Consider the following 220,158-nt stretch of genomic DNA (forward strand, 5'->3'; position numbering starts at 1 on the left):
GACGTACCGGTTCGTTCCGGTCAGCGCATTTATGCTCCACAATGTGATCTAATTGTTACAAGTCACGTCAGCGCTGGCGCAGAGTTAATCGCAGACGGTAATATCCACGTTTATGGCATGATGCGGGGCCGCGCGCTGGCAGGCGCCAGCGGCGATCGGGAAGCGCAAATTTTTTGTACCCATCTGACGGCAGAACTGGTGTCTATCGCAGGTGTTTATTGGCTGAGTGATAAAATCCCGGCAGAATTTTATGGCAAAGCGGCGCGTCTGCGGTTAGCAGATAACGCTTTGGCAGTTCAACCGTTGAATTGATCCCTTTTTAACAAGGAATTTCTATGGCACGCATTATTGTAGTTACTTCGGGTAAAGGGGGCGTTGGCAAGACCACCTCCAGCGCGGCCATCGCTACTGGTTTGGCCCAGAAGGGAAAGAAAACTGTCGTTATCGATTTCGATATCGGTCTGCGTAACCTCGACCTGATCATGGGATGTGAGCGTCGTGTCGTTTACGATTTCGTGAACGTGATTCAGGGCGATGCGACGCTAAACCAGGCGTTAATCAAAGATAAGCGCACTGAGAATCTCTTTATTCTTCCGGCATCGCAAACCCGCGATAAAGACGCGCTGACCCGTGAGGGCGTAGCAAAAGTTCTCGATGACCTGAAGACAATGGATTTCGACTTTATCGTCTGCGACTCTCCGGCGGGCATTGAAACCGGCGCGCTGATGGCGCTCTATTTTGCCGATGAAGCGATTATCACCACGAACCCGGAAGTCTCCTCAGTACGTGACTCTGACCGTATTCTGGGCATTCTGGCGTCAAAATCCCGTCGTGCTGAAAACGGCGAAGACCCGATTAAAGAGCATCTGCTGCTGACGCGTTACAACCCAGGCCGCGTTAACAGAGGCGATATGCTCAGTATGGAAGACGTGCTGGAAATCCTGCGCATCAAACTCGTGGGGGTTATCCCGGAAGATCAGTCAGTCCTGCGCGCATCCAACCAGGGAGAGCCGGTTATTCTCGACATCACTGCTGATGCGGGTAAAGCCTATGCAGATACCGTAGAACGTCTGTTGGGAGAAGAACGTCCTTTCCGCTTCATTGAAGAAGAGAAGAAAGGTTTCCTCAAACGCCTGTTCGGAGGATAAGTTATGGCATTACTGGATTTTTTTCTCTCGCGGAAAAAGAGTACAGCCAACATCGCTAAAGAGCGACTGCAAATCATTGTTGCGGAGCGCCGTCGCAGCGACGCCGAGCCGCATTATTTACCGCAGTTGAGAAAAGATATTCTCGAAGTCATCTGCAAGTATGTGCAAATTGATCCAGAAATGGTCACCGTACAGCTTGAGCAAAAAGACGGCGATATTTCAATTCTCGAGCTTAACGTGACATTACCGGAAGCCGAAGAGTCCAGATAATCTCTTTTCGGATAACGCAACGCGATAAAAAGGCAGAGTATTCTGCCTTTTATTTGCTGCTGTGCCATAAACAATAACGCGGCGGTGCTTATTCCAGGCTGAACTTCGGGTAACGCTCCTGAAAATAGCGGCGCAGAAATTCAACCGTAATGCGAATTTTTGCCGACGAGGAAAGACGGGAAGCAGAGACCGCCCAGATATTGGCAGGCTGATAATATTCCGGCAGAACCTGCACAAGATGGCCGCTGGCAATGTTATCGCAGACATCCCACCACGACCGCAACGCAATGCCCTGCCCGTCCAGACACCATTGATGCACAATCTCACCGTGGTTGGAGGACAGTGACCCTGTCACTTTAATCGAATATTCCCGTTCTTTTGTGCGTAACTGCCAGATTCCAAAGGGATGGTCACGCTCTTTAATCACCAGACACGGAAAGGCTGCCAGATCGCTGAGCTGCTTCGGCGTGCCGTGCTGCGCCAGAAACGCCGGCGATGCGCATAAAATACGGTAATTGGTTCCAAGCTTATGCGCGATTAAATTAGAGGCAATCTCATCACCAATACGAATATCAAGATCGACCCCTTCATTCACCAGATCCACCAGCCGGTCCTCAACGTCGAACCGCAACTCCAGCTGTGGATACTGCTTCGCCAGCGCCGACAGCGCGGGCGCAACAATCCGCCGACCGAAGCCAAAACTGCTGATAATACGCAGCATACCTTGTGGGACTTGCCGCACGTCAGACAGCTCATCCATCATCTGATCCACATCCTGCAAAATGCGCTGCGCCCATTCGTAAATACGCTCGCCCTCTTCCGTGATCGTCACCCGCCGGGTCGTTCGGTGGAGCAGCACCACGTTCAGCGTCTGCTCCAGCAACGCCACCCGTTTGCTGATAAACGCCGGCGAAACGCCCAGCTCTTCCGCAACCGCGCTAAAACCCGCACGCCGGGCAACCCGCATAAAGACGCGTAAATCATTCAGGAGAGGCAGATTATTCATGATCTGTGTTTTATGTTTCACCAGTTGGAAGGATTAACTCTCAATCAGTCAATTATAGGATAAGGGGTAAGTCAATTTTGACTACTGATAAGTGAGAGCTGGTATGAAGAAAACCTGTCGTATTGCCGCTATTCCCGGAGACGGTATTGGTAAAGAAGTCCTGCCTGAAGGTATTCGCGTATTGCAGACCGCCGCCGAACGCTGGGATCTCTCGCTCAGCTTTGAGCCGATTGAGTGGGCCAGCTGCGAATATTATGCACATCACGGTACGATGATGCCTGACGACTGGCATGCGCAGCTAAAATCGTTTGATGCGATCTATTTCGGCGCCGTCGGCTGGCCGGATACCGTCCCGGACCATGTTTCATTGTGGGGATCGCTGCTGAAATTCCGCCGCGAATTTGACCAGTACGTTAACCTGCGTCCGGTACGTCTGTTTCCCGGCGTTCCCTGCCCGCTGGCCGGAAAAAAAGCGGGAGATATTGATTTCTACGTCGTGCGCGAGAACACCGAAGGGGAATACTCCTCGCTGGGCGGGCGCGTTAATGCCGGAACCGAGCACGAAGTGGTGATTCAGGAGTCGGTATTTACCCGGCGCGGAGTGGATCGCATTCTGCGCTACGCCTTTGAGCTGGCGCAAAGCCGACCGCGCAAAACGCTGACGTCCGCCACCAAATCCAACGGCCTGGCCATCAGTATGCCTTTCTGGGATGAACGCGTTGAAGCCATGGCGCAGCACTACCCGGAGATTCGTTGGGATAAGCAGCATATCGACATTCTGTGCGCCCGCTTTGTCATGCAGCCGGAGCGCTTTGACGTGGTTGTCGCCTCAAATCTGTTTGGCGATATACTGTCCGATCTTGGCCCGGCCTGTACCGGCACCATCGGCATTGCGCCTTCCGCAAACCTGAACCCGGAACGCACATTTCCGTCGCTGTTTGAACCGGTACACGGCTCTGCGCCGGATATATACGGCAAGAATATCGCCAACCCTGTTGCCACCATCTGGGCGGGCGCCATGATGCTGGATTTCCTCGGCAATGGCGATACGCGCTACCGGGAGGCACATGACGGTATTCTCGCGGCCATTGAGCAGGTTATCGCCAACGGCCCGAAAACACCGGATCTGAAAGGCACCGCCTCCACCCGGCAGATGGCGGAGGCTATCTGTCAGGCGCTGCGCTAATGACGGAGCGGCCGGATAGCGGCCATCATCCGTATTACAGCGGATATTCCTGCAACAGATTCCGCAGTTTTTCCGCCATCAGTTCCGCACGCCAGCCGGAGATGAGTTCCGGCTGCGTGGCCTGCGGTTTTAACTTCCAGTGCCAGTTAAGCAACTGGTTGATTTGCCGACGCGACGCCAGCAATTCCGCACTGACGTTGTGCGTCGCGCTAACGTCTGCGACCAGCGCTTTGATGGCTTTAAACGCCTTGCGATAGCCTGGCATATCCATCAGGTTCAGCAAGGGTTCCGGCAACGTCTCTTCCGGCAGCGCCTGCGCCTTCTCCACTAACGCGATCAGCGTCTTACCGTGAAAACGAATTTCGCTGCCAGAAAGCCCCAGGCTGTCCAGTTCGCCCAGACTCCCCGGCATATAGCGCGCCACCGCCCACAGGTGCTCTTCGCGCACCACAAAGTTGACCGCCAGATCGCGCTCACGCGCCTTGCGCAGCCGCCAGTCGGCCAACAGTTGCAGGCAGGCCAGTTGACGGGTACGCAACTGCCACGCATTGGTGATGTCACGCCAGGCCTCTTCCGGCGCCAGAATTTCCTGACGACGCTGCTGCATCAGACGGCACTCATCCAGCGCCGCAGGCAGCCAGCCGGATGCTTCGGTTTCGACCATCAGTTTTTTGGTGATCGGTAACAAATACCAGACGTCCGCCGCTGCATACTCGCACTGACGTTCGGTTAACGGTCTTGCCAGCCAGTCGGTACGGGACTCGCTTTTATCCAGCGCGACGCCCGTAAACTCCTCCACCATCGCGGCAAAACCCCAGGACAAGGGGCGGCCACAAAATGCGGCAAGGATCTGCGTGTCGATCAGCGGCTGCGGTAGCTCCCCGAAGGTGTTGAGAAAAACCTCCAGATCTTCGCTGCCCGCATGCAAAAATTTGGTTATCGCGGTATCACGCAACACGGCGCGCAGAGGCGACCAGTCGGTAATGCCGTGAGGATCAATCAGGGCGACATGCTCGCCATCAAACAGCTGGATAAGCCCAAGTTGCGGGTAATAAGTGCGCGTACGGACAAACTCCGTATCAAGAGCAATCGCCGGAAATGCCCGAACCGCTTCACATAACGTCGCCAGCGCGTCGTCCGTAGTGATCATTTGGTAATTCAAATCATATTCTCTTTAGTTTGCGCCAAAAAAAACGCCGGCTTAACCGGCGTCTGGCGACTTGCTTAAAGCTCAGGCTTTATTGTCTACTTTGCCACGCGCTTCGTCACGTAATTCTCGTCGTAAAATTTTTCCGACGTTCGATTTAGGCAGTTCGTCGCGAAACTCCACCAGCTTCGGCACTTTATACCCCGTCAACTGGCGACGACAGAAGGTAATCAATGCCTCGTCGGTCAACGCCGGGTCTTTCTTCACGACAAAGATTTTCACGCTTTCACCGCTGCTGCCCGAAGGTACGCCGACTGCTGCCACTTCCTGAACGCCTGGATGCTGCATCACCACGTCTTCAATTTCATTAGGATAGACGTTAAAGCCGGAAACCAGAATCATATCTTTTTTGCGATCGACGATGCGCAAGAACCCTTCGTCATCAATCACCGCGATATCCCCCGTGTAAAGCCAGCCGTCTTTGACGATTTCATCCGTCGCGTCCGGGCGCTGCCAGTATCCCAGCATCACCTGCGGCCCCTTCACGCACAGCTCGCCAGGCTCGCCTGTCGGCACCTCGTTGCCTTCGTCATCCACCAGTTTTACATCGGTAGAGGGAACGGGCAGCCCGATACTGCCGCTGTGATAATCGATATCATGCGGGTTCACGCTGACCAACGGCGCACACTCGGTCAGACCGTAGCCTTCAAGCAAATATTGTCCGGTCAGTTTCACCCAACGTTCTGCAACCGCATGCTGTACCGGCATACCGCCGCCAGCAGAAAGGTGCAGCGTAGAGAAGTCCAGTTGCTGGAATTCTTTGTTGTTCAGCAAGGCGTTAAACAGGGTGTTAACGCCGGTCATCGCGGTAAACGGATATTTCGCCAGCTCTTTCACCATGCCCGGAATGTCGCGCGGGTTAGTGATGAGCAGGTTTTGCCCGCCCAGTTCAATAAACAGCAGGCAGTTCATAGTCAACGCGAAAATGTGATACAGCGGCAACGCTGTCACCACCAGCTCTTTCCCCTCATGCAGCAACGGCCCGTAGGTGCCTTTTACCTGCTCCAGGTTTGCCAGCATGTTGCGGTGCGTCAGCATCGCGCCTTTCGCTACGCCGGTTGTACCGCCCGTGTATTGCAGGAACGCCAGATCTTCGGTGACCAGCTCAGGCTTCACGTACTGCATCCGATAACCTGCGTGTAGCGCGCGGCGAAAAGAGATCGCGTCCGGCAGGTGATATTTCGGCACCAGACGCTTAATGTATTTCACGACAAAGTTAACCAGCGTACCTTTCGCGGTAGAAAGCTGGTCGCCCATGCGCGTCAGAATTACGTGCTGTACGGACGTTTTATCGACCACTTTTTCCAGCGTGTGGGCAAAGTTAGAGACGATCACGATAGCCGCCGCCCCGCTGTCATTGAGCTGATGCTCAAGCTCACGCGGCGTATACAGCGGGTTGACATTCACGACGATCATCCCGGCGCGCAAAATACCAAACAGCGCGACCGGATATTGCAGCAGATTCGGCATCATTAGCGCGACACGGTCGCCTTTTTTGAGGCCCAGCCCTTCCTGCAAATAGGCCGCGAATGCCCGGCTGCGCTCTTCCAGTTTGCGGAAGGTCATCACCTCCCCCATATTGACGAACGCAGGCTGGTCGGCGTAACGCACGACGGCATGTTCAAATAATTCAACCAGGGATTGATAACGGTCAGGATTGATCTCCGCCGGGACATCAGCGGGATATCGGTTAAGCCAAACCTTCTTCAAAGCATCACCTCTAAAATGAGTGTTCGTCGTCATCGCAACCCCAGTTAATAAACAAGTCGTTAACATAATATTAACTCAGCGTACCAGTTTATTAATCACTCAACGAAAAGGTTGCGAAGCGCGTCACTATTTATTTTTCTTATGTCCGTATTAATGCAGAAACAGCGGACCAGCCGCTGTTTCTTTTACTGATAAAACAAGGGGTTATTCAGTTACGATCGTTTGAACCTGTGCGGGGCCTGGGTTATACCATCCCCAACCGCCATAGCCGTACGGCCAGCCTCGTCCACCGTAGAACCAGGGATCGATCGGCTGCGGCGGCATGACGATCTGCTGAGTAAGGTGCCAGCGTTTATAGCCCGTTGCCTGCATCAGCATAAACTTATACGGCGTACTGCCGACCTTACCGTCCACCGTGCCGGTAATCGGCCCGACGACCGTCACCAGTTGCCCACGGAAGTCTACCGGGTCAAGGAAGCCGTTCACGTCGGCATAAATCCGCCCTCGCGAAGCCTCACCGAGGATTGGACGCGCGCCGTTATCAAGCGGCACGCTGGCGATTTCCAGCCGCGTTTTTCCCTGCTGGTTTTGCACATCCACCACTTTACCGCCAAAACGCGCTTCCTGGCCGACGTACAGCTGCGGCGCATTCATAACCCGCACCAGATCCTGCTGCGGCGTGGGACTGGAACCTTTGATGGCATCCGGGACGGTAACGCAGCCACTCAACGTTAACGCGACCACTCCCGCCAGAATTCCTTTCATTACCTGTTGTTGAACCGCCATAGTGCGACTCCTTTTTTCTCAGCACATATTCTCGTCATACTTCAAACTGCCTGTGTGTAACAGCTACGTTCAAATTATTCAGGGTGATAATACTGAGATTCATTCTTTGCCCGGAAGTTTCTTCCACGCGACGTTGTTACGTAAATAAACCGGTTCGGCCTGTTCAACCGCGACGGTTTTCCCCGCTGCCAGCATCTGACTGGCGAGAGGCAGCATATCCTCCGCCGCCGGAAGCAGAACGTCGCCATCGCGCAAAGCCAGACCGCTGTCTTTACCCAGATCAGGCCATGCAGGCCAGCCTGTGCCAACAGTAGCCCACTCCCCGGAAAGCTGCTTCAACCGTTCGCTAACCAGCCCGGGATTTAACACGGCCTCGGTCTCTTCCCCGTGCCAGACGCCATTTTCATCACGCTGGTATTCCGCCCAGTAGACTTCGCCCATACGTGCGTCAATCGCCGCCAGCACGCGCGTCGCGCCGCTTTTACGCCAGGCGCCCTGCGCCATTGTCGCCAGCGTTGAAACGCCAGTCATCGGCAGGTTCGCGCCCAGCGCCAGCCCCTGCGCAATGCCAATGCCAATACGCACGCCGGTAAAACTGCCGGGGCCGCGACCAAACGCCAGCGCGTCGATATCGGTAAGCGTAATGCTGTTGGCGGCCAGGATATCCTGCACCATCGGCAAAATACGTTGGGTATGTTCTCGTGGGCAAAGCTCAAAATGAGCGTTGATATTACCGTCATTCCACAGGGCAACGGAACACGCTTCTGTGGCGGTATCGATAGCCAGAATTCGCATGGGTCTTCGTGCTTAAATCAATAAAATGGCGCGCATCTTACCATACTCCGTAACAAATTACTCGGCCGTTGGTATGGCGAGAAATCTGACGGCGCGGGCGATGTCCCGGGTGCGCGGCGTGGGCGGCAGGCTCGCCAGGAAGGTGGCGCCATACGGTCGCATCACCAGCCGGTTATCACAAATCACCAACACTCCGCGATCGTCGGAATCGCGAATCAGACGCCCCACCCCCTGTTTCAGCGTGATGACCGCGTCGGGTAGCTGCACTTCATCAAACGGATCGCCGCCGCGCAGACGACAATCCTCCATCCGCGCTTTCAGCAAGGGATCGTCAGGAGAGGTAAAAGGTAATTTATCGATAATCACCAGCGACAGCGTATCGCCGCGCACATCCACCCCTTCCCAGAAGCTGCTGGTTGCGACCAGTAGCGCATTACCGGCGCTGACGAACTGTTGCAGCAGTTGACCTTTGCTGGTTTCGCCCTGCAACAGGACGGGCAGCGTCATGGTGGCGCGGAACTGTTCCGCCAGATCGCGCATCATGGCATGCGACGTACACAGCATAAAGCAGCGGCCATTGTTGGCTTCGATGATCGGTCTTAACATTGCCGCCAGCTGTCGGGCAGAGCCCGGCTGGTTGGTCTGCGGCAGGTTACGCGGCACGCACAACAGCGCCTGGCGGGTATAGTCGAACGGACTGGGCAACAGCATCGATTCGGCCTGTTCAATGCCCAGCCGCGCCGTAAAGTGATGGAGATCGTCGTTCACCGACAGCGTGGCAGAGGTAAAAATCCAGCTGCCGGGTTTCTGCGCCATCACCTCTTTGAATTTATCCGCGACCGTAAGCGGAGTGAGCGCCAGCGTGAAATGGCGCGACGTGCATTCGTACCAGTAGCTGTACCCTGGCTGGTTGATCTCTTTTAAGCGTTTCAGCCGCGCACGATACAAGGTCGCACGCTCGAAAGCGGCATCCAGCAATGCGGAACGCGCCAGAGACAGTTTTGCCACGTCGTAGCAAAGCTCAAGCGTATCGTCGAGCAGCAATAGCGCGCGCTGTACCCGTGGGTCGGCCAGCAGCTCACGTAAATTTCCGCGATAGCCCGGCTCGCCCAGTTGCAGGCGAAAATCCTGCGCGCTCTGCGCCAGTCGGTCGGCGCATTTCTGCAACTGCTGGGTGTCTTTCAATTCCGTGCGGTAGGCGATGGTAAAATCTTTCGCCAGGTCGAGAAGCTGTCGGCTGGAGAGCGACTGGCCGAAATACTGGCTGGCGATATCAGGAAGCTGGTGGGCCTCATCGAAGATCATCACCTCCGCCTCCGGGATCAGTTCGCCAAACCCACTCTCTTTGACCACCATATCTGCGAGGAAAAGATGGTGGTTGACGATAACCACATCGGCGTCCATCGCCTTTTTACGCGCTTTAACCACAAAACAGTCTTTATACAGCGGGCAGTCGCTGCCCAGACAGTTGTCATTGGTGCTGGTGACCAGCGGCCACGCCTGCGAGTCTTCCGCTACGCTGACGCAGGTACTGATGTCGCCGTCTTCGGTCTGATTCGACCATGACCGCAACAAAATCACATCGCTTAAAATTTGTACCGGCAAATCGCCGCCCGCCAGCGCTTGCTGTTCGAGACGTTCCAGACAAAGATAGTTAGAGCGTCCTTTCAACAGCGCCAGTTTACCGGTGAATTTGAGGGCGTTTGAGACGGTGGGAAGATCGCGACTGTAGAGCTGATCCTGCAACGCTTTCGATCCCGTCGAGATGATCACTTTTTTTCCGGCGCGTAACGCCGGCGCGAGGTAGGCATAGGTTTTGCCTGTCCCCGTCCCGGCTTCGACAACAAGCGGTTGTGATTTTTCAATAGCATGCGTGACGGCAACGGCCATCTGCCGCTGTGGTTCGCGCGGTTTAAATCCCGGTATCGCTTTAGCCAACTGACCGTCTGCTGCAAAATCGTCCGTCACACTACCCCCTGTTGATTTGAACAGGGATTATGTCAGGACGCCGTCGCTTACGCCAGTTGAAGAGGTGACGGCAACGCAACATTATGGCAGTCTTGCCGCGTCGAACGGAAAGTTAACGAGGAATGATTTATGACTATCATACGTATTGATGCCGAAGATCGTTGGTCTGATGTAGTAATCCATAACAACACGCTTTATTACACCGGTGTGCCGGAAAACCTCGACGCCGATGCGTTTGAACAGACCGCCAACACGCTGGCGCAAATTGATGCGGCGCTGGAAAAACAGGGCACCCGTAAGTCACGTATTCTTGATGCCACTATTTTCCTGGCCGATAAAAGCGATTTTGCCGCCATGAATAAAGCCTGGGACGCGTGGGTCGTTGCCGGTCACGCGCCAGTACGTTGCACGGTGCAGGCCGGGCTGATGAACCCGAAATACAGAGTTGAGATCAAGATTATCGCCGCAGTGTAATGCGACGTTATTCGTCCTCATCCTCAAAACGCGCCACGATCCGCTCGCCGGTATGGGTGGCGCGCAGTTCATCCGCCACCTGCGCGATTGCCTGTCCGCTGCTCATTCCTTGCGACATCAGTTCCTGAATGCGCTCTACCGCTTTTTGTTGCTGCTCGTGGCTGAGTGAAGGTAAACCTGCAAACATTGTTAACTCCTGCTAAATTGTCTGCGCTAATTATTTCATGCTACCCGGCACATAGCCAGTAGACCAGGACCGATGAAGACATTATCACCCGCTGTTATTATTTTACCGTGGCGCCCGGACGCCGCCGAGTACTATTTTGCCCCGCTGAGCCATCAGCCCTGGGCCATGCTGCTGCATTCCGGCCATGCTGAACATCCGCATAATCGTTTTGATATTCTGGTGGCCGACCCCGTGGCAACGCTGTCGACACACGGCGAAGAGACCCGCGTGCGCGATAAGCATGGCACAACCACGACCGCCGACGATCCCATGACCGTGTTGCAGGCGGCGCTGGCATCTGCGGGCATCCAGCCGCCATATGACCCCAATCTGCCGTTTCAGGGCGGCGCGCTGGGGCTGTTAGGTTACGACCTTGGCCGCCGTTTTGAATCCCTGCCCACGCTCGCACAGCGCGATATCACCCTGCCGGATATGGCGATCGGCATTTACGACTGGGCCTTAATCGTCGATCATCGCAGACAGACCGTCTCTCTGCTGAGCCATACCGATGTTCACGCTCGCCTTGAGTGGCTGGCGCGCCAGCAGGTGCCGGTGCGAAAGCCCTTCGCGTTGACCTCCGCATGGCAATCAAACATGACCCGCGCGCAGTACGGTGAAAAATTCCGCCAGGTGCAGAGCTGGCTGCACAGCGGCGACTGTTATCAGGTTAACCTCGCCCAGCGTTTTCAGGCTGACTATCAGGGAGATGAATGGCTGGCCTTCGTGCGGCTTAATCACGCTAACCGCGCCCCGTTCAGCGCGTTTTTGCGCCTGGAGGACGGTGCGATTCTGAGTCTTTCTCCCGAGCGCTTTATTCAGTCCGAAGAGGGTCACATTCAGACTCGCCCAATCAAAGGCACCCTTCCCCGGCTGGACGACCCGCAGGCGGATCGCCAGCAGGCGCTAACGCTCGCGATGTCAGCAAAAGACCGCGCAGAAAACCTGATGATTGTCGATTTGATGCGTAACGACGTCGGCCGCGTTGCCGTTCCGGGGTCGGTCAAGGTTCCCGAGCTGTTTGTGGTTGAACCCTTCCCGGCGGTACATCATCTTGTCAGTACCATTACCGCCCGTTTGCCCGATAATTTACATGCCACCGATCTGCTGCGCGCCGCTTTTCCTGGCGGTTCAATTACCGGCGCGCCAAAAGTCCGGGCGATGGAGATCATTGACGCGCTGGAGCCGCACAGACGCAACGCCTGGTGCGGCAGCATCGGCTACCTGAGTTTTTGCGGCAACATGGATACCAGCATCACGATCCGCACGCTTACCGCTGTAGACGGGCATCTCTATTGCTCTGCGGGCGGCGGCATCGTAGCGGACAGCCAGGAGGACGCGGAATATCAGGAGACGTTTGATAAAGTGAATCGAATTTTGCAGCAACTGGAGAACTGAGTCGTGGAAAACAGCAGCCTGACCCTTGATGATTTTTTATCGCGCTTTCAACTTTTGCGCCCGCAGGTGAATGGTGAGACGTTAAACCATCGTCAGGCTGCCGTGCTGATCCCGGTGGTTCGCCGCGCCCGACCGGGTCTATTGCTGACTCAGCGTTCAGCGCGCCTGCGCAAACACGCCGGTCAGGTCGCGTTCCCCGGCGGCGCCGTTGACAGCAGCGATGCGTCGCTGATTGCCGCTGCGCTGCGTGAAGCGCAGGAAGAGGTGGCAATCCCGCCGGAATCCGTCGAAGTGATTGGCGTGCTGCCGCCCGTAGACAGCGTCACGGGTTTTCAGGTTACGCCGGTGGTCGGCATTATTCCCCCAAATTTGCATTATCACGCCAGCGAAGACGAGGTGGCCTCTGTCTTTGAGATGCCACTTTCAGAGGCTCTGCGTCTGGGGCGTTATCACCCGCTGGATATTTACCGACGCGGCGATTCACATCGCGTATGGCTTTCGTGGTATGAGCATTATTTCGTCTGGGGAATGACCGCCGGAATAATTCGTGAGCTGGCGCTGCAAATTGGCGTGAGACCCTGACTATACTTATCTTTACACGCGCAGAACACAACTTGAGATTCCCGTCCCAACATTAGTAAATACGTGGTTATCCATTAGTTTAATTCATGTGAATAGTTAAGCCGATCGCCGCGTTCCCTCTTACACTATGCGCAGTTATTACATCGTAACCGGGAAGCCCGGTCACCCTGTCAGGAGTATTATCGTGATTAGTCTATTCGACATGTTTAAGGTGGGGATTGGTCCCTCATCCTCCCATACTGTAGGGCCTATGAAGGCGGGTAAACAGTTCGTCGATGACCTGGTCGAAAAAGGATTACTGGATAGCGTTACCCGTGTCGCCGTCGACGTGTATGGTTCACTGTCGCTCACAGGTAAAGGTCACCACACCGATATCGCCATTATTATGGGTCTGGCGGGTAACGAACCTGCCACTGTGGATATTGACAGCATCCCTGGTTTTATTCGCGACGTTGAAGCGCGCGGTCGCCTGTTACTGGCGCAGGGCCAGCACGAAGTGGATTTTCCCCAGGATAACGGGATGCGTTTTCACAATGGCAACCTGCCATTGCATGAAAATGGAATGCAGATCCACGCGTACAATGGCGAAACCGTCATTTATAGCAAAACGTATTATTCCATCGGCGGCGGCTTTATTGTCGATGAAGAGCATTTTGGTCAGGACGCCGCCAATGAGGTCAGCGTCCCTTATCCGTTTAAATCGGCGACCGAAATGCTGGAATATTGCAACAGCACCGGTCTGTCGCTCTCCGGGATGGTGATGCAGAACGAACTGGCGCTGCACAGCAAAAAGGAAATCGAAGAGTATTTCGCCAACGTCTGGCAGACCATGCAGGCGTGTATCGATCGCGGGATGAATACCGAAGGGGTTCTGCCGGGGCCGCTGCGCGTTCCGCGTCGTGCTTCCGCACTGCGTCGCATGCTGGTTTCCAGCGATAAACTGTCCAGCGACCCGATGAACGTCATTGACTGGGTCAATATGTTTGCGCTGGCGGTAAACGAAGAAAACGCCGCGGGCGGGCGTGTCGTTACGGCGCCGACCAACGGCGCTTGCGGGATCGTGCCTGCGGTGCTGGCTTACTATGACCATTTCATTGAACCCGTCAGCCCGGATATCTACACCCGTTACTTCCTGGCCGCAGGCGCTATCGGCGCGCTGTACAAGATGAACGCCTCGATTTCCGGCGCCGAAGTCGGCTGCCAGGGAGAAGTCGGCGTCGCCTGCTCAATGGCGGCGGCAGGACTGGCGGAGCTGCTTGGGGCCAGCCCGGAGCAGGTGTGCGTCGCCGCTGAAATCGGCATGGAGCACAACCTGGGGCTGACCTGTGACCCGGTTGCCGGTCAGGTTCAGGTGCCGTGTATTGAGCGTAACGCGATTGCTTCGGTAAAAGCGATCAACGCGGCGCGTATGGCAATGCGCCGTACCAGCGCCCCGCGCGTCTCGCTGGATAAAGTCATTGAGACCATGTACGAAACCGGCAAGGATATGAACGCGAAATACCGCGAAACATCACGCGGCGGACTGGCGATTAAAGTCCAGTGTGATTAACAAAACATAGCCTGCCACTTCGCCCATCTCCCACTGATGGGCGAATTTTTCTCATCAATCTCGTCTGCGGTAAATTTCCCCACTACACTTGCTGTGTTGCAATTGGCTTTTGTGACCAACGGCTTATCAGGCGGCCCGCATGCAAACAGCACAACGGATCATTAAAAATTATCGCCGCAATCGTTTCATCGTCTGCACGGTCTGTGCGCTGATCACGCTTATCCTCACATTGAGTATCCGATTTATTTCGGAGCGAAATATAAATCAGCACCGCACCGAAACGTTCGCCGCTCACGCCGTAGAGACGCTGGATGAAGTGCTCCGCCCTCTACAGGCCGGGCGCGATCTCCTGCTGCCCCTGGTAGGACAACCCTGCCCGGCCGCGCATTTTCCCCTGCGTAAGCAGGTCGCCAGACTGCAAACCGTGCGTTCCATTGGTCTGGTTCAGAACGGTATTCTCTACTGCTCCAGTATCTTTGGCTCACGCGACGTGCCGATTCACCAGCTACAACCCGATCTGCCCGCGCCGAATAACCTGTTGCTGCTGTCTACCGATCAGTCCCTGCTCAAAGACAGCCCGATTCTGATTCAGTGGTATCCGTCATCACCTGATGGCAAAAACGGGCTCTTTGAGATCGTCAATATTGATCTTCTGGCGATGATGCTGCTTGAACCGCAACAGCCGCAGATCGCCAGCGCAAGCCTGACGGTCGGCAACCGCCACTTGCTCTATGGTCAGGGGGTGGTGGAGGCGCTACCCGCCCTGAACGGTGAAAAACGTTATCAGCGCGCATCCCAGCACTTCCCCTTCACCATCAGCGTGACGGGGCCCGGCGCTGGCGAGCTGGCGCTACGCCACCTGCCGACGCAGCTGCCGCTGGCGGTGATGCTGAGTTTACTGGTGGGATACCTTGCCTGGCTGGCAACGGCCAGCAGAATGAGTTTTTCATGGGAGATCAATCTCGCCCTTGCCGCCCGTGAATTTGAACTGTTTTGCCAGCCGCTGTTAAATGCCCGCACGCAGCAATGCGTGGGGGTTGAGATCCTGCTGCGCTGGAATAACCCGCGACAGGGATGGATTTCTCCCGATGTTTTTATCCCTATCGCTGAAGAACACAACCTGATCGCCCCCCTTACCCGCTATGTCATTGCGGAAACCATTCGGCAGCGGCATTTCTTCCCGATAAACAGCCAGTTCCATATCGGCATCAACGTTGCGGCCAGCCATTTTCGTCATGGCATGCTATTAAAAGATCTCAATCATTACTGGTTCAGCGCCCACCCTGTTCAGCAACTTGTGCTTGAGCTGACGGAACGGGATGCCTTACTGGACGTCGATTATCGGCTGATGCGTGAACTTCACCGCAAAGGGGTGAAGCTCGCCATTGATGACTTTGGCACCGGCAACAGCTCGCTGTCATGGCTGGAGAAATTGCGCCCGGACGTGCTGAAGATCGACAAATCATTTACTGCGGCGATCGGTACTGATGCAGTGAACTCCACGGTGACCGATATCATCATCGCGCTGGGGCAAAGGCTGAATATTGAACTGGTAGCGGAAGGCGTTGAAACGCGAGAGCAGGCGCAATATTTGCGGGGACACGGCGTTCAGGCGTTGCAGGGATTTCTGTTCGCAAGGCCTATGCCGCTTCACGATTTTCCTCAGTGGCTGGCGGGTAGCGCACCGCCGCCCGCCCGGCATAACGGACACATGACGCCCGTTATGCCGTTTCGTTAGATCCCGGTTTTACCGGGGAACGGCGCTTATTCGTCTTCGTGGTGAGCAGGTTGTTCTTTAACAATACGAACCAAATCAACACGGTAGTCGTTCGCTTCGACAATCGTGATATGAAGCGGCGCAACGTCGATAACATCGCCCACCTGCGGGATATGACCGTTTACGGCGATAACCAATCCTGCGACGGTGGCGATGTCTTCCTCGTCGTTCACCAGGTTATCGACATCCAGCGCCTGTTGCAGGGCATGCAGATCCGTTCCCCCCTTCACCAGCCAGCCGCCCGCTTCGGGAATGATCTCAGGCGTTTCGTCGGCATCCGGGAACTCACCGGCAATCGCTTCCAGCACGTCCAGCGGCGTAACCAGCCCCTGCACGACGCCAAACTCGTTGGTGACGATGACGAAGCTGCCGCGAGCGCGACGCAGGACGCCCAGCAGATTAATCGGGTCCAGCGTTTCCGGGACGACAATCGCTGGTGATTCCGAAGCAATCGCGGCCACATCCACGCCCTCTTCCAGCGCCACCAGCAGTTCTTTCGCGCGAACAATACCGATAATCTCATCCAGTTCGCCGCGACACACCGGGAACAGGCTGTGCGGAGAAGAGAGTAACTGTTCGCGGATTTCATCCACGCTCAGGTCAGCATCCACCCAGCTGATTTCACCGCGAGGCGTCATGATGCCGCGCAGCGAACGGGACGCCAGGGTCAGCACGCCGTTGATCATATAACGCTCTTCTTCAGCAAACGCGCCTTCAGGTACAGGCACCGTCGCCGGGCTGTCAGACTCGTGCTGCGCGCTCGCCTGACGTTTACCGCCCATCAGTCGCAGGATGGCGTCTGCGGTGCGTGCACGCAGCGGTAACGTTGACTGATGGCGAATAAAGTTACGACGCGCAATCTGGTTGAACAATTCGATGACGATTGAGAAACCGATAGCAGCGTACAGATACCCTTTCGGAATATGGAAGCCAAAACCTTCCGCCACCAGGCTCAGACCGATCATCAACAGGAAGCTCAGACAGAGCACTACAACCGTCGGATGCTGGTTGACGAAACGGGTAAGCGGCTTAGACGCCAGCAGCATTACCGCCATCGCAATCACCACGGCAGCCATCATCACCGGCAGATGGTTAACCATACCCACGGCGGTAATTACCGCGTCAAGGGAGAAGACGGCATCAAGGATAACGATCTGCGTTACCACGACCCAGAAACTCGCATAGCCTTTGCCGTGCCCCGAGTCATGCTCGCGGTTTTCCAGGCGCTCATGCAGCTCCGTCGTGGCCTTAAACAGGAGGAAGAGACCCCCGATGAGCATGATCAGATCGCGCCCTGAGAAGGTGAGATCCCAGACGGTAAAGAGTGGTTTCGTTAAGGTCACCATCCACGAAATGATGGACAGCAGGACCAGGCGCATCACCAGCGCCAGCGACAAACCGATAAGACGCGCCTTATCACGCTGCTTCGGCGGCAGCTTGTCCGCCAGAATCGCGATAAAGACCAGGTTATCAATACCCAGAACAATTTCGAGGATAACAAGCGTGAGCAAACCCGCCCAGATTGAGGGGTCCATTAAGAATTCCATGACAAGCTCCTGCTTAAGGAATAGCGAACAGGCGAGAAAGCAATATGCGAATTAAGGTTGCGGCCAAAAGAGCCAGACAGACAGGCCTGATACGGCCTCAAAGTGAAATGACGTCGGTGACGATCCATACGGCGGGCTACTGCCCTATACTCCTTACTAATTAAACGGAAGCTAAACATAACAGAGACAATGTCTTTTTGGCAAAGATTTACCTTCCTTTGCAATGAGATGTTACAGGGATATTTTACACTACGAAATTTCTCTGATGTGAAAGCTAAATTGCGGATCTTCATCACATAAAATATTTTTTTCGCTATCTAAAATAATTCCCGGAAATAACTGTTTTTTCATTATAACCCTTATCTGAATCGATTCGAGTGCGGACGGCGATTCAAAATACATCTGTCACGTTGATGTGTTAACGATAATAAAGGAGGTAGCAAGTGACCATTGCTATTGTTATAGGCACACATGGTTGGGCTGCAGAGCAGTTACTTAAAACAGCAGAAATGCTGTTAGGCGAGCAGGAAAACGTCGGCTGGATCGATTTCGTTCCAGGCGAAAATGCCGAAACGCTGATTGAAAAGTACAACGCTCAGTTGGCAAAACTCGATACCAGCAAAGGCGTGCTGTTTCTCGTTGATACATGGGGAGGCAGTCCATTTAATGCTGCCAGCCGTATTGTCGTCGACAAAGAGCACTATGAAGTCATTGCTGGCGTCAATATTCCGATGCTGGTGGAAACGTTCATGGCCCGCGATGACAATCCGAGCTTTGACGAATTAGTCGCTCTGGCGGTAGAAACCGGTCGTGAAGGCGTGAAAGCGCTGAAAGCGAAACCGGTTGAAAAAGCCGCTCCGGCGCCGGTTGCTGCGCCAAAAGCGGCGGCGCCCGCTAAACCAATGGGACCCAACGATTACATGGTAATCGGCCTCGCCCGTATCGATGACCGTTTGATTCACGGCCAGGTCGCCACCCGCTGGACCAAAGAGACCAACGTCACCCGCATCATCGTCGTGAGTGATGAAGTTGCGGCGGACACCGTACGTAAAACGCTGTTAACACAGGTGGCACCTCCGGGCGTAACGGCGCATGTGGTAGACGTTGCCAAGATGATTCGTGTCTACAACAACCCGAAATACGCAGGCGAACGTGTGATGCTGCTGTTCACCAACCCTACCGATGTGGAACGTATCGTTGAAGGCGGCGTGAAAGTGACTTCCGTAAACATTGGCGGTATGGCTTTCCGTCAGGGTAAAACGCAGGTTAATAACGCCGTTTCCGTCGACGAGACCGATATCGACGCCTTTAAAAAGCTCAACGAACGCGGTATCGAGCTTGAGGTTCGTAAAGTTTCCACCGATCAGAAACTGAAAATGATGGATTTGATTGCCAAAGTGGCGAAATAACCACCCGGCATTTAATTAGCATTCACACTTAAGTCTGTATAGCAATAGGAGAAGTACAATGGAGATTACCACTCTTCAGATTGTGCTGGTGTTCATCGTCGCATGTATCGCGGGTATGGAGTCGGTACTTGATGAATTTCAGTTCCACCGTCCATTGGTGGCCTGTACGCTAATCGGTGCCGTTCTTGGGGACATGAAAACCGGTATTATCATCGGTGGTACCCTGGAAATGATCGCGCTTGGCTGGATGAACATCGGTGCTGCCGTTGCGCCTGATGCCGCGCTGGCTTCCATTATTTCAACCGTGCTGGTTATCGCCGGTCATCAAGGCATTGGCGCAGGTATCGCGCTGGCGATCCCACTGGCGGCCGCAGGTCAGGTGCTGACCATCATCGTACGTACCATCACCGTGGCATTCCAGCACGCGGCGGATAAAGCGGCCGATAGCGGCAACCTGACGGCGCTGTCCTGGATCCACGTATCCTCCCTGTTCCTGCAGGCAATGCGTATCGCGATTCCGGCGGTTATCGTGGCGATTTCTGTCGGCACCAGTGAAGTTCAGGGCATGCTGAATGCGATCCCGGAAGTCGTGACCAGCGGTCTGAACATCGCCGGCGGCATGATCGTGGTTGTCGGTTACGCAATGGTCATCAACATGATGCGCGCGGGCTATCTGATGCCGTTCTTCTACCTCGGCTTCGTCACTGCGGCATTCACTAACTTCAACCTGGTTGCTCTGGGCGTAATTGGCGCGGTAATGGCCATCCTCTACATCCAGCTGAGCCCGAAATATAACCGCGTAGCCGGTGCGCCAGCTCAGGCTGCTGGTAACAACGATCTCGATAACGAACTGGACTAACAGGTGAACGAAATGGTTGATATGACTAAAACTACCACTGAGAAAAAACTCACTCCGAGTGATATTCGTGGCGTGTTCATCCGTTCTAACCTGTTCCAGGGGTCATGGAACTTCGAACGTATGCAGGCGCTGGGCTTCTGCTTCTCCATGGTGCCGGCGATCAAACGCCTGTACCCGGAAAACAACGACGCGCGTAAACAGGCGATCAGACGTCACCTGGAGTTCTTCAACACCCATCCTTACGTTGCCGCTCCGGTACTGGGCGTTACGCTGGCGATGGAAGAACAGCGCGCCAACGGCGCGGAGATCGACGATGGTGCCATCAACGGTATCAAAGTCGGTCTGATGGGGCCGCTGGCAGGCGTGGGCGACCCGATCTTCTGGGGTACGGTTCGTCCGGTATTCGCCGCGCTGGGCGCGGGTATCGCGATGAGCGGCAGCCTGCTGGGACCGTTGCTGTTCTTTATTCTGTTTAACCTGGTGCGTCTGGCGACCCGTTACTACGGCGTGGCTTACGGCTACCGTAAAGGCGTCGATATCGTTAAGGATATGGGCGGCGGCTTCCTGCAAAAACTGACTGAGGGGGCGTCAATCCTCGGCCTGTTTGTCATGGGGGCGCTGGTTAACAAGTGGACGCACGTCAATATTCCGCTGGTAGTATCACGCATCACTGACCAGACGGGTAAAGAAAACGTCACTACCGTGCAGACCATTCTCGATCAGTTGATGCCGGGTCTGGTTCCGCTGCTGCTGACCTTCGCCTGTATGTGGCTGTTGCGTAAGAAAGTGAACCCGCTGTGGATCATCGTTGGCTTCTTCGTCATCGGTATCGCCGGTTACGCGTGCGGCCTGCTGGGTCTGTAATTCTGTTGTACACTACCGGGGCCCTTTGGCCCCGGTTTTTTTATCTGGAGGATTAATGACTGTCACGGACCTGGTGCTGGTTCTTTTTATTGTCGCGTTACTGGCTTACGCCATTTACGATCAGTTCATCATGCCCCGCCGTAACGGCCCCACTCTGCTTGCAGTGCCTCTGCTGCGTCGTGGTCGTGTTGATAGCGTTATCTTCGTCGGCCTGGTCGCCATTCTTATCTACAACAACGTTACCAGTCACGGCGCGCAAATTACCACATGGTTATTATGTGCACTGGCGCTGATGGGGTTTTATATTTTTTGGGTTCGCGCCCCCAGGATCATCTTCAAACAGAAAGGTTTTTTCTTCGCCAATGTCTGGATAGAATATAACCGTATTAAAGAGATGAATTTATCGGAAGATGGCGTACTGGTGATGCAATTAGAACAACGGCGCCTGCTTATTCGCGTACGAAATATCGACGATCTGGAAAGAATATATAAGCTTCTTGTTTCATCTCAATGAGTTACAGATATAGCCTGAACTATGTTTTAAGTATATTCGCGAACAAAAAAACATAGCTAAGGCTATATTCATCCCGCCTAATTTGTTATTTATTTTAACGTTTTATTGATAATTAAATCTAAATGAAAATCGTTTTCAATTAGAAGTCAAATAATATTTCTCCATTGTTGTTTTATATTCTCAAAATATGTTAATGTTGCGCCGTCATTTGGGGAGTAGCCGATTTCCAGACTCAGGAAATGTACGTGTCAACATACTCGTTGAAAAACGTGGCGCGTACGGACTGATATCACTCTATTTTCAGTCAGGCGAGACCATATGCACATCAACTGCTATGCATAGCTTATGAACGCCATGTTCAGGTATGCATGTTCGCTGGGGGCAGTGATGTGTTTTATGGAACCCCGGTCAGGACGCTGTTATGAATATCACCGCAACTGTTCTTCTCGCTTTCGGCATGTCAATGGATGCTTTCGCGGCATCGATTGGTAAAGGCGCCACGCTACACAAACCTAAATTCTCCGAAGCCCTGCGCACCGGCCTTATTTTCGGCGCGGTTGAAACGCTCACCCCGCTGATCGGCTGGGGGCTGGGTATGCTGGCCAGTAAATTCGTGCTGGAATGGAATCACTGGGTTGCGTTCATCCTGCTGGTGTTTCTGGGGATTCGTATGATTATCGAAGGCGTTCGTGGCGGTAATGACGAAGATGACGAGCCGTTACGCCGCCACAGTTTTTGGCTGCTGGTCACTACCGCTATCGCCACCAGCCTGGATGCAATGGCCGTTGGCGTCGGTCTGGCGTTCTTGCAGGTGAACATTATTGCGACCGCGCTGGCTATCGGCTGTGCCACGTTAATCATGTCCACGCTGGGCATCATGGTGGGGCGCTTTATCGGCCCGCTGCTCGGCAAACGGGCGGAAATTCTTGGCGGGGCTGTACTTATCGGTATCGGCGCCCAGATCCTCTGGACACACTTCCACGGTTAACGCTCGCGTTGCCAGATGTGAAGGCTGAAATCCGTCTGGCAATCAAACTGCTGGCAAGCCGCCAGCCGCTCCCATACGTCAGGTTTTGCACGCCAGGCGAAAGGCGTCATCTGGAGCAACGCAACGGCTTCATTACCGCGCAACCGCATCTTATACCCTAACGCCATGCTTTGCTGCAACGTAAACCCTTCAAGCTGCTCAGTATGCGGGGCATGTAAACGCACTTCATCATAGATCAGCCCTTTTAGCGCCATCAGATGGCGCGGCCCCGGCGTAGCGGTGATTACCCAACCACCCGGTTTTACCACTCGCGCTAACTCTTCAGCCTTACAGGGGGCATAAATCCTGACAATCGCATCCATAGAGGCGTCGGCGAAAGGCAGACGATGGCTTGACGCCACACAAAACGTCACCTGCGGATAACGTTTCGCCGCCGCTTTAATGGCGACTTTCGCGACATCCAGACCAAATGTGGTGCCTGACGCCAGCGTTTCGGCGAAGGCATGCGTGTAATACCCTTCACCGCAGCCGATATCCAGAATCGACGTTGCATTCTCGTCCAGCCGTTCGGCAAGTATCCTGACGATGGCATCGCGCAACGGCTGATAATGCCCGGCATCAAGGAATGCCCGACGCGCCTGCATCATTTCGGCGCTGTCGCCCGGGTCCCGTGACCGTTTATGCTGCACGGGCAACAGGTTGACGTATCCCTCTTTCGCCACATCAAACTGATGCCGTTGTGGGCAGATAAAACTGTTTTTCACCTGCGCAAGTGGCTGATGACAAAGGGGACAAGAAAACGACATGACAACTCCGGCCGGTAATTTTAGGGCGCAAGTGTAACGCGAATTGCGCCCCGGGAAAATAACTTACAGCGAGGGGGACGACAGGCGGTTGCCGTGCATCACTAACAGGTGGTCGGAGTCGGCGGGCATACCGTCCGGTTTAACGTTTTCCAGGCGCAGAACATCGCCCATAATCTGGCTGAACACCGGCGCCGACACCGCGCCGCCATAGTAAGATCCGTTTTGCGGATTGTTAATCACAACCACCAGCGCAAATTGCGGATCGCTGGCCGGAGCCACGCCCGCCGTATAGGCCACGTATTTATCGACATACTTACCGTCATCGCCGATTTTCTTCGCCGTACCGGTTTTTACCGCCACGCGATAATCTCTGACTGCGGCTTTGGTTCCTCCCCCGCCGGGGAGCGCGACGCTCTCCATCATATGCTCAACCTGATGCACCAGTTCGGCGGGCATCACACGCGTCCCCACAACGGGCGGATCGATACGCGTAATGGAAAGCGGTCGGTAGATACCAAAACTGCCGATGGTGGCATATACGTGCGCCAGCTGGAGCGGCGTCACCATCAGACCATACCCGAAGGCAAACGTCGCCCGATCCAGATCGCTCCAGTAACGACGCTGCGGCAGTAAGCCGCTGCTCTCCCCGGTGAGTCCCAGTCCCGTAGACTGCCCAAAGCCAAAGCCTTTATACGTATCCAGCAGTCGTTGAACCGGCATAGCGAGCGAGAGACGCGACACGCCGGTATCACTCGATTTTTGCAGGATTCCGGTCAAACTCAGCTCCGGGTAATACCCCACGTCACGAATCCGGTGGCCGTCAAGATTAAACGGATGCGTATCAATCACGCTGTCGGGCTGGACAATGCCCTGCTGAAGCGCCGTCATGATCACCAGCGGCTTGACCGTGGAACCCGGTTCAAAGGTATCGCTGATGGCACGGTTGCGAAAATCATCCAGCACGGCGCCTTCCCGGTTATTCGGATTAAAGTCCGGGAAGCTCGCCATCGACAGAATTTCCCCCGTCGCGATGTTGATCAGTACCGCCGCGCCGGACTCCGCTTTGTTCCAGGTGACGGCGTTATCCAGCGCATCCTCCGTCACAGTCTGTAGACGTTCATCAATACTGAGCTGAAGCTCATGCGCCGGCACAGGATTTGTTTCGGTTATGTTCTCGATGACATGACCAAACTTATCTTTGCGAACAAGGCGGGAACCGGGTTTCCCCGTCAGTTGGGTATTAAAACTTTTCTCAATCCCCTCAATCCCCTGCCCGTCAATGTTGGTAAAGCCAATCAGGTTGGCCGCCACATGCCCTGCCGGATAAAAACGCCGGGACTCTTCACGCAGGTTAATGCCAGGAAGATTGAGCTTATCGATCCATTCGGCCTGCTGCGGCGAAATCTGGCGCGCCAGATAGATAAACCGCCCGGCAGGATTGCTGTTTACCCGCTCCGCCAGCGTAGCCAGTGAAAGATGCAGCGTCTGCGCCAGCGCCTGCCAGCGTTGGTTATACCCCACGCCGCCTTTACTGACGATCGTCTTCGGGTCGGCCCAGACCGCATTGACCGGCACGCTAACGGCTAACGGACGCCCTTCTCTGTCGGTAATCATGCCGCGTGGCGACGCCGTGGTAACCTCACGTAACGAACGCCTGTCCTCTTGTTTAACCAGATTTGTCGGCGTGATGATCTGTAACCACGCCACGCGTCCCAGCAATAACCCCATGCTCAGCAAAATCGCCACGCACAGCAGTACAAAACGGATGGGAGCAAAATTACGCACGGCGCCGTCGCTTTTCTTTTTCACCTGGTCTCCAGCAAGGTCGTTTTTCAGGTGATTGATTTAACGGGAATTGACGAGGGAAAGCGGGAAAAACAATGCTACGAACATCGCGGCTTTGCAACAAAGCGCTAACAGAAGTGTATTCAGAAATATTTTGAAGGAACCTGAATTAAAAAGCCCCGCACTGGCGAGGCTTTATATCTGAGGTTGATGCGCCTTGGCGCTTCAAATCAGTGGTGTCGATCAGATAGCTGTTACGTTAACAGCAGCCGGACCTTTCTGGCCGTCCTGAATTTCGAACTCAACGTTCTGGCCTTCAGCCAGAGTTTTGAAGCCGTTACCCTGGATAGCGGAGAAGTGTACGAACACATCTTTGCTGCCATCAGCCGGAGTAATGAAGCCAAAACCTTTAGACTCGTTGAACCACTTAACTTGACCTTTAATCTTTGCCATTTGCAAAATTCCTTAGAGTGTTTTCTTCGCCCGCAGGCATAACATAGATAAAACTGAGACATTACTGCTTGAGGCACTAATATAAGGTTCGGCAGAGAAGCGGTATTCAACGTCAACGTGTTTACTCAGGACTTCTTTACTGAAAATGCCACACATAAACAGAACTGTACCTCGTTTAACCCAAAACGTGTTATCACATACAACGTTAATTATGGCAAGCCATTTTTAAACGTGTCTCGATCAGTCGCACAAATCCAGAGAGATATCAAAGATCAACTGCACAGTTATGCGGCACAGTTCCCGACGATATATTCTCGCTTCTCCAGGCGCCTTTCGACAGGCTTACGCCCGTACAGCGGCTTTTCTACCATAGCTCAATAACTTCGGTTGTTCCAGGTCATGCGTTGATCTTATCGATACGGTAAACAGATATCACTTTTTATGCTTTGTAATGCATAAATTGTCACAACGCAAAAAAACCAATATTGTTTAAAAATGCGAAGTATTCGACCATTTTTCATCCGTTTCACTGATAGCCAATACGTGCTTTGGTTGTGCACCAAAATAATGAAAGAATGATGACAATGCACAAAAAAAGTGAGAGAAACGTTTCGCTATTAATAAAAACGATCGCTATCACAAAAGCGACATAATCACATTATTAGCGTATGGATAAATATATTTAAGGAGAGATTAAGTTAAAGCATTAAATGATCAATGAAATAACAGACCTGGTATACACAGGGTTACATTAATGAAAACAGGATGGGCCTGCCTGAAGGAATGGCTGGCAGACGCGCATCCTGTCTCTGCTTGTCGTTACCGTTCAGCGACCAGACGGATGATATCGTCATCCTCTTCCTGAGGTTTCGCTTCAGACTCGGCCTCAGCGACTTTTTCAGGCTCGTTAGCTTCGCACAGACGGCGTAGCAAGGCATTTTGCCGCTTTTGCTGATCCAGCAGCGCTTCAAGCAGCTCAATCTGCTCATTTGTTCTTGAACTTGCCCGGTTCACAAAAAACCACAGGACCAGCCCGACAATCAGAACCACCACCGATACAATCAAAGACGTAAAAGTCAGTACGCCAGAATTCAGAACTTCGTTCATGTTACCACCTCAATGTAGACGCCGTATTTTACCACTGCTACACGGGAAGGTAATCAACTGTTGTAAAAATGCTATCACCAGGGGATAAATTTATTGATGGCACAAATTCCGTTGAAAAATTGTACATCCTGATCGCACATTATGTTGAACACCTGCGCCCACAGCAGCAGACATACCAACGCAACAATAATCAGGATTACCCACCGAAACTTTTTCACTCCGCTCTCCGCATCCACATCTTATGCCATCAAATTACCACGCGTTATCTAAACCGGAACTAACTGGAGCGACATTATATACTTTTAGGAATGATACACTTGTTTCAGTGGGCGTTCAGGCTACCCTTATTCTAACCAAAAAAAGAAAAGAGGTAGTAATGCGTTTGATCATTCGCGCGATTGTTTTGATTGCTCTGGTATGGATTGGTTTATTGCTCAGTGGCTATGGGGTTCTGATTGGCAGCAAGGAGAACGCCGCCGGTCTGGGTCTGCAATGTCAATATCTGACCGCTCGCGGCACCAGTACAGCGCAATATGTCCATACTGACAGCGGCATCATTGGTCTGTCAGACTGTCCTGTATTCAGAAAAAGCGCCGTGGTGGTCGATAACGGCTAATCTGGCATCACATCCATTCATCTGCATAAATATCAGGCATAACGTGGTTATGCCTTTTTAATGCGTTTTTTAGCGGGAGAAACCACTCTCCCGCCCCTTTTCAGGGCAATAAAAAAGCCAGCAGGTATCTTCTACCGGCTGGCTTCTGAACGCCTCAGGGCATGCTCACCTCAGAATGGATAGTCGTTGTAACCCATCTGCTCAGAGATTTTACGCGCTGCCATGTGCAGCATAGCGACATACTCATGCAGACGTTCTTCGGAGAAACGCAGCGTCGGGAACGAAATGCTCAGACCGGCGATCACCACGCCAAAACGGTCGAACACCGGCACGCCAATGCAGCGCAGACCTTCTTCCTGCTCTTCGTTATCTTCGCCGTACCCCTGCTCACGCACCTGATCCAGCATCGGCAATAACGCCTCGGTGCTGGTAATCGTGCGCGCGGTGCTACGCTTGTACTCCACGCCATCCAGTATCTGTTTGACTTCATCACGGTCGCGCCATGCCAGCAGCACTTTACCGATTGCGGTGCTGTACAGCGGGTTACGGCGGCCAATGCGGGAATACATGCGCAAATTGTACATGGAGTCGATTTTATGAATGTAGACAATGCTGTCTTCATCCAGCGCACCGAGGTGAATTGTCTCTTTGGTCAGACGGGAAATTTCACGCATCTGAATATCAGCGCTACGGATCAGATCAACGTTTTGCAGCGCACGGGCGCCCAGCTCAAACAATTTCAGGGTCAGCGAATATTTTTCAGATTCACCTTCCTGCGCGACATAACCCAGCGTTTTCATCGTTTGTAAAAAGCGATAAACGGTGCTTTTTGACATCATGACACGTTGCGACAGCTCGGTGATCCCTATTTCGCGCTCTTCACCCAGCGCTTGCAGAATGCCAAAAACCTTCAGCACAGAAGAAACAGAATCAGGTTGTTTATCCAGATCTGCGATAGCCATTTATCACCTCATTGCGAGTGTTTTATAAAAATCAGAACCGGTTTTTATTATAATTTCACGTCATGGCGGTCGCAATCCATCTTTGCTTACTTAGTTACAAATCTGCGACATAACCCCGCGATATCAATGCTAAAATCATTACTCTGATCATAATCCCCCGAAAGACATTGACTCTCTATGGACAAAATCCAGGCCGATGGCCTGCCATTACCCCAGCGTTACGGCGCCATTTTAACCATCATTATTGGTATCTCGATGGCCGTGCTGGATGGCGCAATCGCGAATGTCGCGCTCCCTACCATTGCAACCGATCTCCAGGCGTCCGCCGCCCGGTCGATCTGGGTTGTTAACGCCTACCAAATCGCGATCGTGGTTTCTCTCTTATCGCTCTCGTTTCTGGGGGACATGTTCGGCTATCGACGCATCTATAAATACGGTCTGGTCATTTTTCTGTTTTCGTCGCTGTTCTGCGCGCTGTCGGATTCCCTGGAAATGCTGACGCTTGCGCGCGTCGCGCAGGGGTTTGGCGGCGCCGCGCTGATGAGCGTGAACACGGCGCTGATCCGGCTTATCTATCCGCAACGCCACCTTGGGCGCGGAATGGGCATCAACTCCTTCATTGTCGCGGTGTCTTCGGCTGCGGGGCCGACCATTGCGGCAGCAATCCTGTCGATAGCGTCATGGAAATGGCTGTTCCTGATTAACGTTCCGTTAGGCATTATCGCATTACTGCTGGCTATGCGTTTCTTACCCCCAAACAGCGCTCGCAGCACCAAACCGCGCTTCGACTTGCCCAGCGCGGTGATGAACGCCTTAACCTTCGGCTTGCTGATCACCGCTCTCAGCGGATTCGCACAGGGGCAACCTTTAACGCTGATTGGCGCAGAACTGGCGGTTATGCTTGTCGTCGGTTTCTTCTTCATTCGCCGCCAGCTCTCACTCCCGGTGCCTTTGTTACCGATTGACTTACTGCGTATTCCGCTCTTTTCTCTGTCGATCTGCACCAGTATTTGCTCTTTCTGCGCGCAGATGCTGGCGATGGTTTCCCTTCCCTTCTATCTGCAAACGGTATTGGGGCGTAGCGAAGTCGAGACCGGGTTATTGCTGACGCCCTGGCCGCTGGCGACAATGGTGATGGCGCCGCTGGCGGGCTACTTAATTGAACGGGTTCATGCCGGGCTGCTGGGCGCGTCAGGACTGATAATTATGGCCACAGGACTTTTTGCGCTGATGCTGCTGCCAGCCTCGCCGTCAAATATCAGTATCATCTGGCCGATGATCCTTTGCGGAGCCGGTTTTGGCTTATTCCAGTCGCCCAATAACCACACGATTATCACCTCTGCGCCACGCGATCGCAGCGGAGGGGCCAGCGGAATGCTGGGCACGGCGCGTCTTCTGGGCCAGAGTACCGGCGCGGCGCTGGTTGCGCTCATGTTGAATCAGTTTGCGGACAACGGTACGCATATTTCCCTGATGACGGCGGGCATCCTGGCGACCGTAGCCGCCATTATCAGCGGTTTACGCATCACTCAACCCCGCTCCGTGGCGTAAAAAAAAGCGCATCATCTGATGCGCTTTTTTAGAATGCCAGGCATACCGCCTTACTTCAGGTACTCGCCGCTACGCAGCGCTTCAATACGCTTATCCAGCGGCGGGTGAGTCATGAACAACTCGCTCAGTGACTTCGACTTGCCGTTGATGCAGAACGCCATCATGCTGTTGGCTTCCTGCGGCTCATAGCTGGTTTTCAGGCGCTGCAACGCGGCAATCATCTTTTCACGGCCGACAAGCTTCGCAGAACCGGCGTCCGCATGGAATTCACGGTGACGTGAGAACCACATGGTGATAATGCTTGCCAGTATTCCGAACACCAGTTCAAGAACCATCGCCACCGCGAAATAGATCATTGGGTTGCCGTTGCTGCTTTCACCCTCATCACGGTTTCCACCGAGGAAGCCCGCGGCGATCTGCGCGATAATACGCGAGATGAAGATCACAAAGGTGTTCACAACCCCCTGAATCAGCGTCATGGTGACCATATCGCCATTAGCGATGTGGCTGATCTCATGCGCGATAACGGCTTCGGCTTCATCCGGGCTCATGTTTTGCAGCAAGCCGGTGCTCACCGCAACCAGCGACGCATCACGGCGCGCGCCGGTCGCAAACGCGTTGATATCCGGCGCATGATAGATAGCCACCTGCGGCATAGCGATTCCGGCCTGACGCGCCTGCGTCGCCACCGTGTTCATCAGCCAGCGTTCTCTTTCATTACGCGGTTGCTCAATGACTTCCCCACCCACGGACTTTAACGCCATCCATTTGGACATCAGCAGCGAAATGAAGGAACCACCAAAACCAAACAGCAGCGCCATAATCAGCAAGCCTTGTACGCTGCTTGACTGTATCCCTGTCAGGCTCAGCACCAGCCCGAAAACGACCATCACGGCCAGGTTCGTCAGCAGGAAGAGCGCGATTCGCATCATAATTTTCTTTTAACCTCAACTTAACAAAACGCACTATGCGATACCCACATCGTATGGGTCTTGTGGCTATTTTCAAGCATCTGCGGGCGGTAAGTCACCAGAAAGACACAACTTTACATTTTGTTGCATAAGACTGACGGCTTAATGCGCTTGTTAAAAAAACAGGCACAATTTCTTGTGCCTGCTTGACGCTATTTGCTGGTTGCGGGTTGCTCCGCGGGCTTCTCTTTCTCAAGATGCGCCAGATCCAGCGCTATCCGTACCGTTTCATCCAGATACGGATCCGGCTCTTTATAATCCTTCGGCAGATCGTCCAGTTTCTTCAGAAGCGGCTTGCCTTCACGTTTAAACCGATCGTTGATACGCGCCAGACGCAGGGCATCGTCTTCGTTATTCTCTTTTTCGCGCTGGGCGAAATTGAGAGAAGCGATATTGCGCTTATCTTTCATCGCGTTAAAACGGGCAATGTCCTTCAGGATGTACTGGAACTCAGGATCGTTCGCGATGCGCGCGTTATGCTCTTTCAGCAGTTCCGGGCCAAACGGCGTTAAATCATCTGACTTCACGTACGTTGCCGCATCAATGCTGTCCCACGGCAAGGCGTTGTCTTCAAACTTCTCGCCGGTTTCCGTCTCTTCATTCCCCGTCGGCATGACGATATCCGGCGTGACGCCTTTACGCTGCGTGCTGCCGCCGTTAACACGGTAGAATTTCTGAATGGTGTACTGCACGGACCCCAGCGCAGGCCATTCAGGACGCAGCATCTGATCATAAATACGGTTCAGGGAGCGGTACTGCTGTACGGTGCCTTTACCGAAAGTCGGTTCACCGACAATCAATGCGCGACCGTAATCCTGCATCGCCGCGGCAAAAATCTCCGACGCGGATGCGCTGAAGCGATCGACCAGTACCACCAGCGGGCCTTTGTAATACACCACGCCATCGGTGTCGGCGTCTTCACGCACTTTACCGTTGTTGTCACGAACCTGAACAACCGGGCCAGACGGGATAAACAGACCGGACAGCGAAACCGCTTCGGTCAGCGCGCCGCCGCCGTTGGTGCGCAGATCGATAACAATGCTGCTCACATTCTGTTTTTCCAGTTTCTGTAGCTGGACTTTGACGTCATCCGTCAGCCCCACATAGAACCCCGGAATATCCAGCACGCCGACTTTCTCTTTACCGACCGTTTTCACCGTCATTTTAACAGCGCGGTCTTCAAGACGAATGCGTTCGCGCGTCAGCGTAATGGTTCGCGTTTTCGTGCCCTTACCGGCAGGCAGAATTTCAAGACGAACTTTGCTGCCTTTTGGCCCTTTGATCAGCGCCACCACGTCATCAAGACGCCAGCCGATCACATCAACCATTCCTTTCCCCGTCTGGCCTACGCCTACAATGCGATCGCCTACGCTTATCGCCTTGCTTTTCGCCGCCGGGCCGCCGGCAACCATCGAGTTGATGACCGTGTAGTCATCGTCCATTTGCAGAACCGCGCCAATACCTTCCAGAGACAGGCTCATTTCAGTATTGAACTGTTCGGTATTTCGCGGAGAAAGGTAGTTGGTATGCGGGTCGATTTCGCGCGCAAATGCGGTCATCGCCAGTGAGAACACATCTTCACTGTTGGTTTGCGCCAGACGGCGAATCGCAGATTTGTAACGACGCGTCAGCGTTTCGCGAATTTCTTTATCGTTCTTGCCCGTCAGCTTCAGGCTAAGTTCGTCGAATTTCACCTTGCCATCCCACAACGCGTTCAGCTCAGCCTCATTTTTCGGCCAGGGCGCTTTGCTGCGGTCAAGGTTAAACGTGTCGTTACCGGTGAAATCCATCGGGCGTTCCAGCACGCTTAACGCGTACTGATAACGTTCGAAACGGCGTTTTTGCGCCAGGTTATAGAGGTCATAGAAGACATCCAGTTTGCCTGTACGCAGCTCATCGCCGAGGACAGTTTTGCTTTTCGCAAACTGCTCCACATCACTCGCCAGCAGCACATTGTGGCTGTAGTCGAGCAGATTAAGATAGCGATCGAAAATCTTTGCCGAAAACGCCTGATCCAGGTTGAACTGACGATAGTGGGAACGTGTAAAGCGCGAAGTCACGCGCTCACTCACGGTCGCATGCTGCGTTTCTTCCTTCAGAACGGGAATTTGATCGGCGCGCGTAATGTCATCGACGGCGAAGGACTGGCCTGCTATTGCAAGCAAGCCAGCTAACGCGGTAAGCCTAAAAAAAGTGTTCATGCCAGGCCTGGCCTCCGTTTCAGAACACCAGGTGTTCTGCGCGTACAATCAAAGACATACCCGAATTCAGCTGCACACGGACGCCATCTTTGGTGACTTCTAATACGGTGGCATCCATCGCATTGTTGCCTGCTTTCACCTTCAGTGACTGCCCTACCGTCAGCGCTGAAATATCAGACACCGGGGTATGCTGTTCTTCGCGTGGTGCGCGTGGTGCTTTAGTCGCCGGTTTTTCAGCGCGAGGAGTACGCGGAGTCGTCTCTTTACGACGTGGCGCAGGACGCGGTTTACGCTCACGGCGCGGAGCGTCTTCTTTTTCGCCTGCCGCAGCGGCAGCTTCGCGTTTTTTCGCCTGCTGTTCCGCACGTTGCGCCTGGACGCGTGCTTTCGCTTCTTCAAGCTGCTTACGCGCATGTTCAACGTGCTGCTCATCCAGCTCACCGCAAGGGTTGCCGTCGAGATCGACACGCGTTGCGCCCGGCTTAACGCCGTACAGGTAACGCCAGCTTGAAGTATAAAGACGTAAAGCGGAACGAAGTTGTGTCTTGCTGAGGTTCATTTCGCCCTCAACACGCTCTACCAGATCCTGAAAAATGCCAATTTTCAGCGGGCGCGCTTCGCCTTCCGCACTAAAACACTGTGGAAAACGTTCGGCCAGAAACGCGATAACTTCTTTACTGCTATTCAACTTAGGTTGATTTTCCATGAAATTTCCTGATTACAACGGACGTAGCCAACAAGCCGCAGGCATGAACAGGCGTCATTATAATGACGCCATCAGTAATTGCTACGTTATCCGTTGATTATCCTGCAACGGTCGCAAAGAATTTTTTGTAATCCGTCGTTGCAAGCACGGTTTCAAGCCGCGCGACAAGCTCACGCAGGCCTTGCTCATCCTCTTCGGTAAAGCGGCCAAATACCGTGCTATCAATGTCCAACACGCCGATTATCTGATTGTCTACCGTCAGAGGCAGCACAATTTCAGCATTGCTGGCGCTATCGCAGGCGATGTGTCCGTCAAACGCATGAACGTCCTCGATGCGCTGCACCTGGTTCTGCGCGACCGCCGTACCACAGACGCCGCGTCCAACCGGGATCCGCACACAGGCGAGTTTCCCCTGGAACGGCCCCAGCACCAGCGTGTCGTTTTCCAGCAGATAGAACCCCGCCCAGTTGACGCCCGAAAGGCGCTCAAACAGCAGCGCGCTGGTATTTGCCAGGGTAGCGAGAAAACTGGTTTCACCTGCCATTACTGCCTGAAAGTCGCGGTTAAGATCCGCGTATAGCTCTGTTTTGCTCATTATATAGTCACTTAGTTGTCTTACTCTAAAACTACAGCCTATTAAAATAAGCATTAAATGCGTTAATGCTCAAGATCATTCCCGTCATGAGTTAAGATTACATTAATCTAACACTTTGATTCACGATACATGGCCCTGAACACCCCGCGACTCACGCCAACAAAGAGAATAACGGTCTGGTCTATCAGTGAAGCGTTGCCCCGCGCCCATTATCAGCGCTGTCCCCAATGCGACATGCTGTTTAGCCTGCCGAAAATGCAATCGCACCAGAGCGCATATTGCCCGCGTTGCCAGGCCAAAATTCGCGATGGACGCGACTGGTCACTGACGCGTCTGGCGGCGCTGGCCGTTACGATGCTGCTGCTGATGCCCTTTGCCTGGGGCGAACCGCTATTGCGTATCTGGCTGTTAGGGGTGCGTATTGACGCCAACGTGATGCAGGGCATCTGGCAGATGACCAGGCAAGGCGATCCGCTTACGGCCGCCATGGTGCTCTTTTGCGTGGCGGGCGCGCCGTTAATTCTGGTCACCGCCATTGCTTATCTATGGTTCGGTAATATTCTCGGCATGAATCTGCGTCCGGTATTGCTGATGCTGGAGAGGCTCAAAGAGTGGGTGATGCTCGACATTTATCTGGTCGGCATTGGGGTCGCCTCGATCAAAGTGCAGGATTACGCCTTCCTGCAACCCGGCCTGGGGCTTTACGCCTTTGTGGCGCTGGTGATCCTCAGTATTCTGACGCTGTCGCATCTCAATGTGGAGCAACTCTGGGAGCGCTTTTACCCACAACGCCCCGCCCGACGCCCGGACGAAAAACTTCGCGTCTGTCTCGGATGCCACTTCACCGGTTATCCTGATTCACGGGGACGTTGCCCCCGTTGCCATATCCCGCTGCGCCTGCGCAGAAATCAGAGCATACAGAAATGCTGGGCGGCGCTGCTGGCCTCTGTCGTCCTGCTGCTGCCCGCGAACCTGATGCCGATATCCATTATTTACGTGAATGGTGGGCGTCAGGAGGACACGATTTTATCGGGCATTATGTCGCTAGCGAACAGCAATATCGCCGTGGCGGCCGTGGTCTTTATCGCCAGTATTCTGGTGCCATTTACCAAAGTTATTGTGATGTTTACACTGCTGCTCAGCATCCATTTCAAGTGTGAGCAAGGGCTGCGTACGCGCATCCTGTTACTGCGGATGGTGACCTGGATCGGCCGTTGGTCCATGCTGGATCTCTTTGTTATTTCGTTAACGATGTCGCTGATTAATCGCGATCAGATACTCGCTTTTACTATGGGACCGGCTGCGTTTTATTTCGGCGCAGCGGTAATATTGACTATTCTTGCAGTGGAATGGCTGGATAGCCGCTTACTTTGGGATGCACATGAGTCAGGAAACGCCTGCTTCGCCGACTGAAGCGCAGATAAAAACAAAACGTCGTATTTCCCCTTTCTGGCTGCTGCCGTTTATCGCGTTGATGATCGCAGGCTGGCTGATTTGGGGAAGTTATGAAGATCGCGGCAACACCGTGACGATCGACTTTATGTCGGCGGATGGCATTGTTCCGGGGCGGACGCCTGTGCGCTATCAGGGCGTTGAAGTGGGTACGGTGCAGGACATCAGCCTGAGTAAAGACCTGCGCAAGATAGAAGTGCGCGTCAGCATTAAGTCAAACATGAAAGATGCCTTGCGCGAGGAGACCCAGTTCTGGCTGGTGACGCCAAAAGCGTCGCTGGCGGGCGTTTCGGGTCTGGACGCGCTGGTCGGCGGGAACTATATCGGCATGATGCCCGGCAAAGGGGCCGAGAAAGATCACTTTGTCGCGCTTGATACCCAGCCGAAATACCGTCTGGACAACGGCGACCTGATGATCCATCTTCACGCGCCTGACCTCGGCTCTCTTAACAGCGGGTCGCTGGTCTATTTCCGCAAAATTCCGGTGGGTCGGGTATATGACTACGCCATCAATCCCAACAAACAGGGCGTCACCATTGACGTACTGATTGAGCGTCGCTTCACCAACCTGGTGAAAAAAGGCAGCCGTTTCTGGAATGTCTCCGGCGTCAATGCGGATGTCAGCCTTAGCGGCGCGAAAGTGAAGCTGGAGAGCCTGGCGGCGCTGGTAAATGGCGCAATCGCGTTTGACTCGCCCGACGATTCGCAGCCTGCAACCGCAGATGACGCATTTGGCCTCTACGAAGATTTAGCCCATAGCCAGCGCGGCGTCATCGTCAAACTTGAACTTCCCAACGGCGACGGCCTGAAAGCCGACTCCACGCCGCTGATGTATCAGGGGCTTGAAGTGGGCGAGCTCACCAAATTAACGCTCAACCCCGGCGGGAAAGTCACGGGCGAAATGACGGTTGACCCCAGCGTGGTAACACTCCTGCGTGATAAGACGCGTATTGAGCTGCGCAGTCCAAAGCTGTCGCTGAGCGATGCCAGTATCAGTTCGCTTTTGACCGGCAAAACGTTTGAACTGGTGCCAGGCGAAGGCGAACCTCGCAGTGAATTCGTCGTGGTGCCTGGCGAAGAAGCCCTGCTCCATGAACCAAATGCGCTGACGTTAACCCTGACCGCCCCGGAAAGCTACGGTATTGACGCCGGTCAACCGCTGGTTCTGCATGGCGTGCAGGTGGGCCAGGTCATTGAACGTAAGTTATCCAGTAAAGGCGTTGCGTTCACGGTGGCTATCGATCCGCAACATCGCGCCCTGATTCAGGGTGACAGCAAATTTGTGGTCAACAGTCGCGTGGATATCAAAGTCGGTCTCGACGGCGTGGAGTTTCTCGGCGCCAGCGCCAGCGAGTGGGTGAGCGGCGGCATTCGTATTTTGCCCGGCACAAAAGGCGAAATGAAATCCAGCTACCCGCTGTACGCCAATCTGGAAAAGGCCGTGGAAAACAGCCTCAGCGACCTCCCCACGACCACGGTGAGCCTCACTGCTGAAACGCTCCCGGATGTACAAACGGGGTCAGTGGTGCTGTACCGTAAGTTTGAGGTAGGTGAAGTGATCACCGTGCGCCCACGCGCTAACGCCTTTGATATCGATCTGCATATCAAACCGGAATACCGCAACCTGTTAACCAGCAACAGCGTATTCTGGGCGGAAGGCGGGGCGAAGGTACAGCTTAACGGCAGCGGCCTGACCGTGCAGGCCTCTCCCCTGTCGCGTGCGCTGAAAGGCGCTATCAGTTTCGATAACCTGAGCGGCGCAAGCGCCAGCCAGCGTAAAGGCGACAAACGAATACTCTACGCCTCGGAAACCGCCGCCCGCGCGGTGGGTGGGCAAATCACCCTGCACGCCTTTGACGCCGGTAAACTCGCGGCGGGTATGCCGATTCGTTATCTCGGCATCGACATCGGCCAGATCCAGACGCTGGAGCTGATTACCGCGCGCAATGAGGTTCAGGCGAAAGCGGTGCTCTACCCGGAGTATGTCCAGACCTTTGCCCGAAGCGGTACGCGTTTCTCGGTGATCACGCCGCAAATCTCCGCCGCGGGCGTGGAGCATCTCGATACGATTTTGCAGCCCTACATTAACGTGGAGCCCGGACGCGGCAATCCGCGTCGTGATTTCGAATTGCAGGAAGCAACCATTTCCGACTCGCGCTATCTCGATGGTCTGAGCATCGTCGTGGAGGCTCCTGAGGCAGGTTCGCTGAACATCGGCACGCCAGTGCTGTTCAGAGGTATCGAAGTGGGCACAGTAACGGGCATGACGTTAGGTTCGCTGTCTGACCGCGTGATGATTGCCATGCGCATCAGCCAGCGTTATCAGCATCTGGTGCGTAATAACTCCGTCTTCTGGCTGGCCTCCGGCTACAGTCTGGACTTTGGCCTGACCGGCGGCGTGGTGAAAACCGGCACCTTCAATCAATTCATTCGCGGCGGCATCGCGTTTGCAACCCCGCCAGGGACGCCGCTGGCGCCGAAAGCACAGGCGGGTAAACACTTCCTGCTGCTGGAAAGCGAACCGAAAGAGTGGCGCGAATGGGGCACCGCTCTGCCACGTTAACTCCCCCGCTCCGGCGTGCTCGCGCCGGAGCATTTATGCTACACTGCGCGCCTGTTTTATTGCCGGTGGTACCCAAGTGGCTCAACACGCTGTTTATTTCCCTGATGCCTTTCTGACGCAAATGCGCGAAGCAATGCCTTCGACACTCTCTTTTGACGATTTCCTCGCCGCCTGCCAGCGCCCGTTACGTCGCAGCATTCGCGTGAATACGCTAAAAATTTCTGTGACCGACTTTCTTGCCCTGACGGCGCCCTATGGCTGGTCGCTGACACCTGTTCCCTGGTGCGAGGAAGGCTTCTGGATCGAACGCGATGATGAAGAATCGTTACCGCTGGGCAGCACCGCCGAACATCTGAGCGGCCTGTTTTATATTCAGGAAGCCAGCTCAATGTTGCCGGTCGCCGCGCTGTTTGCTGAAGGGAATACGCCGGAACGCATTATGGATGTTGCTGCCGCGCCGGGTTCGAAAACCACCCAGATCGCCGCGCGGATGAATAATCAGGGCGCCATTCTGGCGAATGAATTCTCCGCCAGCCGGGTCAAAGTGCTGCACGCCAACATCAGCCGCTGTGGGATCAGTAATGTTGCCCTGACCCATTTTGATGGCCGCGTCTTCGGCGCCGCGCTCCCGGAGACATTCGACGCTATCTTGCTGGACGCGCCCTGTTCAGGTGAAGGCGTGGTGCGCAAAGATCCCGACGCGCTTAAAAACTGGTCTGTCGAAAGCAACCTGGATATTGCCGCCACACAGCGGGAACTAATCGACAGCGCATTTCACGCGCTGCGCCCTGGCGGTACGCTGGTCTACTCCACCTGCACGCTAAATCGCGAGGAGAATGAGTCCGTCTGCTTGTGGCTGAAAGAGACCTACCCGGAAGCGGTTGAATTTTTGCCTTTAGGCGATCTGTTCCCGGGGGCGGAGCGTGCGCTGACGGCAGAGGGTTTTTTACACATTTTCCCGCAGATTTACGACTGCGAAGGTTTCTTTGTCGCCCGTTTGCGTAAAACCGCAGCCATTCCCCCGCTTCCCGCGCCTGGCTATAAGGTCGGCAAGTTTCCGTTCGCGCCGATGAAGGGGCGTGAAGCGACGCAAATCACTCAGGCGGCTAACACCAGTGGACTTCAGTGGGGAGAAAACCTGCACCTCTGGCAACGAGATAAAGAGGTATGGTTATTCCCGGCAGAGATTGAAGCGCTGATCGGAAAAGTCCGCTTTTCCCGCCTGGGCATAAAACTGGCGGAAAGCCATAATAAAGGTTATCGCTGGCAGCATGAAGCGGTGATCGCCCTCGCCGATCCACATCATGCCAACGCATTCGAGCTGTCTCATCAGGAGGCGGAAGAGTGGTATCGGGGGCGGGATGTCTACCCGCAAACCGCGCCGTCTGCCGATGATGTGCTGGTCACGTTCCAGCATCAGCCCATTGGTCTGGCGAAACGGATTGGTTCCCGGTTGAAGAACAGTTATCCACGCGAACTGGTTCGCGATGGCAAACTCTTTACCGGTAGCGACTGAAAGCGGTCAAAAATAGCGCACTTTTTTACTGGCGCTTTTGCTGAAGTTGGCTACGCTGAAATTTGGGCGATCAAACTGGTCGTACCACAATCAGCGAACTAACGGAGAGCACGATGATGAAAACCAGTGTGCGCATTGGCGCTTTTGAAATCGACGATGCCGAGTTACATGGCGAATCGCCGGGGGACCGAACGTTAAGCATTCCCTGTAAATCCGACCCAGATTTATGTATGCAACTGGATGCCTGGGATGATGAAACCAGCATTCCCGCCATTTTAAACGGAGAGCACTCTGTTCTATTCCGCACCCGTTACGATCGTAAGTCCGATGCCTGGGTCATGCGTCTTGCCTGACTCAAAAAGAACCCGTCGCCAGACGGGTTATTTATTTCACCCTTTCCCCCTTGCGACAACCTCTCCTACACTATCGATACGGCAGGACAATTTGAGGATGGAATGTTCGCACTGGTACTTTTTGTTTGCTACCTGGACGGCGGCTGCGAGGACATTGTGGTGGATATCTACAATACTGAACAGCAGTGCCTGTATTCGATGGACGACCAGCGGATTCGTCACGGCGGTTGTTTTCCGGTCGAAGACTTTATTGACGGTTTCTGGCTACCCGCTCGCCAGTACAGTGATTTTTAATTACTGAAGTTGAACCAACGTCAGTTCCCCGCCAAATACCGCGCCGGTATCAATATAGTGCAAATTATCGATATCAACGCGATGACGCAGCGGCGTATGACCAAACCAGAAGTGATCGGCCCCGGCAATGCCGTTTCCCTGACCCGCATGCCGCTCGCTCAACCGGGAACGACGCCATAGCACCTGGTGTAAATCCACCTCTTTTTGCCAGGCATAGACCTGATGCGGATAATCAGCATGCGCCACAACATGCATGCCGTTCTGGCAGTGCAATTCCAGAATCCAGGGTAAACGCTGACAGTCGTCGAGCGCTTTCCTCGCCAGGCGCTGCTGGTTTGCCGACAATGCGGCATACCAGTCGCCGCCGTTCATAAACCATAACGACAACTGCGAGGCGGCCAGCGCGTCTAACGCCATCTGCTCGTGATTCCCTCTGACGGCGACCACCCACCGTTTGTGCAGAAGTTCCAGACACCGCAAGCTGTCAGGCCCACGGTCGATCACATCCCCCACCGACACCAGCAGATCCTGCCACGGATCAAACCGACACTGTCGTAGTTTCTCCATCAACTGCGAAAAACAGCCGTGGAGGTCGCCGACAATCCAGACATGCCGCCACTGACTCCCCTCAATTTTCTGATAGACGTTTTCCGGCTGTTTCATTGGTTCACCATCAGTAAAAATGAACCTGACATACTTAACCATAGCAGGAAATCTTCAGTCGCAGGCCGCCTCTCCTGAGACCATTAATTATTTTTATAGCAATAATTTAACCTGCAATAATTCTTGTTGATTTCAATAAAATCATATAAATGCCAACTTATGTAAAAGTGTAATGATAATTATTTTTATTATCATTTTCATGCATTATCTTATTGACTTTGCTTTTTTTAACAAAGGAAGTTCGATAATGCGTATTAAACCTCTCGCTTCACTTGTCTTATCTTGTCTGGGCGCCACAAGTTTTAATGTTTTTGCCGAAGATGTCATGGTCGTCACCGCATCGGGATACGAGAAAAAGATCACCAATGCGGCAGCCAGTGTTTCTGTTATTTCACAACAAGAATTACAGACCAATAAATATAATGATCTTGGCGATGCTCTCAGGGCCGTTGAGGGAGTGGACGTTGAAAGCAGTACCGGAAAAACAGGGGGGCTTGAAATAAGTATTCGTGGGATGCCTGCCAGTTATACCCTTATTCTTATTGACGGTATTCGTCAGAATGGAACATCGGATGTAACACCGAATGGCTTTTCTGCAATGAATACCAGTTTTATGCCTCCACTTTCAGCCATTGAACGTATAGAGGTTATACGCGGGCCCATGTCTACACTTTATGGGTCAGACGCCATTGGCGGCGTGGTGAATATTATTACCAAAAAAAGCACCGATAAGTGGAGCACGGCCATTAATACGGGAGTGAACCTACAGGAAAGTAATAAATGGGGAAACAGCACAACCGCAAATTTCTGGTCAAGTGGTCCCCTGGTGCCTGGCTCGCTGGATATGCAGGTTCGTGGAAGCACAACCCAGCGACAAGGCTCCAGCATTACATCACTGAGCGACACCGCAGAAACACGCGTTCCTTATCCCACTGAGTCGCAAAACTACAACATCGGCGCGAGATTTGACTGGAAAGCCAGCGCAAACAATACGCTATGGATGGATCTCGACACATCCCGACAGCGTTATGATAACAGCGACGGTCAGCTTGGTAGCCTCACGGGCGGATATGATAAAACGCTCCGCTATGAGCGCAATAAAGTGACGTTAGGACATGACACCGCCTTAACGTTTGGTACATGGAAATCGTCTCTTAACTGGAATGAGACAGAAAACAAAGGACGGCAGCTGGTTTCCTCCGCTCTGACGCCCGATCAGGCCTGGAGAGCGGGTGACGATCGTGAACTGAAAAATACCAATGTTATTCTCAACTCAGTGCTTCTCACGCCGCTGGGAGAATCACATTTACTGACGGTGGGTGGCGAATACTGGGACGCACGAATGAAAGATGGCGTCGTTCTGGCCAGTTCAGGTGAAAAGTTCCATCAAAAAAGCTGGGCGACTTACCTTGAAGATGAGTGGCATATCCTGGATTCTCTGGCGTTTACCGTAGGGAGTCGCTATGAACATAACGACGTATTCGGCGGTCATTTCAGTCCTCGTGGCTATCTGGTCTGGGATATGACAGATGAATGGACGCTCAAAGGGGGAGTCACAACCGGTTATAAAGCACCTTCTCTTAGCCAGTTACATAACGGCATCAGCGGCGTTTCTGGTCAGGGAACAATCAATACCGTCGGTAATCCAGATTTAAAACCTGAAGAAAGCACCAGTTATGAAACCGGACTTTATTACGATAATAGCAATGGGTTCAATGCCAATATAACCGGATTCTACACTGAATATCGCAATAAAATTGTTTCTTATTCGATTGATGACAATACCAGTAGCTATACCAATAGCGGAAAAGCGCGTACCGATGGTGTCGAATTTGCAACATCGTTCCCGCTCTGGTTGGATAATTTGAGTCTGTCGCTCAACTATACCTATACTCAGAGCAAACAGAAAGATGGAGATAATAAAGGCGCACCACTCAGCTATACACCAAAACATATGGCAAATGCCCGCGTTAACTGGCAGGCGACAGATGATTTAAATGCCTGGCTAAGCGCCCGCTATCGCGGTAAAGCGCCCCGCTTTACTCAGACCTATGACAATCTCAGTGCGGTACAGCAGAAAGTGTATGATGACAAAGGCGCAAATCTAAAAGCATGGACAGTGCTGGATATGGGGTTATCTTATAAACTGACTAAAGATTTAACCCTGAATACCGCCGTCAATAACGTACTGGATAAAGACTTTAGTGACGTCAAATTATATCAATCTGGCCGTTCCAGCACTTATGCCGGTGATTATTTCCAGACAGCGCAGTCAACGACCGGATACGTTATTCCAGGTCGCAACTACTGGATGTCTTTAAACTATCAGTTCTAATAATACAGCAAGCGTCCATACACTCCGTATGCGGCGCTTGCTTATCTTTTTGTGAGTATAAACAGCCAAAAAACACACGAATATTAATTAATAAATATCTACCCTCACAATATGAATTACCCAATAAAATCAATCTGATTATCGTTATCGCACATCTTGAAAAGATTCAAGACATTAAAAAAATAGAGAATAGTCACTGAACAACCCCACTCTTCAATGTGGTATCGCTAAGGCATTCTTTGTTGCGACGCAATTCACAACCAGGAAACCTCGCCGTCATCACCGTTGATTTCATTGATGTAAATCAATTCCCTTCATGCGTAGTTACGCGAAAGTAACAGCGATGTGAATTAGTTGCGAGAAGCACCTTATGTCGATAAAAAACTTTACAGGCAAAACAGTGATAAAAAACATCCGTTTTTCATACAGTTTGCTGAAACAAATAGAGCAAGTGATGGCGAAGGAAAAAACCAGCAATTTTTCTGCATGGGTAAAAGAAGCATGTCGTGAAAAAGCCCTGAATTCCAGTACGCCCAAAGACGTAAATAGAAACAAAAATTAACTCTTTATAGCTACGACCAAAATGAAAAGATGCTTATTTATTAGTAAATACACCTTTATCCTGATATCTATTGGGAATGTTATCTATTTCATTTTGAATTATCACGCATTAGACGCGGTGTTGATCATACTGTTTTATGTCGCTCTGATTTTTACCCCCGTCATCCTCATTCTGCGAGCCTTCTGTGCGCAGCATGAGTAACTCATCGAGCATGATTCATAAACGTTCATCCATGTAAACCTGGCTTCACACGGCACTCTGACGCACAAAAATTAACATACCAATCAAAAAACCCTGGACGCACTCGGTACAGAGTATGTTATGGTTTGGACAGGATATGGAAAATTCGAGTAACTTTCGTGTGGTTTCGGGTTAGTATCTGAAAACACACTTCAAAACAAACAGATAAAAAGAGACCGAATACGATTCCTGTATTCGGTCCAGGGAAATGGCTCTTGGGAGAGAGCCGTGCGCTAAAAGTTGGCATTAATGCAGGCTAAGTCGCCTTGCCCTTTAAGAATAGATGACGACGCCAGGTTTTCCAGTCCACGACGAAAGTGGCCGGTAAAAAACGACCGTTGTCAGCCGCAACAACGAAAAAACCGCAAGTTCCTCTGCATGAGGCTTGCGGTTTTTTATTGGAAATCAGAAAGATACTTCTGGTAATTAGCAGAGCTTTTCCGCGCGTTCAATAAACGGCGCCAGGCTCATTTTTTCACCCGGTTTTGCCGGATCGTCAATCTGAATGACGGTGATAGCCTGCGCGTTGGTTTTGCCGCTTGCAACTTGCTGCTCTGCGACATCGTTCAGCGGGTATTGCACCAGCGTGCTCGGGTTGATGACATACAGGGCATGGCCCGGTCGGCAGGTCAGCATCACCTCTTCGCGGTTAAACGCCCACTTGTCTTTGCCCACTTCAAAGCGGCTCACGGTGATAACCTGAGGCGCCGCCAGCGCAGCGCCTGAACTTGCCAACAATAGCAGAGAGAGAATCATTTTTTTCATGAGTTTTGCCAGTCCATCAGAAGGGTTCCAGGGTTGCGAACAGGCTGACAATCGCCAGCACAACGGCTCCAATTCCCCATTCAATCTGAGTCATCCAGATAAACCAGAGATTCGCGCGGCGATTTTCCTGCCGCATACGTGGTACGAGAACATACCGGTTCGTTAGCGCAATTGCCACCATTAGCAGGACAAGGACACATTTTAACAAAAGAAACTGCCCGTATGCGGTATGCCAGGGGGCGGAAAACCCCGTAATAAAAAGCACATTTGCGATGCCGGTGCACAATACGCCCGCGACAAACAGATGACCATAGCGGGAGAAACGCATCATTGTTTCGATGGCCTGTTGTCGCCAGCGACCTTGCGCCATGCGCATACAGTAGATAACCGGCAGCAGGCCGCCAAACCAGGCCGCAGCGCACACCAGATGAGTCGCATGGTTAATCTGCTGTACCGCGCCCACCACGCCATTATTCAGCGTGGCGTGGCCAACGCCTGCCAGCAACATAAACTGGGCAATCATCAGGATGAGCAGCAGACGCGGTAAATTTCTCGGTACAACCAGCGTCATGACCAACGTGACAAGCGCGAGAATAATCTGCCACAGCCATACGCCGCCAAATTGGGTCTGTAAAACCGCGCCCCATATCGAAACCGAGATTACGTCCTGCCAGCCCGCCCCCATTAGTCCACCCTGGATCGCCAGCATCAGCGTCGCGCTGACAAAGCTCCACACGGCAGCGTGCTGTTGCAGGCGCAGAAAGCGGCGCGTCATCAGGCGACGAACAGAAACCGACGCCAGCCACGCGCCATATAACGCGCAGCCAAACACCAGCATCATGGCGCTAAAATGGATAAAGCGAAGCGCTACCCAGGTAAACGTCAGCATGATTACTTCACGCTAAAGGTGTATTGCCCTTTTGTCTTATGACCGTCAACCGACACCACATGCCAGTTAACCGTATAGGTTCCGGGATTAAGCGTCTGATCCAGAGGAATAATGAGCTGTTTCGCATCCTGCTCATTACGCTTCGCAGGCCGCGTTTTGATGCTTTCCTGCTTTGGCCCGGTCAGCGTCGCCCCGCTGAAGCCAGGCTCGATACCTTCGGAGAAATTCAGCGTCAATGCCTGCGGCGCGGCAGTCACCTCAGCGTCAGCCGCCGGGTATTGATGCGTCAGATGCGCATGTGCCCAGGCCGCAGGCGCCGACAGCGTTGAGGCGAGGAAAAGGAGAGCATAGCGCAAAGAAGGTGCAGTAGAAGCCATATCAATTATTCCTTTTTGTTATGTCTGATTTACAGAGAATAACCTTCTATAATGGTCGAGTCGAGAATCATCATTTCCGGCTTGCCATTGAGGCGCACTCTTAGTAACTTTTGCGCGCCATTGATGATAAGGAGAAGCGTATGCAAACGAACCTGGCTCAACTTGAACAAGCTGACATGGATAAGATCAACGTTGACCTGGCCGCAGCCGGTGTGGCGTTTAAAGAGCGTTACAATATGCCCGTCGTGGCAGAAGTCGTTGAACGTGAACAGCCAGAACACCTGCGCGAATGGTTTCGTGAACGTCTGATTGCCCACCGTCTGGCGTCGGTTTCCCTGTCACGCTTACCTTACGAACCGAAAGTTAAATAAACTTATATAGCGTTACACTTCCTTACACATGAGTTGCTACAGTATAAGTACATTCTTAAACTAAGATTTTAGGATGATTGTAGACACTATGAAAAGGAAATCATTATGTCACACTGGAAAATCGCGGCGGCGCAGTATGAACCACCTCGCGCCACGCTGGCAGAACATGTCGCGCACCATCTGCAATTTGTTGAGATTGCTGCCAGCCAGCAATGCGAACTCCTGGTATTCCCTTCCCTGTCGTTAACCGGATGCAACGATACGGCGCAGGCGCTCCCTGTCCCGCCCGATGAGTCCTTATTACAGCCGCTTGCTTATGCGGCATCCGCGTATCGCATGACGATTATTGCCGGGCTGCCGGTTGAGCATAACGGCCAGTTAGTCAGAGGCATTGCCATTTTCGCCCCCTGGGTGACATCGCCGCTGATCTTTCATCAAAGCCACGGTGCCTGCGTGGCCCGCCACCGGAAAACGATAAGCGTGATGGATGAGCAGCCGGAAGGCATTGATATCGATCCTGCCTTTTCGTTATTCACCACCAGCCAGTGCGTCAGCGAACATGATTTATTTACCTCCACCTCCCGGCTGCAACGGTTTTCGCATCGCTTCGCCATTGCCGTGTTGATGGCAAACGCCGGAGGCAGCAGCGCGCTATGGGATGAAAGCGGCCAGCTCATTGTCCGCGCGGACAGCGGTTCTCTGCTGTTAACAGGTCAGCATACGACACGGGGTTGGCAAGGCGATATCATTCCATTACGCTAGGTGTTTTCGGTCGGGAGCACCCCATGTTGCGAGTTATAGATACGGAAACCTGCGGACTACAGGGCGGGATTGTTGAGATTGCCTCTGTCGATGTGGTGGCGGGGAGAATTGTCAATCCAATGAGCCATCTGGTTCGTCCTGACCGCCCCATCAGCCCGCAGGCGATGGCGATTCACCGTATCAGTGAATCGATGGTTGCCGATAAACCCTGGATCGAAGATATCATTCCGCTCTATCACGGAAGCGAATGGTATGTCGCGCATAACGCCAGTTTCGACCGGCGTGTGCTGCCAGAGATGCCGGGAGAGTGGATTTGTACCATGAAGCTGTCGCGCCGGTTATGGCCGGGGATCAAATACAGCAACATGGCGCTCTACAAATCCCGTAAGCTAAGCGTGCAAACACCGCCCGGCCTTCATCATCACCGCGCATTGTATGACTGCTATATCACGGCGGCATTGCTGATCGATATTATGAACACGTCAGGCTGGACGGCGGAACAAATGGTCGACATTACCGGACGCCCGGCCCTGTTAACGACATTTACGTTTGGCAAATATCGCGGCAAAGCCGTTTCTGAAGTCGCCGAGCGCGATCCGGGCTATCTGCGCTGGTTGTTTAATAACCTTGACAACATGAGCCCGGAGCTGCGTTTAACGCTTAAACACTATCTGAGCGACGCCTGAGCGCCTGCCTGCCCTGGCAACGTGCCCTGAGCGAGACCAATCAGAAAAGCGAATTCCATCGCCACTCCCTCATACGCTTTAAAACGCCCGGACTTCCCGCCATGCCCGGAATCCATATCCGTACACAGCAACAGCAGGTGGTCATCCGTTTTCAGTTCGCGCAGTTTAGCGACCCATTTGGCGGGCTCCCAGTATTGCACCTGCGAATCATGTAACCCGGTGGTAACCAGAAGATGCGGATAGTCCTGCGCGGTGACGTTGTCGTACGGACTGTAGCTTTTCATATACGCGTAGTATTCCGCATCCTGCGGATTTCCCCACTCTTCGAACTCTCCCGTGGTTAAAGGGATAGACTCATCAAGCATTGTCGTCAGGACGTCAACAAACGGCACCTGCGCGATGACGCCATGAAAAAGTTCAGGACGTTCGTTAATCGCGACGCCCATCAACATGCCGCCCGCGCTGCCGCCCATGCCATAGCAAAATGAAGGCGAGCCGTAGCCCAGTTTCAGCAACGCGTCGCAGGCATCAAGATAGTCATTAAACGTATTTTTCTTTTTCAGAAACTTACCGTCTTCATACCACTGATGACCTAACTCACCGCCGCCGCGAACATGCATGATGGCGTAAACAAATCCGCGATCCAGCAAACTTAACCGACTGCTGCTGAAATCGGCATCCATGCTGGCGCCATAGGAACCGTAGCCGTAGACAAGCAGCGGATTTTGCCCCTTGCGGAAATGTTTTCGATGGTAAACCAGCGAAACCGGAACCTCTACACCATCCCGGGCGACAATCCACAGGTGCTCGCTCTGATAATTCGCAGCGTCAAATCCCGGCACATCCGTTTGTTTGAGCACGCGCCGCTCGCCGGTATCCATGTCCAGCTCAAACAAGGTGTCCGGCGTCGTCATCGATGAATAACCATAACGTAAGCGGGACGTTTCCGGTTCAGGGTTATAGGCAAGCCAGGTGACGTAGGCCGGATCGTCGAACGCAATCCCCGTAACTTCACGCGTTTTACGGTTAATCTGCCGCAGGCTGGTCAAACCACGCTGGCGTTCTTCCACCACCAGCCAGTCGGTAAAAAGGGTAAACCCTTCCAGCATGATGCTCTCGCGCGGCGCAATCAGCTCTTCCCAGGCATTTTCATCACGTACCCGGCTACGATACAGACCAAAGTTTTTTCCGTGGCGATTGGAACGCAGATAAAACTTATGCTGGTAATGATCGAGACTGTATTCATGATCTTTACGCCGTGGTAAAAACGAGAAGGGTTCCGCATCGGCCAGTTCAGCATCCAGCAACAGCACTTCACTGGTGGTCGCACTGGCGAGATGGATCACCACATAATGCTGAGAGGTGGTTTTGTGCAAACTGACGTAAAAAGCGTCGTCCTTTTCTTCATAGACCAGTTGATCCTGCGTGGCCGGCGTACCCACGGTATGACGCCATACCTGGTAAGGCAGCAACGTGGTGCCGTGTTTACGCACGTAGTAAAGCGTCAGCGAATCATTCGCCCAGACAAACTCTGGCGCTACGTTATCCAGCAGTTCCGGGTACCAGTTACCGCTTTCAAGATTACGAAAACGCAGCCCATACTGACGACGGGAAAGATAATCTTCCGCCAGCGCCATGATGGTGTTGTCCGGCGTAATGGCCATTCCACCGAGGGTATAAAACTCGCTGTGGGCCGCTCGCTGATTCGCATCCAGCAATAAATCCCACGCATCCGACTCTTCACTTCGCGCCGGCTGGCGTTGGTAAATAGCATATTCACACCCTGGCTCATAAATCTGCCGGTAGCGATAACCATTTTTGACGTAAGGTGCGGAAACATCTCTGGGCGGAATGCGATCGATAATCTCTTTCAGCACGCGATCCTGTAACGCCTGCTGTGACGCCATGACCTGATGTCCATAGGCGTTTTCCTGATGCAGATAGTCAAGGACATCAGGCTGCGATCGGGAGTCGTCTCGCAGCCAATAATAGTTATCGACGCGGGTGTCGCCATGCAGCGTCATGGTGTGCGGAATACGGGTGGCTTTTGGTAGCATGTCTTTGTTCTTTTGTCTTTAAACACCCTATAAGGGTGGCAAAAGTCACGCACGATGCAAGCGAAACATGCTATGCAGGGGATTACGTTAGCCTGGCAGAGCCTGCTTTTGCTGTTGCAGATCCTGCTCGATGCCGTCCCGCACATCCTGAGGAATTTTCAGCGCATCGCCCAACGCATTCAGATAACTGCGTTCCATAAAATGGTCGATATCAATGGCGGCACAGCTCAGGAAGTAGATTTCCAGCGCCTCTTCCTCATTACGGATGCCTTGCGCCAGACGCTGCGGATCGAGCGGCTGTTCAATCGCCTGTTCGATAAGCACACGTCCCTGCTCCTCCACCCCGGCTTCACGCAACTGACGTTCGATGGCTGCACGCTCCTGGCTATCGATATGCCCGTCGCTTTTCGCCGCAAACACCAGGGCGAGGATCAACCGCTCGGTTCGTTGGTCCAGCGGCGTACTCTGCGCGCCGAATTGCGGCTCATCCTGATGCGCAGCACGAACCCTCTCTTTGTATTTGTTCCATAAGACGGTGCCTGCCACCGCGCCGCCGCCAACCAACAGGGCGCTGGTGCCATATTTAGTCAGTAACTTACGGGAAGATTTATTGGCGACCAGTAAACCGGCCAGACCGCCTAACGCGCCGGGAACCAGCAGTTTACTCAGCCCTTGTTCGCCTGAAGAAGATGCAGAGGCTCCGTTTTGCCCGAGAAGAGATTGTAATTGGTTTAGCCAGTTAGCCATTTTACCCCTCAAATACAAACGATGAATCGTCAAAGCGTACTTGAGGGGATGTCAGGAAGTGTCTAATTCAGCAAAAGATGCGCAAATTTGCCATTAGCGGGGCTGGTATTCCGCGGTTCCGGCTTTGCAATCAACCTTTACCAGATAATGAAGATCGGCACTTTTCCCGCGAACAGTCAGAGGAACCGTCCAGTTACCCTCTTTGCCGGTAATATCCTGAGTGTTGACCCACACCACCGGATTCGCCTGTCCGACCTTTTTTTGGTCATCAGCCCAACGTACGATACGATTTTGCTGATAATCGCGCTTCACGCTGGCGGCGATCCCATCAGCGTTCAGCCCTTCACAGGTCGGGAATTTCACCGATTTGCTGGCCGTATCGGCAGCGAAGACCGATACGCTGACGGACAACAACAGCAGGCTCAACAGCGCTCCTCTTTTTTTATTCATACTTTTTCTCCTTATATCTCCTTCGTCTTTCAGGCTGCATGTTTGCAACGCGAAATCCACGGGCATAGCACAATGATTCAGGAAAAAGCATGGTACAAAACGTCAGGAGCGCAAGTCAGACTCAGGCTGCTTGCGTGTCATCCTCCGCCGTCGCATCGCTTTTAACCACCTGCGGCGACGGCAATTTGCCGGTTTTCAGGATCGTGCTCAATACGTCTTTTTGTTCAGCCAGCCACAGAGAAAGCGCTTCGCGCTGTTCGTCTTCCATCGCTACCGGAGACTGCTCAAGCCATGTGTCGAGCAGGTCTGCCGTATCAAGCATTTTGTCATACGCATCGGCGTCCTTTTTGCTGGTAAACGACATTTTTTCCTCACCTTCCCGAATGACCACGTATTTAACTTCAACCGCCATTTTTGCAGCCTCTCAATAACCTGTAATTATGTACAGTATATTACTTTTCAGTAATGAAATCAACCTGGCAATAAAGACAGACGCAAACGTTTTCGTATATACTGCGCCCAGTTAAATCAGGGGATATATTTTATGACGTTATTAGGCACCGCGCTGCGTCCGGCGGCTACGCGCGTAATGTTATTGGGTTCAGGAGAACTGGGAAAAGAAGTGGCGATCGAATGCCAACGCCTGGGTGTGGAAGTTATCGCGGTGGATCGCTACCCGGATGCGCCAGCGATGCACGTCGCCCACCGCTCACACGTCATCAATATGCTGGATGGCGAAGCGCTGCGCCGCGTGGTTGAACGCGAAAAGCCGCATTTCATTGTGCCGGAAATTGAAGCTATCGCGACGGACATGCTGGTAGAACTGGAGCAGGAAGGACTGAATGTGGTGCCTTGCGCCCGGGCGACGCAACTGACGATGAACCGTGAAGGCATCCGTCGTCTGGCGGCAGAAGAGCTGGCGTTGCCGACCTCTTCTTTCCGTTTTGCCGACAGCGAAGAACGCTTTCGCGAGGCGGTGGCGGAGATCGGTTTTCCTTGCATCGTGAAGCCGGTGATGAGTTCTTCCGGTAAAGGACAGAGTTTCATCCGCAGCGCCGACCAACTGTCGCAGGCATGGGGATATGCCCAGCAGGGCGGCCGCGCTGGCGCAGGGCGCGTGATTGTCGAAGGCGTGGTTAAATTCGATTTTGAAATCACTCTGCTGACCGTCAGCGCCATAGATGGCGTCCATTTTTGTGCCCCTGTCGGCCATCGTCAGGAAGACGGCGATTATCGTGAATCCTGGCAACCGCAGCAGATGAGCGATCTGGCGCTGGTGCGCGCGCAGGAGATCGCCCGCAAGGTTGTTCTGGCGTTAGGCGGCTATGGGTTATTTGGCGTCGAGCTTTTTGTCTGCGGCGATGAGGTAGTCTTCAGCGAAGTCTCCCCACGACCGCATGATACCGGCATGGTGACGTTGATTTCGCAAGATCTGTCAGAGTTTGCCCTGCACGTTCGCGCTTTCCTCGGCCTGCCCGTGGGCGAAATTCGTCAGTATGGTCCTGCCGCGTCCGCCGTTATTTTACCGACGCTCACCAGCCAGAATGTAACGTTTGATAATGTACAAGCGGCCGTCGGAGCGGGTTTACAGGTGCGGTTCTTCGGCAAGCCGGACATCGACGGAACCCGCCGGTTAGGCGTCGCGCTGGCGACAGCGGAACGCGTCGAAGAAGCCGTTGAGCGTGCAAAACACGCGGCGGCGCAGGTGAACGTCGCGGGGTAAAAAAATGCCGGATGGCGCTGCGCTTATCCGGCCTACAGCCCTATAAAACGTAGACCCGGTAAGCGTCGGCGCCACCGGGCATTTGGGCTTACTGTTTCGCGCCTTCTACCGCTTCGCGAGCCAGTTTCGTGATGCGATCGTAGTCCCCCGCTTCCAGCGCGTCAGCCGGAACCAGCCAGGAACCCCCGATACACAGAACGCTTTTCAGCGCCAGGTAGTCACGGTAGTTCGCCGGAGAGATACCGCCAGTCGGGCAGAAGCGTACCTGAGAGAACGGACCTGCGATCGCCTGCAACGCTTTGGTGCCGCCGTTAGCTTCCGCCGGGAAGAATTTGAACTCTTTCAGGCCGTAGTCCATACCCAGCATCAGTTCGGAAACAGTGCTGATACCTGGAATCAGCGGAATGGTGCCTTCGGTCGCCGCTTTCAGCAGAGGCTCCGTCAGGCCCGGGCTGATAGCAAACTGCGCGCCCGCTTCCGTCACTTCCGCCAGCTGTTGCGCGTTCAGAACCGTACCCGCACCGATGATCGCTTCCGGCACTTCTTTCGCGATAGCGCGGATGGCATCCATCGCACACGCGGTACGTAAAGTCACTTCCAGAACGCGCACACCGCCTGCAACCAGCGCTTTTGCCATCGGCACCGCGTGTTCCAGTTTGTTCACCACGATCACCGGTACAACCGGGCCTGTGGTCAGGATTGCTTCTGCACTTGTTTTCCAGTTTTTCATCAGAGTTTTCTCTCGCCTGAGTACAAAATTTGTCGTCTTAAAACGTCATACAGGTTGCGCCCTGCTCGGCGCCGGACAGTTTTTCACGCAACGCGCTGAACATCTCACGGCCTGTACCGATGCGCGATGCGCTCAGGTCAGGAATGTGAGGCTGGCGAGCGGCAAGTTCCGCATCATCAACCAGCAGCGTCAGTTCGCCTGTCTGTCCATTCACACGAATAATGTCGCCATCGCGTACTTTCGCCAGCAGCCCGCCATCATAGGCTTCCGGGGTTACATGGATTGCTGAAGGCACTTTACCTGAAGCACCGGAAAGCCGTCCATCGGTAACCAACGCAATTTTGAAACAACGGTCCAATAATACACCAAGTGGCGGCATGAGTTTATGTAATTCTGGCATTCCGTTCGCTTTTGGTCCCTGATGGCGTACAACCACCACGCAATCGCGGTCAAGCAGACCCGCTTCAAAAGCCGGTAAAACATCATGCTGACTTTCAAAAACAACCGCTGGCGCTTCAATAATTTGATTTTCAACCGGCACCGCAGACGTTTTCATGACCGCGCGGCCAAGGTTGCCGCTCAGCACTTTCGTTCCGCCGTGGTGGGAGAACGGCTTATCAAAGGTGGCAATCACACTGCTGTCCAGGGATTTCGCCACCCCTTCGCGCCAGTCCAGCTCGCCGTTGTTCAACCACGGTTCGAAGGTATAGCGAGACAGACCAAAACCCGCCACGGTATTCACATCTTCATGCAGCAGTCCCGCATTCAGCAGTTCACGCATCAGTGCCGGTACGCCGCCTGCCGCCTGGAAGTGGTTAATATCTGCCGGGCCATTCGGATACAGACGCGCCATCAACGGTACGATTTCCGACAGATCGGAGAAGTCATCCCAGTTAATCAGGATGCCTGCCGCCCGCGCCATCGCGACGAGGTGCATGGTGTGGTTGGTTGAACCGCCGGTTGCCAGCAGCGCCACAATGCCGTTCACGACCACTTTTTCATCAATCATCTTACCGATCGGCATCCATTCGTTGCCGTTACCGGTCAGGCGCGTCACCTGGCGCGCGGCGGCAGCGGTCAGCGCTTCACGCAACGGCGCGTCCGGGTGAACAAAGGATGAGCCGGGCAACTGCATCCCCATGAACTCCACCACCATCTGGTTGGTGTTGGCGGTGCCGTAGAACGTACAGGTGCCTGGCGCGTGGTAAGAGGCCGCCTCAGATTCCAGCAGCGCCATGCGATCGACCTTCCCTTCCGCATATAACTGGCGGATACGCACTTTTTCTTTATTAGGCAGACCGCTTGCCATCGGGCCGGAAGGCACGAAAACAGACGGCAGGTGGCCAAATGACAGCGCCGCCATCGCCAGACCGGGGACGATTTTGTCACACACGCCAAGGAACAGCGCGCCATCAAACATATTGTGAGACAGCCCCACCGCCGCCGACATTGCGATCACTTCGCGGCTCAGCAGAGAAAGCTCCATACCGTCCTGCCCCTGCGTCACACCATCACACATCGCAGGAACGCCGCCGGCGACCTGGCCTACCGCATTCGCAGAATGCAGCGCTTTGCGGATGATCTCGGGATAGTGCTCATACGGCTGATGAGCGGAAAGCATGTCGTTGTAAGAAGTGATGATCCCGATATTGTTACGCAACATGCTCTTCAGTGACGCTTTATCGTCAGGCTGGCAGGCGGCAAAGCCGTGCGCCAGGTTACCGCATGCCAGCTGCGAGCGATGAACAGTGGATGTTCTCGCTTGTTCAATACGGGCGAGGTAGGCAGAACGTGTCTCACGCGAGCGTTCGGCAATACGTTTTGTTACGCGTAACAAATCTGGATTCATAGAGGCTCCTGAAATTTATTTGTCTGTGCCGCCGATTAACAAAGAGTTTCAGTAAGGTTAAATATTGCTGAATCGCTTGTTATATGGCGCACTGGGGCAAAATCACTTCCGGCAGTGTAATAAAAAAAGCCCCGCGGGTGAATCCACGCGAGGCTTAAAAGTGCAAAAATTGTTCTACAATCTGTGTTAGATCATGTTACCGGTAAAATAACACCTATGGGCTAGATGGAATTTTACTCAAACTCATTCCAGGAACGGCCATCACGGGTGATCATCGCCACCGAAGCGACCGGCCCCCAGGTCCCCGCCTGATACGGTTTTGGCGCATCATTATCCATTTCCCAGGCTTCAGTAATGGAGTCCACCCACTTCCAGGCCTCTTCAACTTCATCACGACGCACGAACAGCGCCTGAATACCGCGCATGGTTTCCAGCAACAGACGCTCGTAAGCATCCGCCAGATGCGTTTGATTGAAGGTTTCGGAGTAGCTCAGATCCAGCTTGGTGATCTGCAAATTGTGCTTGTGATCCAGACCCGGCACTTTGTTAAGCACCTGGATGTCCACACCTTCATCAGGTTGCAGACGGATGGTCAGCTTGTTCTGCGGCAGATCCTGCCAGGATTCTTTGAACAGGTTCAACTCAGGCGTCTTGAAGTAGACGACAACCTCAGAGCATTTGGTCGGCAGACGTTTACCGGTGCGCAGGTAGAACGGTACGCCCGCCCAGCGCCAGTTGTCGATGTCCACGCGAATCGCCACAAAGGTCTCGGTGTTGCTGCTCTTGTTCGCTCCCTCTTCTTCGAGGTAGCCCGGCACTTTTTTGCCCTGAGCAAAACCGGTGGTGTATTGCCCGCGAACCGTTTTCTCGCGCACGTTCGAGCGATCGATGCGGCGCAGCGACTTCAGCACTTTCACTTTTTCATCGCGAATGCTGTCGGCCGTCAGATCGGACGGCGGCGACATCGCAATCATGCACAGAATTTGCAGCAGGTGGTTCTGGATCATGTCGCGCATCTGGCCCGCCTGGTCAAAGTAACCCCAGCGACCTTCAATGCCCACCTCTTCCGCAACGGTAATTTCCACATGATCAATCGTACGGTTGTCCCAGTTATTCACGAACAGCGAGTTGGCAAAACGCAGCGCCAGCAGGTTAAGAACGGTCTCTTTGCCCAGATAGTGGTCGATACGGTAAACCTGGCACTCTTCAAAGTACTCGCCTACCTGATCGTTGATTTCACGCGAGGTCGCCAGCGAGGTACCCAGCGGTTTTTCCATTACCACGCGAGCCGGTTTAGCGTTCAGCTTCGCTTCACCCAGACCTTTACAGATGGCGCCAAAGGTGCTCGGCGGCATCGCAAAATAGTTAATGGTGGTGCGCGATTTTTGATCCAGCATGGCTCCCAGGCGACCGAACGCCTCAGTGTCGTTAACGTCCAGATTGCAAAAATCCAGACGGCCGCTCAGGGTATCCCACAAGCCTTCATCAATCTTTTCTTTCATGAAGGTTTCGAGCGCTTCGCGAACCACTTTGGTATAGGCATCTTTGTCCCAGTCCGCGCGACCCACCCCGATAATACGGGTATCCGGGTTAATCTGACCGGCTTTCTCCAGTTGATACAGGGAAGGCAGCAATTTTCGGCGCGCCAGGTCGCCTTTCGCGCCGAAAATGACCAGGTCACATGCCTGGGCTGTTTGCGTTACCGCCATGTCATTCTCCTCAGTTAAATATCCCGGTGCTTTTGCCAGGGTATAGTTGTAATTTTATTACAATGCACTGTACTGCTTTTACGTGAATCCCGAAACTGTAAACGCTTATCCACCCGTGCGATTCGGGCGATCTTCGGTTTTCCCGCGGTAAATAGCCGTAAAACAGATAAAAAAATTGTCGTTTTCGTACATGTAACAGACAGCTAAAATCAGACACCGATCATGTAATGAAAAAAAACAACAACTATTCTATCCATTTTGCCCCCTTCCCGGATGCTCAGGGGTAATATCTAACAAAATCGCATCTCGATTTCCCACATCATTGAAATCGTTATTAACTGTGAGCTTTTCTACATCATGAATATGCTAGAAAAAATCCAGTCTCAACTGGAACATTTGAGCAAGTCAGAACGTAAAGTAGCCGATGTTATCGTTGCCTCCCCCGACCGCGCGATTCATTCAAGTATTGCTACGCTGGCCCAGGAAGCGAACGTCAGTGAGCCTACCGTGAACCGTTTTTGCCGCAGCATGGATACGCGCGGCTTCCCTGATTTTAAACTGCATCTGGCACAAAGTCTGGCGAATGGTACCCCTTATGTTAATCGCAATGTGGATGAAGATGACAGCGTTGAGTCCTATACGGGGAAAATCTTCGAGTCTGCGATGGCCAGTCTGGACCACGTTCGCCAGTCGCTGGATAAATCTGCGATAAACCGTGCCGTCGATTTGCTCACCCAGGCGAAGAAAATCGCCTTTTTTGGCCTGGGTTCCTCTGCGGCCGTGGCGCACGACGCCATGAACAAGTTTTTTCGCTTCAACGTGCCGGTGATCTACTCCGACGACATTGTCCTGCAACGTATGAGTTGTATGAATTGTAGCGATGATGACGTGGTCGTGCTCATTTCCCACACCGGCCGAACCAAAAGTCTGGTGGAATTGGCGCAGCTGGCGCGCGAAAACGATGCGATGGTGATTGCGCTAACCTCTGCCGGAACGCCGCTGGCACGAGAAGCAACGCTGGCAATTACCCTTGATGTGCCGGAAGATACTGACATTTATATGCCCATGATCTCTCGACTTGCTCAACTGACCGTGATAGATGTGCTGGCAACAGGATTTACTTTGCGTCGTGGGGCAAAATTCAGAGATAACTTGAAGCGTGTCAAGGAAGCGCTCAAGGAATCGCGTTTTGATAAAGAATTACTCATCAAGAGTAATGACAGCTAAAAGCAATAACAATGTTCTATCCTTTTCGTCATTCGGATACGTTCATTCTTAACCGTTAAGGTCTCAGAACGACCGGATCAATGTTCACGCAACACCAAGTTGTTTCAGTCAACGGAGTATTACATGTCCAGAAGGCTTCGCAGAACCAAAATCGTTACCACGTTAGGCCCGGCAACTGACCGCGATAACAACCTTGAAAAGATTATCGCTGCTGGCGCGAACGTCGTACGTATGAACTTCTCTCACGGCACGCCGGAAGATCACAAAGTGCGCGCGGATAAAGTTCGTGAGATTGCCGCCAAACTGGGGCGTCATGTGGCGATTCTGGGTGACCTCCAGGGGCCAAAAATTCGTGTATCCACCTTTAAAGAAGGCAAAGTTTTCCTCAATATCGGCGATAAGTTCCTTCTTGATGCCAACCTGGGCAAAGGCGAAGGCGACAAAGATAAAGTCGGTATTGATTATAAAGGCCTGCCTGCTGACGTCGTGCCTGGCGACATCCTGCTGCTTGATGATGGTCGCGTACAGCTAAAAGTGCTGGAAGTTCAGGGCATGAAAGTCTTCACCGAAGTGACCGTCGGCGGCCCGCTCTCTAACAATAAAGGGATCAACAAGCTGGGCGGCGGTCTCTCCGCCGAAGCGCTGACCGAGAAAGATAAAGCGGATATCGTTACCGCAGCGCAGATCGGCGTGGATTATCTGGCGGTCTCCTTCCCGCGCTGCGGCGAAGATCTGAATTATGCGCGTCGCCTGGCGCGCGATGCAGGTTGCGACGCCAAAATCGTCGCGAAAGTAGAGCGCGCGGAAGCCGTCTGCGACCAGAACGCAATGGACGACATTATTCTTGCATCAGACGTGGTGATGGTTGCGCGTGGCGACCTCGGCGTTGAGATTGGCGATCCTGAATTGGTCGGGATTCAAAAAGCGCTGATTCGCCGCGCTCGTCAGTTGAATCGTGCGGTGATTACCGCCACGCAGATGATGGAATCGATGATCACCAACCCAATGCCGACCCGCGCGGAAGTGATGGACGTGGCGAACGCCGTGCTGGACGGCACCGACGCCGTCATGCTGTCGGCGGAAACGGCGGCAGGACAATACCCGGCAGAAACCGTTGCGGCGATGGCGCGCGTTTGCCTGGGCGCAGAAAAGATCCCGAGCATCAATGTCTCTAAACACCGTCTGGATGTCCAGTTCGACAACGTTGAAGAAGCGATCGCAATGTCCGCCATGTATGCGGCAAACCACCTGAAAGGGGTAACGGCGATTATCTCCATGACCGAATCCGGTCGTACGGCGCTGATGACTTCGCGTATCAGTTCCGGCCTGCCGATTTTCGCCATGTCCCGCCATGAACGCACGCTGAACCTGACCTCTCTTTACCGTGGCGTTACGCCGGTTCACTTTGACAGCGCGGCGGACGGCGTTGTTGCGGCAAGCGAAGCAGTTAACCTGCTGCGCGATAAAGGCTATCTGGTTTCGGGCGATCTGGTTATCGTGACCCAGGGCGACGTGATGAGCACCATCGGCTCCACCAATACCACGCGTATCCTGACCGTCGAGTAATCGTTGGTGATGAGCCTGATGGCGCTTCGCTTATCAGGCTTACAGGCCGGGTAACAAAAAAGCCTCTCTGACGAGAGGCTTTTTTTATTTGATGGGATACCACTCTTTGCGCTTATACGGCTGAATTTCACCCGGTTTGCGGGTTTTGAGCAGTTTCAGAATCCAGGTATATTGCTCAGGATGCGGTCTGACAAAAATTTCCACCTCTTCGTTCATCCGTCTGGCGATAGTGTGGTCATCCGCAGTCAGAAGATCGTCCATCGGCGGTCGCACCAGGATGGTCAGACGGTGCGTTTTACCATCATAAACCGGGAAAAGCGGCACCACGCGAGCACGACACACCTTCATTAACCGGCCAATGGCTGGCAGCGTCGCTTTGTAGGTTGCGAAGAAATCAACGAACTCACTGTGTTCCGGGCCATGATCCTGATCCGGCAGATAGTATCCCCAGTAGCCCTGACGGACAGACTGGATAAACGGCTTGATGCCATCATTGCGCGCATGCAGACGACCGCCAAAACGACGACGAACCGTGTTCCAGACATAGTCAAATACCGGGTTGCCCTGGTTATGGAACATCGCCGCCATTTTCTGCCCCTGGGACGCCATCAGCATCGCGGGAATATCCACGCCCCACCCGTGCGGCACCAGAAAGATCACTTTTTCATTATTCCGCCGCAGCTCATCAATGATCTCCAGCCCCTGCCAGTCGACGCGCTTTTGCAGTTTTTCAGGCCCACGAATTGCCAGCTCAGCCATCATGGTCATCGCCTGTGGCGCGGTCGCAAACATTCTGTCGACGATAGCTTCACGCTCTGCTTCGCTGTACTCAGGAAAACACAGAGATAAGTTGATCAGCGCGCGACGCCGGGCGCTTTTCCCCAGACGTCCGGCAAAACGTCCCAGCTTCGCCAGTAAAGGATCGCGAAACGACGCGGGCGTTAATGCAATACCCGCCATTGCGGCCACGCCCAGCCAGGCACCCCAATAGCGTGGATGACGAAAAGATTTCTCAAACTCAGGGATGTACTCAATGTTATTTTTTTTCGTTTCCATGCTTTTCCAGTGTTTGATGCCACGAAAAGTAAATCTGTTGATAGTGTAGCGGCGCGCTGTGCGCCACACAAAATAAAAAAGCCGGTACGCATCGCGTACCGGCTCCATAAGCGTATTTATTAATCGAAGCGCAACTGCGGCAGGACTTCTTTAACCTGCGCCAGATAAGCACGGCGGTCAGAACCTGTCAGCCCTTCGGTACGCGGCAGTTTTGCCGTCAGCGGGTTAACAGCCTGCTGGTTAATCCAGACTTCATAGTGCAGATGCGGCCCGGTAGAACGTCCGGTATTGCCTGACAGCGCGATACGATCGCCACGTTTCACTTTCTGCCCAGGTTTCACCAGCAGCTTACGCAGGTGCATATAACGCGTGGTGTAAGTACGGCCGTGACGGATAGCGACATAATAACCTGCCGCGCCGCTGCGTTTCGCTACCACGACCTCACCGTCACCGACCGACAGCACAGGCGTACCTTGCGGCATCGCAAAATCGACGCCTTTATGCGGCGCAACGCGACCGGTCACCGGGTTCAGACGACGCGGATTAAAGTTTGACGAAATGCGGAACTGCTTCGCCGTCGGGAAGCGCAGGAATCCTTTCGCAAGCCCTGTGCCGTTTCGGTCATAGAACTTACCGTCTTCCGCGCGAATCGCGTAATAATCTTTTCCATCTGAACGCAGACGCACGCCCAGAAGCTGGCTCTGTTCACGCTTGCCATCCAGCATTTCACGCGACATCAACACAGAGAATTCATCGCCTTTTTTCAGCTTACGGAAGTCCATCTGCCACTGCATCGCTTTAATGACGGCGCTGACTTCTGCGCTGGTCAAACCGGCGTCTTTCGCACTGGCGACAAAGCTTCCGCCAACCGCGCCTTTCATCAGGCTATTGACCCAGTCGCCCTGCTGCATTTCGCTGCTCATTTTGAAACCCGTTCCGCTACGATCGTAGGTACGCGTTTCGCGGCGTGAGACTTCCCAGGTCAGGCGTTGCAAATCGCCGTCCGGCGTCAACGTCCAGGAGATCTGCTGGCCGATTTTCAGATTACGGAGTTCCTTATCCGCAGCGGCCAGTCGGCTGATATCGCCCATATCAATGCCATACTGATTCAAAATGCTGCTCAGCGTATCGCCGGTGGAGACAACATATTCATGCACGCCCACTTCGCCAGACGTTTTGTCGTCCAGCTCATCCTGTGGGATCGCTTCATCTTCCTGCGCCGCCTGATCAATCGGTTCGCTGGCCTCAGGCAGCAGCGAACGAATTTCACTCTTTTCCAGTTCGATGGTTTTGACGATGGGCGCAGAGTCAGGGTGGTAAACGTAAGGCCGCCATACCGCGACGGCCAGTGTCAGAACAGTAAGCGACCCCAGCATAACGCGGTGGGGTCGGGGCAGATTATTAAATGCCAGGGCGACAGAGCGGGCTATCTGTTGCACGTATTCACTTCCTCATTAATCTCCTTTCAGGCAGCTCGCATACTGGTTGGCTAATTGATTCAGAAACGCTGAATAGCTTGTTTTACCCAGTTTAATGTTCGTTCCGAGGGGATCCAACGTTCCCATTCGAACGGATGTCCCTCTCGCAACGGCTTCAACGACCGCTGGCCTGAACTGTGGCTCAGCAAAAACGCAGGTTGCTTTTTGCTCAACCAACTGTGTTCTTATTTCATGTAAACGCTGCGCACCAGGTTGAATCTCAGGGTTCACGGTAAAGTGACCAAGCGGAGTTAGCCCATAATGTTTTTCGTAGTAGCCGTAGGCGTCATGAAAAACGAAGTACCCTTTCCCCTTGAGCGGTGCGAGCTCGTTACCTACCTGCTTATCGGTTGCGGCTAATTGTGCCTCAAAATCCTTCAGGTTGGCGTCAAGTTTGGCTCGACTTTGCGGCATAAGTTCCACTAATTTTTCATGGATTGCAACCGCTGAAGCCCGCGCTATCTCTGGGGAAAGCCAAAGATGCATGTTGTAATCACCATGATGGTGATGTGCGTCACCTTTTTCACCGTGCGCATGCCCGTGATCGTGATCGTCATCGTCGTCATCAGCGCCTTTCATGAGTAGCGGTTTCACGTCGGCGAGCTGCGCAATCGTTACCTGTTTTCCGTCAGGAATGTTCTTTACTGACTTTTCCATGAACGCTTCCATCTCAGGACCGATCCAGACAACTAAGTCCGCGCCCTGTAAGCGTTTTACGTCAGACGGACGCAGTGAATAATCATGCTCAGACGCCCCATCCGGCAATAAAACCTGGGTGTCCGTGACGCCATCGGCAATGGCGGAAGCGATGAAACCTAAGGGCTTGAGAGAGGCGACAACGGCGGCATTTGCGGCCTGTGTTGCACCACCCCATAGCGCAGCGGATAATGCTGCGAAAAGAAGCGTATTTTTATGTAACATAATGCGACTAATCATCGTAATGAATGTGAGAAATGTGATATTATAACATTCTATGACTTCTGCAAGCCTAAAATTGACATGACGACTTTGGTTTCACTGGAAAATGTTTCGGTCTCTTTCGGTCAACGCCGCGTCCTTTCTGACGTGTCGCTTGAACTCAGACCAGGAAAAATTTTGACGCTTCTCGGCCCAAACGGCGCCGGGAAGTCTACGCTGGTACGCGTAGTATTAGGGCTGGTAGCGCCTGATGAAGGGCTGATCAAGCGCAACGGGCAACTGCGTATTGGCTACGTCCCGCAAAAACTGTATCTCGACACCACGCTGCCGCTGACGGTAAGCCGCTTTTTACGCTTACGCCCCGGTACGCAAAAAACCGACATTCTTCCGGCCCTGAAACGCGTTCAGGCCGGACACCTCATTGACGCCCCCATGCAAAAGCTGTCCGGCGGTGAAACCCAGCGCGTTTTGTTAGCCCGCGCGCTGCTGAATCAACCACAGCTGCTGGTGCTGGATGAGCCGACTCAGGGCGTGGATGTCAATGGTCAGGTCGCCCTGTACGATCTCATTGACCAGCTGCGGCGCGAGCTGGATTGCGCGGTGCTGATGGTCTCGCACGACCTGCACCTGGTGATGGCGAAAACGGATGAGGTGCTGTGTCTGAATCACCATATCTGTTGCTCCGGTACCCCTGAAATCGTTTCCATGCATCCTGAATTCATCTCTATGTTCGGGCCGCGCGGCGCAGAACAGTTGGGAATTTACCGTCATCATCATAATCATCGCCACGATTTACAAGGTCGTATCGTACTGCGCCGGGGAAATGGACACTCATGATTGAACTGTTATTGCCTGGCTGGTTAGCCGGGATCATGCTGGCCTGCGCCGCTGGCCCGCTGGGCTCGTTCGTGGTCTGGCGTCGAATGTCCTATTTTGGCGATACGCTGGCGCACGCCTCGCTGCTGGGAGTCGCTTTTGGGTTGCTGCTGGACATCAACCCGTTCTATGCGGTGATTGCCGTTACGCTGATGCTGGCAGCCGGTCTGGTGTGGCTGGAGAAACGCCCTCACCTCGCTATCGACACGCTTCTCGGCATTATGGCGCACAGTGCCCTGTCGTTAGGTCTTGTGGTCGTCAGCCTGATGTCCAACATTCGCGTGGACTTGATGGCTTATCTGTTTGGCGACCTGCTGGCCGTGACGCCGGAAGACCTGATTTTCATCGCCATCGGCGTGGTTATCGTGCTGGCGATCCTCTTCTGGCAGTGGCGTAATCTGCTGTCGATGACCATTAGCCCGGATCTGGCTTTTGTCGATGGCGTGAAGTTACAGCGCGTTAAGCTCCTGCTGATGCTGGTCACCGCATTGACTATCGGCGTGGCGATGAAGTTCGTTGGCGCGTTGATCATCACCTCATTGCTGATTATTCCTGCCGCCACGGCGCGTCGCTTTGCCCGCACCCCGGAGCAGATGGCGGGTGTCGCAGTAGGAATGGGTATGATAGCGGTTACAGGCGGTCTGACATTTTCTGCGTTTTACGACACACCGGCAGGCCCGTCAGTGGTGCTGTGTGCCGCGCTGCTGTTTATCTTCAGCATGATGAAAAAGCAGGCGAGCTAAGCGTGTGTTTCCCGGTGGCGCTCCGCTTACCGGGCCCACGTTCACAGGCAGGCCGGATAAGGCGCAGCCGCCATCCGGCCTAACGCACATAAGTTAAGGCATTTCCGGCGGCGTTATTCCAAAATGATTCCACGCCCGCACCGTCGCCATTCGCCCGCGCGGGGTTCGTTGCAAAAAGCCCTGCTGAATCAAATACGGTTCCAGTACGTCCTCAATCGTTTCACGCTCTTCGCCAATGGCTGCGGCCAGGTTATCGAGACCGACGGGGCCGCCAAAGAATTTATCGATTACGGCCAGCAGCAGCTTGCGGTCCATATAGTCAAACCCTTCCGCATCGACATTCAGCATATCCAGCGCCTGAGCGGCGATATCCGCAGAGATGGCGCCGTTATGTTTCACTTCGGCAAAATCACGTACGCGACGCAACAGGCGGTTGGCGATACGCGGCGTACCGCGAGCGCGGCGGGCAACCTCCAGCGCACCTTCATCGCTCATTTCCAGCCCCATAAACCGCGCGCTGCGCCCGACGATGTGTTGCAGGTCAGGCACCTGATAAAACTCCAGACGCTGAACAATACCGAAACGGTCACGCAGCGGCGACGTCAATGACCCGGCTCGCGTGGTGGCGCCAATCAGCGTAAAAGGCGGCAGATCGATTTTTATCGAACGCGCAGCAGGCCCTTCGCCAATCATGATGTCCAGCTGATAATCTTCCATCGCCGGATACAACACCTCTTCCACCACCGGTGATAAACGGTGGATCTCATCGATAAACAGCACATCATGAGGTTCAAGGTTGGTCAGCATCGCCGCCAGATCGCCCGCCTTTTCCAGCACCGGGCCAGACGTGGTGCGCAGGTTCACGCCCATTTCATTGGCGACAATGTTAGCCAGCGTCGTTTTCCCCAGCCCCGGCGGGCCAAAGATCAGCAGGTGATCGAGCGCGTCGCCGCGCAGCTTTGCCGCCTGGATAAAGATCTCCATTTGCGAACGCACCTGAGGCTGACCAATGTACTCTTCCAGCAACTTCGGGCGAATGGCGCGATCGGCAACCTCTTCCACCTGGGTTCCACCTGCTGAAATCAGGCGATCTGCTTCTATCATCCTTTACCTCATAACGCGGCGCGGAGTGCTTCGCGAATCAATGTTTCACTGCTGGCGTCAGGGCGGGCAATTTTGCTCACCATGCGGCTGGCTTCCTGTGGTTTATAGCCCAGCGCCACCAGCGCAGCAACCGCTTCTTGCTCCGCATCATCCGTTGCCGGACTTGCCGGAGAGGTCAGCACCAGGTCGGCGGCCGGCGTAAAGAGGTCACCGTGCAAGCCTTTGAAGCGATCTTTCATTTCAACGATCAGGCGTTCTGCGGTTTTCTTACCAATACCCGGCAGTTTCACCAACGCGGCAGGTTCCTCGCGCTCAACGGCATTCACAAACTGCTGAGCCGACATCCCGGAGAGGATCGCCAGCGCGAGTTTCGGCCCGACGCCGTTCGTTTTGATCAGTTCTTTAAACAGGGTTCGCTCCTGTTTATTGTTAAACCCGTACAGCAATTGCGCATCTTCACGCACCACAAAATGGGTGAATACGGTCGCTTCTTTTCCAGATTCCGGGAGCTCATAAAAACAGGTCATCGGCATATGGACTTCATAGCCTACGCCGCCCACCTCAAGTAATACCAGCGGGGGTTGTTTTTCCAGAATAATGCCTCTGAGTCTGCCTATCACATTGCGCTCCTGCGTTGGGGCCGAAAAAGTAAAGTGGTATCATAAAAAAAGGCTGGATAGATATCCAGCCTCATTTGTCATTATCGTAGCCGCCCACGCGCCAGATTGAGCCGCGAGTCACTCATTTGCATCGCGTTCTGGCTAACGTGGCAGTGGGTGATGGCGATAGCCAGCGCATCCGCCGCATCCGCCTGGGGATTTGCCGGGAGTTTCAGCAACGTGCGCACCATGTGCTGTACCTGGCTTTTCTCCGCGCTGCCGATCCCGACAACGGTTTGCTTCACCTGACGGGCGGCATACTCAAACACCGGAAGATCCTGGTTTACCGCCGCGACAATCGCCACGCCGCGCGCCTGACCCAGCTTAAGCGCGGAGTCCGCGTTCTTCGCCATAAACACCTGTTCAATCGCGAAATAGTCCGGCTGGAACTGGGTGATGATTTCCGTCACGCCCGCATAAATCAGCTTCAGACGAGACGGTAAATCATCCACTTTCGTACGGATACATCCGCTGCCCAGGTAAGTCAGTTGCCTGCCCACCTGACGAATCACGCCATAACCCGTGACGCGTGAACCCGGGTCGATACCGAGAATAATAGACATCACGCGCCTCCGATTAGAACGGAATTAAACCACGTCATTATAACGTAGCCGCAACCTCATCAGAGATCTCACCGTTATGGTAAACTTCCTGCACGTCGTCGCAGTCTTCCAGCATATCGATCAGACGCATCAGTTTCGGCGCGGTTTCCGCATCCATATCCGCTTTGGTGGACGGGATCATGGACACTTCAGCGTTGTCCGCTTTCAGACCCGCAGCTTCCAGCGCGTCGCGCACTTTGCCCATCTCTTCCCATGCGGTGTAGACGTCAATCGCACCGTCATCAAAGGTCACAACGTCTTCCGCACCGGCTTCCAGCGCGGCTTCCATGATGGTGTCTTCGTCGCCCTGTTCGAAGGAGATCACCCCTTTTTTGCTGAACAGGTAAGCCACGGAACCGTCAGTACCCAGGTTGCCGCCGCATTTGCTGAAAGCGTGACGCACTTCCGCAACGGTACGGTTACGGTTGTCAGACAGGCACTCAACCATCACAGCCGTGCCGCCAGGACCGTAACCTTCATAGATGATGGTTTCCATGTTCGCATCATCATCACCGCCGACGCCACGCGCAATCGCACGATTCAGCGTGTCGCGGGTCATGTTGTTCGACAGCGCTTTATCGACTGCCGCACGCAGACGCGGGTTAGCGTCCGGGTCGCCGCCGCCCAGTTTGGCCGCCGTCACCAGCTCACGAATGATTTTGGTGAAAATTTTACCGCGTTTAGCATCCTGCGCTGCTTTACGGTGTCTGGTGTTGGCCCATTTACTATGACCTGCCATAAATAATATCTCCAAAAAGCGCGCCTTCTCAGGCGACGTTAATTACAAACTCTTCAATCGCCTGCCGGTTACTCCACGACTTGGTTAACTGCGCGGCTTCATCCGCATTAACCCAACGATAGGTCAGATGTTCGGTGAACACGATCTCTCGTTCAGAGGGAAGTGCCAGGCAAAACCAGGATTCAGTATTACGCTCAATTCCCGGCGCGTAGCGATGACGTAAATGTGAAAAAATCTCAAATTCCACCGTGCGCTGACAGTCAATTAAGGTCAGTTGCTCTGCTGCAACATCTATTGTGACCTCTTCCTTTACTTCGCGCATAGCGGCTTGCGACGCGGTTTCGCCCTCTTCCAGACTGCCGGTAACCGACTGCCAGAAACCAGGATCGTCGCGTCGCTGTAACATCAGCACTCTCCCGGTGTCCTTTGCATAAATCACGACTAACACCGAGACAGGCTGTTTGTATGCCATATCAGTTATTCTCGGCCTTCTTAACGACATCAATACCCAGCTCAGCCAGCGCTGCCGGGTTCGCGAAACTTGGCGCTTCGGTCATCAGACAGGCAGCGGCAGTCGTTTTCGGGAAGGCGATAACGTCACGGATATTGTCGGTGCCGGTCAGCAGCATAGTCAGACGGTCCAGACCAAACGCCAGACCCGCATGCGGCGGCGTACCGTATTTCAGCGCATCCAGCAGGAAGCCGAATTTCTCGCGCTGTTCCTGTTCATTAATACCCAGAATACCAAACACGGTCTGCTGCATGTCGCCACTGTGGATACGCACGGAGCCACCACCGACTTCATAACCGTTGATCACCATATCGTAGGCGTTAGCAACCGCGTTTTCCGGTGCGGCTTTCAGCTCGGCGGCGGTCAGGTCTTTCGGTGAGGTGAACGGATGGTGCATCGCCGTCAGGCCGCCTTCGCCGTCATCTTCAAACATCGGGAAGTCGATAACCCACAGCGGCGCCCATTTGGCTTCGTCGGTCAGGTTCAGATCTTTACCCACTTTCAGACGCAGCGCGCCCAGCGCATCGGCAACCACTTTTTTGTTGTCGGCGCCGAAGAAAATCATATCGCCGTCTTGCGCAGCGGTACGATCCAGAATCGCTTCCACGATTTCCGCGTTAAGGAACTTCGCTACCGGGCTGTTGATGCCTTCCAGACCTTTCGCGCGTTCGGTGACTTTAATATAAGCCAGCCCTTTCGCGCCGTAGATCTTAATGAAATTGCCGTAGTCGTCGATCTGCTTACGGCTTAAGCTTGCGCCACCCGGCACGCGCAGGGCCGCTACGCGACCTTTCGGATCGTTAGCCGGGCCGGCAAAGACGGCGAACTCTACAGATTTCAGCAGGTCGGCAACGTCCACCAGCTCCATCGGGTTACGCAGGTCCGGTTTATCGGAACCGTAACGGCGTTCGGCTTCGGCGAAGGTCATGATCGGGAAGTCGCCCAGATCCACGCCTTTCACTTCCTGCCACAGATGGCGTACCAGCGCTTCCATCACTTCACGCACCTGCGGCGCAGTCATGAAGGAGGTCTCGACGTCGATCTGGGTAAATTCAGGCTGACGGTCAGCACGTAAATCTTCATCACGGAAGCATTTTACGATCTGATAGTAGCGGTCAAAACCGGACATCATCAGCAGCTGTTTGAACAACTGCGGAGACTGCGGCAGCGCGTAGAATTTACCTTTATGGACGCGCGAAGGCACCAGGTAGTCACGCGCGCCTTCCGGCGTCGCTTTGGTCAACATCGGGGTTTCGATGTCGAGGAAGCCGTGGTCGTCCATAAAACGACGCACCAGGCTGGTGATTTTGGCACGGGTTTTCAGGCGTTGAGCCATTTCCGGGCGACGCAGATCCAGATAACGGTATTTCAGACGCGCTTCTTCGGTATTGACGTGATTAGAGTCAAGCGGCAGAGAATCTGCACGGTTGATGATCGTCAAATCGGACGCCAGCACTTCGATTTCGCCCGTCGCCATGTCGGCGTTGACGTTTTTCTCGTCACGCGCACGCACGGTGCCGGTCACCTGGATGCAGAACTCATTACGCAGTTCAGAAGCCAGCTTTAACGCATCCGCACGATCCGGATCAAAGAAGACCTGTACGATACCTTCGCGGTCGCGCATATCGATAAAGATCAGGCTACCAAGATCACGACGACGGTTGACCCAACCACACAGAGTCACCTGCTGCCCCACGTGGGACAGACGTAGCTGTCCGCAATATTCTGTACGCATGAGATATCCCTTAACTTAGCCGCTGGCGGATTGTTGCCTGCTTTACAGGCGACGTTGTCGCAGCTTTAGCTGAATGTCACAACTGAATGAAAAAAGGCGGCTATTATACTGGAAATTCTGCCGCACGATAAGTCCGATACTGACTGTACGCGTGTTTGCTACGCGGTTATTGCGTATTCTCACAAAAATTAACAATATTTGTCGTCACTTTCCTTCGGGAACGCGCTTAAGGTGTAGCGGAATCATCTATTTTACAGGAGTCATCATGCTGGAACTGAACGCCGCAACCACTGCCCTGGTCGTTATTGATTTACAGGAAGGGATCTTACCTTTCGCTGGCGGCCCCCATGCGGCAAGCGATGTTGTCGCCCGCGCAGCGAAACTGGCCGCAAAATTTAGGGCAAATGGCTCGCCGGTGGTGATGGTTCGCGTCGGCTGGTCCGACGATTATGCCGACGCGTTAAAGCAACCCGTCGATGCCCGGGCGCCAGCCAACGCGCTGCCGGAAAACTGGTGGCGTTATCCGGCGGCGCTCGGTAAAGGCGACAGTGACCTGGAAGTCACCAAGCGTCAATGGGGCGCGTTCTATGGCACCGATCTTGAGTTACAATTACGCCGCCGGGGAGTCGACACCATCGTGCTGTGCGGCATCTCCACCAATATCGGCGTAGAATCCACCGCGCGTAACGCCTGGGAGCTGGGTTTTGGTCTGGTGATCGCCGAAGATGCCTGTAGCGCCGCCAGCACGGAACAGCATCAAAGCAGCATGACACATATTTTTCCGCGTATCGCCAGAGTGCGCAGCGTGGAGGAGATCCTTAACGCGTTATGATCTACATCGGATTACCGCAATGGTCGCATCCTAAATGGGTGCGTCTGGGTATCACCAGTCTTGAAGAGTATGCCCGCCACTTTAACTGTGTGGAGGGCAACACCACCCTGTATGCGCTGCCGAAAGCAGAAATTGTCGAACGCTGGCATGCGCAAACAACGGACGATTTTCGCTTCTGCTTTAAGTTCCCCGCAACGATTTCGCATCAGGCCGCGCTGCGTAACTGCGACGATCTTGTGCAGGAATTTTTTACTCGCATGTCGCCGCTGGAGGCAAGAATTGGTCAGTACTGGCTGCAACTCCCCGCGACGTTTTCACCGCGCGACCTCCCTGCGCTCTGGCGCTTTCTTGACGCGTTGCCAAAGGCATTCACCTATGGCGTCGAAGTGCGCCATCCCGTGTTTTTCGCCAAAGGCGAGGAAGAACAACAGCTCAATCGCGGCCTGGTTGAACGCGGGGTGAATCGGGTGATCCTCGACAGCCGCCCGGTACACGCCGCGCATCCTCATAACCAGGCCATTCGCGAAGCGCAACGCAAAAAACCTAAAGTGCCGGTCCATGCCATCGTGACCGCGAAACATCCGTTGATCAGGTTCATCGGCAGCGACAATATGGTGCAAAATCAGACATTTTTTGCCGACTGGCTGGCGAAACTCCCGCTGTGGGAAACGACCTCTACGCCGTATCTTTTTCTACACACGCCAGATATCGCGCAGGCTCCCGAGTTAGTGAATACATTATGGGAAGATTTACGCGCGGCCTTGCCCGGCATTGGAACCGCACCGTCTATTCCACAGCAATCTTCTCTTTTCTGAAATTGCCACCTATCATAGACAGTGCCATCAGGCATTTTAAAGGGAGTTTGTATGGTAAGCGCGCTATATACCGTATTAGGTGCGTTGTTGTTGATGAAGTTCTCTTTTGATGTTGTCCGACTAAGGATGCTGTATCGCGTTGCCTACGGCGACGGCGGTTTTAGCGAACTGCAAAGCGCCATCCGCATTCACGGTAATGCGGTGGAATATATTCCTATCGCTGTCGCGCTGCTGCTGTTTATGGAAATGAACGGCGCCGAAACATGGATGGTGCATATCTGCGGGATTATTTTAATCGCTGGTCGGCTGATGCATTATTACGGTTTCCACCACCGTCTGTTTCGCTGGCGGCGCTCCGGGATGAGTGCGACCTGGTGCGCCTTGTTGCTGATGGTGCTGGCGAATCTTTGGTATATGCCCTGGGAGTTGGTTTTCTCCTTGCATTAGCGCACAATACGCCACTTTATTTTTCCCGGATTTTTACGTTATGTCTCACCGCGACACGCTTTTTTCTGCGCCTATCGCCAGTCTGGGCGACTGGACCTTTGATGAACGGGTAGCTGAAGTCTTCCCGGATATGATCCAGCGCTCTGTTCCCGGCTACTCCAATATCATCTCCATGATTGGCATGCTGGCCGAACGCTTCGTACAACCCAATACACAGGTCTACGATTTAGGCTGTTCACTGGGCGCTGCGACGCTCTCGGTGCGTCGTAATATTCATCATGCTAACTGTAAAATCATCGCCGTCGACAACTCCCCGGCGATGATTGAACGCTGCCGCCGTCATATCGACGCTTACAAAGCACCGACCCCGGTTGAGATTGTGGAAGGCGATATTCGCGACATCAGCATCGAGAATGCCTCAATGGTGGTGCTGAATTTTACCCTGCAATTCCTTGAGCCGCTTGAGCGCCAGGCCTTGCTGGATAAGATTTATCAGGGTCTGAATCCGGGCGGCGCGCTGGTGCTGTCGGAAAAGTTCAGCTTTGAAGACACAACGGTTGGCGAATTGCTGTTCAATATGCACCATGACTTTAAACGCGCCAACGGCTACAGCGAACTGGAGATCAGCCAGAAGCGCAGTATGCTGGAAAACGTCATGCTGACCGACTCGGTTGAAACCCACAAAGCGCGTCTGCATCAGGCCGGTTTCGAGCATAGCGAACTGTGGTTCCAGTGCTTCAACTTTGGTTCGCTGGTGGCGCTGAAGTCCGGGGTGCCCGCATGATCGAGTTCGGTAACTTTTATCAGCTGATTGCCAAAAGCCCGCTTTCTCACTGGCTGGAAACCCTGCCTGCGCAAATCGCGACCTGGCAGCGCGATCAGCATGGTCTGTTTAAGCAGTGGTCGAACGCGGTGGAGTTCCTGCCGGAATTAACGCCGTACCGTCTGGATTTATTGCACAGCGTCACTGCCGAAAGCGAAACGCCGTTGAGCGAAGGCCAGCTTAAGCGTATCGACACCCTGCTGCGAAACCTGATGCCGTGGCGTAAAGGCCCGTTCTCTCTGTATGGCGTCAATATTGATACCGAATGGCGTTCCGACTGGAAATGGGATCGCGTTTTGCCGCACCTGTCCGATCTGACCGGCCGCACCATTCTGGATGTCGGCTGCGGCAGCGGATATCACATGTGGCGCATGATTGGCGCGGGCGCGCATCTTGCCGTGGGAATCGACCCGACGCAGTTGTTCCTGTGTCAGTTTGAAGCGGTACGAAAATTGTTGGGCAACGACCAGCGCGCGCATCTGTTGCCGCTGGGCATCGAGCAGCTTCCGGCGCTGAATGCGTTTGATACCGTCTTTTCAATGGGCGTGCTTTACCATCGTCGTTCTCCGCTGGAACATCTCTGGCAACTGAAAGATCAACTGGTGAAAGACGGCGAACTGGTGCTGGAAACCCTGGTGGTGGAAGGCGATGAAAACACCGTGCTGGTGCCAGGCGACCGCTATGCGCAGATGCGCAACGTCTACTTTATCCCTTCCGCGCTGGCGCTGAAAAACTGGCTGGAGAAATGTGGTTTTGTCGATGTGCGGATTGCCGATGTCTGCGTGACCTCCACCGAGGAGCAGCGTCGCACCGGGTGGATGGTCACCGAGTCGCTGGCTGATTTCCTCGATCCGAATGACCACAGTAAAACCGTCGAAGGTTATCCTGCCCCGCTGCGCGCGGTGCTGATTGCGCGTAAGCCGTAATTGATTGCCCGGTGGCACTACGCTTACCGGGCCTACAAATCCCGTAGGCCTGATAAGGCACAGCCGCCATCAGGCATAAAAAGCGCAAAAAAAGGCCCCTGTTGAAATGGCAGGGGCCTGGTACGAGCAAGCATCATATTGGGCGACATGATGCAACGGTAAAAATCAATTGGCCTGATGGCGCACAATGACTCCTTTCATTTCAGCAACCGCCGCCCCGTCTACCGCATAGCGCGAATACTCGTCCGCTTGTGCGTCAGTTGACATGGACAATCCATGATTGCGATAACGCATTGGTGAGGCTTGCCACGCTCCAGCGGAGCTGTGCACTTCCTGCACCCCGGCATCAAGGAAACGTTGCAGATTCTCTGAACGTACCCCTGCTCCGGCCATAATGATTGGAGCATCGCCCTGCGCAATAAGTTCCATAATTATTGGCAAACCGTGCACCGCATCTGATTTTTGCCCTGAAGTGAGCACTCTGGCGACACCCAAATCCGCGAGATTCTTCAGTGCATTGAATGGATTAGCGCACATATCAAACGCGCGATGAAAAGTGACGGCCAGCGGCCCGGCGGCGGCCATTATTTTCTCCATTCGCGCGAGATCCACATTGCCATCGACATCCAGCACGCCAGTAACCAGACCGGGAAATCCCAGTTCTCTGACAGTACGCACATCCTCAAGCATTGCGGCAAATTCACCATCGGTATAACAGAAGTCGCCGCCGCGAGGACGAATAATGGGATGCACCGCAATCGCAACATGCTGGCGAACCGTGCGCAGCACGCCCAACGATGGCGTCAGTCCCCCCTCTTTCGGCGCCGCGCACAATTCAATGCGATCCGCGCCATTTTGCTGCGCGGTGAGCGCACATTCCATGCTGTAACAACAGATCTCCAGTAACGCCATGTTCACTCCTTTTTAGCGTTTTCGCGCGTCACGTCAGTCGGCTGACTGTTCGCTTGCCACAATGGCCTCAATTGACCAGGGATGAAATTTAATGGTCACCTTGCCGTCGGTCACGGCCAGCGTCGGGTTCGGCAGACGCTCGCGCGCCCCTTTCGGCGAACTGGTTTTCACGACAATGCCCGGCTGGCTCAGCCCCTCGTCGGACAACAGCGCCAGCGCCCGCGCGTTCAGGCTCTCCGGCTCGCCAGGGAGGACAATTTCGATATGCTCCCAGCCTTCATGCGGGTAGCGTTTTTCACCCGGCCACGGCAATTCAACAATCGAAAACCGCCAGTGTTCGACGCAAACAGGCTCATGTAATTTGAACAGGCAGATCGGCCTGCCGTTGATGATATTTTCCGACAGCAGCGCGCCGCACTGTTCAAATCCGCGACGCCAGCGCTCAGCGGTCGCATTCTGGTGGCAGCGCAAAGAAATGTGATCGGCTTCAAGCGGTGTGAAATCCAGACCGAGGCGAGTGGAAAGTTCTCTGAACGCCAGAGTGAATCGCGGTAAATCTGCGGAAATATCATGCAGTTCGTCAATAGTCTGCCAGTTCGCCATAATCAAAACTCTTATCGGTGTACAAAGTCGCTAATTTACTCTGTTGTGCATCGCCAACCAACCGCTGATTTCTTTGAATATAAAATGAATGCTTATGCATAATTTTATTGCGCATATTTCCAGCGATACGGCGCGCGCGCAATGCTGACGCCAACGGGCATTTGCAGTATACTCCCGCCCTAAATTCTTAAACTGGCGCGGACTCAGTTAATCCGCGTCTTACACGTAAGGTATTCCGGTGAATATTCAGGCTCTTCTCTCAGAAAAAGTTAGTCAGGCCATGATTGTTGCAGGCGCGCCTGCAAATTGCGAACCGCAGGTTCGTCAGTCAGCAAAAGTACAGTTCGGCGACTATCAGGCCAACGGCATGATGGCAGTTGCTAAAAAACTGGGTATGGCGCCGCGACAACTTGCAGAGCAGGTGCTGACTCATCTGGATCTCAACGGCATCGCCAGCAAGGTTGAAATCGCAGGTCCTGGCTTTATCAATATTTTCCTCGACCCGGCATTTCTTGCTGAACATGTTCAACAGGCGCTGGCTTCTGAGCGTCTGGGCGTGGCTAAGCCTGCGAAACAGACCGTGGTTATCGACTACTCCGCGCCTAACGTCGCGAAAGAGATGCATGTCGGCCACCTGCGCTCCACCATCATCGGCGATGCCGCCGTGCGCACGCTGGAGTTCCTCGGCCATCACGTTATCCGCGCTAACCACGTCGGCGACTGGGGAACACAGTTCGGTATGCTTATCGCCTGGCTGGAAAAACAGCAGCAGGAAAACGCAGGTGAAATGGCGCTGGCCGACCTCGAAGGTTTCTACCGTGATGCGAAAAAACATTACGATGAAGACGAAGCGTTCGCCGAGCGCGCGCGTAACTACGTGGTGAAACTACAGGGCGGCGACCCGTACTTCCTCGACATGTGGCGCAAGCTGGTCGACATCACCATGACGCAGAACCAGATCACCTACAATCGCCTGAACGTTACGTTAACCCGTGACGATGTGATGGGTGAAAGCCTGTATAACCCGATGCTGCCTGGCATCGTCGCCGACCTGAAAGCTCAGGGTCTGGCGGTTGAAAGCGAAGGCGCAACCGTTGTTTTCCTTGATGAATATAAAAACAAGGAAGGCGAACCGATGGGCGTGATCATTCAGAAGAAAGATGGCGGCTATCTCTACACCACCACCGACATCGCCTGCGCGAAATACCGCTATGAAACGCTGCATGCGGATCGCGTGCTGTACTACATCGACTCCCGCCAGCATCAGCACCTGATGCAAGCATGGACCATCGTACGCAAAGCCGGTTACGTGCCGGATTCCGTGCCGCTGGAACACCATATGTTCGGCATGATGCTCGGTAAAGACGGCAAGCCGTTCAAAACCCGCGCGGGCGGTACGGTGAAGCTGGCCGATCTGCTGGATGAAGCGCTGGAACGCGCACGCCGTCTGGTGGCCGAGAAGAACCCGGATATGCCTGCCGACGAGCTGGAAAAACTGGCCAACGCGGTTGGTATTGGCGCGGTGAAATATGCGGATCTCTCCAAAAACCGCACTACTGACTACATCTTCGACTGGGACAACATGCTGGCGTTCGAAGGCAACACCGCGCCATATATGCAGTATGCCTATACCCGCGTACTGTCCGTGTTCCGTAAAGCGGAAATTGACGAGAGCGCCCTGTCCAGCGCGCCGGTCGTTATCCGTGAAGATCGCGAAGCCCAGCTGGCTGCGCGCCTGTTGCAGTTTGAAGAAACGCTGACCGTGGTCGCGCGTGAAGGTACGCCGCATGTGATGTGCGCCTACCTGTATGACGTTGCCGGTTTGTTCTCTGGCTTCTACGAGCACTGCCCGATCCTCAGCGCGGAAAACGAAGAGGTTCGTAACAGCCGTCTGAAACTGGCGCAACTGACCGCGAAAACGCTGAAACTGGGTCTGGATACGCTGGGTATTGAGACCGTAGAACGGATGTAATCACATCGAGTGATGTGAAAACCCGCGCTATGTCGCGGGTTTTTTATTTTCCCGAATGACCGCCCTCGTAGGCCTGATAAGCGAAGCGCCATCAGGCGGTAAGGCGCACCTTGCCGGATGGCGGCGTAAACGCCTTATCCAGCCTACGAGAAGCGGCTACGTTAACTGTAATTTGTAACGACTCACAAGGAATGACACATTTCCGTAGAGAGATGGAACATCTTTTGTCTGTCATGCCGGTGACGCCTCCGTATTATTAGGCGGCGAATTTATCGGGTGTGGACAATGACGTTTAAAGATTTTGCTGCGGAAGAAAAACTCTTTCTGAGACGCGTGATAGTGGCCTTTGGCCTGGTGGTTGTCTGCTTTGGCGTCCTGATTGTCAATCTCTACGATTTACAAATCCGTCAGCATCAGTATTACACGACCCGTTCAAACGAAAATGACATCAAAATGCTGCCCGTCGCCCCGACGCGCGGCATCATCTACGATCGCAACGGTATTCCGCTGGTGCGTAATATCACCTGGTATGATATTTCCGTCACCCCATACAAAATTGCCGACATGGACGCGCTGTTACGTCAGCTTACCCCTCTCGTGGATCTCACGCCTGATGATATTGCGGCCTTTCACCATGCGTTGAAATCAGGCAGTCGCTATCGCCCGGTGGTATTGAAAAACGCGCTGTCGGACGTCGAAATTGCCCGCTTTTCCGTTAACCAGTTCCATTTCAACGGCGTGACGATCAACAGTTATGAAGACCGTCAGTATCCCTACGGCGCGGAGCTGGCGCATGTGCTCGGTTACGTGTCGAAGATTAACGACAGCGACCTGAAAGCGCTGGATGAAAAAGGTCTGGCTGAAAACTATGCCGCCGATCACAACATCGGTAAGCAGGGCATTGAACGCTATTACGAAAATGATCTGCACGGCAAAACGGGCTACCGGGAGGTCGAAGTGGATAACCACGGACGCATCGTGCGCCTGTTAAAAAATGTCCCGCCCGTTGCCGGTAAAGACATCCACCTGACGCTGGATTTACATCTACAGGAATATATAGAAAGCCTGCTTGCCGGTCAGCGCGCGGCAGTGCTGGTCGAAGATCCCCACGACGGTTCAGTGCTGGCGATGGTCTCCACGCCCAGCTATGACCCAAACCCGTTTGTGAAGGGCATCAGCCATCAGGATTACGGCAGGTTACTGCATGATAAAGATCTGCCGTTGATTAACCGCGTCACCCAGGGGCTGTACCCGCCCGCCTCTACGGTGAAACCTTATATCGCGATGTCTGCGCTATTAAACGGCGTTATCACGCCGCAAACCACCTTCTTCGGCGCGCCGACCTGGACGCTCCCCGGTACGCAACGCCATTACCGCGACTGGAAAAAAACCGGCCACGGTATGCTGGATGTCACCAAAGCGATTGAAGAATCCGCCGACACCTTTTTCTATCAGGTCGCCTGGATGATGGGGATCGATCGCATTAACACCATGCTCGGTCAATTTGGTTACGGCAAGCCCACCGGTATCGATCTGGATGAAGAGTATAACGGCCTGCTGCCCAGCCGCGAGTGGAAAGAGAGAGTACATAAAAAAGCCTGGTATCAGGGGGATACGATTTCAGTCGGTATCGGCCAGGGGTACTGGATTGCCACGCCGATCCAGATGGTGAAAGCGATGGTAGCGCTGATCAACAACGGGAAAGTGATCGCCCCTCACCTGCTTCAGAGTAAAGTGTCCGGCAAGGCCGTCATGCCCTGGCAGGCGCCTCAGACGGAAACGCAGATTGCCGATGCCGCCTCGCCTTATTGGGGGCTGGTGCGACAGGCGATGTTTGGTATGGCGAATGCGCCGAACGGCACCGGTTATAAATTCTTCCACACCGCACCCTACGGTATTGCGGCCAAAAGCGGCACTTCGCAAGTGTTCAGTCTGAAAGAAAACCAGACCTATAATGCGAAAATGATCCCCATCCGTCTGCGCGACCATGTGTTTTACACCGCTTTCGCGCCGTATAAAAACCCGAAAGTCGCGGTGGCGTTGATTCTGGAAAACGGCGGCAGCGACGGCGTGACCGCCGCGCCGGTGATGCGGCAAATCATGGATCACCTTTTTGCGCCGCAATAACAGCACATGCCGGATGGCGGCGTAACGCCTTATCCGGCCTACAAACTGCGTCGAACCGTAGGCCCGATAAGCGCAGCGCCATCGGGCGTCCCTCTCAAAAATACTTACGCAAATACTCTGTCAGACACAGTATCGCCATCGCCTGCCCGTACGGCATCGATGTCAGCGGAATGTCGCGATAGAAATCCAGATCGTGCCCCATTCCCGTGCCAAAGGACGTTTGCAGCAGCTCGCCTTCCGGCGAAATGTGTTTCACGATACCGCGAATCGCGTTTTCAGCCGTCTGCGCATATTCCGCCCCAACATAGCGTTTACGCACCGCTTTCAGAATGCCGTAGGCGAACCCCGCCGTTGCCGAGGCCTCCAGATAGGAATCAGGATCGTCCAGCAGGGTATGCCATAGCCCACTCTCATCCTGACAATTTGCCAGCGCGACGATCTGCGCGTTCAGAACCTGAATCAGATAGCGGCGAACCGCGTTCTTCTCCGGCAAATCGACCAGTTCCAGGAAATCTGGAATCACGATGGTAAGCCAACTGTTACCCCGCGCCCAGCGAGCCCTGGCAAAGTTATGATGACCATCATAGCTCCAGCCGTGAAACCACAGACCGGTCTCTTTATCCATCAGGTTCTGTACGTGCAGCAAGAACTGATAAATCGCCTCTTCCACATACTCCGGGCGGTTGAGCAGTTTGCCAATCTTCGCCAGCGGCATCACCGTCATCATCAGCGTGTCATCCCACATCTGCTGATGGTTTTCTTCCGCCAGCGTCATGTGCTGCATACCGCCATGATCGGTGCGCGGCATCTCATTCATCGCCCACTCCGCCCAGGACTCAAGCCAGGGCAGATACGCCGGGTTACGCGTCTCTTCATAGCGATACGCCAGCGTCAAAAACGGCGCCATCGTGTTAACGTTTTTGGTGGTCGCGCCTTCGGCGAAACGCTCGGCAAACCAGTTATCGATAATGTCGCGCATTTTCTCATCACCGGTCTGTTGATAATACTGATGCATACCGTACAGACCGACGCCATGCGTCCACTCCCATCCTGCCCAGCCTTTGGTATCAATCACCCGGCCATCGTCCAGGCGCAGCAGAAATTGTCCGCTCTCATCCCTGATATTGACCAGATTGTTCGTCACCGTCTGAATCAAGGCTTGCAGCGCTTCCCGGGAGATAAATCGCTCCGGCTGACGTAATAATGGGCTGTGTTTGACGGGCCAAACTTTCATATCCTTAACCTCTGTTCAATGTCGAATTCAGCGCAGCGCCCTGTTGAAGCGAAGGCGCCGCAGGTTTATTACGGTTCAGATAACCAATATTGTTGTTACCCCACAGTGATTCATACGGCATACCGGAGAGCATCTCGACGGTCGCACGCGCCTGCGGCGTGATGGCTTCCGGCATCACCCGGCCCGACTCACGCATTTTGGCGGTCTCTTTACGCAGGGTGCCGTGCGTTTGCAAATTCAGTTTGAAACGCAAAGAAACCAGGAAACCAAAGGCCAGCACGGACAGCGTGCCGCAGCTCAGAATCAGCAGAATGGTATGACTGACCGCTTCAGGCTGTATGCTCTGCCCTGAGACAAAACCAGACATCTGCATCACAATCCCGACCAGCATGACGGCCCCGGCCTGAGAGGCTTTACGGGTCAGCGTCATGATGCCCGCGAAGATCCCTTCCCGCCGTTGACCAGTAATCACCTCATCAACATCGGCAATATAGGTGTAGGTATTCCACGGCACATAGTTGATCCCGCCGCGACCAAGCCCCGCCAGCGCTGAGATCAGCAGCAGCAGCGAATAAACATCGCTTAAGCCCGCATAATAAAGAACGGCATAAGAGAGAGAACTCAGACCAAAGAGCACCACGACCATCCGGTATGACGGCGCGGGCCCGAAGCGAATGCACAGCGGGATCATGGCAATCACCGCAATGAACTGGAAGATAGCCATCGTACCGAGCAGATTCGACGCCAGTGAGGCTTCCTGCATCAGGACAAAAACAACATACCAGGTAAAGACGGCGTTAAAGACGTCCTGTGCGATATATCCCCCAAGATACATCCCCAGATGCTGGCGGAAAATCTTGATGCGCAGCGTCGAGCTCAGCTCAACAAACAAACGACTCATACTCTGGCTGAACGTCAGGCTTTTCTTCTCTTCTTCCGCGCGCAGCGCCGCCTCCGTCCACTCTTCGCGCGGGCGCTCCCAAGTAAAGAACCACACAAAAATCAGCATCAGCGCGCACAGCACCGAGAACACCAGGCTGGCATAGAAAAAAGAAACGGGGTTGTCTTTACCAAAGGCAGTCAGCAGGATACCCGGCAGGAACGAGGCCAGAATCGCAGACATCTGCGCCATTGAGATACGCGCCCCGGAGAACCGGGTCTTCTGTTTGAAGTCATCGGTCATTTCCGGCACCAGCGTCTCGTAAGGGACAAGAATCATGGTGTAGACAATGTCGAACAGCAGATAAGTCAGCAGGTAGTACCAGAATCCCATATCGCCAACCCACATGAGCGAGTAGCTAAAGACGCATGGAATACCAAGCAGAATAAAGAACTTACGACGGCCAAAACGTCTGCCGAACCAGGTCGAACCGAAGTTATCGGTCAGAAAGCCCATCAGCGGGCTGACGACCGCATCCAGAACCCTCGCGGCAGCGAATATGAATGTCGCCTCAATCGGCGTAAGGCCACAGAAGGTCGTGTAGAAATAGAGTAACCATGCGGCGGTTAATGCAGTGGTTCCTGCGCCCAGAAAATCGCCCGAACCATAGGCTAAATAATTCGCCAATCCAATTTTACGTGTTTTCATGCCGTTAACCCTGCAAATTGTTGGGAGCCCCCCGGCATATTGGCTTCGCCAAAGGGAGTTTTTACACGGCCACAGTAAAAGCTAACAGGAAGTGAAACCTTTTCATTTTTGCCACACCATCAGACGAGATGGCAAAAATACAAAGAGTCTGGCAACGCGCGTCACCGATTTATAAAACAGCGTTTCTATTGAATCAAAAGATGGGGTCAAAATTGTGAGGCAGCCAGCACGTTGTCTGCTGGCTGCTGTTGGCGCGGAGAGTTAACGATAGTTTACAATCACCTGATTACGCTGCACTTTTAATGCGGGAATCAGTCGCCCGCCGCCCGGCACCTCCCACACGAAGCGCAACGGTTCAGCGGCAGGCACATTCGCGAACCCGTGGGTGGTTCCGCTCTGTCCGTCCAGCTCCACGCAACGGGACTGTGAACACAAACGCGCCCGAAGCCCCGCCGGCGTCGGGCCATTCAGTTCATAGCGCCAGGCGACCAGCGTCATTAAGCCGGACACCGGCTGGCCTGACGACAATGGAGCAGACGACGCCGACACCCCACGATGGTTCAGGGTAATGCCGATACTGCTGGCCTGCCACGCCCCTTCTCCAGCGGCCTGTACCGCCAGCGGAAATAACAATAAACCGAGTAATTTACGCATTATTTCCCTCCAATTGTCGCCGTCATACGGATGTTGCGATTATCAGAAAGCTCCATGTTCGACAACACCACCAGTTGCGGCAAACTCCGGCGTAAAAAGCGCGACAGCAGCGGGCGTAGCGCGTGGTTCACCAGCAGAACCGGCGGCGCGCCCAGCATTTCCTGACGGGACAGCGCCTCCTGGGTTTGCGCCAGCAAGCGATCGGCCAGTCCCGGTTCGAGACCGCCACCGCCCTGTAACGCCTGCAACAGCAGGCGCTCCAGCGGAGTATCCAGACCAATCACCTGCACTTCGTCATTGCCCGGGAACCACTGCTGCGTAATCGCCCTGCCCAGCGCCACACGCACCACGGCGGTTAATTCATGCGGATCGCTCTGCAACGGCGCATGTTCCGCCAGCGTTTCCAGAATCGTGCGCATATCACGGATCGGCACTTTTTCATCCAGCAGGTTCTGCAACACTTTATGCAGGGTCGTGAGCGTTACAACGCCAGGCACCAAATCTTCCGTCAGCTTTGGCATCTCTTGTGATACGCGATCCAGCAGTTGCTGCGCTTCCTGACGACCAAACAACTCTGCGGCAAACTGACCAATCAAGTGGTTAAGATGCGTCGCCACGACGGTGCTGGCTTCCACCACGGTGAAGCCCTGAATCTGCGCCTGCTCTTTCAGCGCGCTTTCGATCCAGATGGCGTCCAGGCCAAAAGCGGGATCGACAGTCTGTTCGCCCGGCAGCGTTCCCGCCGCCGTGCCTGGGTTAATCGCCAGCCAGCGTCCCGGATAGGCGTCGCCGCTGCCAATTTCTACCCCTTTCATCAGAATGCGATAGCGCGCTGGCTGTAAGTCCATATTGTCGCGAATGTGTACCACTGGCGGCAGGAAGCCCATATCCTGGGCAAACTTTTTACGAATACTGCGGATTCGCCCGAGCAGTTCGCCGTCCTGCTGGAAATCCACCATCGGGATCAGGCGGTAGCCCACCTCCATGCCCAGCGAATCTTCAAGTTGTACATCGTTCCAGGTGGCTTCAACTACTGAATTATTTTCCGGCATCTTGACGGCCTGCGGCTCTGCCGGTGGTTTTTGTTCACGCCCGCGCAGCCACCAGGCAAGGCCCAATAGCGCCGCCGTAAACATCAGGAACACCAGGTTTGGCATCCCCGGCACCAGACCAAGCAGGCCGAGAACCGATGCGCTGAGCAGCATCACGCTCGGGTTGCTGAACAGTTGCCCCACCATCTGTTCGCCCACATCCTGGTCGGTGCTTACGCGGGTGACGATAACGCCCGCCGCCGTAGAGATCACCAGCGCCGGAATTTGCGCCACCAGGCCGTCGCCGATCGTCAGCAGGGTGTAACTTTCCGCCGCGTGCCCCATGTCCATCCCGTGTTGCAGAACCCCCACCAGCAGGCCGCCCACGATGTTAATGACCATGATTAAGATACCGGCGATGGCATCCCCGCGCACAAACTTACTCGCACCGTCCATTGACCCGTAGAAATCCGCTTCCTGCGTCACTTCAGCACGACGTTTTTTCGCTTCATCTTCGCCAATCAGACCAGCGTTCAGGTCGGCGTCGATCGCCATCTGTTTACCGGGCATCCCGTCCAGCACAAAACGCGCGCCCACTTCCGCGATACGCCCGGCGCCCTTGGTGATAACCATAAAGTTGATGATGACGAGAATGACGAACACCACGATACCGATCGCAAAGTTGCCGCCGACCAGGAAGTGACCAAACGCCTCGACCACTTTCCCCGCCGCCGCTGCGCCGGTATGCCCTTCCATCAGGATGATACGGGTTGACGCCACGTTCAGCGCCAGGCGCAACAGCGTGGTGAAAAGCAATATTGTCGGGAATGCGGCAAATTCCAGCGTGCGCTGGGTGAACATCGCCACCAACAGCACCATGATCGACAGCGCGATATTAAAGGTGAACAGCAGGTCGAGGATGAAGGCGGGCAGCGGCAGCACCATCATCGACAAAATCAGCAGGATGAGGATCGGCCCGGCAAGAATTTGCCATTGCGTGGATTTCAGGTTGCTGGGCAGGCGCAGCATCGCGACCAGATTAGCCATCAGTATTCTTCTCGTTCATAAAATCCAGTGCTTCAGGCACAGGAAGATTTTCAGGTTGTGGAGGACGTTGTCCACCGGCAAGACGCCAGCGTTTGAGCTGCCATACCCATGCCAGCACTTCTGCCACTGCGGCATAGAGCTGGCCGGGGATTTGCTGACCAATTTCAGCATGCCGATACAAGGCGCGCGCCAGCGGGGGCGCTTCTAAGGTCGGCACCCGATGTTCCGCGCCAATTTCGCGAATGCGCAGCGCCACCAGTCCCGCGCCTTTGGCGACCACTTTTGGCGCACTCATTTTGTTTTCGTCGTACTGCAACGCAACCGAGTAATGCGTCGGGTTAGTCACGATGACATCCGCTTTAGGCACATCTTCCATCATGCGCCGCTGCGCAGCCGCACGCTGCATCTGGCGAATTTTCCCTTTGATGTGCGGATCGCCTTCACTCTCTTTAAATTCATCGCGAATATCTTTACGCGACATCCGCAGTTTCTTCAGGTGGCTGAAGATCTGGAAGACGACGTCAAACGCCACCATAGGAATCACGCCCAGTACAACCAGAAGCGCGCACAGCCCGACTAAATCAAGCGCGTTGCCCATCGCCGTAACCGGAGATTCCGCCATCAGGCGCATCATCTCCGGCCAGTGATGCCAGAGATAAAATCCCGCCACGCTTCCCACCAGCGTCGATTTCAGGATTGCTTTCAGCAGTTCCGCGCCGGTCTGGGCGGAGAACATGCGTTTAATCCCCGATAGCGGATTCAGTTTTGAAAATTTGGGTTGCAGTGATTTACCGCTGAAAATCAGGCCGCCGAGCATGACCGGCGAGATCAGCGCGACCAGCACAACGCCGGTGATGAGCGGCAGCAACGCAATCATCGCCTCTTTAATCAGCAAAATAATCTGCCCGAGGATCAAATTGGGGTCGTTCACCATGCTGTGATCGAAACGCAGCCCAGCCGACAACATCCCCGCCAGGCGACGCGCCAGCGATTCACCGCCGATCCAGATAATGCAAACGCCCACCAGCAAAATCAGCAGTGAGGTCAACTCCTTCGATCGGGGGACTTGCCCTTCCTCCCGCGCTTTTTCAAGTCGGTGGGGTGTGGGGGCTTCTGTTTTGTCGTCGTCGCTCTCTTCTGCCACTGCATACGCCTGCTGCCATTACGTTGCATCGATCATGCCAGAACACGCCGCAGTCAATAGGCGGAATAGCCCCCATAACGCCCTCTTTTTGTCTTGTTTGTCAGCAAGCGGATTTTCTCTGCCGGTCAGGCGTCTTATTTTCGGAATAAGGGAAGTGGGTTCACATTTCATTGACATAAAATACAATGAACATTTATATAAACCTGTATTACGGAGGTTAATTTCGCCTTCTGACATCAAGATTAAAAAGCCTTTAAAATATATTAACTGGTTTTCATTTCTTCAATTTATCTTTTCACCAGAGAAAAAATACTTTATTACAATATTTATGCACAGAAAGCAGGCGACACTGACGGTATAATAGCCCTCATTGATTCACAGAATATATTTTAAATTCACACATATAGATATAATTTAATATTGACCCCGTTTTCTATTTGCAATAAATTCATCCCATCTGAAACTGAACAATTTCATATCATGGATATCACCGTTAAGGAACTACAGTTATGAACGCAAGAGGACATATTATATCAGGCGCACTGCTGGCACTGGCGTCAACGGGAATCTTCGCCGCCGAAATGGATGCCGGTACGATTCACTTTACAGGACAAATTATCGAACCCAGTTGTGAGATTCAGGGTGATGATGGAACGAACAGCATCGTGCCATTAGGTACTTACCCCACCTCGCTTTTTTCCACTCCAGGAACAGAATCAACGCTTGCCCCCTTTTCCATTGTATTAGTGGATTGCCCACTTAAAAGCGATGGTCTGCCCGCCATTCAGTTAACGTTTAACGGGACAACCGCCCTGACAGGTTCTTCGACATTACTGGATGTCAGTAAAATCACTACCGCCGGAGATACGGCAGCAACAGGGGTCGGTATTGCCGTTAGCCCGGAAAATAAAGACACGCAACTCATTACAATGGATGGTGGAGAAGGACAGGTGTTTATCGAATTACCCACTCTGACGGGCGACTCTGTTCAGGCGAATTTCAATGCCCGTTATAAATCATTCGCGCAAACCGTCACTGCGGGCCCGGCCGATGCGGACATGACCGTAAATATACTTTATCGTTAATAACCTGACTTTACTCATTGATAAAATCCATAGCATCTTCTGGCATTAACAGATTTATTTCAGGAAGGCGAATCTGATAATAGTCCGAAAATGGACCCGGACTATTATCTCCCCCGCTTTTATATGTCCACTTAATATAAGTTAAGGTTATGCGTACTGTATCTCAGGTTTTATTATGCCTCCCTGTAATATTAACATCATTTAGCCATGCCGCTGGAATTCAGGTTGGCCGCACGCGCATTATTTATGACGCAGGGAAAAAAGAGGTCGCCCTTCCGCTGGTCAATAAAGAGAAGGAACTGCCGTGGCTGATCCAGTCATGGTCTGATACCGGCGACGGTAAAACGCGTGGGCCTTTTATTGTCACGCCGCCACTGTTCCGTCTTGACCCGCAGAAAGAACAAAGCCTGCGTATTGCCTGGAATGGAACCGCGCTTCCCACAGACCGGGAATCCCTGTTCTACATGAATGTGCGCACAATTCCCGGCACGGCCAAAGAAGACGATGATAAAAACGTGTTGCGTCTGATTTACAAAACGCGTCTGAAATTGTTCTGGCGCCCGAAGGGCTTGCAAGGTACGCCCACCGAGACCTGCAAGAACCTGCATTTTGTTCGTCACGGCGAAATGTTAACGGTGGTCAATGAAGGCGCGTTTCACAGCATCTTTGACAGTCTGCTGCTCGGCAACACCAGACTTGAGAAAGCCGATATGGTCACTCCCAGGTCCAGCGTGCAAATCCCGGTGCCGAAAAGCGCCTCGGGAAACACCGTTAGCTGGCGTTGCATTACGGATTACGGCAACGCCTCTGACAAATATACTGTCACTCTGGCTCGGGATTAAACCACCTTATGGCTTTTGGCCCACCTCTTTTACGTCAGCGTCTCACCCCACTGGTGCGTTGCCTTGGCGGTATGTTGCTGGTCTCTTCCTGTGTCGCGAACGCGCGCGAGTATCGCTTTTCGCCTTCTGCGCTGGAGGGGAATATGCTGACGCAGCAGGATATCGATCTTTCCTTATTTTCTAAATCCAGTGCGCAATTGCCCGGCGTCTACGCTTCCCGGGTCATGATTAACGATGTGCGCCTGGATGATGCGGATATCACCTACCTCGGCACGCCTGGCGGCGAACTGACGCCGCAGCTCACGCCGGATATGCTAAGAAAATGGGGCGTGGCGGTCGATAAATATCCTGAATTAGCCGCACTCAATGCGGCGAAGCCACTGCCTGAACCGTTGAGCGCGTATATCCCGCAGGCGCTGGCAACGCTTGATTTCTCCGTTATGACGCTGCGCCTTAGCATCCCGCAGGCCGCCATTGCCGGCACGGGTAAAGGCTATATTGATCCGTCACGCTGGGATGACGGCGTCCCCGTCGCCTTTGTCGACTACGCCTTTTCCGGTTCACAAAACCAGGACGACACGCAAAACAACACCACTAACCAGTACCTGAATATGCGCAGCGGCGCCAATATCGGCGGCTGGCGGCTGCGCAATTACGCCACCTGGAGCGACACTGACGGCAGCCATCACTGGGAGACCATCAACACCTATTTGCAGCACGATATTGACGCCCTGAAAGCGCAGTTTACCGGGGGAGAAAGCAACACCCGGGGCGACGTTTTTGACAGTCTGCAATACCGTGGCGTCAATATCGCCTCTGATGAAGAGATGCTGCCTTACAGCCAGCGCGGCTACGCGCCGGTGATTCGCGGCATCGCCAGCTCCAACGCCGAAGTGTCGGTACGTCAGAACGGTTATCTCATCTATCAGCAAAATGTCGCGCCCGGCGCATTTGAAATTAACGACCTTTATTCCACGACCAACAGCGGCGATCTGGAAGTCACGGTAAAAGAGGCCGATGGCACAGAGCGCCACTTTACCCAGCCTTATTCCAGCGTCGCCGTGATGCAGCGTCCTGGGCATATGAAATATGAAGTTACTGCGGGTCGCTATCGCGCAGACAGCGGGAGCGAACAAAATGAACCGGACTTCGTGCAGGGTAGCCTCATTTATGGCCTGAACAATAGCGTCACGCTGTTCGGCGGCGTGACCGCCGCGCAGGATTATCAGGCGATGAACAGCGGGGCTGGCCTCTCCCTTGGCATCGTCGGGTCGCTTTCCGCCGATGTGACGCTGGCGAAAACCCGGCTTGATGATGACACTCAGCACACCGGCCAGTCTTATCGCCTGCTCTACTCCGGGAAAATTGACACCACGGAGACGAACTTTACGCTGGCCAGCTATCGCTACTCTACCCGTGGTTATTACAGTTTCGCCGACGCGAATCAAAAGTACGACGATCATGAAGATGATCTGCTGTTTCGCTTTAACAAACGCAACCGGATTCAGGCCAGCATAAGCCAGAACGTGTCCGGCGCCAGCCTTTACCTGAACGGTTATCAGCAGGATTACTGGGGCACCGCCTACAAAGAGCGCAGTATTTCGGCGGGCCTGAATACCACGATTAAAAATATCAGCGTCCACCTCGCTTATACCTACAGCAAAAGCAACGGCGAAGAGAGCGACCAGATGATCGCCTTCGGCTTCAGCGTGCCGTTAAGTCAGTGGCTACCGGGGGCCTGGAGCAGCTACAACATCAGCAATAACAAGCATGGCTACACCCAGCAAAATATCGGGTTAAACGGTACGCTGCTGGACGATGAACGCCTGAATTACGCCTTCCAGCAGAGCCATTCCAACCATGACGGCGCAGACACCAGCAGCGTATACGGTAGCTATCGCTCACAATATGCCAACCTCAATGCGGGTTACTACACCTCCTCTGACGATACGCAGCGCTTGAGTTACGGCGTCAGCGGTGCGATTGTCGCCCATCCACACGGCGTCACGCTGGCTCAGCCTTTAGGCAGTCAGTTTGCTATCGTCAACGCCAACGGCGCATCGGGCGTACGCTTCCAAAACCAGCGCGGCATTCAGACTGACTGGCAAGGCAACGCCATCATCCCGTCATTAAGCCCCTATCAGGAAAACCGGATTCGCGTCGACACCAGCAGCCTGCCGGAGGACGTTGATACCAGTGAAACCGCCGTGACGGTGATTCCTTCGCGCAATGCCGCCGTTTCCGCCGCTTTTGATGCGCATGTCGGTTATCGCACGCTCATAAAATTAACCCGCCCGAATGGCATGACGGTGCCTTTTGGCGCGATGGCGACGGTCGACGCCCTCGCCATCAGCGGCATCGTGGATGATACGGGCACGCTCTACCTGGCCGGGGTCGCCGACGACGTTCAGTTAAGCGTCAAATGGGGAAATTCACAGGATCAACAATGCACAGCCCACATCACGCTGAATAGCGAACACCACGCGGTCAGCCCGACCGGCATCCATTACCTCAGCGCGACTTGTCAGCAGGAACCGCAAAATGTTAAGTAAAATGGGAAAATACGCACGTCTTTCATTGTCCGCAGCAGGTCTTTGCCTGATGGCGTCCGCAACAGCCCAGGCCGCAACCATTCTGCGTGACTGCTTTACCGCGCCACAGTATTACAGCGTCACGTTCAGCAACGAAATCAACGCAAACGACAACACGGCCAACAATATTGTTAAATTTGATGAGCATATTGTCGGGAACGGCGTTGAAATGGAGGCAAACTGCACATGCCCTGGCAATCTGTTTGAATCAACGGCAATAATGGAATTGACGCTGGCCGGAAGCCCGCTTAATGCCGGTATCGCCGGGTACGGTTATCTGACTGAAAACATAGATATTGATGTTGCAGGTTATAGCGATGCCGTTAATTCTCTGGACGGTACCGGCCTGATTCAGATCAGCATTAACCAGTATCCGACGCCGGTGTCGTCGATGGGGAAAGTGATCGAGTCAATGAAACCCACCGAAGGTTCCGCCAGCGTCTGTAGCGACAGCACCCATCCTGGCGCGCCCGCCCCCGCGAAGCGAACGTTCAGATGGAATGTTATCGCCGCCACGTTTTATATCAAAAAGCCCATTCTCGGTATCGAAGTCATTCCCCCAACGATACTCGTGCAAAACTACGCCTGTCTCTATTTTGACTCAGGAAGCTGCGACGCTGGCAGCGCACAGCACGTATCAAATATCTGGCTGAGTGGCTCACTCTCTGCCCCGCTGAGCTGTACGATTAATGCCGGAAGCACCATTGAGGTTGATCTGGGGAAAATTGTGAGTAAACAGTTTGTCACCAGGGGTCAGCCTCCCGAAGGCTACGCCCTGAAAAACGTTGATATCTCTTACCACTGCGACGGCAACGCCGTGGGAAATACCGACAGAATCAAGCTAACGCTCAGCGCCGACCAGGGGGTTGTAGACAGCAGCGATCCCCTGATAGCCAAAATGCTCGGCAGAGACGACCTGGGAGTGAGAATCTTTAGTGAGGACAACCAAAATGTTGCGCTGGACGGCACCTTTGAATTTCCGGTGACGATGGATGAGCAAGGTAACGGCGCGGTACACATCAAAGCCGCACCGGTGAGCACGACCAGCGCAACGCCAGCGCCCGGCGAATTTGAGGGCAATGTGACGGTAAAAATGGATCTGCGCTAAACGCTCCTCAGGTTGTCGGCACAACCTGAGGATACCTTACCGCATCAGAACCCGAGGCTATCCAGCAGGTCATCCACCTGATCCTGGCTGGCGACAACGCCGGCTTTGGTGGTGTCGACCTGTGGGCCATTGAGCAGACTTTCATTCTCGCGTTTCGGACGTGAATTTTGCTCAGGGATGTTTTCCAGCAATACCATCAGCAGCTGACGCTCAATCTCCTGGATCACATCCATCATGCGCTTGATAACCTGACCGGTGAGATCCTGGAAATCTTGCGCCATCATGATGTCCAGCAGTTGCGCATTGGTGAAGCTGGTATGCCCCGGCACATCACCGAGGAATTTACGCGTATCCGTAACCAGTTCGCGGGCGTCGGCGAGTTCAATCGGGTTTTCGAACCACTCATCCCAGCGTTTGGTCAGCGCTTTTGCGCCCTTCTCCATTTCATCCTGGTGTGGCTGAGAGGCTTCAACGCTGTTCAGCGCACGTTCCGCCGCCTGCGCCGTCATCTGTACAACATAGTCCAGACGATCGCGCGCGTCAGGAATCGCTTCCGCCGCTTCTGCTATCGCCTGATCCAGCCCCAGTTCACGCAGGCTGTCACGCAGCATTCGGGTCAGACTGCCGATGCGCGCAATGATGTCCCCTGCTGAATGCTCATCAACAGGTTTAATTTGTGGTTGCATCATACTCAGACCCTCACATGCCCAGTTTCTCAAAGATTTTGTTGAGTTTCTCTTCCAGCGTCGCCGCAGTGAACGGTTTCACCACATAGCCGCTGGCACCCGCCTGCGCAGCCGCGATAATGTTCTCTTTCTTCGCTTCTGCGGTCACCATCAGCACCGGCAATGACGCCATTGCGCCATCAGCGCGAATCGTTTTCAGCAGTTCCAGACCGTCCATGTTGGGCATGTTCCAGTCAGAAATTACGAAGTCAAAGCCGCTTGCCTGCAATTTGTTCAGTGCGTCAACGCCATCTTCGGCCTCTTCGACGTTATTGAAACCCAGCTCTTTTAGCAGGTTGCGCACGATGCGACGCATGGTGGAAAAGTCATCCACAACCAGAAATCTGAGCTCTTTGTCCGCCATAAAAAAATACTCCTCGTTAAATACGTATTGCCTGTCCGGCACTGATTTTCGCCAGCATCTGCTGGCTTACCTGGCTAAGATCGACCACTTCGCTCACGCCACCCATATTGATGGCCTCGCGCGGCATGCCGAACACCACACAACTTGCTTCATTTTGCGCGATAGTCCAGGCGCCAGCCTGGTGCATCGCTAACATTCCGGCCGCGCCATCGTTGCCCATACCGGTAAGGATGACCCCTACCGCATTGCGCCCCGCATGTTTTGCGACCGAATGAAACAGCACATCCACTGACGGGCGATGGCGGTTAACCGGCGGCCCGTCATGAATTTTGATTTGATAGTTCGCCCCGCTGCGCGTCAGCTCCATATGCTTGTCGCCGGGGGCGATGTAGGCATGGCCTGGCAGCACGCGTTCGCCGTCTTCCGCCTCTTTCACGCTAATCTGGCAGAGCTTATTTAACCGCTCGGCAAACGAACGGGTAAAACCGGGCGGCATATGCTGGGTGATGATCACCGCCGGACTGGAAAGCGGCAGCGGTTGCAGCACATGACGTATGGCTTCGGTTCCCCCCGTAGAGGCGCCAATCGCGATCAGTTTTTCAGAACTGAGCAGCGGCCCCGCTTTTAGCGTCACAGGCGCAGCCATCGGCTTATGCGCCGCCAGGCGAGCGCGTGACGCGGTGCGGACTTTCTCTGCGATCATCTCGCTGTACGCCAGCATCCCTTCGCGAATGCCCAACTGGGGCTTGGTGACAAAATCAATCGCCCCCAGTTCCAGCGCGCGCAGCGTCACCTCTGAGCCTTTTCCGGTCAGAGAGGAGACCATAACCACCGGCATCGGACGCAGGCGCATCAGTTTCTCAAGGAAATCGAGACCGTCCATGCGCGGCATTTCCACATCCAGCGTCAGCACATCGGGGTTATATTTTTTGATTAAATCCCTGGCAACCAGCGGATCGGGCGCCGTCGCCACCATTTCCATATCGCTATGGCTGTTAATAATTTCGGTCATGATTTGGCGCATCAGCGCTGAATCGTCAACCGACAACACCCTGATTTTACTCATGCTTTGTCCTTACTTAGCGCATACACCGTCTGTCCGCGCAGGCTAAAGTCGCGCACGAGGTTGCTAAAGTTTTCTGAGTGACCCGCAAACAGCAGTCCGTCAGGCTTAAGGAGTGGAACAAAACGACGCAGAATGTCCTGCTGCGTTGTTTTATCAAAATAGATCATGACGTTACGGCAAAATATCGCGTCGAATGGCCCGGGAACGTTGTACTGTTTATCCAGCAGGTTGAGGGTGGAAAACTCAACGTAATTAGCCAGTTCCTGTCGCACGCGCACCAGCCCTTCATGCGGGCCTGTACCGCGCATGAAATAACGCTGCAACTGTTGTGGCGACAGCGTTTTCAACTCGTCCTGACGGTAAATCCCGCTTCTCGCCTTTTCCAGCACTTCGGTGTCGATATCGCTGGCGAAAACTTTCCAGCGCCCCGGCGCCATCCCTAAGGCATCCGCCAGCGTAATGGCGATGCTGTAGGGTTCCTCTCCGGTAGAGGCCGCCGCGCTCCACACACGGTATTCCCCGTTGCGGCGACGCGCGTGATCCGCCAGTACCGGGAAGTGATGCGCTTCACGGAAGAAGGCCGTCAGGTTAGTGGTCAATGAGTTAATAAAAGCCTGCCACTCAGCGCTGTTCTGGTTGGCTTCCAGCATGCTGAGGTAACGGCCGAAATCATCCAGCCCCAGCGTTCTCAGGCGACGGACCAGGCGGTTGTAAACCATATCCCGCTTGTGGTCCGCCAGCACGATTCCCGCGCGCTGGTAGATTAATTGACATATCCGACGAAAATGCGCGTCAGACAGCGCGAGGCGCTGTGTCATCTGTAACAATAATGACGTTTGCCCGGTGGGCAGCGATGATGTCATAGCGCCTTCTCAATCACATTCAGGATACAACGGGTACCGCTTGCGGCGGCGCCGACTCTTGTTGTGTTACGACTTGCTCTTCAAGCTTAAATACCGCGACACGGGCAGAGAGATGGTCTGCCTGGTTCGCTAACTGATCGGTGGCGGCGGCGGCTTCTTCGACAAGCGCGGCGTTTTGTTGCGTCACCTGATCCATCTGGCTGACGGCTTGCGCCACCTGCTCAATTCCTCTGCGCTGTTCATCGGAGGCCGAGGCGATTTCGCCCATGATGTCGTTCACCTGGGTTACCGAGCTGACGATCTCCGTCATGGTATTCGCGGCGGTGTCCACCAGTTGCGATCCCTGATGCACACGGTTTACGGACTCCTCAATCAACCCTTTAATCTCTTTGGCCGCCTGTGCGCTGCGGCTCGCCAGGTTACGCACTTCACCTGCGACAACGGCAAAACCGCGCCCCTGCTCACCGGCCCGCGCCGCTTCGACCGCCGCATTCAGCGCCAGAATATTGGTCTGAAACGCAATGCTGTCGATAACCCCGATGATGTCGCCAATTTTCTGCGAACTGGCGGCAATATCCTGCATTGTGCTGGCCATACGCGAAGCCTGGTCGCCGCCTTTTTTCGCGGTATCCGCCGCGCTTTTCGCCAGACCGGAGGCCTGACGGGCGTTATCGGCGTTCTGCCCGACCGTTGCCGTTAGCTGCTCCATACTGGCTGCGGTTTGCGCCAGCGACGCCGCCTGCTGTTCGGTACGCGACGACAGATCGTTATTGCCCATCGCGATTTCCGAAATGCCGGTATGCATCGCTAAACTGCCCTGCCGCACGTCGCTGACCGTTTCGCGCAGCGCCTGCTGCATGGCCTTCAGGCTGGCGAAAATAGCGGAAATCTCGTTGCGCCCATACACGGCGATCGGCCGCGCCAGGTTTCCGTCCGCAATGCTGTCAAAATGGCTGCCGATAATCGCCAACGGCTGAACAATCATTTTGCGTGACCAGAACAGCGCCCCGGTGGTTAACAACGCGGCGACGATCACCATCGTGATAAAAATGATCGCCGAGCGGTGATAATTGTCTTTTCCCTGTTCGCTGGCCGTCTCCAGAACATGGTTGATATTCTGCTGCCAGGTAGTGACGTTGGCGTCAAAGGCGTCCTGCGATGCCTGTACCGGCGCGGTCAGAAAATCCGACAGCTGGTTGCTTTCAAGCCAGGTGGCCTGATGCTCCAGATCGCTATACCACTGCGTATAACTCTTTTCCGTGGCGGCCTGTAACGCTTTCCCCTCTTCCGTACTCGCCTCTGTCACCATAAAACCTTTAAACACAACGCCGGACTGCGCCAGGCTTTCCCGGGCGGTGGTCATCAGCTGTTTGATATCCTCGGGCGGATAGCTCAGCGCGGTTAACGTTCCGGCTTTATTCAGCGCGGTACTGGCCTGTAATAAAACGGCGCGTGTTTGCGCCAATGCTGCGCGTTGCTGATTACTCTGCTCGACCTGGTTCAGACTCTGAAACCCATCGCGAAATGCCCAAAAGGACAAGCCATTACTGCCAATCTGCAAAACACCGCAGAGGATCAAGATTAAAAACAGCGTGGTCGAGATTCGAATACGATTAAACATCAACGCTCCCATTAGGCGGCAAAGGCCACGATTAAAAGACGATCAAAATGTTTCCCAGTGAGTATCTTGTTCAGTTGCAAGCTGGCGCGGTTGCGCTGTACGCGACGCCGCTGTGGTTGTATTCAGGTCTGTTTTTACGGTTAATGGACGAGATGCCAGACGAAACGCGGATACCGCCATCGTTAAACGGCTGGCCTGCTCTTCCAGCGCGGCCGCTGCGGCCGCCGACTCCTGCACCAGCGAGGCGTTCTGCTGCGTGACGCGATCCATCTCAGAGACGGCCAGCGCCACCTGATCGATCCCGCGGCTTTGCTCATCGGAAGCCGACGCGATTTCACCCATGATGTCCGTCACGCGGGTCACGGCGTTGACAATGTCTCTCATCGTTTCACCGGCGCTTTCCACCAGCACGGAGCCGGTATCCACCCGCGAAACGGAATCTTCAATGAGCGCTTTGATCTCTTTCGCCGCCTGCGCGCTGCGGCTTGCCAGGTTACGCACTTCCCCTGCCACCACCGCAAACCCGCGCCCTTGCTCCCCGGCGCGCGCGGCTTCAACCGCAGCGTTCAGCGCCAGAATATTGGTCTGGAATGCAATGCCGTCGATAACGCTGATGATGTCGGCGATTTTCTTCGAGCTGTCGGCAATTTCATGCATGGTGTTGACCACGCCATCCACCACTTTCCCGCCGTGTTGTGCGGTGTCGGAGGCGCTTTGTGCCAGGTGCGACGCCTGACGGGCATTGTCGGCGTTCTGTTTCACCGTCGCGGTGAGCTGTTCCATGCTGGCAGCCGTCTCTTCCAGCGCCGACGCCTGCTGCTCGGTGCGGGAGGAGAGATCGGTGTTGCCCGCAGCAATTTCGCTGGTGCCGGAATAGATGGCGTCAGACCCTTCACGTACCTGAGTCACCGTCTCAATCAGCGAACGCTGCATATGATCAACGGTTCCCGCCAGTTCACCGATCTCATTGCGCCCGGAGACGGTCAGCGTATTGGTCAGGTTGCCGCTGGCGATGTCACGAATATGGGCAATCACTCGCGCCAGCGGATTCAGCAAGGTATGACGAATGCCGTACCACACCACAACCAGAATCAGCACCAGGACAATGGCCAGAATACCCAATTGCCACTGGGCAAAATGGTAGTCACGCGCGCTCTCATCAAACGCCTTGCTGTACAGTTTTTCGCTCACGCCAGCGTATTTGCCCAGCGCTTCGCCAAGTGCGTTCTGCATCCCCTGGGTTGGCTGCGCGAAGTAGGCATCCATGTTGCCGTTTTCGAGGAACTGAACCAGTTCCGCCAGCGCCGCATGGTATTGCTGGTATTTTTCATCCACATTGCCGCTGGCTTCCGCCATCTCCGGCAGCGGATTGATATTTTTGAAGTTGGCATAATGCGTTGCCGCCTGCTCCAGCGTGCTTTTGGCGTTTTTTAGCAGGTCGTTTTTCGCGCTGCTCTGCTGATTAGAGGCATCCATCATCATGCGGGCCGAAGAACGGCTCAGGTTAATACGCGTTTGCAGCATGAGATCCCATGTCGAGGTCAGTTCGCTCTGCTGCTGGCGTAAATCATTTGAAATAACAAAACTCTGCTGGTTCTGCTGTAATGACGAAAACAACAGACCACCGGAAACAAGCTGTAGCAGTGCGAAAACCCCCAGCACCATCATCAGCATTGTGACAACGCGGATACGGTTAAACATAAGGCACCTTCCTGAAAACGAGTTATCAACGTTATCGGCACCAGAGAAGAGAACTTTACATTTGCGAAAAGGAAATAGAAGCAGGAAGCGCCGATCGGCGGATCGCGGCTGGCGGTTTTGGGGCGGCAACCAGACATTGACAGAAAAACATCATTATTATCATTATATTAACATTCATCACCTTCCTGGACAGTTTGCATTTTGCCGACAAAAACGATGCTTATGTGACTCCGATCACATAAGCACAGCCGTCAGAACACAACAAAATGAATAAATAATAAAAAATAGTTGTATCCCCCTGCGCTTTAATTCAATTTATATGATGAATATTTCAGTGCGACTCAATAAATAAAACAAAAGCGTTACTGACAACAACATGTTAAATCCAGCCAGAGGGCTTTTCAGTGGCAAGTGCAAACAAACTCACGTTATTTATCGTGATCTTCATGCTGGCAGGCATCCTGTCAGGCGCGGTGATTCACTCTTACGCGTCACAGGAGGCGATCGCCGCCTGGTCCGATAACATCACGCTCCTCACCGATATTTTCTTACGGCTCATTAAAATGGTGATTGCCCCGCTGGTCTTCAGCACGCTGACCGTGGGCATCATGCGTCTGGGCGAAACCGCCACTATCGGCCGCGTTGGCGGTAAAGCGATGGTCTGGTTTATCAGTTCTTCCGTGTTGTCCATTCTGGTGGGGCTGTTTATCGTGACGATTGAGCATCCGGGCAGCGGTCTGAATCTGGCAATTCCGGCAGAATCGGTCGACACCGGGCTTGCGGTGGGCGGTATGAGCTTAAAAGGATTCCTGTCGCACACCATTCCGACCAGCATTGCCGGGGCGATGGCCAATAATGAAATTTTGCAGATCGTCGTGTTTTCCATGTTCTTCGGTATTGGCGGCGCGTCGCTTGGCGAGAAATTCAACGCGCCGCTGGTCGCCGCCCTGGATGTGGTTTCACATATTATGCTGAAGGTAACCGGCTACGTGATGTACGTTGCGCCACTGGCCATTTTTGCCGCGATCTCCTCGGTGATCGCCACCCAGGGGCTGGGGATTCTGCTTAACTACGCGTCGTTTATCGGCGGCTACTATGTGGCGATTCTGCTGACCTGCCTGGTGCTGTTGGCCGTGGGCTATATGGTGCTGAAAAAAGAGGTGTTCCGTTTAGTCAGCATGTTGAAAGATCCGGTGCTGGTCGCCTTTACTACCAGCAGCTCTGAAGCCGCTTACCCGAAAACGCTGGAACAACTGACGAAGTTTGGCTGCTCACGCAACATCGTGTCGTTTGTGCTGCCTATTGGTTACTCTTTTAACCTCGTCGGCTCAATGGTGTACTGCTCTTTCGCGTCGATGTTTATCGCGCAGGCTTATAATATTCATCTCTCTTTTGCGGAAATTACGGTGCTGATGCTGACGCTGATGCTGGCGTCAAAAGGAATTGCAGGCGTGCCGCGTTCTGCGCTGGTGGTGCTGGCCGCCACGATTCCGAGCTTCAATATTCCGGTGGCGGGCATTTTGTTGCTGATGGGGATTGACCATTTTCTTGATATGGGACGTTCCGCCATTAACGTGTTAGGAAACGGGATTGCCACCGCGATGCTGGCGCAGAATGAAGGTTTGCTGGAAGAGGACGCGGAAGAACGCGTTCCGCAGCAGTTAGTGGGGTAATTTATTTGCCGGATGGCGGTGTAAACACCTTATCCGGCCTACATACGGCGATGTGTCATGTGTAGGCCGGATAAGCGAAGTGCCATCCGGCACGGGCAGTCAACGGTTATGCAACGTGGGAAGCGGCGATATCAAGCAGCGCCATCTCATCGCTGTTCAGCAGTTTCTCAATGTTCACCAGGATCAACATACGTTCGCCAAGCGCGCCCAGACCGGTCAGATATTCCGTAGACAGGGTAACGGCAAACTCCGGCGCCGGGCGAATTTGCTCCGCCGTCAGCGACAGCACGTCAGACACGCCGTCCACCACAATCCCTACCACGCGTTGTCCCAGATTCAACACGATGACCACCGTGTTATCGTTATACTCAACGTCGCCCTGGCAGAACTTCACGCGCAGATCGACAATCGGCACAATCACGCCGCGCAGGTTCGTCACCCCTTTAATAAAAGAAGGCGTGTTGGCGATGCGCGTGACCTGATCGTAGCCACGGATCTCCTGCACTTTCAGGATGTCGATACCGTACTCTTCATCTCCCAGTGTAAATACCAGGAATTCCTGACCTGACGGCTCGCCGGCCAGTTTGGTTACATTACTCATACCGGTCATATAATTACCTTTCTCACTCAATCAGGCGGCTGTGATCGCCATACGTTGTTCACGGTTTAAACCCTGCAATGCGGAGACATCAACGATCAGCGCCACGCTGCCGTCGCCCAGAATCGTCGCCGCAGAAATGCCAGGCACCTTGCGATAGTTGCTTTCCAGGTTTTTCACTACCACCTGGTGCTGTCCAATAAGCTGATCAACCAGCAGTGCGTAACGGCGACCGCCGCTTTGCAGGATCACCACAATGCCCTGCGTGGCTTCAGTTTTGGCGCCAACGACATCAAAGACTTTCCACAGTTCCACCAGCGGCAGATACTCGCCGCGCACTTCCAGTACGCGCTCGCCTCCGGCCAGCGGGTGCAGATCGTCTTCACGCGGTTGCAGCGATTCCATTACCGCATTCAGCGGCAGAATGAACACTTCGCCCGCCACGCGGACGGACATCCCGTCCAGAATAGCCAGCGTCAGCGGCAGCAGAATGCGAATGGTGGTGCCCGTCCCCTGCTTCGACTGGATTTCAACGTGGCCGCCCATCTCCTGGATGTTACGTTTCACCACGTCCATGCCCACGCCGCGACCGGAAACATCCGTCACCTGCTCGGCGGTGGAGAAGCCCGGCGCAAAAATCAACATGCCCACTTCTTCATCGGTCATGTTTTCGTTGACCGCCATCCCCTGAGAGACAGCTTTCGCCAGAATGCGCTCGCGGTTCAGCCCCGCACCGTCATCGGTCACTTCAATGCAGATATTGCCGCCCTGGTGTTCAGCGGAGAGGATCAGATTACCGATCGCATTCTTCCCGGCTTCAAGGCGTGTTTCCGGCATCTCGATACCGTGATCGAGGCTGTTGCGCACCAGGTGGGTTAATGGATCGATAATGCGTTCAATCAGACTTTTATCCAGTTCCGTCGAGCTGCCGACGAGGGTCAGTTCAACCTGTTTGCCCAGTTTCCCCGCCAGGTCGCGCACCAGACGCGGGAAACGGCTGAAGACGTACTCCATCGGCATCATACGAATCGACATCACCGACTCTTGCAGATCGCGGGCGTTACGTTGTAACTGACCCATGCTGGTGATGAGATCGCCATGATTAACCGGGTCCAGTTCATTAGAACGCTGGGCCAGCATTGACTGAGTAATCACCAGTTCGCCGACCAGGTTGATCAACTGGTCTACTTTCTCAACCGCCACGCGAATACTGGTTGACTCTCGCTCACGGGCCGGCTTTTCACGCTCGGCGCGCCCGGACTGCGGTTCGCTGGCGGCGGTTTTGGCAACAGGAACCACTCCGGTCGGTTGCGGCGTAGTTGCCACAGCAACCGGCTCTTCGACCTGCGCGACCGGGGCTGAGGAGACCGTCTCAAAGGCTATCTGATCGGCTTCAATCACAAAGCAGAGCACCGCAATGATGTCATCTTCCGCAATCGTGCCGTCGAGGGTCGCGGACAGCGAATCCTCGCCTTTCACCACATCCGTTAAGGTGGCCAGGTTGCCCAACTCTTCTTCAAGCAGATCGACTTCATTGGCTTTCAGGCGCGAAAGAACCACGCGCAGTTTGCTCTCTTCCGCGCTGTTTTCCTGTGCGACTGCCTCTTCCTGTATCGCCGTACCGTCGACGACGCTCAGTTTGGCAGCGTTAACCACCGCCGGAGCGGTTTCCCCTTTCGCCTCGAGCGCTAACTGACGTAACGCGTTGCAGATATATTCGAAGCTTGCGGCATCCGGCTCTTCCGAGCTTTTATAGGCGTCGAGCTGTTCCTGCATAATATCTTTCGTTTCCAAAAACAGGTTGATAATGTCGGTATTGAGCTGCATCTCACCGCGCCGGGCTTCATCCAGCAGGTTTTCCATCAAGTGGGTTGTTTCCTGCAAAACGGTAAAGCCGAAAGTACCTGCGCCGCCTTTAATGGAGTGCGCCGCACGAAAAATGGCATTCAGTTGCTCAGAGTCCGGGGCTTCAGGCGCCAAATCAAGCAGGTGCTGCTCCATGTCAGCCAACAGCTCGTCAGCTTCATCAAAAAATGTCTGATAAAAATCGCTAATATCCATGCTCACGCTATCACCTCGGATTGGCTGGTGGCGATGTGGGAACGCTTACCGGCGGGAGTGCCGCTGGCTGTTGTAAGACACTTACCGGCTCATTCTGGCTTTCAGCGTTTTCATGCAAAATGGCCTCTTCTGCCTGCTTGTTCAACACCAGCAGACTTATACGGCGGTTGATGGCGTCATCAGGACCGCGATCGCTCAGACGCATCGTGGCGGCCATGCCTACCACCCGTAATACTTTTCCATCATCCAGACCGCCAACCACCAGTTCGCGACGCGAAGCATTGGCGCGGTCGGCCGACAATTCCCAGTTGCTGTATCCCCGTTCGCCGCTGGCGTACGGGAAATCATCCGTATGACCGGAAAGGCTGATGCGGTTAGGAATACCGTTCAACACCGGCGCAATACCACGCAGAATGTCACGCATGTAAGGTTCAACCTCCGCGCTGCCCGTCTTAAACATCGGGCGATTCTGGCTGTCGATAATCTGAATGCGCAGCCCTTCCTGAACCAGGTCAATCTTCAGGTGCGGCCGCAATGCGCGCAGTTTGGGATCGGACTCAATCAGCTGATCCAGGTCGCCGCGCAATTTGCTCAGACGGCTCTGCTCCATACGCTTTTTCAGTTCATCAATATTGGGTTGCTTGTTCACTTCACCCTGCTGCTGGGTGTAGTCCTCGCCGCCGCCGGGGATCGGACTTTCACTGTTCGCGATGCGATGTCCGCCCGTTATCGCTGTTGCCAGTGGCGTACGGAAATATTCGGCAATTTGAATCAATTCTTTAGGACTGGAGATAGAAATCAGCCACATGACGAGGAAAAAAGCCATCATCGCCGTCATAAAGTCGGCATAAGCAATTTTCCAGGAGCCATGCGCCCCGCCGTGACCCTTATGTTTCCGCCGTTTTACGACGATAATTGGATGGGGCTGATTCTTCATGCTTCCTCGGTCGTCGTCTGCTGCTGGTTCGGGTTTCTCACTGCACGTACGTGCTCTTCCAGCTCAATGAACGAAGGTCGTTCGCTGGAATACAATGTTTTACGACCAAATTCGACGGCGATCGGCGGCGCATAACCGTTCAGGTTAGAAAGCAGTGTGATTTTTACGCACTGCATCATTTTGGTGGTTTCAGCGCTCTTTTGACGCAGCACGCTGGCGAGTGGCGAGATAAACCCATAGGCCAATAAAATCCCGAGGAATGTCCCCACCATCGCATGGGCGATCAGCGCCCCCAGTTCAGCCGCCGGACGATCGGCGGAAGCCAGCGCATGGACAACCCCCATGACCGCCGCAACGATACCAAATGCCGGTAATGAATCGCCCATCAGCGCCAGGCTGTTGGCAGGAACTTCCGCCTCGCTTTCGTGGGTTTCAATTTCCTCATCCATCAGCGCCTCAATTTCAAAGGTATTCATGTTGCCGCTGATGATCAGGCGCAGATAATCGACGATAAAATCAAGCATGACCGCGTCGGCCAGAATACGCGGATAGCTGGCAAAAATTTCACTCTCTTTCGGGTTTTCAATGTCACGTTCCAGCGAGAACATCCCCTGCTGGCGTGATTTGGCCATCAGGCGATAGAGCAACGCCAGCAAATCCATGTACATCGCTTTTGTGTATTTCGAACGACGAAACAGTAACGGGATCGCCTTTAACGTCCCTTTGATCGCTTTGCCGTTGTTACCGACAATGAATGCCCCGATCCCCGCACCACCGATGATGACGAATTCAGCCGGTTGATAGAGTGCTCCAAGGTGTCCGCCGGTCATCATGTAACCACCGAAAACTGTACCGAGAACTACCAGGTAACCTAATAAGATAAGCACGACATCATCCTTCCGCTGTTGACTAAAACAGGATGTACAGTCGGGCGAATAACACGTCGGCAAGGCAAAAAAAAGCAGCGGTAATCACTTACCGCTGCTGGAGTGTTTGTCCACACCGTATCGGTTAAACAGCCTGTTCGATCTGTTCATCCAGCAGTTGTGGAATAATATCGGCAGCATTTTGGGAAAGTTTACGTCTTTTTACTGCGCGGGACGGCGGCTGGCACAAACTACAGGCAAAACTCCCCGCAGGCTGATGCGCATGGGTAATAAAATTCCCGCCACAGCAATTACAGGTCGATAATTCAAGCAGCCCGCTTTCCACGAAACGCACCAGCGTCCATGCGCGTGTTAACGCCAACAATGGCCCGTCTTCCGCCTGCGGGCACTGTTCCAGATACAGACGGTACGCTTTAATGACCGCATCCACGCCGCTGCACAGACCGGTTTTGAGTAAGAACTGCCAGGCGTTGCAAAACATGGAGGCATGAATGTTTTGCTCCCATGTCATAAACCAGTCCGTTGAAAAAGGAAGCATACCTTTTGGCGGAGGACTGCCGCGTAACTCTTTGTATAATTTGATGAGGCGACCACGACTTAACTGCGTTTCGCTTTCCAGCATTTGCAAACGGGCGCCCAAAGAGATCAATTCCATCGCTAACTGGATATCGCGAGCTTCCTGAACAATGCTTTTTTCACTCATCATCAAGCCCTTTTCTTACGCGCCGCATCATCGGCCTGATTCACATCGTGTAACAGGCGTGTTGAAAGCATGATACCGGTATGAATTTGCTGAAGATCGTCAACGCGAGAATCCTGGGTCAGCTGGGTAACTGTCTGGTGGTTGTCAAAACGGAAATGACATACCAGCTGGTTTGTTTCGGCCAGTTTAACCATTTGTGGAAGAGTCAGAGTACCCAACGTGTTCGCCATCTCTTCACTGATACCAAGGCGGAACATCGCGGATGCTTTGTCCTGAACGATCAGACGCTGTGCAAGGAGTAAATATGACAGATTGATGTCATAAATGTGTTTCAGCAACTCGGATGTATGCATTGTTCCCATCCAGAATAACCAACTTTATTTTTATGCGGTGTAACCGCACCCCGTGATGTCGCCGGGAATCCCCGGTAAAAAAAGCAAAAAGGTCAAATGCATAGCCACGCCCAGGCACCGATGCATACAGTAAAACCCCCCTTAATGGGGTGTCAGGTTTTTACACGTTTACATGATTTATTACAAAATGCCTAAGATTTTTCCTAATTCGACGCAACTCTACTCGTCAGCACGAACACATACAACGGAGCCGGGCTGCGAATTTGAGAAATATGTGATCCAGATCACATAAATCATCCAAATACTTAACATAAATCCATCAGTTGAACTTTTATTTTGATTATTTTTTAGCCTTTCGTTCAGTTTTTCTATTCCAGATACACGAATATGTGCGTAAATAATCACTCATGCGGTATGTTTAGCACCGTTAAAATAACATCTGAAAATATCCCCCTTTCTGAATATTCCTGTCGGGGACATAAAATAATTTAATCGTTTCTAAACAACCACTTAAATATTAAGCAGGGTTAACCAATAGACGGTATCTATGATGCATAACAAGTTAATTTTTGTTACATCGTAATTAACATTTTGTTTTCATAATTGGTCGATTTAAGTTAAAGCGCGTAATAACGTTTACAATGTGCGTTATGCCACTATTCCATTTATAAGAATAATTAATGAATTATTATGATAACCTTCACACTATCGTCACAGGAAAACATTGCAGAATTCGACTAAACAGAGTAAAGCTGAAGAAGAAACCTCATATTCTTGCAATAAGGAGCGAGTTATGAGCTATACGCATATTCTTGTCGCCGTCGCCGTTACCCCCGAAAGTCAGCAGCTGTTAGCGAAAGCTGTCTCCATTGCTCGTCCCGTCAATGCCCGCATTAGCCTGATTACCCTCGCCTCTGATCCCGAGCTGTACAATCAATTCGCCGCCCCCATGCTGGAAGATTTGCGGGAGGTGATGCATGAAGAGACGCAGGATTTTCTCGACAAACTGAGTGCGAAGGCCGACTACCCGATTGAACAAACGTTCATTACTTACGGGGAGTTAAGCGCGCATATTCTGGATGTGTGTCGTAAGCAGCAGGTGGATTTGGTCATTTGCGGCAATCATAATCACAGCTTCTTTTCGCGAGCGTCCTGCTCAGCGAAAAGTGTCGTTAGCGCCAGTGAAGTTGATGTATTGCTGGTCCCGCTTGCCGGTGATTAGCGGGCGTCAGGCAAGCTTTGGGAAGGTGGCGACCTTATTGCGATGCAGCATTTCAGCGCTACGTGGCGCGACATCCTTTAGGTCGCGAATAAACCGTTGCTGCCAGTGATTAATATCATTTTTAATAATCGTCTCAAGCATTTCCGCGTGACGTGAAATGCGTTCGGCAAGCGGCATGGTCAACGCGCGGTGGAGCGCTACGGCCACATCGTCCCGATCATAAGGGTTAACAATGAGCGCGGACGTCAACTCATTCGCCGCACCGGCAAACTGCGACAAAACGAGAACGCCGGGATTTGCCGGGTCCTGCGCGGCGACAAACTCTTTCGCGACCAGATTCATACCATCCCGCAGCGGGGTCACTAACCCGACATCCGAGTAGCGGAACACCTTCATCAGCAGCTTGCGATCAAAGTGCTGGTTAAGATAGTAGAGCGGCGTCCAGCCAAGCTGTCCATATTTACCGTTGATACGCCCTGCTTCCGTCTCCAGTTGGTGACGGATATCCTGATAAGCCTGCACTTCACCGCGCGAGGTCGGCGCTATTTGCGTATAGCGAATTTTCCCGTGGTGCTGGGGGTATTTCTCCAGCAGCGCTTCATACGCCTGGAAACGCTCCGGTAATCCTTTGGAGTAATCCAGACGCTCGACGGAAAAAATGTTTTGCACATTTTTCAGCTCCGCTTTTAGCTGCGCCAGTTTCGGCGGTAACGGCCCGGAAGCCTGTTGTGCGATCTCGTCAGGTTCAATGCCAATAGGATAGACCTCAGTACGGAAGGATTTTCCCCATGCCGAGTGACTCTTACTGCCGCGCGTGGTTACTCTGGTCTGGCTTGACAGACTGTCCAGAAACGCCAGGCGGTCGTTTTCCGTCTGGAATCCCAGTAAGTCAAAATCACACAGTTGTTCCAGTAGCGTATCGTGCGGCGGCAAGGCATTGAAAATTTCCGGCGTCGGGAAAGGGATATGCAAGAAAAAGCCGATGCGATTATTCACGCCCCGCTTGCGCAATTCACTGGCAAACGGCAATAAATGATAGTCATGAACCCAGATAATATCGTCATCTTTCAGTAAGGGCAGCAGCTTATCCGCCAGCAGCGCATTCACCCGTGAATACCCTTCCCACGCGGGGCGCTGGAACTGCACCAGATCGAGTCGATAATGGAAGGCAGGCCATAAGACCGCATTCGAAAACTGGCAATAATATTCCTCGTAGTCCTGCTCGCTCAGATTAAAAGACGCCCAGGTCATATTGCCTCGTGTGACCTTTTTTAACGGCTTATCCTCGTTGCCCGTCTCGCCACTCCAGCCGAACCACAATCCGCCCGCCGCTTTCAACGCGCCCAGTACGCCAACTGCCAGGCCACCCGCGCCGCCTTTATTATCCGGGGGAGCAATTCGATTAGATACTACGACTAAACGACCCATAGCCATCTCTCCTGTCATTCATTAATTTTTTTTCTTGTTGTGGATTGTTAATTTCTTCCAGCCAGCGCCAGACCTCAGGAACGCCTGCCAGACGTCCTGTTGCCCGGGTCGCCCCGGCACCCACTTTGACTGAAATCCCTCCCAAATTATTGACGACGTCAAAGCCCGCCTCATCCGTCAAGTCATCGCCCACAAAGACAGGGATACGCCCTGCAAATGGCGCTTCTTGCATAAACGCGGCAATGGCCTCCCCTTTGTTCGCGCCTTTCGGTTTAATTTCCACCACGCATTTACCCGGCTGAAGCGCAAGCTGCGGCCATTTCTGCGTAATGTGCTGCGCCAGCGCCAGCAACGTCGCCTCATGCTGCGGCGCCTGCCGGTAATGCAGCGCAAAGGCCATGCCCTTCGCTTCCAGTTCCGCCCCTGGAAGATTTCCCAGCGCGGCGTGCAGCCGCGCGCTGACATCGCGTGCTATCGCCTGCGGAAGGCGCACGATATGGGTATTACCATTGATGTCACGGCGTTCCGCCCCATGCACCCCGGCGAGGGGAAAGCAAAAGGGGGCTGAGAGCGCATCAAGCTCAGCCATTGAGCGCCCTGAAATCAATGCCAGCGCCCCTGCGTTATGCGTCGAGAGGCGGTGTAACAGCTGGAGAATATTGTGCGGCACCACCACCTGATCCGGGTGTGGTTTAATCTCCGCCAGCGTCCCATCAAGATCGAAAAAATAAGCATAGTTTGCGGACAGTTCGGGGGATACGGTTAACGGTTCTGCCACCCTGTTCTCCTCCTTAATCATCGTTTTTGAGGCGCGCGGATCGGCCCCATTAGCCATGTAAGTATAGACAGTGTGACGCTGCTCGCCATTTAGAAAGACAATAGCCAGCCGGGGTAGCGGCTGGCTATCGGGAGGAGCTAAACTGAATAGTTACGGTTTATTTCATTAAACGGTGCGCTTCGCCTTTTGTTTGTAACGGTCGAAGATTACCGCTGCCAGCAGGATTAAGCCGCGCACGACGTACTGTGCAAAGGGGGAAATGTTCAGCAGGTTCATGGCGTTTTCCACCGTCCCCAGGATCAACACCCCCGCGACCACATATGAGATTTTTCCGATGCCGCCCTTGAGGGAGACACCGCCTAATACGCAGGCTGAAATCACAATCAGTTCATAACCAATGGAGGTCATTGGCTGGCCGCTGGTCATGCGCGACGCCAGGATAATCCCCGCCGCCGCCGACACCAGCCCGGAGAGAACGAAGATAATGATCTTCGTGCGTACTACCGGCACCCCGGCCAGACGCGCCGCTTCTTCATTCCCGCCAATCGCCAGCGTATTGCGGCCAAACGTGGTTTTATTCAGCAATAAACCAAAGATAACCAGGCACCCTACCGTTAACCAGATCGGCGCAGGCAGCCCAAACCAGTTGGCATACCCGAGGGTGAAGAAGCGCTCATCTTCAATCCCTACCGCTTTACCGTCAGAGATGATATAGGCCAGACCACGGACAATCTGCATCGTGGCGAGCGTGGTAATCAGGGCGTTGATCTTTAAACGCGCGATAACAAAACCGTTCACCAGCCCGCAGAGTATGCCCAGCAGCAGCCCGGCCGCCACGCCAATCCACAGGCTTTCGGTCATATTGATGACCACCGCGGTGGTGACGCCGGCACAGGCAATCACCGAGGCGACGGAGAGGTCAAAATCGCCGGACGCCAGACAAAACAGCATCCCGCACGCCACCATACCCGACATCGAAATCGCCAGCCCCAGCCCCTTCATGTTGATGAACGTGGCAAAGTTAGGCACAAAGATCGCACACGCCAGGAACAGGACGGCGAACACCACCAGCATGCCGTATTGATCCCAGATACGCCCGAAGCTAAACGGCGACTTAGGTGCGCCAGAACCGGATGTAGTTACAGAAGACATCTTACTCTCCTTTACTCAGGCGACAGCCTGGCTGACTTTAGGCATAGCAAGGCTCAGGGCCTGCCGTTCATCCGCCTGTTCGTGAAGTAATTCACCGGCGATCTCACCTTCACGCATCACCACAATACGGTCGGCAACACCAAGAACTTCCGGCAGATCGCTGGAGGCAAACAGCACGGCCACACCGCGCGCCGCCAGCGCGTAAATAACGTTGTAGATCTCGTGTTTTGCGCCGACATCGATACCGCGCGTCGGCTCATCAAGCAAAATGACCTTCATCTCTTCCGATAACCAGCGTCCCAGAATCGCCTTCTGTTGATTCCCCCCGGAGAGATTCATAATGAGTTGCTCAGCACCTGGCGTTTTTATATTGAGGGAGCGAATATGGTGTTCGGCATTGCTCTCTTCCCAACCGTTATTGATCAGGCACCCGCCCAGCACATGCTTACGTCGGGCGCTGATGTTGATATTGTCGCGAACCGAATGCACAGGAATGATCCCCTCCGCTTTGCGATCTTCCGGGCACAGCATCATGCCCGCCGCAATCGCGTGCGCCGGTTTGCGGATATCAATGGGCTGCTCATCAATGAACACCTGCCCTCCGGTGATGCGCGTTCCGCCGAACAGCCCTTTCATTAATTCACTGCGCCCGGCGCCAACCAGACCAAACAGGCCGACAATTTCGCCGCTGCGTACGGATAAGCTGACAGGCGCGCGAACGCCAGGCGCTTTCACCTCTTGCAGCCGCAGCCGCTCTGCGCCACAGGCGCGAGGCTGCCAGCCGTAGATATCGCCGAGATCGCGCCCAACCATCGCCTGAACCAGCGCGTCATGGTTAACCTGCTGCATATCGGTAAACGTTTTAACGTAGCGGCCATCTTTAAACACGGTAATGGCATCGCTCAGTGCAAAGATCTCTTCCATACGGTGCGACACATACAGAATGACGCGCCCTTCTTTGCGCAGTTCGCGAATTACCCGGAACAGGTTCTCGATCTCCCTGGCGGAGAGCGAGCTGGTCGGTTCATCGAAAGCGATAATTTTGGCGTTACGCGCTAACGCTTTCGCAATCTCCACCATTTGCCACTGGCCAATCGAGAGGTATTTCAGCGGGGTATCCGGGGAGATATCCATCCCCAGATGTTGTAACTGAAGACCGGCTTCGTAGTTGAGCAGCGTCCGGTTAACAATCCCCCCTTTATGCGGGAGCTGGCCGAGATAGATATTCTCCGCAACGGTCATTTCCGGCACGAGGTGCAGTTCCTGGTAAATAATGGCGACACCAGCATTCAGTGCAGCCGTGGTGTCGGCAAAGGTCATCTCTTGCCCACGGATCGCCAGCGATCCCGTGGTTGGCGCATAGTTGCCGCTGAGAATTTTTAAGAGTGTGGACTTCCCGGCGCCATTTTCGCCCATCAGCGCATGCACCTGACCGGCATAACAGTCAAAACTGATATCCGTCAGCGCCTTAACGCCAGGGAACGTTTTCCCGATGCCGCGAAATGAGAGATATGGGGTGGGCTGTTGCATAACGTCTCCGTGAGTCAGGATTTTGCCGGATGACGGCGTTGCCTTATCCGGCCTACTGAATACGCAATTCGCAGGCCGGATAAACCGTTTTCGCGTCGCCATCCGGCATTTGTGTTACTTGCCGCCTAAACCTTTTTTCGCCAGTTCTTCTTTGAAGTTGTCACGGGTGATCAGCACCACGTCGGTCACTTCAGTGAATTTTGGCGGTTCCGCATCTTTGGTTACCCAGTTGTAGAGCATTTCACTGGATTTATAGCCGTGTACGTCCGGGCTGGGCAGCAACGAGCCGTAGAATCCTGTCGCCTGCGCTTTTGACAGTTCGCTGATCGCATCCACACCGTTAATGCCGATGCCGATAACGTCCGCCGCCTTAAAGCCCTGACCTTCGGTGGCGCGCACACCGCCCAGCACGGTGTTGTCATTCATGCCGACAATCAGCCAGTGTTTCACTTCAGGGTGTTGAACCAGCATAGAGTTAGCGGCATCGAATGCGCCGGGAATATCATTGGATTTCGTTGGAACCTGATAGATCTGTTTTTCCGGGAAGCCCGCAGCTTTCAGCGCGTCCATCGAGCCGGATGTGCGGCGACGCGCGGTATCCAGTTCATTAGCGGTAATCGCCATCACCGCCGTTTCCTTCACATCCCAGCCGCGGTTTTGCATCTCCTTATACAGCTCCTGCCCCTGGCGCTCGCCAATTTTCGTGGCCGCCATCATCACCAGCGGTACGGTGTCCATTGGCTTACCTTTCGCGTTGACGAACTGATCGTCCACGGCGATTACCTTCATGTCATACCCACGCGCCTTCGCAACGATCGCTGAACCCAGTTTCGGGTCCGGGGTACAAATAACGAAGCCTTTTGCCCCACTCGCCGCCAGGCTGTCGATGGCGTTCAGGGTTTTCTCACCGTCCGGCACCGCAATTTTAATGACCTCAAAACCCAGATCTTTCCCGGCTTTATCGGCAAATTTCCATTCTGTCTGGAACCAGGGTTCCTCCGGTTGTTTCACCAGAAAACCGAGCTTCATGGTTTCCGCGATAGCGGATTGTGACATAACGGCAGCCAGACCGATGGCTGCCAGCGCTTTAGTAAATTTGTGCATGGTTAACTCCAGCTTTAGCGTTCTTTTATGTAGGGTAAAATCGAACGATTCTTTGTAATTTAGCCGTAAAACAAGGTATTACCTTAAAAGCCAAGGATTGATACCCGTGCTGGTGTTAGTTGTAGCGGGAAATTGATTCTCCATAGGAGAGCGGCATCACACCGCAGAATTACAGTAATTGCGTACATAAATTCAGCGGAAAATGACATAAAAAAAGAAGGTTTTGTCAGACAAATAAAAAAGGGGTAGCAGATTAGTCCATAACATCAGCCAGCAAATCCTTGTCCCCGAATGCAGGCGCATCCGGGGAAATATGCTTTACCAGGTATAGTAAATATGATCGGCATGATCGCGAACAGAAGCGTCATCCCCTGACAGACGAGCAGCCAGCGTCAGCGCAAAATCAAAAATATGCCCTAACCCTTTGCCGCTCAAGAGATTGCCATCTTCCACGACCGGCGCATCAACATATTCACCGTCAGTCACATTTTCCCATAGGTCGCCAGAGCAGACGTAACGGCGCCCTTTCAGCAGACCATTGCCCCCCAGCACACGCGCTGCGGCGGAGCAGACCGGACAGATCAATTTACCCGCAGCGTCATGGCGGGAAACGAAGTCGATCACCTGCGCGCTGGCGGCCAGATTAGCGCTCCCCTGCGGGCCGCCGGGCAAGACGATGGCGTCATACAACGTGTCCAGACGTCCGGCGAGGGTGTTGTCCGCAACCATTGGAATGTCGTGATAACTCACTACCGCGCGAGATTCCGCGCAGGCCAGCGTTTCAACATCAATATTCAGGCGACGCAGAATATCAATAGTGACCACGGCTTCTGCTTCTTCGAATCCTGGCGCCAGCAGGACAGCGACCTTTTTCATTTACGACTCCTCGCTTTACTCGTGTTAATCACACCGAAATGACGAATTGTTCATTCGGTTATATTTAAAAAATGGGCAAAAATGATCTGGCGCAAAAAAACGTTGTCGATAATTTCGGCCAGAACTGTTTCGCCCGCTAATTATTCGATCCTAACACGCCGGTGTATTTTCTTTTGTGATATGAAACATCATTTCAAAAATAAATATCAACTTAAAATAACGTAAAATCAATCATGTATATCAACATCCGTTATATTCCTACATTCGCCGTCAGCGATATACCTTCAGCAAACTGTAAAAAAATATAAACATTGGGATTTAAGGATTTTCTTATAGCCGTACTGGCGCTATGCTTATTTTCGATCGGCAACGGAATCAGCTTTTTGATCACATAAAGGACCGGCAGAACGGATTTATTCTGCTAACAGTATTCATTGCGCATACATGAGTAACGCGCATCACCCTTTCTGGAAATAAGGATATTGATATGGCGACAGCTGGAATGGTTCATAAGCTCAACACCCAAATGAACCTTGAGTTTTACGCATCTAACCTCTACCTCCACCTGAGCGACTGGTGTTTTGACCACAGTCTGACCGGTACGGCGACCTTTCTTCGTACCCAGGCGCAGGGAAACGTGACCCAGATGATGCGCATGTTCAATTTTATGAAGAACGCAGGCGCCAACCCCATCGTGAGAGCCATTGATGTTCCCGGCGAAGAGTTAACCTGTCTTGAAGAGTTATTTCAAAAAACGCTGGATGAGTATCAGCAACGCGCCAGTACGCTCTCACGCTTAACCGACGAAGCCAAAGCAATGAATGACGCGCCAACGCTCAACTTTCTCCACGACCTGGAAAAAGATCAGCAGCAGGATGGCGTTCTGTTACAGACGATTCTCGATGAAGTTCGCAGCGCAAAACGCGCGGGATTGTGTATGGTGCAAACGGACAAACACTTACTCAACGTCGTCAACTATCAACACCACTAACCGCTATATTGCCACGACGTTACGCCTCCCGTGCCGGGAGGCTGTTACGCAGTCGCTTTACTTTAGTGCGCTTCGTCCTGCGGCGTGAATTTCAGCTCAATCAACGCAATCGCCTTTTGAATGGCCCGCATAGTAACCGGGTCCGCTGCGGCAGGGTGGCTGGTAAAATCGATGTTTTTCAACTGGCTGGACATCTTCTCCCGAACTTCAACCGGGGCAATAACGTCAATAACATCCAGAATCTGTTTGATAACTAACTGGCAGGCAACAACGTCAGAGACCAGTTCCTGATCGGCGTTCAGTGGTTGGGACATAGTAAGCTCCTTATAGAAAGGCCGCCATAGTACCCATTCAGGAGAAGAAACGGTAGCAAAGCAAACGCGGTAAACCGGATAAACGCCGCGTTATCCGGCTTACATGACACATTAACCGAGAATGTCGCGAACGAACGCTTCGATCTCTTTATCCTGGCAATTGTCAAAGAAACACTGCTGGAAACGTGGGCCGGAGACCGCCGTTTTCACCAGTTCAGGATCGATGGCGCGCAGCGTATCCAGATAGTTTTCTTTCACCACCGCCGCTTTCACCTGGTTCAGAATGCCCGCGTTACGCACCTGCGGTTCTTTACGTTCTGGTGGATACCCTTCCCCGTTACGGCCGGTGAATGCTTTTTCAAAGATGAAACGCACATTCAACTCCGCACCCCAGCCAAAGCCTTTTGCGAATGGCAGAGAAAGCGCATTACCGTTGTTAATCTGCGCAAACAGGAACGCATCCGCCGGGTCGATGCAGTAGCCGCACACCACGCCCGGATGAATATTCAGCGACATCAGCGCGCCCTGCCCGGTGCCGCAACCCGTCACAACAAAATCCACCGCTTTGGCGTTAAGCAGAATGCTGGCCATAATACCAAGGTGGATATAAGTCAGATGATGGTCGTTTTCATCGCTCATCCCGACGTTGAAAACAGGGAATCCCTTTTCATCCGCTACCGCTTTAAGCTCGCGATGAATGGTGGCATTTTTACCTGCCTGGCTGTTTTCCATCATCAGTGCAATTTTCATTCTGTCTTCTCCTGAATGCGTCGCGGGAACCCCCGCCGTGAGTCGTTGACGTATACGTCACATTACTATCTCGCAAACATACTTTCAAATTTAGTGAAAAATGGTTTTAAAAAATTAAGATGTGCTCACACTTTTCCCGTATCGCACAAAGAGCCGGTGTCGTTGGGATTAATCATGGGCAATTCTTAAGCTATTCAGGCCATTGAATGTCTACTGTTCAAGATAGGATGTGCTGTCACCGGATTCTCAGAGCGATATTATGAAAACCTTTATCCTTGGCCTCTCACTCATAGCCCTGACGGGATGTACCCTCACCAAGCAAGCGCAGGTCAGTGAAACCAACCCGACAAGCGGGATTGTCCGCCTCAGTTATAACCAGGCGATGATGCAAACGGCGCGCGCGGATGATTATGTTGCGCACGGTACGGCGACACGCGAATGTCAGCAGATGGGATACGCCAACGCCATCGCATTCGGTCAGCCAGTGTCAACCTGTAGCGTTTATGCCGGTTCGCTGTGCATGAACACCAGAATCACGCTGTCTTATCAGTGTCAGGGCGTAGCCATCCAGCCAATATCCGCTGGCGGGTATTAATATCTTTAGCCAGCATGACGCTGCTGGCTTTAATTATTCTCATTGTATATTTTTATATTTAATAGCGTTAATGCGTTTTATTCCCATTCGCATTTTTAATAATTAAATTTATTATTTTACCTTTTGCAAATAATTAAATAACAAATTATAGTGACGCCACATCAACGTATAATGATTCTTTGTGGAGCGGAACCATGCTGAAAACAGAAATGATCGACAAACTGAATGAGCAAATGAACCTTGAATTATATTCTTCTCTGCTCTACCAACAGATGAGCGCATGGTGCAGCTACCATAGCTTTGAAGGGGCGGCAGCGTTCCTGCGTCGTCACGCGCAGGAAGAGATGACGCATATGCAGCGTCTGTTCGATTATCTGACTGATACCGGTAGCTTACCGTGCATCAATACGATCTCTTCGCCTGCTGCCGAATATGCTTCACTGGATGAACTGTTCCGCGCCACCTACGAACACGAACAATTAATTACGCAGAAAATTAATGAACTGGCGCATGCCGCGATGACCAACCAGGATTATCCGACATTCAACTTCCTGCAATGGTATGTCGCTGAACAGCATGAAGAAGAGAAGTTATTTAAATCTATTATTGATAAATTAACGCTGGCAGGGAAAAGCGGTGAAGGTCTGTACTTCATCGATAAAGAACTGTCTACGCTTGATACCCAAAACTAAAATTAAACGGTGAGGCCCCCTCACCGTTTAGGCTCAATGACGGCAGATCTTGCTTTCGTGCGTAGAGAAGCCGTCATCCTTCGCAATAAACTTACCCTTCGCCGCCAGAAACGCCACCAGCTCCGCCGCCGTCATATCAGCAGCCGAACAGGTATGAAAACGCGCCTGTTCACCAAAACGCGCCGTAATCGCCGCTTCCAGGCTGGCATTCGAATACTGCTCGCCTGACTCAATCATCATATTCAGCACTTCGTGGCCGTGAATAGAATCCATACATCCTCCTCAATAAAGCCTGTAGCCTACCGGGAGCCGGTGAATACCGCTTTGCGCTAACGCAGGTTTACATGCACAGCCGATGCAATCGTGGTGGCGCACGCCTTCATGCCAATTTTCGTAAACAATGGTATACACATGTTGTAACGGTCATTTGACGAAAATAATGTTATGCCTTACCCTGCGCCGCAGATATAACCGTTGATTATCTCTGGGACAGAGGAAAGCGTGAAAAATAGAACTCTGGGTAGTGTTTTTATCGTGGCGGGCACCACTATCGGCGCCGGTATGCTGGCGATGCCGTTGGCCGCCGCTGGCGTTGGTTTCAGCGTCACACTGGCGTTATTGATTGGGTTATGGGCATTAATGTGCTACACCGCGCTGTTGCTCCTGGAAGTATATCAGCACGTTCCGGCAGATACCGGGTTAGGAACGTTGGCAAAACGCTACCTCGGACGTTATGGGCAATGGATCACCGGCTTTAGCATGATGTTTCTGATGTATGCGCTCACAGCGGCCTATATCAGCGGGGCTGGCGAACTGCTGGCCTCAAGCATCAGCGACTGGACGGGTGCCGATATGTCTCCGGCGATGGGCGTTTTGCTGTTCACCGTGGTTGCCGGTGGCGTCGTGTGCGTCGGAACCTCGCTGGTCGATCTGTTCAACCGCTTTCTCTTCAGCGCCAAAATTATTTTCCTGATCGCCATGCTGGCGCTGCTGATGCCGCATATTCATAAAGTGAATCTGCTTACGCTGCCGCTGCAACAGGGTCTGGCGTTATCAGCAATTCCGGTCATTTTTACGTCGTTCGGTTTTCACGGCAGCGTACCCAGCATCGTCAGCTATATGAACGGTAATATTCGCAAACTGCGATGGGTGTTTATCACCGGTAGCGCAATCCCGCTGGTGGCATACATTTTCTGGCAGCTTGCCACGCTCGGCAGTATCAACTCCTCTACCTTTATGGGCTTGCTGGCCGATCATGCCGGGTTAAATGGCCTGTTGCAGGCCTTGCGTGAGGTGGTTGCCTCGCCGCACGTTGAACTGGCGGTACATCTGTTTGCCGACCTGGCGCTGGCGACATCGTTTTTGGGTGTGGCACTGGGATTGTTTGATTATCTGGCAGATCTGTTCCAGCGACGCAACACCGTCGCCGGGCGTCTGCAAACCGGCGCGATTACCTTCCTGCCGCCACTGGCGTTCGCACTCTTTTACCCGCGCGGCTTTGTGATGGCGCTGGGATACGCTGGCGTCGCGCTGGCGGTACTGGCGTTGCTGATCCCTTCCCTGCTCGCGTGGCAAAGCAGGAAGCATAATCCGCAGGCAACGTATCGCGTCGCGGGCGGCGTTCCGGCATTAGCCCTCGTCTTTACCTGTGGGATAGTGGTGATCGGCGTACAGTTCTGTATCGCCGCCGGCCTGCTACCTAAAGTGGGATAAAACAAAAGGGGCGTTAAGCCCCTTTTTTGTGTTTAGTGCAGACAGCACTGTTTATATTTTTTACCGCTGCCGCAGGGACAAGGATCGTTGCGCCCCACCTTTACTTCCGCTCTTACCGGCACCTGCACCGGCGTTTCCTGCGGGTGCGCCATCCAGTACGCGTGTAAATCCAGGGCGGCCAGACGAATCGCGTTAACGCTCTCATCAAACGCTTCTGGTGACATTTTTTCAACCACGGCGAAGTTCTCTTCCGTACCGTGCAGCGCAATGGCTTTCAGCGCGGGTTGTAGCGTATCCGGTAAGGTGGACCAGTCAGAGAGCGCGACCCCGCGCATATAGCCAAAGCACCACTCTTCCACGATGGTCAGCTCATGACCTTCGACTTCACGCAGACCGAACAGCGGTTCAAACTGTTCCGGGAACTCATTAAGCCTGTCTGCCGTATCCGCCATATGCTGAAACGCCAGTTCCATAAAACGCGTCATCTCCTTTTCAGAGGACCAGCGCGGAACATATTGCGCCCCACCCCATACCGCGACCAGCCATTGCTCTGGCTCAATCTCATACGGCGAACTGAGTACAGCCGTCAGTAAACCATCCAACTCTGACACATCCAGAATCGCGTGATCGGTATTGTACTTTGTCAGTACATCATCCAGCCATTCCAGCTCGCTTTCGTTTAACGGTCCTGTTTTCATAACGCTTTTCCTCAGTGAAATACTCTCGCCCGCAATTATCTTACATGGCTGACGAAGTAAGGGATACTTATTGGGGAAGGAATGGCAGACAAGATCATCAGCGAGCAGATGACAGACACAAAAAAACCACCCGGAGGTGGTTTTACGACACTGCTTATTGCTTTGATTATTCTTGTCTTTCCCATGGTACCCGGAGTGGGACTTGAACCCACACAGCGCGAACGCCGAGGGATTTTAAATCCCTTGTGTCTACCGATTCCACCATCCGGGCTCGGGAAGAAAGTGGAGGCGCGTTCCGGAGTCGAACCGGACTAGACGGATTTGCAATCCGCTACATAACCGCTTTGCTAACGCGCCATATTCTTCAGGCTTTTCAGCCAGACACCCGCTATTGCCGATGTCTTTAAACTGGAGCGGGAAACGAGACTCGAACTCGCGACCCCGACCTTGGCAAGGTCGTGCTCTACCAACTGAGCTATTCCCGCATCATCAAGTAACTTTGTTAATCACTTGATTTTGTTATCGTCTGGCAACCTGCGCCGCCGTTCGATGCGTTGCATTCTACTTACCTGACGCAACGAGTCAACGATATTTTTCGCCACCCACGATCGTTTGCTGAAATTTGCGGCGAAACGATCACTGATCAAGCAAATCCCCGCGTGCAGCGCTCAAATACTGGAACATAGACCACAGCGTCAGCACGGCAGCAACGAAGAAAAGCGCGATCCCGGCATATTCCACCCAAATGTTTGGACGCCACAGCAGCCACGCCAGCGCCGCCATTTGCGAGGTGGTTTTCACTTTGCCGATCCAGGAGACCGCCACGCTGCTGCGTTTGCCCAGCTCGGCCATCCATTCACGCAGCGCGGAAATAATAATTTCACGCGCAATCATGGTCGCGGCAGGCAGCGTCACCCACCAGCTGTGATAATGCTCCGTCACCAGCACCATGGCGATCGCCACCAGCACCTTATCCGCCACCGGATCAAGGAACGCGCCAAAACGCGTACTCTGGTTCCAGCGACGCGCCAGAAAACCGTCGAACCAGTCGGTCACGGCGGCGATACAGAAGATTAGCGCGGTAACGAAGGGAGCCCATGTAAATGGCAGATAAAACACCAATACAAAGAATGGGATCAGAATGACGCGAAACAGCGTGAGCAACGTAGGGATATTAAATTGCATAGTGACGGGTAACTATCTGTTGTCAGAGAAATTACCCCTATGTTGCTACAGAGACCTCAATGTTTCAACGAGTAGAAGATCTTTTCTGCCAGACCTTGCGAAATACCCGGCACTTTTGCAATTTCCTCAACACTCGCGTTACGTAGTCCTTGCAAACCGCCCATATATTTCAACAGCATTTGTCGACGTTTTGGCCCGACGCCTTCGATAGTTTCCAGCGTGCTGGTGTTTTTCACCTTCGCCCGTTTTTTGCGGTGCCCGCTGATGGCGTGATCGTGCGATTCATCGCGGATATGCTGAATAACGTGCAGCGCAGGCGAATCCGGCGGCAGGCTAAAGCCCTCCCCCTCGGGTTCAAAGAACAACGTCTCCAGACCGGCTTTACGATCGGCGCCTTTAGCAACGCCCAACAATAAAGGATGATTTTTATCCCACGGCACATCCAGTTCAGCAAAAACGGTCTTCGCCTGACCAAGCTGGCCTTTACCGCCATCAATCAGAATAACGTCAGGAATCTTACTTTCTTCAATCGCCTTGCCATAGCGTCGGCGCAGAACCTGATTCATCGCCGCATAATCATCGCCCGGCGTAATTCCGGTAATGTTGTAGCGACGATACTCCGCACGCAGCGGCCCGTTAGCGTCAAAAACCACGCAGGAGGCCACCGTCTGTTCTCCCATCGTGTGGCTGATGTCAAAACACTCCATCCGCTTCACCGCAGGCAGCTTCAGCACGCTTGCCAGCGCGGTCAGACGCTGCGTGATCGTCGATTGCTGCGACAGTTTGCTGATCAGCGCCGTCGCGGCATTGGTTCGCGCCAGCTTCAGGTAACGAGCGCGATCGCCGCGCGGTTTGGTCTGCACATTAATACGCCGCCCGGCCAGTTCGGACAAAGAGTCCGCCAGCAGCGTTTTATCGCTCAGGTTGAAATCCAGCAGGATCTCTCCAGGCAGCGTGCGTATCTGGCTGCCTTGCAGATAGAACTGGCCGACGAACGTTTCCACCACTTCGCCCAGTTCCGTCCCGTTCGGCACTTTCGGGAAATAGCTACGGCTGCCCAGCACCTTGCCCTGGCGGATAAAAAGCACATGCACACAGGCCATACCCGCATCGAACGCCACGCCGATAACGTCCAGATCGTCGCCGGTATTGGAGACAAACTGTTTCTCAGTAACGCGGCGCACAGCCTGAATTTGGTCGCGTATGCGCGCGGCCTCTTCAAATTCCAGATTCTGGCTGGCTTTTTCCATTCGGGCGATCAATTGGGTCAGAACCTGATCGTCTTTCCCGGATAAAAACAGCCGAACGTACTCCACCTGCTGCGCATACTCATCTTCACTCACCAGTCCTTCTACGCACGGTCCGAGGCAGCGGCCAATCTGATATTGCAGACAAGGACGCGAGCGGTTGCGGTAGACGCTGTTTTCGCACTGACGAATGGGAAAGACTTTTTGCAGCAGGGCCAGGGTTTCACGCACGGCATACCCGTTCGGGAACGGGCCAAAGTATTCACCTTTGGCATGTTTCGCCCCGCGATGCATTGCCAGGCGTGGATGAGTGTCACCGCTGAGAAAGATGAAAGGGTAGGATTTGTCATCGCGCAATAACACGTTATAGCGCGGTTGATACAATTTGATGTAGTTGTGTTCGAGCAATAGCGCTTCAGTCTCGGTGTGCGTCACCGTGACATCAATTTGCTGAATTTGCGCAACCAATGCTTCGGTTTTTCGCGAAGCAAGGTTGCTGCGGAAATAGCTGGAAAGCCGTTTTTTCAGGTCTTTCGCTTTACCGACATAAATAACCGTACCACCGGCATCATACATACGATAAACGCCGGGTTGGCTGGTCACGGTTTTTAAAAATGCTTTCGCATCAAACAGAACACTCACTAGCTTGTTAACGTCTCCGCATTACACAGGCCGTGGCGAATTGCCAGGTGAGTCAACTCAACATCACCATGAATGTTTAGTTTACTGAACATTCTGTAGCGATAGCTGTTCACCGTTTTAGGACTGAGATTCAGTTGTTCTGAGATCTCATTAACCTTCTGGCCCCTGGTGATCATCAGCATAATCTGCAACTCGCGTTCAGACAAACTGGCAAAAGGCGTTTCTGTTTTCTCAGGCTCAATCTGGCTCAGCGCCATCTGTTGAGCGATATCTGAAGCAATATAACGCTGCCCGGAAAAAACCGAACGAATCGCGCTAACCACTTCCTGAGGCGCAGCGCCTTTACTCAGATACCCTGCGGCTCCGGCCTGCATGACTTTCGCCGGTAGCGGGTTTTCCGTATGGATCGTCAGCATGATCACTTTAATATCAGCGCTTGAGCGGGCAATTTTGCGCGTCGCCTCAAGACCGCCGATTCCGGGCATGTTCATGTCCATCAGCACAACGTCGACGGCGTTCGCGCGGCACCACTTTACGGCGTCCTCGCCACAACAGGCTTCACCGACAACCTTTATGCCCTTTATATCTTCCAGAATGCGTCGTATCCCTGCGCGCACCAGTTCGTGGTCATCAACAAGAAGAACGTTGATCAAAGGAATATCTCCAGAATAGGGATAACGCTACTGATAGTTAATCGACCCTATATTAGCGGGTTTTATCTCAACTTTGAAACGTAAAAAACGTGGGGCATTCGATTTTGCTCTCGTTTTTGGAAATTAGATTGTACGCTTCGTGGAAACTCCCACAGCTAACGGCCTTTTTTTACCCTCTATTTCTGCATAATAGTTTCAGAATAGTGACAAAAAATTCACTCAATTCCGTCGAAATGCTAAATAGGCAAGCAAGTTTGTAACAATAATTAACGCGCGAAATACGCGAGGTAAACAAAAAAATGAGGAAAATATATGCCTCGCAAGGCGTTGTTTATTTTAATGGCGCTGGTTTGATTTGCGATCAAAAAACAACCACTGCTATTTTTGGCGCAGCTTATGGTATACTCCGCCGCCTTAACATTTGCCATCGCACTTTTTCACTGAAACATAACGAGGAAAATAAATGAGTACGCCTGATTTTTCCACTGCCGAGAATAATCAAGAACTGGCCAATGAAGTCACCTGCCTGAAAGCCATGTTGACCCTGATGCTACAGGCAATGGGGCAAGCCGACGCAGGGCGCGTGATTCTTAAGATGGAAAAACAGATCGCGCAGATTGAAGATGAAACGCAGGCCGCGGTATTTTCCAGCACTGTTAAGCAAATTAAACAAGCTTACCGCCAGTAACAGGAAACCGGCTGAGAGGGAAACTTTCAGCCGGTTTTGCGTCTGGCACGCAGAACATTCGTTTTTTCAGATCAGGCCCGTCGCGGCCGCATAGCAGGCAATCTGCGTTTTATTCGGCGCGTTAAACTTTTTCTGCATGTTTTTCTGATGAAAGTTAACGGTGTTCTCTGAGATTGACAGAATCATCGCGATCTCTGATGACGTCTTTCCTTCCGCCGTCCACTTCAGGATCTCTTTCTCTCGCTTACTGAAGCGCATTTCTGGCGTCATCACCATTTCATCCTCCAGCCGCGTCAGCGCCGACAGGCTCTCACGCACCAGCAGTTGCAACCGGAGTTCAATTTCATCATGTGCAAACGGCGCATGGCGGGCGTTCGCCCGGGAGACAGAGAGGAAGCCCAGCGCCCGATTCGGCAGCATCAGGCATTGCGTCGCCCCCCGGCGTAGACCATGAGCGCGCGCCGCGTCCCATAGCGACTGCGCTTCGCTAAATAAGGCATCATTCCATGCCAGATGCCCCTGGCGGAAATTTTCCGGCTTTAATACCGGATCAATAGAGAAATAGTTTTCAGACTGATAATGCGCCACCCACGCTTGCGGGTACGTGGTGTGAACGGAGATTTTTGGCCGCGTAAACGGGACGGGATGGCGAACGCACAGCGCATAATAATCATATTCAAGCTGCTGTGTCTGATGTTGTAATTCAGTGTAGACATCTTCTGCCGTCGCCATTTCCTGAAAGCGTACCAGCATACTCCGTCGCCAGGTGAAGAAATCATTTTCCTGCATACTAAACGGTAACACCCCTGAGATTGATAATCATTATAATGTTTAAAACAAGCTAACACATAAATGAAGTTTATATGTAGAAAATATCGGTCAGATGGCGAATTACTTGAGGTGTGTTTCACCCGGCAGGAGAACACAAAGGGATTACGGCTATAATCAGGCGGGTATTATTGATATTTATTCAAATACACTCGCCCAAAACGGGATTATTTCAGGCGAGTGCGCAAAAACACTTATTGCATCAGGAACTTCTCAAGAAACTGACGCGTGCGTGGTTGCTGAGGATTGGCAAATAACGGTTTGGCCGCGCCCTGCTCCACAATGCGCCCTTGATCCATAAATATCACCCGGTCAGCCACGTCGCGCGCAAAGCTCATTTCATGCGTCACAATGACCATCGTGCGCTTTTCCTGCGCCAGCTGGCGTATCGTACTGAGCACCTCCCCCACCAGCTCAGGGTCGAGCGCGGAAGTCGGTTCATCAAACAAAATCACCTCCGGGCGCATCGCCAGCGCGCGGGCAATCGCCACACGCTGCTGCTGCCCGCCGGACAGACGACGCGGATAGCTGGTCTCTTTCCCGGCCAGTCCTACCTTCGCCAGCAGTTCCCGCGCTAATGCCGTTGCTTCGGCTTTGGGTTCGCCTTTCACAATCACCGGCCCTTCAATGATGTTCTCCAGTACGGTACGGTGCGGAAACAGATTAAAGTTCTGGAATACGAACCCCACATGCTGACGCAACTGGCGAATTAGCCCTTTTTGCTTGTTTAACGAGCTTGCGGTATCAATGGTAATGTCGCCCACTTTGATGGTGCCCGCCTCAGGCTGCTCCAGCAAATTAATGCTGCGCAACAGCGTTGTTTTACCGGAACCGCTGGGGCCGATAATCGCCACCACCTCACCAGGTTTCACCTCCAGGTCGATGCCGTGCAACACCGTCTGACCGTGGAACTTTTTCACCAGGTTTTTAACTTCAATCGCACTCATTTTGGCTCTCTCTCCTGGCGGTTAAGCTGCTCTTCAAAATAGTTTTGCAGCGCGGAAAGTACCGTCGCCATCACCCAGTAGATCAGCGATGCCGCCAGATACATGGTAAAGACTTCCAGCGTACGCGAGGTAATCAGCTGCGCCTGACGGAACAGTTCCGGCACCTGAATCGTGGCGGCCAGGGAGGTATCTTTCACCAGGCTGATGAAACTGTTGCTCAGCGGCGGCAACGCCACGCGGGCGGCCTGCGGCAAAATCGCGCGACGCAGCGTTTGCCACGGCGTCATACCGATACTTGCCGCGGCTTCCCACTGACCTTTGTCGATAGAAGAGATCGCCGCACGCAGCGTTTCCGAAGTGTAGGCTGCGGTATTCAGCGACAGGCCAATCATCGCCGCCGGGATCGGGTCCAGCTCAATGCCAAACTGCGGCAGGCCGTAGTAGATCATAAAAAGCTGGGCAATCAGCGGCGTACCGCGAAAAATGGAGATATAAAAACGCGCCAGCCAGCGGACAGGCAGCAGGGGCGACATACGCATCAGCGCGAGAATGAAGCCCAGCAGCAGGCCGAAAAACATCCCGCCAATACTCAGCTGTAGCGTAAACACCGCACCTTTAAGCAGATACGGCAGCGAGTCAATCACCAGTTGGATACTTTCTTGCATGAGTGTTTTTCTACCCGGAAGTTACACGTGAGGATGGTAGGCAAACAGCGCTGGCGCCCCACCGGTATGAATAAAGAGAATCGGACCTTCATCTTTGAAGCGCTTCTGGCTGATGCCATCGATCAGGCCCGCCATCGCTTTCCCCGTATAGACCGGGTCAAGCAGAATGCCTTCCAGGCGCGCCAGCAGCTTCACGGCCTCCATCCCCTCTTCATTCGGCGTTCCGTATCCCGGCGCGAAATAGTCGTCCCACAGCAGGATGTCCGCCGAGGCGGTCAGTTCCAGCTCTTTAGCAATCGCTTGTTGCAGCGTAACCACTTTAGGCTTCTGATCGATAACCTTGCGCGACACGGTCACGCCGATCAACTCAACATCTGGCATCAATTGTTCCAGACCTACCGCCAGCCCGGCGTGCGTACCGGCGCTTCCCGACGCCACCACCACGGAGGACAGCTGTACCGCGCCCTCGCACTGCTGGGCGATTTCCAGCGCGCTTTCCACGTATCCCATTGCGCCTAATGGGCTGGAGCCGCCGACCGGAATCACATACGGCCTGAAACCCTGCGCCTCAATACGGGTCGCCAGTTCCTGTAGCTGGGCGTCAGGATCGGTCAGCGCGTCGCACATCTCAATTTGCGTATTAAAAAGGTCCAGCAGCAGACGATTGCCGTTGGTCAGGTAGTTTTCCGCCGTCGTACCGATGGGATTTTCCAGTAACGCAACGCAGTGTAATCCCAGTTTTGCCGCTACCGCCGCCGTCTGGCGAACGTGGTTCGACTGGATGGCGCCCGCCGTAATCAGCGTATCCGCGCCTTCACGCAGCGCATCGGCAGCCAGAAATTCAAGCTTACGCAGTTTATTCCCGCCCATTGCCATCGGCGTTACGTCATCGCGTTTAATGAAAATGTCGCGACCCAGATAATCAGATAAACGCGGCAGGTATTCGAGTGGCGTTGGCGCGCCAATAAATTCCAGGCGTGGGAACCGCGTTAAATTATGCAGTGGCATAAAGCCTCCGGTATTCATTGTTGTGATGTTCTTTTTATTATGCACGTTCAAACGGATGAAATAAAAAAGGCGCCGTATTAAAGCGCCTTTTTTTGCAATTATGACGATTATTTAGTCACATCTGCGCCAAACCATTTCTCAGACAGCGCTTTCAGCGTGCCGTCTTTCTGCATATCGGCAATGGCGCCATCTACCGCTTTCAGCAGATCTTCATTGCCTTTACGCAGCGCCACACCGGCTTCCTGACGGGAGAACGCTTCGCCGGTAACGGCCAGCGTGTCTTTGGTTTTCTTCACCAGATCCAATGCGGCCAGGCGATCCACCAGAATAGCGTCAATACGGCCTACGCGCAGATCCTGGTATTTCGTCGGATCGTCATCATAGGTGCGAATGTCTACACCCTGTACGTTCTGGCGCAACCACTCTTCGTAGTTTGTTCCCAGACCAACGCCGACCTTCTTACCTTTCAGGTCAGCCGCCGTGTTGATGCTGCCTTCATTGCCTTTTTTCACCAGCGCCTGAATACCAGAAATGGTATAAGGTGTTGAGAAATCGTATTTTTTCTTACGTTCGTCGGAGATGGTGACCTGGTTGATAACCACATCAATACGTTTGGAATCCAGCGACGCCAGCATACCGTCCCATTTGGTCGGTTTCAGCGAGGCTTTTACGCCGAGGTGTTTCGCCAGTTCTTCTGCGAACTCCACTTCAAACCCGGTCAGTTTGCCGTCATCACCCTGAAAACTGAACGGCGGGTAAGTCCCTTCCAGGCCTACCAGCAGCGTGCCGCGCTCTTTTACTTTGTTTAACAGACCTTCATCTGCATAACTCTTCACGCTCATCCCGGCGACAAGTGCAACTGCCATCACACCCATCAGAGCCTGACGTCCCAGAAGTGCTAATTTCATAGTTACCCCGAATGTTGTCATTAATGACCGTAGTGTAGAGGGTTTGCTGCTAATCACAAACACGACTCCGCTACATGTTATTCATTTTTAATATATATCAGAAGTAGCCATCCGGGATGATTTCTGCATCTGTCCGGCATGCGTATGCGTTTTATACTGTTCGTACTTACGCAGCGCGATCCGATAGTTATTGGTGCTGGTTTCGGGTAACCACGGGGCCAGGTTTTCATCAAGAAAACCTTCCTGTAGCAGGTCGTGAGAGATGTTCTGTTCGGTGAGATGGTTGCCCAGGCGACGCAGGCGTACGACATATTCACGCACGGTGCCGTGGCTCATTTCGGTTTGCTCAAACAAAAATTGTTTAAAACCGATGATGTCAAAGAAGTCACTCTGCTCTTTGCAGTGCAGATCGCCGCAGAAACGGCACAGCGCCGACCACTCCTTCTGCTCCTCCTGCCATTGTGCGTCGTCCATCAGCGTATCCAGGCGGGAAATCGCGATTTTATTGACAATCTGCCCCCGGCGAACCAACGTGATCCTGTCGAGCAATTTATGGCAATGAGCGCAATGCGTCTGGCTGTGTTTAAAGTCTTTGAGGTAGCGGCTTAGTGGCCGTCTTTTAGATTGCTGCACCGTCATGAGAACTCCTGGTAGTCAATACGTTGTGCGGCACTATTAAGGGGCGACGACGATCGCCCTTTATAACTTACCCAGCTTGGTGCGTAGACGTTTGATGGCCTGGCTGTGCAACTGGCTTACCCGTGACTCGCCGACTTCCAGCACCGCGCCAATCTCCTTCAGATTGAGCTCTTCCTGGTAATACAGCGTCAACACCAGCTGTTCGCGTTCTGGCAACGATTCAATCGCATCCATCACACGCTGGCGTAAATTGCTCTCAAGGAGCTGTTGTAACGGGTTTTCCTGCTGGTGTTCTTCCGTCACCAGCTCAATGCTATCGCCATGCTCTTCCCGCCACTCGTCATAAGAGAAGAGTTGGCTGTTATTGGTATCAAGCAACATCTGACGATACTCTTCCACAGGAATAGCCAGCCGCTCCGCCACCTCAGTTTCCGTCGCGTTGCGCCCTAATTCCTGCTCCAGTTGCCCCATCGCCTGCGCCACTTCGCGAGCATTGCGCCGGACGCTACGCGGCACCCAGTCACGGCTGCGTAGTTCATCCAGCATCGCTCCACGAATACGCTGCACTGCGTAAGTGGTAAATGCCGTTCCTTGCAGAGCGTCATATCGGTCAACTGCATTCAATAACCCGATACCGCCCGCTTGTAGCAGATCGTCCAGTTCCACGCTCGCCGGCAAACGCACCTGCAGGCGCAATGCTTCGTGACGCACCAGCGGTACATAACGCTGCCACAGCGAGTGTTTATCCATTACACCTTCAGCGGTATACAGTGAATTCACGATAAACAGCCCTGCGTTAGTTGAGTTATCGGCATGATTATCCGATTCTGGAGGGGTTTTAATCGGGTGAATAGTGGGTGAAATGAGGGGTTATTTGGGGGTTACCGTTATTTATAACCCCCAATTCCCCTCAGGGGATCTAAAAATCAGGCAACGCGCTCGGCAAAAATCTCATCAGTTTTCAACGCTGATGAGTCACTACTCACATTTTCGCTCACTCCTTTTAACAATGAAGCAATTTCTACCTGTACCTCTTTCTCAAGGCCAGGATAGAGAGGCAAACAAAGGACTTCATCTGCACGTAATTGCGCAATTTTAAGTTTATCTTGTCTGGCGCTCTCCAGCGCACGATACATTGGGAAGCTACTAATTAATGGGTAGAAATAACGACGGGGCATAATATTGTGGGACTTTAATAAATCATAAACCCCATCTCGCGAAACAGGAAACGCATCCGAAACCATAATTGGGCAATAAGCATGATTCCATGCAATATTATCCGGCGGGATCAGCAGTGAGATACCAGGAATATCAGCCAGGAGTGTTTTATAGTTATCAAACAGCGCCGCGCGCTCAGCTAATGCTTTATCGATATGGCGAAGTTGCAATAAACCAAACGCTGACTGAACTTCATTCATTTTGCCATTTATGCCAGGCGCCACAACGGTGGTTTCCCCGGCAAAACCAAAGTTTTTCAAATAATCAATGCGTTGTTTCGTTTTTTTATCATGGCAGATAATCGCTCCGCCTTCTATCGTATTGAATACTTTTGTGGCATGGAAACTCAAGACAGATAAGTCGCCTTCGCGCAAAATGGTTGTCCCTTCCCGCTTAACACCAAAAGCGTGTGCTGCATCGTAAATCACTTTCAGACCATAAATATCAGCAATCTGCTGAATATGCGCTGTGTCACAGGGGATGCCATAACAATGGACAGGCAAAATAGCGGTAGTTTGCGGCGTGATTGCCTCTTCAATTTTCCGTGGGTCCATATTACAGGTGACAGGGTCAATATCGACAAAAACCGGTTTTAAGCCATTCCACAGTAGCGAATGCGACGTTGCCACAAAGGAATACGGCGTGGTAATCACTTCACCTGTGATGCGTAACGCCTGAAATGCAGTTAGCAACGCCAGCGTACCGTTTGCAAACAGGCACAAATGTTCAACACCGAGATATTCCGCCAGCGCCTCTTCAAGTTGCTGGTGAAATGGACCTGCATTGGTTAATTGTTTGTTTTGCCATATTTCTTCCAGATAAGGAATAAACTCATCAAGAGGTGGCAATAAAGGACTGGTAACAAAAATGTTCTTATCCATAATTTCTCCGCCCGCACCGATAAACGAAAGCGCATCGCACCGCATTAAATTAACTGATACTGCCCCAATAACACTTTCACCTCAGAGGGGGAGCAGTTCATTAGCACATCAATAATTGACAATCCGGCATGGAATTTACCCCCACCCTGAGAGTAATGAACATCATCCATTTTAATGAATGACAGTTTCATCCCCTGAGCGACAAATTCATCAGAATGATAAAGATGCTGCCCACCAGGACTATTGATATAATGGTCTCCACCGAGAGTTCGGCAAATGTTCATCACCCTCCCGCTTGCAGTTTCATCACATGAATAATTCAAATCACTCGCCATGTGAAGTGACACTTCAATGCCAAGCCAAGCAAATATCTCTTTAAACGCATACTGGCAAAGCGTGGGAATCTGGCGCTGCTCGGCGGTCAACACCTTCTCAACAATACTAAAAACTGGTTCAAAATATGGCCTTTTATGATAAGCCTGATGAACTGTTTTCAGCACCTTAGCAACATTAACGTCAAAGCTTAACGTATTTATTTTTTTGAAAGATGAAGCGCCCGGCACAGCAACGGTAAAGCGCTGAGGAGAGTTCCCCATCAAAATAGTATTACGATTAATGTAGCCCTGACGGATATAATTTACGTCATCATAAATTACAAACTGATCGACCGCATTAATCAGTTGAAAATATCCCAGGTAAGGGAATAGATAGGGCTGCATAATGCCGATTTTCATTGTGCACCTTTTCTGGGGACAAAATAGTAAACGGTTTCCAGTAGCCCTTCCGTATAGTGACGCAGGTAGATGTCGTAGTCCTCACGATAACCCAGCACCTGCTCAGGCAATGTTCTGAAATCATCAGGTTTGTGATAGCAACAGACGGCAAGCAGTGGATGCTGTTGACGAATAATCCGTTTTGCTCCCTCCAGAGCCTGTGACTCAAAACCTTCGATATCCATTTTGATGAACGTCACTCGCCCTTTTAACACATCGTCAAGGGCTACCATTTCAACATCGATCCCCCCGTCTTCGCTCGCATGCGAAGTCGACCCCGAGGAAGAAAAACTCAGCTTCTGCTGGCTGTGCGAGACGCCACAGGGATAAACATAAACATTTTCCCTGCCCTGCATCGCCTGTTGAATACTCTGCGCCTGGCGCGGTTCTGGTTCAAAGATACATACTGTGTTATAGCTGGGAAATCGACGCATAAACTCAACGGAAGTGGCGCCGTCAAAACTACCGCAATCAATAAAATGTTCGGCATATTCGCCAATAAAGGGCAGATCGAAGTACTGATCGTTCAGGCAAATATTATACTGCGCAAGAAACTGTAGCTTGTTGGTAAGCCTGAAGTTGATGATATCGTCAAAAGTGCGCTTTGAAATATCATCCGCAAGGAGCGCACGGATACGCTCATAGGCTTCACGGTTCTCGGCGTAGTCGCGCACAAATTCGGGTTGATGATACCAGGTCGGCTTGCTTAACAGGTGGCTGAAATAGCGATAAAAGCTGAAGTAATCGATCTGTTTATGTCCCGCTGCCGACAGCGTTCGCCATGCCGATACCGGGCGGCCATCCATAATCGAAGAAACAATCAACGCGTCCGAAGGAACCTGACTTAGAGAGATAATCGGAAACCCGTCAATCTGAGTTTGCGTTGTTTTATTATCAATGATGCCCTCAACGTTAAATACCTTTGCCATTTCAATACCATAACTCGTCAGTCCAAAGATATAACGAGGTGAGGCTTTCTCGATAAACGCATGGCAAAAATCGGCAATTTGCTCGTCAGTCAACATAACAGGCTCTCTTAGCGCAAATAAAACTCAACGGCATCAACATCCAGAACGAGCACATCTTTCAGCGTTCGGACATCCATCCGCTCAGGAAAATAGTTATCAATAAACAAACTGTTTGGCTGTATATATTCTGACTTTCGCTCTCCAGAAGTCAGATGGATGACCTCATCGAAAAGGTTCAACGCAACCCCTGCGCACATAAGGGTTTCTTCAGGTTTTTGCGCATGGCGAGTAATCAGCGTAATGGCTTTTCCCTGCGCCCGACTCTGGTATAAAAACGCCATGACGGCAGGTACCGCAAAACCATCGATAATGAGGGTGTCGTCAAGATCGACATAGATTCGCTGATAGTTGAGTTCACTTCGCGTTCGGGACACAATGGCCCGATCAACGATACCGACACTCATTTCCGGGAGAGCGACAACATCGCGTCCCATAAAGTCATGGATAGCCATAAGCGGTAAATTCACCCCTCTGGCACGCTGAAAAACCATTGCGCCAGCAATCCTGCAGGCCACCTCCAGCAGTTTCCATTTCCCTGTTCTGTCGCGTTTTAGCTGTACAAACCAAGGGCCACGAAGCGCCAGTCGCGCATTTATCGTTTCGACAATGTCGGTTATTTCATCGTCAAGAACGACCTCTCGTGAACGCATGCTGATACCCGCCCGAACACGTTCACGGGTACGAGGCCCAGCCCAAATCAAACGGCGGTTTCGGTCAGTGAAACAGTCGACGGTGATCTCCTCTCCCGGCAGATATTCCACCACGATCGCCTGCGCGACGGATTCAATCGCCTGTTCCAGAGACAGGCGGTTATTTACTCGCTGTACACCATTTCCCCCCTGTCCACAGTCTGGTTTTACGATCGCCGGCCAGTCGTCAATTGTTGCAAGATCGCAGTATCGATGAGGGACCCAGTGGCAATCGTCAAATAGGGCATAGGTAGCGCTTTTATAACGTAGCGTCTCCGTTACCTGACGATCGCCATTAACCAAAAAGTAGTGCTGCCGGGGTTCATTAAGTTGTGCAAGTTTTAACGCGACAGAATCATGCGTAGCGAAAACGACATCAATCTGCTTCTCTTTCACCAGTCGCAGAAATTGCGCGTCGAAGTCGTCAGCATGAATATTGGGCATATCACCGGCATAATCGGGAAAACGAAACTCCCCGTGATCGCTTACGCTCGATGCCCCCAGCAGCAGACCAATATGGACGGAATAGCGCAGCGCGCTATAAATCTCACCCGCATTCTCTGCACCGCAAGGGAAAATAAGGACATTAATTTTTTTCATCAGAACCTTCCCCGGTATATGAGAGATACGCAATCACAAAATCTGCAAGAGATTGCATTTCATCCAGCCCATAACGATGGTCCACAGGCAACGGTAGGATGTGTCTGATGTAACGGTGTTCAATCGAATCGACACTCACTCTTTGCAAGGCATCAAGCCAGTAAACAGGAATAAAAATTCGGCGCTGACGAAGCGCTTCGCGCAGATTTTCATTTTCAGTCAGTAGTGGGTAGCAAAGCGGGCCGCATTCTGGCCTGGCAGGTAAATTTAGCGCATTGATACAGGCAAGACGCTGATACAGGTACTGGTAATTTTCAAGGCGTCGCTGCTCACAGGCTTGATAATCGATCCCAGCTAATAAACGATGAGTCAGCATAGACATGCCTTCCCCCGGTAGTTCCTCCAGCGTTTGCTCTGCCTGTCGGTAGGCGGTGTAGCCAGCCTCTGCGCCCTGCGCCAGGCGAATAAGAAGATGCCCAGTGCGCTGAAGAGAACCTGATTCCTCTGTCGGAGGGATATCCACCTGTATTGCACCAGCCAGCATCCCGCCATCGGGAACGCCGAAAAATTTCCTGGGTGAGTAGATCGTTGCCAGACCGGGTTGCGGCGCGGAGAAAAAGGCCTGAGAGTGATCCCAGACGATCTGCTGTGGATTAAACCGTTCCATGAGCGACTGAGCCAGGTTATCGACGAGGCCAAAATAGTTAACCGCAAGCACCCAGTCACCGTTTTCTGGCTGAAGATCGTCCGCAGGAGCAAACGCGGCGTCCAGAGAATAAAAACGTACGGGAATGCCTAACGTTTCGGCAGGCGATAGCATTGCATTGCAGATCCAGCGCGGCATCCAGAGTGCTGAAGGTTGCCCTTTTTTCAATAGAGCATAAAAGGCCGCACGCGCAGAACTGAAACACTGTGCATCAGAATACAACGTCTGGCTTATTAACGCCGTTTCGAGGGGGAAATATCCACCTATAGCATCAGTCAATGTGTTATTCACTCTCTTCCCCCACCAGCCCTACATAACCTCTTCGCCGTAAATGCCTCACTCACACCAGTTCGCCCATTATGTATCGCTATTAATCACCACTGGCGCAGGCGGCAACCCCTGACAATAACGCTGCCAGATAATCTCCAGCGCCCGCTCGAAATAAATGGCTTCTCGCACCTGAGATACACTCTTCTCTTTCAGGCGAGAGCGCAGCGACTGGCGCAACTCAGCCAACGCATGGGTTTGTTCAGACAACAAAACCGCCTTAGCGATGTACTGTTCTTTGTCAACGGCCACAAAATCCTGCAGCCCACAAAAATTCAGCCCGGCACTGCACTGCCTGGAAGCGATGGTGTCCCCGGCAATAGTTAATGTAGGAACACCCATCCAGATCGCATGCCAGGTCGTCGTCCCCCCGGTATAAGGAAAGGTATCCAGCAAAACATCAATGTCGTTATGTAATGCCAGATACTCATGCAGCGACATCTTTTGCCTGAATAGCAACCGTTCCTCATTAATGCCCTGCTCTTTAAACAACATTCTGAAATGGTTAACCATATTGCTGTCAGACATATAGCCGATAAGCAAACGCGCATCAGGTATGCTGTGCAAGATCTTGCTCCAGATGCGAACAACCTCATCATTGATTTTTTTCGGGCGATTAAAGCTGGCAAAAGTGATAAAGCCATTTTTCAGCGCAGGCAATGGGCCAACATCAGGGCTCTCTTTATTCGGATGGAACTGCTGAACCGCTGGAAGATAAATTAATTTTTCAACAAAGGCAGAATCCAGAACGCCCGGTTCCGCAAAACGACTATCAATAAGGTAATAATCTACCGTCGCCATTCCCGTGGTTCCGGGATAACCGATCCAGGAAAGTTGGACAGGTGCTGGTTTTAACGCAAAAGCCGGCAAACGGTTATAACCAGTGTGCCCGGAGAGATCGACAAGGATATCAATTCCATCCCTTTTAACCTGCTCAGCAAATTCGAGGTGGCTTAGATGTGTGACTTTTGACCATACGCAGGCACTCTCCATCAGTCGCTCGGTTACCTCATCCTGTAGTGAAGAGTTCTGGTAACCGTATATTTCAAAGCGATCGCGATCCAGCGAATACCAGACCGGCGCGAGAAAATTCGTCACCGGGTGGCGGCCAAAATCTCCAGAAACAAATCCGATACGTAAGCGAGATTTCTCTTCGCGCGTATGAGTGATAGTAAACGGCTGTTTACTCGCCCAACGTTCAGCGGCCAGGCCAAACTGCTTATGTTCTTCCAGCAGATCCTGCGCTGTAAGCTCTGTGCTGTGCGTCAGTCCAAACAGTAAGTTGGTGAAGGCATTAAAATTACCCGGCTCCAGCTCGACCACACGGCGTAAATAAGGGATCGCCTCGCTCATTTTTGACTGATCACCAAGGATCGTTCCCAGATTCTCAATAATGCCCGCAGAACGCGGTTCTATCTCTATTGCTTTACGCGAACACATTTCCGCCAGCGTATATTCCATCATTTCACGATGAAGAGAACTGAGAAGATCCCATGCCGCAGCATATCCAGGTTCGGCGCGCAAGATCGCCCGTGCCAGGCGCCCTGCTTGCCAACGCCAGTTTTTACGATAAAAAATAGCGGAGAGCTCATAAAAAATACGCCAGCTACTCGACTGCAACGAAAGCAACGACATACTGGCTTTCAGCCCGGCGTCATAATCGGAAGTACGCAAATAAAAATTCGCCAGAAGATAGTGCACATGGACATTATCTGGTCTCTGTGCAACCAACCGCTCAATGTTCGCACGCGCCTGCTGGAATCTGCCTTCCTGCATTAACTTTTCTAACTGTCGATGAAAAGCCTCTTCCACCGGGGCCAAAGCCGGCATGGATGTCTTTTTCTTGCCCGGCGTTGCTATGGCGGAAGGTAAAAAGCCGCCGTTGGCCTCCGTACCGGAATAAAGAATCAGCGAGAAAACAAGGGGCCAGGTTTCTTCAGCCGGAAAATGGCCGATAAGCTGCTGCAAAAAAGCCCGCCAGGCTTTGGGAGCAGCCGCCACCATCCCCTTCTTAACCAGACTAAACAAGATTTGCGCATTCTGCGCCGTTACCACCGGCGTCGGAGCAGACATCGCCGACAGCTCTTCGTCATTCAGTTCTACAGTTTCATGCCAGCGGTTAATGGCATATTTACCTCTTGTCGCCGCCACCCACTGTGCCGGCGCCGCCTGGCAGGTATCGTAAACGCTCTTATCCAGAGAGAAATGTAAGTCAGGTAACCCTTTCAAAAAAAGAGCCGACAGTGACTGGCTGATATCCTCCCGCCATGCTTTATCCTCTAAGTCGGGCTGACGAACGTTATAAACGAGCTGTTCGAAAGTGAGGCTTGAGGGCCAGCCGTCGCCGAGAGCATCAAGGAGAGCCAGCGTAGCGATATCATCCGTAGAGACAGGCGTTTCGCTATTTGCGGTTAACGTGTTGAGAATCCTTCCTTGCAGAGACTGACGGCGAAAACTTCCTGCCCAACGCAGATCTTTCAGTTTCGTCAGGTCCGGCAACACAGACACCGTTTGCGCATTGTCGCTATGGGTCAACAGGCTAAAACGCGTGCCGCGATTCACTGCAAAATCAAGATACTGTTGGATCAGAATTTTGTTATTGAGTGGACTGAGCACATTGTGTAGATGTTGGATCTTTTCATCATAATGCGCCGCAAGCTCTGTCCATGGTAGTAAGTCGCCGACATAAGCCAGGCCAAAAGTCTCGATCACACCCGCAAACTCAAGCAAGTAACGGTACTCGTTTGGTGTTTGCAAAAGGCTATGGCTAATCAGCAAATCTGATAATGTATCGCTATTTTTTAAAAACGCAGCCTCTCCGGTGACGCCGTTTAGCTTTAACCAGCTTAACATTGCCCGGGAACTGGCGATTTGCGTTTCGATATCATTCGCCAGACTGCTATGAATTTGTACCGCGTCGCGAATAATCTCGTTTATTTTTGCACCAGGATGGCATTCCCATTCAATGGCAATACAACCCTGAGGGCTTAAATGCTGTTGGCAAAACGCAAGGAGTTGGTCGCGAATATCATTACTCAACCAACTAAAGCTGCCATGAATAATAATATAATCATATTCACCGATATCCTGGCTGAGTAAGTCATCAAGAGAAAGTGAAAAAAGTGCCAGGTTATCCGGCGCACTGCCCAGTAGAGCCTGTTGCGACGAAAGAGAGTTTTCGCTCTCAAGCTCCACGCCGACAAAGCGCGAGTTGGGATACATCAGCGCCTGCGAATACAGTGTATAACCTTCCCCTGCGCCCAGTTCAAGCACTCTGGCGGTATCAAGGACAGGCGTTGTCACGCCATACAAATGGTTAACAGCCCTGATATGGCCCGGGGTGGAATAGCAAATGCTGTAGCTCTTATCTGACTCTGTAGGCAATCCCAAAATTAATGCTCCCGCCGGTAATCTCTTTACAGTAATGACCAGATTTACAGTACAGGAGTGGGATATTTTTAATGGCGTAAGAAGAGACTTAATTTTTGCTTTATTCGTGGTATCTGCGCGGGAATAAAAAAACCAGTCCGAAGACTGGTTTTATAAAGAGGCTGGTCCGTGCGATTAACGCAGCAGGGACAGAACAGTCTGCGGAACCTGGTTTGCCTGAGACAGTACAGAAGTACCAGCCTGCTGCAGGATCTGCGCGCGGCTCATATTGGAAACTTCAGTTGCGTAGTCAGCATCCTGAATACGAGACTGTGCAGCAGACAGGTTGGTTACGGTGTTGTTCAGGTTAGAGATGGTGGATTCGAAACGGTTCTGAATCGCACCCAGGTCAGAACGCTGAGTATCAACAGCTTTCAGTGCAGTATCGATAGAGGACAGCACGTCAGTAGCCAGAACGTCGAAACCTTTGGTGGTAACGCTACGCGTTTCACCAGAAGCAAGACCCGTAGTAACACCAGCAGTACCGGTTGAATCAAATTTGTTCCAACCGCTGTTGCCATTAATGGTGATGTCGATTTTCTGAGTGTCGTTAGCGCCAACCTGGATAGAGATAGTTGTAGCAGAGCTAGTACCTGCCAGGATTTTGATGCCGTTGAACTGGCTCTGGCTGGCAACACGGTTGATTTCGTCCAGACGCTGGTTAACTTCAGACTGAATGGAGTCGATGTCAGAACCAGAGTTGGTGCCGTTCTGAGCCTGAACAGCCAGCTCACGGATACGCTGCAGGTTGTTGTTGATTTCGTTCAGAGAACCTTCAGCAGTCTGAGCAATGGAGATACCGTCGTTAGCGTTACGCGCAGCCTGAGTCAGGCCTTTGATGTTAGAAGTGAAACGGTTAGAAATCGCCTGACCAGCAGCATCGTCTTTAGCGCTGTTGATGCGCAGACCAGAGGACAGACGCTCGATAGCCGTGCCCAGAGCAGACTGAGATTTGTTCAGGTTGTTCTGAGTGGTCAGTGACATCAGGTTAGTATTGATAACTGCCATAATTTAATTCCTTCAAAAATGGGTTCTAAGTTCGGTGCCGAACACTCACGGCGTCTCTCACCGTCAACAAGGGTATCGGCGCAACTTCACAGTACTTTAGAAATAAACGACAAAAACTTTTAACTAATTATTTTTAAAGGTAATTAAATGCAGTTTTCACATTTTTTAGAATCAAGAACACGATTGTTTGGTATAAAAATAAAACAAAAACAATCCCTCTATATGCCCTTCTCACCCCGCCCTTTTCTGCCGATTATTTTTTTACGGTCAATGTAAACTTTCACCAAAAGTTGCCGATACAGAGAGCTGTACACCCAAGACTTTAAGGAAAAAAGACATGCCTACTATTAGTAACCTGGGGGTTGGCTCTAATCTGGATCTGACGACGCTCTACAACCAATTGGAAGCTGCTGAAAAAACAAAATTAACATCAATTACAACTCAGCAGACAAACTATAACGCCCAGTTGAGCGCGTACGGTAAGTTACAAAGCGCATTAACCAATCTGCAGACTGCCACTGCGGCATTGGGTAAAACAACAACCTGGAACTCGACAACCGTTAGCAGCACTAACACGGCATTCACTGCCACAACAACCAGTGAAGCTACTGCCGGAAGCTACACAGTCAACGTGAGTCAGGTTGCCAAAGCACAGGTATTGATGTCCGGCAAGATTGACAGCAACACAACAAAACTGGGCGAAACAACGACGAACGGTACGCGCACAATTACGATTACGCAGCCGGGAACCAAAGATCCTTTAGAAATTACATTGTCGGATTCCGACACCAGCCTGAACGGTATTGCGAAAGCCATTAATAATGCCAATGGTAACGTCTCCGCCACGGTAATGAAGGCTTCTGACGGCGACTATCGTCTGATGCTGACATCAAAAACGACGGGTACGGACTCAGACATGACCGTAACGGTAACCGGTGACGACACGCTCCAGCAGGTTATCGGTCACGATGCTTCAACAAATGCGCTAACCGAGCAGACCGCATCGCAGAACGCAAAACTGACAGTGAACGGCGTCGAACTTGAACGTTCAAGTAATATCATTTCTGATGCGCTGCCAGGCGTCACGTTGACGTTGAAGAATAAAAGCACCGCCGACGAAACGCTGGAATTAACCCGTGCAACAGAAGAGAACAGCAAAGCAATAAATGACTGGGTAACAGCCTATAATGCGCTACAGTCAACCATCGCCAGCGTGACGAAGTACGTCAAAGTTGAGCAGGGCAAAGATCAGTCAGCAACTAACGGTGCGTTAATGGGCGACACCAACGTGCGTTCCATTCAATCGCAATTACGCAGTCTGCTGACGGATGTACAAGGCGGCGCTTACGCCATTATATCTCAACTGGGTATTACTCAGGATCCGGTGACCGGCGCCGACGGTTCGACAGGTAACCTGAAAATAGACAGCACTAAGCTAACGAAAGCATTAACTGATAACCCACAGGCGGTTCAGGAATACTTTATCGGCGATGGCAAAACGACAGGTTTTGCTACAGAAATGAACAATATGTTGACCAAAATGCTGGATACCTCCGTCGATCAATCCGGGGTTATTAAAAACGCGCAGGATGGCATCAACAAAACGCTCAAGACATTAGAACAGCGCTATGACGCGATGGAAGCCTCCATAGAAGCAACTATGGCGCGCTACAAAGCACAGTTCACCTCACTGGATAAGTTGATCAGTCAGATGAACAATACTGCAAACTACCTGACACAGCAGTTTAGCTCATCCAGCAGTTAAGGAACTGATATGTATAGTAAAAGTGGTGTTCTTTCCTACCAAAAAGTCGGGGTGGAAAGTGCGGTAATGAGTGCCGACCCACACCAACTGATTGTTATGCTTTTTGACGGAGCACTAAGCGCTCTCGTCAGGGCACGACTATTCCTGGAGCAGGGAGAACTGTTATCGAAAGGTGAAGCGCTGTCAAAAGCGATCAATATTATTGATAACGGCCTCAAGGCGGGACTCAACATGGACGTTGAAGGAGACCTTTCCCGCAATCTGGCATCACTTTACGATTACATGATACGTCGTTTGTTACTGGCCAACTTACATAACGACGTCGAAGCTATCATTGAAGTAGAGGGATTGCTAACCAATATCGCTGATGCCTGGAAACAGATTGGCTCACCGGTTTCACCCGTTCAGGATACCCTTTGATGACTAACTTCATCCCGTCACTTACCGACTGGCATGCCCTGCATGCCCTTAGTATCACAATGTTGGATCTCGCTCATTCAGGGAAATGGGATGAACTGATTGAGCAGGAGATGAATTATGTGCAACTGGTAGAAGGTATTGCACGTAACCCCATCTCTCCCGGCAATACATTTCTGATAAACCAGGCAAAAGAGATCCTGAATGCCGTACTCCGTAACGAGGCTGAGTTAAAAACGCTGTTGCAGCACCGTATGGAAGAGCTACGTCAGCTTATAGACCAGACCGGAAAACAGCAGTCCGTCTCCACGACATACGGGAACCTGGCGGGAAATATTCTGTTCCCCAGTAACCTGAATCAATAATTTTTATCCACCTGTGAAAAATCATCCATACTCCAGAAGTTGGCCTGACGGCTTCTGGAGCACGGAAGATGAAAAACCCCACGCTATTGCAGTACTTCCACTGGTATTACCCTGACGGCGGCAAGCTCTGGCCAGAACTGGCTGAGCGCGCTGGCGGCCTCAATGATATCGGCATTAATATGGTCTGGTTACCGCCCGCCTATAAAGGCGCGTCCGGCGGGTATTCCGTAGGTTATGATTCGTATGACCTGTTTGATCTGGGTGAGTTTGATCAGAAAGGATCTGTCGCCACAAAATATGGCGACAAAGCGCAGCTGCTGGCCGCCATTGAGGCGCTAAAGCAAAATGACATTGCGGTTTTGCTCGACGTGGTCGTCAACCACAAAATGGGCGCGGATGAAAAAGAGGCCATTCGCGTACAGCGGGTCAATGAAGATGATCGCACGCAAATCGATGACGAGATCATCGAATGTGAAGGCTGGACGCGTTACACCTTCCCTGCCCGCGCCGGTCAATATTCGCAGTTTATCTGGGATTTCAAATGCTTCAGCGGTATTGATCACATCGAAAACCCGGACGAAGACGGCATCTTTAAGATCGTCAACGACTACACTGGCGACGGCTGGAACGACCAGGTCGATGATGAGATGGGTAATTTCGACTATCTGATGGGCGAAAACATCGACTTTCGCAACCATGCGGTCACCGAGGAGATCAAATACTGGGCGCGTTGGGTAATGGCGCAAACCCATTGCGACGGCTTCCGCCTGGATGCGGTCAAACACATTCCGGCCTGGTTTTATAAAGAGTGGATAGAACACGTCCAGGAAGTGGCGCCAAAGCCGCTGTTCATTGTGGCGGAGTACTGGTCTCATGAAGTGGACAAGCTACAAGCCTATATCGATCAGGTGGATGGAAAAACCATGCTGTTCGACGCGCCGCTACAGATGAACTTCCACGAAGCCTCTCGTCAGGGGCGTGATTACGATATGAGCCAGATTTTCACCGACACGCTGGTGGAAGCCGATCCTTTCCATGCCGTAACGCTCGTGGCAAATCACGATACCCAACCGTTACAGGCGCTTGAAGCGCCCGTTGAAGCCTGGTTTAAGCCGCTGGCCTATGCGTTGATCCTGTTGCGGGAGAACGGCGTACCGTCAGTGTTCTACCCTGATCTCTACGGCGCACATTACGAAGATACGGGTGGCGACGGCGAAACCTACACCATTGATATGCCCGTTATCGAACAGCTCGATCAACTGATTCTCGCGCGCCAGCGTTTTGCCCACGGCATCCAGACGCTCTTTTTCGACCACCCCAACTGCGTTGCCTTTAGCCGTAGCGGTACAGACGACGCCCCTGGCTGCGTGGTCGTACTTTCCAACGGCGATGACGGCGAGAAGACCATTACGCTAGGTGAAAATTACGCCAACAAGACCTGGCGTGATTTTTTAGGCAATCGGGAAGAGCGCGTAGCCACCGATGAACAGGGTGAAGCCACGTTCACCTGCAACGGCGGCTGCGTCAGCGTATGGGTCATTGAAGATGTGCTGTAAGAACAGGAGAGAACACCGGCCGGGTAAGCGTTAGCGCCCCCGGCATCAACATGATTACCGCCAGCGTTTACCGAAAATGTTTACGGTAACTGACTCGCGAGCGGATGTTTCGATAAATAGTCGGCGCATTCGGTCGTGGGTCGGTCCACGCGTTGCAGCGTCATACCATCATATTCCAGCGTGTTCCCTTCGCGCTCAATCTCATAGAGTTCGCGCTTCACCGTAACGTTGGTTAAATCACCGGAAAGCAGCGTCAGTTTACCCGGCAGGGCAATCACCCGCTGCCACTGACGGCAATCCAGGGTATCCCCCTCTTTGGTCACCACCAGACTGGCTATCGCCTCAGGGCTTACCAGTTTGCGCTGAGGGCCTTTTGACTGCCAGTGTCCTTCCAGTCCGGCTGGCGCTGGCGTCTTCACCACATCGTTATAATTCTGTACCTCTGCACATCCGGTAAGGACCAGAAATGCGCCAACGATCGCTATTTTTTTCATCATTCATCCTGCATGCGAAGAAAACAGGATTGTGGCATTAAAGCCCTGATGTCGCCAGCCTTTCAGGGCCAACAAGTAATATTGATCCAGTCGATATTACTTCTTATTAGTAGTAGGCAAAAAATCTGATCGGTGTACTATCCGCTCTTCTTTTATTTTCCTTCTGAGTTCAGAGGCTAAGAAAGCATGTCATGGCAACAATTCAAACAAGCCTGGTTAGTTAAATTCTGGGCGCCTGTCCCTGCGGTTATCGCAGCAGGTATTCTCTCCACTTATTATTTCGGTATCACCGGTACGTTCTGGGCTGTTACGGGCGAATTCACCCGCTGGGGTGGACAAATCCTCCAGCTGTTTGGCGTTCATGCTGAAGAGTGGGGTTACTACAAGCTAATCCATCTGGAAGGCTCCCCTCTTACCCGCATCGACGGGATGATGATCCTCGGCATGTTCGGCGGCTGCTTTGCCGCGGCACTGTGGGCCAACAACGTTAAATTACGTATGCCGCGCAGCCGTATCCGCATTATGCAGGCGATTATCGGCGGGATGATTGCCGGTTTTGGCGCGCGCATGGCGATGGGTTGCAATCTGGCGGCCTTCTTCACCGGCATTCCACAGTTTTCTCTTCATGCCTGGTTCTTTGCGCTGGCAACCGCCATCGGCTCCTGGTTCGGCGCACGCTTCACGCTACTGCCCATATTCCGTATCCCGGTCAAAATGCAGAAAGTCTCCGCTGCCTCGCCGCTGACGCAGAAGCCGGATCAGGCGCGCCGCCGTTTCCGTCTGGGGATGCTGGTCTTTATCGGCATGATCGGCTGGGCGCTGCTGACGGCGATGAACCAGCCAAAACTGGGGCTGGCCATGCTGTTCGGCGTGGGTTTTGGTCTGCTGATTGAACGTGCGCAAATTTGTTTCACCTCGGCCTTCCGTGACCTGTGGATCACCGGTCGCACCCATATGGCGAAAGCCATCATCTTCGGGATGGCGGTGAGCGCTATCGGAATTTTCAGCTACGTGCAGTTAGGCGTGGAAGCGAAGATTATGTGGGCTGGCCCGAACGCCGTTATCGGCGGTCTGCTGTTTGGTTTTGGCATCGTGCTGGCGGGCGGGTGTGAAACCGGCTGGATGTACCGCGCCGTGGAAGGTCAGGTGCACTACTGGTGGGTAGGTCTCGGCAACGTTATCGGCTCCACTATTCTGGCATATTACTGGGATGATTTTGCCCCGGCGCTGGCAACCCGTTGGGACAAAGTGAATCTGCTCGACACCTTCGGCCCGCTGGGCGGCCTGCTGGTCACTTATCTGCTGTTGTTTGCCGCGCTGATGCTGATAATCGGCTGGGAAAAACGTTTCTTCCGTCGCTCCGGGTTAACCCCTGCTAAGGAATCCGCATGAAAAATATCGTTCCTGATTACCGTCTTGATATGGTCGGCGAGCCCTGCCCTTACCCGGCCGTCGCCACGCTGGAAGCGATGCCGCAGTTAAAAAAGGGAGAAATTCTGGAAGTGGTGAGCGACTGCCCGCAATCCATCAATAATATTCCGCTGGATGCGCGCAATCACGGCTATACGGTGCTGGATATTCAGCAGGATGGCCCAACAATTCGCTATCTGATTCAGAAGTAATCATTTGCCGGATGACGGCGCAAGCGCCTTATCCGGCCTGCATGATGCATTCAGCAGGTCTGGCTACACCTGCATGGACATCACTTCCTGGTACGCCGACATCAGTTTGTTGCGCACCTGAATGCCCATCTGCATTGAGACAGACGCTTTTTGCATATCGGTCATCACATCATTAAGCGCAATGCCTGGTTCACCCAGAGTAAATTTTTCTGCCTGTACACGCGCGGTGGTTTGCGTATCACTGATGCGATTCAGTGCCGCATGCAGTTGACCGGCAAAACTTACGGTTGGTTGTGGCAGCGCGTCTTGCGCCCGTGCGGACATCGCCGTTGCCTGTAGCTGGCTGATAACCCCTTCAATCCCCTGTATTGCTGACATGCTAATCCCCTGGATGATTTTTTACACAGCAGAGATTACCAGTTTGTCAATAAGATAAAGGCGCTAAATAGCGATAAAAAACCTCGGTTTTTGGCGCATAGAAAAATTCGAAACCGCAAATAATGAGACCGTCAATTTTTCGAGTTTGCTGACCCGGGAGTGAGTCTTGTTCCACTTTGCAAAAAACGCCGTCCACGATCAGTCACGAGGTGCGAGATGAGTGCGACTGCATCGACTGCAACCCAACCTAAACCTCTCGAGTGGCTTAATCGCCTACGCGCGAATCCCAGAATTCCTCTGATTGTGGCGGGATCAGCCGCCGTTGCCATCATCGTTGCTATGGTTTTGTGGGCGAAAGCGCCAGATTATCGCACGCTGTTCAGCAACCTTTCCGATCAGGATGGCGGGGCCATTGTCACGCAGCTGACCCAGATGAACATCCCTTACCGCTTCACCGAAGGAAGCGGTGCGATTGAAGTGCCTGCCGATAAAGTGCATGAGCTTCGCCTGCGCCTGGCGCAACAGGGATTGCCAAAAGGCGGCGCTGTCGGCTTCGAGCTGTTAGACCAGGAAAAATTCGGCATTAGCCAGTTCAGTGAGCAGGTCAATTACCAGCGCGCGCTGGAAGGCGAGCTGGCCCGCACTATCGAAACCCTGGGGCCGGTAAAACGCGCCCGTGTCCACCTGGCGATGCCGAAACCTTCTCTGTTCGTGCGCGAGCAGAAATCCCCTTCCGCTTCCGTGACGGTCAATCTTGAACCAGGCCGCGCGCTGGATGAAGGGCAAATCAGCGCGGTGGTGCATCTGGTATCCAGCGCCGTTGCAGGTCTGCCGCCAGGTAACGTCACGCTGGTCGATCAGGGCGGTCATCTGTTGACTCAGTCCAATACCAGCAGCCGCGATCTGAACGACGCGCAGTTGAAATACGCCAGCGATGTGGAAGGACGCATTCAGCGCCGTATCGAATCGATTCTTTCGCCAATCGTCGGCAACGGCAACGTCCATGCTCAGGTTACTGCGCAGCTGGATTTTGCCAACAAAGAGCAAACGGAAGAGCAATACCGTCCGAACGGCGACGCATCGCAGGCCGTGTTGCGCTCACGCCAGCTTAATGAAAGCGAGCAAATCGGCTCCGGCTATCCGGGCGGGGTACCGGGTGCGCTGTCGAATCAGCCTGCGCCGGCGAATGCTGCGCCGATCAGCACACCGCCTGCTAATCAGCAAAACGCGCAGAACACGCAGACGACCAACAATGCGAACAGCAATGTGCCGCGCAATACGCAGCGCAACGAAACCAGTAACTACGAAGTGGATCGCACCATTCGCCACACCAAACTGAACGTGGGCGATGTGCAGCGACTCTCCGTGGCGGTCGTGGTGAACTACCGCGCCCTGCCGGACGGCAAACCGCTGCCGTTAACCACGGAACAGATGAAGCAGATCGAAGATCTGACCCGCGAAGCGATGGGCTTCTCCGACAAACGCGGCGATACCCTTAACGTGGTGAACTCACCGTTTACCGCAACGGACGACCTGGGCGGCGAGCTGCCATTCTGGAAGCAGCAAGCCTTTATTGAGCAGTTGATCTCCGCAGGTCGCTGGCTCCTGGTTCTGCTGGTTGCCTGGATTCTGTGGCGCAAAGCGGTTCGACCGCAGCTTGCTCGCCGCGCTGAAGAGACGAAAGTCGCGCAGGAACAGGCGCAGGTTCGTCAGGAAACCGAAGAAGCGGTAGAAGTTCGCCTCAGCAAAGACGAACAGACCCAGCAGCGCCGGGCGAACCAGCGTCTGGGTGCAGAAGTGATGAGCCAGCGTATTCGCGAAATGTCAGATAACGATCCGCGCGTCGTGGCGCTGGTCATTCGCCAGTGGATGAATAACGATCATGAGCAATAAACTTACCGGCACCGATAAAAGCGTCATCCTGCTGATGACCATTGGCGAAGACCGTGCGGCAGAGGTGTTTAAGCACCTCTCCACGCGCGAAGTGCAAACCCTGAGTTCGGCAATGGCGAACGTGCGCCAGATTTCCAACAAACAGCTGACCGATGTGCTGGCGGAATTTGAGCAAGAGGCCGAACAGTTTGCCGCACTCAACATCAACGCCAACGAATACCTGCGGTCCGTGCTGGTTAAAGCGCTGGGTGAAGAACGTGCCGCCAGTCTGCTGGAAGATATCCTCGAAACGCGGGATACCGCCAGCGGTATTGAAACGCTCAACTTTATGGAGCCGCAAAGCGCCGCCGACCTTATCCGCGACGAACACCCGCAGATTATCGCCACCATCCTGGTGCATCTCAAACGCGGCCAGGCCGCCGATATTCTGGCGCTGTTCGACGAACGTCTGCGCCACGATGTCATGCTGCGTATCGCGACCTTCGGCGGCGTACAGCCAGCCGCACTGGCGGAACTGACCGAAGTGTTGAATGGTCTGCTCGACGGTCAGAACCTCAAGCGCAGCAAAATGGGCGGCGTGAGAACCGCGGCAGAAATCATCAACCTGATGAAAACCCAGCAGGAAGAGGCGGTTATCAGCGCCGTACGCGAATTCGACGGCGAGCTGGCGCAGAAAATTATCGACGAAATGTTCCTGTTCGAAAATCTGGTGGAAGTCGACGATCGCAGCATCCAGCGTCTGTTGCAGGAAGTGGATTCCGAGTCGTTGCTGATCGCCCTGAAAGGCGCCGAGCCGCCGCTGCGCGAGAAATTCCTGCGCAACATGTCGCAGCGTGCTGCCGATATTCTGCGCGACGACCTCGCCAACCGTGGCCCGGTACGTCTGTCTCAGGTGGAGAACGAACAGAAAGCCATTCTGCTTATTGTGCGTCGTCTGGCGGAAACCGGCGAAATGGTAATCGGCAGCGGCGAGGATACCTATGTCTAACGAATTGCCGTGGCAGATCTGGACACCGGACGATCTCGTCCCTCCCCTGGCCGAGTTTGTGCCAATGGAGCACCGCGACGAACCGATAGCCATCGATGACGAACCGGAGCTGAGTGCCGAACAGCAGCTTGAGCAGCAACTGGCGCAGCTGAAAATGCAGGCGCACGAGCAAGGGTATAACGCGGGCCTCGCCGAAGGTCGCCAGAAAGGCCACGAACAGGGCTATCAGGAAGGATTAGCGCAAGGGCTGGAGCAAGGCCAGACGCAGGCGCGCGCTCAACAGGCGCCGCTGAATGCCCGAATGCAGCAACTGGTCAGCGAGTTTCAGAATACGCTGGACGCGCTGGACAGCGTGATTGCCTCGCGCCTGATGCAAATGGCGCTGGAAGCCGCTCGCCAGGTGATCGGCCAGACGCCAGCGGTGGACAACTCCGCACTCATTAAACAGATCCAGCAATTGTTGCAACAGGAACCGTTGTTCAGCGGGAAACCGCAATTGCGCGTTCACCCGGATGATTTACAGCGCGTCGAAGAGATGCTCGGGGCCACGCTCAGCCTGCACGGCTGGCGTTTGCGCGGCGATCCCACGCTGCATCATGGCGGCTGTAAAGTGTCCGCCGATGAAGGTGACCTGGACGCCAGCGTCGCCACTCGTTGGCAAGAACTCTGCCGCCTGGCGGCTCCCGGAGTCGTCTGATGACTACGCGCCTGACCCGCTGGCTGAATACGCTGGATAACTTCGAAGCCAAAATGGCGCAGCTCCCGGCGGTGCGTCGCTACGGGCGGCTGACCCGCGCCACCGGTCTGGTGCTGGAAGCCACCGGTTTGCAGTTGCCGCTCGGCGCGACCTGCGTCATTGAACGGCAGGACGGGACGGAAACACGCGAAGTGGAAAGCGAAGTCGTCGGCTTTAATGGCCAGCGTCTGTTTTTAATGCCGCTGGAAGAGGTCGAAGGCATTCTTCCCGGCGCACGCGTTTACGCAAAAAATATTGCCGGGGAAGGTCTGCAAAGCGGAAAACAGCTGCCGCTCGGCCCTGCCCTGCTGGGGCGCGTGCTGGACGGCGGCGGCAAGCCGCTGGATGGTCTTCCCGCGCCAGACACCACGGAAACCGGCGCGTTAATCACTCAGCCATTCAACCCCTTGCAGCGAACGCCCATTGAGCATGTGCTGGATACCGGCGTTCGCCCCATCAACGCGCTGCTCACCGTCGGACGCGGACAGCGTATGGGGCTGTTTGCCGGTTCCGGCGTGGGTAAAAGCGTTCTGCTCGGCATGATGGCGCGCTATACCCGCGCGGACGTTATCGTCGTCGGGCTGATTGGCGAACGTGGCCGCGAAGTTAAAGATTTTATCGAAAACATTCTGGGCGCTGACGGGCGCGCGCGTTCGGTGGTGATTGCCGCGCCTGCGGACGTCTCGCCACTGCTGCGAATGCAGGGAGCGGCCTATGCCACGCGTATTGCCGAGGATTTCCGCGATCGCGGGCAGCATGTACTGCTGATCATGGACTCCCTGACCCGCTACGCGATGGCGCAGCGTGAGATTGCGCTGGCGATCGGCGAACCGCCTGCAACCAAAGGGTATCCGCCTTCGGTCTTCGCAAAATTACCTGCGCTGGTGGAGCGTGCGGGGAACGGCATTCACGGCGGCGGCTCCATCACCGCGTTTTATACGGTATTGACCGAAGGCGACGATCAGCAGGACCCGATCGCCGACTCGGCGCGTGCGATCCTGGATGGACACATTGTGTTATCCCGCCGTCTGGCCGAAGCCGGTCACTACCCGGCCATTGATATTGAAGCGTCGATCAGCCGTGCGATGACGTCGCTGATCACCGAGCAACACTATGCACGCGTACGGAATTTCAAACAGTTGCTGTCCAGTTTCCAGCGTAACCGCGATTTGGTGAGCGTCGGCGCGTATGCCAAAGGCAGCGATCCCATGCTGGATAAAGCCATCGCGCTGTGGCCGCAACTGGAGGCGTTTTTGCAACAAGGTATTTTCGAACGAGCCGACTGGGAAGATTCTCTCCAGGCGCTGGAACTGATTTTCCCGACGGTGTGATGAAGCAGGAGGGCATAGGTCATGGCACAACATGGTGCGCTGGCAACATTAAAAGATCTGGCCGAGAAAGAAGTGGATGATGCCGCTCTCTTATTAGGGGAAATGCGACGCGGATTCCAGCAGGCGGAAGAACAACTGAAAATGCTGATCGATTATCAGCATGAGTATCGCAACAATCTCAATGCCGATATGGGCCAGGGGATTGCCAGCAACCGCTGGATTAACTATCAGCAATTTATTCAGACACTGGAGAAGGCCATTGAGCAGCATCGCCAGCAGCTGACGCAGTGGACACAAAAAGTGGACGTGGCGCTGAACAGCTGGCGTGAAAAGAAACAACGGCTTCAGGCCTGGCAGACCTTACAGGACAGACAAAGTGCGGCAGCGTTATTGGCTGAAAACCGCCTGGATCAGAAAAAAATGGATGAATTTGCTCAGCGTGCTGCAATGAGGAAAACCGAATGATCACCTTGCCCCAACTGATCACGACCGACACAGACGTAACGACAGGCCTTCAGGCTGGTAAAACAGCCGATTCAGCCCAGGATTTTCTGGCGCTGTTAGCCGGTGCTTTGGGCGCAGGCGACGCGCAGGGTAAAGATGCCCCGCTTTCGCTTGCCGATCTCCAGGCGGCAGGCGGCAAACTGCAAAAAGGATTGCTGCAAAAAAATGGCGATACGCCGCAGGCGACAGCGCTGGCCGATCTTCTGGCGCGCCAGGATCTGCTGACGGATGACGCCACAGCAGACCTGACCGAGGCACAGCAGTTGCTGTCCACGCTGACGCCTTCGCTGAAAAGCAACGCCCTGAACGCGTTAAATAAGACTGCCCGGCAGGACGACAACGCACCGACGCTGAGCGATGAAGACCTCGCGAATCTGAGCGCGCTCTTCGCCATGTTACCGGGCCAGCCGGCGCTGACGCCAACCACGCGAACCGCGTCGGCTGAAGGCGCACTCTCCGCCCCGGCATCGCTGCGTGGCGATACGCGCGCCGCTATGCAGGATGCGGTTGCCGGGCTGACGACTGGCGAGCTGAAAAAAGGGAAAGTCGATGCCGCGCCTGATGTCACCGCAAACTCAGCAAGCAACCAGCCGGTAACGCCGCTGGTCGCCGCCGCTGCCGCTAAAGCCGACATGGAAAGTACGCCTTCTCCGGTCACGACCATTGGCGCCATGACCACGCCTGGTGGTATGACGACGCAGACGCAACCCGCGCCTGTCGCAGCCGCCCCGGTACTCAGCGCGCCGCTGGGCAGCCATGAGTGGCAGCAGTCATTAAGCCAGCATGTGACGCTGTTTACCCGCCAGGGGCAACAGAGCGCGGAACTGCGTCTGCACCCGGAGGAACTGGGGCAGATTCAAATCTCCCTCAAAATGGATGATAACCAGGCGCAACTGCAAATGGTGTCAGCGCATAGCCACGTTCGCGCCGCGCTGGAAGCCGCGTTACCCGTACTGCGTACCCAACTGGCGGAAAACGGCATCCAGCTGGGACAAAGCAGTATCAGCAGTGAAAGTTTCGCCGGACAGCAGCAGTCGTCATCCCAGCAGCAGCACGCTTCCCGCACACAGGGACAAGAGGCTTTTGCCGCCGAAGATGACATCGCACTGACGACGCCGGGCTCGCTCCAGGCTGCCGCTCGTGGCGATGGCGCGGTGGATATCTTCGCCTAACGCCAGAGGTAGCATGATTATCCGCGTCTTTTCCACGCTTTGCCGTGGACAGGACACGGGATAATCAGCCAATAAGCTGTACCGAAACAGGAAGCCCGTATCTGATGACTGACTCCGCGATTAACAGAAAGAGCAAACGCTCAATTTGGATCCCTTTGCTGGTGTTGATTACTCTTGCCGCCTGCGCAACCGCTGGCTATAGCTACTGGCGGATGCAGGAGCACCCGACCGCCAGCGCTACCGCGGCCCCGCCACCGCCGCCAGCGCCCGTATTTTTCGCGCTGGATACGTTTACCGTCAATCTGGGCGATGCCGATCGCGTGCTGTATATCGGGATTACGCTGCGCCTGAAGGACGAAGTGACGCGCGCGCGTCTGAGCGAATATCTGCCAGAAGTGCGCAGCCGTCTGTTGCTGCTGTTTTCGCGTCAGGATGCCACTGCGCTTTCGACGGAAGCCGGGAAGCAGACGCTGATCGCGGCAATCAAAGAAACGCTCTCTACTCCGCTCGTTGCTGGACAACCGAAACAGGAAGTCACCGACGTTCTTTATACAGCTTTCATTCTGCGGTAAAGACATGGGCGATAGTATTCTTTCTCAGGCTGAAATCGATGCGCTGCTCAACGGCGACAGCGAGGCCAAAGACGAACCCACCCCTGGCGGCGTGGGCGACAATGATATTCGTCCTTATGATCCCAATACACAGCGTCGCGTGGTGCGCGAGCGCCTACAGGCGCTGGAGATCATTAACGAACGTTTCGCGCGTCAATTCCGTATGGGACTGTTTAACCTGCTGCGTCGCAGCCCGGATATTACCGTGGGCGCGATCCGCATTCAGCCATATCACGAATTTGCGCGTAATTTACCCGTACCGACCAACCTGAACCTGATCCATCTGAAGCCGCTGCGCGGTACGGGTCTGGTGGTGTTCTCGCCGAGTCTGGTGTTTATCGCCGTGGATAACCTGTTTGGCGGCGACGGGCGTTTTCCGACCAAAGTGGAAGGTCGTGAGTTTACGCATACCGAACAGCGCGTTATCAACCGCATGCTGAAGCTGGCGCTTGAAAGCTACAGCGACGCGTGGAAAGCGATCAACCCGCTGGAAGTGGAGTACGTTCGTTCTGAGATGCAGGTGAAATTCACCAATATCACCACCTCTCCGAACGACATTGTGGTGAACACGCCGTTCCACGTCGAAATTGGCAACCTGACAGGCGAGTTCAACATCTGCCTGCCTTTCAGCATGATTGAGCCGCTGCGGGAGTTGTTGGTGAACCCGCCGCTGGAAAACTCGCGTCATGAAGATCAGAACTGGCGCGACAATCTGGTGCGTCAGGTTCAGCATTCAGAGCTGGAGCTGGTGGCGAACTTTGCGGACATCCCGCTGCGCCTTTCCCAGATATTAAAGCTGAAACCCGGCGACGTGCTGCCGATTGAAAAACCCGACCGCATTATTGCTCATGTGGACGGCGTACCTGTACTGACCAGCCAGTATGGCACCGTGAACGGTCAGTATGCGTTGCGCGTAGAGCATTTGATCAACCCGATTTTGAATTCGCTGAATGAGGAACAGCCCAAATGAGTGACATGAATAATCCGTCCGATGAGAATACCGGCGCATTGGACGATCTGTGGGCTGACGCGTTAAACGAGCAAAAAACAACGACCAGCAAAAGCGCGGCCGATGCAGTCTTCCAGCAGTTGGGCGGCGGCGACGTCAGTGGAAACCTACAGGATATCGATTTAATCATGGATATTCCGGTCAAGCTGACCGTGGAGCTGGGTCGCACGCGCATGACCATCAAAGAGCTGCTGCGCCTGACGCAGGGTTCGGTGGTCGCACTGGACGGACTGGCAGGCGAGCCGTTGGATATTCTGATTAACGGCTACCTGATTGCCCAGGGTGAAGTCGTGGTGGTCGCCGATAAATACGGCGTGCGCATCACGGATATCATCACGCCGTCTGAACGTATGCGTCGTCTGAGCCGTTAAGCATGAAAACCCAGGCTACCGTTTCACAGCCCTCTGCCGTATCAGGCTCGCCGTTAGTTCAGGTGAGCGGCGCGCTGTTTGGGATCATCGTGTTGATTCTGGTCGCAGCCTGGGTCATTAAACGCCTGGGGTTTGCGCCCAAAGGCGCCGGTACGCGAGGGTTGAAAGTGTCAGCCAGCACCTCGCTGGGCCCGCGTGAGCGCGTGGTCATTGTCGATGTTGAAGACGCTCGGCTGGTACTGGGCGTCACGGCCACGCAAGTCAATGTGTTGCATACCCTCCCCCCTGCGCCTGTCGTTGCAGAAGAAAAACCGGCCGCCCCTGCGGATTTCCAGGCCATGATGAAGAGTTTGTTGAAGCGTTCCGGGAGATCCTGATGCGCCGTTTGTTATCCCTCACGCTGATGGCTTTGTGGTTTATCAGCCCTGCCGCGTTCGCACAATTACCCGGACTGGTCAGCCAACCGCTACCCGGCGGCGGGCAAAGCTGGTCCCTGCCGGTACAGACGCTGGTCTTTATTACGTCACTGACGTTCCTGCCCGCCATTTTGCTGATGATGACCAGCTTTACCCGCATCATTATCGTCTTCGGCTTGCTGCGAAACGCGCTGGGAACGCCATCTGCGCCGCCAAACCAGGTGCTTCTCGGGCTGGCGCTGTTCTTGACGTTTTTTATTATGTCGCCGGTTATCGACAAAATTTACGTGGATGCCTGGCAGCCTTTCAGCGAAGAGAAGATTTCCATGCAGGAAGCGCTGGAAAAAGGCGCTCAGCCGCTACGGGAGTTTATGCTGCGGCAGACCCGTGAGGCTGACCTGGGCCTGTTCGCGCGTCTGGCAAACAGCGGTCCGCTACAGGGGCCGGAAGCCGTGCCGATGCGAATTTTGCTCCCGGCCTACGTCACCAGCGAGTTAAAAACCGCTTTTCAGATCGGTTTTACGATTTTCATCCCCTTCCTGATTATCGATCTGGTTATCGCCAGCGTGTTGATGGCGCTCGGGATGATGATGGTGCCGCCGGCCACCATTGCGCTGCCGTTTAAGCTTATGCTTTTTGTCCTGGTCGACGGCTGGCAGTTGCTCGTTGGCTCTCTTGCCCAAAGTTTTTACAGTTAGAGGCGCAAAATGACACCCGAATCGGTCATGATGATAGGCACGGAGGCAATGAAGGTCGCGCTTGCGCTTGCCGCGCCTCTGCTGCTGGTTGCGCTGTTTACCGGCCTTATCATCAGTATTTTACAGGCCGCCACCCAGATCAACGAAATGACGCTGTCATTTATTCCGAAAATTGTGGCGGTATTTACGGCGATTATTGTGGCGGGCCCCTGGATGCTTAACCTGCTGCTGGATTACGTGCGTACGCTGTTCAGTAACTTGCCGTATATCATCGGATAAGACGCGATGTTGCAGGTCACAAGCGATCAATGGTTATACTGGCTTAACCTCTACTTCTGGCCGCTGCTACGTGTACTGGCGCTGATCTCTACCGCGCCGATCCTCAGTGAACGCACGGTTCCCAAACGGGTAAAGCTGGGGCTGGGGTTTATGATCACTCTCATTATCGCCCCTTCACTCCCGGCGAATAATGTGCCTGTTTTTTCCACCGAAGCCTTATGGCTCGCCATGCAGCAAATCATGATCGGCATTGCGCTAGGGTTTACCATGCAGTTTGCCTTTGCTGCGGTGCGTACGGCGGGGGAATTCATCGGTCTGCAAATGGGTCTCTCTTTCGCCACGTTTGTTGACCCGGGCAGCCGCCTCAATATGCCGGTACTCGCCAGAATCCTCGACATGCTCGCCATGCTGCTGTTTCTTACGTTTAACGGCCATCTGTGGCTGATCTCGCTGCTGGTAGACACCTTCCATACGCTGCCTATCGGCGGCGACCCGGTCAACAGCAATGCGTTTCTGGCGCTTGCCCGGGCAGGCGGACTGATCTTCCTCAACGGACTCATGTTAGCCTTGCCGGTCATTACGTTACTGCTCACCCTCAACCTGTCGCTCGGGCTATTAAACCGTATGGCTCCGCAGTTATCCGTATTTGTTATTGGCTTCCCGTTAACCTTATCCGTCGGCATTTTGTTAATAACCGCGCTCATGCCATTAATTGCCCCTTTCTGTGAGCACTTATTCGGTGAAATTTTCAATTTGCTTGCTGATATCGTTAGCGAAATGCCGACAACCAATAACCCATAATTTTTATCCTGTCTTACTAAGGATTTTCCTAAATTTAAAATCTAAAAACATCTACCAGGATATATCTGCTGCGCTTTATTTGTTTTTACCTTACTCACATAACATAACATTTACTTTACTTTGAGAAGATTCCTGGCAAATTATACGTAACTTTACGGGATAGTAAGTTCGCCTGAAAACAGCGAAAGCGTCATCTTAGGTCACTATTATTGTTCCGTTGGGTTGTGATGAGATATTCAGGTAAGGGGAATTATCGTTACGCATTGAGTGAGGGTATGCCATGTCAACGATTATTATGGATTTATGCAGTTACACCCGGCTAGGTTTGACCGGGTATCTGGTAAGCAGAGGGGTGAAAAAAAGGGAAATCAACGACATTGAGACCGTTGACGAACTCGCCATCGCTTGTGACTCACAGCAGCCTTCTGTGGTGTTTATTAATGAGGACTGTTTCATCCATGATCCATCTAACAGTCAGCAAATAAAGCAGATCATTAATCAGCATCCCAACACGTTATTTATTGTTTTTATGGCAATTGCTAATGTGCATTTTGATGAATACTTATTAGTAAGAAAAAACTTATTGATTAGTTCAAAATCAATTAAACCCGATTCTCTGGATGATATTCTTGGCGATATTCTGAAAAAAGAGACGGATATTGTAGGAGTAGTAAATTTACCTACGTTATCTTTAAGCCGTACTGAATCCAGTATGTTGCGAATGTGGATGGATGGACAGGGAACAATACAGATTTCAGATCAAATGAATATCAAGGCAAAGACGGTGTCATCCCACAAAGGGAATATTAAACGGAAGATAAAAACGCATAATAAACAGGTTATCTATCATGTCGTGCGGCTGACGGATAACGTGACAAACGGAATTTTTGTTAACATGCGATGAGCCCCCCTGACTGGTGGATATTCCACCAGTCAGGATAAAAGCGACGAAAATCACATTACTCTGTTTTTTCCACAAAGATCCCATCCTGATGGCCTGACTCATTGAAGAACCAGATACCGAGCGGGTAGTCTTCCAGCGAAACCAGGTACATCGTACCTTCACTAAACTCTTCAACCGCCAATACCACGCCTGGCCGACGAGGGCCGCCGTCTGTTTTGACTGTTACCCGATCATTCACCTTCATCAATTATCCTCCTGTGGCTTTGTGCCAGTGTAGAACAAATTCCTTTTTCTGGCAGCGTCTGCCGCGCGTGATTGCTGGTTTTCTCAACGGTCTATACTTACAGATGCCACGGTTAAATGAGGTACTGAAGATGAAAACCGCGAAAGAGTACAGCGAAACGGCCAAGCGCGAAGTCAGCGTTGATGTTGACGCCCTGCTCGCGGCGATCAATGAAATCAGCGAGAGCGAAATTCATCGCAGCGCTGATGATCCTGAGAAAGTCAGTGTGGATGGCCGCGATTATCATACATGGCATGAATTAGCGGATGCGTTTGAACTCGATATTCATGATTTTAGCGTCACGGAAATCAATCGCTGATCTGGGGTGAAAAAAATCCCGGCTCGCAGAGCCGGGATCAAACTTGCTTATGCAAGAAGCACTTGAAAATTCGTTACACCAGAAAATCTGATGTGCGTTTTACCTTATCTGCAATTTTTTTGTATGACAAGCAAATATTTCTCGCAGAAATGATTAATACAGCTAATGGTTCAGCGTGTATCAGGCGACGGCGCGGGATGGTCGTCACGGACACAAACCTGATTGCGCCCGGCCTGTTTTGCCAGATACAACCGACGATCCGCCAGCGACTGCAACTGTTCAAAATCGTAGTCTCCGTTCTCCTGCGCCCCGCTTACGCCCAGCGATGCGCTAATGCGCAGGGTCGTGCCTTTTGCGATCAGGATTTCTTTGTCGTTCACGCGCTGGCGTATCCGCTCTGCGATCTGTGCTGCCTGCACCAGCGTCGTCCCCGGTAAGACAATACAGAACTCTTCGCCGCCTACGCGCCCGGCAAGGTCATGCGAACGTATTGTGCCGCTAATAAGCCCGGCGGCATGGGAGAGCACCCGATCTCCCGCCTGATGGCCGAAACGGTCATTGACGCTCTTAAAGTGATCCAAATCGATCTGAATAACGGAAAACGGCTGTCGCTGCTCATGGCAGCGCTGTATCAGTACGCGCGCCCTCTCAAACAATGCGCCACGATTATACAGCCGCGTCAAAGGATCGTGCCAGGCCTGCCATTGCAGGGAACTTTGCAGCACAAACATATTGCTGACCATCTTGCGGATAACAACCCATGAGATGAGCAACATCATCGTGAAAAGCGCCCACAGGAGACCAAGCGCAATACTGATACTGCCAAAAGCCCCCTGCACGCCTTCTCTCAGGGTATGAACACGCAAAAGCACGCCATCGAAATGATCCAGCCTTTCCCAACTGATATAGCGGCTGCCCATACGGATACCACCATGCGTATCATGTTCGATGTCATTCGCGAGCAACGCCAGTTCAAGGTCATCAAAGGTATTAACCTGACGCTTTTCCGGCGTTGAGGTCGCCAGTAGCCTGAGCTGATAGTCGTAGAGCTGGTACTCCCCTTCGGAATCTTTTTCGACCGCATCCTCCAGGAAACGCTTCATGGATGACACCGGAATATCCATTGCCAGCACGCCATACCAGTGTCTTTCGTTATCCAGCGACAGGCTCACGGTGACCTTTTGTTGCACTTCGCCGCCCGGCACCGGCGAGCTAAACCAGCGCACGCCGCGCGCTGAATTTTGTCGTTGGGATTGTCCGCTGAACCAGGGTTGGATCACATACTGGTAATAGCGGGACATAATGTCGCCGCCATTGGTTGTGGGTTCAGTTGAGACATAAAAGCCTGAACGCGAAACATACATTGTCCGCTGCGCCAGCATGGTAGAAGAATGCGCCAGCCGTAACAAATACCCCAGTTCCAGCGCGGCGCTTAACTCGTTTGCCAGCGCATCGTTATCCCGCGTGAGAAGCGTTGTACGGTTAACAAACGCGTCAGAGACGCCGTTAAGCGGTAACGTTCGCCGTCTGTCGAGCTCCAGTTGCCAGAAACTTTTGCCGCGCAGTTGCGCAAATTGCGCCACCGCATCGTGCAGGTCGGCAAAATCGAGCGGCGTGACCAGCGCTTCGTACATACCGTTGCGCAGAAACAAGAGTTTATCCACGCTGAATTGCAGCTGTCTGTCCAGCACATTAGCAACGTTTTCCAGATGGTTACGTTGACTGGCCCGGTATGCCGACTCCAGCACGACCACTTCACGCCAGGTCAGCAATGTTGAACAAATCATCACAACCAGAAAACAGATATTTACGACATGGCCTGGCCCAAAGCGTCGTGCTAACGTTCTCAGCCAGCTCCAGTTTCCTGGCGTTGTTTCATGCGGCACCTGACGGCTCCCTACTTTTATTCCTGAACTATGTGTCGCGACTCAACGGCTATTTTCTGGGGTAACAAAACGCCCGGCATTAACCGGGCGTTCCTTTATCAGACATCTTCCCGCAACCGCCTGCCATCACCGGGCATAAGTTCATTCTCGTGGAATGCTTCCCGTTTGACGCCAAAACCGTCATACCAACGGCACTCCACCATGCCGCTGGAATAACCGGTTACGATCATGCGTGGACCACCTTCTTTTGCGATAACTTCCTCACTGACAAAAAAGACCATACCTGCCTCCTGTATCCAGTGAAACTTTTTCACCTTAGACGACGATGGGCTTTTTTGCATAATCCGGCGAGGCATAAATTAGTGCGAACCACCGCGAACGTTAGCAACAGTTTTTACCAGCCCCACCACCACGCTGCCGATGATGAAACCGAGCACCAGATTAATCAACATGGGAAGCGTGAGCGCAATAAGACCATTCTGCTGCTGAGCAAAATGTTCGATCGCGTGGTGTAATGGCGCGATGCCGTGCACCACGATCCCGCCCCCCACCAGGAACATCGCAAGTGTGCCGACAATGGACAGCGCCTTCATAAGCCAGGGCGCCGTAACCAGTAGCCCTTTGCCCACCGCCTGAACCAGTACGCTGCGTTTTTCCGCCAGCCAGTACCCCATGTCGTCCAGTTTTACGATGAGTCCCACCAGACCATAAACGCCAATCGTCACCACCAGCGCGATACCGGACAACACCAGAACCTGATTGAGCAACGGCGCATCCGCGACAATTCCCAGCGTAATCGCGACGATCTCCGCAGAAAGGATAAAGTCGGTGCGCACGGCCCCTTTCACTTTCTCCTTCTCAAACGTGAGAGGATCTTGTGCGGCGATCGCGGCCAGACGCTGCTGACGCGCCTCCGGGCTCTCTTTGTGCTTTCGGGCCTCAAGCGTGTGTAAAACTTTCTCTACGCCTTCAAAACAGAGAAAAGCGCCCCCAATCATCAACAACGGTGTAATCGCCCACGGGATAAAAGCGCTGATCAGCAGCGCCAGAGGCACCAGGATGACCTTGTTGATCAACGACCCTTTCGCCACGCTCCAGACGACCGGCAGTTCGCGGTTCGCCCGCACGCCCGTCACCTGTTGCGCGTTTAGCGACAGGTCATCACCCAATACGCCTGCCGTTTTTTTCGCGGCCAGTTTTCCCATCATCGAGATATCATCCAACAGCGTGGCGATGTCATCGAGCAACGTCAGCAAACTACTTCCTGCCAAAATAAATCCCTCAATATTTTTCTTTTGAAGAGGTAAGTATGAAGTAAAAAACGTAATGCCGAAACGGGTAGCAATCGTCAACAAAAATTTAACAAAAGAGTGCAATTATAACGCTCGCCAGCGCGATAGTTTTGACGTTTACTATGTTGCACCTTTTTATTTCCGCCGTGAGGGATTATGCGTTTCAGGCAGTTACTACCACTTTTTAGCGCGCTCTTCGCGCTGTATATCATTTGGGGTTCCACGTACTTCGTTATTCGTATTGGCGTTGGGAGTTGGCCGCCGCTGATGATGGCGGGCGTCCGTTTTCTGTCTGCGGGGATTTTGTTAACAACATTCTTACTTCTTCGCGGGCATAAACTGCCCCCTTTGCGTCAATTGCTCAATGCCGCGCTGATTGGCATTCTGCTGCTGGCGGTGGGGAACGGTCTGGTTACCGTAGCGGAACATCAGGATGTACCGTCCGGCATCGCCGCCGTGGTGGTCGCGACGGTCCCACTCTTCACGCTGTGCTTCAGCCATTTCTTTGGCATTAAAACGCGAAAACTGGAGTGGACAGGCATCGCCATCGGCCTGGCGGGGATCATCATGCTCAATAGCGGCGGAAATCTGAGCGGCAATCCCTGGGGCGCGCTGTTGATCCTGATTGGCTCGATGAGCTGGGCATTCGGCTCCGTGTTCGGCGCCCGCATCGCGTTGCCGACAGGCATGATGGCCGGAGCGATTGAAATGCTGGCTGCCGGTGTTGTGCTAATGTTCGCTTCCTTTATCGCCGGGGAAAAGCTGACGACGATGCCGACGCTCTCCGGCTTCATGGCGGTAGGTTATCTGGCGCTATTCGGTTCCATTATCGCCATTAACGCCTATATGTATTTGATCCGTAATGTCAGCCCGGCGCTGGCGACCAGTTATGCTTACGTCAACCCGGTAGTGGCGGTGTTACTGGGAACAGGTCTGGGGGGAGAAAGCCTTTCTTCCGTCGAGTGGCTGGCATTAGGGGTAATTGTTTTCGCTGTCGTCCTGGTGACGCTGGGGAAATATTTGTTTCCCGCCAGACCCGCGACCGCAGCGAGCGAATCGGAAAAATCACTCCAGTAAATGAATACCCTGCGTGTCGATCTGCGCGGTGGGGCCACCGCCGCAGATCCACTCTTCAAGCCGTTCCGCCAGTGCGGCGTCGCTGAGTTTCAACCGGCCACGCAAAGCACACTCCCAGACAATCAGCACACGCCAGCCAAGCTCGCGAAGCCTCAGCATGTCTCGCCGATCGCGCTCCACATTTTTACCGATTTTGTTCAGCCAGAACTCGGTACGCGTGGCGGGAACTTTGAACAGGTGGCAGTCGTGATGATGCCAGAAACAGCCGTGCGTGAAGATAACGCAGCGATACTCATCCACGACAAAATCCGGGCGTCCGGGCAACGTGGCGTCCTGCACATGAAACGCCATCCCCTGCTCCTGCAACAGACCGGCAAGGCGTTTTTCTATCGCCGTATCGCGCGTGGCTATCGCCCGCATATTCTTGCTGCGCGTCGCCTTATCGTGTACGTCCGCCATGCTGGCTCTCTTTCTGGCGCAATGTAACGGCCTGTTTAATTCTCGACTCCAGCAGTTTTGCTACTGCGGCAAATGCCGGAACCACGACGGAGTTACCAAACTGACGGTAGGCCTGGGTGTCTGAAACGGGAATGCGGAACTGATATCCCTGCGGCGATTCGAATCCCATTAACCGCGCGCACTCTCTGGGCGTTAACCGGCGTGGACGGTGCTGCTGATTCACCGGATCGTCGAAATTCGCCTCTCCTGCGGCCATATCCCAGCCACGGTCAATCAGTATCTCCGCGCCATCTTTATAGTAACGCGCCGACAATGTGCGCGTTACGCTGCCGGGATTCGCAGGATAGACCATCCCATAGCCAAAACCGTTACCCCGGGCCTGATGCTTTTTCGCGTAGCGGTACAAATATTTCCACAATACCGGCGTCAGCACATATCTCGCTTCAACCGCCGGTTCAAGCAGCTCCGCCAGCGTAATGCGCTGCTGCGGATAGCGTGTGGCAATATCCCGCAACGTAAAATCGGTTTTCAGATTAAGATCGCGGCGGAACCCCACCAGCACAATCCGCTCCCGATGCTGGGGTAAAAAATGGCGGCCATCAATAATTTTCGGGTCGTCCGGCCCGTTATCCGCAGCATCAGCGACGTCATACCCCAGTTCGTCAAGCGTTTGCATAATGATGCGAAACGTTTTTCCCTGGTCGTGGCTTTTCAGGTTTTTGACGTTTTCGAGCACAAAAATCGCCGGGCGTCGGGCGTCAATAACCCGCACGACATCGAAAAAGAGCGTCCCCTGCGTATCGCAGGCGAAACCATGCGCCCGTCCCATCGCGTTTTTCTTTGATACCCCTGCCAGAGAGAATGGCTGGCAGGGAAAACCGGCCAGTAGAACATCGTGCTCCGGTATGTGCTGGCGAATATGCTCCGCCGCTTCGCTATCGCTCACGCCGTCGCGGTGGCTCAGCGTAATATCGCGAATATCTTCATTGAAATGATGCCGTTGCGGATCGCAGTAATAATTGGCTTTATAGGTGCGTACCGCGTGTTTATTCCATTCGCTGGTAAACACGCACTGCCCGCCTATCGCTTCAAAGCCACGGCGAATTCCGCCGATCCCGGCGAAGAGATCGACAAAACGAAAGGCATAATGCGGATGGTGTGCCGGAGGCGTTGGCAACAATGTCCTGAGGTGCGTATATTCGCTCTCGCTCAGACGATGCCACGCCGTTGCGTTCGCCACGACGCGTTTAAAAATAGCCGGGCTCCAGTGGTTCTCCCCAACGCCATTCAGATACGCCACCAGCGTTTTCACATCATAGATTTCCAGCAGTTTGCCCAGCAGCGCCTGTACGGCAGCCCCGGCATTGTCCGTCATCAGATCCTGGAAACCTGTTACTGAAAGATTTTCCTGCATACATTTAACCGGCGAAATTGATATTCGACAGGTTAACACAAAATGAACGCGTTTACGTTTTGGGTATGGTCGCTACTTATCGCGGCTAAAAGCCTGAATTACCGTCTGATCCAACGTGTCGAACTCCCCTCTTAGCTCCGCGCTTAGCTTCGCCATCCAGGTCACCAGGAAGTCGGCGTTATGCTCTGCCAGCAGCTTTCCCCGCGCGGTTTGCATGGTTTGCGGCAAGGCCAGAAGTTTTGTCTGAAAATGGTCGAGGGCGAATTGCTTATCGTTAAGCGGGCGACGTTGCGCGAAGGGATCTTCAGCATCAAATAGCGAAACGCCCAGCCCGCCGGAAACGGCAAACACGCGCGCCAGACCGATTGCGCCCAGTGCTTCAAGCCGGTCGGCATCCTGCACAATCTTCGCCTCGCTGGTCATTGGCGCAATGTGGGCGCTAAAACTGTGCGCCTCAATCGCATGACTGACTGCCGCTAATTTCGCTTCAGGATACGCAGGGAAATCGTTCATTAATATGCGACGTGCCGCGTCAGCGGCCAGCACGGATGAACGATGGCGATCGGGATGATTTTTCGGCAGGCTGACGATATCGTGGAAATAACACGCGGTCAGTACAACAAGCCAATCAACATCCTCATCCGTCGACAGCTTTTGTGCCGTTCCCCAGACGCGACGAAAATGAAAAATGTCATGGGCGCTATCCTGCTCGTGGTGATTTTTGCCCAACCACGCTTCGAACTGCGATTGCCAGTAGTGTAAATCCACGCTGCCTCCTCTGAATCAGAAAGCAACATTAGCAATATTCCGCCTTGTCTTCACGCTCAATGATTACGGGAGGAGGTATCAGACAAGTTGACGAAAGCAATAAATGGAATAAAAAGAAAATCCGAACGACGTTAAAATAGCGCTAATTACGATAAAGCATTCACAAAATAAATTCTAAAAACGCAAACCATAATTTATTAAAAGAAAAACATAACACAGTTAAATATAAAGCAATAAATACATATTAAATTATTTATAAGCACACCCAAAGAAACAATTAGAAATATTTTAAATACATTTGTTACATGTAATATTTAAAAAAGAATGAACTTCCTGGAATAGTATTCAACAGTGATCTTCAGGATTCGATCACTTATTCATATCAATTATTATTATAGGGAATACATAATGAAAAGAAAAGTTCTGGCGATGCTTGTCCCTGCTCTATTAATTGCAGGCGCTGCAAATGCGGCTGAAGTGTATAATAAAGACGGCAATAAACTGGACCTGTACGGTAAAGTTGATGGTCTGCGTTATTTCTCTGACGATGCAGGCAGCGACGGCGACATGTCCTATGCCCGTCTGGGTTTTAAAGGCGAAACGCAAATTGCCGAGCAGTTAACCGGTTACGGTCAGTGGGAATACAACATTCAGGCCAACGGTACTGAAGGTGATAAAGGTGACGCCTGGACTCGTCTCGGCTTCGCTGGTTTAGGTTTTGGTCAAAACGGTACTTTCGATTACGGTCGTAACTACGGCGTGGTTTACGACGTAGAAGCCTGGACCGATATGCTGCCAGAATTCGGCGGCGATACTTACACTCAGACTGACGTTTATATGTTAGGCCGTACTAACGGCGTAGCAACCTACCGTAATAACGGCTTCTTTGGTCTGGTTGATGGTCTGAACTTTGCGCTCCAGTATCAGGGTAATAATGAAGGTGGCGACGCTGGTTTTGGTCAGGAAGGTTCCGGCAACAGTACTAATCGCAAGCTGGCCAAAGAAAACGGCGACGGCTTCGGTATGTCCACCTCCTACGACTTCGACTTCGGTTTAAGCCTGGGTGCGGCATACGCCAATTCCGATCGTACCGATGCTCAGGTAGGTCATGGTCTGGGTGACAGTGCTCATGGCAATAAAATGGCGGGTGGTGAAACCGCCGAAGCCTGGACCGTTGGTGCAAAATACGACGCCTACAATGTTTACCTCGCCGCCATGTACGCTGAAACCCGTAATATGACTTATTATGGTGCAGGTGATAATACAGGAGGCGGTATCGCCAACAAAACGCAGAACTTTGAAGTTGTTGCACAGTATCAGTTTGACTTCGGTCTGCGCCCATCTATTGCCTACCTGCAATCTAAAGGCAAAGATTTAGGTGGTCAGGATACCGATAGCCGTGGCAACTGGCGTTACACCGATAAAGATCTGGTGAAATATGTTGATGTGGGTATGACCTATTACTTCAACAAAAATATGTCCACCTATGTTGATTATAAAATCAACCTGCTGGATGAAGACGATAGCTTCTACGCAGACAACGGTATCGCAACCGATGATATCGTAGCCGTCGGTCTGGTTTACCAGTTCTAATATTCATTAGACACTGCACTAAGCCCGCATAATGGAATAATTTCATGATGCGGGCTTTTTATTATCACGCGCGCCCTTTAGACCAATATGCCATAAAGTTAATCGCTTTGTGCTCGACGCCACGCTCGCCAATTAAATGGCGGCGCAGCAGTTTGACGACGGTGGACTCTGCGGCCACCCACCCATAAAACGCCGTGCTGCTGGTCGTGGCCTTATCCCAGAGAAGCTCCCCTTCGGCTTCTTCTTTCACCGTATCCACCGTATCGGGATGGTGACTTTCGGGTACTCTGGCATGCGTTTTTACGGCCTGAATCAGGCATTCACCGTGCTTCGTCGCTGCGGGGTTACGCGGCAACCAAAAAATGTCGGCGAACTTAAACTCGCTTAAATTCGCGCAGTCGCCCTGTTCAGGAACTTCAAAGAACGCCTGAACCTGTGGCGGATTGGTCTGTCTCGCCAGCATCTCAAGGATGCCGCGCGCGGCGGGGAGCGCCGTCTCATCAGCAATGATTAACGCATTCCGCAGTCCCTGGGGAGGCGTCCATTCATAGCCGCCGCTGTCTTCAGCATACGCCGCGTCAGGCGCCACCATCTGAATGGCGTCGCCAGGTCTGGCGTTAATCGCCCATGCCGAAGCCGGTCCTTCTGTACCATGATTGATAAATTCCACGGTGACCTCCTGGCGAGCAGGATCGACATGTCGCAGCGTATAGGTGCGGATAACCGGGCGCTTCTCTTTTGGCATCCCCAGTACAAGCTGATACCAGTGCCCTTCGGCAGGCAACGACGGCGGCGTCCCGTCTTCAGACGGAAACAACATCTTAATGCGCTGATCCGGCGAGTCGCATTTCATCTGCGCCACCTCCTGCCCGCTGAAAACCAGGCTCAGCAGCGAAGGGGAAACCTCCGTCTTACGCGCCAGTTGAACGTTGAACAGGCGGTAGCCCTGAACTCCAGCCATAACTTTTCCTTACGCTTAAATCGCGGAATGACGTGAACGGTAGCGGCTGCGCCAGATAAAGCCAGACACCACGGTAAATAATACAGCGACGAAAAAAGCCGCCACAATCAGCGCCGCTGCGGCGCCGGTTTTCGACACCAGCGGCACCAGCAATGCGCAAAGCCCATAGCCAAGCGTGTGGCTGGTCGCGATCCAGCCCGCGCCCGCGCCGTCTGTCAGCTTATCATTCAGTAAAAGCTGATAAGCGGGTGTTGCCAGAGCAGCCCCAAACGACAGCACCGCACAGCCGAGGTAAAACAACCATAGCTGTTCGGCGAGCATTATCGCCAGGCCACAAATCATCAGCGCTCCGGCACTCAAGAGCAGCGCCATCGGCGTCAGGCGCTGCGGGCGGAGCACTCCGAACTGAGCGATAAGCGCAGCAACCGCGGCCAGCCCTAACAGCCACGCCACCTGATGGCTAATGGCGGCGGTATCCGTGGCGAACTGGCGAGTAAGGGCGGGCGAAAGACCAAGCTGCATCATGCTCACCGCCGCGGCTAATAACAGCGCGCAAAGCAGATAAGGCAGGCAATCCAGCCTTAGACTGGCGCTCTTGCGCTCCGCTGCGGGCTGCGGTGGCGTGCCAGGCAACCGCAGCAGCATCACCAGCGCCAGCAGTGGCGCTGCCATCAGCAGCCCCATCGGTGCCAGAGGGTGAATTGCCAGCATCGCCGCCGCGCACAACGGCCCGAATAGTCTGCCGCAGCTCAAGCCGGAGCTAATGGTTGCCAGAGCGACCATGCGATTCCCTTCCCCCGCTCTTTGCAATGCCCAGACCTGACAGGCTGGCACCATCGCCGACACGGTAAGCCCGTAGGCGATCCGCGCGATGATTAATATTCCCAGCCCCACCGCAGTTGTTACGGCGCCGGTCGCCATCAGCATGCTTCCCAGCCCAAGCAGAGTAAAGCTTGCGCCGTATCCCCCCAGTGCCCACAGCACCACAGGCTTACTGCCCACACGGGCAATTTGCTTTCCCCACCACGGGGAAGACGGCAAGAACAGCATTGAGCCAAGCATCAGCAAAGCCGCCCAAATCGACAGGCTCAGGTTTGTCTGAATCACCAGTACAGGGATCGCGACCAGCAGGCCGTTTTGCCCGACACCGAGTAACCCCGCGCTGAACGCAAGCGGCCAGCAGGACAATGGTTTTTGCGGCGTTTCCGCGCTCTCAAGAGACGTCACGATGTTGCAATTCCATGTATTAATTGTGTTTATTTGTAAAATTAATTTTACCGATTCTAACAATTGTTATTGATAATGAGAAACCTTATCGGCAAAATTCGCATTATCATAACGAGTGGGATCTGTTTGATTATGACTTTGCCAACTAAAACGTCAGCCCTGGATGTGGCTGCGCAGTGCTTCCTGAATTCCCTGGTTCGTGAAACCAAAGACTGGCGGCTGACGGAATACCAGCCAACCGAATTGATCATCCCGCTGGGCGAACAGCAGGCGCTCCATTTCAGAGTGGCTTATTTTTCCCCAACCCAGCATCACCGCTTTGAATTTCCGGCGCGTCTGGTCACGGCCTCCGGCAGTCACCCCGTCGATTTCGCCACCCTCTCCCGGCTTATTGTTGATAAGCTCCAGCACCAACTCTTGCTGCCCGCGACCAGTTGCGAAACCTTCCACCAGCGCGTGATGGAAAGCCACGCCCATACGCAGCAGGCGATTGATGCCCGCCATGACTGGGCAGCCCTGCGTGAAAAAGCGTTGAACTTTGGCGAGGCGGAGCAGGCTCTGCTGGTCGGGCACGCCTTCCACCCGGCGCCTAAGTCTCATGAACCGTTTAACCAGCAGGAGGCCGAACGCTACCTGCCGGACTTCGCGCCCCACTTCCCGCTGCGGTGGTTTGCGGTGAACAAAACGCAGATCGCCGGTGAAAGCCTGCATCTCAACCTGCAACAACGGTTGACGCGATTTGCCGCAGAGAATGCGCCGCAGTTACTCAATGAATTAAGCGACAATCAATGGCTATTCCCGCTGCACCCGTGGCAGGGGGAGTATCTGTTGCAGCAGGAATGGTGCCAGGAGCTTGTCGCTAAAGGGCTGATTAAAGATTTAGGCGAGGCCGGCGCGCCGTGGCTACCGACCACCTCTTCCCGCTCGCTCTACTGCGCCACCAGCCGCGACATGATCAAATTCTCCCTGAGCGTGCGCCTGACCAACTCCGTCCGTACCCTGTCAGTGAAAGAAGTGAAGCGTGGAATGCGCCTGGCGCGCCTGGCACAAACCGACGACTGGCAGACGCTACAGGCCCGCTTCCCGACTTTCCGGGTGATGCAGGAAGACGGCTGGGCCGGGCTGCGCGATCTCCACGGCAACATCATGCAGGAAAGCCTGTTTGCCCTGCGTGAAAACCTGCTGGTGGATCAGCCGCAAAGCCAGACTAACGTACTGGTCTCCCTGACTCAGGCCGCGCCGGATGGCGGTGATTCGCTGCTGGTTGCGGCGGTAAAACGCCTGAGCGATCGCCTCGGCATCACTGCGCAACAGGCCGCCCACGCATGGGTCGATGCTTACTGTCAGCAGGTGCTGAAGCCGCTGTTTACGGCTGAAGCGGATTACGGCCTGGTGCTGCTGGCGCATCAGCAAAATATTCTGGTTCAGATGCTTGGGGATCTGCCGGTCGGGCTTATCTACCGTGATTGCCAGGGCAGCGCGTTTATGCCTCACGCGGCAGGCTGGCTCGACACCATTGGCGAGGCGCAGGCGGAAAACGTCTTCACCCATGAGCAGTTACTGCGCTACTTCCCTTATTACCTGCTGGTTAACTCCACTTTTGCCGTGACCGCCGCGCTGGGCGCCGCCGGGCTGGACAGTGAAGCGAATCTGATGGCTCGCGTACGAACGTTGCTGGCTGAAGTGCGTGATCAGGTGACTCATAAAACCTGTCTCAACTACGTGCTGGAAAATCCGTACTGGAACGTAAAAGGTAACTTTTTCTGTTATCTGAACGACCACAACGAGAACACCATCGTCGATCCCTCGGTGATCTACTTCGATTTCGCCAACCCGCTGCTGGCTCAGGAGGGCTAAATGTCTAAGGCAAACATCGTTCACAGCGGATATGGACTGCGCTGTGAAAAACTCGACAAGCCTCTGAATCTTAGCTGGGGGCTGGACAATAGCGCGGTGCTGCGCTGGCCGGGGCCGCTGCCGACAGGGTGGCTGCGCGACGCGCTGGATCAGATATTTATCGCCGCACCGCAACTTTCAGCGGTGGTTCTCCCCTGGGCCGAATGGCGTGAGGAGCCACAGGCGCTGACGCTTTTCGGGCAGGTAAAAAGCGACATCATCCATCGCGCCGCCTTCTGGCAGTTACCGCTATGGCTGAGTTCTCCGGCAAACCGGGCCTCCGGCGAAATGGTTTTTGATGCAGAGCGTGAGATTTATTTCCCGCTGCGCCCGCCCCGTCCGCAGGGCGAGGTTTATCGCCGTTACGATCCACGCGTTCGCAAGACGCTGAGTTTCCGCGTTGCCGATCCCGTTCTTGATGCAGAACGTTTCACCCGCTGGATGAACGATCCGCGCGTTGAGTATTTCTGGGAGCAAAGCGGCTCGCTGGAGGTACAGACCGCCTATCTGGAGCGCCAGCTCACCGGTAAACATGCGTTCCCGCTGATCGGCTGCTTCGACGATCGGCCGTTTAGCTATTTCGAAATCTACTGGGCGGCGGAAGACCGCATTGGCCGCCACTATTCATGGCAACCCTTTGACCGTGGCCTGCATCTGCTGGTTGGTGAACAGCAATGGCGCGGAGCCCACTACGTGCAAAGCTGGCTGCGCGGGCTGACGCATTACCTGCTGCTGGATGAGCCCCGCACGCAGCGCACCGTACTTGAGCCACGCGCCGATAACCAGCGCCTGTTCCGCCACCTTGAGCCTGCGGGATACCGGACAATTAAAGAGTTCGACTTCCCACACAAGCGCTCGCGCATGGTGATGGCGGATCGCCATCACTTCTTCACGGAGGTCGGTCTGTAATGAATCACAAGGATTGGGATTTTGTTAACCGCCAGTTGGTGGCAAAAATGCTGGCCGAGCTGGAGTATGAGCAGGTTTTCCACGCGGAATCTCAGGGCGATGGCCGCTACTGCATTAACCTGCCGGGTGCGCAATGGCGCTTCAGCGCTGAACGCGGCATCTGGGGCTGGCTGTGGATTGATGCTCAAACGCTGCGCTGTGCGGACGAGCCCGTTCTGGCGCAAACGCTACTGATGCAGCTAAAGCCGGTGCTGTCGATGAGCGATGCCACCGTTGCTGAGCATATGCAGGATTTGTATGCCACGCTGCTGGGCGACCTGCAACTGCTGAAGGCTCGTCGCGGGCTGAGCGCCAGTGACCTGATTGATCTTGATGCCGACCGCCTGCAATGCCTGCTAAGCGGCCATCCTAAATTCGCTTTTAATAAAGGACGTCGGGGCTGGGGCAAAGAGGCGCTGGAGCGATATGCGCCAGAGTACGCCAACACCTTCAGACTGCACTGGCTGGCGGTAAAACGTGAGCATATGGTCTGGCGCTGCGACAGCGAGCTGGATATTCAGCAGTTGTTAACGGCCGCGATGGACCCGCAGGAGTTTGCCCGCTTCAATCAGGTCTGGCAGGACAACGGGCTGGATAACGACTGGCTGCCACTGCCGGTACATCCGTGGCAGTGGCAGCAAAAAATCGCCCTCGACTTCATCGCCGATCTTGCCGAAGGCAGGATGGTTTCTCTCGGCGAGTTTGGCGACTTGTGGCTCGCCCAGCAGTCGCTGCGCACCCTGACCAACGCCAGTCGCCAGGGCGGGCTGGATATCAAGCTGCCGCTGACCATCTACAACACCTCCTGCTACCGGGGGATTCCGGGCAAATACATCGCTGCCGGGCCGCTGGCCTCACGTTGGCTGCAACAGGTTTTTGCGACCGACGCCACGCTTAAGCAAAGCGGCGCGGTGATCCTCGGTGAACCGGCGGCGGGCTATGTGTCCCATGAAGGCTATGCCGCGCTTGCCCAGGCCCCCTACCGCTACCAGGAGATGCTCGGCGTTATCTGGCGTGAGAATCCGTGTCGCTGGCTGAAGCCGGATGAAAGTCCGATTCTGATGGCGACACTGATGGAGTGCGACGAAAACAACCAGCCGCTGATAGGCGCATATATCGACCGCTCCGGGCTGGACGCTGAAACCTGGCTCACGCAGCTGTTCCGGGTGGTAGTGGTTCCGCTGTATCACCTGCTCTGCCGCTACGGCGTCGCGCTTATCGCCCACGGACAAAATATAACGCTCGCCATGAAAGAGGGCGTACCGCAGCGCGTGCTGTTGAAAGACTTCCAGGGCGATATGCGGCTGGTGAAAGATGCGTTCCCGGAGATGGACTCCCTGCCTCAGGAGGTGCGGGACGTCACCGCTCGCCTGAGCGCCGACTACTTAATTCATGATTTGCAGACCGGCCACTTCGTGACGGTTCTGCGCTTTGTTTCGCCGCTGATGGCTCGCCTTGGCGTACCGGAGAGGCGTTTTTATCAACTGCTGGCAGCAGTGTTGAGTGATTACATGCAGGAACATCCACAAATGTCAGCGCGCTTTGCGCTTTTCTCACTCTTCAAGCCACAAATTATTCGCGTAGTGCTGAACCCGGTAAAACTGACCTGGCCCGACCAGGACGGCGGCAGCCGCATGTTGCCGAATTACCTTGAGGATCTGCAAAACCCGCTGTGGCTGGCAACCAGGGACTGAATCATGACAAACACTGTAGATTTTATTGGCGTAGGCATCGGCCCGTTCAACCTGAGCATCGCGGCGCTGTCTCATCAGGCCGAAGGATTAAGCAGCCGCTTCTTTGACGGCCGCCCGCATTTTGCCTGGCATCCCGGCATGCTGGTGCCGGACTGCCATATGCAGACCATGTTCCTGAAAGATCTGGTTAGCGCCGTGGCTCCCACAAGCCCGTACAGCTTTGTTAACTATCTGGTGAAGCGCAAAAAATTCTACCGCTTCCTGACCACCGAACTGCGTACCGTGTCCCGCGATGAGTTTTCCGACTACCTGCGCTGGGCCGCCGAAGGGATGAACAATCTGCATTTCAATCATACCGTTGAGAGTATTGATTTCGACGAGAGACACCAGCGGTTTGTGGTGCAGACCAGCCAGGGCGAAAGCGTTGCCCGCAATATCTGCCTTGGCATTGGCAAGCAACCGCACCTGCCGCCTTGCGTAAAAACGGCGACGCAAACCTGCTTCCACGCCAGTGAAATGAGCCTGCGCCAGCCAGACCTCGGCGGCAAGCGAATCACCGTGGTTGGCGGCGGGCAAAGCGGCGCCGACCTGTTCCTCAATGCGCTGCGCGGAGAATGGGGCGACGTTGCAGAGATCAGTTGGGTCTCGCGCCGCAATAACTTTAACGCGCTGGATGAGGCGGCGTTCGCCAACGAATACTTCACGCCTGAGTACGTTTCAGGCTTCGTCGGTCTGAATGAAAGCGCGCGCCAGAAGATGCTCGACGAGCAGAAAATGACCTCCGACGGCATCACGGCAGACTCGCTACTGACCATCTATCGCGAGTTGTATCACCGCTTCGAGGTACTGAGGCAACCGCGTAACGCCCGTCTGCTGCCAAGCCGCTCGGTCAGCGGGCTGGAAAGTCGCGGCCAGAGCTGGCAACTGCTGCTGGAGCATCATCTGGATAACGGCTATGACACTCTGGAAAGCGACGTGGTGATTTTCGCCACCGGCTACCGTCCCGCGCTGCCGCAGATACTTTCACCGCTGATGTCGCGAATCGCCATGCGCGATGAGTGCAATTTCAAAGTACGCGACGACTTCACCCTGGAGTGGAACGGCCCGAAAGAGAACAACATCTTCGCGGTCAACGCCAGTATGCAAACCCACGGCATCGCCGAACCACAGCTCAGCCTGATGGCCTGGCGCTCCGCCCGTATTCTTAATCGCGCGCTGGGGCGTGATTTATTCGATCTCAGTATGCCGCCCGCCCTGATTCAATGGCGCAGCGGCAGCCGGGAAAAACCGCAGCCGGAGGCTGCTTCTTTAACTCGCTACACAGCATCTTTGGGCTGATTTTTTCCGCCCGTGTGAAGGAATAATGATGATAAGCAAAAAGTATACGCTTTGGGCTCTCAACCCACTGCTTCTCGCCATGATGGCGCCAGCAGTCGCTCAACAAACCGATGATGAAACGCTCGTGGTGTCTGCCAACCGCAGCAATCGCACCGTAGCGGAGATGGCGCAAACCACCTGGGTTATCGAAAACGCCGAACTGGAACAGCAGATTCAGGGCGGCAAAGAGCTGAAAGACGCGCTGGCTCAGCTGATCCCTGGCCTTGATGTCAGCAGCCAGAGCCGCACCAATTACGGTATGAACGTGCGTGGCCGCCCGCTGGTCGTGTTGGTTGACGGCGTGCGTCTCAACTCTTCACGCACCGACAGCCGACAGCTGGACTCTATCGATCCTTTCAATATCGATCATATTGAAGTGATCTCCGGCGCAACGGCCCTGTACGGCGGCGGCAGTACCGGTGGTCTGATCAACATCGTGACCAAAAAAGGCCAGCCGGAAACCCAGATGGAGTTTGAGGCTGGCACCAAAAGCGGCTTTAACAGCAGTAAAGATCACGATGAGCGCATTGCCAGCGCCATCTCCGGCGGCAATGACCATATCTCCGGGCGTGTTTCAGTGGCGTACCAGAAGTTTGGCGGCTGGTTTGACGGTAACGGCGATGCTACCCTGCTCGATAACACCCAGACCGGCCTACAGTATTCCGATCGCCTGGACATCATGGGCACCGGTACGCTGAACATCGATGAAACCCAGCAGCTTCAGCTGATCACGCAGTACTATAAAAGCCAGGGCGACGACGATTACGGGCTGAATCTTGGGAAAGATTTCTCCGCCATTAGCGGGGCCAGCACGCCATACGTCAGTAAGGGGCTGAATTCCGACCGTATTCCCGGCACCGAGCGTCATCTGATCAGCCTACAGTACTCCAACAGCGATTTCTTTGGTCAGGAGCTGGTCGGCCAGGTTTACTACCGCGATGAGTCGCTGCTGTTCTACCCGTTCCCGACCGTAAATGCGAACAAACAGGCGACGGCTTTCTCCTCGTCACAGCAGGACACCGACCAGTACGGCATGAAACTGACTCTGAACAGCAAACCGCTGGACGGCTGGCAAATCACCTACGGGCTGGATGCCGACCACGAGCGCTTTACCTCCAACCAGATGTTCTTTGATCTGGCCCAGGCAAGCGCTTCCGGGGGGCTGAACAACCAGAAGATTTACACCACCGGGCGCTATCCGTCGTATGACATCACCAACCTGGCGGCCTTCCTGCAATCGAGCTATGACATCAATGATATCTTTACCCTCAGCGGCGGCGTACGCTATCAGTACACTGAGAACAAGATTGATGATTTCATCGGCTACGCGCAGCAACAGCAGATTGCCGCCGGGAAGGCGACATCCGCCGACGCCATTCCAGGCGGCTCGGTCGATTACGACAACTTCCTGTTCAACGCCGGTCTGCTGATGCACATCACCGAACGCCAGCAGGCATGGCTCAACTTCTCCCAGGGCGTGGAGCTACCAGACCCGGGTAAATACTACGGTCGCGGCACCTATGGCGCAGCGGTGAACGGTCACCTTCCTCTGACCAACAGCGTGAACGTCGGCGACAGCAAGCTGGAAGGCGTGAAGGTCGATTCTTATGAGCTGGGCTGGCGCTTTACCGGCGACAACCTGCGCACCCAAATCGCGGCCTATTACTCGATTTCCGATAAGAGCGTGGTGGCAAATAAAGATCTGACCATCAGCGTGGTGGACGACAAACGCCGCATTTACGGCGTGGAAGGCGCGGTGGACTACCTGATTCCAGATACCGACTGGAGTACCGGTGCGAACTTCAACGTGCTGAAAACCGAGTCGAAAGTGAACGGTAGCTGGCAGAAATATGACGTGAAGGTGGCAAGCCCATCGAAAGCGACAGCCTACATTGGCTGGGCGCCGGACCCGTGGAGCCTGCGCGTACAGAGCACCACTTCCTTCGATGTGAGCGATGCAGAAGGCTACAGCATTGATGGCTATACCACCGTCGATTTACTCGGCAGCTATCAGCTTCCGGTGGGTAAACTCAGCTTCAGCGTTGAGAACCTCTTCGACCGTGACTACACCACCGTCTGGGGGCAGCGCGCACCGCTGTACTACAGCCCTGGTTACGGCCCCGCTTCCCTGTATGACTACAAAGGACGCGGCCGCACCTTTGGTCTGAACTACTCAGTTCTGTTCTAAACCGCCCTCCTTGCCCGGCACATGCCGGGCAAATTCACCGAATGTCAATACGCAATCAATAGCATTGAACTATTTTTGAAAATTCAACAATAGGCCGCATCCTTTTATTTTTAATAAACAGGCGATCGCAACATGGGATAATAATCTGAAAGGACATTGTATTTTAGAGAGATGGTATGTCAGAAGGAGTTTCGAAAAAATCCAGATATGAAATTATTGCTATCCTGAGAGAAGAATTCAGGGTTAAGTCTAAACTGGATTTTAGTTTTAACGATCTGAACTGGCAATCAGATTTACGAAAAGTTGACAGTTCATCTTTTTATATCGATCTCCCTCCCTCTTTTCAGCCTTCGTTATCTGAAAACGGTGATGTCTGTTTTCAGATCCACAGTAAACTTGGCAGGATTGAGTTTGCCACCGCGCAGATAAATACTGAGCACAATAGCCCGGATAATATTTTCCGCTTTGCCATTCCTGAGAGCATAAACATACTGCAACGGCGATCGTCCCCCCGACTTAAGACAAGAGAGAGTTATCAATTCTGTTGTTCTGGTCGTTATAAAAATGGCGTTACTTTTAAACATACGTTAAATGATGTCTCTGACGGCGGGTGTTCTTTCATATCCACCCAATCTCAACTTAAATTTATGCGTAAAGATAATGTGTTAGAAAATGTTAAGATGAGCTTTGGTGAATATGGCAGCGTAATGACTAACTTAAAAATTATCAGCGTAACAGAACTCCATAGCGAAAAATCGTATGAAGAAGCAGATTTCCGCATCTCTTGTATGTTTCAGCATAAAAGTGACGATTATAAACATTACATAGAGAATGTTATCGTTAAGTTAATTATTGACAATAAAATTAAAAATAAGATTTTTTTAGTTTAACGGACCGGGAAAACATTGAGCAATTTATTATTTTACACGGATGATAATCTCATTGGGCAATCAATCCTGCATTACATGGTGGACAATGAGATAAATATTACCACGCTGGGCTATCAGGAGATCGCCGGGAGAACCCGTGCCCCTCAGTCGGGTACGATTATTATCAATGTCATTCATAAGGATATCTCTGCGGCCAGAACGGTCGCCTTACTCAATAGATTACGAATGTATCTCACGCACTGCACGCTGCTCGTTCTGATTGTAAAAAGCGACCTCGCCAGCTTATGTCGTGAACTTCTCGATCTTGAAAATGTATTGATTCTGACGGAAAACGCGTCTTGCTCCGATCTCTCGGCTATCTTCAAACATCCTTTAACGACCCGCGAATATCAGCGCTTATACACCCGGCGAAAACTCACTACCAGGGAGCAGCAGGTGCTGGCGCTAATGATTGCCAGCCATAACAATAAACAAATAGCAGAGCTTCTCAATATTGACTATAAAACAGCCCACACTCACAGAGCGAGTATTATGAGAAAGTTAGGCATGAATAACTCGCAAGTGATGAACAAAAGAATCGTCAATATGTTTCGATGCTAAACATATTAAATGTGCAGATGACCAATCAAAAACCGATAATTAATTGTTAACCAGCCCCCTGTCAATCATTTTCACCGACAAAAATATCACTTATATTAATACCACCTCCTCCCACCGTTGACCTGATTTCTGACGAGATATAATGGACGCACTTATGTTTTTCAATCATAATTTGTCACGTAGCGATATATCCGTTCGATATGTCTTCCAAAAAATGTTTTCACCTCTCGGGGCGCTTGTCGCCGTTGAGTGCCTGAGCCGCTTTGACCATATCCCTGTTTCTCCAGAAGAGTTATTTCGTTATGCCAATGCGGATTTACGGGAAAGTATCTTTATGGAACAACTGGCGTTAATAGAAAAACATAAAGCGTGGTTTATAAAAAACAATGTTTCTGCCACGATTAACGTTGACGACCATATACTCAGCGTCCTGCTACGGCCAGAAGTGAAAGCGAAAGTCAAAGCACTGGGCTGCGTTCACTTTGAACTCACGGAAAACTCTAACGAACTGTTGAATAACTCTCTCGCCGCCTGGTGTGATTCCCACAGCACCCCACTCTGGCTCGATGACTTTGGCGCTGGCTACGCGGGAATTAACGCGATTCGCGGCTATCATTTTGATTATGTCAAAATCGACAGAAACTTCTTCTGGCATTTAATGCAAAAAGAGTCTGGTCGGCCATTGATGGATGCGCTGGTCACCTTCCTTTCCCGTAACCAGCATAATGTGATTATTGAAGGCGTCGAAAGCGAAGCGCATAAGAAATGGTTGCAGGGTATGGAGTGGTTTGCCATTCAGGGGCATTACTGGAAAGAAGTCAGTATTGAACAACTGGTCAAAGAAGAGATTACGGTTTAAAAAAGAGAAAAAAATGCCGGAAGACTCCGGCATCAAAACCAACCTTCACACGCAAGAAATCAGTTATACACTAACTCCCAGGTTGCCCAACTGGTCAACGGGCCACTGGTCGCTTTCTCCGGCGCTGGCGTAACGTAACCGATGTAATAAGTAAACACACCGCCGCTTACCGCTTTTTCCACCAAAGGCACCCGGTTTTGCTGCGGGTCAGCCGGAACAATTTTATTGCTTTTATCCAGCGTATTATTGTCGTTGGTCGACAGCGCCAGAAAAATATGGCTGGCCCCATCCGCTCGTGTATTCGCCAGATAACCGGCATTTTCGTTGCCGACGGTATTGACCGTGAATCCATCAATCCAGCGCACACTTACCGTGCTGATCTCATCGTTATTCGCAGCGCCACCATCATGACGTAACTGACAGTTCGACAATTCCAGGGTGAAGGATTGCGGTTTCATAAATGCGCCCGCGCCACGGGCATGTACTTCCGCCAGGCTTACCGGTGCCAGCCAGACGCTACCGCTGCCCGCATTGTTGCCCCCATTGAGCGCTACGCTACAGGAGATATCCGTTACTCGCCCTGCGAAGTCCACCCGTCCGCTATCGTAATTGGTTTCAAATCCCCACGCTGAAGAGGCGACAAGCATTCCGCTTATCAGGGTCAACTGAGTGAGTCGTCTGATATTTTTATACTGTGCTGAATCACGCATACCCACCTCCCGAATTAATCGTACGTCAGGTTAAAGATCATGTGCGACTCCACCTCACCGGTACTTGTGGTCGATGCGTATTGATAGAAGCGTGCACGATAAGGCAATGTAATGTAACGGGTTTCCTGGGTCTGCAAGGTGCCGATATTATATTTCTTGCTAAATTCCAGCGGGGTGCCATCTTTCAGTACCTGGACGCCAATCCCTTTCGCCGCAGCGTTTCCGCTTTTTTCGTTGATTAGCACGCCCTGAGCGGCAGTGGTGCTTGTCGCCAGGTTGCCGGAAAAAGTCGTATGGATATTGGCGAAACCGGATTCACTTACGCCGCCGCTGCACTGCAACTGGATATTAAAATCTTTGCCTCCCGCCGTGGTGCCAACGCCATTCAGATCGCTGCGCTTAATCGTACCGATATCAACGTTCATATTCTTACCGCTTAACACGGTACAGGAGGGCGAGACGACGGTGATGGCATTGGCGCTGAGGAACGTTTCAAGGATCGGGTTACTGCCGTTTTCCCAGTCATAAGAGGTATATTTCCCCGCCGCCAGGGTGCCACTGCCGGTCACGTTCGCAGTTTTAATCACTTCCAGCGTAAAGCGGGAGCCTTCCAGTGAATAATTGGTCTGCCTGTTGACATAGGAGGAGTAGACATCCGGGTAGACAATATTGACCGTTGCGCCACCGCGGCTAAAACGCAAGCCGATGCCGTCTACGTTTGTCGAATAAATTTTATTCCCCAGGTCGGTGGCTCCGGGCACGACAATTTTCGCCGCAAAACGGTTAGTACCGGCTGAACAGCTATAGCTTGCGCCACCCGACGCCGACATTGTCCAGTCACGGGACACAATCACTGAGCCCACCGGCAGATCCGGCGGAACAACCACTCGCCCGATGGCCATGTCTAATGTCACCGTCGGCTGTGAAAGGCGCGAGCAGAAAGCCCATGCCGACGTTGTCCCCAGCGCCATTAATCCAATAAAAAGCGTCAGTCTTTTACTCAGCGACATAGCGTTTCCTTTGTTTTTGCCTGACTCAGATCCACCGTACATTGCCCGCCATTCCACTTAACCGTGGCTTTTGACGCGCTGGCGTCGCTGATAAACATCATGCTGCCCTGCCCCACAACACCGATCTCTTTTCCGTTCGGGTCAAAGATCGTGGCGGCGAACGGTAACGGCAGACCATTCGCCTGGCGCGCCTGCACCGTGATATTGTTTTGCACCGTGGTATTGAAGGCAACTTTGACTACGCTCCCCTCCCACGGCACAACCTGCGCCACGGTACGATCGAAAGCGATATCGTCATTACTGCCTTTCGGGTCAATTTCAACGGCGTTAATCCGGTAAGGCCGCAGATACGGCAGAATGGCGTAGCCGTTGCTGTCAATGCGGGTTCCCGGCGAACCTGGCAACATGGCGCCTGCGGCATCTTTCGCTTCGATCAGCGCCATCGTGGTGCCGCTTTCCGGCGAGAACACCACGCCGTGCTGATGGGCAATCAGCGTCCCGCTGGCGCCCAGACCACTCTGACGATACCCTTCGCCCTGGCTATAACTGCCGTTCAGCGTAGTCCACGGGGTACGATAGCTGCCGTTCAGCGCCACATCGTGCTGGCCTCCGGTCGCGGTGGTGGTCGATACGCCGTAGTTGAGGTTGTTTTCACTGTCCAGCGAGCCGTTGACGCCAATCTGCGAGCTGGCGAAGTGCGAGTTGTTGAACGAGGTATTTGACGTCAGATTCGCGGTGCGATTCTCGCCGAACCACAGCGGGTAGCTAAAGTTGAGCGAAACGCGATCGTCGCGACGATGACCGGAGCTGTCCGGCGTATAGACGCGCTGGGCGCTGACCGACCATGAGAGACGACCGAACATATTGTTATAGCTGAGCTGATACTGCTTCTCCGTGCCTGAACGGTTCCAGTAATCCGAAACCCGACCGCTTAAGTAGAAACCGCCCCAGCCGTCCGGCAGGTTCTGGTTTACGGTAAAGGTCATGCTGTTTTTCTGTCGCCACACGGTGTAGTTGCTGTTGTGGTTCTTTTCCTGATCGACGGCGTACAGCGCGTCGTTCAGGTTGTAGTAGCCTTTGGTGGAGTACCGATACGCCGCCAGGACAATACTGGTCTGCGTTTCGGTGAACATACGGTTAAAGGTGGCGCGGTAGCTCTGACCATGCTCGTCAAGGGTATCGCTCTTCAACCGCGAATGGGTGACATCGAATGACAAGGCGCCGACGCCGGTATTCATCCCGGTTCCCAGCAGGAATGCCTGATAGTCATCAAAACCGGTCACGCCAGCATAGCCGGTGAACAGGTTATTTAAGCCCTGTTGCCAGGTCGCCTGGTAGAGCATCGGCTTATTGCGCAGCGAACTATCATCAACCTTACCGGCAGAGAGCGCATAGCGGGTCATCCCCGGACGCAGTAATTGCGCTACCGAGGCATAAGGCACGCTGAACACCTGTACCGAGCCATCGGCTTCTTTTACTGAAACCTCAAGGTCGCTGCCATAGCCGGAAGGGTAAACATCCTGTAACGTAAACGGCCCCGGCGGTACGGTGGTCTGATAGATAATATTGTTGCCCTGACGTACCGTCACCAGCGCGTTACTTTGCGCCACGCCGCGAATTTCCGGGGCATAGGAACGCATACCGTCCGGGAACATATTGTCATCGGTCGCCAGATTTACCCCTCGCAGGCCGATGGTGTCGAAAAACTCACCGTTGGTAAAAATCTGCCCACCGCTGACAATCGAGTTAATTTGTGGAATCGGACGTTGCAGGTAGGTCTGGTTGCTGTTCCAGTGCGCCTTCCCCTGCTGCTGTTGCCAGTTCAGGTTACCAATGTGTTTGAGCAGCCAGCCGTCCCAGGAAAGACCCGCGTTAACGCCAAGATAGGCGCTGCTGTTATCTGACCCGTTGGCCGATGACGTGTGGCTGTTCCAGGCGTTAGCCATCCAGCCTAAATTCAGCGCCGCAACGCCTTTATCCCAGAACTCCGGGCTGACAAAATTCTTAAAGCGCTGATCTTCGTAGATTTGTGGTACGGAAATATCCAGCCTCAGAGAGGACTGGATCAGGTTGTCGCTGACATTTTCTTCGTTACGCCACTCTTGCAGTCGTCCGCAATAGCCCTCTTTCGCGCTAAGCTGTGGGTTAAATTTTTCTGGCGAGATACCGTATTGCATCAGCATCGCTTTGGTGTAGCAGACGCCCATTTTGCCGTCTTTTCCACGGGTGATATTCAGGTCGTAGCGGCCTTTCCACTCACCATTGGTATACACATCAAGTGAGTAAACGCCCTCGGAGATAGCGCTCGTGGAAAAGCGCGACAGATCGACCTTTTCGCGACTGCCGACAATAAAGCCATCGTTAAACTGATAAACCGTTCCTGGGTTTTCCTGGCCGCTTGAAAATGGCGGAAAGCAGTACAGTGCAATCGCAATTGCCGTACTTAATCTTTCCGGGCGGATTGACCTCTGCTTCATGATCGTTTCCCTTATTTAACGGCAACTTTCACTGCGACATCTGCGCCATAGTCATTAATGTTGTTAACAGTCAGGGTCTCGCCTTTGTTCACTGTCGAAGAGAGTGCGATGGTCTGACTGGACTGTGGGGCAAACATCACCGTTTTGCTGTTCAGCGCTTTGCCGCCGTCACGAGAGATACGGCTTACGGTGATATAAAAAGGCGTGGGATTGTTGACGGACAGGCTGCTGCCGTTGGCGGAAAGCACCAACTTTTCCGCCGCCGCATCACGGTTGCCTAATCCATTCGGACGATAGATAAACTTAAAGCGAGAACGAATCGCCAGTTGCAGAATATTCTGCCCTTCATTTTTCTGGTTAGCCTCTACCGGCGGAATTTCCAGAAGGTTCAGCCACCATAATGTCTCTTTATCTTTAGCGAGCCCTGCATTGCTGCCGAGCTTAATACGCAAAGTCTGACCGCTTTTAGCGTCAACGCGGGAAATAGGTGGTGTAATAATAAATGGTGTAGTAATCGTATCCGGCGTCGCATCGGCATTACCGTTATCCAGCCAGGCTTGTGCCAGTGCCGGACGATCTGCGGTATTAGAGAGCTGCACCGTTATTTCTTTTTCATTTCCTGGATAAATAAAGCGGGTGCCATTAACAATAATGTTATTAGCATTAGCCGCAAAACTAAAAATGAAACAGAAAAAAAGGGCAATAAGCTTCATGCTGACCTCTGAATAAAAAATAAGCGGCAGCAGCGGCCGCTTTATTATTGTTTTATACCGCCCCGGCGCGAGGCGGTTTTATCTCTCAGCCGATATTACTGGTAGGTAATTTCGTAAGTCGCATAGCTATTGACCACACCGGTTGTCACGCTGTCAGGCGTGCTGGTGGCATAACCAACATAGTAAGTGAAACGCGCGCCATCCTGAACGGCAGCCGCGTCGCCAGTCGCTTTCGGCTGAGCGGTGTCTCCCGGGATGATTTTCTTGGCCAGCGCGGTGTCGTTATCGGTAGACAGAACCAGTTGGATATCCTTCGCACCAGCCGCTTCCGTATTGGCCAGGTAGCCCTGTTGTTTGCCGGAAGCGCCCGCCAGCAGGTTGCCGCCGGTCCAGTTCACACCCAGTTTGCTCACGTCATCTTGTTTCGTACCATCAGCCGCCTGGCAGTTAGAAACATCGATGGTGAAAGATTTTGGTTTCAGATAGGTATCCGCAGCCGCAGCTTTAACTTCCGTTAACGTTACCGGAGACAGATAAACATTAGCATCGCTGCCCTGGCCGTTTACGGAAACAGTACAAGATACGTCGGTAACTTTACCGAAGAAATTAACCTGACCGCCGCCGACATTAGTATCAGCAGCATTTGCCGCAGCCATGCCAAAAAATGCAGTCGCGATTGCAGCAGAGAGAAGAACCTTTTTCATTGCCATTTCCTTGTCAGAGTGAATTAAGTATCAATGAGCAAACAGTGAGTTCACACAAAAATCAGAAGCGATATGCGATTCTTACTTGTGCGACTGTTAATAGAAACTTCGACTGACCGGAAGCTGCTATATTTAAGGTATCAAAAACGAACTTGATAAAAACTCGTTGATGCTGTCGGCGTCAAAGAATGCTATTTCGGAGTCAAATATACATTTTTTCATATCTTGATTGAGGCCGTTTAACAGGATTACACCTATTAATCCTCACCTGAAAAATAGAAAAATCCACTCAATGGCATATTGCTATCTTAAAACTTCTACAATTTCTCTCTGTACTGCCTGTCAGTGCTTCACCAATATTGCCAAATAAGATAACCGGTTAAATTCGCGGCGAACCCGGCAAAGAGAAGCCGTAATTCTCCGGTCATAAAACGGAAAGCCAGAGGTTTGTTGCCGATCGCAAAGCGCAAGTGTTCCCCGACGCTGAATTGTCCTGTTCTGGAAAAATCGGAGGAGGATGATGGCGAGAAGCATACCCGGTGAATATACCAACACTATACCAAGTGTGACGGGGGTCGTTGAAAGGGAGTGAACTAAGTGCTTGAATAGTGGCGGAGAGAGGGGGATTTGAACCCCCGGTAGAGTTGCCCCTACTCCGGTTTTCGAGACCGGTCCGTTCAGCCGCTCCGGCATCTCTCCGTTCTGGTGGTTGCCATGATGCCAGGTAATTTGGCATTTTAACAGACCCTGTTCCTGCAATTTTGTTCAAGTGACGAGTTTGCGAGCAAAACGATGATTAAGTGGCCCTGGAAAGTACACGAAACAGACCAGAATGCGGCCTTGCCGTGGGATGACGCCCTGGCAATTCCCCTTCTGGTCAACCTGACTGCGCAAGAGCAAGCCAGATTAATTGCGCTGGCCGAGCGTTTTTTACAGCAAAAAAGGTTGGTCGCTCTTCAGGGATTTGAACTGGATGCGTTGAAAAGCGCGCGTATTGCGCTGCTTTTTTGTCTCCCGGTTCTGGAGCTGGGCATCGAATGGCTCGATGGCTTCCATGAAGTGCTGATCTACCCTGTGCCTTTTGTTGTGGATGATGAATGGGAAGATGATATTGGTCTGGTGCATAACCAGCGCGTTGTCCAGTCCGGGCAAAGCTGGCAGCAAGGCCCAATAATTCTGAACTGGCTTGATATCCAGGACTCCTTCGATGCGTCCGGCTTCAATCTGATTATCCATGAAGTGGCGCATAAACTTGATATGCGCAATGGCGACCGGGCCAGCGGCATCCCGTTGATTCCTCTGCGCGAAGTGGCCAGTTGGGAGCACGATCTCCACGCGGCCATGAACAATATTCAGGATGAAATTGATCTAGTGGGTGAAACCGCATCCAGCATTGATGCTTACGCAGCAACCGACCCTGCTGAATGCTTTGCGGTTCTGTCAGAATACTTCTTCAGCGCCCCGGAACTGTTCGCCCCGCGTTTCCCGGCATTGTGGCAACGTTTTTGTCAGTTTTATCGCCAGGACCCCTTACTGCGACTGCGTGATAACCCAGAAGAGGACAATATACCGACATCACACGTCCATTAAATCGTGGTTTTGAAGATTAATTAACCAATTGAAATGACGTGCGAATTTTACTGTTGACACGTTACAGAGCGGTCAGTATTATTCGCCTCGTTCACACGATTCCTCTGTAGTTCAGTCGGTAGAACGGCGGACTGTTAATCCGTATGTCACTGGTTCGAGTCCAGTCAGAGGAGCCAAATTTAAAGAAGCCCGCTTTTTAGCGGGCTTTTTGCTTTATATCTGATAATCAATGACCGCCTCATCCGACTCCATCACCTGGCGCTTAATATCTTCGACAGACAGCCCCGCATTACACAACTCAATAAACCGCCAGACGTAGTTGCGCTGTAACTGTCCGCGTTTCAGCCCCAGCCAGACGGTATTGGCATCAAATAAATGTCGGGTATCAAGACGCGTCAGCGCCCCCTCTTCCTGCTCGCCGCTGGATTGCTCGGCGACTAATCCAATCCCCAGCCCCAGAGCAACGTACGTTTTGATCACATCAGAGTCCTGAGCGCTCAGAACAATATCCGGCAACAACCCTTTGCGGGAGAAGGCTTCATCAATACGGGAACGCCCTGTAATGCCCTGACGATAAGTAATTAGCGGCCAGTGCGCGATCGCTTCCAGCGTCAGTGGCGAGGTCTGCACCAGGGGATGATCGCGAGGTACTAATAAACTGTGGTGCCAGCGAAACCAGGGAAAGGCCACCAGCAACGGATCATTACTCAGACGCTCACTGGCAATGCCGATATCCGCGCCACCGTTTTGCAACAGCCCCTCTATCTCCTGCGGCGTGCCCTGAATAAGCTCCAGTCGGACTTCCGGGAAAATCTCGCGAAAGGCTTTGATCACTTCCGGTAAACTATATCGCGCCTGGGTGTGCGTCGTGGCAATGGTCAGTACGCCAGATGTATCATTGGTGAACAGGTCGGCCAGTCTGCGAACATTGCTGGCCTCATTCAGGATGCGCTCGGCAATGACCAGCAGCGCCTTACCCGGTTCTGTCATCCCGAGCAGGCGCTTGCCGCGCCGGATAAAAATTTCAATACCGAGCTCATCTTCAAGCTCGCGAATATGCCGACTCACTCCCGACTGAGAGGTATAAAGCATATTGGCGACTTCAGTCAGGTTGTAATCCTGACGGGCCGCCTCGCGGATGATTTTAAGTTGCTGGAAATTCACGCTTCGCTCCGAAGACATCAGACATGACGCTATTGTTAAAGTCTGAAGCCCGGCATAACAAATAATAAAAACCTGCATCTTATACCGCGATGGAATAACGCCTAGCTCACCAGCAGAAGTTCACGGTTTTCCAGCATAGGGCGGCTCACCAGCGACATCAGGATCTCTTTCACTGCCTGTGCCTGCGGTGTCAGACTCCCCCTCGCCGACATATTCAGCGACAGCGGTAAACTCATCGACGGCGTGGTGATACGCGCCATCCAGCCATTTGCCGCACCGCTTAACGATCGGGCTGCCGACTCCGGTAACACCGTCACCCCCATCCCACTGGCGATAGCCGCTGTTAATGTCGCGATGGATTCTATTTCGCCAATCACTTTTGCGGTCAATCGGCGTAAGGAAAAGGCTTCATCCACGCGCGAACGAACGGCGCTATAGTCGCGAGGAAGGAAAAGGTTCATCTCCGCAACCGCCGTTAAATCCACGCTCGGCCCAGGGCAATCCCGGGTTCCCACCAGAAAAAGATCTTCTTTCAGCAGCGGCTGGCTGGTAATACCGGCCACCGGAGAACGCTCGTAAAGAACCGCCATATCAAGTTGGCCGCTGAGTAATTTATCATTCAGCACCACCCCGCTGTTTTCATGCAGGTAGACCAACACCTCTGGCAATTCCACCCGCACGGCCTGTAGCAGCGGCATCGTCACCGACGAAGCGGCCGTTCCCGGCGCCAGACCGATCGACACCTGCCCCCTCAGCGTTTGCCCGACGTTATTAACCGCCAGCTGTGCCTGTTCACACTGACGCAAAATCGTTCGCGCATGGGTATACAGGATTTTTCCTGCTTCAGTCGGCGTCACGCCGCGCTTTGTCCGAATCAATAATTGCTGATCCAGTTCCCCTTCCAGCGTAGCGACCTGCTGGCTGAGTGCGGGTTGCGCAATGTGTAATACTTCCGCGGCCTGCGTCAGGCTACCGATGTCGACGATTTTCACAAAGTATTTCAGTCGTCTGAAGTTCATTTTGCCTCCTGTCAGGAATACCAGTCATGATACTGGCTGTCATGTTATGGAGGATTTTGCAAAAGGCTTGCCAGTTTCTGGCCGACGCTGATTTTTATGCTAACCTGCTGTCAAATAAGAGAATGTGATTACAAGACAACGTTTTTAACGTTAACAACAGTTTCCGATCTGCCCCATAAGAGGTACGTTTGCACCAGAATGGCGCAAAATAGTGGCCGAATGAAAGATCATCGCTTTGTTGATTTTGTCAGCAAACGAACGCGCAATCGCATTTCACCCTTTGACAATGATCGTGGGCGTCGTTAATATGCGCCCCGTTCACACGATTCCTCTGTAGTTCAGTCGGTAGAACGGCGGACTGTTAATCCGTATGTCACTGGTTCGAGTCCAGTCAGAGGAGCCAAATTTAGAGAAGCCCGCTTTTTAGCGGGCTTTTTGCTTTTCTGTACTCCGAACAACCACAATCAGGTATACATTCCAGCCGCTTACCGTTTCTGGCCGTCATATTGACGACGTTCTGGCGAGCAACACAATAATAAACAAACCGCCAATACCCGCCGTAATAATGCCGACAGGCAGTTCCTGCGAGGTCAGCAACGTTCGGCTGACAATATCGCCGCCGCACAACAGCACAGCCCCCCAGACACCACAAAGAGGCAGTAAAAGCAGATGCTTAACGCCAGAAAAGTACCGACACAGATGTGGCACCATCAGCCCAACAAAGCCGATCACTCCCGTCAGTGCCACTAAGAAAGAGGTCGCCAGCGCGCAGCACAGGAAAATTTCCATCCGCAGTCGGCTGACGTTAATCCCCAGCGATAACGCCGTCTGCTCACCGGCCAGCATGCCATCCAGCGCACGCCATCGCAGCAGAATAAAAGCGCTCAGTAATATCAAGCTCAGTAAGGCGAAAGGCAGATTGCCCCAACTGGCTAATCCCAGGCCGCCCAGTGACCAGAACAGCACGGAACTGGCGGCACGTTGATCGCCAGAAAAAATGAAATAGCTGGTTAACGCGCCAAACAGAAAGGAGATAGCAAGCCCACTGATAATTAACTGCTCAGCCCCACGTTGCTTTTTGAAGTGGAACAGTAATATCACCGCCATAGCGGAGCAGATCCCACCAACAAATGCCGATACGGGGAGCGTCAGCGTGCCAAGCTGATTGCCGAATCGGGTAATGACCAGTACCGCGCCCGCCGATGCGCCCGATGACAGCCCAAATAAAAATGGATCGGCAAGATCATTACGTGTGGTGGTCTGCAACAACGCGCCCACTATCGCCAGCCCTGCCCCTGTAAGTACAGAGAGGAGCGTCCTCGGCACGCGTAAATCAATCACAATTCTGCTGACCATATCCGATACCGGCACATCTGCAATCCCTATCGCCCCCAGCACCTGCAACAGCGATAACGAAACAGCGCCTTTGGCAATACTGAGTAACATTAATCCTGCCAGTACCACCACCGCGCTCCACATCGCCCAGTAGTAACGGTACGAAGTGAAACTCATTGTGCAGCCGTCTGATACATGGCCCGAGCCAGTTTTTCTACTGCTTTGACATTCGCAGGGCCTGGCGTCAGTTCAGCATATTGCAGCTTCAGATAACGTTGGTGTTTCACCGCTGGCGTGAGTTTCATCAACGGGTGATTTTCCAGGAAGTGACGAAGCTCATCAGCCCCACTTCCCGTTTGATAATCCAGCAGAATGATAAAGTCCGGCTCAGTGGCAGCCACACTTTCCCAGGAAGTTGTGCCCCAACTGATATCCAGCGCCTCCATCGCATTTTTACCACCAGCCGCTTCGATAATGGCGTCAGGCATCGCATATTTCCCGCTGGTAAAAGGTTTATCCTCTCCCGAATCATAAACAAACACGTTTAATGGCCGGGCTCCTTTCGGTGGTTTGGGCAGCGCCTCCAGCGTCTTTTTCCAGCGATTAACCAGCGCCCGAGCGTCATCTTGCTTACCAAAAATCTTCCCCAGCGTCAGTACGTCATTATAAAGTAGATCCATACTGGCTTTACGCTTATGCGCGGCAGTAAAGACGCAACTTTCGCTCAGAACAAAAGTCTTGATGCCATATTTATTGAGTGAAGAAGGCGTCACTTCCCCCCCTACTTTCATGCCATAATTCCAGCCTGCGAAAAAGAAATCTGGATTAACCGCCAGCAATGTTTCCAGAGAGGGATATTTCGGTGCCAGTTCAGGGATCGACCCCATTGCTTTTTTAAATTCCGGCGTCATTTTGTACCACCCGCTGATACCGGTCAGACCGACGATACGATCCTGTAAATTCAGAGCGAACGCCATTTCAGACATATTAAGGTCATTAATAATCGCTCGCTTTGGCGGTTCCGTGAACGTCACGGGTGTTCCACAACTCTCTATGGTGACAGGAAAATCCGCAGCCTCTACTGCCGATACCGACAAAATAGCAACCATGCCTGCAAGCAATTTTTTCATCACAATCCTCAGATATTTATTATGCATAGCCAGGAACTTCAAAAATACGTAACGCTTTCCCCGTATCAGGGTGTGGTACGGTAAAGCAGGTCAACCCAAAAACGGGATAAAGGTTTTCAGACACCAGCACACGCTCCGGTGTGTCGCAGAGCACCATTCTTCCCTGCGACAGAAGAAGAACGCGGTCAGCAAAAGATTCAATCAGCGACAGATCGTGCAATACCGCCACCACCGTTATCCCCTTGTTTTTCACCAACGAAAGCAGTTCCACCCGACCGGAGGGATCCAGATGGTTGGTTGGCTCATCAAGCAGCACCAGGCTCGGCATCTGAGCTAACACCCGCGCCAGCGCCGCCCGCTGCCTTTCTCCGCCAGAAAGCGCAGACAGCGACCGCTTTCGCAACGCCAGTAATCCCGTCTCTTTAATGGCCTTCGTCACGATGGCATCATGCCTGTCGCGTGGTGCATCCCGGGCGTGCGGGATACGCCCCAGCGCCACATAATCCTCAAGAGCCAGCCTCAGATCGGGCGTATCATTTTGCGCCAGAACGGCGATCTGCTTTGCCCGCTGCTGCCGCGACAGCGCCGAAACAGACCGGCCCAGTAGCTGAATATCGCCCTTCTGAAGGGGGAGTTCCTGACTTATCGCCCTCAGTAAAGACGTTTTACCGCTGCCGTTAGGCCCAATAACGGCCAGGCATTTCCCTTCCTCAACCTCAAAGCGAATTGCACAAAGCAGTTCTCCGCCTCCGGGCCGCTGTAGCGACGCAATATTGACGCTTAGAGCACTCGCCGGGTGATCACTGGATGCGACGAATTGCACAATACTTAACCTCTTCCATGATCGAACCACTAAACAGATATGTTATATCATAACAATTAGCGTTAACAACCCTGAGATACAAGGCGATTTCAACCGGGCTCCGTACTATTTTTCATCTTGCCCGCGCGTGACGGATAAAATCATTTTCTCTTTCCGTCTGTCGCGGTAGTCTCATAAAGGCCGTTAATATGTCGGCAGCAATATGAGTCATCATTTCTCCATACTAATAACTAAAAAAACAGCACAGACAGGATAACTATGGATTCCACCCTCACCTCCACGCGTCCCCAGGATGAGACGCCTTCGCTTAATCGCGCGCGCCGCGCCGCATTAGGAAGCTTCGCTGGCGCAGTCGTCGACTGGTACGATTTTCTGCTCTATGGCATCACCGCTGCCCTGGTGTTTAATCGTGAATTCTTCCCGCAAATCAGCCCGGCGATGGGTACACTCGCGGCGTTTGCCACCTTCGGCGTTGGCTTTCTGTTTCGCCCTCTGGGGGGTGTGATCTTCGGCCACTTCGGCGATCGTCTGGGCCGTAAGCGTATGCTGATGCTGACCGTATGGATGATGGGTATCGCTACCGCACTGATTGGCATCCTCCCTTCTTTCGCCACTATAGGCTGGTGGGCGCCGGTATTACTGGTGATATTACGGGCTGTTCAGGGTTTTGCCGTCGGTGGCGAATGGGGTGGCGCGGCATTGCTGTCGGTTGAAAGCGCGCCGGAGAACAAAAAAGCGTTTTACAGCAGCGGCGTTCAGGTGGGTTATGGCGTAGGGCTGCTGCTCTCGACCGGTCTGGTCTCGCTGATCAGCACGCTGACGACCGATGAACAGTTTCTGAGTTGGGGCTGGCGCATCCCATTCTTGTTCAGCATTATTCTGGTGCTTGGCGCCTTATGGGTGCGCAATGGCATGGAAGAGTCCGCCGAATTTGAACAGCAGAAGCAGGAAACACCACCGGCGAAAAAACGCTTGCCGGTTATGGAGGCGTTGAGCCGCCACCCTGGCGCATTTCTGAAAATCATCGGCCTGCGCCTGTGCGAGCTGCTGACGATGTATATCGTCACCGCGTTCGCCCTGAACTACTCCACCCAAAATCTGGGCCTTCCGCGTGAGCTTTTTCTAAATATCGGTCTGCTGGTGGGGGGACTAAGCTGCCTGACGATTCCCTGCTTTGCCTGGCTTGCGGACCGCTTCGGTCGTCGGCGCGTCTATATTACAGGTGCCTTAATCGGTACGCTCAGCGCATTCCCGTTTTTTATGGCGCTTGAAGCCCAGTCAATCTTCTGGATTGTGTTCTTCTCCATCATGCTGGCCAATATTGCTCATGATATGGTGGTCTGCGTACAGCAGCCGATGTTTACCGGCATGTTCGGTGCAGGTTATCGCTACAGCGGTGCCGGAGTCGGTTACCAGGTCGCCAGCGTCGTGGGCGGCGGGTTCACTCCCTTTATCGCCGCCGCACTGGTCACCTTCTCCGATGGGAACTGGCACAGCGTTGCCATTTACCTGCTGGCAGGCTGCCTGATCTCTGCCGTTACGGCGCTGTTGATGAAAAATAAACCACACGTCTAATCCCTGTACGGGGGCCATCTGGCCTCCGTCTGTTCTTACGCAACGTCTGACTTTTGTTTCACATTCCTGTGACATACTATCGGGAGAGCAGTACACCTGTGGAACAAGGAGACAGACATGAATAATAAGGGCGCCGGCCTGACCCCGTCTCAGGCGCTGGATAAACTGGACGAACTCTACGAGCAATCGGTTCAGGCTCTGCGTAACGCAATTGGCAAGTATGTTGAAAACGGGGAACTTCCAGACATTACAGCCCGAAATAATGGCCTTTTTGTTTACCCATCGCTTTCCGTCTCCTGGAGCGGCAATGCGACGAATCCCCCCAAGACCCGCGCCTATGGCCGCTTTACCCATGCTGGCTGCTACACCACAACCATCACCCGTCCTGCGCTGTTTCGCCCTTACCTTGAAGAGCAATTAACGCTGCTGTATCAGGATTATGACGCGCATATCGCGGTTGAACCGTCCCATCATGAAATTCCGTATCCTTATGTCATTGACGGTTCCGAGCTGTCGCTTGACCGCTCCATGAGCGCCGGATTGACGCGCTTTTTCCCCACCACTGAACTGGCGCAGATTGGCGACGAGACCGCAGACGGTTTGTTCCACCCCGGTGAGTTTTATCCGCTCTCTCACTTCGACGCGCGCCGTGTCGATTTCTCGCTGGCGCGACTGCGTCACTACACGGGGACGCCAGTTGAACATTTTCAGCCCTTTGTTCTGTTTACCAACTACACCCGCTATGTAGACGAATTTGTGCGCTGGGGATGCAGCCAGATTCTGGACCCGGACAGTCCCTATATCGCACTTTCCTGTGCTGGCGGGATCTGGATCACCGCAGAAACCGAGGCTCCTGAAGAAGCCACCTCCGATCTGGCGTGGAAAAAACACCAGATGCCAGCCTGGCACCTGATTACGGCTGACGGCCAGGGGATTACGCTGGTGAATATTGGCGTCGGGCCGTCAAACGCCAAGACTATTTGCGATCATCTGGCGGTACTGCGCCCGGACGTCTGGCTGATGATTGGTCACTGCGGCGGCCTGCGTGAAAGCCAGGCGATTGGCGACTATGTGCTGGCGCACGCCTACTTACGTGACGATCATGTGCTCGATGCCGTACTGCCGCCCGATATTCCCATCCCCAGCATCGCAGAAGTTCAGCGCGCACTGTATGACGCCACAAAAATGGTGAGCGGTATGCCTGGCGAAGAGGTTAAGCAGCGGCTGCGTACCGGTACGGTCGTCACCACCGATGATCGTAACTGGGAGTTACGCTACTCCGCCTCCGCATTGCGTTTCAACCTGAGCCGCGCCGTCGCCATTGATATGGAAAGCGCCACAATTGCCGCCCAGGGCTATCGCTTCCGTGTACCTTACGGCACGCTATTGTGCGTTTCCGACAAACCGTTGCACGGTGAGATTAAACTTCCCGGCCAGGCTAACCGTTTTTATGAAGGTGCGATTTCGGAGCACCTGCAAATCGGCATTCGCGCCATTGATCTGTTACGCGCAGAAGGCGATCGCCTGCACTCACGTAAACTGCGCACATTCAACGAACCGCCGTTCCGTTAAGGCATGAAGGTGTCTATGAGCAACCCAACTCCCCTTTCCGCCCTGCGTAATCTCCTGATTGCACAGGGGCTGGATGGCATGATCGTTCCTCGCGCCGATGCTCATCAAAGCGAGGACTGCACGCCACACGATAATAAACTGGCCTGGTTAACGGGCTTTAGCGGTTCTGCCGGACTGGCGTTAGTGCTTCGCGACCGCGCATTGCTGTTTGTGGATGGCCGCTACCAGGTTCAGGCCCGCGCCGAAGTCGATCGTAATGATTTTGAAATTCATCACCTGCATAACGAGCCGCTTGCGGAGTATTTGCAGGAACAGGTTGCCTCCGGCGCACGTATTGCCTTCGAACCTCTGCTGATGGTCAACAGCCAGTTTGAGACACTCTCAGCCACCCACTGCGAACTGGTGGCGTTAGACAGCGATCCGTTCGACGTTGTATGGCAAAACCGCCCCGCCGCCCCCTGCGGCATCATCCGGGAAATGCCCGTTGAAATCAGCGGTGAACGCAGCACGCAGAAACGCGCGCGCATTCTCGACGAACTGGCAAAACAGCAGGCGGATTACCTGCCGATCACCCTGCCGGATAATATCGCCTGGATGCTGAACGTGCGCGGCAGCGACCTCAACATGGTGCCTGTTCCCTTCTCGTTTGCGTTATTGCACCGCTCGGGAGAACTGGAATGGTTCGTTGATGAAAAGAAAACTCAGCAGTTACCTGCAAGTTTGCTCAGCACGCTGACCATTTCCCCGCCGGGTGAGTTCCTTGCACGCTGTCAGCAACGCGCGGCCGGGAAGCGTTTCCTGGTTGATAAAGATTTCGCCCCGGTCGCCCTGCGCTTCGCTATTGAGCAGCATGGCGGTGACGTCATCTGGTCAGCAGATCCGATTACGCTGATGAAAGCGCACAAGAACGAAACCGAGCTGGCAGGATACCGCGAATGCCATGAGCAGGACGGCGCCGCCTGGGTTAATTTCCTCGCCTGGCTGGCGCACGAAGTGCCGCTGCGTGAAGCCGCAGGCAATCCAATAACGGAGCTGGAAGCCCAGGAAAAACAGCGGGCTTATCGCCAGCAACAACCGGGATTTCTTGAGCAGAGCTTTAACACCATTTCTGCATCGGCAGGCAATGCCGCCATGTGCCACTATCATTCAAGCGAGAAAACAAACGCGCCAGTCACAACCCAGGAGATGTACCTGAACGATTCGGGCGGTCAATATCAGAATGGTACGACAGACACGACCCGTACCCTCGCATTTGGGCCGCAGGAGCCGCAGCGTCGGTTACACTACACCGCTGTGTTGAAGGGCTTTTTGTCGCTGATTACCCTGCAATTCCCCAGCGGAACTCAGGGACACCAGCTTGACGCCTTTACCCGCCGGGCGCTTTGGGATCTTGGTCTGGATTACGATCACGGTGCGGGACACGGCGTAGGCCATCAGCTATTGATTCATGAGCAGCCACACCGTATCGCCAAAAAAGTGAACCCCTGGCCGCTGGTGGCGGGCAACATCATTACGATAGAGCCGGGCTATTACCTCGCCGGACAATACGGTATCCGCATTGAAAATCAGGTCGAAATTATCGAAAGCCGCCCTGGTTTCTGCAAATTCTCCACACTGACGCAGGTGCCGATCGACTTAAGTCTCGTGGAATTGCATCTGCTTAGCGAGGCAGAAAAACTGTGGATTGATGAGTACCATCAGCAGGTAAGAGAAACATTATCCCCTCGCGTAGAAAGCAACGCCCGCCCGTGGCTGTTCGCCGCTACCGCTCCCATACGGGTGCGCGCAAATTAACCCTGTATGCTGAAAACCAAAAGCCCGCTAAAAGTGGGCTTTTTGGGTAGAGGGTCGGGTTTGTGCCAGGAGCGGACATTGCTAAGTTCCCGCTGGAGTATTTCTCAAGACCGAGTCATGGGAAAGAACATCGATGATCCTCGAAACACATTCATCACTGGATAATCTGCTCGAGTCTAGAATGAGGTGTTCTCTGTTCCATGGTTCATAAGTCAAATCGGTGACATCTTTCCAGGCAGGGTTAACCCCTCTACTTCAGACACTCTGGTTTCTACTCGTTTACGATGTTCTATCTTATCGGAGCATATAATCTCAATTTCTAAAAAGCCGGTTCTTGCAGATAAAGCGATTTCTCGATAGGCATCACGGATTAACGCCAGTAGGTTGACTGAGTCAGTGATTACTGTTGCTCCTAATAGCAGATTCTCCCTGGCGAGTGAGTAAGCAACAAAATAACCGGCAGGGCCCATTTCACGGTCACCTTCTTCGGCTTTGAGTATGGCTTGCTCAATCGTGTCAATTCGCAAGTAAAATGCGCTTAACTGCTTTGCCAAAGCCTGAGCGATCGTGCTCTTCCCGCTGCCAGGCAAGCCACTGAAGATGATTAGCATAACGTGTCCTTTAAATGATGAAACCCTGCAGTATTAAAACACAGCAGGCCTTAGATTGTGGGGTTTCGCATCGCAGCGATATGACAAGTGAAGAGTATTACTGCTCATGTTAATACCAGGCGCATCCGCTCCTCGCTCTTAGCTGACATGATTGATCGGGAAAATCTTCCGCACATATCTCCCGACTGTAACTATAAAGCACAGGTTTAAGCTCAGAAAATTTTGGTTTATTAAGTATGGATAAATGCGTAACTTGTTGATTTATACTAAGTGTAATATTGCGGATACACCAGCACGGAAAGTTAACGTGTTGACAATAAATTCGGTATCGAAAACCGTGTTAGGTACAACTCTACCGAGGTTCAAATTCCTATCTCTCCGCTATTATTCAAGAAGTTACCCTTCCTGTTGATAGTGACACATACCGTTGAGAAAAAATGGGAAAAACCAGTGAGAAAAAATAGCGCCAGAGTAATGACTGACGCTACAGTGTTAATCACATTTTTATGTTCAGGGTTGAGCTTATTTTTACCTTTCTGTCGTATACGAGAACCTGAGATTCATGGATGTTATTTGGTCTTTTCTTGTACTTCTTTTTCAGCAGCTTCAACATCACGATACCAGCGAGGATGATGTTTCTTAGCCCACCGTCGACTGACTTTTCCTTCGATCATGCCGGTGATGGAGCCTTTCACCCAGAACGCCATATACATATGAATCAAAATAGCGTGGATCAGCACGATAGCCGCAGTTGCGTGAATCAATAAACTCCAGCGAACGACGACGATTGGAAAATAATGGGTAAAGTAAGGTCGCCAGATAATGACACCCGTCACCAGTAGTACAAAGATCAGGCTCATGATGCTCCAGAACATCATTTTCTGTCCGGCATTATATTTCCCGACATCCGCGACTTTATGTTCATTTCCTTTCAGTACCTCGACAATACCTTTAATCCATGGAATATCTTGTTTATCAGGGATATTGTGATGGACAAAACGGACGAACATAAACATCAGTACGACGAAGATCAGCACGCCAAAGAAGGGATGCAATATCCTTCCCATCTGCGGTGTACCAAAGGTTTCGGTCAACCATTGCAGAGTAGGGAAGAACAGAGCGATACCAGAAAGCGCTACCAGAAAGAAACTGATTACTACTGTCCAGTGACAGGCACGATCAATGAACTTCGTTCTCAGGATCATTTTGCTTTTACTCATGAGCGTTTTCCTCATCATCTGTCTCTTTGTTGGGCCCAATCCCTACATAGTGGTAAATCAGCCCAGCAAAGGTAGCGATAAATCCAGCAGCGGAAAGCGGTTTGAGGATCCCTTTCCATAGATTCACCGGGGTAGCAATATGCGGATCGTTCGGTAAGTTATGGTAAAGTTCCGGCTGATCGGCATGGTGCAAGACATACATCACATGAGTACCGCCCACACCTTGCGGGTTGTACACACCCGCGTTGGTGTATCCGCGTTTTTTTAGTTGTGTTGCACGGGTTTCCGCTACGTTCAGCATCTCTTTCTTGGTGCCAAACTGGATGGCACCTGTCGGGCAGGTTTTCACACAGGCTGGTTCCTGGCCGACGCTGATCCTGTCCACACAGAGCGTGCATTTATAGACACGATTATCTTCAGGGTTCAGCCGTGGGACATTAAACGGGCAACCGGCAATACAGTAACCACAACCGATACAGTGCTCAGACTGGAAATCGACGATACCGTTGGCGTACTGGATGATTGCTCCTGCAGACGGACATGCTTTAAGACAGCCAGGATCCGCGCAGTGCATGCAGCCATCTTTGCGGATCAACCATTCCAGCTTCTCATTCTGGGTGGTTTCGCTAAAACGCATCACAGTCCAGGATTTGGCACTGAGATCTGTAGGGTTGTCATATACACCGTTGCAATATCCGACGTCATCGCGGATGTCGTTCCATTCGGAGCAGGCTACCTGACAGCCTTTGCAGCCAATACAGGTCGTGACATCAATGAGTTTTGCCACTTCGGCACGAAAATCCCGTGCATGCGGCGGTGGAGTAATATTGTTGGTTGCAGAGCGTTTAATAATATCTTGTGATTGCATAGCCATTAGATCCTCCCTTACGCTCGCTCAATGTTAACCAGGAATGCTTTGTATTCTGGTGTTTGTGAGTTGGCGTCGCCGACGGATGGCGTCAGCGTGTTAGCGAGGAACCCTTTGCGTGTAGCCCCTTCAAATCCCCAGTGGCATGGGATCCCAATTGTATCCACCTGCCTGCCGTCAATTGTCAGCGTTTGCAGGCGTTTGGTTACAACGGCTTTCGCTTTGATAAAACCACGTTTGGACATGACCTTCACTGTGTCGCCTGCCGTAATCCCCTTCTTGCTCGCCAGCGCTTCGCCAATTTCGACGAACTGATCAGGTTGGGCGATGGCGTTCAGAAGAGCATGTTTAGTCCAGTGACGGAATAGCTCGGTAATCGAGTAAGTGGTCGCGACGTATGGGAAAATGTCAGATTTGCCCATATTAGCGATATCTCCAGGGTAGATGCGCGCAACCGGACTGGAAACAACATCCGGATGAAGCGGGTTGGTACCAATAGGTGATTCAATGGGTTCGTAATGTTCCGGGAATGGCCCGTCGTTCATTTTGTCGAGAGAAAACAGACGTGCGACACCTTCCGGATTCATGATAAAGGGCCCAACGTTACTGCCCGGAGCGGCCTGACTGTAGTCCGCCACATCCATTCCGGTCCATTTATTACCGTCCCAGTGTAGAAGGGCCCGTTTGACATCCCATGGCTTGCCGGCAGGGTCAGCTGAGGCGCGGTTGTAGAGAATTCGGCGATTTGCCGGCCAGGACCATGCCCAACCTGGCGTACAGCCCAGACCATACGGATCGCTGTTATCGCGATTGGCCATTTGGTTACCTTGCTCGGTCCAGCTTCCACAGTAGACCCAACAGAAGCTGCTGGTCGAGCCATCATCACGAAGCTGAGCAAAGCTGCTCAATTGTTGACCTTTCTTCGCGATCAATTGCCCTTTATCATCGTAGAGGTCTGCCAGCGCTATTCCGTTGGCTTCGCGGGCAATTTCTTCCGGATGTGGGTCATACGGGTCTTTATAGTTCCAGTTGATGCTCATAAGAGGTTCTGGATTCGCACCGCCTTCCTGTTGGTATAGCTCACGCAGACGCATAAACAGACGGCCGAGAATTTTGCCATCATGCAACGCCTCACCCGGCGGTTCGGCCGCTGCCCAATGCCACTGTAACCATCGTCCAGAGTTAGCAATTGAACCGTTCTCTTCTGCAAAACAGGATGACGGCAGGCGGAACACTTCTGTCTGGATATCTTCCGGTTTAACCTCGTTCATTTCGCCGTGGTGCTGCCAGAAGTTAGATGATTCGGTAACCAGTGGATCGATAACCACCATATACTTCAGCTTCGAAAGTGCGCGGGACGATTTGTTTTTATCGGGAAATGCAGCCAGTGGATTGAAACCCTGAACGATGTAGCCGTTTATTTTGCCTTCCAGCATCAGCTCGGCCTGAGTCATCACGTCATAAAGACGATCCCATTTAGGCAGCCAGTCATAACCCCAGCTATTTTCCGCAGTTGCATGATCACCCCAGAAGCTTTTCATCATGCTGACAAAGAACTTCGGCGTATTCTGCCAGTAGTTCACTTCATTTACGCCCAACGCAGGTGGGGTAATTTGCGAGATATAGGTCTGATAGTCCGGCTGTTTTTCGGAAGGCAGCGGCATATACCCGGGGAGGTTGGTCGACAGCAGGCCAAGGTCAGTATAGCCCTGAATGTTTGAGTGGCCACGCAGGGCGTTTACGCCACCGCCAGCCATACCAATATTGCCCAACAGCAGTTGCAGCATTCCGGCCGCACGAATGATCTGCGCCCCGGCAGAATGGTGTGTCCAGCCCAACGCGTACAGAATAGTCGCGGTGCGGTCAGGTACGCTGGTGCTGGCGAGAATGTCGCAAATACGATTGAAGTCCTCCACCGATGTTCCGCACAGGCGACTCACCATTTCCGGGGTGTAACGATCGACATGAGTTTTGAGTAAATTCCAGACACAGCGGGGATGACTCAGCGTTTCATCACGCAGGGCATTTTCCTGCTCATCAAGCTGATAGAACCAACTCGATTTATCATATTGCCGTTTTTTAGGGTCATAGCCGCTGAATAATCCGTCATTGAACTGATAGTCTTCGCGGATCAGTAGAGCAGCATTGGTGTAATGGAGTACGTATTCGTACTGTACGCGCTTGTGTTTCAGCAGATACCGAATGACACCCAGCAGGAACGCGGTATCCGAACCCGCACGGATCGGTGCATAGAGATCGGCAACAGCGGCGCTACGGTTAAAACGTGGGTCGACCACCACAACGGTGGCGTCATTTTTGGTCTGTGCTTCAACCACCCATTTAAAACCAACCGGGTGAGCTTCAGCCGCGTTGCCGCCCATAATCAGCACCACGTTGGCGTTTTTAATATCCACCCAGTTGTTGGTCATTGCGCCACGACCAAACGTTGGTGCCAGCGCAGAAACGGTTGGACCATGGCACAGACGAGCCTGGCAGTCGATGGCGACCATCCCCAGGCTACGGGTAAATTTGTCGTCGAGGATACCGGTTTCATTGCTGGCTGCCGAAGAACACAGCATGCCTGTGGTCGTCCAGCGATTGACGGTCACACCCTGCGCGTTTTTCTCGATGAAATTAGCATCGCGATCATCCTTCATTAACCGCGCGATACGGTTGATGGCATCATCCCAACTGATACGTTCCCATTTATCAGAACCAGGGGCGCGATATTCGGGATACTGCAGGCGTGTTTCACTGTGAATATAATCCAACACGCCAGCACCTTTCGGACACAAAGAACCGCGGCTGACCGGATGATCAGGATCACCTTCAATGTGGTAGATGCTTTCTTTGACGTTTTTAGCTGTATCGCCAAGACTGTACATCAGCATGCCGCAACCTACTGAGCAATAAGTACAGTTATTACGAGTCTCTTTTGCTTTTAAGAGTTTGTACTGACGTGTTTCCGCATGAACGGAAAAAGATGATAAGAATCCGAGAGATGCAACAGTTGTTCCTGCCATACCACCCGCGCAGATTCGAAAGAACTGCCTCCGGCTGAGCTCCATTTTTTCTCCAGCTTAAACTTAAGACATGAAAAAGTTCAGTTATTGTAAGGTTAAATCGAATGATAAACCATTAACTTTTAGTGGTTATTGACATGATGAAATATTGTTTTTTTGATCTCGAGGGGGATTGCCAGGTAAAGAGTTGAACTGATATCTGATGATGGAGAAGCGCTAGAAGGGTTGGCGCTGGATGGTGTCGAACTATTGGGCATCGTGACATACTTCATCAACCGTAGGAGTAATGATAATTGCCCGGTGATCTGACATCGATTCGCGTCGGGATAATACCCCCGGTTTTACCGCAACAATACCTCGCATAAAAAACCAGCATAACAGGCTGGTTCTTAAGGGGAATTTTGGTCGGCACGAGAAGATTTGAACCTCCGCCTCCTGGCACCCTATAATGGAGCTGAAGGCTGCTATGTGCCAATAGCGGACCTTACCCACTGCAGTATTTACCTGACTGAGATCCATTCAGTAATGGTTAACGCCAACGCCTCAGGCTGTTCGAACGGAATCATATGACCGCAATCCTTGATGGTTCTCAACGATGCATCAGGTATGGCATCGACCAGCTCCTCTGCTTCCTGCATGGAACGGATGGCGTCATCTTCACTGGCAATAACCAGTGTGGGACAACCTATCGTTGCTGAAGGAATACCTTGTCGGGTTAAGGTCGATTGCGTAATGAAGGCTTCAAATCCGAGACAACGTCCCATTTGCTGGATAGTTGAAATCATATCCCGATCTGATGCGTTTAGGGGGTGCAGTGACCGGGCAATAGCATAGCTGCTCAGCCCCTTAAACGTTGCGGGTGACAATGACTGCACGCTTTGCCACTTTGATTCCGCCTCTAATGGCGTATCTTCCCGTAACGAACTGGCAATCAGTACCAGGGACTCCACACGATCCGAAAAATCTGCAGCAAACTGCCGGGCAATGTACCCTCCCAGTGAAAAACCTATCAACGTAAATTTGTCTGGCAGACAGGTACTCATATGCTGCGCGATATCATGGAGGGTTAGTCCTCCGGTTACGGAAGCATGATGAACAATACAGTTTGCTGGCAGGTATGTTTCAAATTCACGCCAGAGCATTTCATTCAGCATATACCCGGGAATTAAAACGATCGTTCGTGGCGTTAGACTCATAGCACTTGCTTAAATGTATCGGAGAATTAGCTCAGAACGGTTTAAAAATATCTGACCAGGGCTGAAACGACAATCCCAAGGGTGATAGCAATTAAAGGTCTTTTAAAAACCAGCATCACGACGGCCGTGGTCAATAATGCCATCTGAGCGCCTTTGTCGCCTGTGAGGGCAACGGGGGCTAAAATCGCCACGAGAACGGAGCCTGACATCCCCTGAATAAAGGCTTTTATTCGGTTATTAAAAGGCACAAAAGACATAATCCAGACACCACCCCATCGGGTAACGAGGGTGACCAACGCCATAACAAAAATAATAATAAGAGGTCCTGTGCCTACCGTCTCAATACTCATTTTTTCTCTCTCATGATAATTCCAGTAATACCTCCGGCGAGGGCTCCAGCGATCACATGACTATTTTCTGGTAACCATTTATACGCTATCAGCGAGGCACTGGCCGCTGCGGCCCAGATAATCCACATCCTCAGGTTTCTTTCCCCTTCGAACACCATAGAAAGGAGAAAACACCCCATGACCATATCAAGACCAGCGCTTTTGGGATCCTGGATAACGCTCCCGAAATACAGTCCTGCCAGGGTTCCTGCTCCCCAAAAAAGCCATAACGCAAGACCGCCACCAAAGAGTAATCCCAGCCCCGCGCTTCCCCTGCTGAATGCCTGTATGGACATGGCCCAGTTAGCATCGGAAACGACCATCATGATCCCGTAGCGTTTAGCGGGTGTTAACGCGCGCAACCACGGGTATAAAGTGGCCCCCATTAACAGATGCCTGGCATTAATGGCAAAAACGGTGGCGATAAGGGTTAATACAGGAACCTGATCGGTCCAAAGCTCTAAGGTGGCGAATTGAGCATAACCGGCAAAAACCAGCAAACTCATCATTGTCGCCGACGTCGGGTCCACTCCTTTCTGCGATGCGGCCAGGCCAAAGGCTGCACCCAAAATAGCGACAAACAGTGAAACCGGGATAAGCTGCCGAAAACCATCCCATATCAGCGAATGATTAAGTTGAGACAAATCGGGCTGGTGATGCGTCATCCGGGACCTCATGAACTTCATAACAGTGAAAGCAAACAGGGGGCCACTATGACAGTGTTGTGGAATCGATAAAAACGCATAATAATTGATGTTAATATTTGATTACCGAATGCAAGGCTCAAAGGTGCATTATCAAGACCTCCAGATGGACTGGCTTAAATGTTTTGTCGCGGTAGTGGATGCGGGATCGCTTTCGGCTGCGGCACCTGAAGTCCATCGCTCACAATCTGCGGTCAGCATGCAACTTAAAAAGCTGGAATCTGCATTAGGGTGTCAGCTATTACTTCGCGGTCCTCGTCAACATCAACTCACGTCTGAAGGTCAAAAACTGCTGGGATATGCCCGAAGGATACTCGACCTTCATGCTGAAACGCAGGCCGCATTTCACGGTAAGGAGTTAACAGGGCGTATTCGTCTGGGGGTCCCTGATGACTATGCAGCAAAATACCTTACCCCTGCGCTGAAGAGATTTGCCCCTAACTTTGGGTCAGTCGAGATCGAACTGAGCTGTGAGCAATCAACGTCTTTAATTCCCCGCGTTGAGGTCGGCGATCTCGATTTGGCACTGGTTTCCCGGGAACATCCCAACCAGGGCGCGTTACTGTTTTATGAACCGATGGTGTGGGTGGGTTCTCCACAGTTTGAGGTCTGGCGGCGCGATCCATTACCCATTGCGGTTTATGAAAGTACAAGCCTTGCTAAACGTAGTGCTATCAACGCATTAGCACTGCAGGGGCGGAGATATAAGGTGGTGTATAACAGCTCCAGCCTGTCAGGGCAGATTACCGCAGTGGAAAGTGGACTGGCTGTTGCGGTGCTGACCCAGTGCAGCGTGCCGCCTCATCTGCAAATTCTTGGCAGTGAACATCTTTTGGGGCCTCTTGAACCCATGGAAGTCTCATTGTTCAGAAGCCGTACTTCCCAGGGTTCTCCTGCAGTGGATAGTTTGTACGATTTGCTCCTCAGGACATTACGGGTCAGAAAAGTTGAAAGTTGAGACGATTTTTAGGTGCCTCAACGTCCGCTCATCGCTCATAGCAGACTGTTCACTTACGTCAGACTGTTTTGCGTCAAAACGGACGCTACGATTAACCATTTTCTGCCTCTGGCGATCTTAATCGGCTCATAATTCGAGCCGATTAAGATACATGATTACACCGTCGGGATGGTGCCGCCATCTATCACATATTCGGTGCCGGTGATGGTGGCAGCATGAGATGACGCGAGGAAAGCAATGAGCTTCGCCACCTCAATGGGCTTTGACGGACGACCAAGAGGAATACCCCCGAGTGCATTCATGATGATTTGCTTACCGCCTTCGTAATCCGTTCCCGCCTGCTTCGCCAGTCGCTCTGCCATCGCTACCGAAGCTTCGGTTTCGATCCAGCCGGGCGCAACACGAACCACACGGACCCCCTTCGGGGATACCTCTTTCGACAGGCTCTTGCTGTACGCCGACAGCGCAGCTTTTGCCGCCGCATAACCGGTGGTCGATTCCGGTAACGGCAGTTCACGCTGGATAGAGGTGACGTGAATGATAACCCCGCTGCCCTGCGCCAGCATCCCTGGCAGCAGCGCACGATCTAAGCGTACCGCTGGCAGCAGATTAAGGTTGAGTTCCTGCTGCCACTCCGTTTCGCCCAGTGCTGCAAAACCACCTCCAGGTGAGGTAGAACCGCCCGCAACATGGATGATGGCGTCGACACCGCCCAGATGCTTCTGAACGGCTTCAGCTACTGAAGCACACCCGTTGACCGTGGTCAGGTCCGCCGCCACGAAGGCGTCGGCGATACATTCTGTGGGCGTATGACGCGCGGTGGTTAACACCCTGGCACCCAGTTGCTTTAATAATCCAACGACCGCTTTGCCGACGCCTTTGGTGCCGGCAGTAACCAGTATGCGTTTGTCCTGAAAATCAAGATCTAACGACATCAGATAATCTCCAGTGTGTTGATCTTGCCGCCGACCAGGCCGAAAGCATGCTTAAGCACTATCGGGCTGCCGGGAAAATTACCGACGACGTTTGAGGTGACTGTCACCCGGTGGCCTTCGGTGAGGAACTGAACCGGCTCAACGCTGTAGTCAAACGCGGCCTGTGCGGCACGTTGCCATGCCTCGATCGCTGCGTGTCCCTTATGCGTTTTACCTTCGTCTGTCACGACAGCATCGGCGGTAAAACAGTGCTTAACGTTGGCAATATCTGCTCCGTTGCTGATCGCAAAATAGTCAGAAATAGCGTGCGGTAGGGCTAATGACATGGCGCTTTACTCCCGTTGTTTACAGTACAGGAATTTTCAACATAGACTGTGAAATTGACAAGTACGCACGAAAAAGTGAGCAACTGAATTATGAGTAAGTTATACACTCCAGAATCTGCCGCAAGCGGCGTGGAGCATGTGCTGCGACTGCTGGAAGGTCGCTGGAAATTAATTATTCTTTTTCATCTGTTCGATGGAAAGGTACAGCGCTATTCCGATTTTGAAAAACTGATCCCGGGTATTTCACAGAAGATGCTGGCTCAGCAACTGCGACAACTGGAAGCCGACGGCATAGTATCACGCACGGTGTACCCTCAGGTGCCGCCGAAAGTGGAATATCGCCTGACCGAGTGGGGGCAAGAACTGTGCCCGGCCCTTGATGCAATGCTGAAATGGGCGGAAAAACGCGAGGATTAGTTGTCACCAGGGCCTTTTTGTCGTGAGCGAAAATCACTGATATCTGGTTTTCGCTCAAATCGGACATGGTTATGCCGAACCTCTTGTCCGGCGTACACCGGGGGCAATGACGATATATTTGGATGGGTTACATCTGGAATGACGTGTAAATACCTGCGTACCATTCCCGTAGCATTAAACTGCCTGAGTCATCACCGATTTAAACTGCGCATGCCACATGTCGTAAAATTTTCCCCGACGGCTTATCAGCGCAGTGAAGTCCCCATTTTCGATGACCTCTCCAGCAGACATCACGATAATCCTGTCGAACTCTTTTATATTACCGAGCCTGTGCGTCACTGCGATCACGGTTGTGTTCAGGGCCAGAATATCATTAAACAGCCGGTGCTCAGTTTCAGGATCGAGTGATGAAGAGAACTCATCAAAAATAAACAGATTGGCCTTTCGGTATAGCGCCCGTGCAATCGCGAGCCGCTGCCACTGCCCTATAGAGAGTTCATCGCCGCCGAACTGCTTGCCCAGCCGGGTATGCTGGTCATACGGAAATCCTACCTTTTTCAGCAATTCATCAACCGCTGGCGACGGGGTTTCTGCATCATAATTATTCAGGGCAATGTTTTCGCCCACCGTGAACTCGTATTTTCCGTAATCCTGAAACACGGTGGCTATCTGGTTCCGGTAACTTTCAATATCCAACCTGTCGAGCGGCACGCCTGACACAGACACCGCCCCCTCACTGAAGGCGTACATACGCAGGATCATTTTAATCAGAGTTGTTTTTCCGCTGCCGTTCTCACCGAGAATAACGACCTTTTCACCGGGGGCAATTTCAAGGTTAACCCCATTCAGGGCTGGATGATTACGCCCCTCATACTGAAACCGAAGTTTGTGAATGCTGAGGGCAAAAGGTGTTTCGGCGGGTAAGGTAAGGTGCCCGTTTTTCACCGGTTCAATCTTATCCGTCATAAACGCATGGTAGCGGGTGAAAAAACTGCTCATGCTGACGAGATTCGAACCATAATTGGCTATCTCGTCGAGGTGCGATTTCATCATCACAATGGACTGAAACACCATCACCAGCGCGCTCACGGCAATATCACTGGTGCGTAAGTTGTTTAAAAAAAGAGTTACCCCGACGAACAGCATAGTCAGGCTCAGCATCATGGCTGGCACAGGCGTGATTAGCGCGCGGATGCGCTGTTTGTGCATGCGATTATAGGTATTGCGAGCGGACGCATTGAATTTAGTCAGCAGATATTTACCAAGACCGTAAAGCCGGATCTCCTGCAAAAAACTCTTGTCCATACTGACGCCATATACGTAGCGCATCGCAATCGCATCTTTAGACGTGAAGAATAAATCCCGCACGTATCTCTGCTGGATATGCATATTGATGGCAATCATCGGTATGGCGGAAAGCGCACAAATGGCCGCCCCTGCTCCTGAATAGTTGATCAGAACCAGCAGCAGACTGCCGGCCATGACGATTGCCCGGATAACGTAAATGATACAGATGATGAAATTAAGTGGTCGATACGCCGCTTCTTTTTTCAAATATTCCAGTTGCTCGTAACGCTCCTTATTATCAAACAGGCTCAGGGAAAAGGAGTCGTTCATACGGCACATAATCTTAGCGCTGAAGTGATTGGTCGAAATCTCCGTGACATCCCCCTGAACAAGATTGACCAGAGGCTGCATAAGCTGCATGCCAAGGAGTGAAACACACCAGACCGCAACGTTCAGCATCAGATCGCCGTCGGTGGTTTGCACTGCATGCAGCGTGTTGATTATTTGGCCGGTCATAAAGATGTTGAGGGCCGGTATCAGCCCCTGAAGCAACACAACGACGATAAGTGCGGTAATACGAAGTGGGCATGACGCAAAGACGTACCTGATAGCCAGTAGCACTGACGACCTCCCTTGTTGCAGTAGCCATAGATCGTGTGAGTCGCAGATCATGATAGATGAGAATGGCACTCAATTGCATTAATGGAATGTAACAGTGAACTGGGTTGTGAAGTAGACGTTCTCTCCCATCTCTGGCCATCGGCCAAATGCAATCGCGACTTCCCCTCCCCCAACGGCCCCCTGGTCTGATGGACATTTATCACCCAAACTTAAGCCAAAGACATGGTCTGCGTGGGCATTGTGCTTTACACTGCGCGCTGTAAAAACTGAGTAGATAAACGATTAACCAGGCGGTAAGGCGATGAACGGAACAATCACAACGTGGTTTAAAGATAAAGGTTTTGGATTTATCAAAGATGAAAACGGTGATAATCGCTATTTTCATGTGATTAAGGTTGCCAACCCTGAGCTGATTAAGAAAGACGCGGCGGTGATTTTTGAACCCACCACCAATAACAAAGGCTTGTCCGCTTATGCTGTGAAAGTCATCCCGGAAAGCAAATACATCTATATCGAGGGCGAGCGCCTGAAGCTCACGTCGATCAAGTCTTATCTGGTTTACAGCGAAGAAGTGCCAGCCGATACCCGAATTGATAAAGAAAACGCGGTGCTGTCTGTGGGCGTGCTGATGAGTAGTATCAGACCCAAATCAGCCGCAAAGCCCGGTGAAATGCGCTCGCTGAGAAAACTGGCAATCACCACCTTCCAGGGAACGACGTTAATCTTCTCGGAAGATGAGATAGACATAGAGGCCACGGTGAAACTGCTCAAGTAATTCATCTGAATCCCGTGCCGGAATCCTGCGCCATTCATAAACAGAATTCCGGCTCGCGTGCGCCAGGTACAGACGCAAAAATTACGGGTATAATCACATACATTATTCAACGGTTTCAGAAACGAAGATGACAAAACTCACCTTACAAGAGCAGATGCTAAAAGCAGGATTAGTAACCAGTAAAAAAATGGCCAAAGTCCAGAGAACGGCTAAAAAATCACGAGTTCAGGCGCGTGAAGCAAGAGAGGCTGTGGAAGAAAATAAAAAAGCGCAACTTGAGCGTGATAAACAGCTAAGCGAGCAACAAAAACAAGCGGCTTTATCCAAAGAATATAAAGCGCAGGTGAAGCAACTTATTGAAATGAATAGAATCAGCATTTCAAAAGGCGATATTGGTTTTAACTTCACAGATAATAACTTAATTAAAAAAATAGATGTGGATAAGGCGACGCAAGCCCAGTTGATTAATGGCCGCCTCGCCATTGCGCGTTTGGTTGTTGATAACGGTGGGGAATGTGAATACGCGATTATCCCCGCAAGCGTAGCCGATAAAATTGCACAGCGAGATGCTAACAGTATCGTCCTAAATAGTGCGCTTAGTCAGGAAGAGCAGGACGAAGAAGATCCGTATGCTGATTTTAAAGTGCCTGATGATTTGATGTGGTAATCAACGTTTGTCGTTCAGCGTCCGGCGTGCCGGGCACTGAAAGAACAGAACGCCGATGACGGAAAGCAAAAAGCCCGCTAAAAAGCGGGCTTTTCTAAATCTGGCTCCTCTGACTGGACTCGAACCAGTGACATACGGATTAACAGTCCGCCGTTCTACCGACTGAACTACAGAGGAATCGTGTGAACGGGGCGCATATTAACGACGCCCACGAGCATTGTCAAAGCCTGAATGCACAAACACGTTCGTTTGCCGAAATATTCTTCATTTCGTTGGAGATTCAGGCTGAACGGGCAATTTTATGCGCTCAGGACGCGGGTATTTCCATAGCCAACGACCGCTGACCATACGCCAGTAAAACAGTGCGGCGCGCACCGCCCAGTCAAAGAACATCCCCAGCCAGACCCCGACAACGCCCCAGCCAAGCACGATCCCCAACGTGTAACCCGCAACCACACGGCAGCCCCACATCCCCAGCATCGAAACCCACATTGCAAAACGTGCGTCCCGCGCCCCTTTAAACCCTGAGGGCAACACCCAGGACGCAGACCAAATCGGCATAAACGCCGCGTTCAGCCAAATCAGAACCACGACAACATCTTTTACATCCTGATCGTGGGTATAAAACGAGGCCATCAGTCCCGCAAACGGCGCGCTTAACCATGCAATCGCGGTCAGTCCAATGGTAGATAGCCAGAACACATGACGAAGCTGAATCTCTGCCTGGGAAATCTGACCATTCCCCAGCCGTCGGCCAGTGATGATTGTCGATGCAGAACCCAGCGCGTTTCCGGGCAGGTTGATCAGCGCGGCAATTGAAAAAGCGATGAAGTTACCGGCAATAACGCTGGTCCCCATCCCCGCCACAAACATCTGCGTTAACAATTTCCCACCGTTGAACAAAACAGATTCGATGCTCGCAGGGATACCAATCCCCATCACTTCCCAGATAATGGTGAAGTTCAGCGGCTTAAAATAGCTCTTCAACGTAATGCGCAATGCCGGGTTAAAACCAATCATCAACACCCAGATGATGGCGACGGCTCCGATATAGCGAGAGATGGTCAGCCCGAGTCCCGCCCCGACAAAACCCAACCCCTGCCAGGAAAAAACGCCATAAATCAGGACGCTGCTGATCATGATGTTAAGAATATTCATGCCGCCATTGATCAACAGCGGAATTTTGGTATTTCCGGCTCCACGCAATGCACCACTGCCAATCAGGGCGATGGCCGCAGCGGGATAGCTGATCACCGTCAGTTCCAGGTATGTCAGCGCCAGAGCCTTCACCTCGGAAGACGCCTCCCCGGCCACGACATCAATAATCTGTTCGCCAAAATAGTGAATAACCGCCGCCAGCACGATGGCAAAAAGCGTCATGATCACCAGTGACTGTCTCGCGGCGGCCCTGGCGCGACGACGATCGCGTTTTCCCAGGCTAAACGCCACAACCACGGTCGTCCCCAGATCGATAGCAGCAAAAAACGCCATAATGACCATGTTGAAGCTATCGGCAAGCCCTACCCCGGCCATCGCCTCTTTACCCAACCAACTGACCAGAAAGGTGCTCAGCACCCCCATTAGCAGTACGCAGGTATTTTCCAGAAAGATAGGCACGGCAAGCGGGGTGATTTCACGCCAGAAAAGAACCTTATAACTCTTACGTTTGGCATACCAGGGCGTACGAGAGACGGCCTGGCGTAAGGCTGCGGAGACGTTCAAAGTGGACCTTAATGAAGAAAGTTGAAACCTCATTTCAAATAATGAGGGAGAATCCAAAAAGCTGCAAAGTTTTTTCCCTGTAAAATGTCTGCAATTGCAACAAACTGTTGAGAGAAGCAGCAATTGAACCGTCACCAGGGAAATGAGGTTTGACAAAAGATTTTTCGCCGCTAAGATAAGCCTCCACAACGATTCCTCTGTAGTTCAGTCGGTAGAACGGCGGACTGTTAATCCGTATGTCACTGGTTCGAGTCCAGTCAGAGGAGCCAGATTTTAGTCTCGAGATATCTCAGTGAGTCTTGAGGCGTTTTAAAAGCAGCAGTTAAATTGAACCGGTTGTCCTGATAAGGATTGCCGGTTTTTTTGACGCCTGTCGTTTTTGGACAACCCCACAGACCTCTCCTGCCCCCTTCCCACTTGTTCTCATTTGTCTACTTTTTTTCTTTATGAAATATGTTATGTTATAACATATCCATTATAATGTAATGCCAACCTATGAAACTTAAGCCTTCTTTGATAGCTCTCGCAGTAGCAGTAAATACTTCGCCTCTGGCCTATGCAGCAGATGAAACCATCGTCGTCACCGGCAGTGACGTATCCGACTATTCCGCCGAATCCGACTCGGCACGTCTTTCATCCGGCTCAGCCTCACGTCTCGGTCTGACCGATAAGCAAACGCCACGCCATACTGAAACCATCAGCGCCAGAACCATTACGGCTAAGGGAAAACGCACGCTCACCGAGGTTGTTGAGACCGCCCCGGGCATGTCCGGCACCAGCTCACCTACGCTCTCAAACAGCGTTTCACTGCGCGGCTTCTCCGGCGTTTCCTGGCTGCTAAACGGCGTGGCTGTACCCGGTAGCACCATTCAAATCGCCGACCCGGTTCATTATGAAAACGTGGACATCCTGTATGGCACAGGCTCCGTTTTAAATGGTCTGAGTTCTGCCGGTGGCAGCGTCAACCTGATATCACGTAGAGCAACCTTTGGTCGACAGCCAGTGGAAGCTGACTATAGCTGGTCAAGCTATAACAGCCATCGCGCCCACATCGGCGCGGGCGGTACGCTTGTTGAGGGTATAGCTGCTGGCCGCGTGGATGTAAGCGCATCAAATACCGGCACTCAGGTTGATAAAGAGCGCAGTCGCCCGAAGCGCGTCAGCGCACAGCTCCTGCTGACGCCGACCGATAACACACAGGTCACTTTTGACATCGATCGTAGCTTAACGGATATGCGCAATCCCTATTTCGGGACGCCTGTCATCAACGGTAAAGTTGATCGCGACTTGCGCCATGTAAACTACAACAACATTCAGGATGCGCATATCCGCAGCCAGGCTACCTCATTCCAGTCAACCCAGTCCTGGTATGCGACGCCTGATGTAACCTTTGATAACCAGTTCTACTATTACAAAGGATTCCGCGAATGGCAGAACGTTGAACGCTATTACCCGTCAAACAAAGCGGGCTATGTTACCCGTGATTCTTATGGCGATCTTGCTCATGATGACAAGCTGACGGGCAACCGTACTATGGTCACCTGGGATCACCCGATTGCATCATTCGCCAACCGCGTGACTGCGGGTGTCGATTTTTCAAAACGCGAATTCCAGTACTATTCTAACGGCTTCCCAGGGGGCGAAGAGGTTCTGCTGACCAACCCCGCCTCCAATGACTTTCGCACCGGTGCGGGTGGCAAGATGCGCTCACCTGTTCGTCACATCACTCAGAACCAGTATGCCTTGCTGCTGGAAGACAATCTGAATATCACTGATGCTGTCGCCCTGTTAAGCCAGTTGCGCTATACCAACCTGGACATGCACTGGAATTACCAGCAGGACAATAAAACCATCAATCGTAGCTATAGCTTTATGAGTGTTGGTATTGGGCCGAGCTGGGCCATTAACGAAAACTGGACGGTGTATGCCAACTATTCCACAGGTAAAGAGCCCGGCAGCGATATCTTCTTTATCAGCCCTGAACAAACGTCCCTGCCACTTACAGAAGTTCAGCAATATGAAGCCGGTGTAAAAGGGACATTCGACCACGGCGAAATGAAGCTGGCCGTTTACGATCTCCAGAAAAAAAATCTTTATCAGCAATCGGCTGTCCAGGCCGGTGTATGGAATGCGGTTGGCAAGCAGACTTCGCGCGGCATTGAGTTCAGCGGATTGATTAAACCGCTGGATAACGTCGCGCTGGCGGGTAATGTGGCTTATACCCATGCGCGCTTTGACAATTTCAAACAAGGTACGCAGGACCTTTCCGGCAATCAGCCGCGCTATATCCCGGAGTGGACGGCTAACCTTTCTGGCCGTTATATGCCGATTAGCAAACTGGGGCTGGGCGCGCAGCTCCACTATGTTGGCAGTAGCTATAACGATGATGCCAACAAAAACAAAATGGGCGATTACACGACTGTCGACCTGAACGCCGATTATGAAGTGATTAAGGACGTTACCGTAGGCACCCGCGTGCGTAACCTGACGGATCGCTTCTACACCTGGCAGCGTACTTATACAGGGCAGGAAATGATTGCGCCAGGTCGAACTTACGAAGCCTATGTCAACATGCGCTTCTGATGAAACGCCTGGCCTCCCTCGCATTGCTGGCGACCTTCGCCAGCGTTGCGCATCCCGTTACGTTGCAGAATTGCGGAAGATCCTGGACGTTTGAGCATGTACCACAGCGGGCAATCGTCTATATGCCGACCGCAATGGAAAACATGCTCGCATTACGTCTGGGAGATTCCGTGATCAGTGCTGTCGGTTATCGGCCAGATGAAGATACCGCGCCCTCCCCCTGGTACAAACCGCTAAAAGCACGTCTCGACAGTTCGCCCTGGTCGGGAGAGGCTTTGCTGAGTTCCCGGCCAGATTTTATCTATTCTGGCAGCTACTACTGGTTTAACAGCCCGGAGACCGCCGGTCGTGAAAGGATGGCTGAATGGGGAATTGGAAGCTGGCTCATTGAAGGGATGTGCAATGGCCTGCAAAGTGGCCCTCCTGCGCCTGTAACCTTCGACAGCATCTACGACGAGTTGCGTAATATTGCGCGCATATATGGCGTGGAGCCGCGCGCAGAGGCGCTTATCAATGAACTGAAGAAACAGGTCGCTGCTGACAGCCGCATAAAACTGCCACGCAGAACGCTCATGTGGTGGTATTCCGGCATGGCAACACCTTATGTGGCGGGCGGTTATGGCGCTTCTGAACTGTTAACCAAAACCATCGGCAGTAAAAACATCTTTGATAACAGTGCTGAACTGTGGCCCGCCATGAGCTGGGAGGTCATTGCCGAACGGGACCCTGACTACCTGATCCTGGGCGATCTGCAAAGAGGGGGAGATGGCGACAGCGCCCGGAGCAAAATCGATTTTCTTGAACGTAATCCCCTCACCGCAGGCATGAAGGCGGTTAAAGCAAAACGTTACATCATTTTACCTGGCTATGACATGGACGCATCTGCGCGTTCAGTTCTGGCCCTTCACCGACTAGTCACACAAATACACGCTAAGGAACAACATGACCTTTCCAGCCCGCGAATTACTGAAAAACTGGGACGAACAACAAAGCGCCTACATCGCTCACCGTGAAGAACGCTATAACGCCGCGCTGGATGTTCTGGCAATGCTATATGGCGAAGAATTCCATGTGGTGGATCTGGCCTGTGGTCCAGGCTCATTCAGCATGCGTCTTCTGAATCGCTTTCCGGCGATAAGAGTAACGGCTATTGACCTCGACCCGCTTCTGCTTACGCTGGCCAAAGAAGCCTTGTCTGAATACAGTGACCGTATTCAGTTCTTCAGCGGCGATATTGCAACAGCGGATTGCTTTGCCGCTATTACCGACAAACCACAGGCCGTTGTTTCCAGCACGGCCATCCACTGGCTGCTGCCGGAACAGCAGGTCGCGCTTTATCGCAACATCTTTAACCTGCTGGATGAACATGGCTTATTCATGAACGCCGATCATCAGCGATTTGATAGTTGCAATCCATGCCAGAAACGGATTGCCCAGCTTCATGACGAAGATACGCAGAAAAAAGCCTGGACAGCGGGAGTGCAGGACTGGGATAGCTGGTTTGCATCGGCCACCCGTCATCATGAGCTGGCTGATTTGATGGACGCGCGCACCGCTATCTTTAAAGACCGCCCGACACCGCTGCCCACCACGGTCGAATTCCAGCTCGCTGCTCTGCGCCAGGCGGGTTTTAGCGAAACGGGTACTCTCTGGCAATTCCTGGATGATTATGTGATCGCTGGCTGGAAATAATCATGCTGCGTTCTCCTGTTTTTCGCCTTTCCATGCTGTTTCCGGCCCTGATGCTGGCGTTTTGCATTGCCATTATGTATGGCCCGGTGACCTTTTCCATGAAGGACGTGGCAAATGCCATACTGGCAGGCTACTGGCATAGCGATACAGCGGGAACGCTTCATCAACGGATCGTATGGTCTCTGCGTATGCCGCGCACCCTGCTTGCTGCGCTGGCGGGTGCCGCATTAGCGCTGGCTGGAACGGTGCTCCAGTCGTTGACACGCAATCCTCTTGCCGACCCCTGGGTGTTGGGGATCTCATCCGGCGCAGGGTTTGGCGCGGTACTGGTCATTGCGCTTGGTCTCAGTGCGGGCTGGGCCGCTGTACCTGCCGGAGCGTTCTGCGGCGCGATGCTGGCTTTCGCACTGGTGCTTTTCATGGCGCGGAAATCGCTATCCGGCCAGTCCAGCCGTTTTATCCTGACCGGCGTCGCCGTGACACAGCTTCTCTCCGCCGCCACATCATTAACCACGCTCTGGAAAACGGATGCAGACACCACGCGAGGGGTGATGTTCTGGCTGCTGGGAAGCTTTGCACAGGCATCCTGGCTTCAGGTACTGCTTTGCGCACTGGTGCTGTTGCCGATATTTCTGCTCTGCTGGTGGCGGGCAATAGAGCTGGATGTGCTCACGTTTGGCAATGTGACGGCGGCGTCGCTTGGTGTGGACGTTGGCGCAATCAGGCTCGCCCTGTATTGTTTATTGACCTTATTGACTGCGGTCATTGTGGCATGTTGCGGAGCAATAGGTTTTATTGGGCTGACCGTGCCTCATATCGCCCGCATATTCATTGGTCATCGCCATCGTTCGCTGCTGCCGGCATCCATGCTGTGCGGCGCGACTTTTACCGTTCTGGCTGATACGCTTGCCCGAACGCTGTTTGCGCCCCGTGAATTACCCGTCGGCATCCTGACGGCGATGCTCGGGGTTCCGGTATTTCTGTTCCTGATTTCACGGACTTCCCGATAAAATACTGACGAAGGCGATCCCTGGCAGAAAGCCCGCTAAAAAGCGGGCTTTCTGCCATTTATCCGTGACGAGCGCCACCGGAAACGCTCAGATAAGCATTTCCGGCCTGAACAGCGCGCTCAGATTCATTGTCTTGCCCGACACCATGAACTCCCCCTTCCCTGTATAGTGAATCGTCTCAGGGTGTTCCGGTGATGTGGCCACATGCGCCTTCACGACCTCGAAAATGAAAAAATTGTAGCGTTCCACCAGCACATCATCATACAAACAGCACTCAAAATTCGCATAACATTGCTGGATCAGCGGGGCATCAACCTCATCGGCTTCCTGTGCCGTAAGATTAAATTCGGCAAACTTATCGATGTCAGCGCCGGACGTGTTGCCGATTCGCACGACCGTCTCGGCCAAATCCGTCAACGGAACGTTGATCACGCATTCCCGGCTATGACGGATCATCTCAAAACTGTGGTTGCCGCCCGAAATCATCAGCCCGACCAGCGAGGGAGAAAATTCCAGAACGGTATGCCAGCCCAGCGTCATGATATTGGTCTTCCCGTTCCATTTGGATGACACCAACACAACCGGGCCCGGTTCTAAATACCGGCGAACCTGACTGACCGGATAATCAACTTTAGTGATAGCTAAGCTCATAAGATGACTCCTGTTAAAGTGTTCAACAAAAACAGGCCACACTGCTGCGGCAATACCTGAGCAGTCCTCGCGCTACAGCATACTCTCTCTCGTCATATCGCAAAAAATTAACCATACTAATAAAATGGTTTTATGACCGTAATCAGGGTTCCGCGATTCACCTCTGGCAGGCATGACCGTCTGACCTACACTTTTAACAATAGAATTTCAGGCCAACCACAACAACTCAGTGCAGAGGACATTATGGTATCTCTACCTTTTACCCGCTCACTGCGGTTTACGACGGGCACCGAGCTGGAACTCCAGTTAATCGACAGAAACGATACCAGGCTGGTGGATAAAGCGGATATCGTGCTGGCCGATATGGCACACACTCAGCAAATAAAGCATGAGCTAACCAAGTCAATGATTGAACTGAACAGCTCTGTACACTCTTCGGTGTTTAAACTGCATGAAGAATTATCTTTATTAGCCTGTAACGTCAGGGAAGTCGCCAGAAAACACGGCTGCGATGTTACCGGCGGCGGCCGCCATTTAGATGGCGACTGGCGAGAACAGGTGATTAGCGATTTACAACGTCATCAAAATCTGGCCGTACGCTATGGCTACATCACCAAAATGGCCTGTGTATTTGGGCAGCATATTCATATTGGCGTTCAGGATGGCGATGACGCCATTTATCTGTGTCATGCGCTTATTCCCTACCTGCCCCATTTAGTTGCACTCAGCGCCTCTTCGCCGTGGCTGGATGGCGTGGATACCTCTTTTTCAAGTTCCCGCTTTACCGGGCAGAACGCCTTTCTGAACAGTGAACTGATTGAAAACATCTATAACTGGGACGAGTTCGTCGTATTTTATAACGAGATGGTCGATGTCGGGATCATTAAAAGTATCAAAGATATTTACTGGTACGTCAGGCCACAGCCTGCTCTGGGCACAATTGAAATCAGAATATGCGATATGCCGCTGACAATATTTCATGCCGCAATGCTCACAGGCTATAGCAAAATACTGGCTCAGTATCTGTTAGCCAACCGGACAAATATCGTCAAAAAACATCATGCTATTGAAAAATACAATATCTTTAACGCCCGGCGCGATGGCTTACAGGCCAGCTACGTCAACACGTTAACCAGACAGCGTCAGTCGCTGGCGGGTCAGATATTGCAGACCGTAGAGAACCTGTCATTACGCACCCACAGTGATGAGGATAAGTACGTTCTGCAATATATTGCCCGGTATGTCAAAAAGGGCATCAATGATTCAGACAGAATACGCAGT

General features: G+C 53.0%; 214 protein-coding genes and 8 tRNA genes (1 of these 222 running past the window's edge). 97 read left to right on the plus strand and 125 right to left on the minus strand.

What is annotated here, in order from left to right:
* The 3 genes in view from minC to minE are tightly spaced (at most 23 nt apart) and all read left to right on the plus strand, a layout consistent with a single transcriptional unit that may run on beyond the window.
* Positions 1–312, plus strand: partial view of a septum site-determining protein MinC gene (gene minC / locus OGV79_RS16600; RefSeq protein WP_047463264.1) — the final stretch only. The gene continues 396 nt to the left of window position 1, outside the view; only the last 312 of its 708 coding nucleotides appear in the window; the start codon falls outside the window, past its left edge; its stop codon occupies positions 310–312.
* Between the two features lie 23 nt (positions 313–335).
* Positions 336–1,148, plus strand: coding sequence for a septum site-determining protein MinD (gene minD / locus OGV79_RS16605; protein ID WP_047463261.1), 813 nt, complete (start codon positions 336–338; stop codon positions 1,146–1,148).
* Positions 1,149–1,151: 3 nt separating this feature from the next.
* The gene (gene minE / locus OGV79_RS16610; RefSeq protein WP_003859937.1) at positions 1,152–1,418 is read left to right on the plus strand and encodes a cell division topological specificity factor MinE; all 267 of its coding nucleotides are present in this window, start codon (positions 1,152–1,154) and stop codon (positions 1,416–1,418) included.
* Between the two features lie 88 nt (positions 1,419–1,506).
* Here minE and OGV79_RS16615 read toward each other — a convergent pair whose 3' ends face one another.
* A complete protein-coding gene (locus tag OGV79_RS16615) occupies positions 1,507–2,424 on the minus strand; it encodes a LysR substrate-binding domain-containing protein (protein ID WP_049008374.1) in 918 nt (305 codons plus the stop codon).
* A gap of 103 nt (positions 2,425–2,527) precedes the next feature.
* Between OGV79_RS16615 and OGV79_RS16620 the strand changes: the two genes are divergently transcribed.
* Positions 2,528–3,610: a tartrate dehydrogenase gene (locus OGV79_RS16620; protein ID WP_199975959.1), complete on the plus strand. Its 1,083-nt coding sequence runs from the start codon at positions 2,528–2,530 to the stop codon at positions 3,608–3,610.
* 34 nt (positions 3,611–3,644) lie between these two features.
* On the opposite strand, the gene rnd is transcribed toward OGV79_RS16620, so the two are convergent.
* The 5 genes from rnd to yoaA all read right to left on the minus strand — a co-directional run bounded on the left by rnd (position 3,645) and on the right by yoaA (position 10,076).
* Complete coding sequence (gene rnd / locus OGV79_RS16625; protein ID WP_077956910.1) at positions 3,645–4,772, minus strand: ribonuclease D; 1,128 nt, start codon at positions 4,770–4,772, stop codon at positions 3,645–3,647.
* Between the two features lie 69 nt (positions 4,773–4,841).
* Positions 4,842–6,527 (minus strand): long-chain-fatty-acid--CoA ligase FadD, encoded by a 1,686-nt coding sequence (gene fadD / locus OGV79_RS16630; protein WP_080750364.1) that lies wholly within the window; start codon positions 6,525–6,527, stop codon positions 4,842–4,844.
* Between the two features lie 204 nt (positions 6,528–6,731).
* Complete coding sequence (locus OGV79_RS16635) at positions 6,732–7,313, minus strand: Slp family lipoprotein (protein WP_047463245.1); 582 nt, start codon at positions 7,311–7,313, stop codon at positions 6,732–6,734.
* 99 nt (positions 7,314–7,412) lie between these two features.
* Entirely contained in the window at positions 7,413–8,108 is a 696-nt protein-coding gene (gene tsaB, locus OGV79_RS16640; protein ID WP_047463242.1) for a tRNA (adenosine(37)-N6)-threonylcarbamoyltransferase complex dimerization subunit type 1 TsaB, read from the minus strand.
* Between the two features lie 57 nt (positions 8,109–8,165).
* Complete coding sequence (gene yoaA / locus OGV79_RS16645) at positions 8,166–10,076, minus strand: DNA repair helicase YoaA (protein WP_286468729.1); 1,911 nt, start codon at positions 10,074–10,076, stop codon at positions 8,166–8,168.
* Between the two features lie 129 nt (positions 10,077–10,205).
* Between yoaA and OGV79_RS16650 the strand changes: the two genes are divergently transcribed.
* Entirely contained in the window at positions 10,206–10,550 is a 345-nt protein-coding gene (locus OGV79_RS16650; RefSeq protein ID WP_012132064.1) for a RidA family protein, read from the plus strand.
* 7 nt (positions 10,551–10,557) lie between these two features.
* Here OGV79_RS16650 and OGV79_RS16655 read toward each other — a convergent pair whose 3' ends face one another.
* Positions 10,558–10,737: a YoaH family protein gene (locus OGV79_RS16655; RefSeq protein WP_012132063.1), complete on the minus strand. Its 180-nt coding sequence runs from the start codon at positions 10,735–10,737 to the stop codon at positions 10,558–10,560.
* 72 nt (positions 10,738–10,809) lie between these two features.
* Here OGV79_RS16655 and pabB point away from each other — a divergent pair, with 72 nt between their 5' ends.
* The 4 genes from pabB to pdeD all read left to right on the plus strand — a co-directional run bounded on the left by pabB (position 10,810) and on the right by pdeD (position 16,040).
* Complete coding sequence (gene pabB / locus OGV79_RS16660) at positions 10,810–12,171, plus strand: aminodeoxychorismate synthase component 1 (protein WP_286459885.1); 1,362 nt, start codon at positions 10,810–10,812, stop codon at positions 12,169–12,171.
* A 3-nt stretch (positions 12,172–12,174) separates the two neighbouring features.
* Positions 12,175–12,753 (plus strand): CoA pyrophosphatase, encoded by a 579-nt coding sequence (locus tag OGV79_RS16665; RefSeq protein ID WP_047463238.1) that lies wholly within the window; start codon positions 12,175–12,177, stop codon positions 12,751–12,753.
* A gap of 184 nt (positions 12,754–12,937) precedes the next feature.
* Entirely contained in the window at positions 12,938–14,302 is a 1,365-nt protein-coding gene (gene sdaA / locus OGV79_RS16670; protein ID WP_024130267.1) for an L-serine ammonia-lyase, read from the plus strand.
* Between the two features lie 139 nt (positions 14,303–14,441).
* On the plus strand, positions 14,442–16,040 hold the full coding sequence (gene pdeD / locus OGV79_RS16675) for a cyclic di-3',5'-guanosine monophosphate phosphodiesterase PdeD (protein ID WP_115614252.1): 1,599 nt from the start codon (positions 14,442–14,444) through the stop codon (positions 16,038–16,040).
* Between the two features lie 26 nt (positions 16,041–16,066).
* On the opposite strand, the gene yoaE is transcribed toward pdeD, so the two are convergent.
* Both yoaE and OGV79_RS21720 read right to left on the minus strand, forming a co-directional pair.
* Positions 16,067–17,626 carry a CNNM family cation transport protein YoaE gene (gene yoaE / locus OGV79_RS16680; protein WP_200075746.1) on the minus strand — a complete coding sequence of 520 codons (1,560 nt, stop codon included), beginning with the start codon at positions 17,624–17,626 and terminating at the stop codon, positions 16,067–16,069.
* A complete protein-coding gene (locus OGV79_RS21720) occupies positions 17,614–17,919 on the minus strand; it encodes a protein YoaL (protein WP_370906254.1) in 306 nt (101 codons plus the stop codon). Before OGV79_RS21720 ends, yoaE begins: the two co-directional genes overlap by 13 nt.
* A 150-nt stretch (positions 17,920–18,069) precedes the next feature.
* On the opposite strand from OGV79_RS21720, the gene manX reads away from it, so the two are divergent.
* From manX to mntP, 5 genes are all read left to right on the plus strand, one after another.
* On the plus strand, positions 18,070–19,035 hold the full coding sequence (gene manX, locus OGV79_RS16685) for a PTS mannose transporter subunit IIAB (protein WP_047463231.1): 966 nt from the start codon (positions 18,070–18,072) through the stop codon (positions 19,033–19,035).
* Between the two features lie 58 nt (positions 19,036–19,093).
* Entirely contained in the window at positions 19,094–19,894 is an 801-nt protein-coding gene (gene manY, locus OGV79_RS16690; RefSeq protein ID WP_012132054.1) for a PTS mannose transporter subunit IIC, read from the plus strand.
* Between the two features lie 12 nt (positions 19,895–19,906).
* On the plus strand, positions 19,907–20,758 hold the full coding sequence (gene manZ / locus OGV79_RS16695; protein ID WP_012132053.1) for a PTS mannose transporter subunit IID: 852 nt from the start codon (positions 19,907–19,909) through the stop codon (positions 20,756–20,758).
* A gap of 55 nt (positions 20,759–20,813) precedes the next feature.
* On the plus strand, positions 20,814–21,272 hold the full coding sequence (locus OGV79_RS16700; RefSeq protein WP_012132052.1) for a DUF986 family protein: 459 nt from the start codon (positions 20,814–20,816) through the stop codon (positions 21,270–21,272).
* Between the two features lie 421 nt (positions 21,273–21,693).
* Positions 21,694–22,260, plus strand: coding sequence for a manganese efflux pump MntP (gene mntP / locus OGV79_RS16705; protein WP_012132050.1), 567 nt, complete (start codon positions 21,694–21,696; stop codon positions 22,258–22,260).
* On the opposite strand, the gene rlmA is transcribed toward mntP, so the two are convergent.
* The 6 genes from rlmA to mgrB form a co-directional block, all read right to left on the minus strand.
* Entirely contained in the window at positions 22,257–23,066 is an 810-nt protein-coding gene (rlmA, locus tag OGV79_RS16710; protein WP_286468730.1) for a 23S rRNA (guanine(745)-N(1))-methyltransferase, read from the minus strand. The two genes, mntP and rlmA, sit on opposite strands and share 4 nt — an antisense overlap.
* Before the next feature lie 63 nt (positions 23,067–23,129).
* The gene (ftsI2, locus tag OGV79_RS16715; protein ID WP_214143250.1) at positions 23,130–24,875 is read right to left on the minus strand and encodes a peptidoglycan DD-transpeptidase FtsI2/PBP3(PARA); all 1,746 of its coding nucleotides are present in this window, start codon (positions 24,873–24,875) and stop codon (positions 23,130–23,132) included.
* A gap of 219 nt (positions 24,876–25,094) precedes the next feature.
* Positions 25,095–25,304 (minus strand): transcription antiterminator/RNA stability regulator CspE, encoded by a 210-nt coding sequence (gene cspE, locus OGV79_RS16720; protein WP_001062678.1) that lies wholly within the window; start codon positions 25,302–25,304, stop codon positions 25,095–25,097.
* Positions 25,305–25,316: 12 nt separating this feature from the next.
* Positions 25,317–25,460 (minus strand): DUF2627 domain-containing protein, encoded by a 144-nt coding sequence (locus OGV79_RS16725; RefSeq protein WP_001537930.1) that lies wholly within the window; start codon positions 25,458–25,460, stop codon positions 25,317–25,319.
* 663 nt (positions 25,461–26,123) lie between these two features.
* Complete coding sequence (locus OGV79_RS16730) at positions 26,124–26,411, minus strand: YebO family protein (protein WP_012132046.1); 288 nt, start codon at positions 26,409–26,411, stop codon at positions 26,124–26,126.
* Positions 26,412–26,485: 74 nt separating this feature from the next.
* Positions 26,486–26,629 (minus strand): PhoP/PhoQ regulatory lipoprotein MgrB, encoded by a 144-nt coding sequence (gene mgrB, locus OGV79_RS16735; RefSeq protein ID WP_024130265.1) that lies wholly within the window; start codon positions 26,627–26,629, stop codon positions 26,486–26,488.
* Between the two features lie 158 nt (positions 26,630–26,787).
* On the opposite strand from mgrB, the gene OGV79_RS16740 reads away from it, so the two are divergent.
* On the plus strand, positions 26,788–27,027 hold the full coding sequence (locus OGV79_RS16740) for a YobH family protein (protein WP_024130264.1): 240 nt from the start codon (positions 26,788–26,790) through the stop codon (positions 27,025–27,027).
* Positions 27,028–27,197: 170 nt separating this feature from the next.
* Here OGV79_RS16740 and kdgR read toward each other — a convergent pair whose 3' ends face one another.
* Positions 27,198–27,989, minus strand: a complete 792-nt coding sequence (kdgR, locus tag OGV79_RS16745; RefSeq protein ID WP_275375087.1) for a DNA-binding transcriptional regulator KdgR — start codon at positions 27,987–27,989, stop codon at positions 27,198–27,200.
* Between the two features lie 177 nt (positions 27,990–28,166).
* On the opposite strand from kdgR, the gene OGV79_RS16750 reads away from it, so the two are divergent.
* Complete coding sequence (locus OGV79_RS16750; protein ID WP_286468731.1) at positions 28,167–29,540, plus strand: MFS transporter; 1,374 nt, start codon at positions 28,167–28,169, stop codon at positions 29,538–29,540.
* 50 nt (positions 29,541–29,590) lie between these two features.
* Here the strand turns inward: OGV79_RS16750 and htpX are convergent, their stop codons facing one another.
* The 4 genes from htpX to msrC all read right to left on the minus strand — a co-directional run bounded on the left by htpX (position 29,591) and on the right by msrC (position 34,013).
* Entirely contained in the window at positions 29,591–30,472 is an 882-nt protein-coding gene (gene htpX / locus OGV79_RS16755; protein ID WP_012132039.1) for a protease HtpX, read from the minus strand.
* Positions 30,473–30,663: 191 nt separating this feature from the next.
* The gene (prc, locus tag OGV79_RS16760) at positions 30,664–32,712 is read right to left on the minus strand and encodes a carboxy terminal-processing peptidase (RefSeq protein ID WP_012132038.1); all 2,049 of its coding nucleotides are present in this window, start codon (positions 32,710–32,712) and stop codon (positions 30,664–30,666) included.
* Positions 32,713–32,731: 19 nt separating this feature from the next.
* Positions 32,732–33,418 (minus strand): RNA chaperone ProQ, encoded by a 687-nt coding sequence (gene proQ / locus OGV79_RS16765; protein ID WP_286468732.1) that lies wholly within the window; start codon positions 33,416–33,418, stop codon positions 32,732–32,734.
* Positions 33,419–33,515: 97 nt separating this feature from the next.
* Positions 33,516–34,013 (minus strand): free L-methionine (R)-S-oxide reductase MsrC, encoded by a 498-nt coding sequence (gene msrC, locus OGV79_RS16770; protein WP_012132036.1) that lies wholly within the window; start codon positions 34,011–34,013, stop codon positions 33,516–33,518.
* 129 nt (positions 34,014–34,142) lie between these two features.
* Between msrC and yebS the strand changes: the two genes are divergently transcribed.
* The 5 genes from yebS to OGV79_RS16795 all read left to right on the plus strand — a co-directional run bounded on the left by yebS (position 34,143) and on the right by OGV79_RS16795 (position 40,191).
* Positions 34,143–35,426, plus strand: coding sequence for a membrane integrity lipid transport subunit YebS (gene yebS / locus OGV79_RS16775; RefSeq protein WP_024130263.1), 1,284 nt, complete (start codon positions 34,143–34,145; stop codon positions 35,424–35,426).
* Positions 35,395–38,028 (plus strand): PqiB family protein, encoded by a 2,634-nt coding sequence (locus OGV79_RS16780; RefSeq protein WP_012132034.1) that lies wholly within the window; start codon positions 35,395–35,397, stop codon positions 38,026–38,028. The genes yebS and OGV79_RS16780 overlap by 32 nt, the downstream gene beginning before the upstream one ends.
* A gap of 76 nt (positions 38,029–38,104) precedes the next feature.
* Positions 38,105–39,544: a 16S rRNA (cytosine(1407)-C(5))-methyltransferase RsmF gene (gene rsmF / locus OGV79_RS16785; RefSeq protein ID WP_230010861.1), complete on the plus strand. Its 1,440-nt coding sequence runs from the start codon at positions 38,105–38,107 to the stop codon at positions 39,542–39,544.
* A gap of 116 nt (positions 39,545–39,660) precedes the next feature.
* A complete protein-coding gene (locus OGV79_RS16790) occupies positions 39,661–39,897 on the plus strand; it encodes a YebV family protein (RefSeq protein ID WP_024130262.1) in 237 nt (78 codons plus the stop codon).
* A gap of 102 nt (positions 39,898–39,999) precedes the next feature.
* Positions 40,000–40,191 (plus strand): YdfD/YebW family protein, encoded by a 192-nt coding sequence (locus OGV79_RS16795; RefSeq protein ID WP_012132031.1) that lies wholly within the window; start codon positions 40,000–40,002, stop codon positions 40,189–40,191.
* On the opposite strand, the gene pphA is transcribed toward OGV79_RS16795, so the two are convergent.
* Positions 40,192–40,854 carry a protein-serine/threonine phosphatase gene (gene pphA / locus OGV79_RS16800; protein WP_047464032.1) on the minus strand — a complete coding sequence of 221 codons (663 nt, stop codon included), beginning with the start codon at positions 40,852–40,854 and terminating at the stop codon, positions 40,192–40,194. It abuts the gene before it with no gap.
* 247 nt (positions 40,855–41,101) lie between these two features.
* Here pphA and OGV79_RS16805 point away from each other — a divergent pair, with 247 nt between their 5' ends.
* Both OGV79_RS16805 and OGV79_RS16810 read left to right on the plus strand, forming a co-directional pair.
* Positions 41,102–43,189: a TonB-dependent receptor gene (locus tag OGV79_RS16805; RefSeq protein ID WP_199972259.1), complete on the plus strand. Its 2,088-nt coding sequence runs from the start codon at positions 41,102–41,104 to the stop codon at positions 43,187–43,189.
* A gap of 370 nt (positions 43,190–43,559) precedes the next feature.
* Entirely contained in the window at positions 43,560–43,751 is a 192-nt protein-coding gene (locus OGV79_RS16810) for a YlcI/YnfO family protein (RefSeq protein WP_012132027.1), read from the plus strand.
* A 666-nt stretch (positions 43,752–44,417) separates the two neighbouring features.
* Here OGV79_RS16810 and OGV79_RS16815 read toward each other — a convergent pair.
* Genes OGV79_RS16815 through yobA form a run of 3 tightly spaced genes read right to left on the minus strand, consistent with a single transcriptional unit; the run spans position 44,418 to position 46,022 of the window.
* Positions 44,418–44,756 (minus strand): YebY family protein, encoded by a 339-nt coding sequence (locus OGV79_RS16815; RefSeq protein WP_012132024.1) that lies wholly within the window; start codon positions 44,754–44,756, stop codon positions 44,418–44,420.
* A 16-nt stretch (positions 44,757–44,772) separates the two neighbouring features.
* The gene (gene copD, locus OGV79_RS16820) at positions 44,773–45,648 is read right to left on the minus strand and encodes a copper homeostasis membrane protein CopD (RefSeq protein ID WP_286468849.1); all 876 of its coding nucleotides are present in this window, start codon (positions 45,646–45,648) and stop codon (positions 44,773–44,775) included.
* The gene (gene yobA, locus OGV79_RS16825) at positions 45,648–46,022 is read right to left on the minus strand and encodes a CopC domain-containing protein YobA (protein WP_115625617.1); all 375 of its coding nucleotides are present in this window, start codon (positions 46,020–46,022) and stop codon (positions 45,648–45,650) included. The genes copD and yobA overlap by 1 nt, the downstream gene beginning before the upstream one ends.
* Positions 46,023–46,162: 140 nt before the next feature.
* Here yobA and OGV79_RS16830 point away from each other — a divergent pair, with 140 nt between their 5' ends.
* The 3 genes from OGV79_RS16830 to exoX all read left to right on the plus strand — a co-directional run bounded on the left by OGV79_RS16830 (position 46,163) and on the right by exoX (position 47,841).
* Complete coding sequence (locus OGV79_RS16830; protein WP_024130259.1) at positions 46,163–46,393, plus strand: DNA polymerase III subunit theta; 231 nt, start codon at positions 46,163–46,165, stop codon at positions 46,391–46,393.
* Between the two features lie 105 nt (positions 46,394–46,498).
* Entirely contained in the window at positions 46,499–47,155 is a 657-nt protein-coding gene (locus OGV79_RS16835) for a carbon-nitrogen hydrolase family protein (RefSeq protein ID WP_024130258.1), read from the plus strand.
* A gap of 23 nt (positions 47,156–47,178) precedes the next feature.
* Complete coding sequence (gene exoX / locus OGV79_RS16840; protein ID WP_012132019.1) at positions 47,179–47,841, plus strand: exodeoxyribonuclease X; 663 nt, start codon at positions 47,179–47,181, stop codon at positions 47,839–47,841.
* Here exoX and ptrB read toward each other — a convergent pair.
* The 4 genes from ptrB to yebG all read right to left on the minus strand — a co-directional run bounded on the left by ptrB (position 47,823) and on the right by yebG (position 51,507).
* A complete protein-coding gene (ptrB, locus tag OGV79_RS16845) occupies positions 47,823–49,898 on the minus strand; it encodes an oligopeptidase B (RefSeq protein ID WP_286468733.1) in 2,076 nt (691 codons plus the stop codon). The genes exoX and ptrB overlap by 19 nt on opposite strands.
* 87 nt (positions 49,899–49,985) lie before the next feature.
* Positions 49,986–50,645, minus strand: a complete 660-nt coding sequence (locus OGV79_RS16850) for a tellurite resistance TerB family protein (protein ID WP_058669276.1) — start codon at positions 50,643–50,645, stop codon at positions 49,986–49,988.
* Positions 50,646–50,738: 93 nt separating this feature from the next.
* A complete protein-coding gene (gene yebF, locus OGV79_RS16855) occupies positions 50,739–51,095 on the minus strand; it encodes a protein YebF (RefSeq protein ID WP_275375076.1) in 357 nt (118 codons plus the stop codon).
* Between the two features lie 121 nt (positions 51,096–51,216).
* Positions 51,217–51,507, minus strand: a complete 291-nt coding sequence (gene yebG / locus OGV79_RS16860; RefSeq protein WP_058669278.1) for a DNA damage-inducible protein YebG — start codon at positions 51,505–51,507, stop codon at positions 51,217–51,219.
* 132 nt (positions 51,508–51,639) lie between these two features.
* On the opposite strand from yebG, the gene purT reads away from it, so the two are divergent.
* A complete protein-coding gene (gene purT, locus OGV79_RS16865; protein ID WP_286468734.1) occupies positions 51,640–52,818 on the plus strand; it encodes a formate-dependent phosphoribosylglycinamide formyltransferase in 1,179 nt (392 codons plus the stop codon).
* Positions 52,819–52,906: 88 nt separating this feature from the next.
* On the opposite strand, the gene kdgA is transcribed toward purT, so the two are convergent.
* The 3 genes from kdgA to zwf form a co-directional block, all read right to left on the minus strand.
* Entirely contained in the window at positions 52,907–53,548 is a 642-nt protein-coding gene (kdgA, locus tag OGV79_RS16870; RefSeq protein ID WP_012132013.1) for a bifunctional 4-hydroxy-2-oxoglutarate aldolase/2-dehydro-3-deoxy-phosphogluconate aldolase, read from the minus strand.
* A 37-nt stretch (positions 53,549–53,585) separates the two neighbouring features.
* Entirely contained in the window at positions 53,586–55,397 is a 1,812-nt protein-coding gene (edd, locus tag OGV79_RS16875) for a phosphogluconate dehydratase (RefSeq protein ID WP_286468735.1), read from the minus strand.
* Positions 55,398–55,630: 233 nt separating this feature from the next.
* Positions 55,631–57,106 carry a glucose-6-phosphate dehydrogenase gene (gene zwf, locus OGV79_RS16880; RefSeq protein ID WP_012132010.1) on the minus strand — a complete coding sequence of 492 codons (1,476 nt, stop codon included), beginning with the start codon at positions 57,104–57,106 and terminating at the stop codon, positions 55,631–55,633.
* Between the two features lie 357 nt (positions 57,107–57,463).
* Here zwf and hexR point away from each other — a divergent pair, with 357 nt between their 5' ends.
* Together hexR and pyk are read left to right on the plus strand one after the other, a co-directional pair.
* On the plus strand, positions 57,464–58,333 hold the full coding sequence (hexR, locus tag OGV79_RS16885) for a DNA-binding transcriptional regulator HexR (protein WP_012132008.1): 870 nt from the start codon (positions 57,464–57,466) through the stop codon (positions 58,331–58,333).
* 123 nt (positions 58,334–58,456) lie between these two features.
* Positions 58,457–59,899 (plus strand): pyruvate kinase, encoded by a 1,443-nt coding sequence (gene pyk / locus OGV79_RS16890; RefSeq protein WP_012132007.1) that lies wholly within the window; start codon positions 58,457–58,459, stop codon positions 59,897–59,899.
* An 84-nt stretch (positions 59,900–59,983) separates the two neighbouring features.
* Here the strand turns inward: pyk and lpxM are convergent, their stop codons facing one another.
* The 3 genes from lpxM to znuA form a co-directional block, all read right to left on the minus strand.
* Positions 59,984–60,955 (minus strand): lauroyl-Kdo(2)-lipid IV(A) myristoyltransferase, encoded by a 972-nt coding sequence (lpxM, locus tag OGV79_RS16895; protein ID WP_058669451.1) that lies wholly within the window; start codon positions 60,953–60,955, stop codon positions 59,984–59,986.
* A gap of 119 nt (positions 60,956–61,074) precedes the next feature.
* Positions 61,075–62,394 (minus strand): murein DD-endopeptidase MepM, encoded by a 1,320-nt coding sequence (mepM, locus tag OGV79_RS16900; RefSeq protein WP_049008838.1) that lies wholly within the window; start codon positions 62,392–62,394, stop codon positions 61,075–61,077.
* A 15-nt stretch (positions 62,395–62,409) separates the two neighbouring features.
* Positions 62,410–63,354: a zinc ABC transporter substrate-binding protein ZnuA gene (gene znuA / locus OGV79_RS16905; protein WP_047463184.1), complete on the minus strand. Its 945-nt coding sequence runs from the start codon at positions 63,352–63,354 to the stop codon at positions 62,410–62,412.
* Positions 63,355–63,432: 78 nt separating this feature from the next.
* On the opposite strand from znuA, the gene znuC reads away from it, so the two are divergent.
* Positions 63,433–64,188: a zinc ABC transporter ATP-binding protein ZnuC gene (gene znuC / locus OGV79_RS16910; RefSeq protein ID WP_012132002.1), complete on the plus strand. Its 756-nt coding sequence runs from the start codon at positions 63,433–63,435 to the stop codon at positions 64,186–64,188.
* Entirely contained in the window at positions 64,185–64,970 is a 786-nt protein-coding gene (gene znuB / locus OGV79_RS16915) for a zinc ABC transporter permease subunit ZnuB (protein WP_012132001.1), read from the plus strand. Before znuC ends, znuB begins: the two co-directional genes overlap by 4 nt.
* 93 nt (positions 64,971–65,063) lie before the next feature.
* On the opposite strand, the gene ruvB is transcribed toward znuB, so the two are convergent.
* The 6 genes from ruvB to aspS all read right to left on the minus strand — a co-directional run bounded on the left by ruvB (position 65,064) and on the right by aspS (position 70,320).
* Positions 65,064–66,074 (minus strand): Holliday junction branch migration DNA helicase RuvB, encoded by a 1,011-nt coding sequence (gene ruvB / locus OGV79_RS16920; RefSeq protein WP_012131998.1) that lies wholly within the window; start codon positions 66,072–66,074, stop codon positions 65,064–65,066.
* A gap of 8 nt (positions 66,075–66,082) precedes the next feature.
* Positions 66,083–66,694: a Holliday junction branch migration protein RuvA gene (gene ruvA, locus OGV79_RS16925; protein WP_012131997.1), complete on the minus strand. Its 612-nt coding sequence runs from the start codon at positions 66,692–66,694 to the stop codon at positions 66,083–66,085.
* Between the two features lie 80 nt (positions 66,695–66,774).
* Positions 66,775–67,296 carry a crossover junction endodeoxyribonuclease RuvC gene (ruvC, locus tag OGV79_RS16930; protein ID WP_012131995.1) on the minus strand — a complete coding sequence of 174 codons (522 nt, stop codon included), beginning with the start codon at positions 67,294–67,296 and terminating at the stop codon, positions 66,775–66,777.
* 37 nt (positions 67,297–67,333) lie between these two features.
* Complete coding sequence (locus OGV79_RS16935) at positions 67,334–68,074, minus strand: YebC/PmpR family DNA-binding transcriptional regulator (protein WP_012131994.1); 741 nt, start codon at positions 68,072–68,074, stop codon at positions 67,334–67,336.
* 28 nt (positions 68,075–68,102) lie between these two features.
* Positions 68,103–68,546, minus strand: coding sequence for a dihydroneopterin triphosphate diphosphatase (gene nudB, locus OGV79_RS16940; RefSeq protein WP_286468736.1), 444 nt, complete (start codon positions 68,544–68,546; stop codon positions 68,103–68,105).
* Between the two features lies 1 nt (position 68,547).
* Complete coding sequence (gene aspS, locus OGV79_RS16945; RefSeq protein WP_012131992.1) at positions 68,548–70,320, minus strand: aspartate--tRNA ligase; 1,773 nt, start codon at positions 70,318–70,320, stop codon at positions 68,548–68,550.
* Between the two features lie 265 nt (positions 70,321–70,585).
* Between aspS and OGV79_RS16950 the strand changes: the two genes are divergently transcribed.
* From OGV79_RS16950 to cmoB, 5 genes are read left to right on the plus strand one after another with little or no spacing between them, the layout of a single operon-like run.
* Positions 70,586–71,152 (plus strand): hydrolase, encoded by a 567-nt coding sequence (locus OGV79_RS16950; protein WP_012131991.1) that lies wholly within the window; start codon positions 70,586–70,588, stop codon positions 71,150–71,152.
* Complete coding sequence (locus OGV79_RS16955; RefSeq protein ID WP_115181536.1) at positions 71,149–71,967, plus strand: DUF72 domain-containing protein; 819 nt, start codon at positions 71,149–71,151, stop codon at positions 71,965–71,967. The genes OGV79_RS16950 and OGV79_RS16955 overlap by 4 nt, the downstream gene beginning before the upstream one ends.
* A 51-nt stretch (positions 71,968–72,018) precedes the next feature.
* Entirely contained in the window at positions 72,019–72,414 is a 396-nt protein-coding gene (locus tag OGV79_RS16960; RefSeq protein ID WP_012131989.1) for an MAPEG family protein, read from the plus strand.
* Positions 72,415–72,454: 40 nt separating this feature from the next.
* Positions 72,455–73,198, plus strand: a complete 744-nt coding sequence (cmoA, locus tag OGV79_RS16965) for a carboxy-S-adenosyl-L-methionine synthase CmoA (RefSeq protein ID WP_049010371.1) — start codon at positions 72,455–72,457, stop codon at positions 73,196–73,198.
* Complete coding sequence (cmoB, locus tag OGV79_RS16970) at positions 73,195–74,163, plus strand: tRNA 5-methoxyuridine(34)/uridine 5-oxyacetic acid(34) synthase CmoB (protein WP_071258723.1); 969 nt, start codon at positions 73,195–73,197, stop codon at positions 74,161–74,163. Before cmoA ends, cmoB begins: the two co-directional genes overlap by 4 nt.
* A 165-nt stretch (positions 74,164–74,328) precedes the next feature.
* Here cmoB and cutC read toward each other — a convergent pair whose 3' ends face one another.
* Positions 74,329–75,075, minus strand: a complete 747-nt coding sequence (cutC, locus tag OGV79_RS16975) for a copper homeostasis protein CutC (protein ID WP_012131985.1) — start codon at positions 75,073–75,075, stop codon at positions 74,329–74,331.
* Between the two features lie 33 nt (positions 75,076–75,108).
* A complete protein-coding gene (locus OGV79_RS16980) occupies positions 75,109–75,678 on the minus strand; it encodes a VOC family protein (RefSeq protein WP_230032072.1) in 570 nt (189 codons plus the stop codon).
* Between the two features lie 238 nt (positions 75,679–75,916).
* On the opposite strand from OGV79_RS16980, the gene argS reads away from it, so the two are divergent.
* Positions 75,917–77,650, plus strand: a complete 1,734-nt coding sequence (argS, locus tag OGV79_RS16985) for an arginine--tRNA ligase (RefSeq protein ID WP_047463162.1) — start codon at positions 75,917–75,919, stop codon at positions 77,648–77,650.
* Between the two features lie 285 nt (positions 77,651–77,935).
* Positions 77,936–79,777 carry a peptidoglycan DD-transpeptidase MrdA2 gene (gene mrdA2 / locus OGV79_RS16990; protein WP_230010851.1) on the plus strand — a complete coding sequence of 614 codons (1,842 nt, stop codon included), beginning with the start codon at positions 77,936–77,938 and terminating at the stop codon, positions 79,775–79,777.
* Positions 79,778–79,871: 94 nt separating this feature from the next.
* Here mrdA2 and bglB read toward each other — a convergent pair whose 3' ends face one another.
* The 5 genes from bglB to flhB all read right to left on the minus strand — a co-directional run bounded on the left by bglB (position 79,872) and on the right by flhB (position 86,475).
* Positions 79,872–81,011 carry a beta-galactosidase BglB gene (bglB, locus tag OGV79_RS16995; protein WP_286451254.1) on the minus strand — a complete coding sequence of 380 codons (1,140 nt, stop codon included), beginning with the start codon at positions 81,009–81,011 and terminating at the stop codon, positions 79,872–79,874.
* 4 nt (positions 81,012–81,015) lie between these two features.
* Complete coding sequence (locus tag OGV79_RS17000) at positions 81,016–82,599, minus strand: MFS transporter (protein WP_286468737.1); 1,584 nt, start codon at positions 82,597–82,599, stop codon at positions 81,016–81,018.
* Positions 82,600–82,860: 261 nt separating this feature from the next.
* Positions 82,861–83,253 (minus strand): flagellar protein FlhE, encoded by a 393-nt coding sequence (gene flhE, locus OGV79_RS17005; protein ID WP_012131977.1) that lies wholly within the window; start codon positions 83,251–83,253, stop codon positions 82,861–82,863.
* Positions 83,253–85,331 (minus strand): flagellar biosynthesis protein FlhA, encoded by a 2,079-nt coding sequence (gene flhA / locus OGV79_RS17010; protein ID WP_012131976.1) that lies wholly within the window; start codon positions 85,329–85,331, stop codon positions 83,253–83,255. The genes flhE and flhA overlap by 1 nt, the downstream gene beginning before the upstream one ends.
* Positions 85,324–86,475, minus strand: coding sequence for a flagellar biosynthesis protein FlhB (flhB, locus tag OGV79_RS17015; RefSeq protein ID WP_012131975.1), 1,152 nt, complete (start codon positions 86,473–86,475; stop codon positions 85,324–85,326). The genes flhA and flhB overlap by 8 nt, the downstream gene beginning before the upstream one ends.
* 509 nt (positions 86,476–86,984) lie before the next feature.
* Between flhB and OGV79_RS17020 the strand changes: the two genes are divergently transcribed.
* The 4 genes from OGV79_RS17020 (at position 86,985) to OGV79_RS17035 (ending at position 92,101) form a co-directional block, all read left to right on the plus strand.
* Positions 86,985–87,560: a fimbrial protein gene (locus OGV79_RS17020; protein WP_286468738.1), complete on the plus strand. Its 576-nt coding sequence runs from the start codon at positions 86,985–86,987 to the stop codon at positions 87,558–87,560.
* A 149-nt stretch (positions 87,561–87,709) separates the two neighbouring features.
* Entirely contained in the window at positions 87,710–88,402 is a 693-nt protein-coding gene (locus tag OGV79_RS17025; protein ID WP_110494123.1) for a fimbrial biogenesis chaperone, read from the plus strand.
* Positions 88,403–88,410: 8 nt separating this feature from the next.
* Complete coding sequence (locus OGV79_RS17030) at positions 88,411–90,954, plus strand: fimbria/pilus outer membrane usher protein (RefSeq protein WP_286468739.1); 2,544 nt, start codon at positions 88,411–88,413, stop codon at positions 90,952–90,954.
* Positions 90,944–92,101, plus strand: coding sequence for a fimbrial protein (locus OGV79_RS17035; RefSeq protein WP_286468740.1), 1,158 nt, complete (start codon positions 90,944–90,946; stop codon positions 92,099–92,101). The genes OGV79_RS17030 and OGV79_RS17035 overlap by 11 nt, the downstream gene beginning before the upstream one ends.
* Positions 92,102–92,145: 44 nt before the next feature.
* Here the strand turns inward: OGV79_RS17035 and cheZ are convergent, their stop codons facing one another.
* From cheZ to tar, 6 genes are read right to left on the minus strand one after another with little or no spacing between them, the layout of a single operon-like run.
* A complete protein-coding gene (gene cheZ / locus OGV79_RS17040; RefSeq protein ID WP_012131968.1) occupies positions 92,146–92,790 on the minus strand; it encodes a protein phosphatase CheZ in 645 nt (214 codons plus the stop codon).
* Between the two features lie 10 nt (positions 92,791–92,800).
* Positions 92,801–93,190 (minus strand): chemotaxis response regulator CheY, encoded by a 390-nt coding sequence (gene cheY / locus OGV79_RS17045; protein WP_012131967.1) that lies wholly within the window; start codon positions 93,188–93,190, stop codon positions 92,801–92,803.
* Positions 93,191–93,206: 16 nt separating this feature from the next.
* Positions 93,207–94,256, minus strand: a complete 1,050-nt coding sequence (cheB, locus tag OGV79_RS17050) for a protein-glutamate methylesterase/protein glutamine deamidase (RefSeq protein WP_012131966.1) — start codon at positions 94,254–94,256, stop codon at positions 93,207–93,209.
* On the minus strand, positions 94,253–95,119 hold the full coding sequence (gene cheR / locus OGV79_RS17055) for a protein-glutamate O-methyltransferase CheR (protein ID WP_047463139.1): 867 nt from the start codon (positions 95,117–95,119) through the stop codon (positions 94,253–94,255). The genes cheB and cheR overlap by 4 nt, the downstream gene beginning before the upstream one ends.
* 19 nt (positions 95,120–95,138) lie before the next feature.
* On the minus strand, positions 95,139–96,740 hold the full coding sequence (tap, locus tag OGV79_RS17060; protein ID WP_134769322.1) for a methyl-accepting chemotaxis protein IV: 1,602 nt from the start codon (positions 96,738–96,740) through the stop codon (positions 95,139–95,141).
* Between the two features lie 42 nt (positions 96,741–96,782).
* A complete protein-coding gene (tar, locus tag OGV79_RS17065) occupies positions 96,783–98,441 on the minus strand; it encodes a methyl-accepting chemotaxis protein II (RefSeq protein ID WP_286468741.1) in 1,659 nt (552 codons plus the stop codon).
* Positions 98,442–98,845: 404 nt separating this feature from the next.
* On the opposite strand from tar, the gene OGV79_RS17070 reads away from it, so the two are divergent.
* Positions 98,846–100,114 carry a dicarboxylate/amino acid:cation symporter gene (locus OGV79_RS17070; protein ID WP_047463133.1) on the plus strand — a complete coding sequence of 423 codons (1,269 nt, stop codon included), beginning with the start codon at positions 98,846–98,848 and terminating at the stop codon, positions 100,112–100,114.
* Between the two features lie 106 nt (positions 100,115–100,220).
* Here OGV79_RS17070 and cheW read toward each other — a convergent pair whose 3' ends face one another.
* The 6 genes from cheW to flhD form a co-directional block, all read right to left on the minus strand.
* Complete coding sequence (cheW, locus tag OGV79_RS17075) at positions 100,221–100,724, minus strand: chemotaxis protein CheW (protein WP_024130249.1); 504 nt, start codon at positions 100,722–100,724, stop codon at positions 100,221–100,223.
* 21 nt (positions 100,725–100,745) lie between these two features.
* Complete coding sequence (gene cheA / locus OGV79_RS17080) at positions 100,746–102,779, minus strand: chemotaxis protein CheA (RefSeq protein ID WP_286468742.1); 2,034 nt, start codon at positions 102,777–102,779, stop codon at positions 100,746–100,748.
* 4 nt (positions 102,780–102,783) lie between these two features.
* Positions 102,784–103,710 carry a flagellar motor protein MotB gene (motB, locus tag OGV79_RS17085; RefSeq protein ID WP_012131957.1) on the minus strand — a complete coding sequence of 309 codons (927 nt, stop codon included), beginning with the start codon at positions 103,708–103,710 and terminating at the stop codon, positions 102,784–102,786.
* On the minus strand, positions 103,707–104,597 hold the full coding sequence (motA, locus tag OGV79_RS17090; RefSeq protein ID WP_047463125.1) for a flagellar motor stator protein MotA: 891 nt from the start codon (positions 104,595–104,597) through the stop codon (positions 103,707–103,709). The genes motB and motA overlap by 4 nt, the downstream gene beginning before the upstream one ends.
* Before the next feature lie 124 nt (positions 104,598–104,721).
* Complete coding sequence (gene flhC, locus OGV79_RS17095; protein WP_024130246.1) at positions 104,722–105,300, minus strand: flagellar transcriptional regulator FlhC; 579 nt, start codon at positions 105,298–105,300, stop codon at positions 104,722–104,724.
* Positions 105,301–105,302: 2 nt separating this feature from the next.
* A complete protein-coding gene (gene flhD / locus OGV79_RS17100) occupies positions 105,303–105,653 on the minus strand; it encodes a flagellar transcriptional regulator FlhD (protein WP_024130245.1) in 351 nt (116 codons plus the stop codon).
* Positions 105,654–106,446: 793 nt separating this feature from the next.
* On the opposite strand from flhD, the gene uspC reads away from it, so the two are divergent.
* Positions 106,447–106,875, plus strand: coding sequence for a universal stress protein UspC (gene uspC / locus OGV79_RS17105; protein ID WP_012131952.1), 429 nt, complete (start codon positions 106,447–106,449; stop codon positions 106,873–106,875).
* A 6-nt stretch (positions 106,876–106,881) separates the two neighbouring features.
* Here uspC and otsA read toward each other — a convergent pair whose 3' ends face one another.
* From otsA to OGV79_RS17135, 6 genes are all read right to left on the minus strand, one after another.
* Positions 106,882–108,303, minus strand: a complete 1,422-nt coding sequence (otsA, locus tag OGV79_RS17110; RefSeq protein WP_047463122.1) for an alpha,alpha-trehalose-phosphate synthase — start codon at positions 108,301–108,303, stop codon at positions 106,882–106,884.
* A complete protein-coding gene (gene otsB, locus OGV79_RS17115; protein WP_047464023.1) occupies positions 108,278–109,081 on the minus strand; it encodes a trehalose-phosphatase in 804 nt (267 codons plus the stop codon). The genes otsA and otsB overlap by 26 nt, the downstream gene beginning before the upstream one ends.
* Before the next feature lie 165 nt (positions 109,082–109,246).
* Entirely contained in the window at positions 109,247–110,233 is a 987-nt protein-coding gene (gene araH / locus OGV79_RS17120) for an arabinose ABC transporter permease AraH (RefSeq protein WP_024130242.1), read from the minus strand.
* 15 nt (positions 110,234–110,248) lie between these two features.
* The gene (araG, locus tag OGV79_RS17125; RefSeq protein ID WP_024130241.1) at positions 110,249–111,763 is read right to left on the minus strand and encodes an arabinose ABC transporter ATP-binding protein AraG; all 1,515 of its coding nucleotides are present in this window, start codon (positions 111,761–111,763) and stop codon (positions 110,249–110,251) included.
* 114 nt (positions 111,764–111,877) lie between these two features.
* Positions 111,878–112,867, minus strand: a complete 990-nt coding sequence (gene araF / locus OGV79_RS17130) for an arabinose ABC transporter substrate-binding protein AraF (protein WP_112001987.1) — start codon at positions 112,865–112,867, stop codon at positions 111,878–111,880.
* Between the two features lie 318 nt (positions 112,868–113,185).
* Positions 113,186–113,743 carry a DJ-1 family glyoxalase III gene (locus OGV79_RS17135; protein WP_115181526.1) on the minus strand — a complete coding sequence of 186 codons (558 nt, stop codon included), beginning with the start codon at positions 113,741–113,743 and terminating at the stop codon, positions 113,186–113,188.
* A gap of 487 nt (positions 113,744–114,230) precedes the next feature.
* Here OGV79_RS17135 and OGV79_RS17140 point away from each other — a divergent pair, with 487 nt between their 5' ends.
* Entirely contained in the window at positions 114,231–114,734 is a 504-nt protein-coding gene (locus OGV79_RS17140) for a non-heme ferritin-like protein (protein WP_012131943.1), read from the plus strand.
* Positions 114,735–114,796: 62 nt separating this feature from the next.
* Here the strand turns inward: OGV79_RS17140 and yecJ are convergent, their stop codons facing one another.
* Positions 114,797–115,048: a DUF2766 family protein YecJ gene (gene yecJ, locus OGV79_RS17145; RefSeq protein WP_012131942.1), complete on the minus strand. Its 252-nt coding sequence runs from the start codon at positions 115,046–115,048 to the stop codon at positions 114,797–114,799.
* A gap of 111 nt (positions 115,049–115,159) precedes the next feature.
* The gene (locus tag OGV79_RS17150; RefSeq protein ID WP_012131941.1) at positions 115,160–115,798 is read right to left on the minus strand and encodes an RpiB/LacA/LacB family sugar-phosphate isomerase; all 639 of its coding nucleotides are present in this window, start codon (positions 115,796–115,798) and stop codon (positions 115,160–115,162) included.
* A 259-nt stretch (positions 115,799–116,057) separates the two neighbouring features.
* Here OGV79_RS17150 and OGV79_RS17155 point away from each other — a divergent pair, with 259 nt between their 5' ends.
* Together OGV79_RS17155 and ftnA are read left to right on the plus strand one after the other, a co-directional pair.
* Positions 116,058–116,393, plus strand: a complete 336-nt coding sequence (locus OGV79_RS17155; protein ID WP_047464021.1) for a YecR-like family lipoprotein — start codon at positions 116,058–116,060, stop codon at positions 116,391–116,393.
* Positions 116,394–116,587: 194 nt separating this feature from the next.
* The gene (gene ftnA, locus OGV79_RS17160) at positions 116,588–117,085 is read left to right on the plus strand and encodes a non-heme ferritin (protein ID WP_012131939.1); all 498 of its coding nucleotides are present in this window, start codon (positions 116,588–116,590) and stop codon (positions 117,083–117,085) included.
* 33 nt (positions 117,086–117,118) lie between these two features.
* Here the strand turns inward: ftnA and OGV79_RS17165 are convergent, their stop codons facing one another.
* Positions 117,119–117,358, minus strand: a complete 240-nt coding sequence (locus OGV79_RS17165) for a YecH family metal-binding protein (RefSeq protein ID WP_012131938.1) — start codon at positions 117,356–117,358, stop codon at positions 117,119–117,121.
* 228 nt (positions 117,359–117,586) lie between these two features.
* On the opposite strand from OGV79_RS17165, the gene tyrP reads away from it, so the two are divergent.
* Complete coding sequence (tyrP, locus tag OGV79_RS17170) at positions 117,587–118,798, plus strand: tyrosine transporter TyrP (RefSeq protein WP_286468743.1); 1,212 nt, start codon at positions 117,587–117,589, stop codon at positions 118,796–118,798.
* Between the two features lie 32 nt (positions 118,799–118,830).
* On the opposite strand, the gene OGV79_RS17175 is transcribed toward tyrP, so the two are convergent.
* From OGV79_RS17175 to uvrY, 7 genes are all read right to left on the minus strand, one after another.
* Positions 118,831–119,496, minus strand: coding sequence for a YecA/YgfB family protein (locus OGV79_RS17175; protein WP_110494117.1), 666 nt, complete (start codon positions 119,494–119,496; stop codon positions 118,831–118,833).
* A gap of 184 nt (positions 119,497–119,680) precedes the next feature.
* Positions 119,681–119,767 (minus strand) — tRNA-Leu (locus OGV79_RS17180).
* Positions 119,768–119,779: 12 nt separating this feature from the next.
* Positions 119,780–119,853 (minus strand) — tRNA-Cys (locus OGV79_RS17185).
* Between the two features lie 52 nt (positions 119,854–119,905).
* Positions 119,906–119,981 (minus strand) — tRNA-Gly (locus OGV79_RS17190).
* Between the two features lie 151 nt (positions 119,982–120,132).
* Positions 120,133–120,681 (minus strand): CDP-diacylglycerol--glycerol-3-phosphate 3-phosphatidyltransferase, encoded by a 549-nt coding sequence (gene pgsA, locus OGV79_RS17195; RefSeq protein ID WP_012131934.1) that lies wholly within the window; start codon positions 120,679–120,681, stop codon positions 120,133–120,135.
* Positions 120,682–120,737: 56 nt separating this feature from the next.
* The gene (gene uvrC / locus OGV79_RS17200) at positions 120,738–122,570 is read right to left on the minus strand and encodes an excinuclease ABC subunit UvrC (protein WP_286468744.1); all 1,833 of its coding nucleotides are present in this window, start codon (positions 122,568–122,570) and stop codon (positions 120,738–120,740) included.
* Complete coding sequence (uvrY, locus tag OGV79_RS17205) at positions 122,570–123,223, minus strand: UvrY/SirA/GacA family response regulator transcription factor (protein ID WP_012131932.1); 654 nt, start codon at positions 123,221–123,223, stop codon at positions 122,570–122,572. The genes uvrC and uvrY overlap by 1 nt, the downstream gene beginning before the upstream one ends.
* 396 nt (positions 123,224–123,619) lie before the next feature.
* Between uvrY and OGV79_RS21725 the strand changes: the two genes are divergently transcribed.
* Together OGV79_RS21725 and OGV79_RS17215 are read left to right on the plus strand one after the other, a co-directional pair.
* Positions 123,620–123,667, plus strand: coding sequence for a hypothetical protein (locus tag OGV79_RS21725; RefSeq protein ID WP_418222342.1), 48 nt, complete (start codon positions 123,620–123,622; stop codon positions 123,665–123,667).
* Positions 123,668–123,686: 19 nt separating this feature from the next.
* Positions 123,687–123,911 carry a DUF2594 family protein gene (locus OGV79_RS17215; RefSeq protein WP_012131931.1) on the plus strand — a complete coding sequence of 75 codons (225 nt, stop codon included), beginning with the start codon at positions 123,687–123,689 and terminating at the stop codon, positions 123,909–123,911.
* A 66-nt stretch (positions 123,912–123,977) separates the two neighbouring features.
* Here OGV79_RS17215 and sdiA read toward each other — a convergent pair whose 3' ends face one another.
* From sdiA to OGV79_RS17285, 14 genes are all read right to left on the minus strand, one after another.
* Entirely contained in the window at positions 123,978–124,700 is a 723-nt protein-coding gene (gene sdiA / locus OGV79_RS17220) for a quorum-sensing transcriptional regulator SdiA (protein ID WP_049011659.1), read from the minus strand.
* A gap of 233 nt (positions 124,701–124,933) precedes the next feature.
* Entirely contained in the window at positions 124,934–125,686 is a 753-nt protein-coding gene (gene tcyN, locus OGV79_RS17225; protein ID WP_012131929.1) for an L-cystine ABC transporter ATP-binding protein TcyN, read from the minus strand.
* On the minus strand, positions 125,683–126,351 hold the full coding sequence (gene tcyL / locus OGV79_RS17230; protein WP_198447565.1) for a cystine ABC transporter permease: 669 nt from the start codon (positions 126,349–126,351) through the stop codon (positions 125,683–125,685). The genes tcyN and tcyL overlap by 4 nt, the downstream gene beginning before the upstream one ends.
* Positions 126,352–126,372: 21 nt before the next feature.
* Entirely contained in the window at positions 126,373–127,359 is a 987-nt protein-coding gene (dcyD, locus tag OGV79_RS17235; RefSeq protein WP_024130239.1) for a D-cysteine desulfhydrase, read from the minus strand.
* Positions 127,360–127,466: 107 nt separating this feature from the next.
* Positions 127,467–128,267 carry a cystine ABC transporter substrate-binding protein gene (gene tcyJ / locus OGV79_RS17240; RefSeq protein ID WP_024130238.1) on the minus strand — a complete coding sequence of 267 codons (801 nt, stop codon included), beginning with the start codon at positions 128,265–128,267 and terminating at the stop codon, positions 127,467–127,469.
* Positions 128,268–128,354: 87 nt separating this feature from the next.
* Complete coding sequence (fliZ, locus tag OGV79_RS17245) at positions 128,355–128,906, minus strand: flagella biosynthesis regulatory protein FliZ (protein WP_012131925.1); 552 nt, start codon at positions 128,904–128,906, stop codon at positions 128,355–128,357.
* 60 nt (positions 128,907–128,966) lie between these two features.
* Positions 128,967–129,686 (minus strand): RNA polymerase sigma factor FliA, encoded by a 720-nt coding sequence (gene fliA, locus OGV79_RS17250; RefSeq protein WP_024130237.1) that lies wholly within the window; start codon positions 129,684–129,686, stop codon positions 128,967–128,969.
* Between the two features lie 146 nt (positions 129,687–129,832).
* The gene (locus tag OGV79_RS17255) at positions 129,833–131,005 is read right to left on the minus strand and encodes a DegT/DnrJ/EryC1/StrS family aminotransferase (protein ID WP_052194516.1); all 1,173 of its coding nucleotides are present in this window, start codon (positions 131,003–131,005) and stop codon (positions 129,833–129,835) included.
* A gap of 44 nt (positions 131,006–131,049) precedes the next feature.
* Positions 131,050–131,739 carry a WbqC family protein gene (locus OGV79_RS17260; RefSeq protein WP_134769317.1) on the minus strand — a complete coding sequence of 230 codons (690 nt, stop codon included), beginning with the start codon at positions 131,737–131,739 and terminating at the stop codon, positions 131,050–131,052.
* Positions 131,736–132,803 (minus strand): FkbM family methyltransferase, encoded by a 1,068-nt coding sequence (locus OGV79_RS17265; RefSeq protein WP_052194485.1) that lies wholly within the window; start codon positions 132,801–132,803, stop codon positions 131,736–131,738. Before OGV79_RS17265 ends, OGV79_RS17260 begins: the two co-directional genes overlap by 4 nt.
* An 11-nt stretch (positions 132,804–132,814) precedes the next feature.
* Complete coding sequence (locus tag OGV79_RS17270) at positions 132,815–134,095, minus strand: ATP-grasp domain-containing protein (protein ID WP_047463093.1); 1,281 nt, start codon at positions 134,093–134,095, stop codon at positions 132,815–132,817.
* Positions 134,082–135,092, minus strand: a complete 1,011-nt coding sequence (locus OGV79_RS17275) for a hypothetical protein (RefSeq protein WP_200075726.1) — start codon at positions 135,090–135,092, stop codon at positions 134,082–134,084. The genes OGV79_RS17270 and OGV79_RS17275 overlap by 14 nt, the downstream gene beginning before the upstream one ends.
* Positions 135,093–135,158: 66 nt before the next feature.
* The gene (locus OGV79_RS17280) at positions 135,159–138,518 is read right to left on the minus strand and encodes an O-linked N-acetylglucosamine transferase family protein (RefSeq protein WP_275166010.1); all 3,360 of its coding nucleotides are present in this window, start codon (positions 138,516–138,518) and stop codon (positions 135,159–135,161) included.
* A gap of 174 nt (positions 138,519–138,692) precedes the next feature.
* Positions 138,693–139,565 carry a flagellin N-terminal helical domain-containing protein gene (locus OGV79_RS17285; protein WP_058669293.1) on the minus strand — a complete coding sequence of 291 codons (873 nt, stop codon included), beginning with the start codon at positions 139,563–139,565 and terminating at the stop codon, positions 138,693–138,695.
* 337 nt (positions 139,566–139,902) lie between these two features.
* Here OGV79_RS17285 and fliD point away from each other — a divergent pair, with 337 nt between their 5' ends.
* The 4 genes from fliD to amyA all read left to right on the plus strand — a co-directional run bounded on the left by fliD (position 139,903) and on the right by amyA (position 143,668).
* Entirely contained in the window at positions 139,903–141,330 is a 1,428-nt protein-coding gene (gene fliD, locus OGV79_RS17290; RefSeq protein WP_153257670.1) for a flagellar filament capping protein FliD, read from the plus strand.
* A 9-nt stretch (positions 141,331–141,339) separates the two neighbouring features.
* Positions 141,340–141,750 carry a flagellar export chaperone FliS gene (gene fliS / locus OGV79_RS17295; protein WP_012131915.1) on the plus strand — a complete coding sequence of 137 codons (411 nt, stop codon included), beginning with the start codon at positions 141,340–141,342 and terminating at the stop codon, positions 141,748–141,750.
* Positions 141,750–142,112: a flagella biosynthesis regulatory protein FliT gene (gene fliT / locus OGV79_RS17300; protein ID WP_012131914.1), complete on the plus strand. Its 363-nt coding sequence runs from the start codon at positions 141,750–141,752 to the stop codon at positions 142,110–142,112. The genes fliS and fliT overlap by 1 nt, the downstream gene beginning before the upstream one ends.
* 68 nt (positions 142,113–142,180) lie before the next feature.
* On the plus strand, positions 142,181–143,668 hold the full coding sequence (amyA, locus tag OGV79_RS17305; RefSeq protein WP_200075724.1) for an alpha-amylase: 1,488 nt from the start codon (positions 142,181–142,183) through the stop codon (positions 143,666–143,668).
* Between the two features lie 80 nt (positions 143,669–143,748).
* Here the strand turns inward: amyA and yedD are convergent, their stop codons facing one another.
* Entirely contained in the window at positions 143,749–144,162 is a 414-nt protein-coding gene (gene yedD / locus OGV79_RS17310; protein ID WP_110494111.1) for a lipoprotein YedD, read from the minus strand.
* 186 nt (positions 144,163–144,348) lie between these two features.
* Here yedD and yedE point away from each other — a divergent pair, with 186 nt between their 5' ends.
* Both yedE and yedF read left to right on the plus strand, forming a co-directional pair.
* Positions 144,349–145,554, plus strand: a complete 1,206-nt coding sequence (gene yedE / locus OGV79_RS17315; protein ID WP_012131911.1) for a selenium metabolism membrane protein YedE/FdhT — start codon at positions 144,349–144,351, stop codon at positions 145,552–145,554.
* On the plus strand, positions 145,551–145,784 hold the full coding sequence (yedF, locus tag OGV79_RS17320) for a sulfurtransferase-like selenium metabolism protein YedF (protein WP_000790504.1): 234 nt from the start codon (positions 145,551–145,553) through the stop codon (positions 145,782–145,784). Before yedE ends, yedF begins: the two co-directional genes overlap by 4 nt.
* A 63-nt stretch (positions 145,785–145,847) precedes the next feature.
* Here yedF and fliE read toward each other — a convergent pair whose 3' ends face one another.
* Entirely contained in the window at positions 145,848–146,162 is a 315-nt protein-coding gene (gene fliE, locus OGV79_RS17325; protein WP_012131910.1) for a flagellar hook-basal body complex protein FliE, read from the minus strand.
* 216 nt (positions 146,163–146,378) lie between these two features.
* Between fliE and fliF the strand changes: the two genes are divergently transcribed.
* From fliF to rcsA, 14 genes are all read left to right on the plus strand, one after another.
* Positions 146,379–148,055 (plus strand): flagellar basal-body MS-ring/collar protein FliF, encoded by a 1,677-nt coding sequence (fliF, locus tag OGV79_RS17330; RefSeq protein ID WP_047462912.1) that lies wholly within the window; start codon positions 146,379–146,381, stop codon positions 148,053–148,055.
* The gene (gene fliG, locus OGV79_RS17335) at positions 148,045–149,043 is read left to right on the plus strand and encodes a flagellar motor switch protein FliG (RefSeq protein ID WP_012131907.1); all 999 of its coding nucleotides are present in this window, start codon (positions 148,045–148,047) and stop codon (positions 149,041–149,043) included. Before fliF ends, fliG begins: the two co-directional genes overlap by 11 nt.
* A complete protein-coding gene (gene fliH / locus OGV79_RS17340; RefSeq protein ID WP_071258771.1) occupies positions 149,036–149,740 on the plus strand; it encodes a flagellar assembly protein FliH in 705 nt (234 codons plus the stop codon). The genes fliG and fliH overlap by 8 nt, the downstream gene beginning before the upstream one ends.
* A complete protein-coding gene (fliI, locus tag OGV79_RS17345) occupies positions 149,740–151,110 on the plus strand; it encodes a flagellar protein export ATPase FliI (RefSeq protein ID WP_012131905.1) in 1,371 nt (456 codons plus the stop codon). Before fliH ends, fliI begins: the two co-directional genes overlap by 1 nt.
* Before the next feature lie 21 nt (positions 151,111–151,131).
* Positions 151,132–151,575, plus strand: a complete 444-nt coding sequence (gene fliJ / locus OGV79_RS17350; RefSeq protein ID WP_012131904.1) for a flagellar export protein FliJ — start codon at positions 151,132–151,134, stop codon at positions 151,573–151,575.
* On the plus strand, positions 151,572–152,786 hold the full coding sequence (gene fliK, locus OGV79_RS17355; protein WP_286468745.1) for a flagellar hook length control protein FliK: 1,215 nt from the start codon (positions 151,572–151,574) through the stop codon (positions 152,784–152,786). The genes fliJ and fliK overlap by 4 nt, the downstream gene beginning before the upstream one ends.
* 104 nt (positions 152,787–152,890) lie before the next feature.
* The gene (gene fliL / locus OGV79_RS17360; protein WP_012131902.1) at positions 152,891–153,358 is read left to right on the plus strand and encodes a flagellar basal body-associated protein FliL; all 468 of its coding nucleotides are present in this window, start codon (positions 152,891–152,893) and stop codon (positions 153,356–153,358) included.
* Positions 153,359–153,362: 4 nt separating this feature from the next.
* Positions 153,363–154,367, plus strand: coding sequence for a flagellar motor switch protein FliM (gene fliM, locus OGV79_RS17365; RefSeq protein ID WP_012131901.1), 1,005 nt, complete (start codon positions 153,363–153,365; stop codon positions 154,365–154,367).
* On the plus strand, positions 154,364–154,777 hold the full coding sequence (gene fliN, locus OGV79_RS17370) for a flagellar motor switch protein FliN (protein ID WP_012131900.1): 414 nt from the start codon (positions 154,364–154,366) through the stop codon (positions 154,775–154,777). Before fliM ends, fliN begins: the two co-directional genes overlap by 4 nt.
* Positions 154,778–154,779: 2 nt before the next feature.
* Positions 154,780–155,154 carry a flagellar biosynthetic protein FliO gene (fliO, locus tag OGV79_RS17375; RefSeq protein ID WP_012131899.1) on the plus strand — a complete coding sequence of 125 codons (375 nt, stop codon included), beginning with the start codon at positions 154,780–154,782 and terminating at the stop codon, positions 155,152–155,154.
* Positions 155,154–155,891, plus strand: coding sequence for a flagellar type III secretion system pore protein FliP (gene fliP / locus OGV79_RS17380; protein WP_012131898.1), 738 nt, complete (start codon positions 155,154–155,156; stop codon positions 155,889–155,891). Before fliO ends, fliP begins: the two co-directional genes overlap by 1 nt.
* 9 nt (positions 155,892–155,900) lie before the next feature.
* Complete coding sequence (gene fliQ / locus OGV79_RS17385; RefSeq protein WP_012131897.1) at positions 155,901–156,170, plus strand: flagellar biosynthesis protein FliQ; 270 nt, start codon at positions 155,901–155,903, stop codon at positions 156,168–156,170.
* Between the two features lie 6 nt (positions 156,171–156,176).
* Positions 156,177–156,971: a flagellar biosynthetic protein FliR gene (gene fliR / locus OGV79_RS17390; protein WP_012131896.1), complete on the plus strand. Its 795-nt coding sequence runs from the start codon at positions 156,177–156,179 to the stop codon at positions 156,969–156,971.
* Between the two features lie 280 nt (positions 156,972–157,251).
* Positions 157,252–157,875, plus strand: coding sequence for a transcriptional regulator RcsA (gene rcsA, locus OGV79_RS17395; protein ID WP_047462896.1), 624 nt, complete (start codon positions 157,252–157,254; stop codon positions 157,873–157,875).
* A gap of 55 nt (positions 157,876–157,930) precedes the next feature.
* Here rcsA and dsrB read toward each other — a convergent pair whose 3' ends face one another.
* A complete protein-coding gene (gene dsrB / locus OGV79_RS17400) occupies positions 157,931–158,119 on the minus strand; it encodes a protein DsrB (RefSeq protein WP_012131894.1) in 189 nt (62 codons plus the stop codon).
* A 130-nt stretch (positions 158,120–158,249) separates the two neighbouring features.
* On the opposite strand from dsrB, the gene yodD reads away from it, so the two are divergent.
* A complete protein-coding gene (gene yodD / locus OGV79_RS17405) occupies positions 158,250–158,477 on the plus strand; it encodes a YodD family peroxide/acid resistance protein (protein WP_024130232.1) in 228 nt (75 codons plus the stop codon).
* A 170-nt stretch (positions 158,478–158,647) separates the two neighbouring features.
* On the opposite strand, the gene dgcQ is transcribed toward yodD, so the two are convergent.
* The 3 genes from dgcQ to OGV79_RS17420 form a co-directional block, all read right to left on the minus strand.
* Positions 158,648–160,363: a cellulose biosynthesis regulator diguanylate cyclase DgcQ gene (gene dgcQ, locus OGV79_RS17410; RefSeq protein WP_110494109.1), complete on the minus strand. Its 1,716-nt coding sequence runs from the start codon at positions 160,361–160,363 to the stop codon at positions 158,648–158,650.
* A gap of 98 nt (positions 160,364–160,461) precedes the next feature.
* On the minus strand, positions 160,462–160,644 hold the full coding sequence (locus tag OGV79_RS17415; RefSeq protein WP_024130230.1) for a YodC family protein: 183 nt from the start codon (positions 160,642–160,644) through the stop codon (positions 160,462–160,464).
* Positions 160,645–160,722: 78 nt separating this feature from the next.
* Complete coding sequence (locus tag OGV79_RS17420) at positions 160,723–161,634, minus strand: DUF808 domain-containing protein (RefSeq protein WP_286468746.1); 912 nt, start codon at positions 161,632–161,634, stop codon at positions 160,723–160,725.
* Positions 161,635–161,811: 177 nt separating this feature from the next.
* Here OGV79_RS17420 and yedA point away from each other — a divergent pair, with 177 nt between their 5' ends.
* Positions 161,812–162,732, plus strand: a complete 921-nt coding sequence (yedA, locus tag OGV79_RS17425; protein ID WP_049010005.1) for a drug/metabolite exporter YedA — start codon at positions 161,812–161,814, stop codon at positions 162,730–162,732.
* On the opposite strand, the gene OGV79_RS17430 is transcribed toward yedA, so the two are convergent.
* From OGV79_RS17430 to OGV79_RS17440, 3 genes are all read right to left on the minus strand, one after another.
* Entirely contained in the window at positions 162,721–163,191 is a 471-nt protein-coding gene (locus tag OGV79_RS17430) for a very short patch repair endonuclease (protein ID WP_047462890.1), read from the minus strand. The two genes, yedA and OGV79_RS17430, sit on opposite strands and share 12 nt — an antisense overlap.
* Positions 163,172–164,605 carry a DNA cytosine methyltransferase gene (locus OGV79_RS17435; RefSeq protein ID WP_286468747.1) on the minus strand — a complete coding sequence of 478 codons (1,434 nt, stop codon included), beginning with the start codon at positions 164,603–164,605 and terminating at the stop codon, positions 163,172–163,174. The genes OGV79_RS17430 and OGV79_RS17435 overlap by 20 nt, the downstream gene beginning before the upstream one ends.
* Positions 164,606–164,677: 72 nt before the next feature.
* Positions 164,678–165,373: a phosphohydrolase gene (locus OGV79_RS17440; RefSeq protein ID WP_199972273.1), complete on the minus strand. Its 696-nt coding sequence runs from the start codon at positions 165,371–165,373 to the stop codon at positions 164,678–164,680.
* A gap of 408 nt (positions 165,374–165,781) precedes the next feature.
* On the opposite strand from OGV79_RS17440, the gene ompC reads away from it, so the two are divergent.
* On the plus strand, positions 165,782–166,966 hold the full coding sequence (ompC, locus tag OGV79_RS17445; RefSeq protein ID WP_275147077.1) for a porin OmpC: 1,185 nt from the start codon (positions 165,782–165,784) through the stop codon (positions 166,964–166,966).
* Positions 166,967–167,030: 64 nt separating this feature from the next.
* Here the strand turns inward: ompC and OGV79_RS17450 are convergent, their stop codons facing one another.
* Positions 167,031–167,927, minus strand: coding sequence for a siderophore-interacting protein (locus tag OGV79_RS17450; RefSeq protein ID WP_275147078.1), 897 nt, complete (start codon positions 167,925–167,927; stop codon positions 167,031–167,033).
* A 15-nt stretch (positions 167,928–167,942) separates the two neighbouring features.
* Entirely contained in the window at positions 167,943–169,154 is a 1,212-nt protein-coding gene (locus tag OGV79_RS17455) for an MFS transporter (protein ID WP_012131880.1), read from the minus strand.
* 132 nt (positions 169,155–169,286) lie between these two features.
* Here OGV79_RS17455 and iucA point away from each other — a divergent pair, with 132 nt between their 5' ends.
* From iucA to mrkJ, 8 genes are all read left to right on the plus strand, one after another.
* Entirely contained in the window at positions 169,287–171,011 is a 1,725-nt protein-coding gene (gene iucA, locus OGV79_RS17460) for an aerobactin synthase IucA (RefSeq protein WP_200028248.1), read from the plus strand.
* Entirely contained in the window at positions 171,012–171,959 is a 948-nt protein-coding gene (iucB, locus tag OGV79_RS17465) for a N(6)-hydroxylysine O-acetyltransferase IucB (protein ID WP_115614222.1), read from the plus strand.
* Complete coding sequence (iucC, locus tag OGV79_RS17470) at positions 171,959–173,692, plus strand: NIS family aerobactin synthetase IucC (RefSeq protein ID WP_060815991.1); 1,734 nt, start codon at positions 171,959–171,961, stop codon at positions 173,690–173,692. The genes iucB and iucC overlap by 1 nt, the downstream gene beginning before the upstream one ends.
* Before the next feature lie 3 nt (positions 173,693–173,695).
* Positions 173,696–175,030, plus strand: a complete 1,335-nt coding sequence (iucD, locus tag OGV79_RS17475; protein WP_286468748.1) for an NADPH-dependent L-lysine N(6)-monooxygenase — start codon at positions 173,696–173,698, stop codon at positions 175,028–175,030.
* 25 nt (positions 175,031–175,055) lie between these two features.
* Entirely contained in the window at positions 175,056–177,257 is a 2,202-nt protein-coding gene (gene iutA, locus OGV79_RS17480) for a ferric aerobactin receptor IutA (RefSeq protein ID WP_012131873.1), read from the plus strand.
* 176 nt (positions 177,258–177,433) lie between these two features.
* A complete protein-coding gene (locus OGV79_RS17485) occupies positions 177,434–178,147 on the plus strand; it encodes a flagellar brake protein (protein WP_199972279.1) in 714 nt (237 codons plus the stop codon).
* A gap of 15 nt (positions 178,148–178,162) precedes the next feature.
* Positions 178,163–178,747, plus strand: coding sequence for a helix-turn-helix transcriptional regulator (locus OGV79_RS17490; RefSeq protein ID WP_047462861.1), 585 nt, complete (start codon positions 178,163–178,165; stop codon positions 178,745–178,747).
* 142 nt (positions 178,748–178,889) lie between these two features.
* The gene (mrkJ, locus tag OGV79_RS17495) at positions 178,890–179,606 is read left to right on the plus strand and encodes a cyclic-di-GMP phosphodiesterase MrkJ (protein WP_047462857.1); all 717 of its coding nucleotides are present in this window, start codon (positions 178,890–178,892) and stop codon (positions 179,604–179,606) included.
* A gap of 59 nt (positions 179,607–179,665) precedes the next feature.
* On the opposite strand, the gene OGV79_RS17500 is transcribed toward mrkJ, so the two are convergent.
* The 6 genes from OGV79_RS17500 to OGV79_RS17525 form a co-directional block, all read right to left on the minus strand.
* Positions 179,666–180,316: a fimbrial protein gene (locus OGV79_RS17500; RefSeq protein WP_052194470.1), complete on the minus strand. Its 651-nt coding sequence runs from the start codon at positions 180,314–180,316 to the stop codon at positions 179,666–179,668.
* 14 nt (positions 180,317–180,330) lie between these two features.
* Complete coding sequence (locus tag OGV79_RS17505) at positions 180,331–181,326, minus strand: fimbrial protein (RefSeq protein ID WP_047462854.1); 996 nt, start codon at positions 181,324–181,326, stop codon at positions 180,331–180,333.
* Positions 181,317–183,803: a fimbria/pilus outer membrane usher protein gene (locus OGV79_RS17510; protein ID WP_275147083.1), complete on the minus strand. Its 2,487-nt coding sequence runs from the start codon at positions 183,801–183,803 to the stop codon at positions 181,317–181,319. The genes OGV79_RS17505 and OGV79_RS17510 overlap by 10 nt, the downstream gene beginning before the upstream one ends.
* 11 nt (positions 183,804–183,814) lie before the next feature.
* The gene (locus OGV79_RS17515) at positions 183,815–184,516 is read right to left on the minus strand and encodes a fimbrial biogenesis chaperone (RefSeq protein ID WP_012131866.1); all 702 of its coding nucleotides are present in this window, start codon (positions 184,514–184,516) and stop codon (positions 183,815–183,817) included.
* A 95-nt stretch (positions 184,517–184,611) separates the two neighbouring features.
* The gene (locus OGV79_RS17520) at positions 184,612–185,220 is read right to left on the minus strand and encodes a fimbrial protein (RefSeq protein ID WP_275147084.1); all 609 of its coding nucleotides are present in this window, start codon (positions 185,218–185,220) and stop codon (positions 184,612–184,614) included.
* A gap of 609 nt (positions 185,221–185,829) precedes the next feature.
* Positions 185,830–185,919, minus strand: a tRNA-Ser gene (locus tag OGV79_RS17525).
* A gap of 93 nt (positions 185,920–186,012) precedes the next feature.
* Between OGV79_RS17525 and mtfA the strand changes: the two genes are divergently transcribed.
* On the plus strand, positions 186,013–186,810 hold the full coding sequence (gene mtfA / locus OGV79_RS17530) for a DgsA anti-repressor MtfA (RefSeq protein ID WP_012131863.1): 798 nt from the start codon (positions 186,013–186,015) through the stop codon (positions 186,808–186,810).
* A 100-nt stretch (positions 186,811–186,910) separates the two neighbouring features.
* A tRNA-Asn gene (locus OGV79_RS17535) sits at positions 186,911–186,986 on the plus strand.
* 37 nt (positions 186,987–187,023) lie between these two features.
* Here OGV79_RS17535 and cbl read toward each other — a convergent pair.
* Both cbl and nac read right to left on the minus strand, forming a co-directional pair.
* Complete coding sequence (gene cbl, locus OGV79_RS17540) at positions 187,024–187,974, minus strand: HTH-type transcriptional regulator Cbl (RefSeq protein ID WP_024130225.1); 951 nt, start codon at positions 187,972–187,974, stop codon at positions 187,024–187,026.
* A 101-nt stretch (positions 187,975–188,075) separates the two neighbouring features.
* Entirely contained in the window at positions 188,076–188,993 is a 918-nt protein-coding gene (gene nac, locus OGV79_RS17545; protein WP_286468749.1) for a nitrogen assimilation transcriptional regulator NAC, read from the minus strand.
* 327 nt (positions 188,994–189,320) lie between these two features.
* Here nac and OGV79_RS17550 point away from each other — a divergent pair.
* A tRNA-Asn gene (locus OGV79_RS17550) sits at positions 189,321–189,396 on the plus strand.
* A 98-nt stretch (positions 189,397–189,494) separates the two neighbouring features.
* Here the strand turns inward: OGV79_RS17550 and OGV79_RS17555 are convergent.
* The 3 genes from OGV79_RS17555 to OGV79_RS17565 are packed head-to-tail and all read right to left on the minus strand — an operon-like array spanning position 189,495 to position 192,281.
* Entirely contained in the window at positions 189,495–190,505 is a 1,011-nt protein-coding gene (locus OGV79_RS17555; RefSeq protein WP_012131823.1) for a FecCD family ABC transporter permease, read from the minus strand.
* Entirely contained in the window at positions 190,502–191,458 is a 957-nt protein-coding gene (locus OGV79_RS17560) for an ABC transporter substrate-binding protein (protein ID WP_110494096.1), read from the minus strand. The genes OGV79_RS17555 and OGV79_RS17560 overlap by 4 nt, the downstream gene beginning before the upstream one ends.
* Before the next feature lie 19 nt (positions 191,459–191,477).
* Positions 191,478–192,281 carry an ABC transporter ATP-binding protein gene (locus OGV79_RS17565; protein WP_258869214.1) on the minus strand — a complete coding sequence of 268 codons (804 nt, stop codon included), beginning with the start codon at positions 192,279–192,281 and terminating at the stop codon, positions 191,478–191,480.
* Between the two features lie 258 nt (positions 192,282–192,539).
* Between OGV79_RS17565 and shiA the strand changes: the two genes are divergently transcribed.
* The 3 genes from shiA (at position 192,540) to OGV79_RS17580 (ending at position 197,222) form a co-directional block, all read left to right on the plus strand.
* Positions 192,540–193,856, plus strand: coding sequence for a shikimate transporter (shiA, locus tag OGV79_RS17570; protein WP_012131820.1), 1,317 nt, complete (start codon positions 192,540–192,542; stop codon positions 193,854–193,856).
* A gap of 117 nt (positions 193,857–193,973) precedes the next feature.
* Positions 193,974–195,428, plus strand: a complete 1,455-nt coding sequence (locus OGV79_RS17575; protein ID WP_012131819.1) for an AMP nucleosidase — start codon at positions 193,974–193,976, stop codon at positions 195,426–195,428.
* 15 nt (positions 195,429–195,443) lie between these two features.
* Positions 195,444–197,222 carry an aminopeptidase P family protein gene (locus tag OGV79_RS17580; RefSeq protein ID WP_115609158.1) on the plus strand — a complete coding sequence of 593 codons (1,779 nt, stop codon included), beginning with the start codon at positions 195,444–195,446 and terminating at the stop codon, positions 197,220–197,222.
* 212 nt (positions 197,223–197,434) lie between these two features.
* Here the strand turns inward: OGV79_RS17580 and OGV79_RS17585 are convergent, their stop codons facing one another.
* The 7 genes from OGV79_RS17585 to OGV79_RS17615 all read right to left on the minus strand — a co-directional run bounded on the left by OGV79_RS17585 (position 197,435) and on the right by OGV79_RS17615 (position 205,194).
* On the minus strand, positions 197,435–197,833 hold the full coding sequence (locus OGV79_RS17585) for a P-loop nucleotide/nucleoside kinase family protein (protein ID WP_306414159.1): 399 nt from the start codon (positions 197,831–197,833) through the stop codon (positions 197,435–197,437).
* 569 nt (positions 197,834–198,402) lie between these two features.
* The gene (fdnI, locus tag OGV79_RS17590; protein WP_058669333.1) at positions 198,403–199,053 is read right to left on the minus strand and encodes a formate dehydrogenase-N subunit gamma; all 651 of its coding nucleotides are present in this window, start codon (positions 199,051–199,053) and stop codon (positions 198,403–198,405) included.
* Positions 199,046–199,927, minus strand: a complete 882-nt coding sequence (fdxH, locus tag OGV79_RS17595) for a formate dehydrogenase subunit beta (protein WP_047462820.1) — start codon at positions 199,925–199,927, stop codon at positions 199,046–199,048. The genes fdnI and fdxH overlap by 8 nt, the downstream gene beginning before the upstream one ends.
* Before the next feature lie 11 nt (positions 199,928–199,938).
* Positions 199,939–202,989: a formate dehydrogenase-N subunit alpha gene (fdnG, locus tag OGV79_RS17600; protein WP_072025323.1), complete on the minus strand. Its 3,051-nt coding sequence runs from the start codon at positions 202,987–202,989 to the stop codon at positions 199,939–199,941.
* 455 nt (positions 202,990–203,444) lie between these two features.
* Positions 203,445–204,140, minus strand: coding sequence for an alpha/beta fold hydrolase (locus OGV79_RS17605; RefSeq protein ID WP_230010611.1), 696 nt, complete (start codon positions 204,138–204,140; stop codon positions 203,445–203,447).
* Between the two features lie 41 nt (positions 204,141–204,181).
* Complete coding sequence (locus OGV79_RS17610; protein ID WP_047462811.1) at positions 204,182–204,490, minus strand: AzlD family protein; 309 nt, start codon at positions 204,488–204,490, stop codon at positions 204,182–204,184.
* Complete coding sequence (locus tag OGV79_RS17615) at positions 204,487–205,194, minus strand: AzlC family ABC transporter permease (protein WP_286468750.1); 708 nt, start codon at positions 205,192–205,194, stop codon at positions 204,487–204,489. The genes OGV79_RS17610 and OGV79_RS17615 overlap by 4 nt, the downstream gene beginning before the upstream one ends.
* Before the next feature lie 145 nt (positions 205,195–205,339).
* On the opposite strand from OGV79_RS17615, the gene OGV79_RS17620 reads away from it, so the two are divergent.
* Positions 205,340–206,191, plus strand: coding sequence for a LysR family transcriptional regulator (locus OGV79_RS17620; RefSeq protein ID WP_225622019.1), 852 nt, complete (start codon positions 205,340–205,342; stop codon positions 206,189–206,191).
* A 155-nt stretch (positions 206,192–206,346) separates the two neighbouring features.
* Here the strand turns inward: OGV79_RS17620 and OGV79_RS17625 are convergent, their stop codons facing one another.
* Together OGV79_RS17625 and OGV79_RS17630 are read right to left on the minus strand one after the other, a co-directional pair.
* The gene (locus OGV79_RS17625) at positions 206,347–207,126 is read right to left on the minus strand and encodes an SDR family oxidoreductase (RefSeq protein ID WP_058669334.1); all 780 of its coding nucleotides are present in this window, start codon (positions 207,124–207,126) and stop codon (positions 206,347–206,349) included.
* Positions 207,126–207,452, minus strand: a complete 327-nt coding sequence (locus OGV79_RS17630; RefSeq protein ID WP_047462801.1) for a nuclear transport factor 2 family protein — start codon at positions 207,450–207,452, stop codon at positions 207,126–207,128. Before OGV79_RS17630 ends, OGV79_RS17625 begins: the two co-directional genes overlap by 1 nt.
* A gap of 90 nt (positions 207,453–207,542) precedes the next feature.
* On the opposite strand from OGV79_RS17630, the gene OGV79_RS17635 reads away from it, so the two are divergent.
* Complete coding sequence (locus OGV79_RS17635) at positions 207,543–207,869, plus strand: winged helix-turn-helix transcriptional regulator (RefSeq protein WP_012131813.1); 327 nt, start codon at positions 207,543–207,545, stop codon at positions 207,867–207,869.
* 174 nt (positions 207,870–208,043) lie between these two features.
* On the opposite strand, the gene OGV79_RS17640 is transcribed toward OGV79_RS17635, so the two are convergent.
* Positions 208,044–209,777, minus strand: a complete 1,734-nt coding sequence (locus OGV79_RS17640; RefSeq protein ID WP_161799995.1) for an ABC transporter ATP-binding protein — start codon at positions 209,775–209,777, stop codon at positions 208,044–208,046.
* A 301-nt stretch (positions 209,778–210,078) separates the two neighbouring features.
* Here OGV79_RS17640 and OGV79_RS17645 point away from each other — a divergent pair, with 301 nt between their 5' ends.
* Together OGV79_RS17645 and OGV79_RS17650 are read left to right on the plus strand one after the other, a co-directional pair.
* Positions 210,079–210,552, plus strand: a complete 474-nt coding sequence (locus OGV79_RS17645) for a cold-shock protein (RefSeq protein WP_286468751.1) — start codon at positions 210,079–210,081, stop codon at positions 210,550–210,552.
* 127 nt (positions 210,553–210,679) lie between these two features.
* Entirely contained in the window at positions 210,680–211,219 is a 540-nt protein-coding gene (locus OGV79_RS17650) for a DUF2058 domain-containing protein (RefSeq protein ID WP_012131810.1), read from the plus strand.
* Positions 211,220–211,320: 101 nt separating this feature from the next.
* On the opposite strand, the gene OGV79_RS17655 is transcribed toward OGV79_RS17650, so the two are convergent.
* The 3 genes from OGV79_RS17655 to OGV79_RS21645 form a co-directional block, all read right to left on the minus strand.
* Positions 211,321–211,396 (minus strand) — tRNA-Asn (locus OGV79_RS17655).
* An 87-nt stretch (positions 211,397–211,483) separates the two neighbouring features.
* Positions 211,484–212,974, minus strand: a complete 1,491-nt coding sequence (locus OGV79_RS17660) for an EmmdR/YeeO family multidrug/toxin efflux MATE transporter (protein WP_286468752.1) — start codon at positions 212,972–212,974, stop codon at positions 211,484–211,486.
* Position 212,975: 1 nt separating this feature from the next.
* Entirely contained in the window at positions 212,976–213,128 is a 153-nt protein-coding gene (locus OGV79_RS21645; protein ID WP_153258860.1) for a DUF5951 family protein, read from the minus strand.
* A 6-nt stretch (positions 213,129–213,134) separates the two neighbouring features.
* Between OGV79_RS21645 and OGV79_RS17665 the strand changes: the two genes are divergently transcribed.
* The 5 genes from OGV79_RS17665 (at position 213,135) to OGV79_RS17685 (ending at position 218,226) form a co-directional block, all read left to right on the plus strand.
* Positions 213,135–213,210, plus strand: a tRNA-Asn gene (locus tag OGV79_RS17665).
* A gap of 226 nt (positions 213,211–213,436) precedes the next feature.
* A complete protein-coding gene (locus OGV79_RS17670; protein ID WP_286468753.1) occupies positions 213,437–215,524 on the plus strand; it encodes a TonB-dependent siderophore receptor in 2,088 nt (695 codons plus the stop codon).
* Positions 215,524–216,537, plus strand: coding sequence for an ABC transporter substrate-binding protein (locus OGV79_RS17675; RefSeq protein WP_286468754.1), 1,014 nt, complete (start codon positions 215,524–215,526; stop codon positions 216,535–216,537). Before OGV79_RS17670 ends, OGV79_RS17675 begins: the two co-directional genes overlap by 1 nt.
* Entirely contained in the window at positions 216,467–217,216 is a 750-nt protein-coding gene (locus OGV79_RS17680; RefSeq protein WP_071258840.1) for a class I SAM-dependent methyltransferase, read from the plus strand. Before OGV79_RS17675 ends, OGV79_RS17680 begins: the two co-directional genes overlap by 71 nt.
* 32 nt (positions 217,217–217,248) lie before the next feature.
* Positions 217,249–218,226 carry a FecCD family ABC transporter permease gene (locus OGV79_RS17685; protein ID WP_172958466.1) on the plus strand — a complete coding sequence of 326 codons (978 nt, stop codon included), beginning with the start codon at positions 217,249–217,251 and terminating at the stop codon, positions 218,224–218,226.
* 87 nt (positions 218,227–218,313) lie between these two features.
* Here the strand turns inward: OGV79_RS17685 and OGV79_RS17690 are convergent, their stop codons facing one another.
* Positions 218,314–218,877: a flavin reductase family protein gene (locus OGV79_RS17690; RefSeq protein ID WP_012131804.1), complete on the minus strand. Its 564-nt coding sequence runs from the start codon at positions 218,875–218,877 to the stop codon at positions 218,314–218,316.
* Positions 218,878–219,120: 243 nt separating this feature from the next.
* On the opposite strand from OGV79_RS17690, the gene OGV79_RS17695 reads away from it, so the two are divergent.
* Positions 219,121–220,158: YbdK family carboxylate-amine ligase (locus tag OGV79_RS17695; protein WP_286468755.1), on the plus strand; the 1,038-nt coding region annotated here is incomplete at its 3' end.

The organism is Citrobacter sp. CK185 (genome assembly GCF_030333565.1).
Classification (GTDB): Bacteria; Pseudomonadota; Gammaproteobacteria; order Enterobacterales; family Enterobacteriaceae; genus Citrobacter_B; species Citrobacter_B koseri.

Excerpts from the sequence above, each read along its gene's own strand:
- tap (WP_134769322.1), bottom strand. The coding sequence starts at position 96,740 with ATGTTTAATCGTATTCGAATCTCGACCACGCTGTTTTTAATCTTGATC.
- OGV79_RS17635 (WP_012131813.1), top strand. The coding sequence starts at position 207,543 with ATGAGTAAGTTATACACTCCAGAATCTGCCGCAAGCGGCGTGGAGCAT.
- OGV79_RS16810 (WP_012132027.1), top strand. The coding sequence starts at position 43,560 with ATGTCGATAAAAAACTTTACAGGCAAAACAGTGATAAAAAACATCCGT.
- fliN (WP_012131900.1), top strand. The coding sequence starts at position 154,364 with ATGAGTGACATGAATAATCCGTCCGATGAGAATACCGGCGCATTGGAC.
- mntP (WP_012132050.1), top strand. The coding sequence starts at position 21,694 with ATGAATATCACCGCAACTGTTCTTCTCGCTTTCGGCATGTCAATGGAT.
- yecJ (WP_012131942.1), bottom strand. The coding sequence starts at position 115,048 with ATGTCCCAACCACTGAACGCCGATCAGGAACTGGTCTCTGACGTTGTT.
- minD (WP_047463261.1), top strand. The coding sequence starts at position 336 with ATGGCACGCATTATTGTAGTTACTTCGGGTAAAGGGGGCGTTGGCAAG.
- fliJ (WP_012131904.1), top strand. The coding sequence starts at position 151,132 with ATGGCACAACATGGTGCGCTGGCAACATTAAAAGATCTGGCCGAGAAA.
- hexR (WP_012132008.1), top strand. The coding sequence starts at position 57,464 with ATGAATATGCTAGAAAAAATCCAGTCTCAACTGGAACATTTGAGCAAG.
- OGV79_RS16615 (WP_049008374.1), bottom strand. The coding sequence starts at position 2,424 with ATGAATAATCTGCCTCTCCTGAATGATTTACGCGTCTTTATGCGGGTT.
- fliT (WP_012131914.1), top strand. The coding sequence starts at position 141,750 with ATGACTAACTTCATCCCGTCACTTACCGACTGGCATGCCCTGCATGCC.
- OGV79_RS17150 (WP_012131941.1), bottom strand. The coding sequence starts at position 115,798 with ATGAAAATTGCACTGATGATGGAAAACAGCCAGGCAGGTAAAAATGCC.
- aspS (WP_012131992.1), bottom strand. The coding sequence starts at position 70,320 with ATGCGTACAGAATATTGCGGACAGCTACGTCTGTCCCACGTGGGGCAG.
- OGV79_RS16980 (WP_230032072.1), bottom strand. The coding sequence starts at position 75,678 with ATGGCGAACTGGCAGACTATTGACGAACTGCATGATATTTCCGCAGAT.
- fliP (WP_012131898.1), top strand. The coding sequence starts at position 155,154 with ATGCGCCGTTTGTTATCCCTCACGCTGATGGCTTTGTGGTTTATCAGC.
- fliR (WP_012131896.1), top strand. The coding sequence starts at position 156,177 with ATGTTGCAGGTCACAAGCGATCAATGGTTATACTGGCTTAACCTCTAC.
- ompC (WP_275147077.1), top strand. The coding sequence starts at position 165,782 with ATGAAAAGAAAAGTTCTGGCGATGCTTGTCCCTGCTCTATTAATTGCA.
- yebS (WP_024130263.1), top strand. The coding sequence starts at position 34,143 with ATGGCCCTGAACACCCCGCGACTCACGCCAACAAAGAGAATAACGGTC.
- OGV79_RS17520 (WP_275147084.1), bottom strand. The coding sequence starts at position 185,220 with ATGAAAAAGGTTCTTCTCTCTGCTGCAATCGCGACTGCATTTTTTGGC.
- OGV79_RS17435 (WP_286468747.1), bottom strand. The coding sequence starts at position 164,605 with ATGCAGGAAAATCTTTCAGTAACAGGTTTCCAGGATCTGATGACGGAC.
- nac (WP_286468749.1), bottom strand. The coding sequence starts at position 188,993 with ATGAACTTCAGACGACTGAAATACTTTGTGAAAATCGTCGACATCGGT.
- shiA (WP_012131820.1), top strand. The coding sequence starts at position 192,540 with ATGGATTCCACCCTCACCTCCACGCGTCCCCAGGATGAGACGCCTTCG.
- OGV79_RS17485 (WP_199972279.1), top strand. The coding sequence starts at position 177,434 with ATGTCAGAAGGAGTTTCGAAAAAATCCAGATATGAAATTATTGCTATC.
- lpxM (WP_058669451.1), bottom strand. The coding sequence starts at position 60,955 with ATGGAAACGAAAAAAAATAACATTGAGTACATCCCTGAGTTTGAGAAA.
- cmoB (WP_071258723.1), top strand. The coding sequence starts at position 73,195 with ATGATCGAGTTCGGTAACTTTTATCAGCTGATTGCCAAAAGCCCGCTT.
- OGV79_RS17030 (WP_286468739.1), top strand. The coding sequence starts at position 88,411 with ATGGCTTTTGGCCCACCTCTTTTACGTCAGCGTCTCACCCCACTGGTG.
- OGV79_RS17510 (WP_275147083.1), bottom strand. The coding sequence starts at position 183,803 with ATGAAGCAGAGGTCAATCCGCCCGGAAAGATTAAGTACGGCAATTGCG.
- yebF (WP_275375076.1), bottom strand. The coding sequence starts at position 51,095 with ATGAATAAAAAAAGAGGAGCGCTGTTGAGCCTGCTGTTGTTGTCCGTC.
- purT (WP_286468734.1), top strand. The coding sequence starts at position 51,640 with ATGACGTTATTAGGCACCGCGCTGCGTCCGGCGGCTACGCGCGTAATG.
- OGV79_RS16950 (WP_012131991.1), top strand. The coding sequence starts at position 70,586 with ATGCTGGAACTGAACGCCGCAACCACTGCCCTGGTCGTTATTGATTTA.
- minE (WP_003859937.1), top strand. The coding sequence starts at position 1,152 with ATGGCATTACTGGATTTTTTTCTCTCGCGGAAAAAGAGTACAGCCAAC.
- araG (WP_024130241.1), bottom strand. The coding sequence starts at position 111,763 with ATGCAACAGCCCACCCCATATCTCTCATTTCGCGGCATCGGGAAAACG.
- mrkJ (WP_047462857.1), top strand. The coding sequence starts at position 178,890 with ATGGACGCACTTATGTTTTTCAATCATAATTTGTCACGTAGCGATATA.
- uspC (WP_012131952.1), top strand. The coding sequence starts at position 106,447 with ATGAGCTATACGCATATTCTTGTCGCCGTCGCCGTTACCCCCGAAAGT.
- flhE (WP_012131977.1), bottom strand. The coding sequence starts at position 83,253 with ATGCGTAAATTACTCGGTTTATTGTTATTTCCGCTGGCGGTACAGGCC.
- OGV79_RS16850 (WP_058669276.1), bottom strand. The coding sequence starts at position 50,645 with ATGGCTAACTGGCTAAACCAATTACAATCTCTTCTCGGGCAAAACGGA.
- OGV79_RS17020 (WP_286468738.1), top strand. The coding sequence starts at position 86,985 with ATGAACGCAAGAGGACATATTATATCAGGCGCACTGCTGGCACTGGCG.
- rlmA (WP_286468730.1), bottom strand. The coding sequence starts at position 23,066 with ATGTCGTTTTCTTGTCCCCTTTGTCATCAGCCACTTGCGCAGGTGAAA.
- OGV79_RS16815 (WP_012132024.1), bottom strand. The coding sequence starts at position 44,756 with ATGAAAAAAATGATTCTCTCTCTGCTATTGTTGGCAAGTTCAGGCGCT.
- yedD (WP_110494111.1), bottom strand. The coding sequence starts at position 144,162 with ATGAAAAAAATAGCGATCGTTGGCGCATTTCTGGTCCTTACCGGATGT.
- OGV79_RS17140 (WP_012131943.1), top strand. The coding sequence starts at position 114,231 with ATGGCGACAGCTGGAATGGTTCATAAGCTCAACACCCAAATGAACCTT.
- cspE (WP_001062678.1), bottom strand. The coding sequence starts at position 25,304 with ATGGCAAAGATTAAAGGTCAAGTTAAGTGGTTCAACGAGTCTAAAGGT.
- OGV79_RS17515 (WP_012131866.1), bottom strand. The coding sequence starts at position 184,516 with ATGAAGCTTATTGCCCTTTTTTTCTGTTTCATTTTTAGTTTTGCGGCT.
- bglB (WP_286451254.1), bottom strand. The coding sequence starts at position 81,011 with ATGAAAGTTTGGCCCGTCAAACACAGCCCATTATTACGTCAGCCGGAG.
- fliZ (WP_012131925.1), bottom strand. The coding sequence starts at position 128,906 with ATGACGGTGCAGCAATCTAAAAGACGGCCACTAAGCCGCTACCTCAAA.
- OGV79_RS17500 (WP_052194470.1), bottom strand. The coding sequence starts at position 180,316 with ATGCGTGATTCAGCACAGTATAAAAATATCAGACGACTCACTCAGTTG.
- OGV79_RS17155 (WP_047464021.1), top strand. The coding sequence starts at position 116,058 with ATGAAAACCTTTATCCTTGGCCTCTCACTCATAGCCCTGACGGGATGT.
- yedF (WP_000790504.1), top strand. The coding sequence starts at position 145,551 with ATGAAAAATATCGTTCCTGATTACCGTCTTGATATGGTCGGCGAGCCC.
- OGV79_RS17675 (WP_286468754.1), top strand. The coding sequence starts at position 215,524 with ATGAAACGCCTGGCCTCCCTCGCATTGCTGGCGACCTTCGCCAGCGTT.
- OGV79_RS17215 (WP_012131931.1), top strand. The coding sequence starts at position 123,687 with ATGAGTACGCCTGATTTTTCCACTGCCGAGAATAATCAAGAACTGGCC.
- cheR (WP_047463139.1), bottom strand. The coding sequence starts at position 95,119 with ATGACATCATCGCTGCCCACCGGGCAAACGTCATTATTGTTACAGATG.
- fdxH (WP_047462820.1), bottom strand. The coding sequence starts at position 199,927 with ATGGCTATGCAATCACAAGATATTATTAAACGCTCTGCAACCAACAAT.
- OGV79_RS16960 (WP_012131989.1), top strand. The coding sequence starts at position 72,019 with ATGGTAAGCGCGCTATATACCGTATTAGGTGCGTTGTTGTTGATGAAG.
- ruvC (WP_012131995.1), bottom strand. The coding sequence starts at position 67,296 with ATGTCTATTATTCTCGGTATCGACCCGGGTTCACGCGTCACGGGTTAT.
- pabB (WP_286459885.1), top strand. The coding sequence starts at position 10,810 with ATGAAGACATTATCACCCGCTGTTATTATTTTACCGTGGCGCCCGGAC.
- OGV79_RS17450 (WP_275147078.1), bottom strand. The coding sequence starts at position 167,927 with ATGGCTGGAGTTCAGGGCTACCGCCTGTTCAACGTTCAACTGGCGCGT.
- OGV79_RS17415 (WP_024130230.1), bottom strand. The coding sequence starts at position 160,644 with ATGGTCTTTTTTGTCAGTGAGGAAGTTATCGCAAAAGAAGGTGGTCCA.
- OGV79_RS17650 (WP_012131810.1), top strand. The coding sequence starts at position 210,680 with ATGACAAAACTCACCTTACAAGAGCAGATGCTAAAAGCAGGATTAGTA.
- dsrB (WP_012131894.1), bottom strand. The coding sequence starts at position 158,119 with ATGAAGGTGAATGATCGGGTAACAGTCAAAACAGACGGCGGCCCTCGT.
- iucD (WP_286468748.1), top strand. The coding sequence starts at position 173,696 with ATGACAAACACTGTAGATTTTATTGGCGTAGGCATCGGCCCGTTCAAC.
- OGV79_RS16835 (WP_024130258.1), top strand. The coding sequence starts at position 46,499 with ATGTCACACTGGAAAATCGCGGCGGCGCAGTATGAACCACCTCGCGCC.
- OGV79_RS16650 (WP_012132064.1), top strand. The coding sequence starts at position 10,206 with ATGACTATCATACGTATTGATGCCGAAGATCGTTGGTCTGATGTAGTA.
- tcyJ (WP_024130238.1), bottom strand. The coding sequence starts at position 128,267 with ATGAAATTAGCACTTCTGGGACGTCAGGCTCTGATGGGTGTGATGGCA.
- OGV79_RS17605 (WP_230010611.1), bottom strand. The coding sequence starts at position 204,140 with ATGAGTCTAACGCCACGAACGATCGTTTTAATTCCCGGGTATATGCTG.
- OGV79_RS17255 (WP_052194516.1), bottom strand. The coding sequence starts at position 131,005 with ATGGATAAGAACATTTTTGTTACCAGTCCTTTATTGCCACCTCTTGAT.
- iutA (WP_012131873.1), top strand. The coding sequence starts at position 175,056 with ATGATGATAAGCAAAAAGTATACGCTTTGGGCTCTCAACCCACTGCTT.
- OGV79_RS16635 (WP_047463245.1), bottom strand. The coding sequence starts at position 7,313 with ATGGCGGTTCAACAACAGGTAATGAAAGGAATTCTGGCGGGAGTGGTC.
- znuB (WP_012132001.1), top strand. The coding sequence starts at position 64,185 with ATGATTGAACTGTTATTGCCTGGCTGGTTAGCCGGGATCATGCTGGCC.
- OGV79_RS17575 (WP_012131819.1), top strand. The coding sequence starts at position 193,974 with ATGAATAATAAGGGCGCCGGCCTGACCCCGTCTCAGGCGCTGGATAAA.
- ftnA (WP_012131939.1), top strand. The coding sequence starts at position 116,588 with ATGCTGAAAACAGAAATGATCGACAAACTGAATGAGCAAATGAACCTT.
- kdgA (WP_012132013.1), bottom strand. The coding sequence starts at position 53,548 with ATGAAAAACTGGAAAACAAGTGCAGAAGCAATCCTGACCACAGGCCCG.
- prc (WP_012132038.1), bottom strand. The coding sequence starts at position 32,712 with ATGAACACTTTTTTTAGGCTTACCGCGTTAGCTGGCTTGCTTGCAATA.
- cutC (WP_012131985.1), bottom strand. The coding sequence starts at position 75,075 with ATGGCGTTACTGGAGATCTGTTGTTACAGCATGGAATGTGCGCTCACC.
- flhA (WP_012131976.1), bottom strand. The coding sequence starts at position 85,331 with ATGGCTAATCTGGTCGCGATGCTGCGCCTGCCCAGCAACCTGAAATCC.
- fliO (WP_012131899.1), top strand. The coding sequence starts at position 154,780 with ATGAAAACCCAGGCTACCGTTTCACAGCCCTCTGCCGTATCAGGCTCG.
- OGV79_RS17000 (WP_286468737.1), bottom strand. The coding sequence starts at position 82,599 with ATGAAAACACGTAAAATTGGATTGGCGAATTATTTAGCCTATGGTTCG.
- OGV79_RS17555 (WP_012131823.1), bottom strand. The coding sequence starts at position 190,505 with ATGAGTTTCACTTCGTACCGTTACTACTGGGCGATGTGGAGCGCGGTG.
- OGV79_RS16935 (WP_012131994.1), bottom strand. The coding sequence starts at position 68,074 with ATGGCAGGTCATAGTAAATGGGCCAACACCAGACACCGTAAAGCAGCG.
- OGV79_RS16700 (WP_012132052.1), top strand. The coding sequence starts at position 20,814 with ATGACTGTCACGGACCTGGTGCTGGTTCTTTTTATTGTCGCGTTACTG.
- OGV79_RS16620 (WP_199975959.1), top strand. The coding sequence starts at position 2,528 with ATGAAGAAAACCTGTCGTATTGCCGCTATTCCCGGAGACGGTATTGGT.
- OGV79_RS17690 (WP_012131804.1), bottom strand. The coding sequence starts at position 218,877 with ATGAGCTTAGCTATCACTAAAGTTGATTATCCGGTCAGTCAGGTTCGC.
- OGV79_RS17505 (WP_047462854.1), bottom strand. The coding sequence starts at position 181,326 with ATGTCGCTGAGTAAAAGACTGACGCTTTTTATTGGATTAATGGCGCTG.
- OGV79_RS17025 (WP_110494123.1), top strand. The coding sequence starts at position 87,710 with ATGCGTACTGTATCTCAGGTTTTATTATGCCTCCCTGTAATATTAACA.
- OGV79_RS16795 (WP_012132031.1), top strand. The coding sequence starts at position 40,000 with ATGTTCGCACTGGTACTTTTTGTTTGCTACCTGGACGGCGGCTGCGAG.
- pphA (WP_047464032.1), bottom strand. The coding sequence starts at position 40,854 with ATGAAACAGCCGGAAAACGTCTATCAGAAAATTGAGGGGAGTCAGTGG.
- yedA (WP_049010005.1), top strand. The coding sequence starts at position 161,812 with ATGCGTTTCAGGCAGTTACTACCACTTTTTAGCGCGCTCTTCGCGCTG.
- yodD (WP_024130232.1), top strand. The coding sequence starts at position 158,250 with ATGAAAACCGCGAAAGAGTACAGCGAAACGGCCAAGCGCGAAGTCAGC.
- cheY (WP_012131967.1), bottom strand. The coding sequence starts at position 93,190 with ATGGCGGACAAAGAGCTCAGATTTCTGGTTGTGGATGACTTTTCCACC.
- flhD (WP_024130245.1), bottom strand. The coding sequence starts at position 105,653 with ATGCATACATCCGAGTTGCTGAAACACATTTATGACATCAATCTGTCA.
- ptrB (WP_286468733.1), bottom strand. The coding sequence starts at position 49,898 with ATGCTACCAAAAGCCACCCGTATTCCGCACACCATGACGCTGCATGGC.
- OGV79_RS17670 (WP_286468753.1), top strand. The coding sequence starts at position 213,437 with ATGAAACTTAAGCCTTCTTTGATAGCTCTCGCAGTAGCAGTAAATACT.
- iucA (WP_200028248.1), top strand. The coding sequence starts at position 169,287 with ATGACTTTGCCAACTAAAACGTCAGCCCTGGATGTGGCTGCGCAGTGC.
- araF (WP_112001987.1), bottom strand. The coding sequence starts at position 112,867 with ATGCACAAATTTACTAAAGCGCTGGCAGCCATCGGTCTGGCTGCCGTT.
- cheW (WP_024130249.1), bottom strand. The coding sequence starts at position 100,724 with ATGACCGGTATGAGTAATGTAACCAAACTGGCCGGCGAGCCGTCAGGT.
- msrC (WP_012132036.1), bottom strand. The coding sequence starts at position 34,013 with ATGAGCAAAACAGAGCTATACGCGGATCTTAACCGCGACTTTCAGGCA.
- OGV79_RS17620 (WP_225622019.1), top strand. The coding sequence starts at position 205,340 with ATGGACTGGCTTAAATGTTTTGTCGCGGTAGTGGATGCGGGATCGCTT.
- OGV79_RS17580 (WP_115609158.1), top strand. The coding sequence starts at position 195,444 with ATGAGCAACCCAACTCCCCTTTCCGCCCTGCGTAATCTCCTGATTGCA.
- cmoA (WP_049010371.1), top strand. The coding sequence starts at position 72,455 with ATGTCTCACCGCGACACGCTTTTTTCTGCGCCTATCGCCAGTCTGGGC.
- nudB (WP_286468736.1), bottom strand. The coding sequence starts at position 68,546 with ATGGCATACAAACAGCCTGTCTCGGTGTTAGTCGTGATTTATGCAAAG.
- htpX (WP_012132039.1), bottom strand. The coding sequence starts at position 30,472 with ATGATGCGAATCGCGCTCTTCCTGCTGACGAACCTGGCCGTGATGGTC.
- fliE (WP_012131910.1), bottom strand. The coding sequence starts at position 146,162 with ATGTCAGCAATACAGGGGATTGAAGGGGTTATCAGCCAGCTACAGGCA.
- cheB (WP_012131966.1), bottom strand. The coding sequence starts at position 94,256 with ATGAGTAAAATCAGGGTGTTGTCGGTTGACGATTCAGCGCTGATGCGC.
- OGV79_RS17265 (WP_052194485.1), bottom strand. The coding sequence starts at position 132,803 with ATGTTGACTGACGAGCAAATTGCCGATTTTTGCCATGCGTTTATCGAG.
- OGV79_RS17165 (WP_012131938.1), bottom strand. The coding sequence starts at position 117,358 with ATGGATTCTATTCACGGCCACGAAGTGCTGAATATGATGATTGAGTCA.
- ruvB (WP_012131998.1), bottom strand. The coding sequence starts at position 66,074 with ATGATAGAAGCAGATCGCCTGATTTCAGCAGGTGGAACCCAGGTGGAA.
- edd (WP_286468735.1), bottom strand. The coding sequence starts at position 55,397 with ATGAATCCAGATTTGTTACGCGTAACAAAACGTATTGCCGAACGCTCG.
- fliH (WP_071258771.1), top strand. The coding sequence starts at position 149,036 with ATGTCTAACGAATTGCCGTGGCAGATCTGGACACCGGACGATCTCGTC.
- otsA (WP_047463122.1), bottom strand. The coding sequence starts at position 108,303 with ATGGGTCGTTTAGTCGTAGTATCTAATCGAATTGCTCCCCCGGATAAT.
- OGV79_RS17430 (WP_047462890.1), bottom strand. The coding sequence starts at position 163,191 with ATGGCGGACGTACACGATAAGGCGACGCGCAGCAAGAATATGCGGGCG.
- manZ (WP_012132053.1), top strand. The coding sequence starts at position 19,907 with ATGGTTGATATGACTAAAACTACCACTGAGAAAAAACTCACTCCGAGT.
- motB (WP_012131957.1), bottom strand. The coding sequence starts at position 103,710 with ATGAAGAATCAGCCCCATCCAATTATCGTCGTAAAACGGCGGAAACAT.
- amyA (WP_200075724.1), top strand. The coding sequence starts at position 142,181 with ATGAAAAACCCCACGCTATTGCAGTACTTCCACTGGTATTACCCTGAC.
- OGV79_RS17660 (WP_286468752.1), bottom strand. The coding sequence starts at position 212,974 with ATGAGGTTTCAACTTTCTTCATTAAGGTCCACTTTGAACGTCTCCGCA.
- tar (WP_286468741.1), bottom strand. The coding sequence starts at position 98,441 with ATGTTTAACCGTATCCGCGTTGTCACAATGCTGATGATGGTGCTGGGG.
- OGV79_RS17260 (WP_134769317.1), bottom strand. The coding sequence starts at position 131,739 with ATGAAAATCGGCATTATGCAGCCCTATCTATTCCCTTACCTGGGATAT.
- OGV79_RS17685 (WP_172958466.1), top strand. The coding sequence starts at position 217,249 with ATGCTGTTTCCGGCCCTGATGCTGGCGTTTTGCATTGCCATTATGTAT.
- rcsA (WP_047462896.1), top strand. The coding sequence starts at position 157,252 with ATGTCAACGATTATTATGGATTTATGCAGTTACACCCGGCTAGGTTTG.
- pgsA (WP_012131934.1), bottom strand. The coding sequence starts at position 120,681 with ATGCAATTTAATATCCCTACGTTGCTCACGCTGTTTCGCGTCATTCTG.
- OGV79_RS16830 (WP_024130259.1), top strand. The coding sequence starts at position 46,163 with ATGCAAACGAACCTGGCTCAACTTGAACAAGCTGACATGGATAAGATC.
- tcyN (WP_012131929.1), bottom strand. The coding sequence starts at position 125,686 with ATGAGTGCGATTGAAGTTAAAAACCTGGTGAAAAAGTTCCACGGTCAG.
- yoaE (WP_200075746.1), bottom strand. The coding sequence starts at position 17,626 with ATGGAATTCTTAATGGACCCCTCAATCTGGGCGGGTTTGCTCACGCTT.
- pdeD (WP_115614252.1), top strand. The coding sequence starts at position 14,442 with ATGCAAACAGCACAACGGATCATTAAAAATTATCGCCGCAATCGTTTC.
- araH (WP_024130242.1), bottom strand. The coding sequence starts at position 110,233 with ATGTCTTCTGTAACTACATCCGGTTCTGGCGCACCTAAGTCGCCGTTT.
- fliD (WP_153257670.1), top strand. The coding sequence starts at position 139,903 with ATGCCTACTATTAGTAACCTGGGGGTTGGCTCTAATCTGGATCTGACG.
- sdiA (WP_049011659.1), bottom strand. The coding sequence starts at position 124,700 with ATGCAGGAAAATGATTTCTTCACCTGGCGACGGAGTATGCTGGTACGC.
- OGV79_RS17035 (WP_286468740.1), top strand. The coding sequence starts at position 90,944 with ATGTTAAGTAAAATGGGAAAATACGCACGTCTTTCATTGTCCGCAGCA.
- kdgR (WP_275375087.1), bottom strand. The coding sequence starts at position 27,989 with ATGGCTATCGCAGATCTGGATAAACAACCTGATTCTGTTTCTTCTGTG.
- iucB (WP_115614222.1), top strand. The coding sequence starts at position 171,012 with ATGTCTAAGGCAAACATCGTTCACAGCGGATATGGACTGCGCTGTGAA.
- fliG (WP_012131907.1), top strand. The coding sequence starts at position 148,045 with ATGAGCAATAAACTTACCGGCACCGATAAAAGCGTCATCCTGCTGATG.
- OGV79_RS16780 (WP_012132034.1), top strand. The coding sequence starts at position 35,395 with ATGAGTCAGGAAACGCCTGCTTCGCCGACTGAAGCGCAGATAAAAACA.
- OGV79_RS16730 (WP_012132046.1), bottom strand. The coding sequence starts at position 26,411 with ATGAACGAAGTTCTGAATTCTGGCGTACTGACTTTTACGTCTTTGATT.
- fliS (WP_012131915.1), top strand. The coding sequence starts at position 141,340 with ATGTATAGTAAAAGTGGTGTTCTTTCCTACCAAAAAGTCGGGGTGGAA.
- OGV79_RS16740 (WP_024130264.1), top strand. The coding sequence starts at position 26,788 with ATGCGTTTGATCATTCGCGCGATTGTTTTGATTGCTCTGGTATGGATT.
- OGV79_RS17175 (WP_110494117.1), bottom strand. The coding sequence starts at position 119,496 with ATGAAAACAGGACCGTTAAACGAAAGCGAGCTGGAATGGCTGGATGAT.
- proQ (WP_286468732.1), bottom strand. The coding sequence starts at position 33,418 with ATGGAAAATCAACCTAAGTTGAATAGCAGTAAAGAAGTTATCGCGTTT.
- OGV79_RS16750 (WP_286468731.1), top strand. The coding sequence starts at position 28,167 with ATGGACAAAATCCAGGCCGATGGCCTGCCATTACCCCAGCGTTACGGC.
- fliL (WP_012131902.1), top strand. The coding sequence starts at position 152,891 with ATGACTGACTCCGCGATTAACAGAAAGAGCAAACGCTCAATTTGGATC.
- OGV79_RS17610 (WP_047462811.1), bottom strand. The coding sequence starts at position 204,490 with ATGAGTATTGAGACGGTAGGCACAGGACCTCTTATTATTATTTTTGTT.
- znuC (WP_012132002.1), top strand. The coding sequence starts at position 63,433 with ATGACGACTTTGGTTTCACTGGAAAATGTTTCGGTCTCTTTCGGTCAA.
- OGV79_RS16655 (WP_012132063.1), bottom strand. The coding sequence starts at position 10,737 with ATGTTTGCAGGTTTACCTTCACTCAGCCACGAGCAGCAACAAAAAGCG.
- exoX (WP_012132019.1), top strand. The coding sequence starts at position 47,179 with ATGTTGCGAGTTATAGATACGGAAACCTGCGGACTACAGGGCGGGATT.
- flhC (WP_024130246.1), bottom strand. The coding sequence starts at position 105,300 with ATGAGTGAAAAAAGCATTGTTCAGGAAGCTCGCGATATCCAGTTAGCG.
- OGV79_RS16955 (WP_115181536.1), top strand. The coding sequence starts at position 71,149 with ATGATCTACATCGGATTACCGCAATGGTCGCATCCTAAATGGGTGCGT.
- fdnI (WP_058669333.1), bottom strand. The coding sequence starts at position 199,053 with ATGAGTAAAAGCAAAATGATCCTGAGAACGAAGTTCATTGATCGTGCC.
- mrdA2 (WP_230010851.1), top strand. The coding sequence starts at position 77,936 with ATGACGTTTAAAGATTTTGCTGCGGAAGAAAAACTCTTTCTGAGACGC.
- OGV79_RS17680 (WP_071258840.1), top strand. The coding sequence starts at position 216,467 with ATGACCTTTCCAGCCCGCGAATTACTGAAAAACTGGGACGAACAACAA.
- OGV79_RS17625 (WP_058669334.1), bottom strand. The coding sequence starts at position 207,126 with ATGTCGTTAGATCTTGATTTTCAGGACAAACGCATACTGGTTACTGCC.
- OGV79_RS17615 (WP_286468750.1), bottom strand. The coding sequence starts at position 205,194 with ATGACGCATCACCAGCCCGATTTGTCTCAACTTAATCATTCGCTGATA.
- OGV79_RS17560 (WP_110494096.1), bottom strand. The coding sequence starts at position 191,458 with ATGAAAAAATTGCTTGCAGGCATGGTTGCTATTTTGTCGGTATCGGCA.
- OGV79_RS17270 (WP_047463093.1), bottom strand. The coding sequence starts at position 134,095 with ATGAAAAAAATTAATGTCCTTATTTTCCCTTGCGGTGCAGAGAATGCG.
- yobA (WP_115625617.1), bottom strand. The coding sequence starts at position 46,022 with ATGGCTTCTACTGCACCTTCTTTGCGCTATGCTCTCCTTTTCCTCGCC.
- manY (WP_012132054.1), top strand. The coding sequence starts at position 19,094 with ATGGAGATTACCACTCTTCAGATTGTGCTGGTGTTCATCGTCGCATGT.
- fliI (WP_012131905.1), top strand. The coding sequence starts at position 149,740 with ATGACTACGCGCCTGACCCGCTGGCTGAATACGCTGGATAACTTCGAA.
- OGV79_RS17630 (WP_047462801.1), bottom strand. The coding sequence starts at position 207,452 with ATGTCATTAGCCCTACCGCACGCTATTTCTGACTATTTTGCGATCAGC.
- yedE (WP_012131911.1), top strand. The coding sequence starts at position 144,349 with ATGTCATGGCAACAATTCAAACAAGCCTGGTTAGTTAAATTCTGGGCG.
- fdnG (WP_072025323.1), bottom strand. The coding sequence starts at position 202,989 with ATGGAGCTCAGCCGGAGGCAGTTCTTTCGAATCTGCGCGGGTGGTATG.
- yebG (WP_058669278.1), bottom strand. The coding sequence starts at position 51,507 with ATGGCGGTTGAAGTTAAATACGTGGTCATTCGGGAAGGTGAGGAAAAA.
- fliK (WP_286468745.1), top strand. The coding sequence starts at position 151,572 with ATGATCACCTTGCCCCAACTGATCACGACCGACACAGACGTAACGACA.
- OGV79_RS17645 (WP_286468751.1), top strand. The coding sequence starts at position 210,079 with ATGAACGGAACAATCACAACGTGGTTTAAAGATAAAGGTTTTGGATTT.
- OGV79_RS16725 (WP_001537930.1), bottom strand. The coding sequence starts at position 25,460 with ATGTGTGGCATTTTCAGTAAAGAAGTCCTGAGTAAACACGTTGACGTT.
- cheZ (WP_012131968.1), bottom strand. The coding sequence starts at position 92,790 with ATGATGCAACCACAAATTAAACCTGTTGATGAGCATTCAGCAGGGGAC.
- OGV79_RS16790 (WP_024130262.1), top strand. The coding sequence starts at position 39,661 with ATGAAAACCAGTGTGCGCATTGGCGCTTTTGAAATCGACGATGCCGAG.
- mtfA (WP_012131863.1), top strand. The coding sequence starts at position 186,013 with ATGATTAAGTGGCCCTGGAAAGTACACGAAACAGACCAGAATGCGGCC.
- znuA (WP_047463184.1), bottom strand. The coding sequence starts at position 63,354 with ATGTTACATAAAAATACGCTTCTTTTCGCAGCATTATCCGCTGCGCTA.
- OGV79_RS17285 (WP_058669293.1), bottom strand. The coding sequence starts at position 139,565 with ATGGCAGTTATCAATACTAACCTGATGTCACTGACCACTCAGAACAAC.
- fliQ (WP_012131897.1), top strand. The coding sequence starts at position 155,901 with ATGACACCCGAATCGGTCATGATGATAGGCACGGAGGCAATGAAGGTC.
- fliM (WP_012131901.1), top strand. The coding sequence starts at position 153,363 with ATGGGCGATAGTATTCTTTCTCAGGCTGAAATCGATGCGCTGCTCAAC.
- zwf (WP_012132010.1), bottom strand. The coding sequence starts at position 57,106 with ATGGCGGTAACGCAAACAGCCCAGGCATGTGACCTGGTCATTTTCGGC.
- fliF (WP_047462912.1), top strand. The coding sequence starts at position 146,379 with ATGAGTGCGACTGCATCGACTGCAACCCAACCTAAACCTCTCGAGTGG.
- OGV79_RS17585 (WP_306414159.1), bottom strand. The coding sequence starts at position 197,833 with ATGCTAATCATCTTCAGTGGCTTGCCTGGCAGCGGGAAGAGCACGATC.
- tcyL (WP_198447565.1), bottom strand. The coding sequence starts at position 126,351 with ATGCAAGAAAGTATCCAACTGGTGATTGACTCGCTGCCGTATCTGCTT.
- iucC (WP_060815991.1), top strand. The coding sequence starts at position 171,959 with ATGAATCACAAGGATTGGGATTTTGTTAACCGCCAGTTGGTGGCAAAA.
- tsaB (WP_047463242.1), bottom strand. The coding sequence starts at position 8,108 with ATGCGAATTCTGGCTATCGATACCGCCACAGAAGCGTGTTCCGTTGCC.
- dcyD (WP_024130239.1), bottom strand. The coding sequence starts at position 127,359 with ATGCCACTGCATAATTTAACGCGGTTCCCACGCCTGGAATTTATTGGC.
- pyk (WP_012132007.1), top strand. The coding sequence starts at position 58,457 with ATGTCCAGAAGGCTTCGCAGAACCAAAATCGTTACCACGTTAGGCCCG.
- OGV79_RS16805 (WP_199972259.1), top strand. The coding sequence starts at position 41,102 with ATGCGTATTAAACCTCTCGCTTCACTTGTCTTATCTTGTCTGGGCGCC.
- OGV79_RS17135 (WP_115181526.1), bottom strand. The coding sequence starts at position 113,743 with ATGAAAAAGGTCGCTGTCCTGCTGGCGCCAGGATTCGAAGAAGCAGAA.
- OGV79_RS21720 (WP_370906254.1), bottom strand. The coding sequence starts at position 17,919 with ATGAAGATCCGCAATTTAGCTTTCACATCAGAGAAATTTCGTAGTGTA.